General features: G+C 41.7%; 159 protein-coding genes, 1 tRNA gene and 4 pseudogenes. 127 read left to right on the top strand and 37 right to left on the bottom strand.

Annotation, left to right across the window (positions count from 1 at the left end; all coding sequences use genetic code 11):
* Window positions 1–943: 943 nt before the first annotated feature.
* The 9 genes from PCY06_RS06000 (at window position 944) to abpB (ending at window position 11,036) form a co-directional block, all read left to right on the top strand.
* Window positions 944–2,293 (top strand): glucose-6-phosphate isomerase, encoded by a 1,350-nt coding sequence (locus PCY06_RS06000; protein WP_049547242.1) that lies wholly within the window; start codon window positions 944–946, stop codon window positions 2,291–2,293.
* Window positions 2,294–2,476: 183 nt separating this feature from the next.
* Window positions 2,477–3,379: a hypothetical protein gene (locus PCY06_RS05995; RefSeq protein WP_105165160.1), complete on the top strand. Its 903-nt coding sequence runs from the start codon at window positions 2,477–2,479 to the stop codon at window positions 3,377–3,379.
* 21 nt (window positions 3,380–3,400) lie between these two features.
* On the top strand, window positions 3,401–4,207 hold the full coding sequence (locus PCY06_RS05990) for a hypothetical protein (RefSeq protein ID WP_060553210.1): 807 nt from the start codon (window positions 3,401–3,403) through the stop codon (window positions 4,205–4,207).
* A gap of 353 nt (window positions 4,208–4,560) precedes the next feature.
* On the top strand, window positions 4,561–5,511 hold the full coding sequence (locus tag PCY06_RS05985; protein ID WP_082307270.1) for a hypothetical protein: 951 nt from the start codon (window positions 4,561–4,563) through the stop codon (window positions 5,509–5,511).
* A 111-nt stretch (window positions 5,512–5,622) separates the two neighbouring features.
* Window positions 5,623–6,321: a 2,3,4,5-tetrahydropyridine-2,6-dicarboxylate N-acetyltransferase gene (gene dapD, locus PCY06_RS05980; protein WP_011999700.1), complete on the top strand. Its 699-nt coding sequence runs from the start codon at window positions 5,623–5,625 to the stop codon at window positions 6,319–6,321.
* Window positions 6,322–6,409: 88 nt separating this feature from the next.
* Window positions 6,410–7,543, top strand: a complete 1,134-nt coding sequence (locus PCY06_RS05975) for an N-acetyldiaminopimelate deacetylase (protein WP_105165093.1) — start codon at window positions 6,410–6,412, stop codon at window positions 7,541–7,543.
* Between the two features lie 19 nt (window positions 7,544–7,562).
* On the top strand, window positions 7,563–8,102 hold the full coding sequence (locus PCY06_RS05970; protein WP_045505241.1) for a 5-formyltetrahydrofolate cyclo-ligase: 540 nt from the start codon (window positions 7,563–7,565) through the stop codon (window positions 8,100–8,102).
* Window positions 8,083–8,766: a rhomboid family intramembrane serine protease gene (locus PCY06_RS05965; RefSeq protein ID WP_045772683.1), complete on the top strand. Its 684-nt coding sequence runs from the start codon at window positions 8,083–8,085 to the stop codon at window positions 8,764–8,766. The genes PCY06_RS05970 and PCY06_RS05965 overlap by 20 nt, the downstream gene beginning before the upstream one ends.
* 311 nt (window positions 8,767–9,077) lie before the next feature.
* Window positions 9,078–11,036, top strand: a complete 1,959-nt coding sequence (abpB, locus tag PCY06_RS05960; protein WP_070494383.1) for a C69 family dipeptidase AbpB — start codon at window positions 9,078–9,080, stop codon at window positions 11,034–11,036.
* Window positions 11,037–11,144: 108 nt separating this feature from the next.
* Here the strand turns inward: abpB and galU are convergent, their stop codons facing one another.
* Together galU and PCY06_RS05950 are read right to left on the bottom strand one after the other, a co-directional pair.
* Complete coding sequence (gene galU / locus PCY06_RS05955; RefSeq protein WP_023916458.1) at window positions 11,145–12,047, bottom strand: UTP--glucose-1-phosphate uridylyltransferase GalU; 903 nt, start codon at window positions 12,045–12,047, stop codon at window positions 11,145–11,147.
* 29 nt (window positions 12,048–12,076) lie between these two features.
* On the bottom strand, window positions 12,077–13,093 hold the full coding sequence (locus tag PCY06_RS05950; protein ID WP_045505249.1) for an NAD(P)H-dependent glycerol-3-phosphate dehydrogenase: 1,017 nt from the start codon (window positions 13,091–13,093) through the stop codon (window positions 12,077–12,079).
* Between the two features lie 195 nt (window positions 13,094–13,288).
* Here PCY06_RS05950 and PCY06_RS05945 point away from each other — a divergent pair, with 195 nt between their 5' ends.
* From PCY06_RS05945 to rpmH, 19 genes and pseudogenes are all read left to right on the top strand, one after another.
* A complete protein-coding gene (locus tag PCY06_RS05945; protein WP_046164876.1) occupies window positions 13,289–14,995 on the top strand; it encodes an ABC transporter ATP-binding protein in 1,707 nt (568 codons plus the stop codon).
* A gap of 1 nt (window position 14,996) precedes the next feature.
* Window positions 14,997–16,766 (top strand): ABC transporter ATP-binding protein, encoded by a 1,770-nt coding sequence (locus PCY06_RS05940; RefSeq protein ID WP_061583176.1) that lies wholly within the window; start codon window positions 14,997–14,999, stop codon window positions 16,764–16,766.
* A 178-nt stretch (window positions 16,767–16,944) separates the two neighbouring features.
* Window positions 16,945–17,634, top strand: a complete 690-nt coding sequence (locus tag PCY06_RS05935) for a gamma-glutamyl-gamma-aminobutyrate hydrolase family protein (protein WP_045634457.1) — start codon at window positions 16,945–16,947, stop codon at window positions 17,632–17,634.
* A 263-nt stretch (window positions 17,635–17,897) separates the two neighbouring features.
* Window positions 17,898–18,347, top strand: a complete 450-nt coding sequence (locus PCY06_RS05930) for an 8-oxo-dGTP diphosphatase (protein ID WP_002899180.1) — start codon at window positions 17,898–17,900, stop codon at window positions 18,345–18,347.
* An 85-nt stretch (window positions 18,348–18,432) separates the two neighbouring features.
* A complete protein-coding gene (locus PCY06_RS05925) occupies window positions 18,433–18,876 on the top strand; it encodes a dUTP diphosphatase (RefSeq protein ID WP_082307269.1) in 444 nt (147 codons plus the stop codon).
* A gap of 38 nt (window positions 18,877–18,914) precedes the next feature.
* On the top strand, window positions 18,915–20,282 hold the full coding sequence (gene radA, locus PCY06_RS05920) for a DNA repair protein RadA (protein ID WP_061596262.1): 1,368 nt from the start codon (window positions 18,915–18,917) through the stop codon (window positions 20,280–20,282).
* A gap of 112 nt (window positions 20,283–20,394) precedes the next feature.
* Window positions 20,395–21,105, top strand: coding sequence for a TIGR00266 family protein (locus tag PCY06_RS05915; RefSeq protein WP_046164881.1), 711 nt, complete (start codon window positions 20,395–20,397; stop codon window positions 21,103–21,105).
* Window positions 21,106–21,241: 136 nt separating this feature from the next.
* Complete coding sequence (locus PCY06_RS05910) at window positions 21,242–21,736, top strand: carbonic anhydrase (RefSeq protein WP_060553196.1); 495 nt, start codon at window positions 21,242–21,244, stop codon at window positions 21,734–21,736.
* A 149-nt stretch (window positions 21,737–21,885) separates the two neighbouring features.
* Window positions 21,886–23,343 carry a glutamate--tRNA ligase gene (gltX, locus tag PCY06_RS05905; protein WP_082307268.1) on the top strand — a complete coding sequence of 486 codons (1,458 nt, stop codon included), beginning with the start codon at window positions 21,886–21,888 and terminating at the stop codon, window positions 23,341–23,343.
* Window positions 23,344–23,518: 175 nt separating this feature from the next.
* Window positions 23,519–24,718, top strand: coding sequence for an argininosuccinate synthase (locus tag PCY06_RS05900; protein ID WP_061601651.1), 1,200 nt, complete (start codon window positions 23,519–23,521; stop codon window positions 24,716–24,718).
* A gap of 14 nt (window positions 24,719–24,732) precedes the next feature.
* Window positions 24,733–26,118: an argininosuccinate lyase gene (gene argH, locus PCY06_RS05895; protein ID WP_082307267.1), complete on the top strand. Its 1,386-nt coding sequence runs from the start codon at window positions 24,733–24,735 to the stop codon at window positions 26,116–26,118.
* A gap of 177 nt (window positions 26,119–26,295) precedes the next feature.
* Window positions 26,296–27,279 (top strand): annotated as a pseudogene (locus tag PCY06_RS05890) (IS256 family transposase); the annotation flags it as partial.
* A 170-nt stretch (window positions 27,280–27,449) separates the two neighbouring features.
* A pseudogene (locus PCY06_RS05885) lies at window positions 27,450–27,575 on the top strand (IS256 family transposase); the annotation flags it as partial.
* Between the two features lie 167 nt (window positions 27,576–27,742).
* Window positions 27,743–28,102, top strand: coding sequence for a ribonuclease P protein component (rnpA, locus tag PCY06_RS05880; RefSeq protein WP_061596256.1), 360 nt, complete (start codon window positions 27,743–27,745; stop codon window positions 28,100–28,102).
* A complete protein-coding gene (locus PCY06_RS05875) occupies window positions 28,086–28,901 on the top strand; it encodes a YidC/Oxa1 family membrane protein insertase (protein ID WP_061596253.1) in 816 nt (271 codons plus the stop codon). Before rnpA ends, PCY06_RS05875 begins: the two co-directional genes overlap by 17 nt.
* A gap of 15 nt (window positions 28,902–28,916) precedes the next feature.
* Window positions 28,917–29,879, top strand: a complete 963-nt coding sequence (jag, locus tag PCY06_RS05870; protein ID WP_008808204.1) for an RNA-binding cell elongation regulator Jag/EloR — start codon at window positions 28,917–28,919, stop codon at window positions 29,877–29,879.
* Between the two features lie 125 nt (window positions 29,880–30,004).
* Window positions 30,005–31,003 carry a DUF6287 domain-containing protein gene (locus tag PCY06_RS05865; protein ID WP_105165092.1) on the top strand — a complete coding sequence of 333 codons (999 nt, stop codon included), beginning with the start codon at window positions 30,005–30,007 and terminating at the stop codon, window positions 31,001–31,003.
* A 14-nt stretch (window positions 31,004–31,017) separates the two neighbouring features.
* Window positions 31,018–31,650, top strand: coding sequence for a hypothetical protein (locus PCY06_RS05860; protein WP_061596250.1), 633 nt, complete (start codon window positions 31,018–31,020; stop codon window positions 31,648–31,650).
* A 139-nt stretch (window positions 31,651–31,789) separates the two neighbouring features.
* Window positions 31,790–31,924, top strand: coding sequence for a 50S ribosomal protein L34 (gene rpmH / locus PCY06_RS05855; RefSeq protein WP_000831902.1), 135 nt, complete (start codon window positions 31,790–31,792; stop codon window positions 31,922–31,924).
* A gap of 141 nt (window positions 31,925–32,065) precedes the next feature.
* On the opposite strand, the gene PCY06_RS05850 is transcribed toward rpmH, so the two are convergent.
* Genes PCY06_RS05850 through PCY06_RS05840 form a run of 3 tightly spaced genes read right to left on the bottom strand, consistent with a single transcriptional unit; the run spans window position 32,066 to window position 34,180 of the window.
* Window positions 32,066–33,475 (bottom strand): DUF4153 domain-containing protein, encoded by a 1,410-nt coding sequence (locus tag PCY06_RS05850; RefSeq protein WP_061599823.1) that lies wholly within the window; start codon window positions 33,473–33,475, stop codon window positions 32,066–32,068.
* Window position 33,476: 1 nt separating this feature from the next.
* Window positions 33,477–33,695, bottom strand: a complete 219-nt coding sequence (locus tag PCY06_RS05845) for a helix-turn-helix transcriptional regulator (protein ID WP_011999725.1) — start codon at window positions 33,693–33,695, stop codon at window positions 33,477–33,479.
* Window positions 33,696–33,703: 8 nt separating this feature from the next.
* A complete protein-coding gene (locus PCY06_RS05840; RefSeq protein WP_061596246.1) occupies window positions 33,704–34,180 on the bottom strand; it encodes a DUF2975 domain-containing protein in 477 nt (158 codons plus the stop codon).
* A 250-nt stretch (window positions 34,181–34,430) separates the two neighbouring features.
* Here PCY06_RS05840 and PCY06_RS05835 point away from each other — a divergent pair, with 250 nt between their 5' ends.
* The 7 genes from PCY06_RS05835 to PCY06_RS05805 are packed head-to-tail and all read left to right on the top strand — an operon-like array spanning window position 34,431 to window position 39,760.
* Entirely contained in the window at window positions 34,431–35,201 is a 771-nt protein-coding gene (locus tag PCY06_RS05835) for a TatD family hydrolase (RefSeq protein ID WP_061596244.1), read from the top strand.
* Window positions 35,173–35,763: a ribonuclease M5 gene (gene rnmV / locus PCY06_RS05830; protein ID WP_061596243.1), complete on the top strand. Its 591-nt coding sequence runs from the start codon at window positions 35,173–35,175 to the stop codon at window positions 35,761–35,763. The genes PCY06_RS05835 and rnmV overlap by 29 nt, the downstream gene beginning before the upstream one ends.
* Before the next feature lie 11 nt (window positions 35,764–35,774).
* The gene (locus tag PCY06_RS05825; RefSeq protein ID WP_061596242.1) at window positions 35,775–36,629 is read left to right on the top strand and encodes an SDR family NAD(P)-dependent oxidoreductase; all 855 of its coding nucleotides are present in this window, start codon (window positions 35,775–35,777) and stop codon (window positions 36,627–36,629) included.
* A gap of 36 nt (window positions 36,630–36,665) precedes the next feature.
* Window positions 36,666–38,081 carry a hypothetical protein gene (locus PCY06_RS05820; protein ID WP_105165090.1) on the top strand — a complete coding sequence of 472 codons (1,416 nt, stop codon included), beginning with the start codon at window positions 36,666–36,668 and terminating at the stop codon, window positions 38,079–38,081.
* Between the two features lie 11 nt (window positions 38,082–38,092).
* Window positions 38,093–38,428 (top strand): hypothetical protein, encoded by a 336-nt coding sequence (locus PCY06_RS05815; RefSeq protein WP_060553186.1) that lies wholly within the window; start codon window positions 38,093–38,095, stop codon window positions 38,426–38,428.
* Entirely contained in the window at window positions 38,425–39,297 is an 873-nt protein-coding gene (gene rsmA / locus PCY06_RS05810) for a 16S rRNA (adenine(1518)-N(6)/adenine(1519)-N(6))-dimethyltransferase RsmA (protein ID WP_082307265.1), read from the top strand. The genes PCY06_RS05815 and rsmA overlap by 4 nt, the downstream gene beginning before the upstream one ends.
* 55 nt (window positions 39,298–39,352) lie before the next feature.
* Window positions 39,353–39,760 carry a hypothetical protein gene (locus PCY06_RS05805; RefSeq protein ID WP_061596239.1) on the top strand — a complete coding sequence of 136 codons (408 nt, stop codon included), beginning with the start codon at window positions 39,353–39,355 and terminating at the stop codon, window positions 39,758–39,760.
* Between the two features lie 15 nt (window positions 39,761–39,775).
* Here PCY06_RS05805 and PCY06_RS05800 read toward each other — a convergent pair.
* Together PCY06_RS05800 and PCY06_RS05795 are read right to left on the bottom strand one after the other, a co-directional pair.
* Window positions 39,776–39,858: transfer RNA gene (locus tag PCY06_RS05800), tRNA-Leu, on the bottom strand.
* Between the two features lie 176 nt (window positions 39,859–40,034).
* The gene (locus tag PCY06_RS05795; protein ID WP_061596238.1) at window positions 40,035–40,952 is read right to left on the bottom strand and encodes a CPBP family intramembrane glutamic endopeptidase; all 918 of its coding nucleotides are present in this window, start codon (window positions 40,950–40,952) and stop codon (window positions 40,035–40,037) included.
* 345 nt (window positions 40,953–41,297) lie between these two features.
* On the opposite strand from PCY06_RS05795, the gene rsgA reads away from it, so the two are divergent.
* The 21 genes and pseudogenes from rsgA to PCY06_RS05690 all read left to right on the top strand — a co-directional run bounded on the left by rsgA (window position 41,298) and on the right by PCY06_RS05690 (window position 70,676).
* Complete coding sequence (gene rsgA / locus PCY06_RS05790) at window positions 41,298–42,176, top strand: ribosome small subunit-dependent GTPase A (protein WP_011999736.1); 879 nt, start codon at window positions 41,298–41,300, stop codon at window positions 42,174–42,176.
* Between the two features lie 16 nt (window positions 42,177–42,192).
* Complete coding sequence (gene rpe, locus PCY06_RS05785) at window positions 42,193–42,852, top strand: ribulose-phosphate 3-epimerase (RefSeq protein WP_011999737.1); 660 nt, start codon at window positions 42,193–42,195, stop codon at window positions 42,850–42,852.
* On the top strand, window positions 42,845–43,477 hold the full coding sequence (locus PCY06_RS05780; protein ID WP_041789478.1) for a thiamine diphosphokinase: 633 nt from the start codon (window positions 42,845–42,847) through the stop codon (window positions 43,475–43,477). The genes rpe and PCY06_RS05780 overlap by 8 nt, the downstream gene beginning before the upstream one ends.
* Window position 43,478: 1 nt before the next feature.
* Window positions 43,479–44,735 carry a DNA recombination protein RmuC gene (locus PCY06_RS05775; RefSeq protein WP_011999739.1) on the top strand — a complete coding sequence of 419 codons (1,257 nt, stop codon included), beginning with the start codon at window positions 43,479–43,481 and terminating at the stop codon, window positions 44,733–44,735.
* Complete coding sequence (locus PCY06_RS05770) at window positions 44,725–45,666, top strand: 3'-5' exoribonuclease YhaM family protein (RefSeq protein WP_011999740.1); 942 nt, start codon at window positions 44,725–44,727, stop codon at window positions 45,664–45,666. Before PCY06_RS05775 ends, PCY06_RS05770 begins: the two co-directional genes overlap by 11 nt.
* Before the next feature lie 95 nt (window positions 45,667–45,761).
* Entirely contained in the window at window positions 45,762–46,577 is an 816-nt protein-coding gene (gene purR, locus PCY06_RS05765) for a pur operon repressor (protein ID WP_011999741.1), read from the top strand.
* 14 nt (window positions 46,578–46,591) lie between these two features.
* The gene (locus PCY06_RS05760) at window positions 46,592–47,131 is read left to right on the top strand and encodes a hypothetical protein (RefSeq protein ID WP_011999742.1); all 540 of its coding nucleotides are present in this window, start codon (window positions 46,592–46,594) and stop codon (window positions 47,129–47,131) included.
* Window positions 47,132–47,375: 244 nt separating this feature from the next.
* Complete coding sequence (gene rpsL / locus PCY06_RS05755) at window positions 47,376–47,789, top strand: 30S ribosomal protein S12 (RefSeq protein WP_008808225.1); 414 nt, start codon at window positions 47,376–47,378, stop codon at window positions 47,787–47,789.
* A 19-nt stretch (window positions 47,790–47,808) separates the two neighbouring features.
* Complete coding sequence (rpsG, locus tag PCY06_RS05750) at window positions 47,809–48,279, top strand: 30S ribosomal protein S7 (protein WP_011999743.1); 471 nt, start codon at window positions 47,809–47,811, stop codon at window positions 48,277–48,279.
* Between the two features lie 414 nt (window positions 48,280–48,693).
* The gene (fusA, locus tag PCY06_RS05745; RefSeq protein WP_195916521.1) at window positions 48,694–50,775 is read left to right on the top strand and encodes an elongation factor G; all 2,082 of its coding nucleotides are present in this window, start codon (window positions 48,694–48,696) and stop codon (window positions 50,773–50,775) included.
* A 232-nt stretch (window positions 50,776–51,007) separates the two neighbouring features.
* The gene (gap, locus tag PCY06_RS05740) at window positions 51,008–52,018 is read left to right on the top strand and encodes a type I glyceraldehyde-3-phosphate dehydrogenase (RefSeq protein WP_045505322.1); all 1,011 of its coding nucleotides are present in this window, start codon (window positions 51,008–51,010) and stop codon (window positions 52,016–52,018) included.
* Between the two features lie 246 nt (window positions 52,019–52,264).
* On the top strand, window positions 52,265–57,013 hold the full coding sequence (locus tag PCY06_RS05735; protein WP_081041918.1) for a bacterial Ig-like domain-containing protein: 4,749 nt from the start codon (window positions 52,265–52,267) through the stop codon (window positions 57,011–57,013).
* A 286-nt stretch (window positions 57,014–57,299) separates the two neighbouring features.
* Window positions 57,300–58,499, top strand: coding sequence for a phosphoglycerate kinase (gene pgk, locus PCY06_RS05730; protein WP_011999746.1), 1,200 nt, complete (start codon window positions 57,300–57,302; stop codon window positions 58,497–58,499).
* Window positions 58,500–58,681: 182 nt separating this feature from the next.
* Entirely contained in the window at window positions 58,682–63,418 is a 4,737-nt protein-coding gene (locus PCY06_RS05725; protein WP_060553176.1) for an antigen I/II family LPXTG-anchored adhesin, read from the top strand.
* A gap of 248 nt (window positions 63,419–63,666) precedes the next feature.
* Window positions 63,667–64,317: a CHAP domain-containing protein gene (locus PCY06_RS05720; protein ID WP_008808232.1), complete on the top strand. Its 651-nt coding sequence runs from the start codon at window positions 63,667–63,669 to the stop codon at window positions 64,315–64,317.
* 150 nt (window positions 64,318–64,467) lie between these two features.
* Window positions 64,468–64,998: an aromatic acid exporter family protein gene (locus PCY06_RS05715; protein WP_060553175.1), complete on the top strand. Its 531-nt coding sequence runs from the start codon at window positions 64,468–64,470 to the stop codon at window positions 64,996–64,998.
* Between the two features lie 288 nt (window positions 64,999–65,286).
* Window positions 65,287–65,652: a MerR family transcriptional regulator gene (locus tag PCY06_RS05710; RefSeq protein WP_008808234.1), complete on the top strand. Its 366-nt coding sequence runs from the start codon at window positions 65,287–65,289 to the stop codon at window positions 65,650–65,652.
* Window positions 65,653–65,681: 29 nt separating this feature from the next.
* The gene (gene glnA, locus PCY06_RS05705) at window positions 65,682–67,028 is read left to right on the top strand and encodes a type I glutamate--ammonia ligase (protein WP_060553174.1); all 1,347 of its coding nucleotides are present in this window, start codon (window positions 65,682–65,684) and stop codon (window positions 67,026–67,028) included.
* Between the two features lie 53 nt (window positions 67,029–67,081).
* Complete coding sequence (locus PCY06_RS05700; protein ID WP_048778117.1) at window positions 67,082–67,486, top strand: GNAT family N-acetyltransferase; 405 nt, start codon at window positions 67,082–67,084, stop codon at window positions 67,484–67,486.
* Window positions 67,487–67,720: 234 nt separating this feature from the next.
* Entirely contained in the window at window positions 67,721–69,055 is a 1,335-nt protein-coding gene (locus PCY06_RS05695) for an Nramp family divalent metal transporter (RefSeq protein ID WP_002896638.1), read from the top strand.
* Between the two features lie 208 nt (window positions 69,056–69,263).
* A pseudogene (locus PCY06_RS05690) lies at window positions 69,264–70,676 on the top strand (IS1182 family transposase).
* A gap of 65 nt (window positions 70,677–70,741) precedes the next feature.
* Here PCY06_RS05690 and PCY06_RS05685 read toward each other — a convergent pair.
* Together PCY06_RS05685 and PCY06_RS05680 are read right to left on the bottom strand one after the other, a co-directional pair.
* A complete protein-coding gene (locus tag PCY06_RS05685) occupies window positions 70,742–72,424 on the bottom strand; it encodes a ribonuclease J (RefSeq protein ID WP_082307258.1) in 1,683 nt (560 codons plus the stop codon).
* A gap of 3 nt (window positions 72,425–72,427) precedes the next feature.
* Complete coding sequence (locus PCY06_RS05680; protein ID WP_060553173.1) at window positions 72,428–72,658, bottom strand: DNA-dependent RNA polymerase subunit epsilon; 231 nt, start codon at window positions 72,656–72,658, stop codon at window positions 72,428–72,430.
* A 276-nt stretch (window positions 72,659–72,934) separates the two neighbouring features.
* On the opposite strand from PCY06_RS05680, the gene tsaB reads away from it, so the two are divergent.
* From tsaB to PCY06_RS05640, 8 genes are all read left to right on the top strand, one after another.
* A complete protein-coding gene (gene tsaB / locus PCY06_RS05675; RefSeq protein ID WP_082307257.1) occupies window positions 72,935–73,621 on the top strand; it encodes a tRNA (adenosine(37)-N6)-threonylcarbamoyltransferase complex dimerization subunit type 1 TsaB in 687 nt (228 codons plus the stop codon).
* On the top strand, window positions 73,618–74,070 hold the full coding sequence (rimI, locus tag PCY06_RS05670) for a ribosomal protein S18-alanine N-acetyltransferase (RefSeq protein WP_008808240.1): 453 nt from the start codon (window positions 73,618–73,620) through the stop codon (window positions 74,068–74,070). Before tsaB ends, rimI begins: the two co-directional genes overlap by 4 nt.
* Complete coding sequence (tsaD, locus tag PCY06_RS05665; protein ID WP_082307256.1) at window positions 74,060–75,070, top strand: tRNA (adenosine(37)-N6)-threonylcarbamoyltransferase complex transferase subunit TsaD; 1,011 nt, start codon at window positions 74,060–74,062, stop codon at window positions 75,068–75,070. The genes rimI and tsaD overlap by 11 nt, the downstream gene beginning before the upstream one ends.
* 9 nt (window positions 75,071–75,079) lie before the next feature.
* Window positions 75,080–75,775 carry an AzlC family ABC transporter permease gene (locus PCY06_RS05660; RefSeq protein ID WP_060553169.1) on the top strand — a complete coding sequence of 232 codons (696 nt, stop codon included), beginning with the start codon at window positions 75,080–75,082 and terminating at the stop codon, window positions 75,773–75,775.
* Window positions 75,765–76,097, top strand: a complete 333-nt coding sequence (locus tag PCY06_RS05655; RefSeq protein ID WP_060553168.1) for an AzlD domain-containing protein — start codon at window positions 75,765–75,767, stop codon at window positions 76,095–76,097. Before PCY06_RS05660 ends, PCY06_RS05655 begins: the two co-directional genes overlap by 11 nt.
* 108 nt (window positions 76,098–76,205) lie before the next feature.
* Window positions 76,206–76,952: a class I SAM-dependent methyltransferase gene (locus PCY06_RS05650; RefSeq protein ID WP_045505362.1), complete on the top strand. Its 747-nt coding sequence runs from the start codon at window positions 76,206–76,208 to the stop codon at window positions 76,950–76,952.
* A 299-nt stretch (window positions 76,953–77,251) separates the two neighbouring features.
* The gene (locus PCY06_RS05645; protein ID WP_301389581.1) at window positions 77,252–77,932 is read left to right on the top strand and encodes a hypothetical protein; all 681 of its coding nucleotides are present in this window, start codon (window positions 77,252–77,254) and stop codon (window positions 77,930–77,932) included.
* Between the two features lie 100 nt (window positions 77,933–78,032).
* Complete coding sequence (locus tag PCY06_RS05640; RefSeq protein ID WP_060553166.1) at window positions 78,033–78,773, top strand: MerR family transcriptional regulator; 741 nt, start codon at window positions 78,033–78,035, stop codon at window positions 78,771–78,773.
* Between the two features lie 55 nt (window positions 78,774–78,828).
* Here PCY06_RS05640 and PCY06_RS05635 read toward each other — a convergent pair whose 3' ends face one another.
* Complete coding sequence (locus tag PCY06_RS05635; RefSeq protein WP_060553165.1) at window positions 78,829–80,004, bottom strand: NAD(P)/FAD-dependent oxidoreductase; 1,176 nt, start codon at window positions 80,002–80,004, stop codon at window positions 78,829–78,831.
* A 267-nt stretch (window positions 80,005–80,271) separates the two neighbouring features.
* Between PCY06_RS05635 and PCY06_RS05630 the strand changes: the two genes are divergently transcribed.
* Window positions 80,272–80,766, top strand: coding sequence for a DUF536 domain-containing protein (locus PCY06_RS05630; protein ID WP_008808248.1), 495 nt, complete (start codon window positions 80,272–80,274; stop codon window positions 80,764–80,766).
* A gap of 55 nt (window positions 80,767–80,821) precedes the next feature.
* The gene (locus PCY06_RS05625; protein ID WP_011999763.1) at window positions 80,822–82,582 is read left to right on the top strand and encodes a glycerophosphoryl diester phosphodiesterase membrane domain-containing protein; all 1,761 of its coding nucleotides are present in this window, start codon (window positions 80,822–80,824) and stop codon (window positions 82,580–82,582) included.
* A 41-nt stretch (window positions 82,583–82,623) separates the two neighbouring features.
* Here PCY06_RS05625 and PCY06_RS05620 read toward each other — a convergent pair whose 3' ends face one another.
* Entirely contained in the window at window positions 82,624–82,923 is a 300-nt protein-coding gene (locus tag PCY06_RS05620; RefSeq protein ID WP_008808250.1) for a YbaB/EbfC family nucleoid-associated protein, read from the bottom strand.
* A 191-nt stretch (window positions 82,924–83,114) separates the two neighbouring features.
* On the opposite strand from PCY06_RS05620, the gene PCY06_RS05615 reads away from it, so the two are divergent.
* Entirely contained in the window at window positions 83,115–83,522 is a 408-nt protein-coding gene (locus tag PCY06_RS05615; protein ID WP_045634410.1) for a glycosyl transferase, read from the top strand.
* Between the two features lie 32 nt (window positions 83,523–83,554).
* Here the strand turns inward: PCY06_RS05615 and PCY06_RS05610 are convergent, their stop codons facing one another.
* Window positions 83,555–85,834, bottom strand: coding sequence for a Xaa-Pro dipeptidyl-peptidase (locus tag PCY06_RS05610; RefSeq protein ID WP_082307255.1), 2,280 nt, complete (start codon window positions 85,832–85,834; stop codon window positions 83,555–83,557).
* A 103-nt stretch (window positions 85,835–85,937) separates the two neighbouring features.
* Between PCY06_RS05610 and gla the strand changes: the two genes are divergently transcribed.
* The 8 genes from gla (at window position 85,938) to fni (ending at window position 93,942) form a co-directional block, all read left to right on the top strand.
* Window positions 85,938–86,789: an aquaglyceroporin Gla gene (gla, locus tag PCY06_RS05605; protein WP_082307254.1), complete on the top strand. Its 852-nt coding sequence runs from the start codon at window positions 85,938–85,940 to the stop codon at window positions 86,787–86,789.
* A gap of 140 nt (window positions 86,790–86,929) precedes the next feature.
* Complete coding sequence (locus PCY06_RS05600; protein WP_301389580.1) at window positions 86,930–88,210, top strand: DUF308 domain-containing protein; 1,281 nt, start codon at window positions 86,930–86,932, stop codon at window positions 88,208–88,210.
* A 127-nt stretch (window positions 88,211–88,337) separates the two neighbouring features.
* A complete protein-coding gene (locus PCY06_RS05595) occupies window positions 88,338–89,075 on the top strand; it encodes a CppA N-terminal domain-containing protein (protein WP_061603489.1) in 738 nt (245 codons plus the stop codon).
* The gene (locus tag PCY06_RS05590; protein WP_293908383.1) at window positions 89,072–90,007 is read left to right on the top strand and encodes a serine hydrolase domain-containing protein; all 936 of its coding nucleotides are present in this window, start codon (window positions 89,072–89,074) and stop codon (window positions 90,005–90,007) included. Before PCY06_RS05595 ends, PCY06_RS05590 begins: the two co-directional genes overlap by 4 nt.
* 130 nt (window positions 90,008–90,137) lie before the next feature.
* Window positions 90,138–91,016 (top strand): mevalonate kinase, encoded by an 879-nt coding sequence (mvk, locus tag PCY06_RS05585; protein ID WP_082307252.1) that lies wholly within the window; start codon window positions 90,138–90,140, stop codon window positions 91,014–91,016.
* Window positions 90,998–91,945, top strand: a complete 948-nt coding sequence (gene mvaD, locus PCY06_RS05580) for a diphosphomevalonate decarboxylase (protein WP_082307251.1) — start codon at window positions 90,998–91,000, stop codon at window positions 91,943–91,945. The genes mvk and mvaD overlap by 19 nt, the downstream gene beginning before the upstream one ends.
* Window positions 91,935–92,954, top strand: coding sequence for a phosphomevalonate kinase (locus PCY06_RS05575; protein ID WP_082307250.1), 1,020 nt, complete (start codon window positions 91,935–91,937; stop codon window positions 92,952–92,954). Before mvaD ends, PCY06_RS05575 begins: the two co-directional genes overlap by 11 nt.
* Entirely contained in the window at window positions 92,935–93,942 is a 1,008-nt protein-coding gene (fni, locus tag PCY06_RS05570) for a type 2 isopentenyl-diphosphate Delta-isomerase (RefSeq protein ID WP_105165088.1), read from the top strand. Before PCY06_RS05575 ends, fni begins: the two co-directional genes overlap by 20 nt.
* A 45-nt stretch (window positions 93,943–93,987) precedes the next feature.
* Here the strand turns inward: fni and PCY06_RS05565 are convergent, their stop codons facing one another.
* The 5 genes from PCY06_RS05565 to pflB all read right to left on the bottom strand — a co-directional run bounded on the left by PCY06_RS05565 (window position 93,988) and on the right by pflB (window position 100,287).
* Entirely contained in the window at window positions 93,988–95,253 is a 1,266-nt protein-coding gene (locus PCY06_RS05565) for a hydroxymethylglutaryl-CoA reductase, degradative (protein WP_082307249.1), read from the bottom strand.
* Window positions 95,250–96,428 carry a hydroxymethylglutaryl-CoA synthase gene (locus PCY06_RS05560; RefSeq protein ID WP_061584670.1) on the bottom strand — a complete coding sequence of 393 codons (1,179 nt, stop codon included), beginning with the start codon at window positions 96,426–96,428 and terminating at the stop codon, window positions 95,250–95,252. Before PCY06_RS05560 ends, PCY06_RS05565 begins: the two co-directional genes overlap by 4 nt.
* 187 nt (window positions 96,429–96,615) lie before the next feature.
* On the bottom strand, window positions 96,616–97,071 hold the full coding sequence (locus PCY06_RS05555; protein WP_045505394.1) for a threonine/serine exporter family protein: 456 nt from the start codon (window positions 97,069–97,071) through the stop codon (window positions 96,616–96,618).
* A gap of 4 nt (window positions 97,072–97,075) precedes the next feature.
* Window positions 97,076–97,834 (bottom strand): threonine/serine exporter family protein, encoded by a 759-nt coding sequence (locus PCY06_RS05550; RefSeq protein ID WP_045505396.1) that lies wholly within the window; start codon window positions 97,832–97,834, stop codon window positions 97,076–97,078.
* Window positions 97,835–97,971: 137 nt separating this feature from the next.
* On the bottom strand, window positions 97,972–100,287 hold the full coding sequence (gene pflB / locus PCY06_RS05545) for a formate C-acetyltransferase (RefSeq protein WP_301389579.1): 2,316 nt from the start codon (window positions 100,285–100,287) through the stop codon (window positions 97,972–97,974).
* A 248-nt stretch (window positions 100,288–100,535) separates the two neighbouring features.
* Here pflB and dinB point away from each other — a divergent pair, with 248 nt between their 5' ends.
* The 3 genes from dinB (at window position 100,536) to PCY06_RS05530 (ending at window position 102,877) form a co-directional block, all read left to right on the top strand.
* Complete coding sequence (gene dinB, locus PCY06_RS05540; RefSeq protein ID WP_125392545.1) at window positions 100,536–101,600, top strand: DNA polymerase IV; 1,065 nt, start codon at window positions 100,536–100,538, stop codon at window positions 101,598–101,600.
* 212 nt (window positions 101,601–101,812) lie between these two features.
* Window positions 101,813–102,142 (top strand): hypothetical protein, encoded by a 330-nt coding sequence (locus PCY06_RS05535; RefSeq protein WP_125392544.1) that lies wholly within the window; start codon window positions 101,813–101,815, stop codon window positions 102,140–102,142.
* A gap of 102 nt (window positions 102,143–102,244) precedes the next feature.
* On the top strand, window positions 102,245–102,877 hold the full coding sequence (locus tag PCY06_RS05530) for a TetR/AcrR family transcriptional regulator (protein WP_125392543.1): 633 nt from the start codon (window positions 102,245–102,247) through the stop codon (window positions 102,875–102,877).
* 264 nt (window positions 102,878–103,141) lie between these two features.
* On the opposite strand, the gene PCY06_RS05525 is transcribed toward PCY06_RS05530, so the two are convergent.
* The 4 genes from PCY06_RS05525 to rnhC all read right to left on the bottom strand — a co-directional run bounded on the left by PCY06_RS05525 (window position 103,142) and on the right by rnhC (window position 108,100).
* The gene (locus tag PCY06_RS05525) at window positions 103,142–104,086 is read right to left on the bottom strand and encodes a hypothetical protein (RefSeq protein ID WP_125392542.1); all 945 of its coding nucleotides are present in this window, start codon (window positions 104,084–104,086) and stop codon (window positions 103,142–103,144) included.
* Window positions 104,087–104,145: 59 nt separating this feature from the next.
* Window positions 104,146–106,509 carry an ATP-dependent RecD-like DNA helicase gene (locus tag PCY06_RS05520; protein WP_125392541.1) on the bottom strand — a complete coding sequence of 788 codons (2,364 nt, stop codon included), beginning with the start codon at window positions 106,507–106,509 and terminating at the stop codon, window positions 104,146–104,148.
* Between the two features lie 94 nt (window positions 106,510–106,603).
* Window positions 106,604–107,206 carry a signal peptidase I gene (gene lepB, locus PCY06_RS05515; protein ID WP_048776365.1) on the bottom strand — a complete coding sequence of 201 codons (603 nt, stop codon included), beginning with the start codon at window positions 107,204–107,206 and terminating at the stop codon, window positions 106,604–106,606.
* A 3-nt stretch (window positions 107,207–107,209) separates the two neighbouring features.
* Complete coding sequence (gene rnhC, locus PCY06_RS05510) at window positions 107,210–108,100, bottom strand: ribonuclease HIII (protein WP_125392597.1); 891 nt, start codon at window positions 108,098–108,100, stop codon at window positions 107,210–107,212.
* A 150-nt stretch (window positions 108,101–108,250) separates the two neighbouring features.
* Between rnhC and PCY06_RS05505 the strand changes: the two genes are divergently transcribed.
* The 9 genes from PCY06_RS05505 (at window position 108,251) to PCY06_RS05465 (ending at window position 117,391) form a co-directional block, all read left to right on the top strand.
* Entirely contained in the window at window positions 108,251–108,556 is a 306-nt protein-coding gene (locus tag PCY06_RS05505) for a hypothetical protein (RefSeq protein WP_008808274.1), read from the top strand.
* Window positions 108,556–109,104 carry a CvpA family protein gene (locus PCY06_RS05500; RefSeq protein ID WP_045506023.1) on the top strand — a complete coding sequence of 183 codons (549 nt, stop codon included), beginning with the start codon at window positions 108,556–108,558 and terminating at the stop codon, window positions 109,102–109,104. Before PCY06_RS05505 ends, PCY06_RS05500 begins: the two co-directional genes overlap by 1 nt.
* A 55-nt stretch (window positions 109,105–109,159) precedes the next feature.
* Window positions 109,160–111,493: an endonuclease MutS2 gene (locus PCY06_RS05495; RefSeq protein WP_301389578.1), complete on the top strand. Its 2,334-nt coding sequence runs from the start codon at window positions 109,160–109,162 to the stop codon at window positions 111,491–111,493.
* Window positions 111,494–111,503: 10 nt separating this feature from the next.
* On the top strand, window positions 111,504–112,148 hold the full coding sequence (locus tag PCY06_RS05490) for a GNAT family N-acetyltransferase (protein ID WP_061584664.1): 645 nt from the start codon (window positions 111,504–111,506) through the stop codon (window positions 112,146–112,148).
* Between the two features lie 100 nt (window positions 112,149–112,248).
* The gene (locus tag PCY06_RS05485) at window positions 112,249–113,667 is read left to right on the top strand and encodes a C69 family dipeptidase (protein WP_301389577.1); all 1,419 of its coding nucleotides are present in this window, start codon (window positions 112,249–112,251) and stop codon (window positions 113,665–113,667) included.
* An 84-nt stretch (window positions 113,668–113,751) separates the two neighbouring features.
* Window positions 113,752–114,066, top strand: a complete 315-nt coding sequence (gene trxA, locus PCY06_RS05480) for a thioredoxin (RefSeq protein WP_002898369.1) — start codon at window positions 113,752–113,754, stop codon at window positions 114,064–114,066.
* A gap of 250 nt (window positions 114,067–114,316) precedes the next feature.
* Entirely contained in the window at window positions 114,317–115,756 is a 1,440-nt protein-coding gene (locus PCY06_RS05475; RefSeq protein WP_301389576.1) for an APC family permease, read from the top strand.
* 144 nt (window positions 115,757–115,900) lie between these two features.
* Window positions 115,901–116,740 carry a mechanosensitive ion channel family protein gene (locus PCY06_RS05470; protein WP_060553142.1) on the top strand — a complete coding sequence of 280 codons (840 nt, stop codon included), beginning with the start codon at window positions 115,901–115,903 and terminating at the stop codon, window positions 116,738–116,740.
* A gap of 36 nt (window positions 116,741–116,776) precedes the next feature.
* Entirely contained in the window at window positions 116,777–117,391 is a 615-nt protein-coding gene (locus tag PCY06_RS05465) for a DUF4352 domain-containing protein (RefSeq protein ID WP_082307240.1), read from the top strand.
* A gap of 78 nt (window positions 117,392–117,469) precedes the next feature.
* Here PCY06_RS05465 and sstT read toward each other — a convergent pair whose 3' ends face one another.
* Window positions 117,470–118,684 (bottom strand): serine/threonine transporter SstT, encoded by a 1,215-nt coding sequence (gene sstT, locus PCY06_RS05460; protein WP_082307239.1) that lies wholly within the window; start codon window positions 118,682–118,684, stop codon window positions 117,470–117,472.
* 382 nt (window positions 118,685–119,066) lie between these two features.
* Here sstT and PCY06_RS05455 point away from each other — a divergent pair, with 382 nt between their 5' ends.
* The 4 genes from PCY06_RS05455 (at window position 119,067) to PCY06_RS05440 (ending at window position 122,329) form a co-directional block, all read left to right on the top strand.
* Entirely contained in the window at window positions 119,067–119,969 is a 903-nt protein-coding gene (locus PCY06_RS05455) for a DUF2268 domain-containing protein (protein WP_082307238.1), read from the top strand.
* Between the two features lie 64 nt (window positions 119,970–120,033).
* On the top strand, window positions 120,034–120,402 hold the full coding sequence (locus tag PCY06_RS05450) for an EXLDI protein (RefSeq protein ID WP_061583233.1): 369 nt from the start codon (window positions 120,034–120,036) through the stop codon (window positions 120,400–120,402).
* A gap of 261 nt (window positions 120,403–120,663) precedes the next feature.
* Entirely contained in the window at window positions 120,664–121,668 is a 1,005-nt protein-coding gene (locus tag PCY06_RS05445) for an NADP-dependent oxidoreductase (RefSeq protein WP_105165087.1), read from the top strand.
* Window positions 121,669–121,684: 16 nt separating this feature from the next.
* Window positions 121,685–122,329 (top strand): TetR/AcrR family transcriptional regulator, encoded by a 645-nt coding sequence (locus PCY06_RS05440; RefSeq protein WP_082307237.1) that lies wholly within the window; start codon window positions 121,685–121,687, stop codon window positions 122,327–122,329.
* A 148-nt stretch (window positions 122,330–122,477) separates the two neighbouring features.
* Here PCY06_RS05440 and PCY06_RS05435 read toward each other — a convergent pair whose 3' ends face one another.
* On the bottom strand, window positions 122,478–122,963 hold the full coding sequence (locus PCY06_RS05435) for a GNAT family N-acetyltransferase (RefSeq protein ID WP_082307236.1): 486 nt from the start codon (window positions 122,961–122,963) through the stop codon (window positions 122,478–122,480).
* A 30-nt stretch (window positions 122,964–122,993) separates the two neighbouring features.
* The gene (gdhA, locus tag PCY06_RS05430; RefSeq protein ID WP_060970713.1) at window positions 122,994–124,340 is read right to left on the bottom strand and encodes an NADP-specific glutamate dehydrogenase; all 1,347 of its coding nucleotides are present in this window, start codon (window positions 124,338–124,340) and stop codon (window positions 122,994–122,996) included.
* A gap of 235 nt (window positions 124,341–124,575) precedes the next feature.
* On the opposite strand from gdhA, the gene PCY06_RS05425 reads away from it, so the two are divergent.
* The 8 genes from PCY06_RS05425 to PCY06_RS05390 all read left to right on the top strand — a co-directional run bounded on the left by PCY06_RS05425 (window position 124,576) and on the right by PCY06_RS05390 (window position 132,920).
* Window positions 124,576–125,514, top strand: coding sequence for a dihydroorotate oxidase (locus tag PCY06_RS05425; RefSeq protein ID WP_060970712.1), 939 nt, complete (start codon window positions 124,576–124,578; stop codon window positions 125,512–125,514).
* Between the two features lie 163 nt (window positions 125,515–125,677).
* Window positions 125,678–126,613: a peptide-methionine (R)-S-oxide reductase MsrB gene (gene msrB / locus PCY06_RS05420; protein WP_082307235.1), complete on the top strand. Its 936-nt coding sequence runs from the start codon at window positions 125,678–125,680 to the stop codon at window positions 126,611–126,613.
* A gap of 84 nt (window positions 126,614–126,697) precedes the next feature.
* Window positions 126,698–127,384 carry a DUF4947 domain-containing protein gene (locus tag PCY06_RS05415; protein WP_060970710.1) on the top strand — a complete coding sequence of 229 codons (687 nt, stop codon included), beginning with the start codon at window positions 126,698–126,700 and terminating at the stop codon, window positions 127,382–127,384.
* 91 nt (window positions 127,385–127,475) lie between these two features.
* Entirely contained in the window at window positions 127,476–128,747 is a 1,272-nt protein-coding gene (locus tag PCY06_RS05410) for a TRZ/ATZ family protein (RefSeq protein ID WP_082307234.1), read from the top strand.
* Between the two features lie 282 nt (window positions 128,748–129,029).
* Window positions 129,030–130,958, top strand: coding sequence for a beta-glucoside-specific PTS transporter subunit IIABC (locus PCY06_RS05405; RefSeq protein WP_082307233.1), 1,929 nt, complete (start codon window positions 129,030–129,032; stop codon window positions 130,956–130,958).
* A gap of 156 nt (window positions 130,959–131,114) precedes the next feature.
* Window positions 131,115–132,377: a CapA family protein gene (locus PCY06_RS05400; RefSeq protein ID WP_105165086.1), complete on the top strand. Its 1,263-nt coding sequence runs from the start codon at window positions 131,115–131,117 to the stop codon at window positions 132,375–132,377.
* Between the two features lie 104 nt (window positions 132,378–132,481).
* Entirely contained in the window at window positions 132,482–132,709 is a 228-nt protein-coding gene (locus PCY06_RS05395) for a hypothetical protein (RefSeq protein WP_082307232.1), read from the top strand.
* Between the two features lie 16 nt (window positions 132,710–132,725).
* Entirely contained in the window at window positions 132,726–132,920 is a 195-nt protein-coding gene (locus tag PCY06_RS05390) for a hypothetical protein (protein ID WP_048777391.1), read from the top strand.
* A 111-nt stretch (window positions 132,921–133,031) separates the two neighbouring features.
* Here PCY06_RS05390 and PCY06_RS05385 read toward each other — a convergent pair whose 3' ends face one another.
* Window positions 133,032–133,904 (bottom strand): AraC family transcriptional regulator, encoded by an 873-nt coding sequence (locus PCY06_RS05385; protein ID WP_061586270.1) that lies wholly within the window; start codon window positions 133,902–133,904, stop codon window positions 133,032–133,034.
* A gap of 110 nt (window positions 133,905–134,014) precedes the next feature.
* On the opposite strand from PCY06_RS05385, the gene PCY06_RS05380 reads away from it, so the two are divergent.
* From PCY06_RS05380 to PCY06_RS05305, 16 genes and pseudogenes are all read left to right on the top strand, one after another.
* Window positions 134,015–135,451 carry a glycoside hydrolase family 1 protein gene (locus tag PCY06_RS05380; protein WP_082307231.1) on the top strand — a complete coding sequence of 479 codons (1,437 nt, stop codon included), beginning with the start codon at window positions 134,015–134,017 and terminating at the stop codon, window positions 135,449–135,451.
* Window positions 135,452–135,573: 122 nt separating this feature from the next.
* Entirely contained in the window at window positions 135,574–137,244 is a 1,671-nt protein-coding gene (locus PCY06_RS05375; RefSeq protein WP_082307230.1) for a hypothetical protein, read from the top strand.
* On the top strand, window positions 137,241–138,068 hold the full coding sequence (locus tag PCY06_RS05370) for a Cof-type HAD-IIB family hydrolase (protein ID WP_125367364.1): 828 nt from the start codon (window positions 137,241–137,243) through the stop codon (window positions 138,066–138,068). The genes PCY06_RS05375 and PCY06_RS05370 overlap by 4 nt, the downstream gene beginning before the upstream one ends.
* 5 nt (window positions 138,069–138,073) lie before the next feature.
* Window positions 138,074–138,706, top strand: coding sequence for an SGNH/GDSL hydrolase family protein (locus PCY06_RS05365; protein WP_070494268.1), 633 nt, complete (start codon window positions 138,074–138,076; stop codon window positions 138,704–138,706).
* 147 nt (window positions 138,707–138,853) lie between these two features.
* Window positions 138,854–139,249, top strand: coding sequence for a CopY/TcrY family copper transport repressor (locus tag PCY06_RS05360; RefSeq protein WP_046164964.1), 396 nt, complete (start codon window positions 138,854–138,856; stop codon window positions 139,247–139,249).
* 18 nt (window positions 139,250–139,267) lie between these two features.
* On the top strand, window positions 139,268–139,639 hold the full coding sequence (locus tag PCY06_RS05355; RefSeq protein ID WP_002901455.1) for a cupredoxin domain-containing protein: 372 nt from the start codon (window positions 139,268–139,270) through the stop codon (window positions 139,637–139,639).
* A 10-nt stretch (window positions 139,640–139,649) separates the two neighbouring features.
* Window positions 139,650–141,872, top strand: a complete 2,223-nt coding sequence (locus PCY06_RS05350; RefSeq protein WP_053794196.1) for a heavy metal translocating P-type ATPase — start codon at window positions 139,650–139,652, stop codon at window positions 141,870–141,872.
* Between the two features lie 451 nt (window positions 141,873–142,323).
* A complete protein-coding gene (gene spxB / locus PCY06_RS05345) occupies window positions 142,324–144,099 on the top strand; it encodes a pyruvate oxidase (protein WP_061601591.1) in 1,776 nt (591 codons plus the stop codon).
* Window positions 144,100–144,253: 154 nt separating this feature from the next.
* On the top strand, window positions 144,254–144,601 hold the full coding sequence (locus PCY06_RS05340) for a VOC family protein (protein WP_053794194.1): 348 nt from the start codon (window positions 144,254–144,256) through the stop codon (window positions 144,599–144,601).
* Window positions 144,602–145,142: 541 nt separating this feature from the next.
* Complete coding sequence (locus PCY06_RS05335) at window positions 145,143–146,717, top strand: ABC transporter ATP-binding protein (protein WP_082307228.1); 1,575 nt, start codon at window positions 145,143–145,145, stop codon at window positions 146,715–146,717.
* Between the two features lie 250 nt (window positions 146,718–146,967).
* Complete coding sequence (locus PCY06_RS05330; RefSeq protein WP_082307227.1) at window positions 146,968–147,228, top strand: SemiSWEET family transporter; 261 nt, start codon at window positions 146,968–146,970, stop codon at window positions 147,226–147,228.
* Window positions 147,229–147,433: 205 nt separating this feature from the next.
* On the top strand, window positions 147,434–148,873 hold the full coding sequence (locus tag PCY06_RS05325; RefSeq protein ID WP_082307226.1) for a 6-phospho-beta-glucosidase: 1,440 nt from the start codon (window positions 147,434–147,436) through the stop codon (window positions 148,871–148,873).
* 382 nt (window positions 148,874–149,255) lie between these two features.
* Window positions 149,256–149,936, top strand: a complete 681-nt coding sequence (locus PCY06_RS05320; RefSeq protein WP_082307225.1) for a response regulator transcription factor — start codon at window positions 149,256–149,258, stop codon at window positions 149,934–149,936.
* A 1-nt stretch (window position 149,937) separates the two neighbouring features.
* Window positions 149,938–150,813, top strand: a complete 876-nt coding sequence (locus tag PCY06_RS05315) for a sensor histidine kinase KdpD (protein ID WP_082307224.1) — start codon at window positions 149,938–149,940, stop codon at window positions 150,811–150,813.
* 449 nt (window positions 150,814–151,262) lie between these two features.
* A pseudogene (locus tag PCY06_RS05310) lies at window positions 151,263–151,496 on the top strand (hypothetical protein); the annotation flags it as partial.
* A gap of 121 nt (window positions 151,497–151,617) precedes the next feature.
* Window positions 151,618–152,235: a helix-turn-helix domain-containing protein gene (locus tag PCY06_RS05305; protein WP_082307223.1), complete on the top strand. Its 618-nt coding sequence runs from the start codon at window positions 151,618–151,620 to the stop codon at window positions 152,233–152,235.
* 87 nt (window positions 152,236–152,322) lie between these two features.
* Here the strand turns inward: PCY06_RS05305 and PCY06_RS05300 are convergent, their stop codons facing one another.
* The 8 genes from PCY06_RS05300 to pabB form a co-directional block, all read right to left on the bottom strand.
* Window positions 152,323–153,045, bottom strand: a complete 723-nt coding sequence (locus tag PCY06_RS05300; RefSeq protein WP_082307222.1) for a lantibiotic ABC transporter permease — start codon at window positions 153,043–153,045, stop codon at window positions 152,323–152,325.
* Entirely contained in the window at window positions 153,038–153,970 is a 933-nt protein-coding gene (locus PCY06_RS05295) for an ABC transporter ATP-binding protein (RefSeq protein WP_082307221.1), read from the bottom strand. The genes PCY06_RS05300 and PCY06_RS05295 overlap by 8 nt, the downstream gene beginning before the upstream one ends.
* A 143-nt stretch (window positions 153,971–154,113) precedes the next feature.
* Window positions 154,114–154,809, bottom strand: coding sequence for an ABC transporter permease (locus PCY06_RS05290; RefSeq protein ID WP_082307220.1), 696 nt, complete (start codon window positions 154,807–154,809; stop codon window positions 154,114–154,116).
* Between the two features lie 11 nt (window positions 154,810–154,820).
* Entirely contained in the window at window positions 154,821–155,729 is a 909-nt protein-coding gene (locus PCY06_RS05285; RefSeq protein ID WP_082307219.1) for an ATP-binding cassette domain-containing protein, read from the bottom strand.
* Window positions 155,730–155,871: 142 nt separating this feature from the next.
* Window positions 155,872–156,564 (bottom strand): ABC transporter permease, encoded by a 693-nt coding sequence (locus PCY06_RS05280; RefSeq protein WP_082307218.1) that lies wholly within the window; start codon window positions 156,562–156,564, stop codon window positions 155,872–155,874.
* A gap of 37 nt (window positions 156,565–156,601) precedes the next feature.
* Window positions 156,602–157,360 carry an ABC transporter permease gene (locus tag PCY06_RS05275; protein WP_082307217.1) on the bottom strand — a complete coding sequence of 253 codons (759 nt, stop codon included), beginning with the start codon at window positions 157,358–157,360 and terminating at the stop codon, window positions 156,602–156,604.
* A gap of 16 nt (window positions 157,361–157,376) precedes the next feature.
* A complete protein-coding gene (locus PCY06_RS05270) occupies window positions 157,377–158,285 on the bottom strand; it encodes an ABC transporter ATP-binding protein (RefSeq protein WP_061596162.1) in 909 nt (302 codons plus the stop codon).
* 220 nt (window positions 158,286–158,505) lie between these two features.
* Window positions 158,506–160,239, bottom strand: coding sequence for an aminodeoxychorismate synthase component I (pabB, locus tag PCY06_RS05265; protein WP_061598554.1), 1,734 nt, complete (start codon window positions 160,237–160,239; stop codon window positions 158,506–158,508).
* 131 nt (window positions 160,240–160,370) lie between these two features.
* Here pabB and PCY06_RS05260 point away from each other — a divergent pair, with 131 nt between their 5' ends.
* From PCY06_RS05260 to PCY06_RS05220, 9 genes are all read left to right on the top strand, one after another.
* Window positions 160,371–160,742, top strand: coding sequence for a hypothetical protein (locus PCY06_RS05260; RefSeq protein ID WP_061596161.1), 372 nt, complete (start codon window positions 160,371–160,373; stop codon window positions 160,740–160,742).
* A gap of 279 nt (window positions 160,743–161,021) precedes the next feature.
* Entirely contained in the window at window positions 161,022–163,274 is a 2,253-nt protein-coding gene (metE, locus tag PCY06_RS05255) for a 5-methyltetrahydropteroyltriglutamate--homocysteine S-methyltransferase (RefSeq protein ID WP_061596160.1), read from the top strand.
* 137 nt (window positions 163,275–163,411) lie between these two features.
* Window positions 163,412–164,266, top strand: a complete 855-nt coding sequence (metF, locus tag PCY06_RS05250; RefSeq protein ID WP_045634373.1) for a methylenetetrahydrofolate reductase [NAD(P)H] — start codon at window positions 163,412–163,414, stop codon at window positions 164,264–164,266.
* 466 nt (window positions 164,267–164,732) lie between these two features.
* Window positions 164,733–167,117 carry a phosphoketolase gene (locus PCY06_RS05245; protein WP_105165085.1) on the top strand — a complete coding sequence of 795 codons (2,385 nt, stop codon included), beginning with the start codon at window positions 164,733–164,735 and terminating at the stop codon, window positions 167,115–167,117.
* Window positions 167,118–167,338: 221 nt separating this feature from the next.
* Window positions 167,339–168,181 (top strand): Cof-type HAD-IIB family hydrolase, encoded by an 843-nt coding sequence (locus PCY06_RS05240; protein WP_048809650.1) that lies wholly within the window; start codon window positions 167,339–167,341, stop codon window positions 168,179–168,181.
* 11 nt (window positions 168,182–168,192) lie between these two features.
* Window positions 168,193–168,789 (top strand): histidine phosphatase family protein, encoded by a 597-nt coding sequence (locus tag PCY06_RS05235; RefSeq protein ID WP_080889741.1) that lies wholly within the window; start codon window positions 168,193–168,195, stop codon window positions 168,787–168,789.
* Complete coding sequence (locus PCY06_RS05230) at window positions 168,786–169,397, top strand: histidine phosphatase family protein (RefSeq protein ID WP_061601581.1); 612 nt, start codon at window positions 168,786–168,788, stop codon at window positions 169,395–169,397. Before PCY06_RS05235 ends, PCY06_RS05230 begins: the two co-directional genes overlap by 4 nt.
* Window positions 169,398–169,844: 447 nt before the next feature.
* Complete coding sequence (locus PCY06_RS05225) at window positions 169,845–174,377, top strand: SGO_0316/SGO_0317 family LPXTG-anchored serine peptidase (protein WP_082307216.1); 4,533 nt, start codon at window positions 169,845–169,847, stop codon at window positions 174,375–174,377.
* An 84-nt stretch (window positions 174,378–174,461) separates the two neighbouring features.
* On the top strand, window positions 174,462–178,946 hold the full coding sequence (locus tag PCY06_RS05220) for an SGO_0316/SGO_0317 family LPXTG-anchored serine peptidase (protein ID WP_301389575.1): 4,485 nt from the start codon (window positions 174,462–174,464) through the stop codon (window positions 178,944–178,946).
* A gap of 91 nt (window positions 178,947–179,037) precedes the next feature.
* Here the strand turns inward: PCY06_RS05220 and PCY06_RS05215 are convergent, their stop codons facing one another.
* The 4 genes from PCY06_RS05215 to def form a co-directional block, all read right to left on the bottom strand.
* Complete coding sequence (locus PCY06_RS05215) at window positions 179,038–179,454, bottom strand: hypothetical protein (RefSeq protein ID WP_045634367.1); 417 nt, start codon at window positions 179,452–179,454, stop codon at window positions 179,038–179,040.
* Window positions 179,435–180,334, bottom strand: coding sequence for a phosphodiester glycosidase family protein (locus tag PCY06_RS05210; RefSeq protein WP_045634366.1), 900 nt, complete (start codon window positions 180,332–180,334; stop codon window positions 179,435–179,437). The genes PCY06_RS05215 and PCY06_RS05210 overlap by 20 nt, the downstream gene beginning before the upstream one ends.
* Window positions 180,331–181,374 carry a bifunctional glycosyltransferase family 2/GtrA family protein gene (locus tag PCY06_RS05205; RefSeq protein ID WP_045634365.1) on the bottom strand — a complete coding sequence of 348 codons (1,044 nt, stop codon included), beginning with the start codon at window positions 181,372–181,374 and terminating at the stop codon, window positions 180,331–180,333. The genes PCY06_RS05210 and PCY06_RS05205 overlap by 4 nt, the downstream gene beginning before the upstream one ends.
* A 229-nt stretch (window positions 181,375–181,603) precedes the next feature.
* A complete protein-coding gene (def, locus tag PCY06_RS05200; protein ID WP_045634364.1) occupies window positions 181,604–182,218 on the bottom strand; it encodes a peptide deformylase in 615 nt (204 codons plus the stop codon).
* 155 nt (window positions 182,219–182,373) lie between these two features.
* On the opposite strand from def, the gene PCY06_RS05195 reads away from it, so the two are divergent.
* The 3 genes from PCY06_RS05195 to PCY06_RS05185 form a co-directional block, all read left to right on the top strand.
* Window positions 182,374–183,516, top strand: a complete 1,143-nt coding sequence (locus PCY06_RS05195; RefSeq protein WP_011999850.1) for an MFS transporter — start codon at window positions 182,374–182,376, stop codon at window positions 183,514–183,516.
* Window position 183,517: 1 nt separating this feature from the next.
* Window positions 183,518–184,246, top strand: a complete 729-nt coding sequence (locus PCY06_RS05190; protein WP_048777354.1) for a pseudouridine synthase — start codon at window positions 183,518–183,520, stop codon at window positions 184,244–184,246.
* Window positions 184,247–184,721: 475 nt separating this feature from the next.
* On the top strand, window positions 184,722–185,907 hold a 1,186-nt coding region (locus PCY06_RS05185), incomplete at its 3' end, for a hypothetical protein (protein WP_301389574.1).

Genomic DNA, 185,907 nt, shown 5'->3' with positions numbered 1-185,907 from the left:
AATCCTTAACGAATCAACTCCGAAGGAGGGAGATGAGTTTAGGTACATTGATGCAGTTCGAGCCAAGCGAGAACTACGTTCCGAAATTGAATGAGTCAAGCCTGCAAGGCACAGATGAATATTAGAGCAATGGATGGGAGTGGAACAGAACTTTTGTTCGTAGTTCCACCCCCGCAAGGCTGATTATTAGGCTTTCTTCTAAACTTGTAAAGTGAAAGAAGAGCCAATCAGCTACTGCGTTAAATTGCTGGACTAATATTTAGTTAAGATGGAAGTAAGTCAATACTTGTAAACCGTATAAAAATCCTTAACGAATCAACTCCGAAGGAGGGAGATGAGTTTAGGTACATTGATGCAGTTCGAGCCAAGCGAGAACTACGTTCCGAAATTGAATGAGTCAAGCCTGCAAGGCACAGATGAATATTAGAGTAATGGATGGGAGTGGAACAGAACTTATGTTCGTAGTTCCACCCCCGCAAGGCTGATTAGGCTTTCTTCTAAACTTGTAAAGTGAAAGAAGAGCCAATCAGCTACTGCGTTAAATTGCTGGACTAATATTTAGTTAAGATGGAAGTAAGTCAATACTTGTAAACCGTATGAAGCTCTTAGTGAATCAAGTCCAAAGGACGCAGATGAACTTAGGTGCTCGAGCTAAGCGAGAACTACCTTCTGATTAGAAAGCCTTATTTGTGAATTTTTCAGATGAGAAAATATATAAGAAATGTTCTGGTCTAGGAGAGGATCCTAGGCTTTTTTCTAGGAAGAGGGATTCTAAGTGGAGCAGGAGAAATTTAGCAATTTACGCAAACGATTGCCTTGAAGTGCCTATTAGGTTTTGCTAACTTGCAAAAAAATAAATTGGAAGCGTTTTAAAATGAGGTTTTGCTTGCTAAAAAAGTCGTAAAGCGTTATCATATTAAAGAAAAGAAATTGGAGGAATATCATGTCACATATTAAATTTGATTATTCAAAAGTTTTGGACAAATTTGTTGCCCCACATGAAGTGGAATACATGCAATCACAAGTAACAGCAGCAGATGAATTAATCCGTAAAGGAACTGGTGCTGGAAGCGACTTTTTGGGTTGGTTGGACCTTCCTGAAAATTATGACCGCGAAGAATTTGACCGCATCTTGAAAGCTGCAGAGCAAATCAAATCAGACAGCGATGTCTTGGTTGTGATCGGTATCGGTGGATCTTACCTTGGTGCCAAAGCAGCCATCGACTTCTTGAACCACCACTTTGCTAACTTGCAAACAAAAGAAGAACGCAAAGCCCCACAAATCCTTTACGCTGGAAACTCAATTTCATCTACTTACCTTGCTGACTTGGTAGAGTATGTTGCAGACAAAGACTTTTCAGTAAACGTGATTTCTAAATCAGGTACAACAACTGAACCAGCTATTGCTTTCCGCGTCTTCAAAGAACTCTTGGTTAAGAAATACGGTCAAGAAGAAGCTAACAAACGTATCTACGCTACAACTGACCGCCAAAAAGGTGCTGTTAAGGTTGAAGCAGATGCTAATGGTTGGGAAACATTCGTGGTTCCAGATGACATCGGTGGACGCTTCTCAGTATTGACAGCAGTTGGTTTGCTTCCAATCGCTGCATCAGGTGCAGACATCAAAGCCCTTATGGAAGGTGCGAATGCAGCTCGCAAAGACTACACTTCAGACAAGATTGCTGAAAATGAAGCTTACCAATACGCAGCAGTTCGTAACATCCTTTACCGCAAAGGCTATGCGACTGAAATCTTGGTAAACTACGAGCCATCACTTCAATACTTCTCAGAATGGTGGAAACAATTGGCTGGTGAGTCAGAAGGGAAAGACCAAAAAGGTATCTACCCAACTTCAGCTAACTTCTCAACTGACTTGCACTCATTGGGTCAATTTATCCAAGAAGGAACTCGCATCATGTTTGAAACAGTTGTCCGTGTTGACAAACCACGTAAGAACGTGATTATCCCGAGCTTGGAAGAAGACCTTGACGGACTTGGTTACCTTCAAGGAAAAGATGTTGACTTTGTAAACAAAAAAGCAACCGACGGTGTTCTTCTTGCCCACACTGACGGTGATGTACCAAATATGTATGTGACTCTTCCTGAGCAAGATGCCTTCACTCTTGGCTACACTATCTACTTCTTCGAATTGGCAATCGCCCTTTCAGGTTACTTGAATGCCATCAACCCATTTGACCAACCAGGTGTTGAAGCCTACAAACGTAACATGTTTGCCCTTCTTGGTAAACCAGGATTTGAAGAATTGAGCAAAGAATTGAACGCTCGCCTTTAATAGACAAACGTAAGGACCTCGAAAGAGGTCTTTTTTGTATAGGGCTCTTTATCTATTGGGGCATTGGCCAATCTTGTGAATTTATGATATATTAGAACTATTACATTTAAATTTTGCGCGTCAGACTTTATTCACGAAGAGTGAGGAGAGTAATGGGTGAAAGTTGCTAGTAAAGGAGATGTTATGACAACAGAAGATAAAAAGCCTTTTAAATCGCAAGAAGGACAAACCAATCAAGAGCCTGATCAGAAAGAAAACAATTTAGTTTCTCAAGAGGAAAGTCATCAAGAACTTCAATCGGAAGCTAAACGCGGTTGGATTAAGTTGATCACTTTCTCAGTCCTTGCTGCTTTTGTTGCTGGTCTGATTGGTGGAGGTGTTGGCTATTTTTGGGGACAATCATTCAAGTCTGAAGCTGATACCCGACGATATAAACGTCTAGAACGAGCCAAAGCAGAAGCTAAAGATACAGAAACTGGCTTTATCACAGAGAAAGACAGGGTTGTTTTTACTTTTTCTCTTAAAGATCTTGGCTTGTTGAAGTATAACAATAAGGATGGCCATGGATTAACTGCAGATCAAATTGTTAATACCTATGGATTGGCTTCTGGTGTGGATTATGAAAAGAAGGGGATTAAACTTTCTTGGGATAGATCGAAGTCTTCAAAAAGTCAAAGCGTCACTATGTATTTTGAAAAATCAGGTGACAATTATTATTTAAAGCATGTACAAGCTTATGCGCTAGGCGAATTCCATGATAAGCAGAAACTAGAAGATGAAGACGAAGATGAAAAGGATACAGACAATTCAAAAGATTATAAATTGACAAATGAAGAGTTTAAAAGTCTGAAAAAAGGAGATTCAAAAACAGGCAAGGGAGGGACTCCTTTATCAGAATTATTGAAAAAGCATGGACAATCTATCCAAATTGAAACGGAAAACGATATTACTGCTAATGGAGAAAAGTATATCTCTAATCGAGTGATTGCAAGGGTATTCTATGAAGTTGATGATGATTATAAAACATTACGATTCCTAGCACAACCGAATGGGGAATTCTTATACATTGGCACAGAACGAGATTAAGATAGAGGAGATAGATGAAAGATGAATATGAATCAATCACAGATACCATTTGACGTGCCTGAAAATCGTGATCAAGAGAAAGCCGGAAAAAGGCGAATGCTTATTTGTATCACAGGTTTTGCTGTTTTGGGGCTGATAGTTGGTCTAATTTTTGGTTATTCTACAGGGGATATGAATCTGACCAAACGCCTCTATCCAATCATCAATTTAAAAGCTGATACGGGTAAATCGAAAAGAGATGTGGCAGCTGAATATATCGACCCCGAAGAGTCAGAATTTAGTTGGGATATCAATAATCTCGCTGCTCTTAAGTTCGGTTATTACGATAAGCCAGATTTAGGAACTCCCATAGAAGATATTCTTGATGAGTATGGTAAGGCTATAAAAGGTTCGTTTCGAAGAGATAGAATTGATTTAAAGTGGGGCGAGTTAGATGATTATGACCAGGATGAAGATAGTTTCTACTATCGCTTAATTCGTGAAATGGAGCTTGCTTTTAAGAAGGAAGGCGATCGCTACTACTTACAAAATATTTCTTATTCAGGTGATTACAGAAAGGCTAAAGCCGCTTATATGCCCTCTGATTATTATGATAAGCTGAAAGTGGGAGATCCAAAAACAGGTAAAGGCGGGGTTTCTTATAAGGAAGTCATTGGGGATAATGCAGTCTCATCTCTGACGGTGTCTGCAGGAGAAGATATTGAAACAGATGAAGTAATTACCAAAATGAGGATTCGTTTCAACTCATCAGGTTCGGATGAGTACAAGTTGACCTTTGTTAAACAGGCAGATGGAGATTTCCTTTTAGCTAAAAAAGGAGCCGATTAAAAAGCTACTTAGTCTCGTTCACTTGGAGATTCCTGATAGGGTATGAGGAGCGAGCAGCTTAAAGTTTGAATAAAATTTTTTGAAAGATCTGGAATGGAAATTCCAGGTCTTTATCTGTTTAGTCGAAATGGATTCACTAACCTACCCAGTAAATCTAAGAAGTGGAAGTTTTCCTTTCCTTGATTATATGTTACAATCAGGAGAGATGTAGCAATATTGAGATAGATTTTTATATATGTTGATAACGAAGCGACATTTACTTGGAGCATCTGAGAAGGACTAGAATATATATGGAGATAGAGAACTAGATAGAAGGATATTGATTTCGTTTAAGGGAGAAAAAGGATAAGGGAATGGAAAAAAGAGACTTAGACAAACTACGAAAAGAACATAAGGAACGATTTGGCAAGACAAAAGAATCTTCGAGAAGAAATTCTAATGAAATGTCTGGCTCGGTACCTCCATCAAAGCGCAATGAGGAAGCCAAACCAACAAATGAAGCCATTTCGGAGAAGCCAGCTACACCAATATCGGAATTGAATACCAAGGACGTACAAAAACCGAAACTGAAACAAAATTTAGGTTTTAGGAATTTAGATCATCAATCAAAGGCTAAAGAAGCAAGAACGCAAAGGCTTAAACCGACTTCTCGCTTCTCTTCAAAGTTAATTGCTGTAGCAGTATTAACGCTTCTTATAGGACTCTTCATTTTAATTGGGAAGGGACTCAATTCTCATAAAGATGATCAAGCAATGGGAGCAGAGTCAAAGTATAGTTCTCCAAATGCTAAGGCTTTGGATTGGGAGAGGGTTGACTTTGTAAAGTATAAGATTGAAAATGATGGGACTAGAAACCTTCACGTTTCTGATTTTGTTCGTCAATATGGTTTAGCCCAAACTAGCAACGAAATGAAAGTGGGCAAAAAGGACAAATTGCTATCACTGACTTATAATTTAAAAGGCGGAGGCGTGGCTGTTATTCAATTCTGGAACAGAGGTTCTGGTCCACATCTTGTCAGTGTTTCTTATGATACTACTCAAAAAGAATATCTGACGGATGAGAGGCTTGCCTTTCTTAGAGGGATTAGCCCAGATGAAGAAAAAGGCATCACGGATATAGAGATAGTTGATCAAGTGGGAGTTCCCAAAAGGTATTATAAATCGAACATTGAAGGCTACTCTATTTTGAACATGGCCTACCAAACAAAGGATAAAACCTTCGTCCTTTTGGAATTTGCAAGGGACAAGGATGGAAAGTTTCATTTAAAAAAGGTCCAAGAATCCAAAAACGATTTCGATGTCTAGTAAAGTTCAAACTGACTGACCGAATTATGTTATAATAGAAAACATTAGATAGCTAGGAGAGACTTGCCTCTTTCCTAGTTCAAAAAATAGAAAGAACAAAGAGGTGAAGCTATGTCTGCTACCAAAATGAATGCTCAAGAAATCATCAAATTTATCGCTGACGCCAAGAAAAAGACTCCTGTCAAGGTAACTTTTAACGGAGAATTGCACGGTACCATTCCTTGGTCTGTTGTGAAGTTAGGCAATGTTCTTTTTGGAGACTGGGAAGAAATTAAGCCCCTCCTAGTGAACTTAGAAGAAAATAAGACCTATGTCGTTGAGCAAGATGCTCGTAACTCGGCTGTGCCACTTTTGGACAAGCGCGACATCAATGCCCGTATCGAGCCAGGTGCTATTATCCGTGATCAAGTCGAAATTGGTGACAATGCTGTTATCATGATGGGGGCAGTCATCAATATTGGTGCAGAGATTGGCGCTGGGACCATGATTGATATGGGTGCTATCCTGGGTGGCCGAGCTATTGTCGGAAAAAATAGCCACGTCGGTGCAGGTGCAGTTCTAGCGGGAGTCATTGAGCCAGCTAGCGCTGAGCCGGTTCGGGTCGGAGATAATGTGCTGATTGGTGCCAATGCGGTTGTGATTGAAGGTGTACAAATTGGCAGTGGCTCCGTTGTTGCGGCTGGTGCGATTGTGACTCAGGATGTTCCTGAAAATGTAGTGGTTGCTGGTGTTCCAGCTCGAATTATCAAGACCATTGATGAGAAGACCCAGCAGAAGACAGCTCTAGAAGACGCTCTTCGCACACTTTAATATTGCATAAATAACAGTGCCGCGCCCGAAGTTGATTGGGTGCGGTCAGATTTTATCTGGTTTGACAAGACAATAAAGGAAAGAAACAATGCTTGATTATCTAAAAATTCGCCGAGATTTACACCAAATACCAGAAATCGGTCTGGAAGAATACAAGACTCATGCTTACCTGATGCAGGTCATTGAAGGCATAACTGCTGATCTAGACTTTGTGGAAATCCGAACTTGGCGAACTGGTATTTTGGTCTTTATCAAGGGTAGTTCACCGGATAAGACGATTGGCTGGCGGACAGATATTGATGGTCTTCCGATTGTCGAGGAGACAGGTCTGGACTTTGCTAGTACCCATGAAGGCCGAATGCATGCCTGCGGACACGATATGCACATGACGGTCGCTCTAGGCCTGCTGGAGCAAGCTTTGAGCGCTCAGCCTACCCACAATCTGCTCTTTCTCTTTCAGCCTGCTGAGGAAAATGAAGCTGGCGGAATGCTCATGTATGAAGACGGTGCTTTTGGCGACTGGCTGCCAGATGAGTTTTACGGACTTCATGTGCGGCCGGATCTCAAAGTTGGTGATATTGCCACTAACAGAGGAACCCTCTTTGCTGGTACCTGTGAAGTCAAGCTGACCTTTAAGGGGAAGGGGGGGCATGCAGCTTTTCCCCATGAAGCCAATGATGCTTTGGTTGCGGCTAGCTACTTTATCACCCAGGTGCAGACCATTGTCAGCCGCAATGTCGATCCTATCGAGGGAGCGGTTATAACCTTTGGTTCACTCCATGCTGGCACGACCAACAATGTCATCGCAGAAACAGCCTTTTTGCATGGTACCATTCGGACTCTGACTCAGGAGATGAACCTCTTGACCCAGAAACGTTTACGGGAAATAGCAGAGGGGATAGCCCAAAGTTTCGGTCTGGAATTGGACTTGGAGCTCAAGCAAGGTGGTTATCTGCCTGTAGAAAATCATCCTGGTTTGGCAGACGAATTGATGGCCTTTTTCCAGAAGGAAGAAGGAGTGGAGCTGATTGATATTGCGCCGGCGATGACAGGCGAGGATTTTGGCTATCTGCTCAGTAAGGTCAAGGGCGTCATGTTCTGGTTGGGAGTGGACAGTCCCTATGCCCTCCATCATCCCAAGATGACACCGGACGAGGCAGCACTGCCCTTTGCTATTGAAAAGATTGGGAAATTCCTAGATTATAAAGTCAATGACAGATAAGAAAAGAGGAACGCGTTGCATGAAAAAAGAGCTGAGACAAACTGTACTGAACCAGATGAAGAGTCTTTCAGAAAAAGAAAAAGAGCAGGCAGATAACTGGCTGACTCAGCACATGCTCCAGTCAAGAGCTTATCAAGAAGCTAAAGTCATCGCAACTTATCTTTCTATGCCCCATGAAGTCTCTACCGCAGACTTTATCAAGCAGGCTCAGTTGGACGGCAAGCGGGTTTTAGTACCCAAAACCTATGGCCAGGGGCGGATGATATTTGTTGATTATGATGAAAGTCGCCTACAAAAAAGCTCCTTTGGTCTTATGGAGCCGATAAGTGAAGAGGCTGTGGATAAGACAGAAATTGATCTGATTCATGTGCCAGGTGTGGTCTTCAATTCTCAAGGATTTCGAATTGGTTACGGTGGCGGCTACTATGACCGTTATCTGGCTGATTTTTCTGGTGCTAGTGTCAGTACGCTTTATCAAATTCAGCTAGCGAATTTTAAACCGGATCTGCATGATGTCTCGGTAAAGGAGTTAATCATATATGAAACAAATCTACGATAGAAACTACCCAGTGACAAGTATTTTATTGATCATAACGAGCCTTGTATTTGCTTTAATGTTTCTTTTCTACGGTTTCCAATATAGTAGTACGGAAGCCTTGTATCGCTTTGGGGCAGTACATGGCTATACAATCCAAGAGATGCCTATAGAATTTTGGCGAGTTTTTGCTGCTATTTTTGTCCATATTGGTTTAGAGCATTTTGTGGTCAATATGCTTACTCTGTATTTCCTTGGCCGTCAGATAGAAGATATTTTCGGACCATGGAAATTCTTAATGCTCTATCTCATGTCTGGGGTGATGGGGAATCTATTCGTCGTATATTTTTCACCAAACAGTCTGGCTGCAGGAGCCTCTACATCGCTTTTCGGTCTCTTTGCGTCAGTCGTCGTTCTGCGCTATGCCACACGAAACCACTATCTTCAGCAGTTGGGGCAATCCTATATGAGCCTACTGGCTGTCAATCTAATCATGAGTTTCTTACCAGGAATCAGTCTTTCTGGTCACTTAGGTGGTCTTGTTGGTGGAGCTTTAGGTGCGGTGATTCTACCAGTTTCAGGCGAACGCAATGCATTTAGTAAGCCACAAAGATTTTTAGCCCTAATAGTCTATTTGGGATTAGCAGCCATTTTGATTTTTATGACTTTTCAAAGACCAATTTTTTAAGAAAATTAAGCTAAGTACCGCTTTAAATAGCGGTGTTTTTTTATAATTATAACTTTTGATGAAACAAGGAATTTCAATAATTTGATGTATCAATATTTTATAAAATGGACTCTTAATTAGTTTTAGCAGAAATAAATTAGTAAACTTCTAAAATGTCTAAATTTATAGGTGTATGTTTTCCCTGTTTTATATCTGTAAAACGTATAAATAAACAATTTTGAAAGCGCTTGCAAATACGAGATCAAAGGAGTATACTATGGTTGTAAATATAGGGAGTCTAGGACTTCCAAAAAAATAAAAAGGAGTTAGCGATGAAGAAGTTAACATTCAAAGTTGTCATTGCTGTGATGGCAATCCTCATGTTGCCTATCCAAGCGGTTCAAGCTTGTTGTGGTTTTATTTTTGGTCGCCAGTTGACAGCTGACGGTTCAACCATGTTTGGCCGTACGGAAGACTATCCTTACTATCCCAATGGTGGGAAACACAATAAAAACTATGTTGTTGTGGAAGGAAAAAACTATAAGGAGGGTGACCAGATCGTAGATGAATCTAATGGTTTCACTTATCCACACGCAGCCAACGAAATGAAGTATACTGCAACTTATGATTCTGCTCGTGGCGATGGTAGTAACGGTGCTTTCGGGGAACATGGCTTTAATGAAGCAGGTGTTTCAATGACATCTACAGTTACAGCAATTCCAAATAAAAAAGTACTTGCAAAAGACCCTCTTAAAGCAGATGGCCTTCCAGAAGCTGCGATGTTGGATGTTATTTTGCCTCGTGCAAAATCAGCTCGTGAAGCAATTGAGCTACTTGCAAAAGTCATCGAAGAAAAGGGATCTGCTGAAGGAAATACTGTTGTTGTTGCAGACCAAAAAGAAACTTGGTACATGGAAATCTTATCTGGTCACCAATATGTAGCAGTGAAGGTGCCAGAAGATAAATATGCAGTTTTTGCTAATACCTATTACCTTGGCCATGTCGATTTGAATGACAAAGAAAATGTTATTGCTTCTAAAGATGTAGAAAAAGTAGCCCAAGAAGCAGGAAACTACAAGACAGATAAAGATGGTAATTTCCACATTGCTAAATCATATGGACCTGAAAAATACGCAGAAGGGGATCGTTCTCGTACATATGCAGGAATTACACTTCTTGATCCTAAATCTAAAATTACTTATGAAGATGATGAGTATGAACTCTTCCGCTCTCCAACTGATCCAAACAAGAAATTTACTCTTGAAGATGCCTTTGCTTTGCAACGGAACCGCTTTGAACACTTGAATGGTCGTTTTATACCTGATGATCAAATTGGGGTCAAGAAGCAAGGCGACAATGGGGCAAATGATGCTGTTCGGAAAGATCAATACAAATATGCTCTTGGTAATGAAAATGTTATCGATGCCCATGTTTATCAAATTGATCCGAAGTTGCCAAAATCTTTTGGTGGTAAAGTATGGCTCGGTTTAGGACCATCACGTAACACACCATATGTACCTTTCTATGGTAACGTTCAAGATACTTATCAAGCCTTTAAACCTCAAACTGCTACTTATGATCCAAACTCATGGTACTGGACAGTATGGCATATTGACCAAATGGCTATTAAGAACCAAGATATTTTCGGCAAGACTGTTCAAGATCATTGGAAGATGCTTGAAAAACAATTTATCATTGATCAAGAGAAGAAGGATATTGAGTATTATTCACTGAAAGACCAACCAGAAGCTGCTAAATCTGCTGAACACAAAGTTACAAAAGATGCACTTGATTTATCAGATCGTCTTTTCCAACACTTCAAGGACTATGAAAAGTTGATGGAAAAACAATTAGAAGCTGCTGGACGTAAGTCTGATCCTTATCGCGCTTCACAACCAGATGATAAACAAGACCCATCAACACCTGAAAAACCAGATACTCCAAAAACTCCAGAAAAACCAAAAGCAACTGAAGAAGTAAATAAAAATGTACTTCCTGCTGAATACTATGTTGCAGCACCTCCGACTCATGATATTCCTGCTAATGCAGAAGGTAATCCAAACAATCGTTTTGGCTATGCAGCTACAGCAAATGTGCAAGTATTCGGACAAACATCTACTCGCGCTGAAGCTCCTCAGGTACAAAGCCAAGCTTCTCAAGAGCCAAGTCAAGCTCCACAAACAACAGTTGCCAATGCAGAAGGCAATCCAAACAACCGCTTTGGTTTTGCAGGAAATTATGAAGGCGGAAAAGATTTCAAGAATATTGGGACATTCTCTAACGGAAACTAATTTTTCTGTTGAGAAAGCCAGTCATTGGATATAAGAAAACACCTAGTTAAATCTAGGTGTTTTTGTGTTTTGAGTAATAGACCAATCGGTCGTATTTCATCCTTAGTTTTATTTTTTAGTTTTCTCTTCTAGCTTTTTACCAAGTTCAATAATATATTGTTCCAAATCATCTTTGACCTGCGGATGTTTGAGAGCGTAATCGATAGATGTTTTCATGAAGCCAAACTTGTCGCCAACATCGTAGCGGTCACCCTTGAATTCACGGGCAAATACGCGCTGGGTCTTGTTAAGAGTATCAATGGCATCTGTCAGTTGGATTTCATTTCCAGCACCAGGAGCTTGATTTTCCAAGATTTTAAAAATTTCTGGAGTCAGCAGATAGCGACCAATGATTGCCAAATCACTTGGAGCTTCCTCCGGACTTGGTTTTTCAACAAATTTTTCGACACTATAAAGTCCATTAAGACCTTCGCCTTGCGGAGCGATGACACCATATGAAGAAACTTCTTCATGAGGGACCTGCATAACAGCAATTGTAGAAGCATGAGTTGCTTCATAGTCGTTCATCAGCTGTTTAGTAAGTGGCATAGCTTTATCATTAGTGATATCCATAAGGTCATCACCTAACATGACAACAAAAGGTTCGTTGCCGACAAAAGCCTTAGCTTGAAGCACAGCATCTCCCAGCCCACGCGGATGACTTTGTCGAATGAAGTGTAGGCCAATACCAGTGGTTTCATCAACTAATTTCAAAAGGTCGTCTTTGCCTTTTTCTTTGAGATTGTATTCAAGTTCAAAGTTGGAATCGAAATGGTCCTCAATCGAACGTTTTGACTTACCAGTTACGACTAAAATATCTTCAATTCCAGACTTGAGAGCTTCTTCGACAATAAATTGAATGGTAGGCTTGTCCACGATAGGTAACATTTCTTTAGCAAGCGCCTTAGTAGCAGGTAGGAAACGAGTTCCAAGGCCAGCTGCTGGAATGACAGCTTTCTTAACTTTTGACATTAGTAAATCCCTTCTAGATGCAGATTTGGTTATGACCATTCGTTCTCGGCCTTGAATTCATTGTTCATGATTTCGAAGATAGCCTCTTTTATGTCATGGTCTTGATAAATGACTTTATAAATGGCTTGGGTAATAGGCATATAGACATCCAATTCCTGAGCAAGTTCATAAGCAGCCTTGGTGGTGGAAATTCCTTCAATCACCATGCCCATGTTAGCTTCAATATCCGCTAATTTTTCTCCACGTCCAAGAGCATCCCCAGCCCGCCAGTTGCGAGAGTGGATAGAAGTCCCAGTAACAATAAGGTCACCGACTCCAGATAAACCGCTATAGGTCAAAGGACTAGCGCCAAGTTTTACTCCTAAGCGAGTGATTTCAGCCAGTCCACGCGTGATAATGGCAGCCTTGGCATTGTCGCCATAGCCTAGGCCGTGTAGAGCCCCAGCTCCGACAGCGATAATATTTTTAAGGGCACCTGCTGTCTCGACTCCAACCACATCTGTATTGGTATAGAGGCGGAAATAGTGGTTGCTGAAAAGCTTCTGTACATATTTGGCAGCTTCTAGGTCCTTAGAAGCCGCTGTAATGAGAGTGATATCGCGAACAATGGTTTCCTCAGCATGGCTAGGACCTGAAACAACGACAATTTCACTACGCAATTCACTCGGGATTTCCTCTTCTAAGATTGTAGAAATGCGTTCATGGCTGTCGGGTTCCAAACCTTTGGAAGCATGCATAACCTTAACCTTGTGGTCTAGGATTTGAGCGACTTGTTTTGCGACCAGTCTTGTGACCTTGGTTGGCACCACAAATAGAACCGCATCAGCACCATCCAAGGCTTCTGCTAGACTATGGTAGGCTTTGATTTTTTCATCGAGGACAGTATCTTTAAAATAACGTGTGTTTGTATGCGCTTGGTTGATTTCATCGATCTGTTCAGCAATGTTACCCCAAATACGTACTTCGTGACCATTATCATTTAGCACTTGTGACAAAGCTGTACCCCAAGAGCCAGGACCGATTACAGCAACTCGTTGTTTATCCATCTTTCTTATTTCCATTTCTAACTAGAGTATTCTACTCTATTCTATCATATTAAAAGAAAAAAATCGTTTTCAAGCTTAAATGTTCTCATTTTCTTATAGTCATTTTAAAGCTAAGTTTAATAAGCTTGACATTGATTTTTTCTGTGATATAGTAAGAAAACAAAGGAAAAAGAGAAAACTAGTAGAGGGAAGATGATGTTTGTAAAAACCTTATTAAAGTACAAATGGTTTGTTGTGTGTTCGATTGTAATGACTGGCTTGATGATTGCTAGTTCGCTGTTGCAACCGTGGCTCCTTAAGCAGGTCCTGGATGCTTTGCAGATGAGTGATAGTAAAGCTATTTATCAAGCCGGGGCTTGGCTGATTGGTATGGGGATTGTTGGCTTGCTTGCTGGTGGTATTAATGTAACGACAGCAGCTTATATCGCCCAAGCGGTGTCATCTGATTTGCGGGAGAAGACTTTTCGAAAGATCCAGACTTTCTCTTATGCCAATATTGAGCAGTTCAATGCCGGAAATCTGGTTGTTCGGATGACCAATGATATTAATCAAATTCAAAATCTGGTTATGATGATGTTTCAAATCTTGCTTCGCCTGCCAATCCTATTCATTGGTTCGGTTGTCTTGGCCATCGTGACTGTTCCAGAACTCTGGTGGATTATTGCCCTTCTAATTTTACTTGTAGCTGGACTGACAGCTATGATGATGGGGCTTATGGGGCCGCGCTTTCAAAAATTTCAAATCTTATTAGAGCGCATGAACGCCATTGCCAAAGAAAATCTTCGAGGAGTTCGGGTGGTGAAGTCCTTTGTGCAAGAAAGGGCACAATTTGATAAGTTCAGTCAGGTTTCTGATGAGCTCTTGGATCAAAATCTATTTATCGGTTACGCTTTTTCAATTGTTGAACCAATGATGATGTTTGTCGGTTACGGGGCTATTTATCTGGCAATTTGGACCTTATCAGGCATGGTTGCTACAGACGCGGGAGTGGTCAGTTCGATTGCTTCTTTCATTGGCTACTTGAATCAAATTATCTTTACCATTATCATGGTTGGCTTTTTAGGAAATGGTGTGACGCGGGCTATTATATCAATGAGACGTCTCAATGAGGTTTTAGATACAGAGCCTGCCATGACCTTCCCAGATATAGCAGATGAAGACTTAGAAGGCAGTATTCGTTTTGATCATGTGACCTTTACCTATCCAACAGATGAAAGCCCAATTCTAAAAGATATTAGTTTTGAAGTTGCTCCGGGGCAGATGGTTGGCGTTGTCGGTGCAACGGGTGCTGGTAAGTCTACCTTGGCTCAGTTGATTCCCCGTCTTTTTGACCCTCAGGAAGGTTCTATTTCAATTGGCGGTAAGGATCTACGAGAAGTCAGTCAGGGAAGTCTTCGTAAAAATGTTTCCATTGTCTTGCAACGGGCTATTCTTTTTAGCGGGACCATTGCGGACAATCTTCGCCAAGGCAAACTCGATGCTTCCCTACCCGAGATGGAATGGGCAGCAGGAATTGCCCAAGCCAGTGAGTTTATCGGCCGTATGGCGGATAGCTTTGATAGTCAGGTAGAAGAACGTGGGAATAACTTCTCAGGTGGCCAGAAGCAAAGGATGTCCATTGCGCGTGGAGTCGTCAACCATCCCAAGATCCTAATTTTAGATGATTCGACCTCAGCTTTAGATGCCAAATCAGAAAAATTGGTTCAAGAAGCCTTAAACAAAGATTTGAAGGGCACAACCACCATTGTCATTGCCCAAAAGATTAGCTCGGTTGTCCATGCAGATAAGATTTTGGTCTTAGACCAAGGCCGTTTAATCGGACAAGGAACGCATAAAGAGCTAGTCGCAACAAATGAAGTCTATCGTGAGATATACGAGACACAGAAAGGAAAGGAGGATTAAGATGCGGACCGTAAAATTTTTCTGGCAATATTTTAAAGACTATACATTATCTTTTATCATTGTGATCGTGATGATGATAGCTTCCACTATTTTACAAGTGCTCTTTCCGATTTATGTTGGTCAGGCTGTTCAACATCTAGTTGAATTAGGCAATGCCTTGGCCAATGGCGGAGAAAAAAATCAGCTTTTAGTTGCTTTTGCATCCCTTATGACCAAGCTGTTTCTAACCTTTCTCTGTCTGTCAATTTCTAGCTTGATTTATATGGTTTTGATGAGCCGAGTGATTTCGCATTCGACCAATGAGATGCGCAAGGGTCTCTTTGGAAAACTAGCTAAATTAACCGTATCCTTTTTTGATCGTCATCAGGACGGGGATATCTTGTCACGCTTTACCAGTGACTTGGACAATATTCTTCAGGCCTTGAACGAAAGTATGATTCAAGTTTTAAGCAATATTCTTCTCTACCTTGTCCTTGTGATCATCATGTTCCGGCAGAATGCTCGCTTGGCTTGGATTACTGTTGCCAGCACTCCCCTAGCTATTGTGGTTTTAGTCGTGATTGTTAGACTAGCTAGAAAATATACCAACCTCCAGCAAAAAGAAGTTGGTCAACTTAATGCTTATATGGATGAGACCATTTCCGGTCAGAAGGCTGTTATTGTTCAGGGCATGCAAGAAGAAGTCATCAAAGGCTTCCTTGAGCAAAATGATCGAGTCCGTTCAGCTACTTTTAAGGGCAGAGCTTTCTCAGGACTTCTCTTCCCCATCATGAACGGAATGAGTCTGATCAATACAGCCATTGTGATTTTTGTTGGTTCAGCTGTCTTACTGAGCGATCCTAATGTCGAAACGGCTGTTGCAGTTGGTTTGATTACGACTTATGCCCAGTTTTCTCAGCAATATTATCAGCCTATTATTCAGATTGCAGCTAGCTGGGGCAGCCTACAATTAGCCTTTACAGGGGCTGACCGGATTCAGGAGATGTTTGATGCGTCCGAGGAAGTTCGGCCAGAGAATGCACCTGCTTTCACAGAGCTCACCGACTCAGTAGAGATCAAGCATGTGGACTTCTCATATGTAGAAGGCAAGCCCATCCTCAAAGATGTGTCTATCTCTGCTCCTAAGGGTAAGATGACGGCTGTTGTTGGACCGACTGGATCAGGTAAGACGACTATTATGAACCTGCTCAACCGTTTTTACGATGTGGATAGTGGTAGCATTGAGTTTGACGGTCGTGACATTCGAGATTATGAGCTGGACAGCTTACGGAGCCATGTGGGGATTGTCTTGCAGGATTCAGTGCTCTTTAGTGGCACGATTCGGGACAATATCCGCTTTGGTGTGCCGGATGCTAGTCAGGAGATGGTCGAAACGGCTGCGCGTGCGACTCATATCCATGATTATATAGAAAGTCTGCCAGACAAATACGATACCATCGTGGATGATGACCAGAATATCTTTTCAACTGGGCAGAAACAGTTGATTTCTATTGCTAGAACTTTGCTGACTGACCCGCAAGTCTTGATCTTGGATGAAGCCACGTCTAATGTCGATACGGTGACAGAAAGCAAGATTCAGCAGGCTATGGAAGCCATCGTGGCTGGCCGGACTAGCTTTGTTATTGCTCACCGTCTCAAGACAATCCTCAATGCAGACCAGATTATTGTCTTAAAAGATGGAGAAGTGATTGAGCAAGGGGACCACCATCAACTTCTTCAACTCGGAGGATTCTATTCAGAACTCTATCATAATCAATTTGTCTTTGAGTAAAGAATTGATTCATATTTTACAACTCTCGTTTGAATTTCAATTTCATTCGGGAGTTTTTTCTTAAAATTCTCTAGCAAGTACTTGATAAAAAATTTTTATAAGTAGCTTTAAAAAAATTTATTGGACTTGAAATGGCAGTCGTGGTAAGATATAGTATATCTTGAGAAAGGAGTCTCCTATGTGCAGAACAATTGTTGGAATTTCGGCTAATCTTTGCCCGGTTGATGAAGACGGAAAAAATATTCACACCTCTGTTTCACGAAAGTTTGTGGACGGCGTACGAATGGCTGGTGGTCTGCCAATGGTGATTCCTCTTGGCGATAAAAGCCTGGTCGAGGATTATGTAGAAACCATAGACAAGCTGATTTTATCTGGTGGGCAGAATGTCCATCCAAAATTCTATGGAGAAGAAAAAACTATTGATAGTGACGATTATAATATCGCCCGTGATGAATTTGAATTAGCACTTTTAAAAGAAGCCTTACGCCAGAACAAGCCTGTTATGGCCATTTGTCGTGGTTTACAACTGGTAAATGTTGCTTTCGGGGGTACCTTAAATCAGCAGATTGATAATCATTGGCAAGGCCAGCCTTTTGGAACTTCGCATTCGATTCGTACGGAAAAAGGAAGTGTTGTAGAGCGTTTATTTGGTCAAGCTAGTCGGATTAACTCAGTCCACCGTCAAAGTATCAAGGACTTGGCTCCTAATTTTCGCGCGACGGCTTTTGACCCAAGAGACAATACTATCGAAGCTATCGAGTCCATTGATAACCATCGGATTATTGGTCTTCAATGGCATCCGGAGTTTTTGATCGGCGAAGAAAAGGGAAATTTAGAGCTATTTCACTATCTTTTGCAGGAATTATAAAAAATTTTAAACCTTTCAGTTTGCTTTTAGGAAAGTTTAAGGTAAGAGATTTATACTAAGAACATAAACAAAGACCTCCTAACTTTGTTTAGAAATCCTAAAACTTTTCTTTTTCATAATAATCTCCCTATAAGAACCGCCCAATTGGCGGTTTTTTTGCTGGAAAGGCTGAGAAATCTGGATTTTCAGTAATTTAATGTCTTTTATGTTATAATGAGTCACAAGTAGGCCAAGCGAATTGGTCAGTAGATGGAGGAACAGAGATGTCAAGAGCGGAGCGAGTTATTTTAACAAATATGTGTATGGTTTACGATGGAGACCGCATTTTAGTGCAAAATAAAGTAAATGATGATTGGACCGGCCTTTGCTTTCCAGGTGGCCATGTTGAAAATCGTGAATCCTTTGTCAAATCAGTGATACGGGAAGTCAAGGAAGAAACGGGTTTGACTATCTATGAGCCTCGCTTGTGTGGTGTCAAGCAGTTTTATACTGAAAAAGATGAGCGCTACATCGTTTTTCTTTACAAGACCAATCGTTTTGAAGGAGAGCTAGTTTCATCCGACGAAGGCGAGGTGTTCTGGATTAACCGTGAAGATTTTGACAGCTACTCGCTGGCTGTGAGCTTTAAGGAAATGTATCAAGTTTTCACATCAGATTTGACGGAGCAGTTTACCTATCTGGATAATGGAGAGATCATCAGAGATCTATACTAGTGATTACCGCCCAATTGGCGGTTTTTTTGCTTGTTTTTAGCGAATTTAGTATAATAGGAGCAGAAAAAATAGAAAAGAGAAATACATGAAAATTCGCGGATTCGAGCTGGTTTCCAGCTTTACAAATGAAGATTTGCTACCCAAGAGAGAGACGGCTCACGCAGCTGGCTACGACTTGAAAGTGGCAGAGCGTACCGTCATAGCACCAGGAGATATTAAGCTGGTTCCGACTGGTATCAAGGCCTATATGCAAGCCGGAGAGGTACTTTATCTTTACGACCGCTCGTCCAATCCTCGCAAAAAAGGCTTGGTTTTGATTAACTCCGTTGGAGTTATTGATGGCGACTATTATGGCAATCCTGGAAACGAAGGGCATATCTTTGCTCAGATGAAAAACATCACAGATCAGGAAGTCGTCCTTGAAGTTGAAGACCGTATCGTGCAGGCTGTCTTTGCACCCTTTTTAATTGCGGATGGAGATGAAGCAGATGGCGTGCGGACTGGTGGGTTTGGGTCAACAGGTCATTGATGTAACCGATAAGAAAAGATATGATTAGAGAGTAGGAAATTACCATCGCTAAGAAAAAAACAACCTTTGTGTGTCAAAATTGTGAATATCATTCGCCCAAGTATCTAGGCCGCTGTCCTAATTGTGGAGCGTGGTCTTCTTTTGTTGAGGAAGTAGAGGCTGCAGAAGTCAAGCATGCTCGTGTTTCCTTGACAGGTGAAAAGACTCGGCCCATGAAGCTGGCTGAGGTCACTTCGATTGATGTCAATCGGACCAAGACGGAAATGGACGAGTTTAATCGTGTGCTGGGTGGTGGAGTCGTGCCTGGCAGTCTGGTTCTGATTGGTGGGGATCCTGGTATCGGGAAGTCTACCCTGCTTCTGCAAGTATCAACCCAGCTTTCTCATCAGGGCACCGTCCTTTATGTCAGCGGGGAGGAATCAGCTGAGCAGATTAAGTTGCGGGCGGAACGCCTCGGTGATATTGACAGTGAATTTTACCTCTACGCTGAGACCAATATGCAAAATATCCGCACAGAGATTGAGAAAATCAAGCCAGATTTTCTGATTATCGACTCTATACAGACGGTGATGTCGCCGGAAATTTCCAGTGTCCAAGGCTCTGTCTCTCAAGTCCGAGAGGTGACAGCCGAGCTCATGCAGCTGGCCAAGACCAATAATATCGCGACCTTTATCGTTGGTCACATGACCAAGGAAGGAACCTTAGCAGGTCCTCGAACTTTGGAGCATATGGTGGATACCGTGCTTTATTTTGAGGGCGAACGTCAGCATACTTTCCGTATCTTGAGAGCAGTCAAGAACCGTTTTGGCTCGACCAATGAGATTGGCATTTTTGAGATGCAATCGGGGGGGCTAGTTGAGGTTGTCAATCCCAGTGAAGTCTTTCTAGAAGAGCGTCTGGACGGCGCGACAGGCTCTTCTATCGTCGTGACTATGGAAGGAACGCGGCCGATTTTGGCAGAGGTGCAGGCTTTGGTGACACCGACCATGTTTGGCAATGCCAAGCGAACCACGACTGGGCTGGACTTTAACCGAGCCAGCCTTATCATGGCAGTTTTGGAAAAAAGGGCGGGGCTCCTCCTGCAAAATCAAGATGCCTACCTCAAATCAGCTGGTGGTGTCAAGCTAGATGAGCCAGCCATTGATTTGGCGGTAGCGGTAGCCATTGCTTCTAGCTACAAGGATTTGCCTACCAATCCTCAAGAGTGCTTTATCGGTGAAATTGGCCTGACTGGTGAAATCCGTCGAGTCAATCGCATCGAGCAGCGCATCAATGAAGCAGCAAAGCTGGGCTTTACCAAAGTCTACGCTCCTAAAAATTCTCTGAACGGCCTCAAAGTTCCAGATAATATTCAAATCATTGGTGTGACAACGATTGGGGAAGTCTTAAAGAAAGTATTTTCTTAGAACCTTGCTTTATAGGTAAATAAAACTGTCAATGTAATGATCTAGGTAGATAAATAAAACAGGTGCAAGGATTAGTTCTCTTTGCTCAAAACAAGATAAAAGGAGAAATCTGATGTCAGATAATCGCATGAATTTTACTATTGAAAACAATAGCCAATTTCCTTTTGTAGAAATTGTACTAGATAAAGGAGAAAAAGCTTATATTCAGCGCGGAAGCATGGTCTATCATTCTTCTAGTGTTAACTTAAGAACCAAACTGAATGCAAAAGGATCTGGTCTTGGTAAATTAGTTAAAGCAGTTGGACGTTCGATGGTGTCTGGTGAAAGCACCTTTATTACGGAAGCTTTATCTGATGCAGATGGTGGCCTCTTAGCTCTAGCTCCTAATGTTCCGGGTCAGGTAATGCCCTTGTATTTGGGAGAGCATCAATATCGATTGAACGATGGAGCTTTCCTTGCTTTGGATGGTTCAGCATTTTATACGATGGAACGCCAGTCTATTGGCCGTGCGCTGTTTGGCGGTCAAGGAGGTTTCTTTGTCATGACCACTCAAGGAGAAGGAACACTCTTAGTCAATGCCTTTGGAGCTATCAAGAAAATTGAACTGAAAGACCAAGAAATGACGATTGATAATGCCCATGTTGTTGCCTGGAGCAAAGACTTGCATTATGACATTCACTTGGAAAATGGTTTTTTACAATCTGTCGGTACAGGAGAAGGTGTTGTTAATACTTTCCGAGGTACAGGAGAAATCTATGTTCAAAGTCTAAATGTTGAAACTTTCGCTAAAATTTTGGGTGGATATATTCCTACAAAAGAGTAGGTTTGACTATTCCTGGGCATATAAATTTTTCATGAGTAAGAAGCTTTATCTCTGACAAATCTTAAAAAAGCTGGTAAGATAAGATTAATTTATTTGATAATCAAATAAATTTTTCAGAGATGAAGCAGAGGTGAATATGTCTTACTTTAAAAATTTTATGAAGGCCAACAGAGCGTATGTCGACTTGCATGGAACAGCTCATTTACCAATAAAACCAAAAACAAAGGTTGCTATTGTAACCTGCATGGATTCCCGACTTCATGTGGCTCCGGCCTTAGGTTTGGCCCTTGGAGATGCCCATATTTTGCGGAACGCTGGTGGGCGTGTAACGGAGGATATGATTCGATCCTTAGTGATTTCTCAGCAACAGATGGGGACCAGAGAAATAGTGGTTTTGCACCATACAGACTGTGGGGCTCAGACCTTTACCAATCCAGAATTTGCCTGTCACCTTGAAAATGTGCTAGGTGTGGATGTTAAGGGGCAAGATTTTCTGCCCTTCACAGATGTGGAAGAAAGTGTACGGGAGGACATGGAATTACTTCGAAAGTCTCCCTTGATCCCTGATGATGTAGAAATTTCTGGTGGTGTCTATGATGTGGATACCGGACGAATCCATGAAGTTCTATAAATAAATGTTCTAGTTTTCAATTAGTTTAGGAATGAAAAAAAGATTGCTTGTGGGTAATCTTTTTTTCTTACTTGTGCTATAATAGAAACGATTGAAAAGAGGCCCTTTGGTCCTCGATGATAAAAAGAATGATATAAAGGAGATCTGCTTTGGCAAAAGCTATTCGGGTGCGTTATGCACCAAGTCCGACTGGACTTTTACACATCGGAAATGCGCGGACTGCGCTCTTTAATTACCTCTATGCTCGTCATCATGGCGGGACCTTCATTATCCGTATCGAGGATACTGATCGCAAGCGCCATGTAGAAGATGGGGAACGTTCACAGCTTGAAAATTTGAGTTGGCTAGGCATGGATTGGGATGAAAGTCCAGAAACACATGAAAACTACCGTCAGTCTGAGCGTTTGGAACTCTACCAAAAATACATTGACCAATTGCTAGCTGAAGGAAAAGCCTACAAATCTTATGTCACAGAAGAAGAATTGGCAGCCGAGCGCGAACGCCAGGAAGCAGCAGGAGAAACACCTCGCTACATCAACGAATACCTTGGCATGAGCGAAGAAGAAAAAGCGGCTTATATTGCTGAACGTGAAGCGGCAGGCATTGTACCAACTGTTCGTTTGGCTGTCAATGAGTCAGGTATCTACAAATGGCACGACATAGTCAAAGGTGACATTGAGTTCGAAGGTGGCAATATTGGTGGTGACTGGGTTATCCAAAAGAAAGATGGATATCCAACTTACAACTTTGCTGTCGTCATTGATGACCACGATATGCAAATCTCTCACGTTATCCGTGGAGACGACCATATTGCCAACACTCCAAAACAGCTCATGGTTTATGAAGCACTTGGTTGGGAAGCACCTGAGTTCGGTCATATGACCTTGATTATCAATAGCGAAACGGGTAAAAAGCTATCTAAACGTGATACCAACACTCTTCAATTTATCGAGGATTATCGTAAGAAGGGGTATCTGCCAGAAGCAGTCTTTAACTTTATTGCACTGCTAGGTTGGAATCCTGGTGGTGAAGATGAGATTTTCTCTCGCGAAGAGCTCATTAAACTCTTCGATGAAAATCGCCTCAGCAAGTCTCCAGCAGCCTTCGACCAGAAGAAACTAGACTGGATGAGCAATGAATACATCAAAAATGCAGATTTCGAAAGAATCTTTGCTCTGGCGAAGCCATACTTGGAAGCAGCAGGACGTTTGACAGATAAAGCTGAAAAATTAGTAGAGCTTTACAAACCACAAATGAAGTCAGTCGATGAAATTGTACCTCTGACAGATCTTTTCTTCTCAGATTTCCCAGAGTTGACAGACGCCGAGCGCGAAGTTATGGCAGGAGAAACCGTTCCGGTTGTTCTAGAAGCCTTCAAAGCGAAGCTGGAAGCTATGACAGATGAAGAATTTGTGACAGAAAACATCTTCCCTCAAATCAAAGCAGTTCAAAAAGAAACAGGTATCAAGGGTAAAAACCTCTTTATGCCGATTCGAATTGCCGTTTCAGGGGAAATGCATGGACCAGAACTTCCAGATACGATTTACCTATTAGGTCGTGAAAAATCTATCCAGCATATCGAGAACATGCTAAATCAAATTCAATAAGATGAACCAGCTTTCGGGCTGGTTTTTATTTTAATCCAGTATATAATATATTGTATTTGAATAAAAATTGATAAAACGTTTTTATTTTAATAAATATCGACTTTCTCTTGACATTTGCATTTTCATACCGTAGAATGTTTAAAAATACAAAATATAGAAGGGTAGGAGTAATCGCATGGTTAAAGAGAAAGTTATTTTGGCCTATTCAGGAGGTTTGGACACATCGGTGGCTATTACTTGGCTGAACAAGGATTATGATGTGATCGCAGTCTGCATGGACGTGGGTGAGGGAAATGATTTGGATTTCATTCATGATAAGGCGCTGAAAGTTGGCGCTATTGAATCTCACGTCATTGATGTTAAAGACGAGTTCGCGGAAGACTACGTCCTGGTTGCTCTGCAAGGACACACCTTCTATGAACAAAAATATCCTCTGGTGTCCGCTCTGAGCCGACCTCTGATTTCCAAGAAATTAGTTGAAATTGCCCACAAGACGGGGGCGACGACCATTGCACATGGCTGTACGGGAAAAGGAAACGATCAGGTCCGTTTTGAAGTGGCTATAGCCTCCTTGGATCCAAAGCTCAAGGTGATTGCTCCAGTCCGGGAGTGGAAATGGTCTCGGGAAGAAGAAATCAATTATGCCAAAGCTAATGGTGTGCCAATTCCTGCAGATCTGGATAGTCCTTACTCAGTCGATCAAAATCTTTGGGGTCGGGCTAACGAGTGCGGAGTCTTGGAAAATCCTTGGAATGAAGCACCGGAAGATGCCTATGATTTGACGGTTGCGCCAGAAGCAGCGCCAGACAGCCCAGCCTATGTAAATATTGACTTTGAAGCGGGTGTGCCGGTTGCTTTAGATGGCAAAAAGATGAAGCTTGCGGATTTGATCCTTGAGCTGAATGACTTGGCAGGACAACACGGTGTTGGACGGATTGACCATGTGGAAAATCGTCTGGTGGGGATTAAGTCTCGGGAAATCTATGAATGCCCTGGTGCAGTGACTCTCTTGGCTGCTCACAAGGAAATCGAGGATCTGACTCTAGTTAGAGAACTGGCTCATTTCAAACCGATTATCGAAAATGAGCTGTCCAATCTCATCTACAATGGTCTCTGGTTTAATCCGGCGACAGAAGCTTTGATTGCCTACCTTAAGTCCACTCAGCAAGTGGTCAATGGAACAGCTAAAGTGAAGCTTTATAAGGGATCTGTGACAGTTGTAGCGCGTAAGTCTGACAATTCTCTCTACGACGAAAATCTGGCTACCTATACCAGTGCAGATACCTTTGACCAGGATGCCGCGATTGGCTTTATCAAGCTATGGGGTCTTCCGTCTAAGGTTCACGCAGAGGTTCAGGCTCACAAAGACAAATAGAAAGGGGCTTTCCTATGGCGAATCATAAACTGTGGGGCGGACGTTTTGAAGCCTCACTGGAAGGCTGGGTAGAGGAATTTGGCGCCAGCATCGGATTTGACTATCGTCTGGCTCCTTATGACTTGCAGGGTAGCCTAGCCCATGTCAAAATGCTGGGGCAGACAGGAATTATTGCTCCAGAGGAAGCAGCTGCTATTCAGGCAGGCCTAGAAAAGCTGTTGGCACGTTATGAGGCTGGAGAGCTTGAGTTTGATGTGCGCAATGAAGATATTCATATGAATATGGAGGCTCTTCTGACCGAGGAGATTGGTCCAGTAGCCGGTAAGCTTCATACGGCTCGCTCCCGTAATGACCAGGTAGCGACAGATATGCACCTTTATCTCAAGGATCAGCTCGGTCAGATTGCGGATAAACTCTTGAATCTGCGTCAGGTGTTGCTGGACTTGGCAGAGGAGCATGTAGAGACCATCATGCCAGGCTATACCCATCTGCAGCATGCCCAGCCGATTAGCTTTGCTCATCATCTGCTGGCCTATTATCAGATGTTCAGCCGGGATAGTCAGCGCTTTGCCTTTAATCTGGAGCATACGGATTTGTCTCCTTTGGGAGCAGCGGCTCTAGCGGGGACAACGTTTCCGATTGACCGAGAGTTGACAGCTGATTTATTGGACTTCAAAGGCATTTATCACAATTCCTTGGATGCGGTCAGCGATCGAGATTTTATCTTGGAGTTTCTATCTAACAGCAGCATTCTCATCATGCATCTGTCTCGTCTCTGCGAGGAGCTGATTAACTGGTGCAGCTATGAATATGGCTTTGTCAGCTTATCAGATACCTTTAGTACTGGATCATCCATTATGCCGCAAAAGAAAAATCCGGACATGGCGGAGCTGATTCGGGGCAAGAGTGGTCGGGTCTATGGTCATCTCTTCAGCCTTCTGACGGTTATGAAATCCCTGCCCTTGGCCTATAATAAGGACCTACAGGAAGACAAGGAAGGTATGTTCGATACAGTAGATACTATCCAAAAATCGCTGGATATTATGGCGGGTATGCTGTCTAGTATGACAGTTAATAAGGAAAAAATGTTGGTTTCAACTCAGCAGGATTTCTCCAATGCGACAGAATTGGCTGATTATCTAGCCAAGAAAGGACTGCCTTTCCGGGAAGCCCATGAGATTGTCGGAAAGTTGGTGCTGGAATGCAGCAAGGCAGGCTATTATCTACAGGATATCCCGCTGAGCCGTTATCAAGAAGTATCGTCTCTGATTGAAGAAGATATTTATCAAGTTCTTGAGTCGCAGACGGCTGTGCAAAAGCGGAATTCCCTTGGCGGGACAGGATTTGCACAGATTCGTCAGGAGTTGGAAAGAGCTAAAAAAGATCTGAACAATAAATAATATTTAGAAAAACATCGTGAAAAAGAGCGATGTTTTTGGTAGTGTAAAATAAGTTGTGTAAACACAAAAAGAAATAAATCCGTTATAGTAGAGTTGCGAAACATTACTAGAAGGAGATTTATTCCTATGACTCAGTTTAGTACAGAACTACTTAACTTCCTAGCCCAAAAGTAAGATATTGATGAATTTTTTCGTTCTTCTCTTGAAACAGCTATGAATGACTTGCTTCAAGCAGAGTTATCAGCCTTTTTAGGGTATGAACATTACGATAAAGTAGGCTATAATTCTGGTAATAGTCGTAATGGAACCTATTTACGGAAATTTGAAACCAAATATGGGACTGTTCAGTTAACTATTCCAAGAGATCGTAATGGAAACTTTAGTCCAGCTTTGATCCCTGCTTATGGACGTCGAGATGACCACTTGGAAGAGATGGTTATCAAACTCTATCAAACCGGCGTAACGACTCGAGAAATTAGTGATATTTTCGAGCGAATGTATGGTCATCACTATAGTCCTGACACAATTTCTAATATCTCAAAAGCAACTCAGGAGAATGTCGCTGCTTTTCATGAAAGAACCTTAGAGGCTAATTATTCTGTCTTGTTTCTTGACGGAACCTACCTTCCCTTGAGACGGGGAACTGTTAGTAAAGAATGTATTCATATCGTACTTGGCATTACACCAGAAGGACAGAAGGCTGTTCTTGGATATGAAATCGCCCCAAATGAAAACAATGCTTCTTGGTCCACCCTGTTAGACAAGCTTCAAAACCAAGGAATCCAACAGGTTTCTCTTGTAGGGACCGATGGCTTCAAGGGGCTTGAGCAGATGAACAGTCAGGCTTACCCATTAGCTAAGCAACAATGTTGCTTAATTCATATTAGTCGAAATTTGGCTAGTAAGGTGAAGCGATCTGATCGGGCAGTTATTCTGGAGCAATTTAAAATGATTTATCGTGCTGAAAATTTAGAAATGGCAGTCCAAGCTTTGGAGGACTTTATCGCTGAATGGAAACCAAAGTATAAGAAAATAATGAAAAGTCTGGAGAATTCGGATAATCTTTTAACTTTTTATCAGTTTCCCTACCAGATTTGGCACAGCATTTATTCGACAAACCTCATTGAGTCTCTGAACAAAGAAATCAAACGTCAAACGAGAGTGGGACAGAAATCGGTAATTCGTTAAAATTCGATTTCGCCGTCCCACCTCCGCACAGTTGAGTAGGGCTGTAAAAGCTGATGAAATCAGCGTAGTAGAGCCCACTCAACCACTGCGTCTTGCTCGACGATCCAAAGACAATTGAGAGGCTAGGACTTTTGTCCCGGTCTCCTAACGAGGAGGCTCTGGAACGTTATTTAGTTACTTTGTTTGAAGATTATAATTTCAAGCAAAGTCAACGCATCCATAAAGGGTTTGGACGATGTTCTGACACACTTGAAAGCTTATTTGATTAACACTCCGTAACTCTACTTGAGTGTTTACACAGAATTATTGACAGTATCATGTTTTTGCTTTATAAAAAGCTATAAATGAAGGTAGAAATAGCGCTAAAGGTTGCTGGCATTGGCTTTTTGGAAAAATGTGGTATAATAGATATAATTTTGGTAGATGGAGTTGAATTTTGAAAAAAAGCTATCGCGTCAAGAGTGAAAAAGATTTCAATGCGATTTTTAATGATAAACAAAGTGTGGCTAATAAACGATTTGTCATCTATAAATTGGATAAAGATCAAAAACACTTTCGAGTGGGGCTTTCCGTCAGTAAAAAACTTGGGAATGCAGTTGTCAGAAATAGGATTAAGAGGAAGATTCGCCATGTCTTGATAGAGCATAGACAAGAACTGCAACCGGTTGACTTTGTCATCATTGCTCGTAAGGGAGTGGAAGAGCTGAATTACAAAGAAATTGAGCGAAATTTACTACATGTACTAAAACTAGCTAAAATCTATCAAGAAGGGATTCCCAGTGAAAAAGAAGAGTAAGATAGCAGGTCTCCTGCTTTTGTCCTCGCTTGTTTTGACCGCCTGTGGCACGAGCGAAGTCACATCACAATCAACTGACTTATGGGAAAAATTTGTTTATTTCTTTGCGGAAACGATTCGTTTCTTATCTTTTAATGGCAGCACAGGAATTGGAATTATTCTCTTTACTATCATCATTCGAACGGTTCTTTTGCCAGTCTTCCAAATCCAGATGACTTCATCGAGGAAAATGCAGGAAGCCCAGCCGCATATCAAAGCTTTACAAGCCAAGTATCCCGGCAAAGATATGGAAAGCAGAAACTTGCTAGCAACGGAAACCCAAAAGCTTTACAAAGAATTGGGTGTTAATCCCTTAGCATCCTTTATTCCTCTTTTTGTTCAGATGCCAGTCTTAATTGCCTTGTATCAAGCGTTGACACGGGTTGCCTTCTTGAGGACGGGACATTTTCTCTGGCTCAACTTGGCAGAAACGGATCCTTATTACATACTGCCAGTACTGGCCGCCCTCTTCACTTTCTTGAGTACTTGGCTCAATAATAAGGGGTTGGCCGAAAGAAATGGAGCTATGACGGCGATGACCTATCTCATGCCACTCTTGATTTTCTGGTTTGCCCTAAGTTTTTCCAGTGGGGTAGCCCTCTACTGGACAGTGTCAAATGCCTACCAAGTGGGACAAACTTTAGTTTTGAGCAATCCGTTCAAAATGATCGCAGAGCGCGAAGCTAAGCTTAATGCTGCGCGTGAACAAGAAGAAAAGAAAAAACGTGCCTTCCGAAAAGCACAGAAAAAGAAAAAATAAGGAGGTCTCTTGCAAATGGTTGTATTTACAGGAGCAAGTGTAGAAGAAGCAATTCAAGAAGGATTGCGTGAGTTAGATATTCCTCGTATGAAAGCACATATTACTGTTATTTCACGTGAGAAAAAAGGTTTTCTAGGTTTATTTGGTAAAAAACCTGCCCAAGTTGATGTGGAGCCAATCAGCGAAACAACAATGGTCAAGGCTAATCAAAAAGCTGTAAAAGGTGTGCCAGAGGAAGTTAATGCTAAAAATGAACCGGTCAAAAGTGTTAGTGAAGAAACAGTTGACTTGGGTCGGGTTGTCGCTGCCATCAAGAAGGTTGAAGGCGAAGGTGAGAAAGTTTCAGACGAAGTTAAGGCAGAAATCCTCAAACATGATAAACAAGCCAATACTATTTTAGAGGAAACTGGAACAATTGACCTTATTAAAAACCAAGTAAGACAAGGTGAATCAGAAGAAAAGAGTCAACCAGCTAATCAAGAGTTTTCAGATTTAGGTATCGAAGTTGAAGAAAACTACGACATTGAAGAAGTTGTCTCAGATGTGACAGCCTATGTCCAAGAAATCATCAATGAAATGGACGTTGAAGCAAGTTTATCATCTAGCTACAACCGTCGTACGGTCAATATGCAGATTGACACCAATGAACCTGGCCGTGTGATTGGATACCACGGAAAGGTTCTCAAAGCTCTGCAACTATTGGCTCAGAACTATCTCTATATTCGTTATGAAAAGAGCTTCTATATCTCTATTAATGTCAATGACTATGTGGAGCATCGGGCTGAAGTCTTGCAAAGCTACGCTCAAAAATTGGCTAACAAAGCTTTGGAAGAGCGCCGTAGCCAGCCGACAGATCCAATGTCTAATAACGAACGCAAAATTATCCACCGAATCATTTCTAAAATGGATGGCGTTACTAGCTATTCAGAAGGCGACGAGCCAAACCGTTACGTCGTAGTTGATATTGATAGTGAGTAAAAGCTTCAATTATTGACCATATCAGAATTTTTTATACAACAAAGTGAGACTGAGACGCCATTGTCTCCGTCTCCTTTCTTTTATAGATAATAGTTTGAATGTAGAAAATCAAAGAGGGAAAGAATATGAAAAAAATACTTGTTTTATTACTTTCAGGCGCAATTTTTTTATGTGCCTGTAGTCCGAAGGGAGATCATTCATCTCCTTCAAGTACTCCAAAACCATCAAAGCAATCGCAAGCTTCTTCGGATTCTATTGAGCAAGATGAAAAAGTATATGCAAGTACTTTGGATAGTCTAAAAAAAGATACATCAGAGGGGCGAGCAAATTTATACGCATTTTATGATATTGATGGAAACGGCACTAAAGAATTGCTAACTGGCCACTATTTCAAAGGTCAATATTATTTGGCAGCAATCTATTATTTAAACCAGGGTGTTTCTACTTATTTAGCACAATCTAGAGTTGCTTCGGCAGGCGGAAGCAGAGAGGTCACAACTATTTATACTGATGGAACAGTCTTTTATGCCCAATGGCATTCTCTAAGCCCTGATGCTAAGGGTTATCTTTATCAACTGAGATCTGATAATAGTGGTGTAGATGTGCTAAAAGAAGCAGATTTTCAAATAGCAGGCGTGGATCCAAATTCTGAAAGCGGACAACATACAGTATTTGGGACGGGATCTAAAAAAGAGCTTGATCTATCTTCGTTAAAGTGGAAAGACATAGAAAACTATCAAGCAACGACAAGTGTTGGAAATCAGAAAGAACAAAGTCGTTCGTCTCAATTGGATTTGGAAGCCATCCAAAAAGGAGATTATTCTAGTATCGAAGGCAGGTGGAGAAATGGGAAGGGAAGTGAATTAGTATTTGATAAAAATGGCTTGGTTAATAACGACCTAAAATTGGGAAATAATTTTAGAATGATTGATTCTTATTTACAAGGTGGAGTATCCTCTGGAGGTCCGGGTGCAGCCATCTTGTTCATTCCAGCAGGTGTTGATATGTCTGTGACTGCGGATAATCAAACGATAGCAGATGCTTCTGATAAAAAACAAGATCGAATTCTTATAACTCAGAGTGTTGTTGTTAATAACCCTGATGTTTTCTATTATAGAGAGTAGAGAAAGGAGATGTTATGTCACTTTTCCCAGCAATAAAAGCTTATCTTCCTTATCAAGGAACCAAGTATATTGCTCCAGAAAAAGCAGGAGACCTTCGTGAGGTCATGCTGGATCTGAGAGCTAAGGGCCAGGATGCTCGTAAAGAGTTTATAGATCTAGTCAAAGATTTTCAGGCTTTATATCCGAATTTAAGCTTGGAGCGAGCCAGCCAATGGATGAACCAAGCCCAAATCCTGCGACCCCATTTTTGGAATTATGTGAGAGGGTATGGGGAGATAACGGAACCCATGTTCGCTCTGCGTTTGTATGGAAGTGCAGATGATTTTGGGGTATCGCTCGAAGTTAGCTTCATGGAGCGTAAGAAAGACGACTATAGTCTCTCTAAGCAAAATCGGATCTTGCAAGTACCAATTGATAGGCCCATTTATTATTTTGCTCAGATAGATGGTGTGAGTCAGCGCTTTGAAGGCACAGAAGATAATCGCAGGTTACTTATGAAACAAGTCCAAGAAGGCCATGTTCGCAAGGTTTTAGCCAAATACGATGTTAATCTATCTGGGGCTAATTCTAGAGAAGAAGTCTTGTCTAATTTACAAGAAGCAATGACTGCCCTGATTCCATTTTATGAAGCAACAAGGCCTCTATGATTACGTTCTCAAAAGGAAACTTATTTTCTGGAACTATTGACAAAAGGCTTAGAATCATATAGAATAGTAAAGTATGTTTAGTAACTGATCACAACTAGCCGGCTAAACGAATACAAGAATCTAAGAGGAGGTATTCATCGTGAAACGTACTTATCAACCAAGTAAAATCCGTCGCGCGCGTAAACACGGTTTCCGTAATCGTATGTCTACTAAAAACGGTCGTCGCGTACTTGCAGCTCGTCGTCGTAAAGGACGCAAAGTTTTGGCTGCTTAATCAAAACGATTATAACAAGAAAAATCAGTGGAAACTCGAGACCACTGGTTTTTTCTATTGTGCTGATGAAGAGTTTATAAATAAAAATAAGACCAGATCGAAGATAAAATCGTTCTGGTCTTTTATATTTAAATTAGCTTATCACTTCAGTAAAAAAGGATATAGATAGCAAAGTATGGTGAAACTAATCATAGCATAAAGAATACCGATGCGAATAGCTTGGATAGGTTTATACAGTCGAATCAAGATGAGCAAACACCAAACCAATAAGACGAGGACAAACCAGCCGGAAAGTAACCGTAGAGGAGTTGGTCCATAAAGGTAAATATAGACACCAAATAATTTCCATCCTGCAAGTAAGGTCAGCAAGGTGGCAAATATAAAGAGCAGAGTGGTTGCTAATCGTGTACCTATCTGATCCCAGAGCGGTTTTTTAGAGATGAGATAAAAAGCTCCTAAAACAGCAAAATTAAGAAGAGAAACTCTAACAAGTTGCCAGAACCCAGTGACTGCAATGGAAGACGCACTTTGGGGAGAAATGGCTTCTGTAACAGTTCCAGCGCTCAGAAGATTTCCTAGCTCGCTTAGACCAGTTGTGAAAAAAAGGATATAGGTTAAAAGTAAGCTTCCAATGACAATATATGCTGCAAAGTTAGGGATAGCCCTTAGTGGCTGAACTTTTTCTTGGAATACTTGGTAGTTAAAAGTAGACGTTCTTTCGCTGAGCAAGCTACCCACAATGAGTCCATATAAGTAGAGACTGACTGGAATGGCAAGAAATAGCTGTGCCAGTATAGTAGCTATATCAATCTTGGAAAAAAGTGAGTCAAAGAAGGCCTGACTAAAATCGGACAATTGTAGGAAGAGATTTGCAAAATTACCTGAGACCTGACTTAGCTGAGTCCAAACAAAGTAAACCAGGACTCCTGAAGCTAAAAGACTACCTATTAGAATGACAAAATGTTGGAAGTTCTTTGAATAGCCATCATTTGTCTCTTCAGAGTTTTCCTCCTCGTGAAGAAAGACGATGCAAGAAGCCATAAAATTTTTAAAGGGCAGAGTGTAGAAAGCTTGAACCATATCAAACCAAACCATAATCCCTAAGCGCCCCTGACTTAGCCAACCTGTTCGGGACAGAACATAGAAGACAAAAGAAAGGTGGATAGCTAAAAATTGGAAAAAATCTAGTTGCTGATGTGCCCCCCAAATACTTAAAGCCATGGCTTGAGCAATGGTCAGAGTGAAAAAAACTCTCGTCTCTAATTTTTTGGCGCCTTCTTTTAATGGGATAGAGGTTGTATGTAATTTTTTGATTAGAAACTCAGTCGAAAGTAAAAGACCGATTGTGACTGGGAGAGAGTAAATAGTTTTAAGCTGTACCAGGATCGCAGTGTAAAAATAAGCTACCAGGTAGAAAACAATAGTTCCAATTTTAAAGATTTTTATTTGGGCGTCATCTAAAGGGCTGAAGATCGTCTGTTCTTCTAGATCATCTAGATCGTCTAGCTGATAGTCGTGCTCTTCTATCTGTTCTTGTAAAGTTCTTTCCATTTTATGCCTCCTCTTCTTTATCTGGAATATATTCTAATATATCGCCGGGTTGGCATTCCAATTCTCGGCAAAGTGCATTGAGAGTTGAAAAGCGAACTGCTTTGGCTCGATTATTTTTCAAAATGGATAGATTGGCTGGTGTTAAATCAATCAGCTCAGCCAAGCGACCGGCACTGATACGCTTTTGTGCCATGACAAGGTCTAAATTTATCTGAATCATATGCCCTCCTAAATTGTATAGTCTACTTGATCTTGCAGTTCAATAGCCTTGCCAAAAGCATTGCGAATGACACGGATAATTAAGGTCAAAATACTGCAAGAAACGGTCACCAGGAGCATAGGTAGATAGACTGTCAGTCCCATGAAAAGTGAGATAAGAGCAACAATTCCAACTTCCCAGCCCAAATATCGGAGATATTGAACATTTTGTTGAATGAAAACTTGGTCCTGCCCGATATGATGAAGGAGCCGGTAAAGATGGACAATGCAGGTCAAAGCCAGTCCTCCTAAGGCGTAACCTAGTAAAAGTAAGATCCAGAAGCGAACCTCTCCTTGAACGAGAGGGGAAGGAAAGACGATAATAAGATTTACAATCCAAGGACCTAGGAAGATTAAGATAGTAGAAGCAATAAATAAAAGGCTAATGCTGATTTTTGTAAGAGTGATGCTCCAATCTTCAGCAGTCTTTTTTGTTTTGTTGGTCATAATATCCTCCGACAAATATTTTAGTTCTTAGTAACTATAACACAAAAATTATCGATAATCAATAAGATTCTATCGAAAAATAATAAAAAGTTATCGATTAAAGATCAGAAGCTGCAAGTTTAGAAGTTTTGAAGTCAAATTAGGATAGCTGTTGAATTGCAGCTATCTTATTTTTCTGCTTTGAAGAGACTTCTGATTTTTTAGGTCATTTTTGGTATAATAAAGGACAGGAAATACAAGGAAGTAAACCATGAAGATTTTTGATACACACACGCATTTAAATGTGGAAGAATTTGATGGTCGAGAGGCAGAGGAGCTTCAATTAGCCAAAGAAATGAGTGTTGTTGCACACAATATTGTCGGTTTTGATCGGCCGACCATTGAGCGCGCCTTGGAGTTAGCGGACAACTATGATCAGCTTTATGCTACGATTGGCTGGCATCCGACTGAGGCTGGGACTTATGATGAGGCGGTGGAAGCTTATCTGCTGGATAAGCTTCGTCACCCCAAGGTGGTGGCTCTGGGCGAGATTGGGCTGGATTATCACTGGATGACAGCGCCAAAGGATGTTCAGGAGCGGGTGTTTCGCCGACAAATCCAGCTCTCTAAAGAGCTGAACCTGCCCTTTGTCGTTCACACACGTGACGCATTGGATGACACCTATGAGATTATCAAGAGTGAGGCTGTCGGCTCTAGAGGCGGCATCATGCACTCTTATTCGGGTTCTTTGGAAATGGCAGAGCGCTTTATCGAGCTAGGAATGATGATTTCCTTTTCTGGAGTTGTGACCTTTAAGAAAGCGACAGATATTCAGGAGGCTGCGCAGAGCCTGCCTTTGAACAAAATCCTCGTCGAGACTGATGCGCCTTACTTGGCGCCTGTTCCCAAACGTGGTCGAGAAAATAAAACAGCCTATACCCGCTATGTGGTAGAGAAAATTTCTGAGCTGCGTGGGCTTACTGTCGAAGAAGTAGCGCAGGCGACCTATGATAATGCAAAGAAGGTGTTTGGGCTTGACTGAGAAGATAAAAATCCCTCAGGTGATTGTCGTTGAGGGCAAGGATGATACAGCCAATCTGCAACGATTTTACCAAGTTGACACTTACGAGACGAGAGGTTCCGCTATCAATGAAGAAGACCTAGAGCGGATTGAGAAGCTGCACCAGCTACGTGGGGTTATTGTCTTTACCGATCCAGACTACAATGGTGAGCGCATTCGTCGAATAATTATGGAGGCTGTGCCAACTGCTCAGCATGCCTTTCTCCGTCGAGATGAGGCGACTCCTAAGTCTAAGAACAAAGGTCGGTCGCTCGGAGTCGAGCACGCTTCATTTGAGGACTTACAACAGGCATTGGCTGGTCTAGTCGGATATTTCGATGATGAGGATAATTTTGACATCACCAAAAGCGATCTTGTGCGACTAGGTTTGCTTATGGGAAGCGACAGCCGTCAGCGTCGAGAGTATCTGGGAGAAGAACTTCGTATTGGCTATTCTAACGGTAAGCAGCTCCTCAAACGCTTGGAGTTGTTTGGGGTGACCTTGGCGGAAGTGGAAGAAGCTATGCGTAAATATTCAGTCTAACGGAGTAAGGAATGAAAAAAGTAATTATTACAGGTGGCAATAGTGGCATTGGCTACCAGGCTGCTAAACAGTTGGCTGAAAAGGGGTGGTCAGTGACTCTATTTTGCCGGCGAAAAGAAGCTGCTGAGCAAGCCTGTGAGGAAATTCGTCAAAAGACAGGGAATGGACACGTAGATTATATCTTGGCTGATTTATCTGATTTGGAGAGTATCAAGAGAGCGGCAGAACAGTATATCCAAAAAGAAGATGCTTTAGATGTTTTAATTAACAATGCAGCCGATTTTGATTTATCGGTCAAAAAGCCGATTCTTACCAAAGATGGATTAGAAAAGCAGTTTTCGACCAATGTGGTTGCTCCCTTTTTACTTTCTACCTTGTTGAAGGGCTTGTTGGAAAAGTCAGAAAGTGGTCGGATTATTAATATTTCTTCCCAAGGGCTAGTGCTTTATCCTTTCATGAAGCTTGATTTTGAAAATTTATTCGGTCAAAAACATTACAGCCCTGCTAAGACCTATTATCAGAATAAGTTGGCCTTATTGATGCTGTCGCTTTATATGCGGAAACATTGGAAAGACATCAAGGTGCAGGCAATCCGTGTGACCAATGTCAAAGTAGATATGAACCGCTATGATCACCTCAGCGCTTTTATGAAAAATCTGTATAAAATTAAGTCAAAATTTTCGATTAGTCCTGAAGAAATGGCCAAAGTCTATACAGCCTTATCTACAGAAGATGGTTATGAGGGCTTTTTGTATGACGAGAAATGCAGAGAAGTAAAGGCTAACGCATTTGCTTACAAGGAAGAAGAGCAGAAAAAACTTTGCACTTTGCTTGAGCAAATGACCTGCGTAAAGGACAATGAATAAAGAGTTAGAAAATAAAGTCCATAAGGAGAAGTAGCATTGGCTTGGTTTAATTTTGGGAAGAAAAAAGAAAAAATAGAATCTGCAACAGAAGTTGTAAAAGAGAAAATCGAGACAAGTGCTTGCTTGGGAGTGTTTGACTTCTTTGCACTTGGGAAGTCCGATCAGTTGTTGATCTTGGGCCGATTGAAAGGAAACTTAAAGTTAGGCGACCGTCTGCAAGTATGCAATCCTGGCGAAAGCTTTGAGTCTTTTGGCGAGCTGACGGTTGAAAAATTAAGCAATGGAAAAGAAGATTCTAACTTCTTGACAGACGAGCCCCTTGCCCATATTGTTGTAGCTGCATCTGAGGTCGCAGGTCGACTTAAAAAGGGGAGTGTTCTCTATACGTCCAAGATAGATGAGCGCCAGCTTTTATCTAGTTATACAGATGCCCTTTATACATCTTTTGTGGAAATGCAGAATGGGGATATGAGTAATGAAGACTATCTGCGAGCTAGTTTAGAAGATAGTGTTGAAATTTTGCGTTTGTTCTTATGGGATTGTAGAGAGAATCGACAAAATGGGAGTGAAGAAGAATATCAAAAAAATCTGGCTAAAATTGCCCACCTTGAGGAAGTTGTCAGAGATAAGTTGCTTGAAGCAGATGAGGTCTATGTGATTTATTCGCAATTAACAGGAGAGCCCTATATGTTTTCAAAGACATATGACAGAGGGGATGATGGCTACCTGTGTACAGATCCTTTGATTCACCTCTCAACTTCTCGTTGGTACCATCATTACAAAGAAACATTTGACAGTCAGCCAAATACCCAAGTGAGACGGATTGAAAATACAGAGGACAAGGAAGCTATTAAAAACTTCTTGGGTTCCGCTTTTTACCTTAATGGTGCGCTAGGAATTATCATGAATTCAGATGATGTGTGCATCAAGGCTCAAAACTTGGTAGAAAAACCTGATTTTTCAAATCTACCTGAGATCCAGGTGCCTGTCATGAATCCTGATGTAGTGAGATGGTTACTTTTACTTGGACAGCTAGGCAAGCCTGACACTGAAGACAAACAGCTGGTAGACAGGCTTTATTATGGCTTCCTATCAAAGGCAGTGCCTAAGGCTAAATTCCTCATTCCGGTGCGAAGAGGGGAGAACTTCCCTGAAGCGAGTGATAAGGCTAAGGAAGTAATGTTAGAAAAAGGGGCTAGTCTAGATTTACTAGTTCGAGAAGGAAAAGATAGCCGACAAGCTATCTCTCTCTTTACAGACTGGAAACGTCTGCGGATGGTTTTTGATGAAGAGTGGGACGGTATGATTGAGCCGGCAGGAAATATGATTGCTATGTTTGACTACATTGTCAATGGGACAGAGTATCTAAAAGCAGGATGTTATATCAGTCAAGATTCTTTCAAAGAAATGGAAAAACTAAGTGCCGAGCTAAATGATGCTCCAAAGCAGTAGAAGAGGTAAATATGAAGATCATAGTTGACAGAGTCTCTGTTAGTGCAGGAGATGACACTGTTCCACATAAGACAGAATATGAAGTGCCTGAAGAAATGACGGTAGGAGCTTTCTTTGCTTTTCTTGAAGAAGATCGTTATCTCCCTCTTGTTCAAGGAAATGATGTTGCATGGGAACTTCGCAATATCAATGGGGAACAGGGAGCCTACTTTACAAAAACAAAAGAGATGCTTCAATCAGATGCCTTGTTAAAGACAATAATTGAAGAGGCAAATGGTGATAGCCGATTTGAGCTAATTTACCATTCTACACCTGAAAATTATTTAAAAAGAAAAGAGAATAGATGAGAATTGCAGATTATAGTGTGACCCGTGCCATTCTGGAGCGTCACGGTTTCACCTTTAAAAAATCTTTCGGTCAGAATTTCCTGACTGATACCAACATCCTCCAGAAGATTGTGGATACTGCTGAGATTGACAAAAAGGTCAATGTCATCGAAATTGGTCCTGGTATTGGGGCTTTGACGGAGTTTTTGGCGGAAAATGCTGCGGAAGTCATGGCCTTTGAGATAGATGATCGGTTGGTGCCGATTTTAGCGGATACTTTGCGCGATTTTGACAATGTAACAGTGATCAATCAGGATATTCTCAAGGTTGATTTGGCCCAGTACATAGCAGAGTTTAAAAATCCAGACCTGCCTATCAAGGTAGTGGCAAATCTGCCCTACTATATCACGACGCCGATTCTTATGCACTTGATTGAGAGCGGAATTCCTTTTAGTGAGTTTGTTGTTATGATGCAAAAAGAAGTAGCAGATCGGATTTCGGCTCAGCCGAATACCAAGGCCTATGGTAGTTTGTCAATTGCGGTCCAGTATTACATGACGGCCAAGGTAGCCTTTATCGTACCGAGGACAGTCTTTGTGCCAGCACCAAATGTGGATTCGGCGATTCTCAAGATGGTGCGAAGAGAGCAACCTGCAGTTGAAGTCCAGGACGAGAAATTCTTTTTCAAGGTTTCCAAGGCCAGCTTTGTTCATCGCAGAAAAACTCTCTGGAATAATCTGACTAGTTATTTCGGTAAGTCTGAAGAAGTCAAGACCAAGCTTGAAAGAGCTTTAGAAAAAGCCGATCTTGTGGCCAATGTTCGAGGAGAAGCGCTAGACTTGGCAGCATTTGCTCGCTTGAGTGACGCTTTAAAGTCCGAGGGGTTATAAAAAAAGAAGATCTGCTCTCTGGTAGCCGGTCTTCTATTTTATTCATGAGGTGCATATGAAAGTGAAATTTCTGTCTTTGTTTTCTGGACTACTCTGGTTTTCGCAGTCGTTACTCCATTTCCTGCTGATGCTAGGTCTGCCTCTGGGACGTTTGGTCTTTGGTGGCGCTTATATAGTATTTCCTTTATGGTTGCGGCCGGTTAACTTCCTGCTGTTCTCATTGTGGGCTTTCTTTAGTTTTAGTTATCTAGCTTTTGGTGGTTGGTTGAAAAGTGGCTTGAGGTCTTCAGTTTTGAGGAAAGTCATTTTAGTTGGAACTGTGTTTCTATTTTTGGCTACGGTTTTCAATTTCTTTATCAGTGCGAGTCCATTAGAGAAATATTTAACTGGAGGCCTGACCTTTCTAGCTTTTCTATGCAGTAGCCTTCTTCTCCATAATAAGAAAAAATCCTATCATGATTGATAGGATTGCTTTTGATGCGGAGGAAGGGATTTGAACCCTCACACCCGTACGGGCACATGCGCCTGAAGCATGCGTGTCTGCCGTTCCACCACCTCCGCTTGTTCTCTATTATAACATATTTTTTAAAAAATCCAAGAAAAAATAGCCAGATTAGACAGTGCCATCCATAGAAGCAAATGAGGCTGGAAATTCTTATTCCAGCCTCTAGTTATGATGAATCGCAAATAAAAGTTGAAGAATCTTTCTCTACCCTCGCTTGCTATTTTTTTATTATTTATTCTACAATTTGCGGATAGAGGGTTTCTTGTTCTTTGGATGTATCTTTCAAGATGAAGATAGCCCATAAGAGAGCTAAAATGAAGACAACCAAGCCAGGAACTCCTCCCTCAGGTCCGAATTGTCCACCTGTGATAAGTGTACGATTGGAAGTTGTAAAGTACATCAAGGAAGACTCGCTGTCAAATCCACTGACATGGAAACCATAAACGTTACCCATGATGAAGTTCCAAGCGAAGTGGAAGCCACAAGGTCCCCAGATATTTCCGCGCTTCAGAGCGTAAACGGCTGTGAAAAGGCCAAAAACGAATAGGTGGAAAGTTGAGAGCCAAGAAGCACCATTGTTATCCAAATGGAAATAAGAGAACATGGTAGAAGCAATCAAAATGGCTAAGTAGGTGTTTTTATGATAGCAAATAATGGGAATCAACCATCCGCGAATGTAAATCTCTTCTGCAGCTGTTTGGAATATATAGCCAATGAGAACTAATATCCAAGAAACGAGAAAAGGCAGACTAAATTGGATCCGGTCAAACTTAGCATCTCCTGTAATGAAGAAGACGATTAAGACGGTCGTAATCATGATGGCACCCACCAACACACCTTTAGCGAATTCGGGAAGGCCATTTCCTCTAGAGAATCCCATGGTTCGTATTGGTCGTTTTTCAATGAATTTGACCCAAAGGAAGAAGGCGATAATGGTGTAGAGGAAGGACCAAAGGTCCAAAATATTCCACCAGTCAGGAATCCAATTTTGCTTGTCTAAGAAAAAGTTAGTTGAAGCCCTACTAATCGGAGACATATATTGGGTAATATAATAAAGGATGAAGGGAGCTAAAAACCAAGGAGTCAAAAACTTCCCTTTTTTGACATTGGAAATGAGCGGGTTGCTCTTTGAGAGAAATGAAAGGCTCATAAATAACCTCCTTATAGCTAGCATGAACCATTAAAGAAGTTAGAGACTTGCTTCTTGATGAAGAAGTTTCTGCTTCACTGGAATTCCAGTAGTAACCAGATGGACAAGTGCCTTGTGATTGTCACCTTCCCTTCTAATTGTACTTGTCCCATTCCTCACACGAGGCATATAGATGTTTGTTATTTACCTCTCTATTATAAAACTTTTAGAAAGCGTTCACAACACCCTGTCCTCATTTACACAGAAAATCTTACAACTAAAGAATTTGTGGCTTTCTTAGTAAACATGTAAGCTAAATCAAACATTTTTTGTTATAATGGGTTTACTAACTTTTAAGGAGTAATCTTGCAAGGTAAAATCATTAAAGCCTTAGCTGGTTTCTATTATGTAGAGTCAGCTGGGCAAATTTATCAAACCAGAGCTAGAGGAAATTTTCGGAAAAAAGGACAGACACCCTACGTTGGCGACGAGGTTGAATTTTCAGCAGAAAAGGACTCAGAAGGTTATATTTTAAAAATAGCAGAGCGCAAAAACAGTCTTGTGCGTCCTCCGATTGTGAATATTGACCAGGCAGTTGTTATCATGAGTGCGAAGGAGCCAGATTTTAATCCAAACCTCCTGGATCGTTTCTTGGTTCTCTTGGAACATAAAGGGATTCATCCGATTCTCTATATTAGTAAACTGGATTTGCTGGAACGCGAAAATGAGCTAGATGAATTCTTACAAGTCTATCGAACAATTGGCTACGATGCGGTCCAAAGCGTTGAGGAATTGTTGCCTCTTCTAGCGGATAAAATAACTGTTTTTATGGGACAAACAGGAGTTGGAAAATCAACTCTTCTCAATAAGATTGCCCCAGATCTGCAGCTCGAAACAGGAGAGATTTCTGAAAGTCTAGGCCGAGGCCGTCATACGACACGGGCTGTCAGCTTTTACAATCTAAACGGAGGGAAGATTGCCGATACGCCAGGTTTTTCTTCACTGGATTACGAGGTGAGTACGGCTGAAGATCTCAATCAAGCTTTTCCTGAGATTGCTGACTTTAGCAAATTCTGTAAGTTTCGTACTTGTACCCATACCCATGAACCAAATTGTGCAGTCAAGCCAGCGGTTGAAAGTGGTCAGATAGCAGCTTTTCGCTTTGACAATTATCTGCAATTTCTCAGTGAGATTGAAAATCGAAGAGAAACCTATAAAAAAACAGCTAAGAAAATACCTAAATAGGAAAAAGGAGAAAACTATGACACAATTTAAAATTGCACCATCTATCTTAAGCGCTGATTACGCTAATTTTGAAAGTGAATTGAAAAGACTAGAAGCAGCTGGAGCAGACTATGCTCATATCGACGTGATGGACGGCCACTTTGTGCCCAATATCACCTTTGGAGCGGGTGTTGTAGCTAGTATGCGTCCGCATAGCAAATTAGTGTTTGACTGTCATCTGATGGTTACAAATCCTGAAAAGCACATTGAGGAATTCGTTCGTGCTGGAGCAGATATTATCACAATCCACGTAGAAGCAACTCCTCATATCCATGGTGCTCTCCAACAAATCCGTGCCGCAGGAGTAAAAGCAGGTGTTGTAATCAATCCGGGCACTCCGGTTCAAGCGATTAAGCATGTCTTAGGCTTGGTAGACCAAGTCTTGGTGATGACTGTGAATCCTGGTTTTGGCGGACAAGCCTTTCTACCTGAGACCTTGGTTAAAGTGAGTGAGTTAGCGAGCCTTCGGGAACAAGAACATTTACAATTTGATATCGAGGTTGATGGTGGTATTGACAATCAAACCATCAAGAAAGCCAAAGCAGCTGGCGCTAACGTCTTTGTAGCAGGTAGCTATGTCTTTAAAGGCGATGTCGACCATCAAGTTCAAACCTTGCGGGAAGCATTACATGACTAAGGTTGTCCTAGTTGCTGGAGGTCAATTAGAAGAATTACCCTCAGATGCTGACGTATGGATCGGTGTGGATAGAGGTAGCCTCTACTTGATAGAGCAGGGGGTTACTCCAGATTTGGCGGTGGGAGATTTCGATTCTGTATCCCAGCAGGAATTTGAGCTCATTCAAAAGCAAGCTAAAGAGGTCTTATGCGCCCAGCCTGAAAAAGATGATACAGATCTTGAGTTGGCTGTCACAGCTGCTTTTGAGCACTATCCGAACGCAAATGTTACTATTTTTGCTGCTTTTGGAGGCCGAATCGATCATACTCTAGCCAATGTTTTTCTTCCCAGCAATCCAAAGATTGCTCCTTATATGGAGCGGCTTGCTTTGCAAGATGAACAAAACCTGCTTACCTATCGACCAGCAGGCAAACATTTAATCGATCCTGTAGAAGGAATGGCCTATGTTGCCTTTATGCCAACACAGGATATTGCCTTGACCATTGAAGGAGCCAAGTATCCTTTAAATGAAAAAAACTTTTTCTTTAAAAAAGTCTATGCTTCTAACGAATTTATAGGTAGGCCCATTTCCCTGTCTTTTGATTCTGGGTATGTGGTGATTATGTATAGTAAAGATAGGAATTAAGATGGAGATACTTATCATCATTTTGCTGGTAGCCAATCTTCTTTTGACTTTCTTGCTTTGGCAGAGCCAAACACAGCAAAAGAAGGATGTTCAAGAAATTTTGGAAGCGCAGGCTGACCATTTATCAGATCAGCTTGATTATCGTTTGGAGCAGGAAAGACAAAATTCCTTGCTTCAACAAAAAAATCTAGAGATAGGCTTGGGAGATCGTTTTAGTTCTCTACACACAAGTTTGCATCGGGATTTGACAGATTTACGGGCAGAAATCAGTGATAATTTGACAAAGAATCGCGATAAGACAGATGAACGCATGAAACAGATTCAAGAGTCTAATGAATTACGTCTAGAGCAAATGAGGCAGACAGTAGAAGAAAAATTGGAAAAGACTCTTCAGACTCGCCTTCAAACCTCTTTCGAGTCTGTTTCTAAGCAATTGGAATCAGTCAACCGTGGTCTAGGTGAAATGCAGCATATTGCGCGCGATGTTGGAACCCTTAATAAGGTCCTTTCAAATACTAAAACTCGTGGTATTATGGGCGAGTTACAGCTGGGTCAGATTATCGAAGATATCTTGACTCCAAGTCAGTACGAGCGGGAGTTTGCTACTGTTTCAGGCTCTAGTGAAAGAGTTGAGTATGCAGTCAAGTTGCCTGGGCAAACTGATCAAGACTATGTTTATCTACCGATTGATTCGAAATTCCCCTTGGCTGATTACTATCGCCTGGAAGACGCTTATGAATCTGGTAATAAAGAAGAAATTGAACTCTATCGCAAGGCCCTGCTAAATAGTGTTAAACGCTTTGCAAAAGACATTCGTAGCAAGTATTTAGCACCACCCGCTACAACTAACTTTGGGATTATGTTTTTACCGACAGAGGGTCTCTATTCAGAAGTTGTCCGCAATCCAGAATTCTTTGACAACCTTCGCAGAGAAGAGCAGATTGTGGTGGCTGGCCCATCGACTTTATCAGCCCTGCTCAACTCACTATCTGTTGGATTTAAAACTCTTAACATTCAAAAGAGTGCGGATGACATCAGCAAGGTTTTGGGAAGTGTCAAGTTGGAATTTAATAAATTCGCAGGTATCCTGGTTAAGGCGCAGAAGCATTTGCAGCACGCTTCGGGAAATATTGATGATTTGCTGACACGCAGAACAAATGCCATTGAGCGAACTTTACGCCAGATTGAATTGTCAGATGACGATTTGCATATAGACCTGCTTGATGTGCCAGAAGAAAGGGAAGATCATGAAAATTAACCAAATGAAAAAAGATGAATTTTTTGAAGGGTTTTACTTGATTAAATCAGCCGAAGTTCGACAGACGAGGGCAGGAAAGGATTATATCGCCTTTACTTTTCAAGATGATAGCGGAGAGATCGAAGGGAAACTCTGGGATGCCCAGCCCCATAACGTAGCCGAATATACAGCTGGGAAAGTTGTCCATATGCAAGGACGCCGAGAAGTCTACAACAATACTCCTCAGGTTAATCAGTTGGTTTTACGTCTTCCTAGAGCAGGTGAGCCTAACGATCCAGCTGATTTTAAAGAAAAACCTCCAGTGGATCCGAAGGATTTACGAGATTATTTGGCTCAGATGATTTTCAAGATTGAAAATCCGGTTTGGCAACGTGTTGTTCGAGCTCTATACGGTAAGTATGACAAGGAATTTTATTCCTATCCTGCGGCCAAGACCAATCATCACGCTTTTGAATCAGGCTTAGCCTTTCACACGGCGACTATGGTTCGCTTGGCTGATGCGATTGGAGATATTTACCCTCAGCTCAACAAGAGTTTGATCTTTGCTGGAATTATGTTGCACGATTTAGCAAAAGTAATCGAACTAAGTGGCCCCGATGACACTGAATACACAGTTCGTGGCAACCTAATCGGCCATATTGCTTTAATTGACGAAGAAATCACAAAAGTTCTTCTAGAATTGAAAATCGACGACAGTAAGGAAGATGTGATTGTTTTACGTCATGTTATCTTGAGCCATCATGGCTTGTTAGAGTACGGAAGTCCTGTTCGTCCAAGGATTATGGAGGCGGAGATCATTCATATGATTGATAACTTGGATGCGGAAATGATGATGATGACAGGTGCCTTAGCTAAGGTAGGAGAAGGTGAAATGACCAGTCGCATTTTTGCTATGGACAATCGTTCCTTCTATAAACCCAATTTAGACTAAAGAAAAAACGAAAAACGAGCATTATATTTGAAATAATGTTCGTTTTTTTGATAGAGTATGTTATAATGAAGAAAAATAACAAGAACGGTGAAAATATGAAACTAAGAAGAAGTGACAGAATGGTGGTAATTTCAAACTATCTTTTAAACCACCCTTATGAACTGACTAGTCTGAATACTTTTGCTGAAAAGTATGAATCAGCTAAATCCTCTATTTCAGAAGATATTGTCATCATCAAACGCGCTTTTGAAGAAATTGAGATTGGATCTATTGAAACAATTACTGGTGCGGGAGGAGGAGTCATCTTTACCCCTTCTATTTCTGATAGAGAGTCTAAAGAAATTGTGGAAGGGTTGCGAGATCAATTGTCAGAAAGTAACCGCATTTTACCAGGTGGCTATATCTACCTATCTGATCTCTTGAGCACTCCATCTATTTTAAATAGTATTGGACGGATTATCGCTAAAGCTTTTCGCGATCAAAAAATCGATGCAGTCATGACAGTAGCTACTAAAGGAGTTCCTCTTGCTAATGCCGTGGCCAATACATTAAATGTTCCTTTTGTGATTGTCCGTCGTGATTTAAAGATTACAGAAGGCTCAACCGTCAGCGTTAACTATGTTTCTGGTTCCAGCGATCGGATTGAAAAGATGTTTTTATCAAAGCGTAGCTTGAAAGCAGGTAGCCGAGTTTTGATAGTGGACGACTTCCTTAAGGGAGGCGGTACAATCAATGGGATGATTAGCTTGCTTGCTGAATTCGAATCGGAGTTAGCAGGTGTAGCTGTTTTTGCGGATAACGCCCAGGAAAAGAGAGAACATCTGTCTTATAAATCTTTATTGAAAGTGACAAATATTGATGTAAAAGAAAATAAAATCGATGTTGAAGTCGGAAATATTTTTGATAAATAAGCAGGAAAAGGATTATGAGAAGTATTTTTGAGAAATTTGACCGAATTCCAATTTGGGTTCGGATAGGAGTTTTGTTACTATTAATAGCGATTTTAATTACTGGCTTATTCTTTATAAAGCCTAACTACAAAACAAGCCACCAGTCCTCAACAGTTGCTACATACAGTCGTACGTCCAGTTCCAAAGTTGATTCATCTAATGAAAAGACTTCTTCTAATCAGGATAAAACGAAAAATTCAGATACACAAAATCTTGCTAATGCAGAAGCTCTTGTGAAGGAATTAGAAGCCGAGCAGACCGAAGAAAACGTGTCACTTGCACAGGCAGCAGTTGACAAGGTGAAGGATCTAGATGCTAAGGCTAAGTTGCAGGATAGGATTCAGGCAGTTAAAGATACCATAGCTGCAAACCGAGCTGCAAATTCTGTGCAACCACAAATTCAACAGCAACCGGTCTATCAATCACCGACAATCCAAACTCCAGCAGTATCTTCAACAGTTGATACTCAAGTACAAAATGAAGAAGCTCCTTCTGCCAACACAACTACACAATAAGAGAAGTTCCTAAGAGCTTCTCTTATTTGTATTGGTTCATGATTCACAAAGTAAAAAGGGCAAAAAATGAAGAAACCTATTGACTCGCCAACTGGCTCGTGTTATAATGATAGACGGTACTTTTTACTTTTGGTCTCTCAAAAGTGTACAGAGACGTGCTGACAAATGTTGCAAAAGTACACACAGATGGTAGCTGTCACCAAGTGTACCATCACCAAAATTAAAAAAATACAGGAGAATGTAGATGCCTACAATTAACCAATTGGTTCGCAAACCGCGTAAATCAAAAGTAGAAAAATCTAAATCACCAGCATTGAACGTTGGTTACAATAGTTTGAAACGTGTTCCAACTAACGAAAGTGCACCTCAAAAACGTGGTGTAGCGACTCGTGTCGGAACTATGACACCTAAAAAACCTAACTCTGCCCTTCGTAAATTTGCTCGTGTACGTTTGAGTAACTTGATCGAAGTAACTGCTTATATCCCAGGTATCGGACACAACTTGCAAGAGCACAGTGTTGTGCTTCTTCGTGGTGGACGTGTAAAAGACCTTCCAGGGGTACGTTACCATATCGTTCGTGGTGCGCTTGATACAGCAGGTGTTACTGATCGTAAACAAGGCCGTTCTAAATACGGTACTAAAAAACCAAAAGCATAAGGAAAGGGGATAAAGAGAAATGAGTCGTAAAAACCGTGCGCCTAAGCGCGAAGTATTGCCAGATCCGCTTTACAATTCAAAATTAGTTACTCGTCTTATCAACCGCGTTATGCTTGATGGTAAACGTGGTACAGCCACTTCTATTGTATATGGAGCATTCGAGCAAATCAAAGAAGCTACTGGAACTGATGCACTTGAAGTATTTGAAACAGCGATGGAAAACATCATGCCTGTTCTTGAAGTACGTGCTCGCCGTGTTGGTGGATCTAACTACCAAGTACCGGTTGAAGTTCGTCCAGAACGTCGTACAACATTGGGACTTCGTTGGTTGGTAACAATCGCTCGCCTTCGTGGTGAACACACAATGCAAGACCGTCTTGCAAAAGAAATCATGGATGCTGCTAACAACACTGGTGCAGCTGTTAAGAAACGCGAAGATACTCACCGTATGGCTGAAGCCAACCGTGCCTTCGCACACTTCCGTTGGTAATATAGGATGCGAAAGCATTAAGAAAGTCACAGAGAAAATAGGGAATCGAAGCAGGTTGCGATTGCAACCAATGAGATTCATCTTTTTCTCCAGACTTTTAGCTTGAGCTCAACTAGATCATGATGCTAGGAACGGTAAGGATGCAAGGTAAAAATAGGAACCTGACGCAGTATTCGACGAATACAAGGAAGTTTATCTTTTTCACACAGCATCCCGTTCCGGCTCAAATCAGCTAAGTAACTTTAGCCCGAGTTCAATTGAGCTTGGTCAGCTCTTAGTTACAATTCAACTTATCTACAAGTTGAAACCAACAAAATCAGATAAACATTGAGAACGGGTAGGTCCTGCCTATCCGTTTTTGCTAAATAATGTTATAATAAACTGTAAAATAAATTAATAGGAGAAAATAACCTCATGGCACGCGAATTTTCACTTGAAAAAACACGTAATATCGGTATCATGGCTCACGTCGATGCTGGTAAAACAACTACAACTGAGCGTATCCTTTACTACACTGGTAAAATTCACAAAATCGGTGAAACTCACGAAGGTGCGTCACAAATGGACTGGATGGAGCAAGAGCAAGAACGTGGTATCACAATCACATCTGCTGCGACAACAGCTCAATGGAACAACCACCGCGTAAACATCATCGACACACCAGGACACGTGGACTTCACAATCGAAGTACAACGTTCTCTTCGTGTATTGGATGGTGCGGTTACCGTTCTTGACTCACAATCAGGTGTTGAGCCTCAAACAGAAACAGTTTGGCGCCAAGCTACTGAATACGGAGTTCCTCGTATTGTATTTGCTAACAAAATGGACAAAATCGGTGCTGACTTCCTTTACTCAGTAAGCACTCTTCATGACCGTCTTCAAGCAAACTCTCACCCAATTCAATTGCCAATCGGTGCTGAGGATGACTTCCGTGGTATCATTGACTTGATCAAGATGAAAGCTGAAATCTATACTAACGACCTTGGTACAGATATTTTGGAAGAAGATATTCCTGCTGAATACCTTGAACAAGCACAAGAATACCGTGAAAAATTGGTGGAAGCAGTTGCGGAAACTGATGAAGACTTGATGATGAAATACCTTGAAGGTGAAGAAATCACTAACGAAGAATTGAAAGCTGGTATCCGTAAAGCAACTATCAATGTTGAGTTCTTCCCAGTATTGTGTGGTTCAGCCTTCAAGAACAAGGGTGTTCAATTGATGCTTGATGCAGTTATCGATTACTTGCCAAGCCCACTTGATATCCCAGCAATCAAAGGTATCAACCCAGATACAGATGAAGAAGAAACTCGTCCAGCATCTGATGAAGAGCCATTTGCAGCTCTTGCCTTCAAGATCATGACTGACCCATTCGTAGGTCGTTTGACATTCTTCCGTGTATACTCAGGTGTTCTTCAATCAGGTTCTTACGTATTGAACACTTCTAAAGGTAAACGTGAACGTATCGGACGTATCCTTCAAATGCACGCTAACAGTCGTCAAGAAATTGAAACAGTATATTCTGGTGATATCGCTGCTGCCGTAGGTTTGAAAGATACTACTACTGGTGACTCATTGACAGATGAAAAAGCTAAAATCATCCTTGAGTCTATCAACGTTCCAGAACCAGTTATCCAATTGATGGTTGAGCCTAAGTCTAAGGCTGACCAAGACAAGATGGGTATTGCCCTTCAAAAATTGGCTGAAGAAGATCCAACTTTCCGTGTTGAAACAAACGTTGAAACTGGTGAAACAGTTATCTCTGGTATGGGTGAGCTTCACTTGGATGTCCTTGTTGACCGTATGCGTCGTGAGTTCAAGGTTGAAGCAAACGTAGGTGCTCCTCAAGTATCTTACCGTGAAACTTTCCGCGCCCCTACTCAAGCTCGTGGATTCTTCAAACGCCAATCTGGTGGTAAAGGTCAATTCGGTGACGTTTGGATTGAATTTACTCCAAATGAAGAAGGTAAAGGATTCGAGTTTGAAAATGCTATCGTCGGTGGTGTGGTTCCACGTGAATTCATTCCAGCTGTAGAAAAAGGTTTGATTGAGTCAATGGCTAATGGTGTCCTTGCTGGTTACCCAATCGTTGACGTGAAAGCTAAACTTTACGATGGTTCATATCACGATGTCGACTCATCTGAAACAGCCTTCAAGGTTGCGGCTTCACTTGCATTGAAAGAAGCTGCTAAGACTGCACAACCAGCTATCCTTGAGCCAATGATGTTGGTAACAATCACTGTTCCTGAAGAAAACCTTGGTGACGTTATGGGTCACGTAACAGCTCGTCGTGGACGCGTTGATGGTATGGAAGCACATGGTAACAGCCAAATCGTTCGTGCCTATGTACCACTTGCTGAAATGTTCGGTTATGCAACAGTTCTTCGTTCTGCATCACAAGGACGTGGTACTTTCATGATGGTATTTGACCACTACGAAGATGTACCTAAGTCAGTACAAGAAGAAATTATCAAAAAACATAAAGGTGAAGCATAATAGCTCTGCCTGAGCACCCTCTAAGGGTGCTTTTTTTCTCTCAAAAAAGCTATCTGAAAATATCCTTGAAAAAGATTTGAAAGAATGAACAAGTTTCTCTTACAATGATGAAATCAGTTGCATTTTATATCAAATAGGTATATAATAATAATGTTGAAAAGTGATTTGTAGCAACTCAAGTTACTCTTTTCACATAAAATATTTATTGATTTTCATAAGGAGGAAATCACGAATGGTAGTTAAAGTTGGTATTAACGGTTTCGGTCGTATCGGTCGTCTTGCATTCCGTCGTATCCAAAACGTAGAAGGTGTTGAAGTTACTCGCATCAACGACCTTACAGATCCTGTAATGCTTGCACATCTGTTGAAATATGACACAACTCAAGGTCGTTTCGACGGTACTGTTGAAGTAAAAGAAGGTGGATTCGAAGTTAACGGTAAATTCGTTAAAGTTTCTGCTGAACGTGACCCAGAAAACATTGACTGGGCTAACGACGGTGTAGAAATCGTTCTTGAAGCAACTGGTTTCTTTGCTACTAAAGCAGCTGCTGAAAAACACTTGCATGCTGGTGGTGCTAAGAAAGTTGTTATCACTGCTCCTGGTGGATCAGATGTTAAAACAGTCGTATTTAACACTAACCACGATATTCTTGATGGTACTGAAACAGTTATCTCAGGTGCTTCATGTACTACAAACTGCTTGGCTCCAATGGCTAAAGCTCTTCAAGATAACTTCGGTGTTGTTGAAGGATTGATGACTACTATCCACGCTTACACTGGTGACCAAATGATCCTTGACGGTCCACACCGTAAAGGTGACCTTCGTCGTGCACGCGCTGGTGCTGCTAACATCGTTCCTAACTCAACTGGTGCTGCTAAAGCAATCGGTTTGGTTATCCCTGAATTGAACGGTAAATTGGACGGAGCTGCACAACGCGTTCCTACTCCAACTGGATCAGTAACTGAATTGGTAGTTGTTCTTGAAAAGAACGTTACTGTTGATGAAGTAAATGCAGCTATGAAAGCTGTTGCTAACGAATCATACGGTTACACTGAAGATCCAATCGTTTCTTCAGACGTTGTAGGTATGTCTTACGGTTCATTGTTTGACGCAACTCAAACTAAAGTTCTTGACGTTGACGGTAAACAATTGGTTAAAGTTGTATCATGGTACGACAACGAAATGTCATACACTGCACAACTTGTACGTACTCTTGAATACTTCGCGAAAATCGCTAAATAATTCATAGTATAGAAAAAGAGAGCTTAGCTCTCTTTTTTTGTACTTTTTTTAGAGATTTAAGCCCTATTTATAGGATGAGATAGAAAGGATTGACAATGAAAGTAAGCAAAGGGTAGAATGGTTTTGAATGAAGTTTTCTTTTTTTTTAAAGAGAAATGTAAGCGATTACTTAAAAAGGAGTGGTGTTAGTATTTAGAATTGGATAGTCGCAAAACTAAGAAAAGAAGAGAAGGAGTCAAGGTAAACATGGAATTTTATAAAAAGCAAAAATTTAGCATCAGAAAGTTAAGCTTGGGAGTTTGTTCTGTTTTAGTTGGAATAGCTCTTTTTGGAGTGGCAAATGTTTCAGCAGAAGAGAAGCTTACAGACTTGTCCCAAGCTAGTGATGTGGCTTTAGTCAATGCGGATGCCCCGAAGGAAGAGGCGGCAGGGGAAGCACAAGGGAAACCTGCTTCAGAGGAGGCAAGTCAAGCAGCACAGCCAGATACAGAAAATCAAGCAGTTGTTGAAGATAAAAAACCAGTAGTAGAGAGTCAAGATATGGCAACTGTCGCAGAGAAAGAGGAAAAACCTGCAACTAAGGAAGCAAAAGTCGTAGAGGATCTACCGAGTCAAGAAGATAAAAAACTAAAGCCAAAAGAAGTTAAGTTTGATACTTGGCAAGATCTGCTAAATTGGAAACCTGGGGATCGAGAAGATGATGATATAAACCGTGCTAGCGTACCTTTGGCTGAACGTTATCAAGGGCATCAAATTAATCAACAAGCAAATCCAGAGGCTAAGGTTCAGGCTTTATCCAATATGAACTCCAAAGCACTTGACCATGCTTCTGTTGGCGGTGAGGAATTTAAGGCCTATGCCTTTGATTATTGGCAATACTTACACTCAATGGTTTTCTGGGATGGGCTAGTCCCTACTTCAGATGTCATTGATGCTGCGCATAGAAATGGCGTTCCTATCTATGGTACCCTCTTTTTTAATTGGTCTTCCAGCGCTAAGGATCAGGAACGATTTGCAGAAGCTTTAAAAGAAGATTCTGAAGGTTCAAAGACCTTCCCTATTGCTCGTAAATTAGTTGAGCTTGCCAAGTATTATGGTTATGATGGCTATTTTATTAACCAAGAAACAACCGGTAGTCAGGTAGAGCCTTTAGGCCCTAAAATGCGTGACTTCTTGCTCTATACAAAAGAGTATGCACGTTCTTTGAATTACCCGATTAAATATTCTTGGTATGATGCCATGACCTACGAATATGGTCGTTATCATGAAAATGCTCTTGGAGAATACAATTATCAGTTTATGCAGACTAAAGACGGTGAAAATCCAGTCGATACTTTCTTTGCTAACTTTAACTGGGGTAAAGCAGAGACAGATTATTCAATCAGTACTGCAAAATGGATTAAACGCAATCCTTACGATGTTTTGGCTGGGATAGAGTTACAAAAGGGCGGTTCTTACAAGACCAATGTGGACTGGGATGCCATATTAGATGAAAATGGGAAACTCCGTCTTTCTCTAGGTCTCTATGCACCTGATACTATCACTGGCCTTGGTAAAACGGGCGAGGGCTACCATATTCACGAAAATTACTTCTGGACAGGTTTCCAAGGAGATCCTAGTAAGGGGAAACCATCTGACCAAACTTGGTATGGTATGTCAAACTTGGTAGTTGATAAAACAGCTATCACTAAACCTGATTTTAATACTTCATTTAATACTGGCCACGGGAAACGTTGGTTTGTAGATGGAAAAGTTTCTAAAGATGGAGAATGGAACTATCGTTCGGTATCCGGCTTCTTGCCGACTTGGCGTTGGTGGATTCAGCACTCGGAAGGTAGTGGACCTCTGAAGGGGCGTTATGATTTTGATGAAGCCTATAACGGTGGAAATTCACTAGCTTTTGAGGGAAACTTGGATGCAAATAGTAGCCAGAATGTTATGCTTTATTCAACTAAGATTCCAGTTAGTGATAAGACCAAACTTAGCCTAACGCATAAAGGTGGTCAAGGAACGAGTGCTTGGGTTGCTCTTGCGACCAAACCAGATTATTCTGAGTACGAATGGAAAGAACTCAAAACTAGCAAAGACTGGAAGACAGAGACCTTTGACTTATCTTCTCTAGCTGGTAAAACGATTTATGGGGTTAAGATGTTCTTTGACCACGACAGAGATGTCAAAGATTATAAGTTTAATCTAGGTCAATTATCCATCTATGCTAACCAAGAGAAACCAGCTGCGCCAAAGGATGTCGTTGTAAAAGCTAAACGTCTTCAAAATGCTCAGGAAGCCGAAGCCTTGCTACAGTTTAAGGGAAGTGCAGATGCTGATTACTATGAAATATATGAAAAAGATGGGGACCAATGGCGTCTAGTAACAGGAACTTCTGGCACATCAGCTTATTTGGCTAAGGTGACTCGTTCAGCTAGTGCCAAGGGTAGTAAGCAAGAGCTAAAAGTCGTTGCGGTAGGAAAGAACGGTCTTCGTTCAGAAGCAGGGACGGTTGACTTTGATTGGGGTATGCAAGTTTCCGATACTTCTTTACCAAAACCTTTAGCGCCGAATGTAGTTTTAGGAGCCAAAGTGATCGGTTCAAGCTTCCCTGATGCAGATGGAAGCGAAGGTATTGAAGGCATGCTGAATGGTACTATTACTAGTCTGTCAGATAAATGGTCTTCTGCCCAACTAAGCGGAACGGTAGACATTCGTTTGACTCAACCACGCACGGTAACCCGCTGGGTTATGGAACATGCTGGAGCCGGCGGAGAGTCTGTTGATGATGGTAAGATGAATACGCGAGACTTTGATCTATATTACAAGGATGAAGCTGGCGAATGGAAATTAGCCAAGGCTGTCCGGGGCAATAAGGACCATGTGTCAGATATTGTATTAGATAAGCCGATTCGAGCACAAGACTGGCGCTTAGATGTCATTACAGCTGATAACGGGACTCCATGGCGGGCAATTCGGATTTATAACTGGAAGATGTATGAAAGCTTAGATACTGAGACAGTAAATATTCCGATGAAAAATGCTGCTGCGCGTGTTCTTGGAAATGGACACGTTCAAGTAGGTTTTAAAGATGTTGCAGCTAAAACAACAGTATCACTATATGAAAGTAGCGATGCAAAACAAGCGATTGCAACTATGACAGCCGATAAGGATGGCAATCTTATCTTTAAACCTCTTGCATTTGCTAAATTGCCTAGCTTACTATATTATCGCTCACAAGTTGCAGGTAAGGATATTAGTAATGTGCTAGCTATTGAAGTGCCTAAAGAAGACAAAGAAATTTCTAAGGTCGAACTTGAAACAGCACCTGAAAGAAAAGTTTATCGTCAAGGAGATGCTCTATCTCTGAAGGGCGGTACTATTCGTGTCGGCTTTAAGGGTGGAGAAGCGGACCAGTTAATTCAGCTATCAAATAGCGGAGTTGAAGTAACTGGCTATGATCCTTCTAAATTAGGAGAGCAGCATTTACAAGTATCTTATCTGGGCCAAAAACTGGATCAATCACTGACAGTTTATGTTGTCAGTCATAGTGAAGCAGGAGAGAAGGCACCTGTGGGACTGGAATTGATTGAAAAACCAAAAACAGACTACATTGTTGGTGAAAATCTTGAGACCCAGGGGGGACGTTTCCGACTAGTTTTTGATGATGAAACAACTGAAGAACATGCTTTAGATGAAACAGATGTCCAAGTCACAGGATATGATGCTCACAAAGAAGGACGCCAAACAATTTCGATTAGTTATCGTGGTGTGACGACAACTTATGATGTGTTTGTATCGCCAAAACCAGCTCTAAATGATGAATATTTGAAGCAAAAATTGGCAGAAGCCACTGCTGTGCAAAATAAGGTTGATTTCAGCTTTGCAAGTCAGGAAAATAAAGATGCCTTACTCAAGGAAATCGCAAGTGCAGAGCAAATCCTGAAAGACCATGATACAAGTACACAAGGACAGGTTGACGAAAGTCTGTCTAAACTGACTCAAGCATTTAAGGCTTTGGATGGCCGAAAGAATTTTGCAACCAAAACTTCTGAATTGGATACTTTGGCAACAGAAGCCCAAAACTTGCTTGCACAAAAGCCAAATCATCCTTTTGGAGATGCTTTAGTCAATTTATTGAATAAAAATAAAGATCTATTGGCCTCTTCAGAAGTAAGTCCAGAAGCGCTTGAAACAGCTAAAACTTCTCTTCAAGCGTTGATTGCTCTACTTAAAGAAGACAAACCGGCTGTCTTTGTGGATTCAGCTACAGGAGTTGAAGTTCAATTTTCAAATAAGGAAACCACTCCAGTTAAAGGTTTGAAAGTCGGAGTTGTTGAGGCTAATGCTGCGGAAAAAGAAGCCTTTGCAGGTAGACTTGGTAAGGTATATGACATAGAGGGAGTAGATAAAGAGGGACGAGATATTGATACCCAGCATGCTTCTCTCGTTAAAATACCAGTAGAAGCTGGCAAGGAAGTTGAACAAGTTCTCTTCTTCCCAGTTAATCAGCCAGTTCAATCTTTAGCCTTTGAGCAAGTAGGCAATGAGATTATCTTTACAGCACCTCACTTTACTCACTATGCTCTTGTCTACAAGACAGCAAAAGCAAGTGAGCCTGACCAGCCACTCAAGCCTAATCAACCATCTGAACCTGATAAGCCTACTGTTCCAAGTAATGATCATTCTAAACCACTTCAACCTCAATTACCAGGTGATGGTCATTTGAGTCCAGTTCAACCGAATGCAAATTCAACTGTTGAGCGTCTAAACTATCAAGAAAAGGATAAAGGATCTACAGGTTATCAAAGTCAGAACTTGGCAAACTCGTCTTCTCAATCAGTCAAGGAAGAAGTTGATTCTAAAGATGTGAAAGAAGAAAACACTGTAACGTCTGCAGGCAACTTACCAAATACCGCTAGTCAAGAAACAGCATTCGTAGCAGAGTCAATCCTTTTGGCGGCTCTCGGTGGCCTTCTCCTAGCAGGTAAGAAAAAAGAAGATTAAGAAATCAATGTAATTAGATGTAAAGGAAAAAGGCGTTTGTAAAAAGACTGCTAACCTGACTAAATTATCGAACCTCCCGTAAACTGCATATGGGAGGTTTGGTTGTTTTAGATGAGGAGCTTTTAAGGTATAAAAACAACTTATTACGGTTTAAGTGTGAATGAATTGACTACTTTGCTGATGAAACGGATATAATTAAGCAGGGGAAATGATTGGATTTTGCTACCTCTTTTGCATCTTTTGTGATATAATTATCATGTATTAAAAATAGAAGGAGTCATATCCAATGGCAAAATTGACTGTAAAAGACGTTGACTTGAAAGGGAAAAAAGTTCTCGTTCGTGTTGACTTTAACGTTCCTGTAAAAGATGGCGTGATCACAAATGACAACCGTATCACTGCAGCTCTTCCAACTATCAAGTACATCCTTGAACAAGGTGGACGTGCAATCCTCTTCTCTCACCTTGGACGTGTAAAAGAAGAAGCAGACAAAGAAGGTAAATCACTTGCTCCTGTAGCTGCTGACTTGGCTGCTAAATTGGGTCAAGACGTTAAGTTTATCCCAGGTGTAACTCGTGGTGCTGAATTGGAAGCAGCAATCAATGCTCTTGAAGATGGACAAGTTCTCTTGGTTGAAAACACTCGTTTTGAAGATGTTGACGGCAAGAAAGAATCTAAAAACGATCCTGAACTTGGTAAATACTGGGCATCACTTGGAGATGGTATCTTCGTAAACGATGCATTTGGTACAGCACACCGTGCACACGCATCTAACGTAGGTATCTCAGCAAACGTTGAAAAAGCTGTTGCTGGTTTCCTTCTTGAAAATGAAATTGCCTACATCCAAGAAGCAGTTGAAGCTCCAGAACGTCCATTCGTGGCTATCCTTGGTGGTTCAAAAGTATCTGACAAGATCGGTGTTATCGAAAACTTGCTTGAAAAAGCTGATAAAGTCCTTATCGGTGGTGGGATGACTTACACATTCTACAAAGCGCAAGGTATCGAAATCGGTAACTCACTTGTAGAAGAAGACAAATTGGATGTTGCTAAAGCTCTTCTTGAAAAAGCAAACGGTAAATTGATCTTGCCAGTTGACTCAAAAGAAGCAAACGCTTTTGCAGACTATACTGAAGTAAAAGATACTGAAGGTGAAGCAGTGGATCCAGGCTTCCTTGGTCTTGACATCGGTCCTAAATCTATCGCTAAATTTGATGAAGCTTTGACTGGTGCTAAAACAGTTGTTTGGAACGGACCTATGGGTGTATTTGAAAACCCTGACTTCCAAGCTGGTACAATCGGTGTCATGGATGCTATCGTGAAACAGCCAGGCGTTAAATCAATCATCGGTGGTGGTGACTCAGCTGCTGCAGCTATCAACCTTGGCCGTGCAGACAAATTCTCTTGGATCTCTACTGGTGGTGGTGCTTCAATGGAACTTCTTGAAGGTAAAGTTCTACCAGGTCTTGCAGCACTTACAGAGAAATAAGATATCATAAAAAGATGGCTTTTAGCCATCTTTTTATCTAATATTCTAACCTGATTTTGTGGATAAGAGGCTTTCATCTGTTCTTTAGAAAAAAAGTAGATAAAATAGTTGCATACAGTCTGTAAAACTGCTATTATTAGACTGATGTATAAAACTAATTATGCTTAAAGGAAAGGGATTAAATGAACAAAAGAAAAGAAGTTTTTGGTTTTCGTAAAAGTAAAGTCGCTAAGACTTTATGTGGAGCTGTCTTAGGGGCGGCTTTGATTGCTATTGCAGATCAGCAAGTTTTGGCTGATGAAGTTACAGAAACAAATAGTACAGCAAATGTAGCAGTCACTACAACTGGAAATCCAGCTACTAATCTGCCTGAAGCACAGGGAGAAGCGACTGAAGCAGCAAGCCAAAGTCAAGCACAGGCTGGTTCTAAAGATGGTGCTCTGCCAGTAGAAGTATCTGCTGATGATTTAAATAAAGCAGTGACGGATGCCAAAGCAGCAGGTGTCAATGTTGTACAAGATCAAACAAGCGATAAAGGTACAGCCACAACTGCCGCAGAAAATGCGCAAAAGCAAGCTGAAATCAAGAGTGATTACGCTAAACAAGCAGAAGAAATAAAGAAAACAACTGAAGCTTATAAAAAAGAAGTAGAGGCTCATCAGGCTGAAACAGATAAAATCAATGCTGAAAACAAAGCTGCTGAAGATAAGTATCAAGAAGATTTGAAAGCTCATCAAGCTGAAGTTGAAAAAATCAACAATGCTAATGCGACAGCAAAGGCAGAATATGAAGCGAAGCTAGCTCAATATCAAAAAGATTTAGCCGCTGTTCAAAAAGCTAATGAAGACAGTCAGCTTGATTATCAAAATAAGCTTTCAGCTTACCAAGCAGAATTGGCTCGTGTTCAAAAAGCGAATGCTGAAGCTAAAGAAGCTTATGAAAAAGCAGTAAAGGAAAATACTGCTAAAAATGCTGCACTCCAAGCTGAAAATGAAGCGATTAAGCAACGCAATGAAACTGCCAAAGCAAACTATGACGCAGCGATGAAGCAGTATGAAGCAGATCTTGCAGCTATTAAAAAAGCTAAGGAAGATAATGATGCTGACTACCAAGCAAAATTAGCAGCTTACCAAGCGGAGTTGGCACGTGTTCAAAAGGCAAATGCTGATGCTAAAGCAGCCTATGAAAAAGCTGTTGAAGAAAACACAGCTAAAAATACAGCCATTCAAGCTGAAAATGAAGCCATTAAGCAACGGAATGCCGCAGCTAAAGCGACTTATGAAGCAGCATTGAAGCAATATGAAGCAGATTTGGCAGCAGTAAAGAAAGCCAACGAAGACAGTGAAGCAGACTATCAAGCTAAGCTAGCCGAATATCAGACGGAATTGGCTCGTGTTCAAAAGGCAAATGCGGATGCTAAAGCAGCTTATGAGAAGGCCGTTGAAGACAACAAGGCAAAAAATGCAGCGCTCCAAGCTGAAAACGAAGAAATCAAGCAACGTAATGCCGCAGCTAAAACTGACTATGAAGCAAAATTAGCTAAATATGAAGCTGATCTTGCCAAATATAAGAAAGAGTTGGCTGAGTATCCGGCTAAGTTGAAGGCTTATGAAGATGAACAGGCCAAAATTAAAGCTGCCCTTGCAGAACTTGAAAATCATAAAAACGAAGATGGTAACTTGTCAGAGCCGTCTGCTCAAAGCTTAGTGTATGATTCAGAGCCAAATGCACAGTTATCATTGACAACTAATGGAAAAATGCTGAAAGCTTCTGCAGTTGATGAGGCCTTTAGTCATGATACAGCTCAATATTCTAAAAAGATTCTTCAGCCTGATAACCTTAATGTTAGTTACCTTCAACAAGCCGATGATGTGACTTCTTCCATGGAACTTTACGGCAATTTCGGGGATAAGGCTGGTTGGACAACCACTGTCGGCAATGACACAGTGGTAAAATTTGCATCTGTCCTCTTGGAACGCGGTCAAAGCGTGACAGCTACCTATACAAATCTTGAAAAATCTTACTATAATGGTAAAAAGATTTCTAAGGTCGTCTTCAAGTATACACTTGATTCCGATTCAAAATTCAAAAATGTTGACAAGGCTTGGTTAGGTATCTTTACCGATCCAACTCTAGGTGTCTTTGCCTCTGCTTATAATGGTGTACCTGAAAAGAACACGTCCATTTTTATTAAAAATGAATTTACCTTCTATGATGAAGATGGGAAACCGATTGATTTTGACAATGCTCTTCTATCTGTTGCTTCCCTCAACCGAGAACATAACTCCATTGAGATGGCTAAAGACTATACTGGAACTTTCGTTAAGATTTCAGGTTCTTCTATTGGAGAAAAAGATGGCAAGATTTACGCAACTGATACTCTCAATTTTAGGAAAGATCAGGGTGGTGCCCGCTGGACTATGTATAAACGGGGCGGCGAAGAAGGATCAGGTTGGGACAGTTCTGATGCACCTAACTCTTGGTATGGAGCTGGTGCCATCCGTATGTCTGGTCCAAACAATAGCGTAACAGTAGGGGCTATCTCTGCTACTCTAGTAATGCCTGAATCTCAAATGCCAGTTGTTTCTGGAAAAGATAATACGGAAGCTAAAAGACCAAATATTTGGTATTCACTAAACGGTAAGATTCGTGCGGTCAATGTGCCTAGGGTTACCAAGGAAAAACCAACTCCACCAGTAGCGCCAACTGAACCACAAGCTCCTACTTATGAAGTGGAAAAACCATTGGAGCCAGCACCGGTAGCACCGACATATGAAAATGAGCCAACTCCACCAGTTAAGACTCCAGACCAACCGGAGCCGTCAAAACCGGAAGAGCCAACATATGAGACAGAGAAGCCATTGGAGCCAGCACCAGTAGCACCAACATATGAAAATGAGCCAACTCCACCGGTTAAGACTCCAGATCAACCGGAACCGTCAAAACCGGAAGAGCCAACATATGAGACAGAGAAGCCATTGGAGCCAGCGCCAGTAGCGCCAACATATGAAAATGAGCCAACTCCGCCAGTTAAGACTCCAGATCAACCGGAGCCGTCAAAACCGGAAGAGCCAACATATGATCCATTGCCAACTCCACCGCTAGCACCAACTCCTAAGCAGTTGCCGACTCCACCAGTTGTACCGACAGTTCATTTCCACTATAGCAGTTTATTAGCTCAGCCTCAGATTAATAAAGAAATTAAGAATGAGGATGGTGTAGATATTGATCGGACATTGGTTGCTAAACAGTCAATTGTTAAGTTTGAATTGAAAACTGAAGCGTTGACAGCTGGACGTCCAAAAACTACTTCATTTGTATTGGTAGATCCGCTACCAACTGGTTATAAGTTTGACTTGGATGCAACTAAGGCTGCAAGTACAGGCTTTGATACAACTTATGATGAAGCCAGTCATACTGTAACCTTTAAGGCGACTGATGAGACATTGGCAAGTTACAATGCTGATTTAACTAAACCTGTTGAGACTCTTCATCCAACGGTTGTTGGTCGAGTCTTGAACGATGGGGCAACTTATACGAATAACTTCACTTTGACAGTCAATGATGCTTATGGTATTAAGTCAAATGTTGTTCGTGTAACGACTCCTGGTAAACCAAATGATCCTGATAATCCAAATAACAACTATATTAAGCCAACGAAAGTAAATAAGAATAAAGAAGGTCTTAATATCGATGGAAAAGAAGTTTTAGCTGGTTCAACCAACTACTACGAATTAACATGGGATTTGGATCAATATAAAGGCGATAAATCTTCTAAGGAGGCAATCCAAAACGGCTTCTACTACGTAGATGATTATCCAGAGGAAGCTTTAGATGTTCGCCCTGATTTGGTTAAGGTTGCAGATGAAAAAGGAAATCAAGTATCAGGTGTCAGCGTTCAACAATATGACAGTCTAGAAGCTGCTCCTAAGAAAGTTCAAGACTTGTTGAAGAAAGCTAACATTACTGTTAAGGGTGCTTTCCAACTCTTCTCTGCTGATAATCCAGAAGAATTTTACAAGCAATACGTAGCAACTGGAACATCACTAGTCATTACAGATCCGATGACTGTTAAGTCTGAATTTGGTAAGACAGGTGGTAAGTATGAAAACAAGGCCTATCAAATTGATTTCGGAAATGGCTATGCTACAGAAGTAGTGGTTAACAACGTACCGAAAATCACACCGAAAAAAGACGTAACAGTGAGCCTAGATCCAACTAGTGAAAATCTGGATGGCCAAACAATTCAATTGTATCAAACGTTTAACTATCGTCTGATTGGTGGCCTCATTCCACAAAATCATTCAGAGGAATTAGAAGATTACAGCTTTGTGGATGATTATGACCAAGCTGGTGATCAGTATACTGGTAATTACAAGACATTCAGCTCTCTGAACTTGACAATGAAAGATGGTTCAGTGATTAAGGCAGGTACAGATCTAACGTCTCAAACAACTGCTGAAACAGATGCTACAAATGGTATTGTAACTGTTCGTTTCAAGGAAGACTTCTTACAAAAGATTAGTTTGGATTCTCCATTCCAAGCTGAAACTTACCTTCAAATGCGCAGAATTGCTATTGGAACATTTGAAAATACTTATGTAAATACTGTTAATAAGGTTGCTTATGCATCTAACACAGTACGTACAACAACTCCAATACCAAGAACACCAGACAAACCGACACCAATTCCAACGCCAAAACCAAAGGATCCTGACAAACCTGAGACACCAAAAGAACCAAAAGTTCCTAGTCCAAAAGTTGAAGATCCTTCAGCACCAATTCCTGTTTCTGTTGGTAAAGAATTAACTACACTTCCAAAAACAGGAACAAATGATGCGACTTATATGCCTTACTTAGGCTTGGCTGCCCTTGTTGGTTTCTTAGGATTAGGTCTAGCAAAGCGCAAAGAAGATTAATCAAATAGCTTGAACTTATTTCATCTTTGCTGTTTCTGTCAGCTATTCTGAGTTGGTAATTTAGGACTCTATAGATTTTAAGGCTGGAACCCAGTGTTCCGGCCTTATTTCTTTTTTACTTTTCTATATAATTTATGTATCAGAAATATATAGAATTTGTAATCATTTCAAAATATTGGGATAAGATAACTGACATCTAAATAAGGTATGATTATGCTAACATCAAATTTTGCGGAGAAAATCATTTTATGAAAAAAATATTTATTAAAACAGCTCTTGTGGTTGCTTCTACAGCTCTTTCAGCTATAGCTGGTCTTCAAGTTGCACATGCAGATTCTTATGTTGTACAACAAGGTGATTCTTTCTTTGGAATTGCTAGTGCTCACGGAATGAGCCCTTATGATCTAGCTGCGAAAAATGGCAAATCTATTTTTGATACAATCAACCCAGGTGATGTTTTGGAAGTGGACGGCGCTACTTCTACTTATGCAAATTCAGGTTATGGTGTGAGCAGTAATGCGGATTTGGTATCTGATGTAGATGATGTTGTTTTAAATACCCCGACTGACTATGGTAACTCTTATCCAATCGGACAATGTACTTGGGGCGTTAAGGAATTAGCTCCTTGGGCAAGCAACTGGTGGGGGAATGCCAATACTTGGGCTATCAATGCCAGCAATCAAGGTTATGTTACTGGTACAGTTCCGACAGTAGGCGCAATCGCTGTTTGGGACGGAGGAGAGTATGGTCACGTTGCTTATGTTACAGACGTTCAGAGCGACGGTACAATCCAAGTGCTAGAAGCTAATTACAATCGTCAAAAGCAAATTGATAATTATCGCGGTTATTTTAACCCCAATGAATTTTTGGGAAATGTAACGTATATCTATCCAAACTAATTTGATTGAAGATTTAGAGCGTGCTCTAGATCTTTTTATTTTTCAAGATAGGATGTAGAAGATGAGAATGAGAGGTCGTTGCAAACAAGAAGGCTTTTTGTTGGAAAATATGTTAGAATGAAAGTAATTTGATTTGAAAGAGGATCAGGAATGAACTATTTTAGCAAGTACAAGTTTGATAAATCGAAATTCAAATTAGGAATGCGGACTTTTAAGACAGGGTTGGCGGTTTTTATCATTCTCTTGATGTTTAGTCTATTTGGCTGGGGTGGTCTGCAGATTGGCGCTTTGACAGCAGTTTTTAGCCTGCGAGAAGATTTTGACAAGAGCGTGCATTTTGGTACTTCTCGTATCTTAGGAAATAGCATCGGTGGCTTCTATGCCTTGATTTTTTTCCTCATCAATAAGATCTTTCAAGACCAGCTCTGGGTCACCTTGCTTTTTGTTCCGATTTGTACTATGCTAACAATTATGACCAATGTTGCCATGAACAATAAAGCAGGGGTAATTGGTGGTGTATCAGCTCTCTTGATTATTACACTGTCGGTTTCTGAAGGGGATACGATTGTTTACGTATTTGCCCGGATTTTTGAGACATTTCTTGGTGTATTCGTTGCCATGTTAGTAAATTATGACATTAATCGCCTGCGTTCTTTTTTTAGAAAAGAGAAAAGCAAATGAATATGTCAGAAAAAGTAACATTCCTTCTTGACAGGATAAATCTTTAGGAATATAATAGTGGTAATCTTGGCTAGTGGAGAGTGAAGTTTTTGTTTCATTTGCTGATACTTGCCATACAAGTAAGGAATTGGATCCGTACTAAAAACTTAGAAAGAATGATTAGCAATCCTTTTTATCTGAAAAGAAAAGTAATTGTTTCTGCTATCATATGGTCGTACTAAAGCCGGTTTGATAGCTTGTTTTCCTATTAGTTTTTGGAGTTCTCATCTCTTACGAAAGGAGGATGTAATGAAAGAAAAAGAACTGCGACGCAATTTGGCAGTTTTCCCAATCGGCAGCGTTATGAAATTGACAGACTTAACGGCTCGGCAGATTCGCTATTATGAGGATCAGCAGCTGATTACACCTGAGCGAACAGAAGGGAATCGTCGCATGTATTCCCTAAATGACATGGATCGCTTGCTGGAAATAAAAGACTATATTTCTGAAGGTTATAATATTGCTGCAATCAAGCGTAAGTATGCTGAACGTGAAGCAATGGCCAAAAAACCAGTGAGCGCAAAAGACGTTCGACGTGCACTACACAACGACATTGTGCAACAGAGTAGATTTGCATCCTCTGTGCCGACATTTGGTCAATTAAAACGACCATAACTATTGTTTTATTCCATAAGGAGATCACCATGCCTATTACAGTTGCTGATATCAAGCGCGAAGTTAAAGAAAAAAATGTTACCTTTATCCGTCTTATGTTTTCAGATATTTTGGGAACAATGAAAAATGTGGAAATCCCTGCAACAGATGAACAGTTAGACAAAGTATTATCTAACAAAGCTATGTTTGACGGTTCTTCTATTGAAGGTTTTGTTCGGATTAACGAATCGGATATGTATCTATATCCAGATTTGGACACTTGGACTGTTTTCCCTTGGGGAGATGAAAATGGTAGCGTTGCAGGATTAATTTGTGATGTCTATACGACAGAAGGTCTTCCTTTCCAGGGAGATCCGCGTAGCAACTTAAAACGCGCCCTCAAGCACATGGAGGAGCTGGGCTTTAAATCCTTTAATCTTGGACCAGAGCCAGAATTCTTCCTCTTTAAGTTGGATGAAAATGGAGATCCTACTTTAGAGGTGAATGATAAAGGAGGTTATTTTGATTTAGCTCCGACAGACTTAGCTGATAATACTCGCCGAGAGATTGTCAATATTTTGACAAGTATGGGATTTGAAGTTGAGGCTAGTCACCATGAAGTAGCTGTTGGTCAGCACGAAATTGATTTTAAATATGATGAAGTCCTACGTGCATGTGATAAAATCCAGCTCTTTAAACTAGTCGTCAAGACTATAGCTCGTAAGCATGGCTTGTATGCTACTTTTATGGCTAAGCCTAAGTTTGGTATTGCTGGTTCAGGTATGCACTGTAATATGTCTCTCTTTAATCAGGATGGGACAAATGCCTTTTTTGATCCTGAGGATCCAAGAGGTATGCAATTGTCGGATACAGCCTACTATTTCTTGGGTGGCTTGATCAAACACGCCTACAACTATACAGCTATTATGAATCCAACCGTCAACTCTTATAAGCGTTTGGTTCCTGGCTACGAAGCACCAGTTTATATTGCTTGGGCAGGGCAAAATCGATCTCCTTTGGTTCGTGTGCCAGCATCTCGCGGCATGGGAACTCGCTTGGAATTGCGTTCTGTAGACCCTATGGCGAACCCTTATATTGCTATGGCTGTTCTTCTTGAAGTTGGTCTTCACGGAATTGAAAATAAGATTCAGGCACCAGCTCCTGTTGAAGAGAATATTTATGTTATGTCAGCAGAAGAACGAAAGGAAGCTGGCATTACAGACCTTCCTTCAACTCTACACAATGCTATCAAGGCTCTAACTGAGGATGAAGTCGTTAAGGATGCCCTCGGCAACCACATCTATACTAGCTTTGTAGAGGCTAAGCGTATCGAGTGGGCTAGCTACGCAACTTTTGTTTCGCAATGGGAAATTGATAACTATTTAGATCTATACTAATGATAGAGCAGGTGGCCTGAAAGTCCCCTGCTTTTTCGTGGAGGAGGAGAAAGATGGAAAAATTTGATGATTTTATTAAGCGGGTTTTTGATGAGCAATATGAAGTCTGCTTTGGTCCAGACATGCTTGAAAAACTAGAGCCCAGAGATTATTATCTGACGCGGGAGGAGGATGGTCGATTAATTGCCTTGCTCCATGGCCAGCAGGTATTAGAAAATATTCATATCAAGGCTTTGGTGGTGGATAAAGCGTACCAGAAAAAAGGCTTGGGAGCATCTCTATTGTCAGAATTAGAAGAAAAGGCTGCAGAAGCAGGAGCAACTAGTATTACTTTATCCACCAAATCCTATCAGGCCAAGGATTTTTACCTCAAACAAGGTTATGAAATCTACGCTAGTCTAGCAGATGTCCCACAAAAGGGCATTACCAAATATCATTTTATTAAGAGATTAGGCTGAGCTTGTTTCAAATAGATGGAAGTCAATTGCCAAACACCATTAAAGTTTACAAAAAACGCTGGCTTTTACAATACTGATATTGCCTATTTCAACTATCATTTCTTTTCTTAGGAATCATTACAAAATGTGATATAATAAGGGTGAATTGGAAATAGGTAAACTATTTTCATCATTCTTTCAAAAAATATTATATTAAGAAATATGTAAAGACAGATTAGAAAGTGGGAAATCCCTATGTCCTCTTATGAAAAAGTCTCTCTTTCTGAGATCAATCAATCTATTGAGACTCCAAATAACAATCATTTTTGGCAAAATCTAAAAGCATTCTTAGGACCTGGTGCACTTGTGGCAGTTGGCTACATGGATCCAGGAAACTGGATCACCAGCGTGGTTGGTGGTGCCTCCTACAAGTACAGTCTTTTATTTGTTATTTTGATTTCATCCATCATTGCTATGCAGTTACAACAGATGGCTGGAAAGCTCGGTATCGTGACTAGGATGGACCTAGCGCAGGCAACAGCTCATCATGCTCCCAAGTGGCTTCGCTATAGTTTGTGGGTGATTTTAGAATTGGCTTTAATGGCGACAGACTTGGCTGAGGTTCTAGGTTCAGCGATTGCCTTAAATCTTTTGTTTAAAATACCGATTATGATTGCTATCCTTCTAACCGTTTTAGATGTATTTTTATTACTTTTATTGATGAAATTTGGTTTCAAAAAAATTGAAGCTATTGTTACGACCCTTATTTTAACCATATTAGCCATCTTTACCTATCTTGTGGCCTTATCCAATCCAAGTATCCAAGGGATTATTGGTGGTTATTTACCAACTTCAACTTTATTTGAAACACCGTTACCAGGTCATGAAAGTCAATTGACCTTGGCTCTAGGGATTGTAGGTGCGACAGTCATGCCCCATAATCTCTATCTTCATTCCTCTCTATCCCAGACAAGGAAAATAAATCACAAAGATAAGAAGGATGTTCGAAAAGCAGTGCGCTTTATGACCTGGGATTCAAATCTTCAGTTGTCTCTAGCCTTTATTGTAAATTCCTTGCTTCTCATTTTAGGTGCCTCCCTCTTTTTTGGTCATGCATCTGAAATTTCAGCTTTCTCCCAAATGTACAATGCTTTACAGGATTCGACGATAGCAGGAGCGATAGCTAGCTCAATTCTGTCAACTTTGTTTGCTTTAGCCCTCTTAGCAAGTGGCCAGAATTCGACCATTACAGGTACCTTGACAGGACAGATTGTCATGGAAGGTTTCTTACATCTAAGATTGCCTCAGTGGCTTATCCGTATCGGTACACGTATTTTTGCCTTGCTACCTGTGATTATAGTCGCCGTTTTGTTTGGGCATCAAGAAAAAACCTTGGATCAGTTATTGGTCTATTCACAGGTCTTTCTTTCAATCGCTCTTCCGTTTTCAATTTTCCCCTTGATTTATCTAACCTCTAAGAAGTCACTGATGGGAGAATTTACTAATGCCAAGTGGAACACAATCCTAGGTTACGCAGTTTCCATTATCTTAACCATTCTCAATATCAAACTTCTTTTCGATATTTTTTAGAGTGGTTTTGAAGTCAAGTATCGGAAGCGGCGTGAAGTTTAATAAAGAGAAAGAGTAGTGGTTGGTTCATAAAAATAAGTACAAAAAAAGAACAGTTGAAATTGTTCTTTCAGATTGAAGACAAAATCCTTAGAACTACAAATTTCTAAGGGCTTTTCTTTGTGTAAAGTCGTATAATAGAGGTAAGAAAAGTTGTGAGGTGTTCCCTATGTTTCACAAAGAAAATCTAGACTACAACCGCAATCAAGTTGGTTTTTACACGCTAGATGAACTCGTTCCGCAAGCCCATTTTCTTCGTCAGGTTGAGCAAGTGATCGATTTTTCCTTCATCTATGACTTAGTCGCAGATACTTATTCTGAAGATAAAGGTCGTCCTAGTTTAGACCCTGTTATGCTAGTTAAAATCCCTCTCATCCAATGTTTCTACGGTATACGTTCCATGCGCCAAACTATCAGGGACATTGAGGTCAATCCCTCCTATCGCTGGTTTTTGGGTTTGAGTTTAAACGATAAGGTTTCTCATTTTACCACTTATGGCAAAAATTACAATCGTCGTTTTCAAGATAAGGAAGTAATCGAGGAATTTTTTCATTATGTCCTATCCATTGTATGGGGGCAAGGTTTGATTGACCCGACTGAGATTTTTATTGATGGGACTCATATCAAGGCCACAGCCAATAACCATAAATATACTCATCAAGTTCTAGACAAGCAAGCTAGGTTTATGAGTGAGCAACTGGAAGTTGAGATTGGCTTAGATCGGAAAAAGTACTGAAAAAAGTCTCTCGGGCCCGCAAAAGAAAGCGAGGCTGAACCGAAGAAGAATTCTACTACAGACCCTGAAAGTGGTTGGTTTCACAAGGGGAGCATAAGGAAGTGTTCGCCTACAATGCCCAAGTAGGATGCGATAAGCATGGATGGGCACTAGCTTATAGTATCGATGCTGGCAATGTGCATGACAGTCAGGCTTTTCTTGCACTTTTTGAACAGTTGGAAAGGCTCCAATCTGACTACCTTATCGCCGACTCTGGCTACAAGACTCCAAGTATTGCAAAATTCCTCCTTGACCAAAATATTACACCTGTATTCCCTTATACTCGCCCTCGTGGAAAGAAAGGGAAGCTTCGCCCTAAGGACTTTATCTATGATGACTACTATGACTGTTATCTTTGCCCTGAAAATCAAGTGTTAGCTTACTCTACAACAAATCGCGATGGCTATCGTGAGTATAAAAGTGATCCTAAGATTTGCGCAATTTGTCCTCTGTTATCCAGTTGCACAGAAAGTAAAAAGAAACAGAAAGTCGTTACTCGCCATATTTGGAGGGAGTATTTAGAGATTTGTGAGGAGATTCGGCATCAAAAGGGAAGCAAGGAACTTTACCAGAAACGTAAAGAAACGGTGGAGCGGCTTTTTGGTACGGCCAAAGAATACCACAATCTACGTTATACGAGAGAAGTAGGTAAGTCCAAAATGAAGGCAAAAGTTGGACTTACTTTGGCATGCCTGAATATCAAAAAATTGGTAAAAATGATGGCGGGGAAGCCTTTTTATTTTTCGCTGAAAACTATTTTGATAAAGATTCCAGCCTATTTTGAGAATAGTAGCGCTGAAGATATAAAAAGACAAACACTCAAACGATGTTTGTCTTCAATCTGAGCTTTGCCCAAGTGGCAAAGCTATTTTTTAGTTGTCTTCGTCTGGTGTAAGCACCATCGGAATAATAATTGGTTCGCGCTCAGTATTTTCATAAAGGAAAGGACGAAGGGCGTTGACGATAGCACCGTTGACAGACTGGATATTGGCATCTTTATTTTTGAGGGCAATGCGGATAGCATTGAAAAGAAGACGCTGACTTTGGCGAATCAAATCACCAGACTCACGCATGTAGATGAAGCCACGGCTGAGAATATCTGGGCCTGCTAGAATCATTTGTGATTCAAAGTCGACTGTTGCGACAGCAAGTACCACCCCGTCTTCTGATAGGTCTTTACGGTCGCGCAGGACAGCAGCACCGATTTCACCAATACGGTTTCCATCGACATAAATATCTTGAGCATTGAAACTACCAGCTATGCGGGCAGAATTAGCTGTCAGAGCTAGTACATCGCCGTTGCTCATGATGAAGATATTGTCTTTTGGAACTCCAGTATCAACGGCTAGCGCAGCATGGACTTTCTGCATGCGGTATTCACCGTGGACTGGCATGAAATATTTAGGCTTGATCAAGCGGAGCATAAGTTTCTGCTCTTGCTGGCCACCGTGTCCAGAGGTGTGGATGTTGTTAATCTTACCATGAATAACCTCTACACCAGCTTCAGAGATAATATTAATCAGCTTGTTAACGCTAGTCGTATTACCAGGGATAGGACTAGATGAGAAGATGACTGTATCTCCAGGCTGTAGCTGAACCTGACGGTGAGTACCGTTAGCAATACGTGACAGGGCTGCCATAGGCTCACCCTGACTTCCGGTACACATAATCAGGACTTCACTAGCAGGGTAGTCTTTGATAGCATTTGGCTCAATGAAGGTATCTTTAGGAACCTTGATATAGCCTAATTCAATCCCGTTAACAATCGCCTTTTCCATAGATCGACCGAAGACCGCAATCTTGCGTCCAGCCTTTACCGCAGCTTCTGCAGCTTGTTGAAGACGGAAGATGTTTGAGGCAAAGGAGGCAAAGATGATGCGTCCATGAATGCCTTCGATAATCTTCATAATCGATTGTCCGACCACTTTTTCAGAATTAGTAAAAGTAGGAACTTCAGCATTGGTCGAGTCAGAGAGGAGACAGAGAACCCCTTCTTCACCTAGAGCTGCCATACGGTGCAGGTCAGCTGGTTCGCCGACTGGAGTAAAGTCAAACTTAAAGTCACCGGTACAGACAATCTTACCTTGAGGAGTATGGATCACAATTCCTAAAGGCTCTGGGATAGAGTGGGTCGTACGGAAGAAAGTTGCTTTAAGGTTTTTAAATTTCAGTTCAGTGTTTTGGTTAATTTCGTAGAGTTTGGCATCACGTAAAAGTCCGTGCTCTTCCAATTTGCCACGAATAAGGGCTAGTGCCAGAGGTCCAGCATAAATAGGTACATTAGCCTGTTTAAGCAAGAATGGGATACCACCGATGTGGTCTTCGTGACCGTGAGTAATAAGAACACCTTTGACACGGTCGATATTCTCTACAATATAGGAGTAATCGGGGATGACATAGTCAATCCCGAGAAGATCGTCTTCTGGAAATTTGATACCTGCATCAACGATAATAATCTCGTCTTGATATTCGATTCCGTAGGTGTTTTTACCAATTTCTCCTAGACCACCAATGGCAAAAACGCCAACTTCTTTTGGTTTTAAAGTATAGGACATGGTTTAAAACTCCGTTACTTGAAAAGTGCCTGACTCTCTTTCGTATTCTAAGTGTTTGTCAGACAAGAGTTCGATAAATTCAATGTTGTAATCAGTATTTTCTTCAACCAATTTACGGGCTTTAATGCGTCCCTCGAGTTCGTTATTTGCTTCAACTTCCAAGTAAAGAGAGCGAGTGTTTTCACGACGTGGGCTACGGTCTTTTGTTTCTTGATAAAAAACTTTGTAAATCATTCTATTTCCTTTCATTTCACGATTAATCTACAACAAACATGCAGCCAAGTTATCAGCTGTTTTTTTATATTTAGTTTTCTGGGTAATAGATTAATCTTGATTCGTTACAATTATAACAATTATATCATAAAATACGGTATTAGTAAAAGTTAGAAATCCAAAAAGAAGAGGAAGCCGTTTTCATTTTTCCCTTCTACCTAAAGGGGAAAGAAGTTGGAAAATCCCTCTCTTTCTAGTATAATATAATGCAGACAATCGAGTAAGGAAAAGATAAGAATGAAATTATTAGCTTTTGATACTTCTAATCAAGCACTGTCTCTAGCTATTTTAGAAGATGAGCATCTATTGGCTCAGACAACGCTCAATATCAAGAAAAATCATAGCATCACCCTTATGCCGGCTATTGATTTTCTCATGAATAGTTTGGACATGAAACCGACGGATTTGGATCGGATCGCGGTGGCTCAGGGGCCAGGCAGCTACACAGGTCTGAGAATTGCGGTGGCGACAGCCAAGACTTTGGCGCATACCCTCAAAATTGAGCTGGTCGGTGTGTCTAGTTTACTGGCTCTAGTCCCAGAGCAGGTGGAAGGCTTGGTCATTCCCATCGTAGATGCCCGCCGCAATAATGTCTATGCTGGCTTTTACCAGTCTGGTCAGGCTGTACGGCCGGAAGCTCATCTACCTTTGGCAGAGGTTTTGGAAATAGCTGGCGCTGCTAACCAATCAGTCACCTTTGTCGGAGAAACGACAGCTTTTGTGGAGCAGATCAAAGATGCTCTTCCTCAGGCTGCCATTCAGTCAACTTTGCCAGATGCATCAACTATTGGTCGTATCGGTTTAGACCTGCCAGCACAGTCCATTCATGATTTTGTTCCTAACTACCTCAAGCGAGTAGAAGCTGAGGAAAATTGGCTCAAGACCCATCAGGAATCCAGCGATTCTTACATTCAGCGCTTATGATTAAGATGAGAAAATGGAGCGACAGCTCAGATGATGACGTGGCTGCTCTTGCAGAAAAGCTGGAACAGCTCTTACTTGCTGTCTATGAAGTCAGCCCTTGGACAGCGGATCAAGTAGCGGAGGTTCTGCGTTCGGATGTGAACAGTTGTGCGCTAGCAGAAGATGAGGGGCTACTGGTCGGCTTTTTAGTCTGGCAGGAGACAGACTTTGAAGCAGAAGTCCTGCAGATTGCTGTATTGCCTAGCTATCAGGGGCAGAAAATCGCGACAGCCTTGTTTGACTTTTTGCCAGCTGACAAAGAAATTTTCCTTGAAGTGAGGGAGTCCAACAAGCCAGCTCTGCTATTTTACAAAAAAGAAAAATTTGAAGCAATCGCGCGGCGGAAGGCCTACTACCATGCGCCGGTGGAAGATGCGATTGTCATGAAAAGAGAGATCCATGAAAGATAGATATATTTTAGCTTTTGAGACGTCTTGTGATGAGACCAGTGTGGCGGTTCTGAAGAATGAGACTGAGCTTTTGAGTAATGTCATTGCCAGCCAGATTGAGAGTCACAAGCGTTTTGGCGGAGTGGTACCGGAAGTGGCCAGCCGTCACCATGTGGAGGTCATTACGGTTTGCATTGAGGAGGCCTTGGCAGAAGCAGGGATTAGCGAGGAGCAAGTTACAGCGGTGGCCGTTACCTACGGTCCTGGTCTGGTCGGGGCGCTTCTGGTCGGCTTGGCAGCGGCCAAGTCCTTTGCCTGGGCTCATGATATCCCACTGATTCCAGTCAATCATATGGCCGGCCACCTGATGGCAGCCCAGAGCGTGGAGCCCTTGGAGTTTCCCTTGCTGGCTCTCTTGGTCAGCGGCGGTCATACTGAGCTGGTCTATGTCAGTCAGGCTGGTGACTATAAGATTGTGGGGGAAACTCGCGATGATGCGGTCGGTGAAGCCTATGATAAGGTCGGTCGAGTCATGGGCCTGACCTATCCAGCAGGCCGGGAGATTGATCAGCTGGCTCATCAAGGACAGGACATGTATGATTTTCCGCGGGCTATGATCAAGGAAGACAATCTGGAATTTTCTTTTTCCGGCCTTAAGTCGGCCTTTATCAACCTGCACCACAATGCTCAGCAAAAGGGAGAGGTCTTGTCTAATCAAGACTTGTCAGCAAGCTTTCAGACAGCGGTCATGGATATTCTCATGGCCAAGACTAAAAAAGCGCTGGAAAAATATCCAGTCAAGACTCTAGTCGTAGCGGGCGGTGTTGCGGCCAATCAAGGGCTGAGAGAACGCTTGGCAGCTGAGATTCAGGATGTTAAGGTGATTATTCCGCCTCTTCGCCTTTGCGGTGACAATGCTGGTATGATTGCTTATGCTAGTGTCAGTGAATGGAACAAGAAGAATTTTGCCAGTTTGGATCTGAATGCTAAGCCGAGTCTGGCTTTTGAAACGATGGAGTAAAGGAGAAGAATGCGCGGACAGACATTTAAACAAGGGGCACAAGCGGCAGTGCCAACGGCTCTGGGCTATATTGGAATTGGTCTAGCTTGTGGCATCATGGCGGCACCTCATATGAATCCCTTGGAGATGGGGGTGATGAGTATTCTGGTTTATGCCGGTAGTGCCCAGTTTGCTATGATTGGCTTATTTGCCCAGCAGGCGCCTGTCTTGGCTATCGCACTGACTGTTTTTCTCATCAATATCCGGCATCTTTTGCTCTGTCTGCATGCATCAACCTTTTTTCGTAAGTCTAGCTTAGCTCAGAACATTGTCATTGGCTCTTTTTTGACGGATGAATCTTATGGAGTCTTGATGGGAGAGCAGGTGCACACAAAAGAGATTGCGGCTAGCTGGATGATGGGTAACAATTTCATGAGTTATACTTCTTGGATTTTGGGTACTATTTTAGGAACAGCCCTCGGTGCCCTTCTGCCCAATCCTGAGAGCTTTGGCCTGGACTTTGCCCTAGTCTCCATGTTTATCGGTATTTTCTCTTCTCAGTTTACAATCATGCTGCGACGGGTCAAGATAAAGAAGCTCTTTTTAGTTCTGGGTGTTGTGGGCCTTGCCTACTTAGTCCTAACTATGCTACTTCAAAATTCGCTGGCGGTGCTTTTTGCAACCTTGCTAGGCTGTACGGTGGGGGTGATTTTGGATGATAAGTAAGTATATTTTGCTGGCTATTCTTTTGTCAGCCCTAGTCACTTGGATTCCGCGGGTTTTACCCTTTATCCTAGTCAAGTACAAGGGGCTTCCGCCTATGGCAGAGCGTTTCCTCAAATATCTGCCTGTTTCCATTATCTTTGCTCTTATCCTGTCCAGTGTCACCAATGCTAAAACAGGTCAGCTGCCAAGTTTTAAATGGCTGGATTTGCTAGCGATTTTTCCAACAACTTACATAGCATTTAAGTATAAAAACTTAATTTTGACAGTGGTTTGTGGCGTGATTTTAGTTGCTCTAATACGCTTAGTAGTTCAAATGATCTAATAACTTCTAAATCTTTCTATCTCAGGTAGAGAGATTTTTTATTATTAGAAATGTCAGAAAATTTCATAATAGTGGTATAATGGTGTTGTTAGACTAAGGAGGTGGATTATGGCAGAAGCAGGTCATAAATTTTTAGCAAAATTAGGAAAGAAGCGTCTTCGACCCGGAGGTAAGCTAGCAACGGACTGGTTGATAGAGCAAGGGAAATTTTCCAGTGATAAAAAGGTTCTTGAAGTTGCCTGCAATATGGGAACTACAACGATTGAATTAGCAAAAAAATATGGTTGCCAAATTACAGCTATAGACTTAGATCAGTCTGCCTTGAAGCAAGCTCGGCTTAATGGAGAAAAGGCTGGTGTTGGTGAACTCGTCACATTTAAACAAGCCAACGCTATGAAGCTGCCTTATGATGACAATTCATTTGATATCGTTATCAATGAAGCCATGCTGACCATGCAGACAGAGAAGGGGAAAGCTAAATGTATGGAAGAGTACTACCGAGTGCTGAAGCCAGGCGGTGTGCTTCTGACTCATGATGTCATGCTTAAGCAAAAAGATGAAGCTGTCAGAGAAGAGTTGTCTCGCGCAATTAATGTCAATGTTGGTCCGTTGACAGAAGGATCTTGGATTCAGTTGGCGCGATCTCACTCGTTTGATCGTGTAGACACTTTTGTCGGCGAAATGACCTTGATGAGCCTTCGAGGCATGATATATGACGAAGGACTGGGCGGCACTCTGAAAATCTGCTTCAATGCCCTTAAGAAAGAAAACTACAGTCAATTTATGAAGATGTTTAAGATGTTCCAAAAGAATCAAGAAAAACTGGGCTTTATTGCCATGGTTTCTCGTAAATAGAAAATCAGTCTCCTCATTTTATTGATTTAGGGAAGATTTCAAAAAATACTTTAGTCTTGTTTTCACTTTTTATTTAAGAAGTATCAATCACTTTATCCTCCCTTTCTTTTGCATATCTTAAGGAATAGGATGATTGAACTTATTCGCAGTTGATAAAGTGTTTATAGATTTTCCCTAGTTTGGTTATTTTTTACAAAAGGTTTTATCTAAGTAAAGATCTTAAGCTAATTCCAAAAATAACTTGATTTTTTTGAATAAAAAGAACTATAATAATTTCAGAACGTAGAAAAGAGGTAACCATGATGGTGAAATCATTGTCAAAACTCCTTTATGCATCTTTATTTCTAGCTTTGTCATTTATTTTAGTAGCATGCAGTTCGCCAAAAGATAGCGCAACAAAGAGTTCATCCAGTGATAAGGTCAGCAAATCGAGTAAGTCTAGTAAGTCTAGTAAGTCTAGTAAGTCTAGTGAGTCTAGTAAGAGCAGTTCCAAGGAGTCATCAACTTCATCCAGCCAAACTTCAGTCTCTTCTAGCGAGGAAGCTTCAAAATCTAGCCAAACTAGTTCATCCGGTTCTAGCACTAAGGAAACTCCAACAGCGGACTCCCTTGTTCCATCAGAATTGGTTGGTGCCTGGAAAGGAAGAAGCCCTCAAGCTGAGGAGATTACAATGACTGTTGGTGCAGATGGATCTATTTGGACTCAGGCTAACTTTAGCAGTTATGGGCAAAAGAGCGATGTAAAGGCTGTTGCAAGAGCAATTAAAATCAGTCAAAACCTCTATCGGTGGGAGTTGGTTTCAGGAGAATATAGTGCCTTGACTCCTGGTATAACAGGCCTTGGTGGTATAGGGAAAGCTGAGCCAGGCTTTACTTTAGAAAATGGTAAATTCACACCTGTCATGTTTACTGGTCCTGCTGATCAACCTCTTGATTATTCAAATTATTATGCTTTTGAATTTTCTTTGACTAAAAACTAAGCTATGAAACTCCCTTGTAATCTAAGTGGGGAGTTTTTTTAACAACACTTGACCCTACCCTAAGGTTAGGGATTATACTATAGTAGCAAGGAGGTCTTTCATGTTTCATGTTAAAGAAGCTGCACAGCTTTCAGGTGTTTCCGTCAAAACTCTACATCACTACGACAAAATCGGGCTTTTAGTACCTGCTAAATCAGAAAATGGCTATCGGACATACAGCCAAGCTGATTTAGAGAGGTTGCAAGTCATTCTTTACTACAAGTATCTGGGCTTTTCTTTGGAGAAAATAGCAGAGCTCTTGAGTCAGGACGATCATGCCCTATTGCCACATCTGGTAAGGCAGTTGGATTGTCTTGAGCAAGAAAGAGACCGCTTGGATACTTTGATTTCGACCTTGCGAAAAACAATTCAAGCTCAAAAAGGAGAAAGAAAAATGACAATGAAAGAAAAATTCGCAGGTTTTACCTACGAAGACAATCACAAATATCATCAAGAAGCTGTCGAAGAATACGGTCAAGAAGTTATGGCAGAAGCATTGACTCGTCAAAATGGAAGGGAAGAAGAATCTACTGAAGCCTTCAATCAAGTTTTTCAAAGTCTGGCAGAGAATATGCGACAAGGCTTGCCAGTTGAAGCGTCAGAAAATCAAGAGCAGGCAGGGCGTCTTTTACAAGCCATTCGTACTTATGGCTTTGACTGCTCGCTACAAGTCTTTGGTCATATCGGTAAAGGCTATGTCTATAACCCAGAGTTTAAGGAAAACATCGACAAATTTGGAGTTGGCACAGCTCAGTATACGTCAGATGTGATTGCTGCTTATGTTCGGGCAGGTGCAGAATAAAAACTGGCGAGGATTTTCCTCGACCAGTTTTTTAATCTGTTAAATATTTTACCTATCACTCATAATGCAAGCTCCCTGCCACCCAGCCGGTGCAGAGGGCAGAGGTAATGTTGAAGCCGCCCGTGTGGGCATTGATGTCTAGGACCTCCCCAGCGAAGTGGAGGCCGGGAACGAGCTTGCTTTCTAGAGTTTTGGGATTGATTTCTTTGAGGCTGACACCGCCCTTGGTTACAAAGGATTTGGCCAGGGACATTTTGCCAGTGACAGGGATGGGCAGTTCTTTGATTTGTTTGATGAGGGCTTCTTTTTCACTGAGATTGAGTTGTTTGACTTTCTCAGGAAAGGGCTGGGCAAAAAAGTCTGCCATTCGCTCGGGCAGGAGGATTTTCAGGCAGTTCTTCAGCGATTTTTCCCGATTTTCTTCTAAAAAGTCTGTCAAATCCTGCTGACTCATCTGAGGAAGAACATCGAGATAGATGGTTTCGCCACCCTTGACAAAGCTAGACAAGCGCAGGGCTGCCGGACCTGATAGGCCAAAGTGGGTAAAGAGCAGGTCGTGAGTAATGACATGCTTACCATAGCTTAGGGTCACATCGTCCAGCGAAATCCCCTGAAGCGCTTTGTGGGGGAAGTCAGTCAGAAGGGGACTTTCAGCAGCTTCTAAGTCAGTTACTGTGTGCTTGAAGTGTCGGGCAATATCGTGGCCGAAGCCTGTCGAGCCTGTTGAAGGATAGGACTTGCCGCCAGTCGTTACAATCAATTTCTGGCAGGTCCAAGTCTGGTCGCTGGATCTGACAGTGAAAAGGTCATCAGTTTTTTTGACAGAGACGATTTCGGTGTTGGTGATGACAGTGCCGCCCAGCTCTGCAATTTTCTTTTCCAAAGCTTCGATAATGGTGCGGGACTTGTCTGTCGCTGGGAAAACACGTCCGTGGTCTTCAACCTTGAGTTTGACACCATTCTCAGTGAAAAAGTTGATGATATCATGGTTGTCAAACTGGGAAAAGACGCTGTAAAGAAAGCGTCCGTTACCAGGAATACCAGCCAGGAGGTCATCCAAATCTCCATTATTGGTCACATTGCAACGTCCGCCACCTGTACCGGCTAGTTTCTTGCCTAGTCGTTTATTTTTCTCAATAAGCAAGGTTTTCTGTCCGTAGAAAGAGCTGGAAATGGCAGCCATCATGCCAGCTGGTCCTCCGCCGATGATGATTGTGTCAAAATGGTTCATTTATGTTATCCTTTCAGAGATAAGTTTGGCCAAGGTTTAATTGTGAATGTTTCTTAGGAAATATTGTCCACTAATGAGCAGTTAAATGGTCGTTTTAAGCTTGGTGGATTTATTCATTTTCAAAGTAATCTAATCTGTCTCATTGTATCATAAAAGGGCGAAAAATGGATAGGAGTTAAGCTTAGAAAATATTGGGAAATTTGACAGGGAAGCCTTGATATGATAAGATTTAGGTATCTATATCTAGAAAAAGTATTTGAGGAAATTATGGCAATTGAAAAGACAGTCAGCGAGTTAGCTGAGATTCTCGGAGTTAGTCGCCAAGCGATTAACAATCGTGTCAAAGCTCTCCCAGAAGAAGATACAACAAAAAATGAAAAAGGGGTAACGGTTGTTACTCGCAGTGGATTAATTAAACTGGAAGAGATATACAAGAAGACCATTTTTGAGGATGAACCAGTCAGCGAAGACGTAAAACAGCGCGAACTGATGGAAATTTTGGTAGACGAGAAAAATGCAGAGATTCTCCGTCTATACGACCAACTCAAGTCAAAAGATGAGCAATTAAAACGCAAAGACGAACAACTTCGGATTAAGGACGTTCAGATTGCGGAGAAGGACAAGCAACTGGATCAGCAACAACAGCTGACAGCCAAGGCTATGAGTGAGCGCGAAACGTTACTGTTAGAGTTGGACGAAGCAAAAGAGCAGGTCCAACAGCAGGAAAACAAAGGATTCTGGGCGCGTTTATTTGGGAAGTAAGAAAAATCTCAGTTGAAAAACTGAGATTTATTGTTTTAAAAAAGAAGGAATGAAGATGAAACCGCAAAAGTTAGGCTTCAAACGTCTCTATCGAAATTTAGATAAGATCTTGCTACTCTTTTTCATGGTTTTTATGGCCATGGAATTTGCCTGGATTCCTTTTACGTCTTGGGCGGCTGAATCATTGCTCAAGCAGACAGGCTACGAATTCTTATCTTATAACAACGCTGTAAGTATTTTCACAGCAAATTGGCTTGTGACTGCTCAGTTTCTAGGCCTATTTTTGGTCAATTTATTAGTCGCTTATTTCCAGACAGGCATTATCTTCATGGGTGTACGCAACTTATTAGATAAGGAAGAGCGATCCCATTGGGGCTTTATTAAAGCGACTTTGAGAGACAGTTGGATTATGCTACTGAGAGCTAGACCAGGAAAGGTTCTCTTTATTGTATGTTATATGGGGATTCTCTTTCCTTTTTTCCGACAGATTTTAAAAATATACTACCTCAATAAGATTTTAATTCCAGAGTTTATACAGGAATATCTAAGCAATCAATACTACTTGGGCTGGGCGATAGGGATTCTAGCAATAATCCTGTTTTTGTTGGCGGTGCGCTCTATGTTTGCCATCCCCAAAATCTTTTTAGAAAGAACCTCTGTTAGAGAAGCCATCCGATTTAGCCTGGATAAGACCAGAAAACGTCTCATTTTCTATTCATGGCACTTATCTTGGATTGTTTTCAAAAGTTTGTTTATCTACGCCTTCTTTGTCATTGGTATTGTCTTTCTTCAAAAATATGCGGATAATCAGTCTAATGCAATTAGTCTTGGTGTCGGAGTTTTCAATTTTATAGTCATGAAGCTGGCTTATTATTTCATGCTGAGCTACTTTTTAATCAAGTTTCTATCTTTCTTGACTGATAAGTCACTGGCAGACTATCCTCGAAAAAAGGGGAATCCTTGGTTACGGGCTTTGATACTTCTAGCGTCGTGCTTAATTTTTGGATTAGAAGGCTATGTTTATCTGCAATTTCCTTTGGAAACCATTCCTCTGACCATCTCTCACCGGGGAGTTTCAAATGGAAATGGGGTACAAAATACAATTGAGTCTTTAGAAAAAACAGCCTTACTCAAGCCAGACTATATCGAAATGGATGTACAAGAGACAAAAGACGGCCAGTTCGTCATGATGCACGATGCTACCTTAAAAGACCTAGCAGGGGTAGACAAACATCCTCAGGAATTGACGCTAGCAGAGTTAACAGCTCTAGATGTTTCAGAAAATGGCTATCGAACTAAGATTTCAAGCTTTGATGCTTATTTGAAAAGAGCCAATCAATTGGGCCAGCGCCTTTTGATTGAAATTAAAACAAGCAAACTTGACTCTTCAGATATGATGGAGCGATTCTTAAAGAAATACGCAGCTAATATCAAAATATATGGGCATCAAATGCAGTCGCTAGATTATCAAGTGATTGATAAGGTGCTGGATTACGATAAGGATATACCAGCCTTCTTCATTTTGCCTTATAATACCATTTTCCCTCGAACCAAGGCGTCCGGCTATACCATGGAATATTCGACCTTGGATGAGAACTTTGTCAATAAGTTATGGAGTTCAGACAAACTACTCTATACTTGGACCATTAATACAGAAGATGCTGTAGCCAAGTCCTTTAGACTAGGGGTGGATGGGATTATTACAGACGATGTTGAATACATTCAAAGCTCGATTAAAGAGCTGAGGGATAATCCTAAATATTCGACCTTATTAGAAAATAAAGCAGCTGACCTTTTGAACTTTCCAGGAAGCTAATAGAAAACCCTCACTCTCTAATCAGAGCGAGGGTTTTGTGATTAAAATGGTAGTTTACCTGCAAAGGCACCCATTTTCTTTTTGGTTGCTTCGTCGATTTGCTCTAGTGCATGGTTAAGCGCTTGGACAGTCATATCAGACAAGGTTTCAAGATCCTCTGGATCAACAACAGCAGCTTGGAAGTCGATTTTTACAACTTTCTTATCGCCAGTCAAAGTTGCTGTCACTAAGTCTTGAGCAGATTTGCCTACAAACTCAGTAGCTGCCAATTCTGCTTGGCTCTGTTCCATTTGCTTTTGAAGCTTTTGCGCTTGCTTCATCATTGATTGCATGTTCATCATAAGATTTTTATAATTCCTTTCCTATTTGAGGATTAACATTTGGTAATCTACACTCTTCAAATTATATCATTTTTTAAAAAAGTGGCAAGAATCTGCTTCAACATTTAGAGAATCGTTTCAAAGCAATGTTGACGAAAAAGTTGAGATTATGATAGAATATTTAAAAATTTAGATATAGGAGAAATTTCTTAATGAAAAAACACAAATGGAGCCTTTTGTTGCTTAGTCTTTTGATCCCTCTCTTTATTTTAGCTGGATGTAACAGCAAACAAAACCTTAAAGGAAAGTGGAATGTTCAGGATTCTAACCATGAGTATACTACTGTAACCTTTACTGACAAGAAGGTCAGTGTGAATGGACAAGAAGCAGAGTATAAGCAGGTAGAGGTTGGATTTAAAAATAATGTTCAATATATCGTGATTGAAATGGAAGGGAAGAAATATTCAATTATTTTCCCTGATGCAGACAAAAACATTGCTGTGCTGTTACAGCCAACTTCAGAGGATAACTATCTCGAAGGAACCATGATTTTGGCAATGAATCGTAAGGAAAAACCGAACTACGATAAGTACGCAAAAGATTATATCCGAGAAAAATAAAAGCACATCTTGTGCTTTTATTTTTTTATTTGTCAAGATTTCTTGTGAGGCAGACTTAAGCTAGAATGCTCCATATCGACACTTAGATGGTAGTCTGTCTTATCGCGGACAGTGTGCTCAAAATCAGTAGTGTAGAGGACGAGACGCAGTTGGTCGCCCTTTTTCAGTTTGTAGATTGTTGGCTGAAGTTCAAAGGATAGTTCCATCCATTGATTAGGGATTACTTCTTCAACAGTTAAGAGATCAGTCCTATTTTGCAGGTTGAGGAAGCCCTTTGTGATGACGCGGTGTGGAGTGTCCGTAAAAGGAAGCTCCATCAGATTGTCCAGCATATAGTAGCGACCGTTATCCATCACTCTTGGTTCCAAGGGGCTTGGGATTGGGGTTAGGCGTTTGGCAGGTCCATAGTCCAAAAGCTGGGCGGAGATGAGACCTTTGTTGGTGCTAGATTTGAGGTGGAGATTGAGCTTGGCAGGTCCATTGATAAAGAGATCTTGTTCCAGCGTCCAATCAAGGGTGATCTGCTGGGTTTTGCCTTCAAATAGCTCATTTTTGAAAACTTGATAACTCTTGGCAAAGCGATTGTAGTCTTCGTCTGAATAACGATTTTGGATTTCTTGAGAGCCTTTACCAAGATGGAAATGAGAGTAGTCTTCTTGATTTCCAAAATCATCTAGGCTCATCCAGTTTTGCGCCTGGCTGTTGTCCTGCCAGATGACGGGTGGCAAGTCAAAGTCGGATGAATGCCCTAGTAATTTTTTGGATAAAAGAGCGTTCATGCTTTCACGAAAGTCAATGGACTGCCAGTTGTTGATATAAACATGAGCACCGTTATGGAAGAAGAGGTGCTTTTTGATATGAGCTGGCAGAGCATGGAACATATTATAGACGTGGAGAGGTTTGACATTCCAGTCTTGAGAGCCATGAGTGAAGACAACTTCAGTCTTGACCTTATCTGCATGGATCAAGTAGTTGCGGTCGTGCCAAAATTGATTGTAGTCACCAGTTTCTCGTTCCAAGTCCTTTCTTTGCTGGTCAAGGTAGGCTTGGTAAGCTTGATTGTGACGTAGGTATTCGCCAGCTAGGAGATTGCGTGAATAGGTCAGCTCAGTTAGTGATTCAAAATCTTCGCCTGGATAACCACCAGGGCTAGTGACAAGTCCGTTTTCACGGTAGTAGTTATACCAGGAAGAAATACCAGCCTCAGCAATGATGACTTCTAACCCGTCTACCCCCGTTGTTGCTAAACCATTTGACATGGTTCCTAGGTAAGAAATTCCAGTTGTGGCAACTTTTCCATTAGACCAAGTTGCCTTGATTTCTCTTTGGCGACTGTGATCTGTGAAGGCGCGACAGCGACCGTTGAGCCAGTCGATGACATTTTTGTAGGCTTCAATCTGCTGATAATCTCCACTGGTCATCATCCCTTCTGAATCCTTGGTTCCAACACCAGATACGTAGAGATTGGCAAAGCCACGAGGAAGTAGGTAATCATTGAGGGTGTAACTGCCAATATGGCCCAGCTTTTCTTCAGCTGTCTCAACTAAAGTTGCCTGTCCTTGGGGTTCTACTGTTTGAATGCTAGATTCTTGAACAGTAATTGTTCTAGGGTTCTTGCAGGCTAAGTCTACATTCATGTTGTGCAGAGCCTTATCACTAGCTTTATCGTTGGTACCTTGATGGTAGGGACTGGCAGTCATGACTGCAGGAATTTGTCCTTCATAAGAAGGGCGGATGATACTAACCTTGACTAAATCCGGCTTGCCATTTCCATCTGTGTCCACACGGGATTCAACATAAACGACTTCGCGAATGGCCTCATGGCTACTGAAGGTTGCTAGACTTTTGCCGTTGAAGAAGTGGTAGTCATTGCTTTCTGGAATGAATCCCTCACTGACAAGCTGGTCAATTAGAATATTCCCTAACTTGGTTCTAGTATTGAGCAGTTGATAAAGATTTTCGAGGATATTTCCATAAGTGATTGGGAAATGAATATCCTTGCAGAAGGCTGTTACATCGTCAAAGTCCACGAAGGGAACAAAACCTAAGACCTGTAGGGCTACGGTATAGAAGATCTCTTCAGTCAGTTGCTGGTCGGATTGGAAGAAGGTTAACAGATCTGTTTGTCGGTCGGCTACCCAGCTAGAGAGGACATAGTTGACGTCCTGATAGCGAAAGAGAATTTTTTGAAGAAAGTGATGAAGGTTTTCCTTAGGAGAATTAGTTGTTTGGATAGTGAATCCTAAACGAGCCAATTCGTCCAGCATAACTTCTTCACTTGCTTTTGTGTAACTATACTGGTTGTAACGCATGAGACTACTCCTTTTTTGTATTTATATAAAATTGACCTTTACATTCTCCATTATAACTGATACAATAAAGTTTGTCTAAAAATTTTATAAGGAGATTGAACACATGGATGTTACATGGATGGCGAAATACGTCACAGAATTTCTGGGTACGGCCATTTTGATTATTTTAGGAAACGGTGCTGTAGCTAACGTTGAATTGAAAGGCACTAAAGGTCATCAAAGCGGTTGGTTGGTAATCGCAGTTGGTTACGGAATGGGTGTTATGATTCCTGCTTTGATGTTTGGAAATGTGTCAGGAAACCATATTAATCCGGCCTTTACTTTGGGGTTGGCTGTCAGCGGCTACTTTGAATGGGGACATGTTGCTCCTTACATTGCAGCTCAGATTTTGGGAGCTATCTTCGGTCAAGCCCTTGTGGTTGCGACTCACCGTCCTTACTACTTGCAAACAACAAATCCAAATGCAATATTGGGAAGTTTCTCAACGATTTCAAGCATCGATCATGGAACACCTGAGTCTCGCAAAGCAGCAACTATCAATGGTTTTGTAAATGAGTTTGTTGGTTCCTTTGTTCTTTTCTTTGCTGCTATTGCAATGACAAAGAACTTCTTTGGAGCTGAGATTATTAAATATGCAGCTACTCAGGGTATAGATGCTTCTTCTATCCAAGGTAAAGCACAAGTTGGTCAGTACATTTTTAGTGGTTTGGCTGTCTCACACTTGGCACTTGGTTTCCTTGTGATGGCTTTGGTTACTTCACTTGGTGGACCTACTGGTCCTGGATTGAACCCAGCTCGTGACTTAGGACCTCGTATTCTTCATGAAATCTTGCCTAAATCTGTTCTTGGAGAGCACAAGGGTGATTCAAAATGGTGGTATTCTTGGGTACCAGTCGTGGCACCAATCCTTGCAGGTATCACCGCTGTTATGTTGTACAAATTTATCTATGGATAATTAAAAGGGCGCAAGCCCTTTTTTTAGAAGACTCAGCTGACTTGAAGGCAGATAGAAAGAAGTGATTTTCGTATATATATTTTTGCCTTCTTATCTTTTCATAGTAAGGAAGAATAAGTGCACAGTATGGAGGGAAGAAAATGAAGATTGTTCCATTTAAAATGGATCGATTAAGTGGACGGCGGACCTTGCTTTTCGGTCTCTTAGCCATTCTACTGGGAATGATTGTTATCATAAATGGAGCAGGCTTTACAAAGCTAGCTCTGGACTTGCTCAGTCTCTATTTTTTTCTAGTAGGCTTGTTTAATAGTATCCTCTACTTTTTTGCTGGTAAGAAAGATATTTCACTGACATCTGAGATTTTACGAATCATCTTTGGCTTGTTTTTAGCAGGCTTGAATGAACTTGGTAACCTTTCGGTTAATGTTGTCATTATTATTTTAGGACTTTATCAGTTGGCGACAGCTGTGGTTTATGCCATTACTTATTACCTCTACCGTTGTGATCGGGCTAAAGGAGGTTTTCGTTATTTATTTGATGCGATTCTTCAAGGCCTGATTGCTATAACAACCATTTTTTCGCCAGCTACAGATGGCCGTCTACAATTTTTATTTTTAGGTATTTATTTGGTTTTGTTGGGAATTTCCAATATGAGAGATGGACTTTTCTTTGACCTTGATAAGGAAAGAAAAGATTTACGCAGACATTTTCGGGTCAACCTGCCTGTCATCATAGCGGCCTTTATTCCCTTTGAACAACTAGAACGCTTCAACCATTTTCTACGCGGGACGAAGGAGCAGGAATTATCAAGTGTTTATCGGGTCCTCAAAGGAGAGCAGCAGGCTGATTTAGAGGTTCTTGTTCATACTTCTAAGGAAAACCTGTTTGGAGCGATTGGTCATGTCGATATTTGCTATAAGGGCAAGGTGATTTCCTATGGCAGTTATGATCCTTTTTCTCAGAAATTATTTGGTACTATTGGTGACGGGGTGCTATTTAAAGTGGATAAGGATGCTTATATTGATTTGTGTAAAAAAGAGAGTAAAAAGACCTTGTTTGGCTATTCTCTGGCTTTAACTGACCAGGAGCGAGAGGCCGTTGAAAAGCGTCTGAGAGAAATTGATGACTTGCTAGAGCCATGGGAACCAAGTGATCAGGAACTCAATGGCAGTCCTACCTATGCTTATAAATTAAGGCATGAGCTAGGGGCGGAACTTTATAAATTCAAGAGTAGCCGTTTTAAAAGCTATTTTATTCTTTCGACCAATTGTTGTTTGTTGGCGGATTCGATTGTTGGTCAGGCTGGGACTGCTATTTTGAATGTAAGAGGGATCATAGCTCCTGGAACTTACCAAAATTACCTGCAGTATGAATTTGAATCTGCCAATGGTTTGGTTGTCGCTCACAATATTTATTGTTGATTTAGTTAGTAGCAGGATTGACCTGCTGCTTTTTGTTTATGCTTGTGTTTGTTTTTTGAAAATTTTTATATAATTATTTGTCAAATAGGAGAAAATCTTCTAAAATAGAAGAGACTTGGAGGAATTTATGACACGAAATCATCAAATGATTAAGACTGTACCAGTACTAAAAACGAACAATCGTCGGTTAAACTTAGAATTTTATTGTCAGACATTAGGGATGAAAAACCTGTTGGAAGAGGGCCCAGGTGTCAGTTTGGGTGATCAGACAAAGAGTGAAAGATTAGTGATTGAAGAATCGCCAGGCGCACGTTCTCGTAAGGTTGTTGGCCCTAAAAAACTGGCTCAGATTACTATAAAGGTTGAAGAGCCAGAAGAAATTGAATCCTTGCTAGGACAAGCACATCCTGTTTTACAGGTCTACCAAGGTGAGAAAGGCTATGCTTTCAAGGCTGTTTCCCCAGAGGGAGATATTTTCTTAGTGCATGCTGAGGATGATTCTCAAACACTCCGTGCTCTAGAAAAGATTCCTGTATTTGAGACACAGGCTGAGTTCACTGGCTTAACACAATTTTATATTGAAAAAGTGATTCTCAATGTTCCAAATAAATCAGTAGCTCAAACTTATTATCAACCATTTGGAGACATGCTACCAATTGAGTTTAAAGAGGAAGAAGGCCAGGATTTATTAGCTGAAAATGCAGCAACTTGGGACTTGTCTATGATTAAATTTTCTCTAGAACATTTTGACGTAAATCAATTGGCTGAGCTTCTTGGAGGACGTGATTTGTTCATTCCTAAGTCTAAGAAGTTTCTTTTAGCGACAGATGATAGTCATATTGACTTGTGGTTTGAACAAGCATGACAAAGCAAAAAATTTTTGAAAAAATTCAAGAGCAGATTCGTCAGGAAATCTATCCTGGGGCTAGCCTATCCCTATATCAAGCTGGTCAGTGGCAGGAATTCTACTTTGGGTTGGCTGATCCGCAAGAAAAAAAAGCCACTCAAGCGGGCTTGGTCTATGATCTGGCTAGCGTCAGCAAGGTGGTCGGAGTGGGGACTCTGGTAGCCTTTTTGTATAAGCAAGGCAAGCTGGAGCTGGATTTACCCTTGCAGCACTATTATCCGGCTTTTCATCGAGAAGATGTGGCTGTGCGCCAGCTTTTGACCCATACGTCAGGGCTGGATCCTTTTATTCCCAATCGTGATCAGCTGACAGCTCCCGAGTTGAAAGAAGCACTCAATCATTTGACGGTGCTTGAAGATAAGACTTTTCGCTATACAGATGTGAATTTCTTGCTCTTGGGTTTTATGCTGGAAGAAATCTATGGTCAAGCTTTGAACCAGATTTTTCAAGATCAGATTTTCCAGCCTTGGGGATTGGCTGAGACAGGCTTTGGGCCGGTTTCAGGGGCTGTACCGACCGTTCGCGGTGTCAAGGATGGTCAGGTTCATGATCCCAAGGCGCGTGTACTGGGTGTCCATGCTGGCAGTGCAGGCTTATTTTCAACTCTCAAGGATTTGGAAATATTTTTGGAGCACTATCTGCAGGATGACTTTGCGGCCAATTTAACCCGGAATTTTTCCAGAGAGACAGGCAAAAGGCGCAGTCTAGCTTGGAATTTGGAAGACGGCTGGCTGGATCACACTGGCTACACGGGAACCTTTATCATGTATAATCGCAAGGAGCAAAAGGCGGTCATTTTTTTGTCCAACCGGACCTATGAAAAAGACGAGCGGGCTCAGTGGATCTTAGATCGCAACCAGTTGATGAATCTGATAAAAACGGAACTATAAGATACTCCGACTTCTATGCTCGGAGTTTTATCATGTTCCTTGAATCCTAAAGATTTTTCCTCGTAAAAATCGCTTTTTTTTTCAAAGTATATTAAAATAATAGTTAAAGAAATAAATATAGGGAAAGATCATGACAAAAGAAATTGGTGTCGGAAAGGCACACAGTAAAATTATTTTGATGGGGGAGCATTCGGTAGTCTATGGATATCCAGCTATTTCCTTGCCACTCAACCATATCGAAGTAACCTGCCGGGTCTTTCCGTCTGAACGTCCATGGACTCTTTATGCTGAGGATACGCTGTCAATGGCTGTTTTTGCCTGTCTAGAACATCTCGGTCGGCAAGGGGCTAAGATTCGCTGTCAGGTGGAGTCCATGGTCCCTGAAAAGAGAGGAATGGGGTCTTCAGCCGCAGTTAGTATTGCAGCCATTCGGGCGGTCTTTGACTACTTTGAAGAAGAGCTGGATGACCAAACCCTGGAAATTCTAGCCAATCGGGCAGAGATGATTGCCCATATGAATCCCAGTGGCCTTGATGCCAAGACCTGCCTCAGCGATGTAGCTATTAAGTTCATTCGCAATTTCGGTTTCAGTGAAATTAAACTGGATCTGGATGCCTTTTTATTGATTGCAGATACAGGCATTCATGGTCATACACGCGAAGCTATCCGTGCTGTAGAAAGTCAGGGGCAAAAAGCTCTGCCTTTGCTGCAGGAATTGGGGAATTTAACGAAAATCCTTGAGAAAGCCATTTCTATCAAGGACCTGATGACAATGGGACAAGCTATGACCAAGGCTCATGAGAAGCTAGCCAAGCTAGGGGTTTCTTGCCAGAAAGCAGATGAGCTGGTATCGGCAGCTCTTGAAAACGGAGCTTTGGGAGCTAAAATGAGCGGCGGCGGTCTAGGCGGCTGTATCATTGCTCTTGTAGGAGAAAAAAGCCAGGCGGATGTCTTAGCCACCGTATTGAGAGAGAAGGGAGCTATTAACACATGGATCGAAAGCCTGTAAGTGTCAAATCCTATGCCAATATTGCAATTGTCAAATATTGGGGAAAGAAAGATGCAGAAAAGATGATTCCGTCTACCAGCAGTATCTCGCTGACACTGGAAAATATGTATACCGAGACTCAGCTGAGTCCTTTGCTGGCTACAGCGACTGGAGATGAGTTTTATATTGACGGCCAGCTGCAAAGCCCGGCAGAACATGCCAAAATCAGTAAGATTATTGACCGTTTTCGCTCCCCAGAAGATGGTTTTGTCCGCGTTGATACCAGCAACAATATGCCAACAGCAGCGGGTCTGTCTTCCAGCTCCAGCGGTCTGTCTGCCCTAGTCAAGGCCTGCAATGCTTATTTTCAGACGGGCTATCAGACGCAAGAGCTGGCTCAATTGGCCAAGTTTGCTTCAGGGTCGTCAGCTCGGTCTTTCTTTGGTCCGCTAGCGGCCTGGGATAAGGATAGTGGAGCCATTTATCCAGTCAAGACGGATTTGAAGCTAGCCATGATTATGCTGGTTCTTCACGATGAGAAAAAGCCCATTTCCAGCCGTGACGGTATGGAGCTCTGCGCTAAAACTTCCACCATTTTCCCAGATTGGATTGCCCAGTCTGCCTTGGACTATCAGGCTATGCTAGGTTATTTACGGGACAATGAGTTTGCTAAGGTAGGTCAGCTGACAGAAGAAAATGCTCTTCGGATGCATGCCACGACAGAAAAAGCTTATCCGCCGTTTTCTTATCTGACAGAGGAGTCTTACCAAGCTATGGATGCTGTCAGAAAGCTACGGGAGCAGGGCGAGCGTTGCTACTTTACCATGGATGCGGGGCCAAATGTCAAGGTGCTCTGCTTGGAGGAAGACCTAGCCCATTTGGCTGCCATATTTGAGAAGGACTATCGCCTTATTGTCTCCAAAACAAAGGACTTGTCAGATGAAGACTAATGCAAGAGTCCAAACCTGTGGCAAGCTTTATCTGGCGGGTGAATATGCAGTTCTGACGGCTGGTCAGCCGGCCATTATCAAGGACATCCCTATCTATATGACTGGAGAAATCCAGGCAGCGCCTGACTATCGCTTGACATCAGATATGTTTGAACACAGCGCTAGCCTAGAACCAGACCCTGATTATGCCTTGATTCAGGAGACGATAGGGGATATGAACACTTATCTGCTGGTCTTAGGCTACCAACTTCAGCCTTTTTCTCTAAAGATTAGTGGCAAGATGGAAAGGGACGGTAAGAAGTTCGGGATTGGCTCCAGTGGTAGTGTGGTTATTCTGATCCTTAAGGCCATGGCAGCACTTTATGAGCTGGACTTGGAGTCGGAGCTACTATTTAAGCTGGCTTCTTACGTTCTCCTCAAGCGCGGAGACAATGGTTCCATGGGAGATCTAGCCTGCATTGCTTATGAAGACCTGATTTACTACCGGTCTTTTAATAGAGAGCTGGTCCGCAAGCGCATGGACAAAGTTGATTTACAGCAATTACTAGCAGAGGATTGGGGTTTTGAAATTCGTAGTATTAAGCCTCGCTTAGCCATGGATTTTCTAGTTGGCTGGACCAAGCAGCCGGCGATTTCTAAGGACTTGGTCAATCAGGTCAAGTCAGCTATTTCAGGGTCCTTTTTGACAGGCAGTAGGACGCAAGTTGATACCTTGGAGAGAGCTTTACGAGCAGGAGATAAGCTCGCTATTCAGTCTAGTCTGGAAAAGGCTAGTCAGCTCTTAGAAACGCTCAGCCCAGCTATCTATACAGACAGGCTGAAAGTCTTAAAAGAAGCGGCAGAGGGACTGAACTGTGTGGCTAAGAGCAGCGGTGCCGGCGGTGGCGACTGCGGGATTGCTCTCAGCTTTGATGCTGTGTCTAGCAAGCAACTGATTCAAGCCTGGCAAGAAGCTGGCATTGAGTTATTATACAGAGAAAGGATGGGCCATGATGAGCCAGAATCGTAAGGACGATCATATCAAATACGCCTTAGAGCAGCGTCCGGGTTACAACAGTTTTGATGAAATGGAACTGGTTCACCGTTCTTTGCCCAAGTACGATTTGGCAGAGATTGACCTATCTACTCACTTTGCTGGTCGTGACTGGGACTTTCCTTTTTACATCAATGCCATGACTGGTGGTAGCCACAAAGGCGGTCAGATCAATGAAAAGTTGGCTCAAGTAGCTGAAAGTTGTGGTCTTCTTTTTGTGACTGGCTCTTACAGCGCAGCCTTGAAAAATCCTTCTGATTCTTCCTATCAGGTAGCGGTTGGTCGGCCTAATTTATTACTAGCAACTAATATCGGCTTGGACAAGCCTTATCAAGCCGCCCAGCAGGCGATAGCTGATTTGCAACCTCTCTTTTTGCAGGTTCATGTCAATCTCATGCAGGAATTGCTGATGCCAGAGGGTGAGCGGGAGTTTCGTTCTTGGCGCCAGCACTTGACGGATTATAGTCAGCGACTGGATCTTCCCTTAATTCTTAAAGAAGTTGGCTTTGGCATGGATCGCTCTACTGTCGAAGAAGCGCGCTCCTTGGGTATTCAGACTTTTGATATTTCCGGCCGTGGTGGCACTAGCTTTGCCTATATTGAAAATAAGAGGGGTGGCAATCGTGACTACCTCAATGATTGGGGGCAATCTACTCTGCAAAGTCTGCTAGCTCTTCAGCCATTGCGCGATGAGGTCGAACTTTTGGCTAGCGGAGGTGTCCGCCATCCTTTGGATATGATCAAAGCTCTGGTCTTAGGAGCTAAGGCAGTTGGCCTCTCTCGCACCATGTTAGACTTGGTAGAAAATCACTCGGTGGAAGAGGTTATTGATATTGTAGAAGGCTGGAAATCAGACTTGCGCCTCATCATGTGCGCCCTGTCCTGCCGAAGCTTGCAAGAATTAAAGAGTGTACCCTATCTACTCTATGGGCGGCTGAAAGAAGCTCAGGAACAGATTAAATAGCATAAAGTCATACAAAAAAGGCCATTAATGGCCTTTTTACTTGTTCTATTTTCGTAAGTCAGCTAGTATTTCCTGAGCAGTAGCTAGGTTGAAAGTCTTCATGGCTGTTAAGCGATTGGCTACAGCAGTAATTTCTTCACCTTGAGCTCCAGCCTGCAATGCTAAAGATTTGGCTTGCAATTTCATATGTCCGGCTTGGATGCCAGTGCTGACCAGGGCTTTGAGGGCAGCGAAGTTTTGTGCCAATCCAACCGATACGATGAGGGATGCCAATTCCTTAGCCTGAGGTTGCCCCAGCAAGTCAAAGCTGGCTGTTACTGCGGGATTGAGGCCGATGGAGCCTCCTTTAGTTGCAATGGGCATGGGCAGGGTCATCTGACCATGAAGCTGGCGTTTATCTGGGTCCGCAGTCCAAGTAGAGAGACCGCGGTAGCTTCCTTCTCGGCTGGCATAGGCATGAGCGCCAGCTTCTACAGCCCTCCAGTCATTTCCAGTAGCCAGTACCAAAGCATCAATACCATTAAAGATGCCTTTATTGTGGGTAGCTGCCCGGTAAGGATCGGCCTGGGCTAGCTTGCTAGCCAGCTGCATCTTATCCGCAAGAAGCTCTGCCTCAGCCTTATCCCGACTGAGAAAGCGATAGTCGATGACACAGCGGGCTGTTACGAGACTATCAGTTGCATAGTTTGACAGGATAGCCATCAGACTCTTACCGCCAGTCAGCTCTTCAAGAGAAAGGGTGAGGGCCTCCAGCATGGTGTTGAGCATATTAGCTCCCATGGCTTCCTGCGTATCCACAGATAGATAGAAAATGAGGAAGTCATCCTTTTGCTCCAGCCAAAGATCTCTAGCACCACCACCACGAGCAACAATCGATGGATAGGCTTGGTTGGCCTGTTCCAGCAACTCTTTCTTTTTCCTGAGAACATCTTTAATGGCTTGGTCTGCATTATCAACCTGATAGAGGGCGATTTGCCCAATCATCTGGCGTTTGTGAACCTCGGTCTCAAATCCGCCTGAACGTTTGATAATCTTAGCAGCAAAGCTAGATGCTGCTACCACAGATGGCTCTTCTGTCACAAAAGGAACTTGATAGGTCTTACCATCCACCAGAAAGTCTGACACCAGAGAGTAGGGCAGGGCCAGAGTGGCCAGTACATTTTCACTCATCTGGTTGGCTGTTTCCAGGGGCAAAGTCTGCTGACTGTCTAGCAACTGCCAATGTTCATCTTGTAAAAGTCCCTTTTCTTTCAGTATCTGTAGTCGTTCAGCAGGAGTTTTTTTGGAAAATCCAGTCCAGTTTATTTTCATGATGATTTCTCAACTTTGATATACTTACGCTGGTGCTCTGCAATTTCTGCCAGAGCAAAGCTTTGGTCTTCATAGCCAGAGAAGCTAGCATTGCCCTCCGCATCCAGCTCAGCTTCTGCAAAAAAGATATGCTCGTATTCTTCAACAGAAAGAGCCTGACGCTGGTCTAGTTCCTCCAGACGTGTCCGTGACAGCTGATTTTCATAGCCTGGAACTAAGGAAGCACTGAAAATTTCTGCTACAGCACCACTGCCATAACTAAAGAGAGCAATTTTGTCACCGGCCTTAAGATTGTCTGAGTTTTCTAAGAGGGACAAAAGGCCTAGAAAAAGCGAACCTGTGTATATATTTCCGACTTTTTGGCTATAGAGGATTGATTTTTCAAAGTTTTCCTTAAGCTGATCTTGCTGCTCTTGAGGAAGACTTTTATCCATGATTTTATTGAGACCTTTAAGAGCCAGTTTTGGATAAGGAAGATGGAAGCAGTAGGCCGCAAAATCTTTGAGAGAAAGCTTGTGACGCTTTTGGTACTCGTCCCAAGTCGTTTTCAGACAATCCAAGTATTGTTGGGTAGAGTAAAGTCCATTTACATAAGGAGTTGTCGAGTAATTTGGGCGCCAAAAATCCATAACGTCACGAGTTTGAGCGACATTATCTTCATTAAAAATTAAGATGCGAGGATCCTTGCTTATCAACATTGCAATAGCTCCCGCTCCCTGAGTTGGTTCACCAGGAGTATTAATACCATATTTGGCAATATCGCTGGCAATAACGAGGACCTTGCTATCTGGATATTTTTCGATATGGAGTTTGGCGTAGTCAAGTGCAGCAGTAGCACCATAACAGGCTTCTTTAATCTCAAAACTCCGGGCAAAGGGCTGGATCGCCAAAAGGCCATGAATAAAAACGGCCGCTGCCTTACTCTGATCAATGCTTGACTCCGTAGCTACAATGACCATGTCAATCTTCTCTTTGTCTTCACTTGTCAAAATGGGATCTGCAGCTGCAGCTCCTAAGGTGATAATATCTTCTGTCAGAGGAGCAATGCTGAGTTCTTTAAGCAGGAGTCCCTTGCTTAGTTTTTCTGGATCGGTAGCACGCGCTGCCGCTAAATCGTTTAACTTCAAGACATAATTGGAGGTTGCAAATCCAATTTTATCGATTCCTATTTTCATATTAAAACCTCATATCTTGATATGATTATCAAGAGTATTTCAACATCTATTTTACCATAATTCAAAATAAAACTGATAAAAAAGCCCCGTCGAACAAAGACAGGGAACTTAAAACATCTTAGTGAAAAACCTATTTTTACTAAGATTTAATCAGAAGCATCAAAATTGTTTAGACTTTATAGTCAACTCAATAGTGGACGTGCTTTCTTTTTTGAATATACTTAAAAAGTTTTAACGCAACTGTACCACTGGCCATCCCAATCGAAATAACGAGGGCCAAGATGACTACTAAGGTGGCATTAACCATGGCCTTACTATAATCGCCAGTTACAAAGAATGCGGTTGTTCGATAGGAGAGGTAGCCAGGGACTAAGGGGGCCAGAATTGACAGGATGAATACAACTGCAGGAGTTTTATAAATAACACTCATAATTTGGCTACAGCAAGATCCGACGATAGCAGCTACAAAGGTGGCTACGATAACATTGGTCGGGCCTTTTAAAAGTAAATAAAGAAGCCAGATAGACATCCCCAGTAGACCAGCTGGAATTAGCATTCTGCGTTGGACATTTAAGACGATAAGAAAAGTGATAATAGCCAACAAACTTGCAAGAGCTTGAAGGAAAAATGTTAGTATTGTCATAGCTTTATTTCATTAATACAAGGGCAACGGAAGTACCCGCACCAAGAGCTAGGGTAATGAGAAGAGATTCAAAAAGTTTACTCATTCCCGAATTAATGTGATTGGTCATGATGTCACGGACAGCATTAGTCAGGGCAATCCCAGGAACAAAAGGCATGACAGAGCCTGCTATAATCAAGTCTGCAGTTGAGTTAAAACCAGAGTAGCGGGCCCAGGCCTGTGCTAACAAACCAAAAACAAAGGCACCTGCAAAGGCTGTAACAAAAGGAATTCGTACATACTTCTCAGCGTACAGTGAAAAGGTAAAGCCAAAGAAGGTTGCCACAGCAGCGCCAAGTGCATCGTAAAAATTTCCTCCAAACATGATGGAAAAAAATGGGGCACTGAGCGTAGCTGCAATGGTCAATTGTTTCTTGTTGTAAGGCAGACGCTTGTTTTTGAGACGTAAGAGTTCATCGTAAGCCTCTTGCAAGGTTAATTGACCGCTGGTCAACTGACGAGAGACTTGGTTGACATCACAGACCTTCTCAATATTATAATTTGAATGCACGATACGTTTCATACGAGAGAAATTCGTATTCTCGACTGAGAAGAAAATCGCAACTGGCATAGCTAGAGCATTGCAATCAATAATCCCCTGCGAATGAGCGATCCGAATCATGGTATCTTCAACTCGGTAGATTTCGGATCCACTTTGCAATAAGAGGGTGCCGGCTAGCATGATGACATCTACAGCTAGATTAAATTCTTTTGACTCTTCCATAATCTCTTTCCAAGTGTTTCTAAACTTTCTTCTATTATAGCAAAATTCAGAAGCTTCTTCATAAAAATTCCATGTAAAATCAAAAAAGAAGACTGGAAATAAACCAATCTTCCTTTATAGTTTAATTTAATGACTTATTAGCTCAAAGCATCATCCATTGAAAGGACTTCGTGGAATACACGTTGAGTCAATTCAGTTTTTTGTTCTGGAGTGAGGTACTTAGTATTTACACAGTAACCAGAAATACGAACGATAACGTCTTCGCCAGACATAATCTTGTCGTAAACGTCCTTCAAGTCCATAACGTTCAAGTTAACGTGTTGTCCACCATTTTCAAAGTAACCATCAAGGATTGTTACCAAGTTGTCTACTTGTTCGTCATGAGTTTTACCAAGCGCACGAGGTGATACTTGAGTTGTCAATGAGATACCGTCAGCTGCGTAACTGAAGTCCAAGCTAGCAAGTGAGTTCAAGTTTTGCAACCAGCCACCTTTTGCCTTGTTAGATGGGTTAGCACCTGGTGAGAAGAACTCAAGTTTAGACAAGTTCACTGTACCATCTTCGTTGAGGTATACTCCTTTATGGACTGGTGAGTTACCAGTTTGTTTAGAGTAAGCAACGTTAGATGTGATTGTCAAGAGTGATACTGTAGCTTCAGCGTTCTTGTAAAGTTTGTGGCTACGCAAACGAGTTGTGTAAGCTTCAACCAACCATTCAGCCAATTCATTTGAACGAGGATCGTCTTCACCCCAACGTGGGTATTCACCGATTGTTTCGTAATCGTAGATGTAGCCATTTTCGTCACGGATTGGTTTAACTGTAGCGTACTTGATAGCTGACAATGTATCAACAGTGTTAGCAAATCCACAGATACCGAATCCCATGTTAGCACGTTGGTGAGTAGGCAAGAAGGCCATTTGAACAGCTTCGTAGTTATACTTATCAGTCATGTAGTGGATGATGTTCAAAGCATCTACGTAAGTGTCTGTCAACCAATCAAGTGATTTTTCAAAGTTAGCTTTAACTGATTCAAATTCAAGAACTTCGTCACGGATAGGCTCGATGTCAAATACCTTGTAGTCTTTATGAACATCGTCGTAACCGCCGTTGAGACCTGTCAGAAGGGCTTTCAGAACGTTTACACGAGCACCGAAGTATTGGATGTTGTGGCGTTGTTCTTCATTTTCAGGGTCAAGCGGAGACACACAGCAAGAGATACAGCTCATTTCACCATAGCCATCTTTAGCCATTGTTGTTACACCTTCGTATTGGATAGAAGAGTGCTTGTGGCTCATGTGCATACAGTAGCGACGGAATGAGTATGGCAATTTGTCAGTCCAGAGAACGGTCAAGTTTGGTTCAGGTGAGTTACCGATGTTGTCAAGTGTATTCAAGAAACGGTAGTCCATCTTAGTAACACGGTGACGACCATCGTTACCCATACCTGCCATAGAAGTAGTGATGAAGGTTGGGTCACCAGAATAGAGTTGGTCGTAAGCTTTTGTACGAGCAAATTTAACAGTACGAAGTTTTAAAACGAAGTCATCGATAAATTCTTGGATTTCGCTTTCAGTGTAAGTGCCACGAGCAAGGTCGCGTTCTGCAAAAACGTCAAGAACGATTGGCACACGTCCAAGAGAAGTTGCAGCACCGTTGATGACGCGACAGACTGCCATGAAGGCAATGTTTGTCCATTGGATAGCTTCTTTAGTATCGAAGGCTGGGCGACGCACATCAACTCCGTAAAGGTCACCTAATTTAACAACTTCACCAAGTGCTTGGTATTGCAAGTTGATTTCTTCGCGAAGACGAATTGTTTCTTCGTCGATTTCTGTCAAAGCATTCCAGTCGTTTACTTTTTCAGCCATCAAGTAGTCAGCTCCATAAAGAGCAAGACGAGCATAAACTCCGATGATACGTCCACGAGAGTATGCATCTGGAAGACCAGTAACTGTGTGAGCGTGGCGAGCGCGACGAATGTTTGAAGTGTAAGCACGGAAGATACCATCGTTAACTGTTGTCACGTACTTAGTAAAGATTTCGTGAACAGCTGGATCTGGCTCATAACCATTTTCCTTCAAAGTTGTTTCAGCCATACGGATACCACCTTTTGGCATGAAGTTCAATTTGAAGAGTTCGTCGTTTTGGATACCATAGATTAGCTCGTTATCTTTGTCGATGTAACCAGCTGGGATACCTGCAATAGAAGCTGGACGAGTGTCCATTGGGAAACGAGTTGCTTCATAGTGAGCCTTCGTTTCTTCAATAATCTTTTTAATATGAAGAGAACGTTCAGTTGGACCTGCTAAGAAGCTTTCATCACCATCGTAAGGAGTGTAGTTAGCCTGAACAAAGCGTGAAATACTTGCTTTTTCTTTCCAATCTTCACCTTTGAAGCCTTCCCAAGCCTTGTCAAAAATATCTTGTGCTTCGACAACAGTTTTAACAACCATGTTAAATTCCTCTTTTTCTTTCTAGTAACAAGTATCTGTTACATTTGTATAGTTAAAGTATAACACAGAGTAATCGTTTACACAAAGTGTTTTCGGGATTTGTAAGCCTTTTCTTTTATAATACAGTTGTCTAAAATCTCAAAAAGTGTACTATATAGATGGATGGGAAAATTTCTCAGCAAATAGTTGGGCAAAAATGAGAAAAAGGTTATACTAGAATTGGAAAACAAGAATAAGAGGCGACTAGAATGTTGATTTTTCCTTTAATTAACGACACATCAAGAAAAATCATTCATATTGACATGGATGCCTTTTTTGCTGCTGTCGAAGTCAGGGATAATCCTAAGCTAAAGGGACATCCGGTCATCATCGGTAGCGATCCTCGTTTGACAGGTGGTCGTGGCGTCGTCTCTACTTGTAACTATGAAGCACGAAAGTTTGGCGTCCATTCTGCTATGAGCTCCAAGGAAGCATACGAACGATGTCCACAAGGGATTTTTATTTCGGGAAATTACGAAAAATATCAGACGGTCGGTTTGCAGATCCGAGAGATTTTCAAACGCTATACGGACTTGATTGAGCCGATGAGTATTGATGAAGCTTATCTGGATGTAACGGAAAACAAGCTAGGGATTAAATCTGCAGTCAAAATAGCCAAGCTGATTCAGCATGATATCTGGAATGAACTGCAACTGACGGCTTCGGCAGGTGTTTCTTATAATAAGTTTCTGGCCAAAATTGCCAGTGACTATAAGAAGCCTCATGGTTTGACTGTTATTTTACCTGAGGAAGCAAAGGCCTTTCTAGCGCCTATGGATATTGCCAAGTTTCATGGGGTTGGTAAGAAGAGCGTTGAGAAATTACATGAAATGGGAGTTTATACTGGTGCAGATTTGCTCAAGATACCGGAAATGACCCTGATTGATAGGTTTGGTCGCTTTGGTTTTGATCTCTACCGGAAAGCGCGTGGCATCAGCAATAGTCCAGTCAAATCCAATCGTATTCGTAAGTCAATCGGGAAGGAGCGGACCTATACTAAACTGCTCTATAGTGAGGAGGACATCAAGAAAGAGCTGACCCTGTTGGCACAGAAGGTGGAAAATAGCCTGACTAAGCATGATAAGAAAGGACGAACCATCGTTCTGAAAATCCGCTATGCCGATTTCTCAACCTTGACTAAAAGAAAAAGTTTGGCTCTAGCCACTCAAGACAAGGAGCAAATCGAGCGAACTGCGCATGAGATATACGATAGCTTGGAAGAACAACCACGAGGTATCCGTCTGCTAGGGCTGACAGTGACAGGGTTTGAATAAAGATAAAGGCTTGGTTCGTTACCGGGCTTTTTTAGAAATTGTTTTTAGTATGAGAGAGTTGCTTGTGATGAGTTTCTAAGTTGTCTGATGATTTTCATTGACTAAAAATAATCTTTTTCGAAAAAATACTGGACAAAGTTTTCTGTGTCTGTTATACTGAGTTTATAAAATAAAAAACCGTATGGTCGGTTTTTAAAAAGAAAGGAGCAGAAATGAACAAATCTGTAGTAGAAAAAACAAGCGAGCACATCCTCAAGTTTAATCAGGACCTGGCTCGGCAGCTGGAAGGTCAGAAAGAGTTTTTGCAGCAGCAGGCAGAAAAACGTAAGGTGCAGCTGGAAAAGATGACTCAGGGTGAGAATGGCATACGCTATTCTAAGTGGGGAGTCAAAGCTAGCTATGCTGTCCTTGCTGGTGGCTTGCTGACTTCTGTCTTTAGCCCATGGCGAGGACTGGGTATTATGGCAGTAGGGGGTGTATCGCTTCTGTCTAACTTTTATCATATCAAACGCTTGGAAGAAAAAAAGAAGAAGGAAAATTAGTTTGAGTGATCTCATTTATATGTCAGTAGTAGGATGATATCATTGTTTTTTCTTAATTTTTTGATAAAATAAATTAAAACAAAGAAAGAGGAAAGGCTAGTAATGGTAGCGAGGACAGACAAATCTCAAGCGATGATTGAAAAAATTTTAGAAACGTCTTCTCAGCTTTTCGTTCAAAAAGGCTATGAAAAAACAAGTATGCAAGATATAGCTCGAACGGCTGGAATTTCAAAAGGGGCAATTTATCATCATTTTCAATCAAAGGGTGAAATTGTTTTCGCTGTCTTGAAACATCGCTATCAGCATATGGAAGAGGATTTGACGAACTGGCTGAAGGTTACGAACCATTTGACTGGGAAAGAGCAACTCAGGGCTATTTTTCAGTTCAGCTTAGAAAGTCAAAGAGAATATCGTGATCTGCTTAATGGGGAGTCTTTTGATGCTGAATTCATGCTGACGATTATGCGTTATAATCTTCGTATTGGTACTCCTCTTATTGCGGAAATTATTAAGAAAGGAATGAATGATGGATCAATCCAGCATATTCAGTTTCCTGATGAGGCGGCTGAGGCAATTTTGCTTTTGACAAATTTCTGGTTAGAAGGCAGTATGTTTGAGAATTCAACTGAAAGAGTTGCCGATCGGATTTATTTCCTACAATTTATGCTTGAATCGATAGGTTTGGATATTTTTGATGAAGCACTTATTCAACAAATTTTAAATTCCGAATACTAAGCATAAAAAAATGAGGTTGGGTCAATGTAGTGATCCTAAAAAGATAAACAAATAATTAGTAAAAGGATTCAGTTCTGTATTGGACAGTGCTGAGTTCTTTTGTTTTTATTTACTTCAAATCAAGGGATTAAAAACTCTTTTTACTCTTCTTGCTGCTACCATTGTCATAAAAATATATAGGACGCATAAGATAAATCATATAAAAAACACCCCACAAGTTAGTTTGTTGATCTAACTTGTGGGGTGCAGGTCACGAATGTCTTTTTATAATTGAATATTTGGGAATTTTTCACTTATATAATGATCCACCTGAGTTAAGGCTAGCTCTGTCTTAGAAGCGCTAGCTCGTTTCATAGGCAGTTTATCTTCCTTGCCATTGGTGTGTACAATACAAAGTTGATTTTTTCTAATGATTGGAATAAATAAAAAGCTGGTTGTGAACTTGGAATGATAGATTTTCTTTGCATCCTCTAAATTGCTGATTTTAAATGTTGAGTGATAGCTTACTAGATGATTCTTATACAAAAAGATCCGGATATCTGCTTCATTTTGGCCACCCAAGATTTGGATTTGTTCCAGTGAGCCATGGAGTTCAGGGTAAAGATTGTAAAACTCTTTTAATTCTTTTTGGCTGGATAGATAGCCCTTCACCCCTGTCAGAAAGAAGGGCATCCCAAGGAAGAAGAATAGAAAGAAGACTATTTGACCTCTATACCGTATTGAATCAGTATCTTCTAAGGTAATGTAGTAATCAAGTTGTGCAGATTTTTCATCATCAGAAAGTTTGGAAGCCATCATTTCCGAGTAATTCTTGATCTTGGAAGAATTGTTGGCGTTTGCTATCAGCCATTTGGGATTCTCTTTTAAGTCTTGAGTATTCCTGAGCTCATCGATTAAATCATAAAAATCTGAATCATCAGCATGGAGTCCAATCTTGCTTTCCTTGCCACTTTCATCCTTATAGGTTACGGTGTAAAAGAAGGTTGAGTAATCTTTTCCTTTTAATTCTGCTTCAGGTCCAGAAACGTCCGTAATTTGTATGGCATAGTCTCCTGTATTAGTGACTTTTGAGGATAGGATTTCTCCTTTATCTCTTAACGATTTTGTAGTGACATTCCTATAAGATAGAAGGGATATCAGTCCAAGGATAAGGAAGACAGAACCAAAGAATAGTCTAGTAAGCAGTCTGGGATATGGGTTGTATTTCATTATAACTCCTTTAAAAGTAAGATTTCCTAACTATAAATAGTAACTAGCGCTGCAAACTATTATTTAAAAATATCTTTAATATCCTCTTCTCTAATTCCAATCATGGGATCAATACTGAGGTAGTTATCAAGAGTAAGGATAAAACCATCTTCAGGAATTTGATCGACTGTGTCAGAATTAGTGGTGACAACTTCAGCAGGCTCTTCTCTTTCTAAAAGATCAGAAAAACGAGGAATAAGATAAGTTTTGCGGGCGGTGCCGGTGTTTTTTGCAGCATAGTCAAAGGCTGCTTTTTCCCCAAGTAGGATCAGCTTGCTCTTGGCCCGGGTAATGGCTGTGTAGACCAGATTGCGCTGGAGCATGCGGTGGCTACTCTTGGTGATTGGCAGAATCACGACAGGAAATTCACTACCTTGTGATTTATGAATACTCATGGCATAAGCCAAGCGAATCTTGTACCACTCGCTACGTTGATAGACGATTTCATTTCCATCGAAGTTGATGGTTAGTTCATCTTGTTTAGAGTCGGTGTATTTTGCTGGCAACAAGTCCGTGATATAGCCCAGATCGCCGTTAAACACATTGCTTTCGGCATCATTGACCAGGTGGATGATCTTGTCTCCTTGCCGGTACTGGCAGTCTGGTGCTTCAAAGACCAGTTGGTCTTTTTCTGCTGGATTTATCAGATCCTGCATAAGTTGGTTGATTTGGTCGATTCCCGCGGGTCCTCGATACATAGGAGCCAAGATTTGAACGTCCTGAGCGGGGATGCCACTGCGGATAGCAGCGGCTACGATTTTTTTAATCATATCGGGGATATATTCACTAGTTGCTTCAAAATAGGAACGATCCGCCTTTTTTTCAGTAAAATCAGCCGGCAGAAACCCTTGTTGGATTTGACTGGCCAGGGTAACGATTGTTGAATCTTCTCCCTGCCGGTAGATTTTTGTCAGCTTGGTTTGAGGCAAGATAGGTATTTTTAAAAGATCGGCCAGAACCTGACCGGGACTGACAGACGGAAGCTGGTCAGCATCCCCCACAATGAGGATCTTACTGTTGGAAGAAATATTGCTGAGCAGTTGATTGGCCAGCCAAGTATCGACCATAGAGAACTCGTCTACAATGATGAAATCAGCATCCAAATAGTCATCTAAATGACTGGTATCATCATCTCCAGTCATCCCCAGATGCCGATGAATAGTAGCACTGGGGAGCCCAGTCAATTCATTCATTCGTCTGGCAGCTCGTCCAGTCGGAGCAGCAAGCAGAATAGGTAATTCCTGTTTTTTAGCTAAATCTAGCTTATGAAGAGTAGCATAAGTAGCAATGATGCCGTTGATAACAGTTGTTTTACCAGTTCCTGGCCCACCCGTCAGAATAAACACCTTATGATTAATGGCATCGCAGATAGCCTTCTTTTGAATATGGTCATAGCAGATTCCTAAATCTTGCTCGACTTGTTCGATGATACTGTCGAGTTTTGGGGCGTCAAAGGTTTCTTGTTTGCCTTTTTCTAGAATCCGAATCAGATTGCTACGGATACCTTCCTCGGCGAAATAAAGACTGTTTTCAAAGATTTTTGTTTCGACGTTTTGAATCTTATCTTCTTCAATGAGGTGGGCCAATTCATCCGCTACCAAGGCAGGGTCAAGTTCAACCTGACGGGCATTCTCCAGCAAATCAATGGTGTGGGATAGTAAGTCACGTGCTTCTATATAAGTATCACCTGTCTCCATAGACTGGCTGAAAAGGGTATGAACAAGACCAGCTCGGAAACGCTCTGGAGCATCGCTTTCAATACCTAGTTGCTGGGCCAACTGATCAGCAATTTTGAAACCAATACCTTGAATGTCCTCAACTAGTTGATAAGGATATTTTTGGACAATTTCCAGCGTTTCTTCTTTGTAGGTATCTTGAATCTGCAAGGCAAGTTTATTGGGGATGCCATATTCAGCGAGTTTAGAGAGCAACATCTCTGTGCCGTAATTTTGTCTAAGTTTGCTGACGAAGGCTTCCCGATTGACTGCAGAAAGGCCGTTAATACTTACGAGCCGGCTAGGATCAGCTAAGATCTGGTCAATCGTATTATCACCATAGAGGTCTACTATCTTTTGGGCGGTCTTAACACCGATCCCTTTAAAATGATCGCTAGCAAAATACTTGACCAGGCCCTTACTAGTTGGCTTTGCTCTTTCGTAGCGAGTTACTTTTAGCTGTTCCCCGTATTTGGGATGCTGGACAAGAGTTCCCCAAAAAGTGTAGTCTTGTCCTTCCATGATATCGGCCATGGTTCCGGTCACGATAATCTCAAAATCATCAAATTCTGCATCTGTGTCCTCGATATCCAGTAACAAAATTCGAAAGAAATTGTTGGGATTTTCAAATATAATGCGTTCGACGGTTCCTGAAAAATAGAATTCCATATCTCTCATCCTAGAAAAAAAGGCAGACAAGCCAATGAAACCTGCTGTCCTGCCCTTTTTATTTCTTGATTCTTATTTGCTTAACAAATGGTACTTAGAAGATACCAATCTTATTGAGTGGCCAGAAGCGTAATTTCGCTTCTCCTTCAATCTGGCTGGCCTTGAAATTTCCAACTTCTCGGCTATCTCTTGAAACGAGTCGGTCGTCTCCTAGAAGGAAATAGTGTCCCTTAGGAACTTCGACAGTGAATGTTGAGTTACCTAGAGAGTCCTGAGTGAAAGAGTTGGCTTGTTCAGCGATTTGCTGGAACATCTTCCGGTAAGAATAAGTCGACTGCAATTTGTCCTTTTTAAATTTAGAAATATATTCTTTTAAGTATGGCTCATCAGTTTTCTTACCATTGATATAGAGTTGGTCGTTTTCATATTTGATGGTATCACCAGGCATACCAATCACTCGTTTGACAATCCGTTTCTCGTTCCCATTTTCATCTGTTTCTTTAGCAACAACGATATCAAAACGGTCGATGGGTAGATAGCGGACTTCGAGTAGATACTCTCCATCTGCAAGGGTCGGGTCCATTGAGTGGCCACTTACCAAAAATGGGGACCAGAGGAAGAGGCGGGTGAGGAGCAAAGTAGCCATGAAGAGGATGAAAAATCCCCATTCTTTCATAAATTTTCTAAAACCAGACATAACTTACCTTTCTAGTAATTGTTTTGCTTTTTGAGTATTTTTAAAATGTAGTTTAGCACTTGTTTCAAGACCGGCCATACCATAAGCCTTCAAAATCTGACTGGCCACTTGATCACTTTTAGCTCCTGCTCCGCTTGGTAATTGGTAGCCTAATTCCTGGCTCAGAATCTCTAGATTCTCCAAGAAAAGGTCGCGGGCTATAATGGAACTGACAGCCACAGCTAAGTATTTTCCTTCAGCTTTTTCTTCTAAATGAATCGCCTGACCAACCTGATTTCGCTCTTGCTTGACATAACGCTGGTAATTGGTGCTGCTAGTGAAGGCATCAATTACGATTTGATCAGGTTTTATTCCTTTTTCTAGCAAGAGATAGATGGCTTGATTGTGAAGAGCAACCTTGACTGAGACAGCATTGTAACCCGAAGCGATGACTTGGTTGTACTTCTTGGGTGACAAGAGCAGGGCTTGGTGGTTAATTTTTTCTTTTAAGATAGGGGCTAACTGGCGAATTTTTTGATCCGTCAGGGTTTTAGAATCTCCAACTCCTAATTTTCTGAGGAAATCCTCCTGTTCTTTAGTGACAAATGAAGCCACAACAGCTAAACCACCAAAATAGGAACCATTACCAACCTCATCCGTTCCTATCATAGCTTGGTAGGTGATTTTCTGAGGAGGTTGAGTGAGATCTGCTGTCTCTTTGAAAAAAAGAGCATATTTATCTGCCTCTTCTCCCTGAAGGAGTAATTTACCAGAAGTATAGACGCTGGCTGTTGCTTGCTCCAAACGGAAAAAATAACGGATATAAGGATTTTTACTAGAGCTGAGATATTTTTTATATTGCTTAAGAAATGCTTGAATCTCCCGCTCACTCGGTGTTAAGGTGAATTGTCCCATGCCTTCTATTTTAACATAAAAAAGAGTAAAGTTGAAAAAAAGATTGACGGACTTTTTATCTTCAAGCATATTTTAGAAAAGCAGGATAGAGGGGTAAGCCCCGACCTGACAAAATGCTTGATATTTGGTATAATATAACGAGGTGATTTTATGGCAAATTTGAATCGATATAAGTTTACTTTTGGAAAGAAGACCATGACTTTAACAACAGGGTTTGATAATCTGTTTATGGAGGAAGTCGAAAAGGTCGCGACAGAAAAATACCAAGCAATCAAGGAAAGAATGCCCCAAGCGGATGATGAAACCTTGGCTATTTTGCTTGCTATTAATAGTCTGTCAACTCAGTTAAATCGTGAAATTGAATTTGATGACAAGGAAAGAGAATTAGAAAGCTTGCGTCGAAAAGCCCTAACAGAAATAAAAGAAAAATCTTTACAAACAGAGGGGCCTTTATGATTATTTCACTACTAATTTTACTAATTCTAGCGTGGAGCTTCTATATTGGCTACTCTAGAGGGATTGTTCTTCAAGCTTATTATTTACTATCAGCTATTGTAGCCTTTTTTATCGCTAGTCAATCTTACCAAGGTTTAGCCCGCTTTTTAAGTTTGTGGGTCCCTTATTCAAGTGCGATAGAAGGAGCTACAACGTATTATTTTCCTAACAATCAGCTCTTTCATTTAGATAAAGTCTTCTATGCTGGTCTTGCTTTTTTCATCATTTACACCTTTGTTTATGCGATTGGTCGCTTCATCGGGATTTTTATCCATTTAGTACCTAAAGGGAATACGGATTCTCGTTGGTATAATGTTGCTAGCGGTGTAATTGCTGTTTTCATTTCCTTATTTGCCATTGAAATGTTCCTAACGATTTTCGCTACAGTACCGCTAGCTTTTATTCAAGATCGCTTAAATCACAGTGGTCTAGCTAGCTTCATTATTAACCATACCCCAATTACCTCTAGTCTCCTGAAGTATTTTTGGGTTACCAAGGTGATTGGATAAAAGGACTCAGTTGGCCGACTAGCTGGGTTCTTTTTCACTAGAAAAAGATATTATCATGAATACAAAAATATTAGAAACCTTAGAATTTAATAAAATAAAAGACTTATTTCAAGGCTCTTTACAAACGGAGCAGGGGAAATTAGAATTACAAGTTTTACAGCCGACCACAAAAAAAGAGGCGATTGAGAGAGCCTTTTTGGAAGTTGCAGACATGGAGCAGATATTAGTAGAAGATCCGCATTTTCATTTGGCAGCAACCAAGGATATCACTGCTATTAGCAAGCGTTTGGAGCTTGATGGTGATCTGAATATCGAGGAATTACTTGTTTTAAAAAAGGTTTTGCGCGTTTCGCATGACTTGGTTACTTTTTATAATGACTTAGAAAATGTTCGACTTCAAGAATTGAACCGTGTTTTTGAAAATCTAGTCGATTTCCCTGCTATTCAAGGGAGTCTGTTAGCTGTCAACGACGGGGGCTTTATTGAAAGTTTTGCTAGTGAAGAACTGGGGAGAATTCGTCGCAAGATCCAAGAGAATGAAAGCAAGGTACGAGATCTTTTGCAAGAAATTCTCAAGAACAAGGGAGATATGCTAGCAGACCAGGTGGTAGCCAGCCGGAATGGTCGCAATGTGCTGCCGGTTAAAAACACCTATCGGAATCGGATTCCAGGAGTGGTGCATGACATTTCTGCCAGTGGAACGACCATTTATATCGAGCCAAGAGCAGTGGTTAACCTCAACGAGGAAATTTCTAACTTCAAGGCGGACGAGCGCTACGAACTCTTGCGAATTTTGCAAGAACTATCTGCTATGATTCGCCCTCATGCAGCTGAAATTGCTAACAATGCTTGGATCATCGGCCATCTTGACTTGGTGATGGCCAAGTTGGCCTTCATGCGAGAACGAGGAGCAGTAGTGCCAGCCATATCCGATACACAAGCCATTCAGTTGCTACAGGTTCGTCATCCCCTGATTGAAAATGCAGTAGCTAATGATTTGCATTTCGGACCTGATTTGACAGAGATTGTCATTACTGGACCAAATACCGGTGGTAAGACCATCATGTTGAAGACCTTGGGTTTGGCTCAGATTATGGCCCAATCAGGTCTGCCGATTTTGGCGGACAAGGGGAGTCGCGTTGGGATTTTCAGTCAGATTTTTGCAGACATTGGGGATGAGCAGTCCATTGAGCAGAGCCTGTCGACTTTCTCCAGTCACATGACCAATATTGTCTCTATTTTGGAGCAAGTTGATAGTGAGAGTCTGGTTCTGCTGGATGAGCTGGGAGCTGGGACTGACCCGCAGGAGGGTGCAGCTCTGGCTATTGCTATCTTGGAAGATTTGCGGCTAAGGCAGATTAAAACCATGGCGACGACCCACTATCCTGGGCTCAAAGCCTATGGGATTGAGACGGACTGGGTGGAAAATGCTAGCATGGAATTTGATACTGATAGTTTGCGACCGACTTATCGCTTTATGCAGGGAGTGCCTGGCCGCTCCAATGCCTTTGAAATTGCTCGCCGGTTAGGCTTGTCGGAGGTTATCGTTAGCCATGCCCAAGAGCAGACCAACACAGACAGCGATGTCAATCGGATTATTGAGCGCCTGGAAGAGCAGACGCTGGAAAGTCGCAAGCGCTTGGATAATATCTGCGAGGTGGAGCAGGAAAATCTTAAATTTAACCGAGCCCTCAAAAAACTTTACAATGAGTTTAACCGAGAAAAAGAAACCGAACTCAATAAGGCACGCTTGGAAGCTCAGGAAATCGTTGATTTGGCTCTATCAGAGAGTGAGAGCATTCTCCAAAATCTCCATGCTAAGTCCAGTCTCAAACCTCATGAGATTATCGAAGCCAAGTCTCAACTCAAAAAGTTGGCACCAGAAACGGTTGATTTATCAAAGAATAAGGTGCTCAAGCAGGCCAAGAAAAATCGGGCGCCCAAGGTGGGAGACGATATCCTAGTCACTAGCTATGGTCAGCGGGGAACCTTGGTCAAGCAGCTCAAGGACGGCCGCTGGGAAGCTCAGGTAGGTCTCATCAAGATGACTCTAGAGGAGCAGGAATTTAATCTTCTCAAGGCTGAAAAAGAGCAACAACCTAAGCGCAAGCAGGTTAATGTGGTCAAGCGGGCCAATACTGCTGGTCCTAGAGCTAGACTGGATTTGCGAGGCAAACGCTACGAAGAAGCTATGAAAGAGCTAGATGAATTTATTGATCAGGCTCTTCTTAATAATATGGCTCAAGTGGATATTATCCATGGTATCGGGACTGGTGTCATCCGTGAAGGGGTGACAAAATACCTCCGCCGCAACAAGCACATTAAGTCTTTCGGCTATGCTCCGCAAAATGCCGGTGGTAGCGGTGCAACGATTGTGATATTTAAGTAAGAGGCTAGAAATGAAAATACAAATCTATGACTCGATTTATGAGAAAAGTTGGGTTTATACAAAAGCTTTGAGTTATCTCTTTTCGCCTTTCTTTGATGATATGAGCCGCAGCAAGGATGAGTTTACTGAAGAGCCTTACCAAGATTCGGTTGAGCTCATAGCAGTGGAAGATGATCAGGTTGTAGGGCTTCTAGATATTGGTATTTACACCGAAGAAGCAAGTCATTCTTATCCATATTATCCAGGAAAAAAGATAGCTTACTTCGCTAATCTGGCTGTCCATCCTGATTTTCAGAATCAAGGGATAGCCAGTCAACTCTTTCAAACTGCTTGGGAGCGGCTGCATGAAAAGAAAGTTGAGGCCTTGATCATCTTTACCAGAGACGGAGAACAAGCAAATCACCTCTATCAGAAGTGGGGCGGCAAGCTGATTTGTCAAGATTATTTAGTGGTCGGGCGCCCCAAAGATCAAATAGCATTTTCTTTCAGCGTAGATACTAAGCAGCAGACAATCTGTCTGACAGATAAGTCGGGAAATTCTTTAGGCTATTATCAAAGAGAAGGGCATTATATTGTCTCAAGGAAAGAAGATTTAGAGCATTTTGAGATTGATGAGCTTTACAAAGAGCATACCTATGTCTTGAAAATCGAATAGGGCATTGGAAATTTCAGCGTAGAGATAACAGCAGGTTCTTTTATGAGGGCCTGCTTTTTGCTATAATGTAAGTAGCATAAAGAGTACCGGAGGGAAAATAATGAGAATAAAGCATGCATCAGATTCTTGCACGACTATTTTGGTGGGAAAGAAAGCTAGTTATGATGGTTCAACCATTGTGGCTCGTACGGAGGATTCGCAAAATGGGGTCTTTACACCCAAGAAATTTATCGTAGTGGAACCCCAAGACCAGCCTCGCCATTATCAGTCAGTTTTGACATCCTTTGAGATGGATTTGCCGGACAATCCGGTCCGCTATACGGCAGTGCCAGATGCAGTTCCCAAGGATGGGATTTGGGGAGCGGCTGGAATTAACAGCTATAATGTTGCTGTTAGCGCAACGGAGACGATTACAACCAATAGCCGCGTGCTGGGGGCTGATCCTTTGGTAGAGTCAGGTATCAGCGAGGAAGATATCCTTACGCTGGTTCTTCCTTATATCAAAACGGCTCGTGAAGGGGTTCTACGCTTAGGGAAAATCCTAGAGGAATACGGCACTTATGAGTCCAATGGAATTGCAATCTCAGATGTCAACGAAATCTGGTGGCTGGAAACCATTGGCGGTCACCATTGGATGGCGCGGCGCGTGCCAGATGATGCCTATGTGACCAATCCAAATCAGCTGGGCAGTGATTATTTTGAATTTGACAATCCAGAACACTTCCTCTGTCATCCAAATCTTAAAAACTTTATCGAGGAAAATCATCTCAATCTGAATTACTCAGATGAAGGCTTCAATCCGCGCTATGCTTTTGGTAGCCAGAAGGATAAGGATCGCCATTACAATACACCGCGAGCTTGGGACATCCAACGTTTTCTCAATCCAGAAGTAGAGCAAGATCCAAGGAGTTTCTTCATTCCATGGTGCCGCAAGCCATACCGCAAGATCACGATCGAAGATGTCAAGTATGTCCTGAGCAGTCACTATCAGGATTCACCTTATGATCCTTATGGAGCAGAGGGAGACCACCATAGCAGGCGGGCCTTTAGGACTATCGGGATCAATCGGACCAGTCAGACAGCCATCTTGCAGCTGCGCCCTAACCAACCGCAGGAAACGACTGGGATCCAGTGGATCTGTTATGGTTCTATGCCTTACAATACAGCTGTTCCTTTCTTTACTCAGATCTCAACTACACCAGACTACTTTGCCAATACGACGGATAAGGTTTCGACGGATTCCTTCTACTGGGCTAATCGCTTAATTGCTGGGCTGACTGATGCTCATTTTAGTAGTCATGTCGGAGACTTGGATGATTATCAGGAAACGACCATGGCTTGGGGACATGAAATGATCGGTCGGGTAGACCAAGCTCTGGCTAAGGGCGAGGATGTTGACTTTGAAGCTGAAAATCAAGCTATGAGCGACAAGGTGCAAGAAGCGACAGACCAGCTCTTGGAGAAGGTTCTCTTGGATGCCAGCAATCTCATGACCAGCCACTTCTCATTGAGTGACTAATCCCTTACCCGTAGCAAATATTTTTCTTTCTCTTGTTTTTGGTGTAAAATGTTAACAAAAGTAAGCTATTAAAGGAGAAAATTTATGGTAGCAGCAGTTACAGATGCAACATTCGCAGAAGAAACAAAGGACGGACTGGTTCTGATTGACTTTTGGGCAACTTGGTGCGGTCCATGTCGTATGCAGGCGCCTATCTTGGAGCAGTTGGCAGGAGAAGTCCATGAGGACGAATTGAAAATCCTTAAAATGGATGTGGATGAAAATCCAAATACTGCCCGTGAATTTGGCATTATGTCCATTCCGACTCTTCTCTTCAAGAAAGATGGCCAAGTCGTTAAGCAAGTCGCAGGTGTTCACACCAAAGACCAGCTCAAGGCTATTATCGCGGAATTGAGTTAATAAAAACTTGTCAAAACCGTTGCTTACTGCAGCGGTTTTTTGCTTAGAGAACATGTCCTTTCGATTTGGCAGGAAAATAGCTTCCTTTATACAGAAATTCAAAAGTTTGAAACAGAAACGAAATATGAAAGCGCTTTATTTTATTTTTTAAAGTGTTATAATAACAGTGAAATATATTAATAATTTATCCAACTGCTGCCTCTATTTGAGAGACAAAAAGAACTTTTAACGATTGGAAGGAGGAAATCGTATGGAAGAAAAAGATTCTAAGCAGTTAAGTTGGCTCATGATAGCCTTGATAGCCTTTAATATTGTTTGGGGCTTGGGCAATGTCGTGAATAATTTTGCTCAGCAGGGAATTGTCGTAATCACTTCATGGATTCTCTTGCTGATTATCTATTTTATTCCTTACACATTAATGGTTGGGCAGTTAGGTTCAACATTTAAGGATAGTGAAGGCGGGGTTAGTGACTGGATTAAGTTTACCTCTACCAAACAGCTAGCTTTTTTTGCGGCTTGGACCTACTGGGTTGTGCAGATACCATATTTGGCTCAAAAACCTCAAACAATCTTAATTGCTTTAGGATGGGTCTTTCAAGGAAATGGAAGGATTTTGGAAAGTCTGTCCATGCCAATGATTGTCTGCCTTTCTTTACTAACTTTCCTACTCCTTTTGTATATTTCGACCAAGGGTTTGAAAGCCTTGAAATTTTTGGGAACATTAGCCGGTGGAGCTATGCTGGTCATGTCGGTTCTCTTTATTCTAATGGCTGTTGGTGTGCCATTGATTAAGCCAGATCTACAATTGGCCACTCAACATATGGACCAGTTATCGACTTATATTCCAAAATTTGATTTCTCCTATTTTACAACGATTGCACTCTTAGTCTTCTCAGTAGGAGGAGCGGAAGCTATCTCTCCTTATGTTAATAAAGTGAAAAATCCTGCAAAGGGCTTTCCAAAAGGTATGATAGCTATGGTTGTCATGATAGGAGCCTGTGCTATTTTAGGCTCTCTTGCCATGGCCATGATTTTTGATAGCAACCATATCCCAGCCGATTTGATGAGGAATGGCGCCTACCAAGCCTTTGCTGTTTTAGGAAAGCATTGGGGAATAGGCAATTTCTTAGTTACTATCTATGCTCTTACCCAAGCAATAGGACAAGCGTCTACACTAGCCATTTGTATCGACGCGCCTCTACAAATCTTTTTGGGTAGCGCAGATAAAGATTTTATTCCAAGCTGGTTGCGTAAGCGTACCAAGTCAGGAATGCTGATTAATGGCTATCTTTTAACAGGGGTACTAGTAGCAATTATCATTGTACTGCCACTTTTTGGTTTGAAGGAAATCGATGGTCTAGTCGTATGGATGACCAATCTCAATGCTATCGTTTCTCCTATGTGTTTCCTTTGGGTATTTGTAGCCTATATGTTCTTGTATCGTAAATGGGATAAATTTAAAAATGTTGAATACAAATTTATGAAAAATCGTAGACTAGGTTTTCTAATGGGAGCTTGGGGATTTGCTTTCACTGCCTTTGCTTGTATTCTAGGTATGGCTCCACAAGTCAAGATGGCAACAAATCCAACTGAGTGGTGGTTCACTCTCATCACGAATATTATCACTCCGATAGCCCTCTTGGGTCTAGGCTTGCTTCTGCCTATGGCTGCACGTCGAGAGAAGAAATAAAGAAAGTTGGGACAAGTCAAAAGACTGTCCCAGCTTTTTGTTGAGTTTTCTTAGGGTCCCAGCCTTTTTCAAGTATGGGCTTTGTGTTATAATAGATTATATTTCTTTTAGTACTGGAATAAATGTGATTGTATGAGGTAAGCAATGTTTTTTTCAAGCAATATTTTTTCTCGTTATTTTAAGCAGTTTGATTGGACGGCTATTTTAGATGATGCTGTTTCCAAGTTGATTTCCCTGCTCTTTTTATTTATTTTATTTTACATTGCCAAGAAGCTTCTTCATGTCTTTGTTAGAAGAATTATCTCCCCATCCTTAAAATTTTCTAGTACTGACATCGCCAGACAGAAAACCATTAGTCGTTTGATAGAGAATGTTCTTAATTATGCCCTTTATTTTCTTCTGATCTATTGGATTTTATCCATTTTAGGTTTGCCAGTTTCTAGTCTGTTAGCTGGTGCAGGGATTGCCGGAGTAGCTATCGGGATGGGGGCGCAAGGCTTTCTATCAGATCTAGTCAATGGCTTCTTTATTCTTTTGGAGCGCCAGCTAGATGTAGGCGACAGTGTTCGCTTGACCAATGGTCCTATCAATATAGCGGGAACAGTCGTTAGTGTTGGGATTCGAACAACTCAGATTCGGGATGCAGATGGCTCGCTTCACTATATTCCTAATCGCAATATTATGGTCGTCAGTAATCTTTCGCGCGGAGATATGCGGGTTTTGATTGATATTCCGATTAATGCACAAACAGATTTAGATAATATTGCTCGTGTGATTGAGAAAGTCAACCAAGCATCCCTTAAAGATTATCCTGAAATTTTACAAGAGCCAGATATTTTGGGACCTCAGTTAGAAGAAAATAGCCAGTTTGTTTTTCGTGTTAGCATGATGGTTCAAAGTGGGACTCAAACTAAAATTTACCATTCCTTTTACAGACTTTATCATGAAGCTTTACTAAAGGAAGGCATTGATTTGCCAAATTGATATTCTAAAGCTAGTCCTTTAGACAGAGGAGAAAATATGAAATATGCCCCCCCGCACGAAATGATTGATGCCGATGGGAATCTCTATCAAATTAAGAAACCTTTACATAAACAGCCATTATTTTGGGTCAGTGTCATCAGTTCTGGCTTGGCCATCATTCTATCTTTGGTAACAGTTGCTTTACTGCTCATTAATTTCAGCCTTTCAGAGGATAGTTTGAAGATAAATGGCAGGATGGATAGTTCATATCGGGCTTACGATTATAAAAATGAGCATCCTAATCATTATTTTGGCGATGCTGTCTTTTTTCAAAATGGAACTAAAATCACTGTTCAGTCAGCAAAGATGGATACTAATAAAAAGATGAGTGACGATGCTGCTGGAGTTGCTGTTGTTGTGTCTATAAAGGTTAAGAATACTTCCAATCGGAGGATATTATTAAATCCCTATAATTTCGACTTATATGATGAAAAAGGAAATCTTTATATTTTAGATGGTTCTACCTTTGACCATGCTCAGGTAGGGATGGATTTAATTCCTGGGAAGACGATTAGCTTCGACTTGGTGTTTGATGGTGAGAAGGGGGATGAGCATTCCTATGCCGTAACTTATGGTGAAGATAAGTGGATGAAGCCCAAATCAAAAAAATAGCGATCATTTCAATGAATCAACTAAAAATAAATAAAAAAACCAAACTTTCCTATTGATAGGATGAGCTTGGCTTTTTTATTAGCGATCTTCTTTAGGCCAGTTTCTCATTTCTGCAACAGCAGTAAAGAGGACATCTGTAGAGGAGTTCAAGGCAGTTTCACAAGAATCCTGAATGACTCCAATCACGAAGCCAACACTAACGACTTGCATAGCTAAATCATTAGAAATGCCAAAGAGGCTACAAGCTACAGGAATCAGCAGAAGAGAGCCACCTGCAACTCCGGACGCACCGCAAGCAGAGATAGCTGCAACGATGCTCAAGACGAAGGCAGTCGCAAAGTCTACTTGGATTCCCAAAGTATGAACAGCAGCAAGGGTCAAAGTATTGATTGTGATCGCAGCACCAGCCATATTGATGGTGGCTCCCAGAGGAATCGAGACAGAATAAGTTTCAGGGTTTAGATTTAAGTCTCGACAAAGTTTCATGTTAACAGGAATATTAGCTGCAGAACTACGTGTAAAGAATGCTGTAACACCGCTAACTCTGAGGCAACGCCAAACAAGAGGATAGGGGTTTTTTCGAAGCATGATAAAGACGATCAGGGGATTGATAATCAGGGCGACAATCAGCATGGTGGCAATTAGGACTAAGAGCAATAAGCCATAACTTTGCAGTGCTTGAAATCCCTTGTCAGAAATGGTAGTGTAAACCAGCCCTAAAATCCCGAAGGGGGCGAGGTTAATGATCCATTCGACGATTTTAGAAGTAACTTCGGCTGAGGTTCGAAGCAGGTCCTTGCTGTGATGACTCGCTTCACGCATGGCAATCCCAAAAACTACAGCCCAAGAGAGAACGCCGATATAATTAGCTGAAATAAGAGCATTGAGAGGATTGTCAACTAGTTTTAGTAAAAGGTTGCTTAGAACTTGTCCGATGCCGTCAGGAGGTGAGAGGGACTGTTTAGCGTCTGCCAAGTCAATTTCAAGCGGAAAGACAAAGCCAACAAGAACTGCAACAAGGGCAGCCGCAAATGTTCCCAACAGATAGAGCATAATCACTGTTTTCATATTGCTCTTCTCTCCCTTCTTCTGCTGAGAAAGAGCATTGGCTACAAGAGCAAAAACCAAGAGAGGGGCAATTGCTTTTAGACCGCCAACGAAAATTTCACCCAACAGGCCAATTGCTGAAGCTTGGGGAAAGAGGACAGCTAATAAAGCCCCGCATAGGATACCCAGTGAAATTCGTTTAATAAGATTTGTTTTTTTCCAAGTAAGAATTATTCGATGAAGCATGGCTATTCCTTTCGTTACGATAGAAAGTCTGCTCCAACAGTTAAAGAAATTGCTGAAGCTTGGGTGTAAGAAAGCAGGGCTCTCTCGTTGATAGATAAATTAGTTCAGTGGCTTTTAAATTGCTTAGAAAGCAGAAAAAAATCATACTCATTAGATTCGTATTATCTGAATGTGCCACAGAGTATTTCTCCATTATACAATAGAAAGCTAGTGAAAGCAATGCTGGTCTTAGCTGGTCATTCCCTATCTTCCCCAAAATCTACAATTGGAAGTAGCTGATTTCATAAACGATAAGAAGATTTTAGATAAGTTTTGAATATTTTTCTTGACCCTGACCTTAGGGGAGGGAGTATACTAATGATAGATGAGAAAGGAGATTATTATGCAGATCAATATAATTCGTTCAGATAAAGTTTATCAAGAGATGCTCGAGCTTCCTTTAGAAAAGAGAGAAGGTCGCTTTCGAGCGAAAATATTAGCACCTTTTGCAACCAAATACCAAACTCAACATATTCCTCTGAAAGCAAAGTATCCCGGAGGATTTGATGCTCTATTTCTACTTGGCTTTATGAATCTGTTGCCCGGAACTCTATCAGAAAAGGATAGACCGGCTATTGATGCTCTGAGCTCTGATCAACTCTGGCAAAATTGTCAAGATACCATCAAGAGGAGTATCGGTCTTTTTGAGCAAGCTGGCTATGATTTAGAGGTTGAGGATTACTATTTTACTATTTTGTTAGGCAATCCAGAAAAGCCTATGCTACAGCTCAATAAGGGTTACAGCGGAGATGGTGGAATTCCAGGCTACCTCATGCTTAGTCTGCTGCCGAATGACTATACTTTACCACGTGTGCAGGCAGCGTTGGCCCACGAGTGCAACCACAATGTCCGCTTCCAATTTATCAAATGGAACCAGCAGACGACACTAGCAGACTGGGTAGTCAGTGAAGGATTGGCAGAGTCTTTTGCTGCTGAGCTCTATGGCAAAGAGCTCATCGGACCTTGGGTCACTTCAACTAGTTCCGAGCAGTTAGAAAAGATTAAGCCCATCATCTCAAGTCAGCTTCAGCTAACGGGTATGGCGGAAATGGCTCCTTATCTCTACGGTGATGAAATCGCTGAGATTCAAGGGCAAATACCAGTCGGTATGCCTTATGCTGCGGGCTATGCTTATGGTTATCATCTGATACAAGCCTATCTAAAAAATACTGGCAAGAGCATTATTGAGGCTACAGTGACGCCTACAGAAGAGATTTTAGAGGCGACGAAAGACTTTTGGCAATAACATTTTTTTGCTTGAAAATCTACCAGAACTTGATATAATGTAGGTAATTTCTGGAGGTATCAGTATGCATTATAAAAGAGTTGAATTGAAAGTCACAAATCAAGGTATTCATGAGCGCAAGATTTTTCAAGGTGTTAAGATTTTCAGCCGTAGCAAACTGTCCAAAGATCAGAAAAGCATTCTAACGCAGAAGGTTTATCTGACACCCAAGCAAAACATCGTTTACTATCAGCGAACAGATGTCAACTATGACCAGAACTGGCATCATAATAAGGACTATTACGAATTAGCTTACGGTCAGATAGACAAAGAGACGGTTTTTAAGGTTTGCCAAGATTTTGATGAACTAAATCCTTTCCTGGAGAATGATCTGCTGAAGAAGCTAAAAGAAAAGCGGTCTGCAGGCAAATTTTTTGAAAAATTAGATATATAAAAATCCGACTGCTTTTATAAGCAGTCGGATTTCTTTGAGTTATAGTTTAATAATCTTTCATGAGGAAATATAGAGCTATTGAACCAGCAGTATTTTTTTTACTTATCAAGATACTGAAATTGGCTCCATTTTTATCATGAACAGCTAACTTAGTTAGAAGTTGTGAGAACAGTATAGTTGACATCTTTGAAGAATAAGCGTACAATCAAGAAAATGATTGAGTGCTCACTCAATTTATGGATAAGTAAAGGAGTTCATAAAATGGTTGTTCAAGCAATACAGTATAGTCGTTTCGGTGATGAAGAAGTGCTAGATTTGGTGAACATTAAATCTGATGTTTTGGAAGTGAATCAAGTTAGGGTAGAAGTTCATGCTGTTGGTTTAAATCCTATTGATTATAAGACTTTTGAGGGGGCAAAGCCACTTAGATTTTTATCTTTTATGACGAAACTAAGGCATCCAAGTCGTTGGTTTGAGTCAAAATCATCTCTTTTTCCAAGAGGTGTTGGTCGGGATTTTGCTGGAGTCATCACAGAAATTGGTGAAGGAGTAAGACGGTTTTCAGTAGGGGATAAGGTTTTTGGAACAATGATCAGTGACCCTGGATTGGGGACCAAGAGGGGAGCTTTGGCCACAGAAATTTGTGTCAATGAATCAGAAATTGTATTGAAACCAGATATGATTGATATGAGTCATGCTGCTACTATGGGGGTAGCCTCTTTAACTGTGGGAGGTGCTTTTAGAAAAATTGAGTTGAGTTCTAAAGATGTTATAGTTATTTCAGCAGCGACAGGTGGTATTGGAAGTATTGCAGTACAGTATGCAGTTGCTAAGGGTGCAACGGTTATCGGCATTGCAAGTAAGAAGAATTCAGAATATCTGAGGTCCTTAGGTGCCATACCAGTAGCTTACGAAGAGAACATCCAGAATGCTCTTCTATCAGCAAGTCCAAGACCGATTACAAAATTCTTGGATTGCTATGGAAGTGATTATGTTAAATTGGCTTTCAGTTTGGGATTGAAGGGCACGGCTATTGGAACGCTAGTACCTTCACCATATGTTATGATAAGAGGAGCTCAGTTCACGGGTCCGAGACATTCCACATATGATGATTTTAAGACTCTGGCGGAAATGGTCTCAGATGGGAAGGTTCGGCTGAATATTGATCAGATTTATGATTTTTCTCTAAAGTCAGTTAGAGAGGCATATCGTAGTCTGAAGTCGGGGCACACTCGAGGCAAAAAAGTCGTAAAAGTAAGAGAGTAGAAGAGAGGTGCCAGTGATGGAAAGTTTAGAACAAAAGTATGCACAGGCATTAGAATATAGCAACTTGAGTTTAAAACAACGTCAAGTATTATTATCAAGTCTAAAGTTATTTTCAAAAATTGGCTTTGAAAATACAACAGCCAGCCTTATTGCTAAGGAGGCTGGAGTTTCGGAAGGGACGGTTTTTAGTTACTTTAAAACTAAGGAAGGCATCTTAGAAGCTATTCTGTCAACTTTTCTCAAAGAGGTTATTCCAGATGTGATTGCTGATTTTTCTGAGAAGAAATTTACAGCAAACCAAGAGAGTTTTCCAGTGTTTTTGAGAAGCATTGTTCGAGATAGACTAGTCTTCATTCAGGAGAATCACATGCAAGTTAAAATTCTCTTGAGTCGTTCTTTTATTGATAAAAATATTTCTGACCAGTTAGGGAATGTCATTATTCACTCTATCATTAAGCCAATTAGTCCAGTTCTGAATCAGTTTAAAGAAAATGGTGTTATCCGAGATTGGTCAAATGAAAGAATTGTTCGTTATATTCTAGCCTTGAGTCTTTCTTATGTTATTCCAATGATGTTAAATGATAAGGAAGATGTGAACATAGATGAAGCAGTAAACGAAATTGTTGACTGCCTATCTTCTGCCTTAGTAGAAGTAAAATAAATCTTGATTTTTAAGCTTACTATTTTAAATAGTAAGCTTTTTTGAAACCAATATAAAAATCCCCAATCAGAGCGATTGAGGATTGAACAAATGAATTTTAAACAATACCTTTACTATCATAGCATTGGCTACATTAGTATACTGCCATCTATTCATCTGATGAGAGGGATTTTATCATCCAGATATTCATAGCTGGGTGGCCGGCGGCGTTAGAAAGTGCTTGTTTCAATGCTGTAAAACCATAGTGCTGATAGATTGCCACAGCCGTAGCCAGTTCAGTAGAGGTTTCTAGATAAAGCTGTTCATAACCTGCTAGGCGGGCTTCCTGGAATATCCGCTTTATCAACTGGCTGGAATAACCTTTGCCACGACTATTTTTAGTGACATACAGTTTTTGTAACTCAGCAGTCTTATCAGACACAGGTGCAAAGCCACCACATCCAACGAGCTGCCCTTCATCTTCCAAAACAAAGTAAGCTGACCTCTCTTGATGATGATAATAGTCGGCCAAATGATCTAGATGAGAATCAAAGTAGACAGTTCCAGGTTTGTCAAGCCCGAATTCTTCTAGGCTAGCTCGAATGAGTTGTGCTACAGCTGGATTGTCTCTCACTTCCATTGGCCGTAAGTTCATGATTGACCTCCGATAGGATCTATCGATTAATTAAACTAATCCTTGTGCAATCATAGCATTTGCTACGTTTTCGAAGGCAGCGATATTTGCTCCTGCAAGGTAGTCAGTACCAAGACCGTATGTTTCAGCAGTTGTTTTAGCAGTGTTGAAGATGTTTGTCATGATGTCTTTGAGACGGCCATCAACTTCTTCACGAGTCCATGAGAGGCGAAGGCTATTTTGGCTCATTTCAAGCGCAGATACAGCTACACCACCAGCATTGGCAGCTTTGGCAGGTCCGTAAAGGATTCCGTTTTCTTTGTAGACTTTAATCGCATCAAGGTCACTAGGCATGTTGGCACCTTCAGATACACAGATAATACCTTGAGCAACTAAGCGTTTAGCTGCTTCACCGTTGATTTCGTTTTGAGTCGCACATGGAAGAGCGATGTCGTAGTTACCAGCGTAAGTCCATACAGAACCTTCATGGTATGTAGCAGTTGCTTTTTCAGCTGCATACTCAGTCAAACGAGCACGGCGTTTTTCTTTAACATCTGTAAGAAGGTCGAAGTCGATACCATTTTCATCGATGACATAGCCATTTGAGTCAGATACAGAGATGACAGTAGCACCGAGTTCAGTTGCTTTTTGAAGAGCGTATTGAGCTACGTTACCAGAACCTGAAATAACCACTTTCTTACCAGCAAAGCTGTTACCGTTAGCTTTGAGCATTTCTTCAGTATAGTAAACCAAACCATAACCAGTTGCTTCTGGACGAATCAAGCTACCACCAAATCCAAGAGGTTTACCAGTCAAGACACCAGCATCAAATTGGTTAAGACGTTTGTATTGTCCGTAAAGGTAACCAATTTCACGTCCTCCAACACCGATATCACCAGCAGGTACGTCAAGAGATGGTCCGATGTATTTTTGCAATTCAGTCATGAAGCTTTGGCAGAAGCGCATCACTTCAGCATCAGTCTTCCCTTTAGGATCGAAGTCTGATCCACCTTTACCTCCACCGATTGGAAGTCCAGTCAAGACATTTTTAAAGATTTGTTCGAAACCGAGGAATTTCAAGATCCCTTGGTTTACAGTTGGGTGGAAACGAAGTCCGCCTTTATATGGTCCAACAGCTGAGTTGAATTGAACACGGTAACCACGGTTGACTTGTACTTTGCCTTCGCGGTCTACCCAAGGAACACGGAAGCTGATAACGCGCTCAGGCTCAGTGATACGTGCCAAGATATTTTCTTCGATGTATTCTGGGTGTTTTTCGAAAACGGGCTCCAGAGTGCTGAAGAATTCCTCAACCGCCTGGAGAAATTCAGCCTCATGCCCGTTACGAGCTTTCACAGTTGCAAACACGCTTTGGATATATTCTTTAGCAGATGTCATATCGTTCTCCTTTTTGTTGTTATATTTTATTACATGAGCCATTATAGCAGAATTTTTTTGGGGTGTAAAGAAAAAAGTTGAATTTTCTGAAAATTTGCAAAACTATCTTTCGGATAGATTCCCGAACGTTTGTTAGAAAATTCCAGTTTAAAAAGCAAAAAAGCGGAGTTTGGTGATATAATGAGGAAAAAGAGAAAGAAGCATTAGTCTTCAGAAGAAAAAGGAGCGTTTTACTATGGTTTCGACATCGACAAAGATTGCTAGTTTTGCATTTGACAACTGCCTGATGAATGCAGCTGGTGTTGCCTGCATGACAAAAGAGGAACTGGCGGAAGTCAAAGATTCTGCTGCGGGGACCTTTGTGACCAAGACAGCGACGCTGGAATTTCGTCAGGGAAATCCAGAACCGCGCTATCAGGATGTTCCGCTGGGGTCTATCAACTCCATGGGTCTGCCTAATAATGGTTTAGACTACTATCTGGACTACCTGCTGGAACTCCAGGAAAGTGAACCGAATCGTACCTTCTTCCTCTCTTTGGTCGGTATGTCGCCAGAAGAAACCCACACCATTCTTAAGAAAGTGCAGGCAAGTGACTTTAAAGGCATTACTGAGCTCAATCTCTCCTGCCCCAATGTCCCTGGCAAGCCACAGATTGCTTATGACTTTGAAACGACGGAAAAAATTTTGTCAGAGGTTTTTGTTTATTTCAAAAAGCCCCTAGGCATTAAGCTGCCTCCTTATTTTGATATTGTGCATTTTGACCAAGCCGCTGCGATTTTTAACAACTATCCGCTCAAGTTTGTCAATTGTGTAAACTCGATCGGAAACGGTCTTTATATAGAAGATGAGTCAGTGGTCATTCGTCCGAAAAATGGTTTTGGAGGTATCGGAGGTCAGTACATCAAGCCGACCGCTCTAGCCAATGTCCACGCTTTTTATCAACGCCTTAAACCAGAAATCCAAATCATAGGTACTGGTGGTGTCCTGACGGGACGAGATGCCTTTGAGCATATCCTCTGTGGAGCCAGTATGGTGCAGGTAGGAACAACCCTTCATAAAGAAGGTGTAGCAGCCTTTGAGCGCATCACCTCAGAACTCAAGACTATTATGGAAGAAAAAGGCTATGAAAACCTAGAAGATTTCCGTGGGAAATTGAAGTATATAGAGGAATAATCTTCTATACAAGCGTTATTGTGATTTGAAATGAAGAACATGGCTGGGTTGATTGTCAATAAGACCCAGCTTATTCATATTATTTTGAAGAAAGTTCTAATCAAATTGCTATAATTTCGACTCCTTTTATGAGAAAATAGACGCAAAGAAATGAGGTGCTTTTATGGCAGAAATTTATTTAGCAGGCGGATGCTTCTGGGGATTGGAAGAGTACTTTTCCCGCATTGAGGGTGTGGAGGAAACGACAGTGGGCTACGCCAATGGGCAGGTGGAATCAACCAACTATCAGCTGATTCATCAGACAGACCATGCAGAGACAGTTCATCTAATCTATGATGAAAAGAGGATTAGTCTGCGGGAAATCCTGCTCTATTATTTCCGAGTTATTGATCCTCTGTCGGTCAATAAGCAGGGAAATGATGTAGGACGCCAGTATCGGACAGGTGTTTACTATACCAATCAAGCCGATAAGGCGGTCATTGAACAGGTCTTTGTTGAGCAGGAAAAGCAGTTGGGACAAAAGATTGCTGTTGAGTTGGAACCTTTGCGCCACTATGTCCTAGCCGAGGACTACCATCAGGATTATCTCAAGAAAAATCCCGGTGGCTACTGTCATATCAATGTCAATGACGCCTATCAGCCCTTGGTCGATCCTAGTCAGTATGAAAAACCTACAGATGCGGAACTGAAAGAACAGTTGACGCAAGAGCAATACCAGGTGACCCAGCTCAGTGCGACAGAGCGTCCTTTCCACAATGCCTACAATGCCACTTTTGAAGAAGGAATTTATGTTGATGTGACGACTGGGGAGCCCCTCTTTTTTGCCGGTGACAAGTTTGAGTCTGGCTGCGGCTGGCCTAGCTTTAGTCGGCCTATTGCCAGAGAAGTTCTGAGATACTATGAAGACAAGAGCCACGGCATGGAGCGGATCGAAGTGCGCAGCCGTTCTGGCAATGCCCATCTGGGGCATGTCTTTACTGACGGTCCAGAAACAGCAGGTGGCTTGCGCTACTGTATCAACTCAGCAGCTCTGCGATTTATTCCAAAAGAAAAAATGGAAGCAGAAGGATATGCTGATCTGCTTCAACACATGAAATAAAAGGCCGTTAGGCCTTTTTTTCTGAGCGTTGACAAAAGTTTTTAGATAAGGGATAATGATCATAATAAAAATGAGGAGTGAAAGATGAAATTAAAAAGATTTTCGACGATTTTACTTACTATTTTAACGATTATCACTCTAACTGCTTGTAAATCTAATGGTAAAGGGCAGGCTAATTCGAATAAACCAACTGAAGAAAGTTCAAGCTCAAAATCAGAAGAAAAGACTAAGTCAACTAGTAAAGAAGAGAAAACTAGTAAAGAGACTCAGTCGTCAAGTAAGGAAAGTGGAGAGAAGGATAATTCTGGATTCTCAGAAAAAAGGGAAGCTTCGGACGAAGGAGACCAGTTAGCTCCAAAAGATAAAATCTATGCAAAAGGACATGGAAGTGTATCTTACAACTCTTCTGACGGGCAAATTAAAGCTCAAGTGCCTAGTTATGAAGGCTATACTGAGGAAAAAGTCAAAGAAGCACTAGGTGAACCTGAGGCAGTGATAAGGGATCCAAAATACCTCACTGGAAACTTTAGAAACCAAGAAATTAAAAACTTAAAATCATTATATTTAGACCAGCATCTTACAAAAGAGCAACTGAGCGCCTTTGGTGCTGCAGTAGCGGATGTTGCAGTCGGAGTTGGACTGGCTGGGGGAGATGAATCTGCTAACAGCTACGTCTTATATAGTTACAAGAAGAATGAGGTCTTCCTCGTATTTTATAAAGGCCAATTATTATATATTACACCGGACCCTGCTTATCTTAGTTTTGACTAAACTACAAGAATCCCTTGAACTATTTTATAAGGCTTGTTATAATAGCTAAAATCTCCTGAGTGCAAGTATTTAGAAAGTGAGGATATATCAGATGAAAGCCTATATAAATGTCAATCTGGTGACCTGTGATAGCGAATTTCATGTTTATCAGGAAGGCCTGCTTGTGGTGGAGGACGACCGCATTGCCTACTGCGGCCCCTATGACCAAGCATGGTTAGAGAAATGTAGTGAAACAGTGGACTATGAAGGAGCTTGGATTATGCCAGGTTTGGTCAACTGCCATACTCATTCGGCCATGACTTTGCTACGTGGGATTCGTGATGATAGCAATCTGCATGAATGGTTGGAGGATTATATCTGGCCAGCAGAGAGCCAGTTTACAGCAGAAGTAACCACTAAAGCAGTTCAATTTGCTCTGGCTGAGATGTTGCTATCAGGAACAACGACATTTAATGATATGTATAATCCTCATGGGGTAGATATTAAGCAAGTTTATCAAGCCGTCCGTCAGTCGGGGATGCGCTGTTACTTCTCTCCAACCCTCTTTACTTCGCCAGCGGAAACAGCAGAAGAGACCCTGATTCGTACGCGGGCTATTATCGAGGAGATTCTCTCCTATGATGACAAAAATTTTCAGGTCATGGTGGCCCCTCATTCCCCCTATGCCTGTGATGAAGATTTGCTAAAGGGCAGTGTAGATTTAGCGCGTGAGTTGGATTTGAGGCTTCATATCCATGTAGCAGAGACCCAAAATGAAAATAAAATTATCCTAGAACGCTACGGTAAACGTCCTCTGGCTTTCTTGAAAGATCTGGGTTACTTGGAGCAACCAGCCATTTTTGCTCACGGGGTTGAGCTGAATCCGTCAGAGATTGCGGATTTAGCGACTTCACCAGTCAGCATCGCCCACAATCCTATCAGCAACCTCAAGCTGGCTTCTGGTGTGGCTCCGGTGACCAACTTACTAGCTGCTGGTGTGACTGTTGGCCTCGCAACAGATTCTGTCGCTTCTAACAATAATCTGGATATGTTTGAAGAAGGTCGGACTGCTGCTCTACTTCAAAAGATGCGGGTAGGTGATGCAAGTCAGTTTACGATTGATCAAGCCTTGAAAGCACTGACGATTGAGGGTGCTAAAGCGCTGGGCTTGGAGGACAAAATTGGTAGTCTGGAAGTGGGCAAGCAAGCTGATTTCATTGCTATTCAACCAAAGGGGCGGATTCACCTTTATCCTTTGGAAAATATGCTGTCACATCTTGTGTATGCTGTTAAGGGGAGCGACGTTCAGGATGCCTACATTGCTGGCCGGCAGGTTGTCCGAGATGGACAGGTTTTGACAGTGAATGTCAATATAGAAGATTGATTTTGAGAAGAAAATAGAGGCTGCATTTGCTTTCAGTCTCTTTTCTTTTAAGATACTTTCTAAAAACATTAAAAATTTTTTAGAAAACGCTTGCAATTTTAAAATCATATGCTATACTAGATACAAGGATTGTTACTGATCACGCAGGCAAAACCTAGATGAATACAAATAATGAGTTAGAACTCTGTTCTATCTTCTCATTTGGTATTCGTCTAGGTTTCTTCTTTTTTTCAGGAGCTTGAACAGGTCTAGCGTAATCAAAATAGAACAGGAGGATCCCAAATGGCTAAAGATTATACCGAATTAGCTAAGGACATTGTTGCCCATGTAGGTGGCAAGGACAATATTACCAAACTAGTACACTGCGTGACACGCTTACGTTTTTCCTTAAAGGATGAATCAAAGGCGGACACGGACTATCTGATGAAGCGAGATGGGGTTGTAACGGTTGTCAAGGCCGGAGGTCAATATCAAGTCGTTATTGGAAATCATGTGCCTGATGTCTACGAAACGGTGCTCAGAGTTGCTGGTATTTCTGGAGAGGGCAGTGTCGATGCAGATGACGATGCTGTAGAAGGAAATCTGTTTGACCGCTTCATTGCGCTTGTATCAGGCCTCTTCCAGCCGATGCTCGGTACCTTGTCAGCAGCAGGTATGATCAAAGGTGTGGTAGCCATTATGGCAGCTATTGGAGTGCCTGATACAGATGGTGCTTATGTTGTGCTCAATGCAGCCGGTGATGGTCTCTTCCAGTTTCTTCCTTTGATTTTGGCTATTACAGCTGCTAAACGGTTCAAGATGAATCAGTTCACCGCTTTGGCTATCGGTTTTGCTTTGGTTTATCCAAATATCGCAGCTAGTTTTACAGCGGAAAAACCGCTTTATACACTTTTTGCTGGTACACCGATTGAGTCTCCAATTTTCTCGACTTTCTTCGGTCTTCCTATTATCTTCCCTACATCTAGCTACCTGTCAACGGTCCTTCCAGTGATTGCAGCTGTTTGGGCTGGAGCCAAGATTGAAAAAGGCTTTAAAAAAATCATTCCAGATGTTGTCAAAGTCTTTATCGTACCATTCTTTACCCTTTTGATTACAGTGCCATTGGCCTTTCTGGTCATCGGTCCGGTAATGAGCTGGGCGTCTGATTTGGTCGGTGCTCTCTTTACAGGTATCTATGACCTTAGTCCAGTGCTGTACGGTATCGTTCTAGGGGCTGCTTGGCAGGTTCTAGTTATGTTCGGTCTTCACTGGGGCTTGGTACCGTTGGCAATTTTGGAGGTTCAAAAGGGTCCAGGTGTCATCCTTGTTGCCACTATTGCTATCTGTTTTGCTCAGGCAGGTGCCCTACTCAATATCATGATGCGTACCAAAGAAGATAAGGTTCGTCAGCTTTCGATTCCAGCCTTCATCTCATCTCTCTTTGGTGTGACGGAACCAGCTATTTACGGGATCACGCTTCCAATGCGCTTGCCATTTATCATGACCTGTATTTCCGGAGCGTTGACTGGAGCTTATCTGGCTTTCTTTGATGTCAAAATGCAGGTTATGGGAGGTATGGGACTTTTTGCAATTCCATCCTTTATTGAAGCTGGCAACAGCATGACATTGATTCACTTCCTCATCGCTATTGTGGCAAACTTTGTATTAGGTTTTGGATTGACTCAGCTGGTCAAAATTCCAAATCTTTTCGGTGGTCCGTCAGAAAAAAATGCTGACGAGTCTTTAGATTTTAAAAAAGAAAGAGTCTCTGAAGGAGCTGTTGAGCAAGTTGTGACAAGCCCATTAGCTGGCGAAATAATCGCTCTTGAGGATACTCCAGACGCGGTCTTTGCCAGCGGAGCTATGGGCAAAGGAGTTGCCATTGAGCCAAGTGTCGGTGAAGTAGTGGCCCCTGCCGATGGTGTCATTCGCCTGCTCTTCCCTACCAACCATGCTATCGGTTTAGCTACAGATGATGGAGCAGAACTGCTGATTCACGTCGGTATGGATACAGTAGCCCTTAATGGAAAAGGTTTCACAGCTCATGTTGTCCAAGGCTCTAAGGTCAAAAAAGGCCAGCTTTTGCTCAGCTTTGATATCGATACTATCAAGGAGGCTGGTTACCCTGTGACAACTCCAATTATTGTCACCAATATGAGTCGCTTCAAAGACCTGAAGGTTTTGGCAGAAGGGGAAGTTGACCTAGGGGATACTCTATTTGAATTAAACTAAAAACCGTATGAAAAGAGCAGGATGTGAATGCTACCTGCTCTTTTTAAATTTCAAAAGGTCTTAAAGTTCAGATGTTTTAATGATGACAATGTTTTTCTAGAGGATGACTGGAACATCTATTTTATGGTAAAATAGATATGGTAGGAGGCGAAAAGGATGAAACGTTCGGATAGAAGAAAAGCTGAAGCCCAAAAGAAATGGTTTGTTTTTGCTTTGTTTAGTCTGATTATTCTTTCGGCTAGTCTCATTTTATTCTTCCAAAAGGAAATAGATGCAAGAAGGCAGACGAGACAGGCAAGTATAGAAAATAAAAATTCAGCTAGACCGAAGACTGTAGCAAACAAGCAGGTTCAAACAGCTCGTATCATGGCAAATGGTGATTTGCTTTACCATGATGCCCTCTATATGAGCGCTCTACGAGAAGATGGTAGTTATGATTTCTCAGAGAATTTTCAGTATGCTAAAGAATGGCTCCATCAAGCGGATCTTACGATTGGAGATTTTGAAGGGACCATTAGTCCAGACCTACCTTTAGCAGGCTATCCGCTGTTTAATGCACCTGAGTCAGTAGTAGGAGCTATTAAAGATGCGGGTTATCATGTGCTTGACTTGGCTCATAATCATATTTTAGATTCCCAATTATCTGGTCTATTTTCAACTGCTAAGGCTTTTGAAGACCAAGGAATTACACCGGTTGGTGTTTATACCCATGAACCACGTGCTCAAGCGCCTCTGACTATTAAAGAAGTAAATGGGATTAAAATAGCTATCTTAGCCTATTCCTACGGATTTAATGGAATGGAAGGAAATCTCAGTCAAGATGAATATGACCAGCATTTGTCTAATCTTGATGAGGAGAAAATGAAATCGGAAATCGAACGTGCTGAGAAAGAAGCCGACATTACGGTTGTCATGCCTCAAATGGGAGTAGAGTATCAGCTACAACCGACAGAAGAGCAGGTAACCCTCTACCACAAAATGGTGGATTGGGGTGCCGACATCATCTTTGGTGGACACCCACATGTGACACAACCATCTGAAACTCTGGAAAAGGACGGCCAGAAAAAACTAATCATCTACTCTATGGGAAATTTCATTTCTAATCAACGGATTGAGACCATGGAAGGAGTTGAAAATGCTCAGTGGACCGAGCGGGGGGTTCTCATGGATCTGACTCTTGAAAAGACGCTCAAAGGTACCCGAATCAAGAGTGCTCAGGCTCATCCTACCTGGGTCAGCCGTGTAGAAAAAGGTGGATTTTCTGCTGAAGGCTATCCGCTTTATAGCTACCAAACTCTGATTCTGGAAGACTTTATAGAAGGTGGAAAATATCGGGATAGGCTGGATGAAGCTACCAAGGAGCGGATTGATAAAGCCTACCAAGAAATGAAAGACCATGTTGGCTTGAATTGGGACTAACTATTTTCTTGTCAATCAACATTACCAGAGGAGCTAGGCTTTTCTGGTTTTTATTTGGTGATGAATATGACATTTGCTATAATGAACAAGAAAGGAGCTTAGAGATGGAAGGTATAGGGAGTGGATTGTTGATAGTAGGTTTCTTTGTTCCTGTGTTTTATATACTATTGATCCTTAGTCTACCGGCTCTTTTGATAATTTTCTTTGGTCAGCCAGGCAAGTCTCTCTATTTGAAGTTCTTGGGACGTCTATGGCTCTTGTTTGGCTTGGGGCTTGCTTTATACTTTGTTTTTGGAATTATCTATGCTCTCATTACTGGTCATGCTTACTAGAGAATTAGGAGGAGTCATGTTCTTATATCAATTCATTTTCTTTTGGTTGCTTTTGGTGATTTGGTTGATTCTGGCTTTAGCAGCCATCGTTCTGCTGATTTTTGGCCTTTTTCTTCGACGCAATTTCTTTAAAGAGAAGCTAGGACATTTGCTTTTGCGAAGTTTGCTAGTGTTGGGACTTGTTAATATCATTCTGGCCTTGCTGACTTAAATGATTTGGATAAAAAGACAAGCAAGATAAAAAAGATAATTTTCAATATTTTTGACAAATAAAACAGCCTCGGATATCGTCGAAGCTGTTTTTTATGTGTTTCAATAAATGTCATTTCTTTCGATACTGTCTGGGAGTCATTTGATAGTATTTTTTGAACTGACGATTGAAGTTAGACAAGTTGTTGAAGCCAGATTGACTCGCAATTTCAAGGACTGAAAGATTTGAATGTTGCAGAAGCTCGGTCGCCTTTCTCAATCGAAACTGAATGAGGAACTCCATGCAGGAGATGCCAATTTGTTTTTTGAAAAAGTTCATAAAATGAGTAGCGCTGTAGCCGCAAATATTAGCCAGATGATCAATCGTTAACTCCTCCTGATAATGAAGGTTGATGTAATCAATAATTGTCCTGATCTTCTCTTCTTTGCGGTAGCCTTCCAAAGATTGCGTTTTGGAGACAACATAACCATTTTCAAAAAGCAGATAAAAGAGCTGGTTAAGCTGGGCCTTTATCTGAAATTCAAAGTAGTCCTTGCGATGATAGCCAGTCTCCATGGTCTCAATCAGACAGGAACGGATGGCTTGATAGCCCTTGTGATGGGGTTCAATCACGTGAACAAAGTCCAGCTCCCCCTTGTAGAGAGGTTGAAGGTAATCAATACTAGCCTGGTCCATGGCAGAGTAGCCCATTAAGTCCAGCTGGAAGTTCAAGGCATCCATGTAGTGTTTTTGATTTTCGATAGGATGAATGGAGTGTAGAGCATTGGGGCGGATCAGGATGATATCTCCCGCCTTGCTGTTGAAATATTCCTGGTCAATATGAAACTTAGCAGTCCCCTCATGGACATAGATCATTTCAACGTCAGTATGCCAATGAAAGAGGATGTCCGGTTGCCCATCTTCAGTAATAGTGCGGGTCAGTGAATAGGGGGTCCCTTGATTTTTATATACGGTATTTTTATGAAGTTGTCCAAGATCTAGCATTCCCTGCTCCTTGTAGTAGAATAGTATCAATATATAAGAGAATTGTGCAAAAAAATATTTTCATCTAAGATTATAATATAATCAAAGAAAAAACGAAAGTGAGAAATGCAATGGCTAAATTTCCTAAAAATTTCCTCTGGGGTGGTGCAACGGCGGCAAATCAATATGAGGGCGCCTATAATCTGGATGGAAAAGGACTGTCTGTTCAGGATGTGACTCCAAAAGGCGGAGTGCCGGCCTCGCCAGGTGATCGCAATCCTTTGATTACCGAGGGTCCGACACCAGATAATCTCAAGCTGGAAGGAATTGATTTCTACCATCGTTACAAGGAGGACATTGCCCTCTTTGCGGAGATGGGTTTCAAGGTCTACCGGACCTCCATTGCCTGGTCTCGGATTTTTCCAAATGGAGACGAGCTGGAGCCCAATGAAGCTGGTCTACAATTCTATGACAATCTTTTTGACGAACTGGCTAAATATGGAATAGAGCCGCTGATTACCCTGTCTCACTATGAAACGCCTCTACACTTGGCGCGTCAGTACAATGGCTGGGCCAACCGTGATTTGATCGGCTTCTATGAGCGCTATGTTCGTACGGTTTTTACCCGTTATAAGGACAAGGTCAAGTATTGGCTAACCTTTAATGAAATCAACTCTGTCCTCCATGCGCCCTTTATGAGCGGTGGCATTGCCACGCCAGCTGAAGAACTATCCAAGCAGGACCTCTATCAAGCGGTCCATCATGAGCTGGTGGCTTCTGCCTTGGCAACAAAGATCGGTCATGAGATCAATCCTGATTTTAAGATTGGCTGTATGGTTCTGGCTATGCCGGCCTATCCTATGACACCTAAGCCTGAAGATGTGCTGGCAGCACGGGAATTTGAAAATCAAAACTACCTCTTCTCTGATATCCATGCGCGTGGAAAATATCCAGCCTATATCAATCGTTTCTTCAAGGAAAATGGGATTGAGATTCAGTTTGCGCCAGGTGACAAAGAGCTTTTGGCTGAAAATACTGTAGACTTTATTTCCTTCTCTTACTATATGAGTGTGGTTGCAGCTCATGATCCGGAAAATTATTCTTCTGGCCGAGGCAATCTTCTAGGTGGCATCCTAAATCCTCATCTGGCTAGCTCAGAATGGGGCTGGCAGATTGACCCAGTCGGCCTGCGCTTAGTGCTAAATAGCTTTTATGATCGCTATCAGTTGCCTCTCTTTATCGTGGAAAATGGTCTCGGTGCCAAGGATGTCTTGGTGGATGGTCCAAATGGCCCAACGGTTGAAGATGACTACCGTATTGATTATCTTAAACAGCATTTGCAGCAGGTGGGAGAAGCGCTGGAAGATGGCGTAGAACTGCTAGGTTACACGACTTGGGGCTGTATTGACCTGGTCTCAGCCAGTACGGCAGAACTCAGCAAACGTTATGGCTTTATCTACGTTGACCGCAACGATGATGGTAGTGGAACTCTAGCCCGTTACAAGAAAAAATCTTTTGATTGGTACAGAGAAGTCATTGCGACGAATGGAGATAGTCTCTATCATTAAAGAGTAAAAAGTGGGTTTTCGAACCCGCTTTTTAATTGTTGGCGGTTGAATGTCTCTTTGATTTTTACTATATCAAGTAGTATAATGAGGGGGATTATTTCAATTGCTATTAAGGAGTTCTTATGTTTGATTCTTCTTTTAAAATCCTGTTCTTTATTTTAGGGATTTGTGTTGTGATTTATATTATTGGAATGGTGAGTCGCCACCGTTTCAAACAAAAATTGGCAGGCTACTGGGGAAGTTCTAATCGTTTGGCTAAAGCCGATAGCGAAGCGAGTCTATGTGAGTCTCTTCTGCTGGAAATGGAACTTCAGTCATACGATAGCTTAGTAGACGATCAAACCTGGTCGGATTTGGATTTGTATGATATTTTCTCTAAGATAGATGCTGGGGCCCAGTCTAGTCTTGGTTCTGAGTACTTGTATAGTAAACTGAGGTTGCAACGCTTTGAAGCAGATCCGATTTTTGAACAATTGCAGAGCTATTTGAAAAACCATCCCAAGGAGCGCTTGGATCTGCAAGTTTTATTTGCTCAGTTAGGTAAGAAGAATTACAATCATGCCAAGAAATTAGTTTTACAGCCCATCAAGCCCAATTACTGGTGGCCTCTTTATATCCTCTTAGGTTTGTTGCCAATTATCTCCTTGGGTCTTATATTTGTAGCTGATTCACTAGGCCTAGTTTTATTTTTGACCAGCCTAGTGGTCAATATAATCTTTTCAGCCATGACACGCTGGTCTTTGTCCATGAAGCTGGAAAATATGAGTTACTTAGTCAGGATTTTCTATATAGCTGATAAAATGAAGGGCTTGAATTTCCCAGGCCACGAACATTTAAAGCCATCTATCAAACCTTTCCGTGCTGCTAGGGTATTTGGTTCAGTTTTTCAAAATCAATCAGGTGGGTCAGAGTTAGAAATCATCTTGCTCTATCTGAATATGATTTTCTTAATTCCTCAGATGGCTCAATCCTATATTTCCAGACAAATTTTTCACCATCAGCAGGAGGCAAAGTCTGTTTTAGATATTCTGGGTCGCTTGGAAGCAGCTATAAGCCTATTGAGCTACAAAGAATCTCTTCCCTTTTACTGTCAGCCGAGTTTTTGTGAAGAGGCGGGAATAGAGGGCAAAAAACTCTATCATCCTCTACTTAGTCAGCCAGTCAGCAATGATGTCAGCTTTACCAAAAACATCATGATCAGTGGAGACAATGCTTCTGGGAAGTCCACCTATCTGAGGACAGTTGCCATCAATGCTATTCTGGCTCAAAGCCTGAACTTTGCCTGTGCAGATAGTCTCAACCTAGCCTATGGTTCGGTCTTGACAGCAATGGATGTGAGCGATAGTATCGAGACAGGCGACAGCTATTTTATTGCTGAGAGTCGCACCATTAAGCGGATGCTAGAGAGTTTGGAACAAGAAGGAATCCATTATTTCTTCATCGATGAGCTTTTTAAGGGAACCAACACTCTTGAGCGGATTGGTGCAGGTCTAGGTATTATAAAATGGCTGGCTGAGCGTCACTGTCTATACATGATTTCCAGTCATGATGTGGAGTTGGTGGCTACTTCTGGAGATTTAAATGATCAATTTCACTTCGACAGCCAATACCGTGACGGAGAGATTGTGTTTGATTATCAGATTAAAGAGGGGAGTGCCCTGACCAAAAATGCAGTGAATACCCTTGAAAGCCTTCATTATCCCAAGGAAATAACAAATGGGGCTAGAAGAATTATAGAAGACTATGAAACGAGCGGTCAGTGGCATTTGCCAGAAGAAGGGGAAATTGTATGAGCATCAGAATGATTGCGACAGATATGGATGGGACCTTGCTGGATGGTCTGGGACAGCTAGATCTTCCTCGTCTGACTACTATTTTAGATGAGCTAGATAAGAGAGACATTCGCTTTGTAGTAGCTACTGGTAATGAAATCGGTCGGATGCGAAATCTTTTTGGTCCAGAACTGGCGAATCGTATTACCTTTGTCGTAGCTAATGGCGCCCGAATTTTCGAAGGGGAAGACAAGATTGTGGAGCAGCATTGGGATAGCCATCTGGTCCAGGATGTTTTAGAATATTTTGCTAGCAGAGAACGAAATTACCATTTGGTTGCTAATCTGCAAAATGGTCCTCACACCTTAGAAGGAATGGACTTTCCTATTGTAGATAGAATTATGACGGAAGAAAGAGCCAGGGAATTCTACCGGCAGATTCATTTTCTCAGTGATTTTCAGGAGCTGGATAAAGAAGCTGTTATAAAAATGAGTATCGTAGTAGATGAAGAGCAGACTAGTTCTGTGACACAGAGAATCAATCAAGATTTTGCAGGGCGACTCAATGCAGTTACCAGTGGCTACGGGGCTATTGATCTATTGCCAAGAGGAATCCACAAAGGCTGGGGACTGCGTAGTTTGATGGAGCGTTGGAAGATTGACGCTGATCAAATCATGGCTTTTGGCGACAGCGAAAATGATATAGAAATGCTTGAATTGGCTGGTTATTCTTTTGCTATGGAAAACGGAGAAGAAAAAGTCAAAAGAATGGCCAAATATATTGCACCAAGTAATGATGAGGCAGGTGTTCTTCAAGTTTTAGAGCAGTATTTAAAAGAAAGATAGGGAATATGGCAGTACAATTATTAGAAGAATGGCTCTTGAAAGAGCAGGCAAAAATGCAGGATAAATACCGAGAATTGAATCAAGTATCCGTTAAGGAACCAGATATTATTTTTATCGGAGATTCCATCGTAGAATACTACCCTTTACAGGAACTATTACAGACGAATAAGGTCCTGATTAACCGTGGAATTCGTGGCTACAAGACGGATTTGCTCCTAGACAACCTTGATGCCCACCTCTTTGGTTCTGCTTTAGATAAGGTTTTTATTTTAATAGGAACCAATGATATTGGTAAAGAAATACCTCAGTCTGAGACACTGGAAAATCTTGAAGGAGTGATTCAGAAGATTTCCAGAGAGTACCCATTGGCCCAGATCCAGCTTCTATCAGTCTTGCCAGTGAATGAGGGAGAAGAGTACAAGGGGACAGTTTATCTCAGGACGAACGGGAAGATTCAGGACCTCAATCAGGCCTATCGCCAGCTGGCTAACGCCTACATGAATGTCCAATTTATCGATCTCTACGATGCTTTTCTGGACGAGGGAGGCCAGCTGCGCCCAGACTACACAACAGATGGTCTCCATCTGACCATTGCTGGCTATGCAGCCCTGTCCAAGGCTTTGCAGGAGACGTTATAGAGATAAAAATAGGGAGCGAAAAAAGCCCAACCAGACAAATCTTTAAAGGAAGATTTGTTTTTTTAAAACTTTTTGTTTACAAATGTAAATGTTAGTGGTAAAATAGCATCATAAGATTTACAAATGTAGATTTTGAAAGGAGAAGCTATGCAAATTTCCAATGCGGAATGGCGCATCATGAAGATTATCTGGATGGAAGGCAAGCAGACCAGCACGGATTTGATCGCCGTCTTGTCCGAGCGCTTTGATTGGTCGAAGTCGACCATCAAGACTCTCTTGACGCGCTCGGTGGAAAAGGGGTGCTTGACTAGAGAAAAAATAGGCAAAGCCTTTGTTTACTCGGCTTTGTTGACGCAGGACCAGAGTTTAGACTTGGTGGTTGAGGAGGTGAAAGACAAGGTTTGCTCAAAAAGAATTGTCCAGGTGCTTGAAAACTTGATTCAGGCGAGTGACTTTACGCTTGCAGATCTTAATCAGCTGCAGCAGGTCCTGGAAGAAAAGAAAGCAGAGGCTGTCGAAACAGTCCCTTGCAATTGTATGTAATAGAAAGAAGGAAATTCCATGTTTGGATTGTTGATTAGTATTGTTTGTTTACTTGTGGTTGCTTTTATTGCTTGGTGGTTCTTTGCAGAGCATGAAAAGGTAAGCGGCCACGCTCGTCAGAAATCAGGTTATCAAGAAATTGAAGTCGAAGTCATGGGGGGCTATTCGCCTGAAACCATTGTCCTGAAAAAGAATGTTCCAGCCCGGATCATCTTTAATCGCAAGGATCCATCTTCATGTCTGGCTCAAGTGATCTTTCCAGATTTTGGCGTTCATGAAGATTTGCCTTTAGGTGAAAAACATGTCATTGAAATTACGCCAGAAAAAGCGGGCGAATATGGGTATTCATGTGGAATGAACATGATGCATGGTCACATGATTGTGGAATAAAGGAGTAGGTATGGTAGAAAAACAAAAAGCAGTTGTGGAAAACGGAGTGCAAAAGATCCGTATTACAGCAGAAAAAGGCTATAGTCCAAAGGAATTTCAACTTCAAAAAGGGATCCCTGCTGAAATCACCTTCCATCGGGTCAATCCTTCCGGCTGTTACAAGGAAATTTTGTTTGAAGATCAGGGGATTTTAGAGCCTTTGGAAGTCGGTGTGGATAAGGTGATATCCTTTACCCCGACAGAAACAGGGGACTTCGAGTTTTCATGTGGAATGAAGATGCAAAAGGGTTCCTACACGGTTGTGGAAAAAAGCCGTCGTGTCTTAGGTTTACTGGGTCGCTTTTGGATTACTAGTATCTTTACCCTTCCCTTATTGATCTTGATGATCGGGATGATGGCAGGATTTGTATCCCATACAGTCAGTCGCTGGGGGACTTTTCTAGCTACAACGCCGATCATGTTGGTAGCAGGAGTTCCTTTTATCAAGAGTGCCTGGGCCTCATTTAAGAAGCACCATTCCAATATGGATACCTTGGTAGCTCTTGGAACCCTGGTAGCCTATGTCTATAGTGTATTTGCCCTTTTTACTGGTCAGCCAGTATACTTTGAGGCTGCGGGTTTTATCATCTTCTTTATCCTCTTAGGGCAAATCTTTGAAGAACGGATGCGTAACAATGCCTCCGAGGCTGTGGAAAAGTTGTTGGATTTGCAGGCAAAAACGGCTCAAGTTCTCCGTGATGGGAACTATGTTGAGGTGGCGGCGGAAGATATCCAAATTGATGACTTGATTCGGGTCCGTCCTGGGGAAAAGATTGCGGTTGATGGGACGATTGTAGAAGGAAGTACGACCATTGATGAGTCGATGGTGACAGGTGAAAGCTTGCCTGTGGAAAAATCAGTTGGTGATGCAGTTATCGGCTCCACTATCAACAGCAATGGGACCATTCTCTTTAAGGCTGAAAAAGTCGGTAGTGAGACCCTCTTATCTCAAATTGTGGACTTTGTCAAAATGGCCCAATCCAGTCGTGCTCCTATTCAAGATTTGACGGATAAGATTTCAGGTATCTTTGTTCCAGTGGTGACGATTTTGGCCATTGCGACTTTCTGGGTTTGGTCCGTGCTTCTGGGCGCGTCGCTTCAAGAGGCCATGCTCTATGCAGTCTCTGTCCTCATTATTGCCTGTCCTTGTGCCCTTGGTTTAGCAACCCCAACAGCCCTGATGGTCGGAACCGGCCGTAGTGCCAAGATGGGGGTTCTGATTAAAAATGGAACAGTTCTTCAAGAAGTGCAAAAGATTCAAACCGTTGTGTTTGATAAGACAGGGACTATTACCATTGGCCAACCACTTGTAACCGATGTTGTAGGAGATGAAGCGCGTGTCTTGACACTGGCTGCTAGTCTTGAAACTTTTTCAGAACATCCACTAGCCCAAGCGGTGTTATCCCAAGCAGAAGAAAAAGGTTTGGTGTTATTCCCTGTGGAAAACTTCCAAGCGATTGAAGGAAAAGGGGTCCAAGGTCAGATCGACCAGCAGTTGGTGACCTTGGGAAATGGCAAACTTCATGACGGGACAGCGATGGATCCGGAGCTTGAAAAACGGATGGTAGAGTTGCAAGAGCAGGCCAAAACAGTGATCAGTTTGTCTGTGGATGGGCAAGTGATTGGCTTGATTGCCATTCAAGATGCTCCGAAGGCCAGCTCAAAAGAAGCGATCAAAAAGCTCAAAGAACGGGGCTTGAAAACGGTCATGTTAACGGGGGATAATGAACGGGTGGCTCAAGCTATTGCTAAGCAAGTGGGAATTGACACCGTCATTGCTGATGTCCTTCCTCAAGAAAAAGCTAGCGCCATCCAAAAACTGCAAGAAGCTAGCAAGGTCGCCTTTGTTGGAGATGGGATCAATGATGCTCCAGCTCTCTCGATCGCGGATGTGGGGATCGCTATGGGATCTGGAACGGATATTGCGATCGAGTCCGGTGGCATCGTGCTCACGCAAAATGATTTACTTGGCGTTGTGCGCGCCTTTGACATGAGTCAAAAGACCTTCCGCAGGATCTTACTCAATCTCTTCTGGGCCTCTATCTACAATATCCTTGGGATTCCAATTGCTGCTGGAGTCTTTGTAGGACTGGGATTGACCCTCAATCCAGAACTAGCAGGTCTTGCTATGGCCCTTAGTTCTTTGTCTGTTTTGACTAGCTCGCTGCTTCTCAATGTTGAGAAAATTGATTAAATGAAACAAAAAGAGAGTGGGACAGAAATCGGTAATTCGTTAGAATTCGATTTCGTCGTCTCACCTCCGCACATTTGAGTAGGGCTGTAAAAGCTAATGAAATCAATGTAGTAGAGCCCACTCAACCACTGCGTCTTGCTCGACAATCCAAAAACAATTAAGAGGCTAGGACTTTTGTCCCAGCCTCTTTTTGTTCGATTTCCTACAGCTACAAGTCTTAGAGGTGCATGCAAATTATAATAAAATATCCTATTCTACTATAGTTTGTGAAATTTTCTCAAAAAAGAGCATCTGTTATGTAATAGGGATTGAGCATCTCTGAGCATATTCTTATACAAGTGAGAAAAAACATGGTAAATTGATATAGTAAAGTTGCTTGAAGCGTTTTCATTCACAAGTGAAAATGTTTTCAATAACTGAAAATTTAATTTATTGAAGGAGAGTTATTCTTATGACTCAAGGGAAAATTACTGCATCTGCAGCAATGCTCAACGTATTGAAAACATGGGGCGTAGATACCATCTACGGTATCCCATCAGGAACACTCAGCTCACTCATGGATGCTTTGGCTGAAGACAAAGATATCCGCTTCTTGCAAGTTCGCCACGAAGAAACAGGTGCTCTTGCTGCGGTCATGCAAGCTAAATTCGGCGGCTCAATCGGGGTTGCAGTTGGTTCAGGTGGTCCAGGTGCGACTCACTTGATTAATGGTGTTTATGATGCAGCTATGGATAACACTCCATTCCTTGCTATCCTTGGATCACGTCCAGTTAACGAACTCAACATGGATGCCTTCCAAGAATTGAACCAAAACCCAATGTACAACGGTATCGCTGTTTACAACAAACGTGTCGCTTACGCTGAGCAATTGCCAAAAGTAATCGACGAAGCTTGCCGTGCTGCAGTTTCTAAAAAAGGTCCAGCTGTTGTTGAAATTCCAGTAAACTTTGGTTTCCAAGAAATCGACGAAAACTCATACTACGGTTCAGGTTCATACGAACGCTCATTCATCGCTCCTGCCTTGAACGAAGTTGAAATCAACAAAGCAGTTGAAATCTTGAACAATGCTGAACGTCCAGTGATCTATGCTGGTTACGGTGGTGTCAAAGCTGGTGAAGTGATTACTGAATTGTCACGTAAAATCAAAGCACCAATCATCACAACTGGTAAAAACTTTGAAGCTTTTGAATGGAACTACGAAGGTTTGACAGGTTCTGCTTACCGTGTTGGTTGGAAACCAGCCAACGAAGTGGTCTTTGAAGCAGACACAGTTCTTTTCCTTGGTTCAAACTTCCCATTTGCTGAAGTTTACGAAGCCTTCAAGAACACTGAAAAATTCATTCAAGTCGATATCGATCCATACAAACTTGGTAAACGTCATGCCCTTGACGCTTCAATCCTTGGTGATGCAGGTCAAGCAGCGAAAGCAATCCTTGACAAAGTAAACCCAGTAGAATCTACTCCATGGTGGCGTGCAAACGTGAAGAACAACCAAAACTGGCGTGATTACATGAACAAACTCGAAGGTAAAACTGAGGGTGAATTGCAATTGTACCAAGTTTACAATGCAATCAACAAACATGCTGATCAAGACGCTATCTACTCAATCGACGTAGGTGACACTACTCAAACATCTACTCGTCACCTTCACATGACACCTAAGAACATGTGGCGTACATCTCCACTCTTTGCGACAATGGGTATTGCCCTTCCTGGTGGTATAGCTGCTAAGAAAGACAATCCAGATCGCCAAGTATGGAACATCATGGGTGACGGTGCATTCAACATGTGCTACCCAGACGTGATCACAAATGTTCAATACGACCTTCCAGTTATCAACCTTGTCTTCTCAAATGGTAAATATGCCTTCATCAAGGACAAATACGAAGACACAAACAAACACTTGTTTGGTTGTGACTTCCCTAATGCTGACTATGCGAAAATCGCTGAAGCTCAAGGAGCTGTTGGATTTACAGTTGATCGTATCGAAGACATCGACGCAGTTGTTGCAGAAGCTGTAAAACTCAACAAAGAAGGTAAAACTGTTGTCATCGATGCTCGTATCTCTCAACATCGTCCACTTCCAGTAGAAGTACTTGAACTCGATCCAAAACTTCACTCAGAAGAAGCAATCAAAGCCTTCAAGGAAAAATACGAAGCAGAAGAACTCGTACCATTCCGCCTCTTCTTGGAAGAAGAAGGATTGCAATCACGGGCAATTAAATAATTCCTCTCGTCGAAAATCAAATGTAAACTGTGTTATCTTCACCTTGCCGTACTTCAGTACTGCCTGCGGTTCGATGCCTTGTTTATTCTTTGATTTTCATAGAGCGGAACTTGAAAAGATCGGAGCAATCCGGTCTTTTTATGGAGGAGAGTAAATGAATTTAAATCAATTAGATATCATCGTGTCAAATGTTCCTCAAGTCTGTGCTGACTTGGAGCGTATTTTGGATAAAAAGGCAGACTATGTTGACGACAGTTTTGCTCAGTTCACGGTTGGCAGTCACTGTCTCATGTTGTCCCAAAATCATTTGGTTCCTTTGGAAAATTTTCAGTCAGGGATCATTCTCCACATCGAGGTTGAGGATGTAGACCAGAACTGCAAACGGTTGAAAGAGTTTGGTGCCGAGATTTTACACGGTCCAGCTATAACTGATTGGGGAACAGAATCCCTGCTAGTTAAAGGCCCTGCTGGTCTAGTGATTGATTTTTATCGTATGAAATAGGACGCGTAGTCATTTGAAGTTAACCTTAGAGGAAGGAATAGAGAGATTGTGTCTCTACGAACAGAAAAGTGATAGTACGGCATGTATAGTGGTAGATAAGGGAATTTGAAATTAGTTTGTACTCGATTGAAAATTATTAAAATGTAGAACTTTTCTAATATTCTGATTTTTCTTGAGTTATTATTTTAATAGTTGTATAATGTATTTAAAATAAAGCAAAGATAAAGAGGTGGTAATATGAAAGTTATCACGATATGTCTTAAGGTATGATACTGAAGATGGTAGTGTATATTTTAATACCAAAAATAATCATTCATTTTTGATTACGAATGAATTGAAGAAGAATATACAAGAAAATAAAACAACGGAAAGTGAATATATTGCCTATTTGGAAGAGAATAAATATTTACTTGAAGAAAATGAGGTAAACAAATATTTAAAACAGATAGAAGATAGGAATAATGAGATTGTAATATTTGTTAAGTTTATATAATAGAAATGGAGAGGAGTGCTAGCCTCTCTCTTTTTCTAGGAGGGCATTATGAATAAAATATTTCACTATCTGGACAAGAAAACGAAGTTTTATACTATCATTGGTGCACTGGCAAATGGAGGTTTGGCTCTTGCTCAACCCTTAGTCGTATCACAAGCCTTGTCCTTAAATCAAGGAGAATTGACTTATTCTAAAATTATACAGTTTGCTGTTTTTGGCTTTACAGTATACTTTGTCCTGTATAGCTTAATGCTCTTTTGTAATCATACACATAATGTTTTTCGTCGTGAAATTCAAATGAATATGAGGGCAGATTTATTTGACAAGCTGATGACAAATAAAGATTTTAGCGAAGATGAAAAAATCACCATGCTCACACAAGATATGGAGTATTTGGGGGATAATTACTTAGAAAAATACGTCAATATCATTTGCTGGAGCTTTGTTGCATTACTAACAGCGATTTATATTATTTCGCAAAGTTTGTTGCTAGGTAGCATTTTTGTCTTTTTCACTATTCTACGTCCTATTCCTCAGTTCTTGATGAATAAAAGACTCAAACATACTGGTGATGACATGGCGCAAGGCAGAGTAGAAGTTCATAATCAAGTATCTGATAGTATCCGAGGATCACATACTCTACTCATGAACCAAGCAATTTCTGAAAATCAGAACAGATTTTGGAAGATTAATCTAAAATATCAACGAGCAATTCAAAAGTTTTGCTTTACCCATAATATTATTTTCTTTTGCAACGGATTCATGGTCTTTTTGAGCCAAGTTTTACCACTTGTTTTAGGTTTTTACTTTGCTATGGCTGGGCAGAAAGTGTCAGTGGCAAGTCTTGTTGCCATGTACATCGCAGCAGGTCAGTTAGTGAGCCCCATTCAGACTATTATGTATGATGCTGTAGATATACAAGGGGCAAAAACGACAGCAGATAAGATTTTTGGAATATTAGAAATTGGAGATGTAAAACAGATAGATAAAAAAGATGCGCAAGAATTGCATGCCCTGCACATTAAAAATTTAAGTAAATCCTATGGTGACAGACAGCTTTTTACTCATCTAAACTTGGATGTTCAAGCAGGTCAGAAAGTTTTAATCAAAGGACCGAGTGGTTGTGGTAAGTCAACCTTGTTCCGACTCATTACTGGAGAAGAAATAGCAGATGAGGGAGAAATTATCGGCGTGACAACTGTTAATGAATCTACATCAAGTTTTGTATCCAGTATAGGAATTATTAACCAACACCCATTTCTCTTTAACGATACAGTGCGTTACAATTTGACCTTAGGACAAGAATTTTCTGAGGAAGAATTGCTTGCTGTTTTGAAACAAGTCAAACTAGATTTTGAATTGACAGGTGGGCTGGATTTTATTATCAAGAATAACGGGGAGAATATTTCTGGGGGACAAAGGGTGCGGATTGAATTGGCACGCTTTCTTCTTCGTAGAAAAAATCTGTTATTAGCTGATGAAGTGACAGCAACCCTAGATAAAGAAAACGCACTCATGGTACATGAACTACTATTTTCTCTTCCTGTTATGATGTTAGAAATTGCCCATCATATTGATGATGAAAGTAGATATCAACAAGTTGTAGATTTAGGAAAATATTGATTCTGGCCAAAAAGTCAGTTTTATCATAAAATGAAGTAACTATTTCAGCAATAAAAGACCCAGTATCAAGATTTTTCAGCACATAAAAATATGTGTTTTTCTGCTTATAACTATTTTTCCTAACTTCACTCTTATTTCTTATCACAAGATTGTGATAGTTTACATCTTTATAACAAAAGTTTTAAAGACTTGATTGTTTTGAAAGAAGATTATAAAATAAGATTCAGCAAAAATGAAAGAGGCTATAAAAATGTCTGAAAAACAAATGAAAATTTTAGGTTGGGTAGCGACCTTTATGTCTGTTATGATGTATGTGTCTTACTTCCCACAAATCATGAACAACTTGGCTGGTCAAAAGGGGAATTTCATCCAGCCTTTGGTTGCAGCGATCAACTGCAGTCTCTGGGTCTACTATGGACTTTTCAAAAAGGACAGAGATATACCACTTGCAGCAGCCAATGCACCTGGTATTGTTTTTGGCCTCGTAACGGCTATCACAGCTTTGATTTAAAAGGAACGGAGGAGACTGGTTTTCAGTCTTCTTTTTTTGTTTAAGGGACTGTTTTCTTTTTTTGAGGGGATAATTTTTTTAAAACGATCTGATTAACTTAAATAGTAGAATAGTATCATTATATCGCATTATTTTATAAGAAAAGGTTTACAGAATGAGCTATAATATGAGTAAATAAACAAGCAATTAGAAAGCGAGTAGAAATATGACTGAAAAACTGACTTTTCCTGATGGTTTCTTGTGGGGCGGAGCGACAGCTGCCAACCAGTGCGAAGGTGCTTATGATGCAGATGGTCGCGGGCTGGCTAATGTAGATGTGGTGCCGATTGGTGAGGACCGTATGGCTATCATAACGGGTAAGAAAAAGATGTTTGACTTTGAGGATGGCTATTTCTACCCAGCCAAGGAAGCTATTGACATGTACCATCGCTTCAAGGAGGACATTGCCCTCTTTGGTAAGATGGGCTTTAAAACCTATCGGCTGTCCATTGCTTGGAGTCGGATTTTTCCTAAGGGGGATGAGCTGGAGCCTAATGAAGCGGGTCTGAAATTTTACGAAGACCTCTTTAAGGAATGTCGTAAGTACGGCATTGAGCCCTTGGTGACCATTACTCACTTTGACTGTCCCATGCACTTGATTGAGCAATATGGTGGTTGGCGGAATCGTCTCATGCTAGAATTTTACGAGCGTCTCTGCCGTACTCTCTTTACCCGCTACAAGGGCTTGGTCAAGTACTGGTTGACCTTCAACGAGATTAACATGATTCTCCATGCACCATTTATGGGGGCGGGGCTCTGCTTTGAAGAAGGCGAAAATGAGGAGCAGGTCAAGTATCAAGCGGCCCATCATGAACTGGTCGCGTCAGCTATTGCCACCAAGCTGGCTCATGAGATTGATCCAGAAAATAAGGTCGGCTGTATGCTGGCTGCGGGTCAAAATTATCCTAATACCTGTCATCCACGCGATGTATGGGCTAGTATGGAGGAAGACAGGAAAAACTATTTCTTCATTGATGTGCAGGCGCGTGGTGAATATCCTAACTATGCCAAGAAAGCTTGGGAGCGCGAGGGCATCACTGTCGAAATGACTGAAGAAGACCTGCAGCTGCTCAAGGAGCATACGGTGGACTTCATTTCCTTCTCTTACTATGCGAGTCGGGTAGCTTCGGGCGATCCTAAGGTCAATGAGCTGACCGAGGGCAATATCTTTGCTTCTCTCAAGAACCCTTATTTGGAAAGCTCGGAGTGGGGCTGGCAGATCGATCCTCTGGGCTTGCGTATTACGCTTAATACCATCTGGGATCGCTATCAAAAGCCTATGTTTATCGTGGAAAATGGTCTGGGTGCAGTGGATACTCCAGATGAAAATGGCTATGTGGCTGATGATTACCGGATTGACTACTTGGCGGCCCATGTCAAGGCTATGCGGGAAGCCATCAATGAAGATGGGGTAGTTCTGTGGGGTTACACGACCTGGGGCTGTATCGACCTAGTATCAGCCGGAACTGGCGAGATGAAGAAGCGCTACGGCTTTATCTATGTGGACCGGGACAATGAAGGCAAGGGAACGCTCAAACGTTCTAAGAAGAAATCCTTTGACTGGTACAAGGAAGTCATCGCGACTAACGGAGCATCTGTAAAATAGGAAAAAGGCTGAGATATGAATGTCTCAGCCTTGTTTTTGATTTGTCCCCATTCCGATCTTAGACTGAATAGGATGAGAACTGGGAGAATCTAAGTATTATGACCCTAAAAAGAAATAGTGTAAATAAATTTTCTTTTATAAATCTTCAATAGCGAATCTTATACTTCTAAAGATAACTCTACAAAATACTCTAATCATTCTTTGCTTCCTTTCTACACGCGATCCAGAAATATTGCTTTCTTTCATTGTAAGGAACAGGTTTCAAATATTCTTCAAGAAATTCTAAAATATTTCTAAAGTTTTGTACGAAGACGACATTTCATTGACTTACGTCTTTTTCCTTGCTACACTAATAGTAAAAATGTAGCGAAGGAGAAGGACTGTGGCTAGGATTCTGGTGATTGAAGACAATAATGATATTCATGCGATTCTGACAAGTCTGTTTGAGAAAGAACATGAAGTTTACTCAGCCTATTCGGGAACAGAAGGGCTGGCTGTTTTTGAGCGAGAAAAGCCTGACCTGGTCTTGCTGGATATCATGTTGCCTGGTAAGAATGGTGACCAAGTATTGAAGGAAATTCGCAGGACTAACAGCCAAGTGCCTATTCTGATGCTGACGGCTTTGGGAGAGAAGTCGCTGGTCAGCGAGTACCTTTTAAATGGTGCCAATGACTATATTGTCAAACCCTTTAATCTGGATGAGGTCTTTGCCCGTGTGACAGTCCAATTGCGTAGTCAACATGCCGCATCAGCCGAGGAAGAAAGCCTTTGTTTTAAGAATATTCAATTATTGCCAGCAACTTTTCAGGCCGTGTTTGGAGAGCGAGAAGTTCGTTTGAGTAAGAAAGAATTTCAAATTTTTCAACTCTTGCTCCGCCATCCTAAAAAAATCTTTACTAAAGAAGCTTTGTTTGAATCTGTATGGGAAGAAGCCTATCTTCCTGGGGACAATACCCTCAATACTCATCTTAGCAACCTACGTAAAAAGCTGGCTCAGCTAGATCCATCCGAAGAGTATGTTGAAACAGTTTGGGGCTTAGGTGTAAGACTCAAGGAGGATTGAAATGGGAGTTCTTGCATTTTTATTAGCTATTATCTGTCTGCTTCTAGTCCTCGTTTTGGTGCGTTATCATATAGCAGTTAAGGATGTAGCTCAGCAAATCCGGCAAAAGCGTCAACAGGCTAGTTCTAGTAGGCTAGCTCCATCGGTCCATGTAGCAAGTATTTTAGAGCTAACTGAAGAGGTTGAGGAGATCTTTCAGGAGCTGGATAAGACGACCTTTGTGGTACAGCAAGAAAAGAAGACTCTGGACATGGCTATCAGTAATATTGCTCACGATATCCGGACGCCTTTGACCATTGCTAGTGGCTATACCCAGCAACTATTAAAAGAAGATAACCAAGAGAGTCAGCAACTAGTCAAGATTGCGGATAGTCTGGGAATGGTGTCCAAACGACTAGAGGCCTTAATGGAGTATCGCAGACTGATGGAGGGAGCTATTCGCCCAACCTTTGTTAAGACGGATCTTTCTCAGCTGGTGACTCAGCAACTTTTTGCTTATTACGATGCCTTTCAAAAAGCTCAGATTGACTTGGATCTTGATTTGACTGAAGGTTTGACCTTGACAACGGATCCTGATATTTTGGAGCGCATTGTCCAAAATATGATAAGCAATGTCCTTAAACATGGTCAAAAGGCTGCCAGTATTTCTCTGAAACAAGACGGGGAGCACTGTATCTTTATCGTCAAAAATATCGTCCAACAACCAATCTTACACTTGGATAAATTAACCAACCGTTTCTATTCGGAAAATCTCTCTAGTAGTGAAGAGTCATCTGGTCTGGGGCTTTATATCACCCAGCAGTTAGTCGAAATCCTAGGCGGGGACTTGACCATGAAAGCCGAGGACGACTGGTTTGAACTGGTTGTGACCTTGTAAAAAAGACTTGAAAAAGCAAAATAAGGAAGGCTCAGCTCTATCAGTTAGCCTTAAAATCCGCTCATAAACCTCAGCTAATTTTTGAATTGGCTGAGGTTTATTTTTAGATTAAATCAAAGAAAGGCATGATAAAAATGTCTTTTTGTTTTGTGGTTTGAGAAGTCAATTATCTTAGAGAGGCCATTTTGCCTGTCAAAGTGAAAAATCAGCCACATGCTCTAAACCCTTGATATAACTGACTTGCAACTGACAGTTGACAATGATTCCAAGTTCAATCACTCAAAAAGCAACTAGATTTTTTCTTTATTCCAAGTCCAGTCGCTAGAAAGGCAACTGGCTTTTTTGTTAATCTGAAAGCAGAAGCCAAGTTTTTGATTTCGGAATGAACGAATCGCTGTCATTGAGGATTTTGATTAAAAACTTGAGTTTAATTTAAAGGAGGAAAAAGCATGAAGAAAGTTCCTTTATTCATTATGCTAATCTTATTTTTGTTTTTAACTGCTTTATCAGCTACTGCTGATGAGGCTCGACTTCCCTCTGGGACATCCTATAGCCAAATCGGACAGAAAATCTAAGACTATGTTAAGGAACATGAAAAGACATCGGCTGGCATGGCGACAGCAGTCTTCGACAAGGACGGTACCATTTACCAAGATTACTTTGGCTATATGAACAAAGAAAAAGAATAAACCTAGCATTGTATGATGAGGTGACAGGCAGACTTTGCAGTCTCTTCGCCTTGTGCTATAATGAGTGTCAATGAAAGAAAGTATAAAAAATAAGAAAGAGTAGGTAAAACAATCCATGAATCTATCAGACAGAATCCAGTACCTGCGAAAAGCGCGGGGCATTTCGCAGGAGGGGCTAGCCGACCAAATCGGTGTGTCCAGACAGGCCGTTTCCAAGTGGGAGAGTGAGCAGAGTATGCCTGATTTGGATAAGATCATTTCCATGAGTGACTATTTTGAGGTGACCACAGACTATCTGCTCAAGGGAATTGAGCCTGTAGTCCAGAAAGATGAAGATCAGTCAATCGAGCACAGGAGAATAGCCAGCAATATTTGCTATCAACTCTCTCTTGGCTTGGTCGGTCTGGGCATCATCCTCTCCATTATCCTAGCTGATTTTCTCAAGGTTAGTGTCTTGCTAACACCGGTGCTGATCGTCCAGGGAGTAGGGCTACTAGTGTGGGGAATAGGCCGCAATCTATCCGAGGTAAGATCTTCTTTTCAGGTTAAGCTAGCCTTGATTTTATTCTTACTCTTTGTTCCCCTAGGATTTCTATCTAATGTTCTTTTTCCTATGGGCAAGATCTTTCCATATCCGACTAGTCTAGCAGCTAGCCTTGCCTTTGTCACTTTCTACCTTATCCTAGGAGTCTGCATCAGTCTGTTCTTGAAAAAGCAAGATTGGAAGCAGTGAAAGAAAGCCGATAAAGCGGGCTAGACCAGAAGGGGTGAAATCCGCTCAAAAAACTCAGCTAATTTAGTGATTAGCTGAGTTTTTATTTTACAAGTCTCTCTTCTTGAGTGTAACCAGTCCTGCGATGGTAAAGACCGTGATCAGACTGAGAGCAAAGATAGCTGTTTTGGTGATGACACCTGGTATTGAAGCGTCTTCGTAGAAGAACTCCATCTTGATAGCCTTGAACCATTCATTATTGGCATCGAACATTTGACTAGGGAGACCGAGTAAGATATAGGTCATGATATAGGTGATAAAGACGACACTATAGTTTCGAGTCAAGTAGAGGACAAAGCTGGTAATGCAGTACCAAGCATAGGTACAGATGACCTGCATGACAAAGAGTATTGCGAATTGTCCCCAGAAATTAGCTGGCAGGGTTCCCATATTACCGCCGGTTCGGACAAATTCGATGACAATACCAAAAGTATAGAGCAGTATGAATTGTAGAGGAAGCAAGCTTCCGATAACCAGTGCTTTAGAGAAGTAATACTGGGTCCGAGTCTTGCCTGTAGTCAGGTTATTGTGATAAAGTTTGTCATTGAGATCAACACCGAGAAGCAAGCTAGTCATGACATTGCAGGCAATAAAGAGCATGCCGATGTTGTAGGTGACGGCATATATGGCAAAAAAGATACCGTTGTCGGAACTGACGGCTTGGGAAGTGAAAATGGCGAGGAGAATTCCAAAGATGCAGAAAGCCTGCACTCCCCAGAATCCTACGGAGCGGAAGATACGGTAGTAATCCGCCTTGATACTATTAAACATGAGTGTTTCCTCCTTCTTGGTTGATTAAGTCTGTAAAGTATTTTTCTAAGTCTTTGTGGGCGTAGTAGATTTCCCCGATTGGGATGTCGGCTAGGACTAGTTCCTTGGCAATCTTGCGAATTTCATGTACTTGGCCGGAAATATGCAGCTCATCTTCCTTGTTGGTTGGCTTGATTTGGTAGCCGAGCTTGTCTTGCACTAAATGAGCAGCTTGCTTGATATTATCCGTTTTGAGGATGATATAGTCGCCGCTTTCTCGGTCAAATTCTTCCTTAGGCAGCTCTTTGATGAAACGCCCTTGATTGATAAATCCAAAACGAGTTGCTACTAGATAGAGCTCGGACAGGATATGGCTGGAAATGATGATAGTGATGCCCAGTTCTTGATTGAGGCGCTTGACCATTTCTCTAAATTCCTGAATCCCAACTGGATCTAAACCATTGATGGGCTCGTCCAGGATGAGCAAGTCGGGACGCCCCAAAATGGCAATGGCAATGCCCAACCGCTGTCTCATCCCCAGAGAGAAATTGCGGAATTTTTTCTTTCCAGTATCGGTCAGGCCGACATATTGTAGGGTTTCTTTGATGACTTTGTCAGCATTTGGAATACCCCGGTCGGTACAGTAGTAGCGCAGATTTTCATAGGCCGACATGTGGGCATGAGCTACAGGGGTCTCGATGACAGATCCAGTATGGCTGAGGGCTTTGGTCCATTCTTGTTGGCTCTGAGAGCCCAGGACAGACACGGTTCCTCCGCTAGGATAGATGACTTGAGTGATAATTTTGATCAGCGTGGTCTTACCAGCGCCGTTTTTACCAATGAGACCGTAGATTTCTCCTTTCTTGATGGAAAGACTGACATCTTTCAGAGCATATTGATCACCGTATTTTTTAGTGAGCCCTTTCACTTCTAAAACATTTTGCAGGCTGTTTCTCCTTTAATTCCTTTGTTTATAGTTTTAGTATACAAACTAATTATCAAATATTTCTCAAGTCTTTTTAAAGTATTTCTAAAGAAATGTGAAATGAAAAAATTAATAGGAGCCAGTTAAGTACCAGCTCCTTTTTACTATAAATCTTTTTTGTGGAAAGTATAGATACTTGCTACGGTGAAGACGGTTCCTAAGACCAAGGCGATGAGAATAGTTCTCAAGGTTACACCGTTGCTTTGAAGCGTATCAAAGTCAAAGCTCATGGTGAAATGCTGCAGCCATAAAGATTTGGGGTATAATTGCGCAAGAGATCCAGTTAAAGATGCGCAGAAAAGGTAACCTCCCAGAGCAGCAATCATAGATTTACTCAGATAAAGAATAAAGGAAATAATGGCTGTCCAAGCCGTGACAGTCAGGCACTGCACAAAGAATAGAAGAATAAATTGAAGTAAGAAGGTGGCGGATAAATCACCAATACCGTTTAGAATGGTTGCTAGGATAAAGTTGATGCTATAAAAGAGAGCCAACTGCAGGAAGGTTACGCAGACCATGACTAGGGCTTTAGAGACGAAGAAACTGGTACGGGAAACGCCGCTGGTCAATGTGTTCTTGTAAAGTTGCTTGTTCAGATCTGTCCCAATAACGACCATAGAGAGGATAATGATGATAAAAGTATTATTACCGATTGCGCTGGAGGCAGCTTGTATCAGCTGGACGGCATTTAATTTGCTAAAGACTGCGCTCAAGGTCGTCAGTAGAAAAATGAATTCGGTAATCCAAACAGCCTTGGAACGAAAGAAACGGTAAAAATCTGCTTGAAAAGTATGTAACATGTTTTTTCTCCTTACTGGACTAAATCTGTAAAGTATTTTTCTAAATCTTTGTGAGCTGCATAGATAGCATTGACATGAATGTTGGATAAGACCAACTCCCTGTTGATGTCATTTAGTTCCTGTTCTTGGGCGACAATGTGCAGTTCGTCAGATTTATCAGCATCCTTGAGCTGATAGTGGAGCTTACCTTGGATGAGATTGGCAGCCTGATCTCTATCGCTGGTTTTGAGGACGATATAATCTTCGCTGGCTCGGTCAAAATCGTCTTTGGTGAATTCTGCGACGAGTCGTCCTTGGTCAATCACGCCAAACTTGGTGGCTACCAGATAAAGCTCAGACAAGATGTGGCTGGAAATGATAAAAGTGATTCCCAATTCTTGGTTGAGTCGCTGAATCATCAGTCGAAATTCCTTGATGCCAAGCGGATCTAGGCCGTTGATGGGCTCATCTAAAATCATGAGTTCAGGTTTGTTTATAAGGGCAATAGCGATTCCCAAGCGCTGCTTCATTCCTAGCGAAAAGTTGCGGAATTTCTTTTTACCAGTATTGCTCAATCCGACATAGGCCAAGGTTTCCTTGATGAGCTGGTCAGGCTGGGCAATCTGGTGGACCTTACAGTAGTAGTTGAGGTTTTGATAAGCAGTCATCTGATTGTAAGCGACTGGTGTCTCGATGACAGTTCCTATCTTACGCAGGGCTTCGTTCCATTCCTTAGAGTTCTGCGAGCCAAAGACAGACACGGTTCCACTGTTGGCATGAATGAGCCGGCTAATGGTCTTGAGAAGAGTGGTTTTGTCAGCTCCGTTCTTGCCTATCAGTCCATAGATGTCACCTTTCTGGATCGAAAGACTGACATGATCAAGCGCATATTGTTGGCCATATTGTTTGGTAACTTGCTTTACTTCTAAAACAGTTTGCATGGTATATTCTCGCTTTCTTAGGTTTAACTATAGTATACAAACCAAATTTCAAATATTTCTCAAGTCTTTTTAAAGTATTTCTAAAGAAATATGAAATACAAAGAAAAACAAAAAGAGCTAGTCAGGAACTAACTCTGTAAATTTATAAGTCTCGGTGTTGGAAGGCCTGATAGCCACCCCAAAGGGATCCGGCAAGGATCAAGAATGTGAAGAAATCAGAATTTAGTTGAGGGAAAAGAGCGTGGAGGCTAGCCTGAAGCATTATCAGGACGAAAAAAATTAGATAGCTGGCTAGAGTGGAGTAGGTCAGGTAGAGTAAGCAGGCAAAGGCAGAACTACAGGCCATGATAAAGACAAAGGCACGAAAGAAGGATAGTGAAAAATTCTCAAAGAAATCCTTTGGCATGATCCCAGGCCCATGAAAGATACTTCCCAAGATAAAAGCTGTGACAAATACGGTAGCTAATTGAATAAGACTAGTAGTTGTAAGGGTAGCAGTTTTAAATAGATAAAAATCTTTTCGCGAAAGGCCACTAGCCAATGTATTCTTGTAGAGTTTTTTGGTCAGGTCTCGCCCCAATAAAGAAGTAGTGAGGACAAGAACTGCAATCATGACAAAAGGGAGGAAATCGTGAGCGACTTGATTGAGAGCTTGAAATCCTGTCCATCCTTGACGGACTATTTCATCTTGTCCAGAAGGTGTAGAGACATATAAGCTAAAGCTAGCTTCTCCAAAAGAGCTAACGAAGATGAGGAGGAAGAGCAGACCCTCTGTTATCCAAAAAAGTTTGGAACGGATGAGCTGGAAGAGTTCCGCCTGAATGGTGTGTAACATGGAATTTCCTCCTATTGTTTAAAATACTACTAGCATCTTATAAATTTTTCGTTTTAAAAATTTTCAGTCCCCCAATGAGAAAGAGGAGGGTAACAGCTGATGTCGTAAGGATGGCCTTGATGACTGTTCCTCCATCAGCTGCCATAGCAGTGTTGAAACGTAGAGTGAGATAGGGGAGCCATTCATTATCAGGATAAAAGATAAGAGGGATAGATAGTAGGGCTCCGCCGATAAAATAGGTTAAAAAGCTAGATACGATAGAGTGACTGGCATAGAGGACCAAAGAGATGATACTAATCCAAGCGATGGTGTTGAGAAATTGAACGAAAAGAGCAGCTCCCAGCTGACTCCAAAAGTGGCTAGGTGCACTTCCAATTCCGTTGGACAGGCTGGCAGTCACAAAGGAGATAGCCAGAATAAAGAGAAGGTGTAGAAGTGCGATACTAACGAAAACAAAGAACTTAGAAAAATAATAGCTGAGTTTAGAGATGCCGTAGCTGAGGCAGTTCTTGTAGAGCTTTCGTGATAGATCCACTCCAAGGACCATACTGATGATAATAATGGTGAAAAGGAGTAGACTGTCTGTATTGCCTGCAAAATAGTCCAAAGCTTGAAGGCCGGTTAGTTTTCCTAGAGATTGACTAGCAGGCGCATTTCTGGAGATATTTGCTCCAAAATGAATATTTGCTTGAAGGAAGGTTGCTGAGGAAATCACACAGAATAATAAAAACTCAGTAATCCAAAAGCCTTTTGAGCGCATGAGCCGGTAAAAATCGGCACGAATGAAGTCTTTCATAATGAGCCTCCCTTTGTTACTCAACTAAATCCGTAAAGAAATTTTCCAGATTTTGACGTGCATAGTAGATTTCTTGCACAGGTAGACCTGCACCTACAAGTTCTTCTACAATCTTGCTGATTTGGTGCGAATGAGTGAAAATATGAATTTCGTCAGAAGCATTGACCACCTTGATCCGATAATTGAGCTGGTCATGAATAAGCCGGCTGGCTTCTTCTAATTTGGAAGTCTTAAGAACAATATAGTCTTCGCTTTGCTCTTCAAACTCAGACTTAGAAATTTCTCGAATCAGTCTGCCTTGTTCGATGATGCCAAACTTTGTTCCCACTAAATAGAGTTCAGATAAGATGTGGCTGGAGATGATAAAGGTCATCCTCAATTCTTCGTTGAGCCGTTGGACCATCTGACGGAATTCTTTAATACCGACTGGGTCTAAACCGTTGATCGGTTCGTCTAGAATCATCAAATCTGGCTTAGATAGCAAGGCGATAGCAATACCCAAACGTTGCTTCATACCGAGTGAAAAATCTCTGAATTTCTTCTTGCCAGTATCTGTTAAGTTTACGTATTTCAAGGTTTCTTGGATAACCTTGTCAGCATGGGGGATATGGCGGAGTTTGCAGTAGTAGTTGAGATTTTCGTAGGCTGTCAAGTGATTGTGAGCAACCGGCGTTTCGATGACAGACCCGACCCGCTTGAGGCCTTGCGTCCATTCTTTTTGATTTTGAGAACCAAAAAGAGAAACACTGCCACTATCTGCCTCTAGTAACTGAGCGATAATCTTGATGAGGGTCGTTTTTCCGGCTCCATTTTTCCCGATAAGACCGTAAATTTCACCTTTTTTGATGGTCAGACTAACGTCGGTCAGGGCATATTGTTGGCCGAATTTCTTGCTAATTTGCTGTAAAACCAAAATATTTTCCATGATGAGTTCTCCTTGTATAGATAGGGAGAGGAAGCTCTCTTTTCACTATCCAGTATAGTACCAATCTTTCAAATAATTCTCAAGCATTTCTAAATTATTTCTAAAGTTTTTTAGCAAAAAAATTCCTGCAAATAGCAGAAATTTTTCAGTTATATCTAGCTTGTGTAAGTCCTTGATTGATCATCGAAGACTTTGTGATACAAGGTTCTAATGCTTACTTTTATATTGGTGGCTTGCTGTCCAATTCCAGCTCATACAGTCCTCTAACTGCGTTGCAGGCGTAGATTTTATCGGCTTTAGCTAGGTCAGCTAGCGTTAAAACTTTCTCAGTGGCCTTACCCTCATCTAGTAGCTGCTGGCGGTAGATGCCCTTGAGAAGTCCCAGTTCAGCTGGAGGCGTGTAGAGTTTGCCATCGAGCTCCAGCAGTAGATTTCCGATAGAAGTTTCCAGCAGCTGGCCTTGTGCATTGTAGTAAATCTGCTCTTGCTGCTCCAAGGTCAGATGTGGCCGATAACTGGTCTTGAAATAGGTAAAGGGATGGGCTAGATTGGCTGTCTGCTCGACCAGTTTTGCCTTTCTGAAAGCCTCTGTTAGTGGCAGTAGAGGGGCCGTTTCTAGCTCAATGCTACCGTCTTTTTTTAGAGCTATACGCAGCCTGTAATCCTGCCCTTTATCCAGCTGAGCGCAGCTTTCTTCTAGCTCTTGCTCTAGCTTACTTTGGTCAAAAGGATAGGCAAAGTAGCTGGCTGCTTCTTCCAGTCTTTGCAGGTGTTTGTCTTGCAAGGTCAGGTTTCCATTTGTCACTTTTCCTGTAGAAATTAGATCGAATCGCGGATTTTTTCGATAGAGGACGGCAGATTTTTGCTGGGTTTCGATGTATTCAGATTTCCACGTGCTGTCCCAAGTAATGCCGCCGCCAACGCCATAGATGGCTTTCCTTCCCTCTAGCTGAATGGTGCGGATGGCGACGTTAAGAATCCGTCTCTGGTCTGGTAGACAGATACCGACTGTACCGCAGTAGACCCCGCGGGCTGCTTTTTCTGTCGCCTTGATGATAGCCATGGTCGAAATCTTAGGCGCGCCTGTAATGGAGCCGCAAGGAAAGAGCGCCTTGAAAAGCCCTGCTAGCCCGATTTCCTCCTGCAGCTGGCTTTTGATGGTAGAGGTCATCTGCCAGACTGTAGAGTATTGCTCGACACTGCAGAGACGCTCCACTCGCTCACTGCCCGTCTGAGAAATGCGGTTCATGTCATTACGCAGCAGATCGACAATCATCATATTTTCTGCTCGGTTTTTGGCATCCTGGGCCAGCCATGCAGCCTGCGCTATATCCTGCTCTAAGGTCAGTCCCCGATTGGTAGTTCCTTTCATCGGACGAGTGATTAGTTGGCCTCGGTGCTCCTCGAAAAAGAGCTCAGGGCTTATGGACAAGATGGCGGTCTCGTCATGCTCTACATAGGCATTGTAGGCAGCATTTTGCTCAACGACCAGTCTGTTATAAATAGCCAAGCTGTCCTCAGGATTGAGCTCTGCGCACAGCTGGACCGTGTAGTTGACCTGATAGGTGTCGCCCTGGCGGATATGATGATGAATAGTCTCGATAGCCTTCTGGTACTCTTGCTCAGAAGTCAGCCCCTGCCAAGCTACTGGCATCTCCACTTCCTCATAGGTCAAGGGAATGGAAGCCAGCTCGGCCTTATCGTGGATAGTAAAGTAGAGGAGGTATTCTTTCTGGAGCGGAGCCGAATGAACTTGGAACTTTTCCTCAAAAGCTGGAGCTGCTTCATAGCTGACATAGCCGACAGCATAGTATCCTTTCTCCTGCCAACCCTCAATCTCTGTCAAAAGTTCCTCCACTTGGTCCAGGCGGCGAGTCTTTAGCTCCTTGATGGGATTTGTAAAAATCAGGCGTTGGCCCAACTGCTTAAAATCAATAATCGTTTTCTTGTGCATAAAGTTATTTTATCACAAGATAATTTGAATGAAAACGGTTTTATCTTGTAGATCATCAATTCTTTCAAGAAAGTTGACAGATTAGAAAGTGGTTAGGTATACTATTTTAAAAAAGAAAGAATAAGATTTATATGAAGTCGAATAAATTGTTATTGGTAAATGGAATTACCAGTATCTTAGGAGGACTCTTAATCCTTTACGCTTCTTCTGAGAGATGGGACTGGAAAATAGTTGATTTAGTTCCCAAACTGGTCGAAAACTCTGGTTGGGGTGGCTTGGTGGTATTAATAAGCCTGCTGTTTTTGGCGCTTTCTATTGTCGGAATGGCACATTATAGCGAAGACTCAAGAGTCAATAAGACCAGCCATAAGCTTCTCTTTTGTGCCTCAATTGTTGGATTTATCCCTTTTTTTGGTAACTTAGCTGGCCTTTTATCTATAGGGGGAGGAGCTCTATACCTTTTAGATTTGCCGAGATTTAAGAGTGATGAAAAGGCTGAGTAAGCTGTGTCGCGTCCACTTTTTCTCAATCGAAGAGCTCAGAAAATGATGGTGAAATAAGAAAAACCAGCGAGAAAATCGCTGGCTTTTCTTATTTCAAGTTATAGTTTTTGATTATACCAAACAATAATTTCAATCAATGTCAGTTGTAAAATAGGGTTTTCTAATGATCAAAACAATCAGGATATAGTTTTAGGCTATATCAAACTCTGGGAAATTCCAATTATACAGAGGGGGGATTTTCTGATAAGATAAAATCAAGAAAAATTTTGGAGGACGCATATGTCAACAACTATCATTGGTTTCCCACGTTTGGGTGAATTCCGCGAATTGAAATTTACAACTGAAAAATACTTTAGAAAAGAAATCTCAGCAGACGAACTCTTGGCTGCAGCTAAAGAGCTCCGTGCTAAGCATTGGAATATTGTTAAGGAAAAAGGAATTTCTGAGATTCCATCAAATGATTTTTCTCATTATGATAATGTGCTGGATGCAGCTTTTCTCTTTAACGTGGTGCCGTCATCTGTGCAAGGCTTGGAATTGACTGACTTGGAGCGTTATTTTGCCTTGGCTCGTGGCTATCAGGGCGAAAAAGGGGATGTCCGTGCTCTTCCGATGAAGAAATGGTTCAACACTAACTACCACTACATCGTTCCTAAATTTGAAAAAGAAACTCAAGTAAAACTTGCTGGACACAAGATTTTTGACGAATTTTCAGAAGCTAAGGAGCTAGGCTTAGTAACCCGTCCAGTAGTGGTCGGACCATTCACTCTCCTACAAGTGTCTGACTTTGAAGACGGTGTGGCACCAGCTGACTTTGTTGATGCCCTGGCTTCAGCCTATCAGGAAGTCTTTGCAAAATTAGCAGAGCTGGGTGCAAAGCGTATCCAGTTGGATGAGCCAAGCTTGGTCAAAGATTTGTCTGCAGAAGAAAAAGCTCTCTTCTTGGATCTTTATAAGAAGCTTTTGGCAGACAAAAAAGGCTTGGAAGTCTTGATTCAAACCTACTTTGGTGACGTTCGTGATATCTATTCTGATCTTGTAGAGTTGCCAGTAGATGCGATTGGTTTGGACTTCGTTGAAGGTAAAAAAACTCTTGAACTTGTTAAAGGTGGCTTCCCGGCTGACAAGACTCTTTATGCAGGTATTGTTAATGGTAAGAACATCTGGCGCAACAACTACGAAAAGAGCTTGGCTGTTCTTGAGCAAATCCCAGCTGAAAACATTGTCTTGACTAGCTCATGCTCACTTCTTCATGTGCCATTTACAACAGCTAACGAAGAATTTGAGCCAGCTATCTTGAATCACTTTGCCTTTGCAGTTGAAAAATTGGAAGAACTTCGTGACTTGGATGCTATCCGCAATGGTCAAGGTGCAGAAGCTCTTGCAACAAACAAGGCTCTCTTTGCAACTGAACGTGTGGGTGAAAATACAGAACTTCGTGCGCGCATCGCTGGATTGACAGACGCTGACTACACTCGTTTGCCAGCCTTTGCTGAACGTGAAGCTATCCAAGAAGAAGCCTTTAAACTTCCAGCTCTTCCAACAACAACCATCGGTTCATTCCCTCAAACTAAGGAAGTTCGTGCCAAACGCTTGGCCTTCCGTAAGGGTGAATTATCACAAGAAGACTATGACAAGTTCTTGGCAGAGCAAATTGACGAATGGATCAAATGGCAAGAAGAAGTTGGATTTGACGTGCTGGTGCACGGCGAGTTCGAGCGTAATGACATGGTTGAGTACTTCGGTCAAAACTTGTCAGGTTACCTCTTCTCTAAGAATGGTTGGGTACAATCATACGGTATGCGTGGGGTGAAACCACCAATCATCTGGGGTGATGTCACTCGTCTTAACCCAATCACTGTCAAGTGGTCTAGCTACGCACAAAGCCGTACAGACAAACCTGTCAAAGGTATGTTGACTGGACCGGTTACCATCCTCAACTGGTCATTCCCACGTGAAGACATCTCTATCAAGGATTCTACTCTTCAAATCGCACTTGCCATCAAGGACGAAGTACTTGACCTTGAAGCTGCTGGCGTGAAGATTATCCAAATCGATGAGGCTGCTCTTCGTGAGAAATTGCCACTCCGTCGTAGCGACTGGTATGAAGACTACCTTGACTGGGCAATCCCTGCCTTCCGCTTGGTACACTCTACAGTAGCGCCAGACACGCAAATCCACACTCATATGTGTTACTCAGAATTTACAGATATCATCCCAGCTATCGACAACATGGATGCGGACGTTATTTCCTTTGAAGCAAGCCGTTCAAACCTTGAAATCTTGGATGAACTCAAAGCGAAGAACTTCCAAACAGAAGTAGGACCTGGTGTTTACGATATCCACTCACCACGTGTGCCGAACGAAGGGGAAATTGACCACACCATCGAAGCTATTCTTGCCAAAGTACCAAGTAAGAAAGTTTGGATCAACCCTGACTGTGGTTTGAAAACACGTGGTATTCCAGAAACCAAAGCTAGCTTGGTTCGTTTAGTAGAGGCAGCAAAAGCAGCTAGACAACACTTGAAATAATCCTCCTCTGACAAAATCGTTTATTTTTATGGAGGGAAAACAGAAAATTTAAACCGGAGCTGACAATCCTGCAGAAATTGTTCCTGTAGGATTGTTCTCAGCTTAGCGGTATATCACTGAAAGGAACTTTTTATTTTATGGTTCGTCACCACACACCTAGTCTCTCATTTGAAGTATTTCCTCCCAATCCAGCAGTAGGCAATGAAAAAATAATCCAGGCTCTTCGGGAAATGCAGGATATTGCACCTCACTATATTAGTGTGACTGCTAGCAATAATAAATTTAATATAGAGGAGACAACGGTACGTTTGGCTGACTTCATCTATAATGATTTGAAGATTCCTACCATCGCTCACCTTCCAGCGGTCTATCTAACCAAGGAAATGGTCTCAGATACACTCCAGGCTTTGGACAAGGTTGGTGTACATAAGATTTTAGCTCTAAGAGGGGATATTTTCCCTGATGTAGCACCCAAGGATGATTTTAAGTACGCGACTGACTTAATTGAGTACATCAAGGAAGAAGCCCCGCACTTTGATATTGTTGGCGCTTGCTACCCGGAGGGGCACCCTGACTCGCCAAACCAAATCTCGGATATTCAAAATCTCAAGAAGAAAGTGGATGCAGGCTGTTCAAGCCTTGTAACTCAGCTTTTCTTTGACAATGAGCGCTTCTACGATTTCCAAGACAAGTGTACCTTGGCAGGGATTGATATTCCCATTCATGCAGGGATTATGCCAATTCTTAACCGTAATCAAGCGCTTCGTCTCTTGAAAACGTGTGAGAATATTCATCTTCCACGTAAATTTAAGGCCATCTTAGACAAGTATGAGCATGACCCTGAGTCGCTCAGAGCAGCAGGACTTGCCTATGCAGTGGATCAAATCGTGGACTTGGTAACCCAGGATGTTGCTGGTGTTCATCTATATACAATGAACAATGCTGCAACTGCCCATCATATTTACCAGGCTACACATACATTTTTCTCATAATATTAACCCCCTATCCCTTATTCTTCTTAGACTGATAGATATTTAGCATGTCTTGAGTCAGGTCTGGAAGAGAGGGGATTTTTTAGTCTCAGTAAGTCTTAATCTAGATCTGTTCTTGGTTGTTTTAGATCTCGGAGCATAAAAACGCTTACATTTCTTATAAATCAGCTGAAACAGATTATTTTATATAAAGTTAATTTAATTGTTTCATATTCCAAAAAGTATGGTAGAATGGTAACATAGGAGTTTTAAATCTTATTGATTAACTTCTTTTATATCACACCTATACTTCTACTAGATACAACCTCCTGACCCAATAGAGTATGGAAGTGAAAGAGGAAAAATTAAACAACTAAATGTTTTATTTTTTGCACTTTTCAGGGGAGATCTTGGGAGAGACCAGGTGTAGATTCATGTTTAGGGATTTAGCTATGGCTAATCAACCCAAATAGAAAGGCGAGGAAACATGACAACAGATTATAATTCTAAGGCTTATTTAGAAAAAGTTGATGCTTGGTGGCGTGCTGCTAACTATATTTCAGCGGCTCAAATGTACCTAAAAGACAATCCACTTTTGAAACGCGATGTAGTAGCTAATGATCTAAAGGCTCACCCAATCGGACACTGGGGAACTGTCCCAGGACAAAACTTCATCTACGCTCACTTGAACCGGACGATTAATAAATATGACCTAGATATGTTCTACATTGAAGGACCTGGTCACGGTGGTCAGGTAATGGTTTCAAACTCATACCTCGACGGCTCATATACAGAGTTAAATCCAAATATTCCTCAAAACGAAGAAGGCTTCAAACATTTGTGTAAGATCTTCTCATTCCCGGGGGGGATCGCTTCTCACGCGGCTCCTGAAACACCAGGTTCTATCCATGAAGGTGGAGAACTCGGTTATGCCCTATCTCATGCAGCAGGAGCTATCTTGGATAATCCAGATGTGATTGCAGCAACTGTTATCGGTGATGGTGAAGGGGAAACTGGTCCATTGATGGCAGGTTGGTTGTCAAATACGTTTATCAACCCTGTTAATGACGGTGCTATTCTTCCAATTTTCTATCTTAACGGTGGTAAAATTCACAACCCAACTATCTTTGAACGTAAAACAGACGAAGAATTGACCTTGTTCTTTGAAGGTTTAGGTTGGAAACCTATTTTTGCTGACGTAACAGCTATTTCAGAAAATCATGAAGCTGCTCATGCTCTTTTTGCGGCTAAATTGGACGAAGCAATCGAAGAAATTAAGAAAGTCCAAGCTGAAGCTCGTAAAGGATCTGCTGAAGAAGCAACTCAAGCTATTTTCCCTGTATTGGTTGCTCGCATTCCAAAAGGATGGACTGGTCCTAAGTCATGGGAAGGTACTCCAATCGAAGGTGGTTTCCGTGCTCACCAAGTGCCAATTCCAGTAGATGCTCACCACATGGAGCATGTTGATGCCCTTCTTGATTGGTTGAAATCTTACCGTCCAGAAGAATTGTTTGATGAGTCTGGAAAAATCTTGGCTGAAATCGCTGCGATTGCACCGAAAGGTGATCGTCGTATGGCTATGAACCCAATCACTAATGCTGGTGTTATCAAACCAATGGACACTGCTGATTGGAAGAAACACGCCCTTAAGTTTGAAACTCCAGGTGAGATCGTGGCACAAGACATGATTGAGTTTGGTAAATACGCTGCTGACTTGGTAGATGCTAACCCAGATAACTTCCGCATCTTTGGTCCAGACGAAACAAAATCAAACCGTCTGCAAGAAGTTTTCACTCATACTAGCCGTCAATGGTTGGGCCGTATGAGACCTGAATACGATGAAGCTTTGAGCCCAGCAGGTCGTGTTATTGACTCACAATTGTCAGAGCACCAGGCTGAAGGTATGTTAGAAGGTTACGTTTTGACTGGTCGTCATGGCTTCTTCGCTTCTTACGAATCATTCCTTCGTGTAGTAGATTCAATGGTGACACAACACTTCAAATGGTTGCGTAAATGTAAGACTCATACTACATGGCGTAAGAACTACCCTGCCTTGAACTTGATTGCAACTTCAACAGTCTTCCAACAAGACCATAATGGTTATACTCACCAAGATCCAGGTATCTTGACACATTTGGCAGAGAAAACTCCAGAGTATATCCGCGAATACTTACCTGCAGATACAAACAGCTTGTTGGCTGTTATGGATGAAGCCTTCAAGGCAGAAGACAAGGTTAACTTGATTGTTACTTCAAAACACCCACGTCCGCAATTCTACTCAGCTGAAGAAGCAGAAGAATTGGTAAGTGAAGGTTACAAGGTTATTGACTGGGCTTCAACTGTGTCTAACAATGAAGAGCCTGATGTTGTCTTTGCAGCAGCAGGAACTGAGCCAAACTTAGAAGCTCTTGCGGCAGTATCTATTCTCCACAAGGCCTTCCCAGAGCTTAAGATTCGCTTTGTTAACGTGGTTGATATCCTGAAATTACGCCATCCATCTGTAGATGCGCGTGGACTTTCAGACGAAGAATTCGACAAAGTCTTCACAACAGATAAGCCCGTCATCTTTGCTTTCCATGGCTATGAAGGAATGATTCGTGACATCTTCTTTAACCGTCACAACCACAACCTTCGTGTTCATGGTTACCGTGAAAATGGAGACATCACTACCCCGTTTGATATGCGTGTTATGTCAGAATTGGATCGCTTCCACTTGGCTCAAGATGCAGCAAATGCAGCACTTGGTGCAACAGCAGCTGACTTCTCTGCTAAAATGGACGAGACAGTGGCTTACCACAATGCTTACATCCGTGAAAACGGTGATGATATCCCAGAGGTTCAAAACTGGAAATGGGAAAACATTAATAAATAATCTTTAAAAGGCTAGGAATTTTTTCCGGCCTTTTTTGTGTATTTGAGAAGCTAATTATTTAAATAAATCATAGAATAGTATCAGAATCTCTGATTATTTCATAGGAAAAGGCTTTCAAATAAGTATATAATAGAAGAAAACTAAATAACTTCACTAAAACAAGTTAATTTAGAGTGAGAAATATACAAATTTTATGTCAAAAACGAGAAGGAAGGGGCTTTATGACGAGAAAAATCATCTTTCTGGATGTGGACGGTACCCTCATCGACTATGATAATCATATACCGGAGTCTGCTGTGATCGCCATTCGCAAGGCACGGGAAAAGGGCCATTTGGTTTATGTGTGCACAGGTCGCAGCAAGGCTGAGATGCCGCCGGAAATTTGGGATATTGGCTTTGATGGTATGATTGGTGGCAACGGGTCTTATGTGGAGCATAAGGGTCAGGTTATTCTGCACCAGCTGATTCCGCGCGATGTCGCTAAGAGGCTAGTGGACTGGCTTCAGGAGCGGGGGCTAGAGTTTTACCTAGAGAGTAATAATGGCCTCTTTGCCAGCAGGGGTTTCCGCGAAGCAGCACGACCAGTGCTTCGGACCTACATCCTTGGAAAAGGAGCCAATCCAGAAGAAGTCGTAAATATGGAGGCAGAAGAAGCCCTTCATGGTTTGGTTTATGGTGGAGAGCTCTATCGAGACGACCTGAATAAAGTCAGCTTTATCCTCAAGAGCTACCAAGATCATCTGGACTCTAAGGCAGCTTTTCCTGAGCTCAAGGCGGGTACTTGGGGAGGCAAGGGGGAGCATGCACTCTTTGGTGACTTAGGAGTCAAAGATATTACCAAGGCGCATGCCATTGAGGTTCTGCTGAAGCATCTTCATGCTGATAAGGCGGATACTCTGGCTTTTGGCGATGCCAAGGTTGATATTCCTATGCTGAACTATTGTCAGGTCGGAGTTGCTATGGGAAATGGCGGAGCGGAAATCAAGGCTATGGCCGATCTGGTGACAGACCCGGTCAGCCAAGACGGTCTCTACAAGGCCTTTGAAAAGTTAGAACTCATCTAAAGGAGAGATGAATGATGGCAAAAACTCTTTATCTGATGCGGCATGGCCAAACGCTTTTCAACCTGCGCCACAAGGTGCAGGGCTGGTGTGATGCTCCTCTGACTGATTTTGGAATTTATCAGGCCAAGGTGGCAGGGCAGTATTTTAAGGATGCCGGAATTACTTTTGACGATGCTTATAGCTCTACTCAAGAGCGGGCCTGTGATACCTTGGAATTGGTAACGGACGGTAAGCTTCCTTATAAGCGTGTGAAGGGGCTCAAGGAGTGGAACTTCGGCACCTTTGAGGGGGAAAGCGAGGATCTCAATCCGCCCCTGCCTTATGGAGATTTCTTTGTGACCTATGGCGGTGAATCACAAGATCAGGTCCAGGAGCGTATGGCAACGACCATTCTTCAGCTCATGCAAGAGACAGATGGTCAGTCTGTACTCATGGTCTCCCATGGCGGATCTATGGCTAATTTTGCCAGAGCTTGGCAGAAAAACTGGCGTCTGGATGATTTAGGTCACATGACCAACTGCGGTATCTTGAAGTTTACTTTTGAAGATGACCAATTTTACTTAGAAGAAGCCATTGGTCACGATTTTAGCGACTGGGAGGGAAAATGAAAGATTTATATTTGATGCGGCACGGCCAGACTTTTTTCAACCAAGAAGGCTTGGTGCAGGGAGCTAGCGATTCTCCTTTGACAGAACTAGGGCAAAATCAAGCCCGGCAGGCAGGAGCTTATTTGCAAGGGCGGGGCATTCGTTTTGGTCAGCTCTACTCGTCCACCCAGGAGCGGGCTTCAGATACTCTGGAGCTTGTCTCCGGCCGGACCGACTATACTCGTCTAAAAGGCATTAAAGAATGGAACTTTGGTCTCTTTGAAGCCCAGCCTGAACGCCTGCAGCCGAAATTTCGGCCGGGAGCCACCTCTTTTGAAGACCTCTTCGTCCCATATGGCGGAGAAGGTGTAGACCAAGTCGGTGAGCGCATGCTGGTCACTCTGACTGAGGTCATGGAGCAGGCAGGAGCAGAGCCAGTCTTGGCTGTTAGCCACGGAGGTGCTATGTGGGCCTTCTATCTCAAGATTGCAGCTCAAGCTCTGGACCCCAAGGTGCGCTTTGGTAACTGCGCCATCTGCCATTACCATTATGAACAGGGACATTTTAGGCTGGCAGAAGTCATTGACCCGCTGACGGGTAGTCTGTATGAGTGTGAAACTACTCTTTGACCATAAAAAGAGAGGATAAGAAAGGGAAAAGATCAGACTCAAGTTCCTTTTCTAGATATGAAATACAGTCCTTAGAAATATTTTTCAGAGGACTTTTTGTTTGTCATTCGTCAAAAATACAATATGAAAACAAGCACTAGGCTATTTTCATACTATTAACAATCTAACTAGCCAAATATTTTTTGGAAAGGGACGTGTAGTTGACCTAGATTTTATCTAATGTATTTGTAAAGTCAAATGAGAAGAAGAATAGCGATAAATTCCTTATTTATGAGGATGCAAGAGTAATTTCTGTATAATTTCTATTCTTTTTCTAAGGAAAATTATCAGAAATATTAATATTATATTACACTTATATATTTCTACTAATTTTCATTGACTTTAAAACATAGAAAGACTACAATGAAGCCGAGGCAAGCGCTTACAATTTATATAGGAGGTCCAATTATGAGAAACGACAGACAGCAACGCTTCTCTTTTCGCAAATATTCAGTTGGTTTAGTATCCGTGGTAGTCGGATGCCTTTTTTATAGCCCAACTGTCTTGGCCCAAGAATCAGGAGTAAATCCACAACTGGAGCCACCAGCAATCGTCGAACAGAGTTCCGAACTTGTGAAGAAAGAAGATTCAAAGTTGGAACAGCCAGAGTTAGCACCTTCAGAAGCAGATACAAGGAGTCAGGAGTTGCCTCGCTCTGAAACGCAGAGTGAAACAACAAAGACAGATGGTGAAGGAGACAAGACTCAGGTTGCTGATTCTGTCGTCAATGAAAATGGACAAGAAAATAAAGCATCGGAGGAAAATCCCGATAAGGAAATATCGCCTAATCAAAATAAGGTAGATTCAGAGACTCCAAAGAAGGAAGTGCCACAGGAGCCTAAAAAGGTAGATTCAGAAACTACAAAGAAAGAAGTGCCACAGGAGCCTAAAAAGGTAGATTCAGAAGCAAGAAAAAATGATGCTAATGTTGAATCAGATATTACGAATAAAGTAGATGAGGAGGCCCGTGTTCAAGCTGTAGTTCGTCTGGCAGGAGAAAAAAAGGAGACACCAGTAGGAGCTACACAAATTGAAGCTCGGATGCATGAAAATCAACCAATCAAAGCTGCGGTCTTAAAGGAATTGGACGAAAAAGGAATCCAATATAAGAAATTAGCAGATTTTGATCTGATTTTTAACGGTTTTGTTTTAGAAACAAGCTATAAGGAAGCTTTGAAGATTCGTCAGGTAGCCAGAGTTGAAAAAGTTGACATCACACCTCTTTCAACTGCCAACACTCCTCAAGATCTTCCTAAGAAACAAAATACCTTGTTGCCAACCAAGGTTAGTGATGAAAATGAACTAATCAATCTCCAACCATTATGGGATAAGGGGATAAAAGGACAAGGACGTATCGTCGCAGTTCTTGACACTGGTCTTGATTACGAGCATAACTTCTTTAGTTTGACAGACAAAAGCAAGGCCAAATACCAGAATAAAGAGCAAATGGAAGCTGCTATGAAAAAAGCAGGAATTACCTATGGTAAATGGTATAACGATAAGGTGGTTTATGCTTATAACTATTCTGATATGAATGATGAGATCAAAGAGGACGATCCTCGCTCACACGGAACTCACGTAGCCGGTTCAGCAGTTGGAAATGCGACTAAACCAGCTCCGACTGGAGAACTGCTTAAAGGGGTGGCTCCTGAAGCGCAACTGATGTTTATGCGGGTCTTTTCAGATAAGAAAGGAATGACTGAGCAGGGCTTTATCGTTGCAAAAGCTGTGGAAGATGCTGTTAAGCTTGGAGCAGATACAATCAATATGAGTTTCGGCGGTATTAGTGGCTCAGAAGCGGATACCAATCCTCTTACTCGACAAGCCTTTGAATTTGCTAGAAAGTCAGGTGTTGTCATAAATGCTGCAGCAGGAAATTATGCTGTGAATGGATATTGGCAAGCCAAACCAAAAGCAGATGCTCCTGATACTGGAACAATTGACGAACCAGCCATTGAGAATGGTGTTTTAGCAATCGGAGCCTTTAATAATAAGATTGACCATGTGACAAAGATTCGCTTAGAAATCCCTGCCTTAAAAGATAAGAAAGAATTCCAGAATGGTCTTGTTGATTTACCGGTCTATCGACTCATTTTCCCTGTTGAAGGTCCGCAGTCTTATGTCCATGTTGAAAAAGGTGGTGAAGAAGCTTACCGGACAGCTTCTGTCAAAGGAAAAATTGCTTTAGTTGAGAGTGGTGGCGATGTTACGGATGAAGATAAGGTAAACTCCCTTCGTCAAGCTGGTGCCAAAGGGGTTTTGGTTTATCAAAATGAGGAACAAGGAGACCAGCTACAAAATCTTCCAATGGGCTATTGGGGTTCCTTCTATCCTGTCAGCGTGCTAGGACATAGTTTAGGTAAAGAATTAGCTGCGCATGCTGGTGAGTATAAGCTGACTTTCCATCAAGAGGTCAAAAAGGTTCCTTATAGTGAAGCCGATAAGATGCTCTACTTTACAGGTTGGGGACTGTCAACAGAAGGAAAACTGAAGCCGGATGTAACCTTGCCAGGTGGTATGATTTATTCTGCTATTCCGAACGGTTCTTATGACATGGATGGCGGGACTAGTATGGCAACTCCTCATGCTGCTGGGGCAACAGCCTTGATTAAGCAAGCATTAGAAGAAAGATTCCCGCAATATAGTCCAGAGCAAATTCATACCTTGCTTCGTCAACTGGTTATGAGTACAGCTAAACCTCACAAGGACAAGGAAAGCAATACCTATTCTTCAGTCCGTCAACAAGGTTCTGGACTGATGGATGCTGCGGGAGCTGCTTTTGGCAATCTATATGTAACTGGAAAAGGGACGGATAGTAGTCTGACACTTGGAAATGTTAAAGATAGCTTTACCTTCGAGGTGACTGTTCATAACTTGTCTAATCAAGCCCAAGAACTCAGCTACCATACTGTTGTTAATACAGATCAGGTTGAAAATGGTCGGATTACGCTTCAAATGCGTCAGCTACTGGACCAAAAAGGTGATAAGACTGTCCTTGTACCTCCAATGGGTAGTGTGACCATTCCGATTAAGGTTAATACGAGCGCCTATACCAAAGAATTATCCCAACAAATGAAGAATGGTTATTTCCTAGAAGGTTTCGTCTTCTTCAAGGATGCTAAGACGCAAAAAGATTTAGTCAGTCTTCCATATATCGGTTTTAAAGGACATTACCAAGACCTACCTGGTATCGAAAAGCCAGTTTATGAATTTACTGGTAAGGAAAAACCTTTCTATTACTATCAAGATGAGAAAGCGGAAAATCCAATCAAGGATCCAGGAAATCATTTTACTGCTTTAGTCAGCTCTATTCGTAGAGATGGCAAGAAAGAGCAGGTTGTTCTTGGTGAAACAGACGGTAAATACGATGGTAACGCCTTGGTATTTTCTCCAAATGGAGATGGGCATTTTGATACGGTTAAACTAAATGCGGTCGTTTTGAGAAATGTTGATAATATCCATTTAGCAGTCTACAAGGCAGATGATACGAAACGTGAACATCCGATTTTTGAACAAGGAAACGAAAGTGAGAAAAAAACCGATTACGGCTGGAGAATTAACGACAGAAGTAGAATTCTTTATGCTAGTCGTTGGACGGGGAAAGACCAAAATAATCAGGTCGTTCCGGATGGGGAATACCAATACGTTCTTACCTACCGTCCAAGTACTCCTGGAGCAAAACCTCAAGAAATCGTTTTGAAGGTCAAGGTCGATAATCAAGTTCCTCAATTAGCATCAACCAAAGATCTCTATGATCCAAAAACGCGTATCTTTAGACCGGGAACCATTATCGAGGAAGGAAGTGGTCTGGCAGGTAAATACCTATCCTACGAAAAAGATGGGCAAACCATTGAAATCAGCCCGAATCAAGATGGTTCATATTTGATCCCAGAAGGGGTTGATCCAGCAACTGTTCGTTTTTATATTTGGGATAAGGCTTATAATACCAATACTTTAACCCTTGATGGTCAGAACGCTTATAAGTCGGCTGAGAAGGAATCAGGAAAATCAAGAGGAAAAAGAAGTTCTGAGGACGGTCAAGAAGAAGCAACAGATGGAAGGCTGGAAGTTCGTGTTGTTGATGAAGAGGGAAATCCAACCTCTCAATATCCTGAGATGATGCGCTACCAAGTATTCGACAGTAAGGGCAATCGAATTGATAAAGAGTTTAATACTTATTATGAAAGTGAGTTGCCAAGGTTGCCATTTGGTAGCTATACTGTCAAAGTAGTTGCACAAGACGAAAACTATTCATGGGTATCTCCTACAACTGTAACGGTCGAGTTGACGAAAGAACATCCTGAAGGCCTAGTCAACTTTGTTTACCATTACAAATCTAAGAATCGATTTAACGTAGTCTTTGATAAGGATTTACCATCTGGAACTAGAGTTTTTGCTATTCGTAAGGATAACGGAGAACAGCATGAATTAGAACAAACCCTCTATGAACCAAAGACTTTTGAAAAGATTTTATTAAATGGAGATTATCAGATTCATATTGAACTGCCAAAAGGTTATCGTGCGGTAGAAAATGATGTTTTCTATTCAGTAGGAGAAAAAATCAATCGCTTCTTAACAACATTTGTAGAAGTTGCAGAAGACAATCCGGTTAATCCGAATCCAACACCGAATCCAATCCCAAATCCAGTACCAGATCAAAAACCAGATCCACTCATTCCGGATAAGACATCCGATCCTGGTAAAGGAAAAGAAGTGGATAAAGAAGATCAGCTAATTGCGAAAAAAGCAGACTTGCGTCCTATGTATGTCAAGCCAAGTGAAAAGAAGGAAGAGGACATACGAGAAGTTTCTGACTTAGATGCAAAAGAAAGCCTGCCAAAGACTGGACAAGCTGGGGATGGCATGGGTCTGTTAGGCTTGTTCTTGTCACTTTGCACCTTTGGACTCATTCATAAAAGAGGAAAAGAAGGCCAGGATTAATCACTTAAGGATTCGTTAATAATTAGACAACAGCTGGAAGCAGTCAGGTTTCTTGCTTCCAGCTTAAAAATAAAGGAGTTTTGTATGGAGTTTCACCGAAAACAACGTTTTTCAATTCGAAAGTATGCTATAGGGGTAGCATCTGTATTGATTGGACTGGCTCTTGTTGGACCAATGGTTGCGGCTGATACAGTAACCTCTGAAGATCAAGCCATTACAGCGTCTGCAGTGGATACTGCACAGACGACGGAAGAAAATCATCCTGTCAAAGAGGAAGAAGTAAGAAAACCGGAAGAACCGTCTCTTCCTTCTACTCTTGACTCGGGTCAGACAGAAGGTGTTCAGCCATCTGATAAGGGTAATGAGCCTGTAAAAGAAAGTGGCAATGAGCCCGATAAGGTAAGCACTGAAAAAGAGGCAGGAAGTAATATCACTCCTGAACCTGAGAAGAGAAGTGAAAATGATTATAAGCAGCCTGTTCTTGATACCTCAAAGAAAGTAGCTCAGGAAAATATAGAAGAAAAATCCCACAAAGAAGTAGCTGAAGCTCCAAAAAATGAACTGGATGAAGCGACTCCTGTAGAAGCTCTTGTTCGCCTAAAGGAAGAAAAAACACCTGGCGAAGCCCCTCTTACATCAGCTACGGACAAGGCTAGACGAATTGAGAAGACAAATCGGGAACACGAGGAATTTTTAAAAGAATTAGAAAGACAGTCCATTCGCTTTAAGAAACTCTATGATATTAATCTTTTGTTTAGTGGACTTGCTTTAGAAACGACTTACGGAGATGCGAAGAAAATTCGAGGTTTGGCGCGTGTCGATGCTGTGGACTACGCTCCTCTTCGACGGACTAGAGTGGAAGAGGAGCAACCAGCTGTCGCTTCCCCAACCTCAAGTCCTGCCAAAGTTAGCGAAGAAAACAGTTTAATCAATTTACAACCGCTCTGGGATAAAGGGATTAAAGGTCAGGGGCAGGTTGTAGCTGTGATTGATTCAGGAGTTGATCCTGCCCACGATGCTTTTCGTTTAACGGACATCAGCAAGGCAAAATTCAAAAGTGAAGCTGATATCGAAGCAGCCAAGAAAAAGGCTGGTATTACCTATGGTAAGTGGTACAACAACAAAGTCGTCTATGTTCATAACTATAGTGATATGGATGATAATGTAAAAGAAGAAGATCCGATTTCACATGGTGCCCATGTGGCTGGGACTGCCGTAGGAAATGCTTCTCAACCATCTCCAAACGGGGAAATTTTCCGCGGGGTAGCTCCAGAAGCTCAGCTCATGTTTTTGCGCGTCTTTTCAGATACGAAAGGTGGACAAGTCCAAAACTTTATTTATACCAAGGCTGTGGAAGACGCTGTGAAGCTTGGGGCTGATACTATTAATATGAGTTTAGGAACTGCCTCAGGCTCCATCTATGATGTTGGTGAAATCACCCGTCAAGCCTTCGATGAAGCTCGCAAGGCGGGAGTGACCATTACTGTTGCTTCTACCAATATGGCAACCAATGGTTTTTGGCATAGTAAGCCACTTGCTACAACACCTGATTACGGGATGACAGGGACACCGTCAGTCAATCCAAATGTCATTTCTGTTGCTTCAATCAATAGCTTGACTAAACACGTTTCAACGGAAGCAAGCTTAACCGTTAAGGAGCTAGTCGGTTCTACAGAATTTCCTGATGGTAAAATTCCAATGCATTCTTTTGTTGAACGAGATGGTTTCCGGACGACCATTCCACAAAGTTATATCCATGTGGAAAATGGTGGGCTGGAAAACTATCAAGGAGATCAGATTAATGGCCGTTTGGTTTTGACTGAAAGAGGCGGTCAGGTCTCAGACGTTGAAAAAGTCAAACAGCTGAAAGCAGCTGGAGCGACTGGAGTGGTCTTCTATCAGACAAAAGAGCAAGGAGAAAGGCCTACTCCATTTGATTTAGAAGGTTTAGGGGAGCGTTTCCCTGTTGGTGTAATCGGCCACCGAGCAGGAGAACTTTTATCCCAACACGCCAGTGATTATCAACTGAACATTGCCAACAAGTTTAAGCGTGTACCGTATGAAGCAGCTAAACAGATGTCAGACTTTTCATCCTGGGGCTTATCAGTTGATGGTGACTTGAAGCCAGATGTGACCTTGCCAGGTGGAATGATTTATTCATCTGTTAATAACGGTGAATACTATATGGACAGAGGGACAAGTATGGCATCTCCTCATGCTGCAGGGGCAACAGCTTTGGTCAAGCAGTCTTTGAAAGAGCGCTTCCCTCATCTGACACCTGAACAACTCCAAATCCTCGTCAAGCAAATGACGATGAGTACAGCAGTTCCCCATGTGGATGAAGAAACAAAGGGTTATTCTTCTGTCCGTCAACAGGGGGCTGGAGTCATGGATGTGACAGCGGCTGCTCTAGGTGATTTATATGTCACTGCAAAAGGCGAAAAGAGTAGCTTGACCTTGGGAAATGTCAAGGACACTTTCGAGTTTGATGTGACAGTTCATAATTTATCTGATCAGGAAAAGACGGTCACCTACGAAACAACTCTTCAGACGGACCAAGTTGAAGATGGGAAATTTACGCTCCACCCGCGTCTTTTAGAGACCTTGACTGGTAAAGAAACCGTCACTGTTCCAGCTCATGGTCAACGGACTATTCGTGTCTCAGTTGATGCCAGCAAATATCAATCCGAGCTGAGCAAACAAATGCCAAATGGTTATTTCCTAGAAGGATTTTTCCTTGTTAAAGATGCTAAGAGCAACCAGCATTTGGTCAGTCTTCCTTATGTAGGTTTCCGAGGGGAATACCAAAATCTACGAGGAATTGAAAAACCGATTTATGAATATACTGGCTCTGATAAACCTTTCTATTACTATAAGGACAAAACAGACTATCCAGATGGCAAGATTCCTGATGTGGAAGAGCGACATCCAGATAATCATTTTACATCCTTGATCAGCTATGTGTACGAAAACGGCGAATCTGTAGCTAAAACACTGGGACAGGATGGCGAAAAGTTTGATGGGGATCAACTCTACTTTTCACCAAATAACGATTCTAGTTTTGATAGTGTGAAGGTAAAAGCTGTTATGCTCCGCAATGTCGAAAATGTTCATCTGACAGTTTACAAGAAAGAAGACACAGAGAGAAAACAACCCATTTATGAGATCGGAAATGAAGTTCATAGAAAAACGGACTGGAGCTACCGAAGCGGAAACAGAAGTGAAGAATTCTATGAAATTTCTTGGGAAGGTTTGGATAATGATGGGAATCGGCTTCCAGATGGAGAATATCAATTTGTCATTTCCTACCGTCCATCAGCCTCAGGTGCTAAGAAGCAGGAGTTGAATTTCAAAGTTAAAATTGATAATACAGCTCCAAGCATCGAGACGGGTAGCGCCCACTATGATCCTAAGACAAGAGTTTTCCGTCCTGGAAAGATTATCGAAACAGGAAGTGGAGTCGCAGGTACCTATCTGTCATACACTAAAGATGGAGAAACGCACGCCTTGACTCCAGAAGAAGATGGAAGTTATGTCATTCCTGAGGGAGTGGATCTTTCAACGATTCGTTATTCAGTTTGGGATAAGGTATACAATACAGCTGAACTAGACTTGCAAGGAAATAAAGTAGAGACTAGCGAAGACCTAACAGCTCAGGCAGCGTCGGTCGCTGAAGAGCCAACATCAAGTCCAGAAAACAAAGAGACTCCTGACAAGGGGACCTTGGAGCTTGTCTTTACAGACAGTAGTGGAGAGGTAATTAATTATTATCCATCAATTGTGCGTTACCAAGTCTTTGATGATCAGGGGCGTGCTGTAACTGGTGAGTTTAATTCGTCCTATAATGGTGGCAGCTTCCCAGAGCTTCCATTCGGCACTTATACAGTCAAGATTACCCTTTCTGATTACCATTATGATTGGGGAACTGATCTAGTGAAAAAAGTGACAGTTTCTCCTGAGGATCCTCATCCAAAAGTCACCTTTGCTTCGCGCTACTTATCTGAGAATAAGTTGACAATAGGGTTTGACAAGCCAGTGCCAGAAGGAACTGTTGTGAAGACTATTGATGAGAAAGGGGTTATCCGTACACTTGCTCATAGTATTTATGATCTTCTGAGTTTTGAAAGCATGCTGATGAATGGAAACTATCGTATTCATGTTGAGCTTCCAGCAGGATATCGTGCAACTGAAAATGACTTTATCTATGAAGTCACAAATAAGATTAATCGTTATGTTTTATCCTATCTGAAGGAGATGGTGATTCCGACGCCTGATCCAGATCAAGATAGTGGAATAATTGTAAAACCAGATAGGAAACCAGGAGCCCCAGCTCCTACAAATCCGGATAGTCGTCCTACTTTTGAAACAAATAAAGCTAGTGAAAAAGTTGCAACAGCTATGCCACTAACGATTAACTATAAAACAGCTTCTAGTAAGCAAGAAGAATCTGGTGTCCTTCCGAAGACAGGACAAGAGGACCAAACTTCTCTAGCACTCAGTCTCTTTGGAATAACTTCGCTAGCATTGGCCGGAATGGTCATTCACAAAAAGCGTGAAGAAAGCGAATAATCTATAGGAGAATTAAAAATATTTTAAGTTAGCTTACCTACATAAGAAACAACCGGAGTCATTTTAGACTCCGGTTGTTTTTGTTATATATTTAATCAATAAGATTATTTTCTTCTGTCCAGACGCTTCTAGTAAATAATATTGAGAGTACAGCTAATACAAGAAAGGCGATGCTAGTATAGATATAGGGCTGATCCAGCTTCGTGGAACGTCCAGATAGATTAACAATGCCTCGGAAAAGGACACCCGCCGTGAGAGTAGCAACTGCTGAGTTCCAGAGGTTGAGGCTGAGCCTTGAGAGGTTGGGAATAATCTTGAATAGGATTAATAAGAGGATGCCTCCAACTAAAGGAACTGCATAGAGATAGTGCATATAGGTAGATGTTTCGCCAAAGCTGAAAGATTCATAGATACGGCTAAAGGCAAAGAAGAAAATACTTAAGAGAGTATAGACAAGAGCTGTCTTCTTGAAACGTTTTTTGCTTGGATTAGTAACCGATGTAGACAATGTCGCTCACCGCCCTTTCTGAAATATTTCCATTGGTCGTTGGTTTATTGATTACTTGACCGTTAAAGTAGAGTGTAGAAGATCCGCCACCGTCAAGGTTATAAGCAGTCTTGACGCCATAAGATTTCATAACTTCAGCTAACTCATAGAGGGATAGTCCCTGACTTTCTGAGGTCCGGCCATCTGACACGATAATAATATAGTGGTTTTCGTCGATAATACCGATGGCTGTACGTGGGTTAGAAGACATGGATTGACCAACTTCAGAATTAGTGTCAACAACAATCTCACCGTTTTCTACCAAGGATGGACCAAAGGCTAGGAGGTTAACAACTCCGTCTTTCACCAGTTGTTCTGCAGATGTTTCGTCCTCATAAATGATCTTAAATGAGCCGTCCTTGTAAATCGCCAAATCACCATTGCTGGAGTCTTCTCGGACAGTATCACGGTAGACAACTCCGTTTCGGATTACATAGCCAGTAGAGTTAGCTCCGTAGTAGTCACCGTTGACAGCTAAAATAGCATTGTTGTTGGCAGCAGTGATTGAGGTTTTGGCAGTGACATTGGTTCCATAAGTATTTTGAGCCAAAGCAGTTTTCAGATATTCAGCAGAGCTGACCGTTATATCAGCAATATAAACCTGAGTATTGCTGACTGTTTTTTCCGTCAGTGTAATGGAGATATTGTCATCACTATAGCTAGTATCAGACGTGCTAACATTGGTTGCCGTTGTACTGGCGCTACTACTTGTAGTATTGGCTTTAACAGTTGTGATGGACTCTGATAAGACAAAGGTTTTGAGCATAGAGTAGCTGAAGGATGCAGTCAACAATAAGCCAAAAAGACTAGCATAAACATAAGATTTTTTAAATAATTTCATGATACGGTGTGGGTCCTTTCTTTAAAAATAAACTTCTTTTGGATAAGCCAAGAGAGAGAAAATAGCAGAATGCCGACCAAAATCTTAACGAGTAGAAGGTTGACTCCAAAGACAGCGTAGAAGAGTCTGATTAGAAGGGTGTCTAATATAAACAAACCTAGAGCCAGGCCAAAATAGCCACTTCCTGTTTTTGCAATGCTATCCTCATTTTTAAAGACGAGCTTTTTATTGGCGGAGTAATTAAAAATAGAGCTGGTAACGCGGGCAATCCCATTGGCAAGTAGAATACGCAGAGTTGTCGGCACAGCTACCAGAAAGAGTAGGGCGACAGCGTAGACTAGATAGTCCACAATGAAGCTACTTAGTGAGGATAGAGCAAACTTAAACATATCTTTGTAAATCATTAAGCCATCTTGAATGGGTCTAAAATGGGAAGTTTTATTATCATTGATGTAGACGGTCTCGATCGGAACTTCCACGATTGGATAAGCCTTGCAGGCTTGCAGAAGCATATTCATTTCGTATTCATAGCGTTGACCTTCAATGGAAAGCATAAAAGGAAGCATATTGCTAGTGAAGGCACGAAGGCCAGTCTGAGTATCCGAAACAGCAACGCCAGTTTGTTGCTTAAATAACAGACGGGTCAGACTATTTCCAAATCGACTTCGTAGAGGGACCTTTCCGGTAAATGAGCGTGCCCCTAAGATTAATTTTTGAGGTTGCTCATGGGCGGCATTGGCAACACGCAGGATGTCCCAGAGCTTATGCTGCCCATCTGCATCTGCTGTGACAATGACACCGTAGTGACCTTGAGACTGAATATAGCGAAAAGCTGTTTTCAGAGCTTGTCCCTTGCCTTGGTTAAGAGAATGATGCAGGACCGTAGCATACGTTGCTGCTTGTTCAAAGACACGATTACATGAGGCAGAACTGCCGTCATTGATTACGATTACTTCAAAGTCACTCTTTTCACGAACTTTTTTTATTAAGCGAATGAGATTGTAATCTGGCTCATAAGCTGGAATAACGAGATAATCCATAAGCTGTACCTCTTTCTTAGATGTTTGATAGATAAGATACAGAACAGTATAAAGAGCAGCCCTTAAAGCTAACTGATATCAGTTTTCTTTAAGTTTGGCTTAATATTTGTTTAAGGAAAAATGGTCGAGAGGCAAGAAAAAAGAGGGAGGCCAGACTACTTGTTTAAACAGTTAGTCTGGTCTCACCTCGTTAAGAGACAGAAGTCAGAAATTTTGTACTTTTGATCCATTATTCCAAAATTAACATGCCTTCTTTAATAGCAAATGGATCTGTCTCGTTAATCCGATCGTAGAACATGATACCGTTGATATGGTCAATTTCATGTTGGACAACGATAGCCTTGTAGCCCTTGAGTTTGACCCGATGCTTCTCACCATTTTTATCGAAGTAATCTACAGTGATACGCGCATGTCGAACTACATAGCCAGGGACGTCGCGGTCGACTGATAGGCAACCCTCTCCATCAGCCAAGGCCGCATCTTGGACAGAATGGGCTACGATTTTAGGATTGTACATAACCTCTTTCAGAGCATAAGCTTCTTGGGGTGAATTGCCGTTTTCATCCTCAGGGTTAGGTAAGAGAACAGCGATGATCCGGCGGGAAATATCAAGCTGTGGAGCAGCCAGTCCCACACCACCACGCAATCCAAGTTTTTCAGCCATGACTGGATCTTGTGAGTTGTGTAGAAACTGCATCATTTTTTCACCCAAAAGAATATCTTCGTCCGCTAAGGGAAAAGAAACTTCCTCAGCAACAGCACGTAAGGTTGGATTTCCTTCGCGGATAATATCCCTCATATCAATCAAATGAGCTGGTTTAATAAGTTTTTCAATAACAGACATCTTCTCTTTCCTCGTTCTTTCTATAAGATACTATATCACAAAACAGACTAGAAATAAAGAAGACGACTTGATGATGAATTTTTCTAAATAAACAGATTGCGTCTTTGTGCAAAAAACTGTATGATACTAATAGTGTGTTATTGAAGGGAAAGAAAATGAAAAGAACAATGGAAAAAATCAGTATCTTGAGTCTATCTTTGGTACTGACAACCTCTTTTTCAATCTCCAGTGCCTTGCCGGCCATGTTTGATTTTTATAAGGACTACCCAGCTGATAAGGTTGAGCTTTTGGTGTCCCTGCCCTCTATAGGGATTATGGTCATGCTCTTGTTGAATGGACTGATTGAGCGTTTCTTATCTGAGAGGATCATGATTGTGACTGGCTTGCTGATTATGTCTGCTTGCGCCTTTGTCCCCATTCTGAATCCATCCTATAATCTAGTCTTTCTTTCCCGTTTAATTTTTGGCTTGGGGACAGGCTTGATCAATGCTAAGGCTATTTCAATTATTAGCGAGCGTTACCAAGGTCATGAGCGCATACAGCTCTTAGGCTACAGAGGATCAGCAGAAGTAGTGGGGACAGCCCTTCTGACCCTGGCAGTCGGCCAACTTTTGCGCTTTGGCTGGACAGCAACCTTCCTTGTTTATACCTTCTGCTTTTTGGTTTTGGGACTTTTTCTCCTCTTTGTTCCTTATGAAAAAGGGGAAGTTCATCAACATAAGCAGGCCAAGAAAGAAAAGATGACAGCAGGCCAGTTCCGCTTTACCTTATTATCAGCTTTGGTGGCTGGGGTAATTGTACTCAGTAATACAGCCATCAACTTGCGCGTGCCTAGTCTAGTGTTGTACCATCAAATAGGGACAGCGCAAACGGCCAGTTTGATTTTGAGTGCTATGCAGTTAATTGGAATTGTGGCTGGTGTTAGCTTCGCTCCGATGGTTGGGATTTTTAAGGACCGTTTACTGACGATTATTGGAATTTGTTTTGGCTTAAGCTTGATTTTGATTGGTCTTTCCAGCAATATATGGCTGTTAGCTTTTAGTGCCCTTTTTGCAGGCTTTACCTACAGCATCACTTTGACGACCATTTTTCATACAGTGTCAGAAAAGATCCCCCCTCACTTAATCAATCAGGCAGTTTCAATTACTGTTTTAGGTTGCAGTGGTGGTGCCTCTGTGACAACATTTATCCTTTCCTTGATTGGCCATCTATCTCAAGCTCCGCTTTTCATTTTCTCCGTCCTAGGGGGCATCATGATGGTCATAGCAATGCTAAGTTACAATATCACAAAGGAATAATATGCGCCTAGATAAGTTTTTGGTAGAAAATGGTCTTGGTTCTCGAAGCCAAGTGAAGGATGTTTTGAAAAAAGGTTTGGTTTTGGTCAATGGCAGAGCGGAAAAATCTCCCAAGACTCAGATTAACGAGACGGCAGATGAGGTTGTTGTTTCTGGCCAAAAGTTGACCTATGAAAAGTTTGTTTACTATCTTCTTAACAAACCCAAGGGATATATCTCAGCAACAGAGGACGAACGACATAAAACAGTTCTGGATTTATTGGATGAGACTGCTCGCCAAAAAGAAGTATTTCCTGTTGGTCGCTTGGATATTGACACTCATGGTCTACTCCTTCTGACCAATAACGGTAAGCTAGCTCATGCTATGCTGTCACCCAAAAAACACGTAGAGAAAATCTACCGAGCTAAAGTAGCTGGCTTGATGAATCAATCAGATGTGGAGAGGTTTGCTAGAGGGATAGAGTTGAAAGACTTTACCTGTCACCCGGCTCAACTCAAGATTGTAGAGCTGGATGAAGAAAAAGAGATCTCTCTCGTAGAAATTACCCTAGCTGAAGGCAAGTTCCACCAAGTTAAGCGCATGGTGGCTGCCTGTGGAAAAGAAGTTACGGATCTTCAGCGCCTCTCGATGGGACCCCTGCAATTGGATCCTGAGCTTGCCCTCGGAGAATGGCGTCGTTTAACAGAAGAAGAGATGAAATCTTTGGAGAGATTTCAGGTAGAATTATAATGAATTTAATTTTATAATATTGTCGCACCTTCGAGGTTGGAATGAAAATCTGACTTCGAGGGTGCTTTTGATTTTTGCAAAATTTTTGCAAAATAGTGGGAAGTTTCCAATTATTTGAAGATGAGAATTTTTTGTAAGATTAAGTCTGGATTTGAGACAGGTGAATAGTGTTCATTGATCGCCTTTTGTGGTATAATGAGGGTGAATCTTTGAGCCCTTCTAATGTTTTTTTATGTTGCATTATAATCCTCGAAGATGTTTTTTTATATATAGCAAATGTTTGATCTGATTCTTAAATTTATAAAGTCATTGTTCTTTCTATATTTTATGTAAATTACGGGGTGATATACTTGATATTTTTGCCAAAAAATTATATGATTTTAAACTGAGTGTGAAATAATACGATATATGAAAGTATTTTCGACCTAGATTTTGTTCTTAAGGCGAACAAAGGATATAAAAAAAGGAGAGAAATGTGAAGACTTTACTATTCGGAAACACAGGTTACATATCTAAAGAGTTCATTGAGGAGGCTTTCCCCAATAGCGATGTCTATATTTTTGGAGAGACCAACTTAACTGGCTTAAAGAGAGTAACAGTTTTTAAGAAGACAGAGGCAATCGGAATCGCTGAAATCTTAGAAAATTATCGCTTCGATCAGATTTTGTATCTTTCAAATTTCTTGACCTATAAAAATCAACAGATTGGGGAATTGGAAAGACTACAGGATTTCTTAAAAAACACTTCTAAATTGACCTGGTCTAAGATTATCTATCTGACTGGACCAGAAATCATCAATCTGCCTCAGGATTTAGAAAGAGCAGCAGAAAATCTTTGCTTGCATTGGGCTCATACCTACAGTGGTTCTCTCAAGATTATTAGAAGTCCTTATGTTTATTCTGCAACACAGCCAGAGGACTATTTCTACGGTTTAATGTCTAATATCCGACGCAATCAGCCAATTCGTTTCGATGAGCAGCCCGATGAAGTGGCAAACTTTATTAATTCAGAAGACTTAGCAGAACTTGTTTATAAAGTATTTAATAGTTGGACAGATGAGATTGAAGTTCTAACAATTCCTAGTCCGTTTCAGGATACCTTCCAGCAGTTGGCGACCAAGTTACAAAACTTAGAGCTTTCGCACAGTACGATTGGCTTCCAATCATCCAATAAGCTATCGCCTCTCTACCAAACAATGGACAAGAATAATCTGCGTGGTCGGTATGGTTGGTTTATCCATTATTCTATTTTAGATGATTTATCAGACCTTTATTGCCAATTTGCTTCTGAAAGTAAGCCTTTAAGACGGCTTGAATTCCGAGGTTTGAAAAAAAATATCTATAGACTGCGGGGCCATAATGATTTCCAAAAAACAGCAGAGATTTTACTGGCCTTTCTCTTGTCAGAAGTCCTCAGCTTTGTCGTTGCAAGATTTAATCAGCTAGGAATGATTGATGTGCGCCTCTTGTTTGTAACCTTAATTAGTACTATTTTTGGAACAGTATATGGCGTCTTTGCTGGAGTTTTATCTGTTTTAGGCTTGTTTGTAACGAGCATAGCAGCAGGTAATAAGTGGCAATCAATTGTATATAACACCGATAGATGGCTTCCATTTGCCGCCTATATCTTCGTGGCTCTTATTTGTGGTATTATCCAGATGA

The organism is Streptococcus sp. SG1 (assembly GCF_030439935.1).
Taxonomy (GTDB): Bacteria; Bacillota; Bacilli; order Lactobacillales; family Streptococcaceae; genus Streptococcus; species Streptococcus gordonii.
The sequence above is the reverse complement of the archived record's forward strand: the minus strand, read 5'-3'. Positions and strand labels throughout refer to the sequence as shown.

Excerpts from the sequence above, each read along its gene's own strand:
- PCY06_RS05270 (WP_061596162.1), bottom strand. The coding sequence starts at position 158,285 with ATGGAAAATATTTTGGTTTTACAGCAAATTAGCAAGAAATTCGGCCAA.
- rnmV (WP_061596243.1), top strand. The coding sequence starts at position 35,173 with ATGCAAAGAAGGTGTTTGGGCTTGACTGAGAAGATAAAAATCCCTCAG.
- PCY06_RS05410 (WP_082307234.1), top strand. The coding sequence starts at position 127,476 with ATGAAAGCCTATATAAATGTCAATCTGGTGACCTGTGATAGCGAATTT.
- pabB (WP_061598554.1), bottom strand. The coding sequence starts at position 160,239 with ATGCACAAGAAAACGATTATTGATTTTAAGCAGTTGGGCCAACGCCTG.
- PCY06_RS05530 (WP_125392543.1), top strand. The coding sequence starts at position 102,245 with ATGGTAGCGAGGACAGACAAATCTCAAGCGATGATTGAAAAAATTTTA.
- PCY06_RS05695 (WP_002896638.1), top strand. The coding sequence starts at position 67,721 with ATGTCCTCTTATGAAAAAGTCTCTCTTTCTGAGATCAATCAATCTATT.
- PCY06_RS05370 (WP_125367364.1), top strand. The coding sequence starts at position 137,241 with ATGAGCATCAGAATGATTGCGACAGATATGGATGGGACCTTGCTGGAT.
- PCY06_RS05945 (WP_046164876.1), top strand. The coding sequence starts at position 13,289 with ATGTTTGTAAAAACCTTATTAAAGTACAAATGGTTTGTTGTGTGTTCG.
- pflB (WP_301389579.1), bottom strand. The coding sequence starts at position 100,287 with ATGGTTGTTAAAACTGTTGTCGAAGCACAAGATATTTTTGACAAGGCT.
- PCY06_RS05395 (WP_082307232.1), top strand. The coding sequence starts at position 132,482 with ATGGAAGGTATAGGGAGTGGATTGTTGATAGTAGGTTTCTTTGTTCCT.
- PCY06_RS05700 (WP_048778117.1), top strand. The coding sequence starts at position 67,082 with ATGGAAAAATTTGATGATTTTATTAAGCGGGTTTTTGATGAGCAATAT.
- PCY06_RS05535 (WP_125392544.1), top strand. The coding sequence starts at position 101,813 with ATGAACAAATCTGTAGTAGAAAAAACAAGCGAGCACATCCTCAAGTTT.
- PCY06_RS05485 (WP_301389577.1), top strand. The coding sequence starts at position 112,249 with ATGAGAATAAAGCATGCATCAGATTCTTGCACGACTATTTTGGTGGGA.
- PCY06_RS05375 (WP_082307230.1), top strand. The coding sequence starts at position 135,574 with ATGTTTGATTCTTCTTTTAAAATCCTGTTCTTTATTTTAGGGATTTGT.
- PCY06_RS05910 (WP_060553196.1), top strand. The coding sequence starts at position 21,242 with ATGTCTTACTTTAAAAATTTTATGAAGGCCAACAGAGCGTATGTCGAC.
- metF (WP_045634373.1), top strand. The coding sequence starts at position 163,412 with ATGGTTCGTCACCACACACCTAGTCTCTCATTTGAAGTATTTCCTCCC.
- PCY06_RS05415 (WP_060970710.1), top strand. The coding sequence starts at position 126,698 with ATGAAATTAAAAAGATTTTCGACGATTTTACTTACTATTTTAACGATT.
- def (WP_045634364.1), bottom strand. The coding sequence starts at position 182,218 with ATGTCTGTTATTGAAAAACTTATTAAACCAGCTCATTTGATTGATATG.
- rpe (WP_011999737.1), top strand. The coding sequence starts at position 42,193 with ATGACACAATTTAAAATTGCACCATCTATCTTAAGCGCTGATTACGCT.
- PCY06_RS05195 (WP_011999850.1), top strand. The coding sequence starts at position 182,374 with ATGAAAAGAACAATGGAAAAAATCAGTATCTTGAGTCTATCTTTGGTA.
- argH (WP_082307267.1), top strand. The coding sequence starts at position 24,733 with ATGGCGAATCATAAACTGTGGGGCGGACGTTTTGAAGCCTCACTGGAA.
- PCY06_RS05380 (WP_082307231.1), top strand. The coding sequence starts at position 134,015 with ATGGCTAAATTTCCTAAAAATTTCCTCTGGGGTGGTGCAACGGCGGCA.
- PCY06_RS05285 (WP_082307219.1), bottom strand. The coding sequence starts at position 155,729 with ATGCAAACTGTTTTAGAAGTAAAGCAAGTTACCAAACAATATGGCCAA.
- PCY06_RS05640 (WP_060553166.1), top strand. The coding sequence starts at position 78,033 with ATGTTTCATGTTAAAGAAGCTGCACAGCTTTCAGGTGTTTCCGTCAAA.
- PCY06_RS05710 (WP_008808234.1), top strand. The coding sequence starts at position 65,287 with ATGAAAGAAAAAGAACTGCGACGCAATTTGGCAGTTTTCCCAATCGGC.
- PCY06_RS06000 (WP_049547242.1), top strand. The coding sequence starts at position 944 with ATGTCACATATTAAATTTGATTATTCAAAAGTTTTGGACAAATTTGTT.
- PCY06_RS05725 (WP_060553176.1), top strand. The coding sequence starts at position 58,682 with ATGAACAAAAGAAAAGAAGTTTTTGGTTTTCGTAAAAGTAAAGTCGCT.
- PCY06_RS05210 (WP_045634366.1), bottom strand. The coding sequence starts at position 180,334 with ATGAAATTATTTAAAAAATCTTATGTTTATGCTAGTCTTTTTGGCTTA.
- PCY06_RS05925 (WP_082307269.1), top strand. The coding sequence starts at position 18,433 with ATGAAAATTCGCGGATTCGAGCTGGTTTCCAGCTTTACAAATGAAGAT.
- gdhA (WP_060970713.1), bottom strand. The coding sequence starts at position 124,340 with ATGACATCTGCTAAAGAATATATCCAAAGCGTGTTTGCAACTGTGAAA.
- PCY06_RS05220 (WP_301389575.1), top strand. The coding sequence starts at position 174,462 with ATGGAGTTTCACCGAAAACAACGTTTTTCAATTCGAAAGTATGCTATA.
- spxB (WP_061601591.1), top strand. The coding sequence starts at position 142,324 with ATGACTCAAGGGAAAATTACTGCATCTGCAGCAATGCTCAACGTATTG.
- PCY06_RS05865 (WP_105165092.1), top strand. The coding sequence starts at position 30,005 with ATGAAAAAAATACTTGTTTTATTACTTTCAGGCGCAATTTTTTTATGT.
- PCY06_RS05940 (WP_061583176.1), top strand. The coding sequence starts at position 14,997 with ATGCGGACCGTAAAATTTTTCTGGCAATATTTTAAAGACTATACATTA.
- PCY06_RS05435 (WP_082307236.1), bottom strand. The coding sequence starts at position 122,963 with ATGAACTTACGGCCAATGGAAGTGAGAGACAATCCAGCTGTAGCACAA.
- lepB (WP_048776365.1), bottom strand. The coding sequence starts at position 107,206 with ATGTCTGGTTTTAGAAAATTTATGAAAGAATGGGGATTTTTCATCCTC.
- PCY06_RS05845 (WP_011999725.1), bottom strand. The coding sequence starts at position 33,695 with ATGATTCAGATAAATTTAGACCTTGTCATGGCACAAAAGCGTATCAGT.
- PCY06_RS05335 (WP_082307228.1), top strand. The coding sequence starts at position 145,143 with ATGAATAAAATATTTCACTATCTGGACAAGAAAACGAAGTTTTATACT.
- gap (WP_045505322.1), top strand. The coding sequence starts at position 51,008 with ATGGTAGTTAAAGTTGGTATTAACGGTTTCGGTCGTATCGGTCGTCTT.
- PCY06_RS05630 (WP_008808248.1), top strand. The coding sequence starts at position 80,272 with ATGGCAATTGAAAAGACAGTCAGCGAGTTAGCTGAGATTCTCGGAGTT.
- PCY06_RS05325 (WP_082307226.1), top strand. The coding sequence starts at position 147,434 with ATGACTGAAAAACTGACTTTTCCTGATGGTTTCTTGTGGGGCGGAGCG.
- PCY06_RS05390 (WP_048777391.1), top strand. The coding sequence starts at position 132,726 with ATGTTCTTATATCAATTCATTTTCTTTTGGTTGCTTTTGGTGATTTGG.
- PCY06_RS05825 (WP_061596242.1), top strand. The coding sequence starts at position 35,775 with ATGAAAAAAGTAATTATTACAGGTGGCAATAGTGGCATTGGCTACCAG.
- PCY06_RS05595 (WP_061603489.1), top strand. The coding sequence starts at position 88,338 with ATGACACGAAATCATCAAATGATTAAGACTGTACCAGTACTAAAAACG.
- sstT (WP_082307239.1), bottom strand. The coding sequence starts at position 118,684 with ATGCTTCATCGAATAATTCTTACTTGGAAAAAAACAAATCTTATTAAA.
- PCY06_RS05650 (WP_045505362.1), top strand. The coding sequence starts at position 76,206 with ATGGCAGAAGCAGGTCATAAATTTTTAGCAAAATTAGGAAAGAAGCGT.
- PCY06_RS05635 (WP_060553165.1), bottom strand. The coding sequence starts at position 80,004 with ATGAACCATTTTGACACAATCATCATCGGCGGAGGACCAGCTGGCATG.
- PCY06_RS05815 (WP_060553186.1), top strand. The coding sequence starts at position 38,093 with ATGAAGATCATAGTTGACAGAGTCTCTGTTAGTGCAGGAGATGACACT.
- pgk (WP_011999746.1), top strand. The coding sequence starts at position 57,300 with ATGGCAAAATTGACTGTAAAAGACGTTGACTTGAAAGGGAAAAAAGTT.
- PCY06_RS05445 (WP_105165087.1), top strand. The coding sequence starts at position 120,664 with ATGGTTGTTCAAGCAATACAGTATAGTCGTTTCGGTGATGAAGAAGTG.
- galU (WP_023916458.1), bottom strand. The coding sequence starts at position 12,047 with ATGTCAAAAGTTAAGAAAGCTGTCATTCCAGCAGCTGGCCTTGGAACT.
- PCY06_RS05680 (WP_060553173.1), bottom strand. The coding sequence starts at position 72,658 with ATGATTTACAAAGTTTTTTATCAAGAAACAAAAGACCGTAGCCCACGT.
- PCY06_RS05365 (WP_070494268.1), top strand. The coding sequence starts at position 138,074 with ATGGCAGTACAATTATTAGAAGAATGGCTCTTGAAAGAGCAGGCAAAA.
- PCY06_RS05520 (WP_125392541.1), bottom strand. The coding sequence starts at position 106,509 with ATGGAATTCTATTTTTCAGGAACCGTCGAACGCATTATATTTGAAAAT.
- msrB (WP_082307235.1), top strand. The coding sequence starts at position 125,678 with ATGGCAGAAATTTATTTAGCAGGCGGATGCTTCTGGGGATTGGAAGAG.
- PCY06_RS05575 (WP_082307250.1), top strand. The coding sequence starts at position 91,935 with ATGAAGACTAATGCAAGAGTCCAAACCTGTGGCAAGCTTTATCTGGCG.
- PCY06_RS05230 (WP_061601581.1), top strand. The coding sequence starts at position 168,786 with ATGAAAGATTTATATTTGATGCGGCACGGCCAGACTTTTTTCAACCAA.
- PCY06_RS05340 (WP_053794194.1), top strand. The coding sequence starts at position 144,254 with ATGAATTTAAATCAATTAGATATCATCGTGTCAAATGTTCCTCAAGTC.
- PCY06_RS05990 (WP_060553210.1), top strand. The coding sequence starts at position 3,401 with ATGAATATGAATCAATCACAGATACCATTTGACGTGCCTGAAAATCGT.
- PCY06_RS05490 (WP_061584664.1), top strand. The coding sequence starts at position 111,504 with ATGAAAATACAAATCTATGACTCGATTTATGAGAAAAGTTGGGTTTAT.
- PCY06_RS05835 (WP_061596244.1), top strand. The coding sequence starts at position 34,431 with ATGAAGATTTTTGATACACACACGCATTTAAATGTGGAAGAATTTGAT.
- glnA (WP_060553174.1), top strand. The coding sequence starts at position 65,682 with ATGCCTATTACAGTTGCTGATATCAAGCGCGAAGTTAAAGAAAAAAAT.
- PCY06_RS05385 (WP_061586270.1), bottom strand. The coding sequence starts at position 133,904 with ATGCTAGATCTTGGACAACTTCATAAAAATACCGTATATAAAAATCAA.
- PCY06_RS05615 (WP_045634410.1), top strand. The coding sequence starts at position 83,115 with ATGAAAAAACACAAATGGAGCCTTTTGTTGCTTAGTCTTTTGATCCCT.
- PCY06_RS05660 (WP_060553169.1), top strand. The coding sequence starts at position 75,080 with ATGCGCGGACAGACATTTAAACAAGGGGCACAAGCGGCAGTGCCAACG.
- PCY06_RS05260 (WP_061596161.1), top strand. The coding sequence starts at position 160,371 with ATGAAGTCGAATAAATTGTTATTGGTAAATGGAATTACCAGTATCTTA.
- PCY06_RS05950 (WP_045505249.1), bottom strand. The coding sequence starts at position 13,093 with ATGGATAAACAACGAGTTGCTGTAATCGGTCCTGGCTCTTGGGGTACA.
- tsaB (WP_082307257.1), top strand. The coding sequence starts at position 72,935 with ATGAAATTATTAGCTTTTGATACTTCTAATCAAGCACTGTCTCTAGCT.
- PCY06_RS05610 (WP_082307255.1), bottom strand. The coding sequence starts at position 85,834 with ATGCGTTACAACCAGTATAGTTACACAAAAGCAAGTGAAGAAGTTATG.
- PCY06_RS05465 (WP_082307240.1), top strand. The coding sequence starts at position 116,777 with ATGAAATATGCCCCCCCGCACGAAATGATTGATGCCGATGGGAATCTC.
- PCY06_RS05900 (WP_061601651.1), top strand. The coding sequence starts at position 23,519 with ATGGTTAAAGAGAAAGTTATTTTGGCCTATTCAGGAGGTTTGGACACA.
- jag (WP_008808204.1), top strand. The coding sequence starts at position 28,917 with ATGGTTGTATTTACAGGAGCAAGTGTAGAAGAAGCAATTCAAGAAGGA.
- dapD (WP_011999700.1), top strand. The coding sequence starts at position 5,623 with ATGTCTGCTACCAAAATGAATGCTCAAGAAATCATCAAATTTATCGCT.
- PCY06_RS05405 (WP_082307233.1), top strand. The coding sequence starts at position 129,030 with ATGGCTAAAGATTATACCGAATTAGCTAAGGACATTGTTGCCCATGTA.
- fusA (WP_195916521.1), top strand. The coding sequence starts at position 48,694 with ATGGCACGCGAATTTTCACTTGAAAAAACACGTAATATCGGTATCATG.
- PCY06_RS05970 (WP_045505241.1), top strand. The coding sequence starts at position 7,563 with ATGAAAAAAGAGCTGAGACAAACTGTACTGAACCAGATGAAGAGTCTT.
- PCY06_RS05245 (WP_105165085.1), top strand. The coding sequence starts at position 164,733 with ATGACAACAGATTATAATTCTAAGGCTTATTTAGAAAAAGTTGATGCT.
- PCY06_RS05305 (WP_082307223.1), top strand. The coding sequence starts at position 151,618 with ATGAATCTATCAGACAGAATCCAGTACCTGCGAAAAGCGCGGGGCATT.
- purR (WP_011999741.1), top strand. The coding sequence starts at position 45,762 with ATGAAACTAAGAAGAAGTGACAGAATGGTGGTAATTTCAAACTATCTT.
- PCY06_RS05775 (WP_011999739.1), top strand. The coding sequence starts at position 43,479 with ATGGAGATACTTATCATCATTTTGCTGGTAGCCAATCTTCTTTTGACT.
- PCY06_RS05470 (WP_060553142.1), top strand. The coding sequence starts at position 115,901 with ATGTTTTTTTCAAGCAATATTTTTTCTCGTTATTTTAAGCAGTTTGAT.
- PCY06_RS05625 (WP_011999763.1), top strand. The coding sequence starts at position 80,822 with ATGAAACCGCAAAAGTTAGGCTTCAAACGTCTCTATCGAAATTTAGAT.
- PCY06_RS05555 (WP_045505394.1), bottom strand. The coding sequence starts at position 97,071 with ATGACAATACTAACATTTTTCCTTCAAGCTCTTGCAAGTTTGTTGGCT.
- mvaD (WP_082307251.1), top strand. The coding sequence starts at position 90,998 with ATGGATCGAAAGCCTGTAAGTGTCAAATCCTATGCCAATATTGCAATT.
- rpsL (WP_008808225.1), top strand. The coding sequence starts at position 47,376 with ATGCCTACAATTAACCAATTGGTTCGCAAACCGCGTAAATCAAAAGTA.
- PCY06_RS05975 (WP_105165093.1), top strand. The coding sequence starts at position 6,410 with ATGCTTGATTATCTAAAAATTCGCCGAGATTTACACCAAATACCAGAA.
- PCY06_RS05440 (WP_082307237.1), top strand. The coding sequence starts at position 121,685 with ATGGAAAGTTTAGAACAAAAGTATGCACAGGCATTAGAATATAGCAAC.
- rimI (WP_008808240.1), top strand. The coding sequence starts at position 73,618 with ATGATTAAGATGAGAAAATGGAGCGACAGCTCAGATGATGACGTGGCT.
- PCY06_RS05205 (WP_045634365.1), bottom strand. The coding sequence starts at position 181,374 with ATGGATTATCTCGTTATTCCAGCTTATGAGCCAGATTACAATCTCATT.
- PCY06_RS05450 (WP_061583233.1), top strand. The coding sequence starts at position 120,034 with ATGCATTATAAAAGAGTTGAATTGAAAGTCACAAATCAAGGTATTCAT.
- mvk (WP_082307252.1), top strand. The coding sequence starts at position 90,138 with ATGACAAAAGAAATTGGTGTCGGAAAGGCACACAGTAAAATTATTTTG.
- PCY06_RS05915 (WP_046164881.1), top strand. The coding sequence starts at position 20,395 with ATGTCAGATAATCGCATGAATTTTACTATTGAAAACAATAGCCAATTT.
- PCY06_RS05985 (WP_082307270.1), top strand. The coding sequence starts at position 4,561 with ATGGAAAAAAGAGACTTAGACAAACTACGAAAAGAACATAAGGAACGA.
- PCY06_RS05505 (WP_008808274.1), top strand. The coding sequence starts at position 108,251 with ATGGCAAATTTGAATCGATATAAGTTTACTTTTGGAAAGAAGACCATG.
- PCY06_RS05425 (WP_060970712.1), top strand. The coding sequence starts at position 124,576 with ATGGTTTCGACATCGACAAAGATTGCTAGTTTTGCATTTGACAACTGC.
- PCY06_RS05685 (WP_082307258.1), bottom strand. The coding sequence starts at position 72,424 with ATGTCCTATACTTTAAAACCAAAAGAAGTTGGCGTTTTTGCCATTGGT.
- PCY06_RS05840 (WP_061596246.1), bottom strand. The coding sequence starts at position 34,180 with ATGACCAACAAAACAAAAAAGACTGCTGAAGATTGGAGCATCACTCTT.
- PCY06_RS05290 (WP_082307220.1), bottom strand. The coding sequence starts at position 154,809 with ATGTTACATACTTTTCAAGCAGATTTTTACCGTTTCTTTCGTTCCAAG.
- PCY06_RS05280 (WP_082307218.1), bottom strand. The coding sequence starts at position 156,564 with ATGTTACACACCATTCAGGCGGAACTCTTCCAGCTCATCCGTTCCAAA.
- PCY06_RS05965 (WP_045772683.1), top strand. The coding sequence starts at position 8,083 with ATGAAACAAATCTACGATAGAAACTACCCAGTGACAAGTATTTTATTG.
- PCY06_RS05225 (WP_082307216.1), top strand. The coding sequence starts at position 169,845 with ATGAGAAACGACAGACAGCAACGCTTCTCTTTTCGCAAATATTCAGTT.
- PCY06_RS05330 (WP_082307227.1), top strand. The coding sequence starts at position 146,968 with ATGTCTGAAAAACAAATGAAAATTTTAGGTTGGGTAGCGACCTTTATG.
- metE (WP_061596160.1), top strand. The coding sequence starts at position 161,022 with ATGTCAACAACTATCATTGGTTTCCCACGTTTGGGTGAATTCCGCGAA.
- PCY06_RS05300 (WP_082307222.1), bottom strand. The coding sequence starts at position 153,045 with ATGTTTAATAGTATCAAGGCGGATTACTACCGTATCTTCCGCTCCGTA.
- PCY06_RS05735 (WP_081041918.1), top strand. The coding sequence starts at position 52,265 with ATGGAATTTTATAAAAAGCAAAAATTTAGCATCAGAAAGTTAAGCTTG.
- PCY06_RS05190 (WP_048777354.1), top strand. The coding sequence starts at position 183,518 with ATGCGCCTAGATAAGTTTTTGGTAGAAAATGGTCTTGGTTCTCGAAGC.
- PCY06_RS05760 (WP_011999742.1), top strand. The coding sequence starts at position 46,592 with ATGAGAAGTATTTTTGAGAAATTTGACCGAATTCCAATTTGGGTTCGG.
- dinB (WP_125392545.1), top strand. The coding sequence starts at position 100,536 with ATGTTGATTTTTCCTTTAATTAACGACACATCAAGAAAAATCATTCAT.
- PCY06_RS05930 (WP_002899180.1), top strand. The coding sequence starts at position 17,898 with ATGTCAAGAGCGGAGCGAGTTATTTTAACAAATATGTGTATGGTTTAC.
- rpsG (WP_011999743.1), top strand. The coding sequence starts at position 47,809 with ATGAGTCGTAAAAACCGTGCGCCTAAGCGCGAAGTATTGCCAGATCCG.
- PCY06_RS05275 (WP_082307217.1), bottom strand. The coding sequence starts at position 157,360 with ATGAAAGACTTCATTCGTGCCGATTTTTACCGGCTCATGCGCTCAAAA.
- PCY06_RS05495 (WP_301389578.1), top strand. The coding sequence starts at position 109,160 with ATGAATACAAAAATATTAGAAACCTTAGAATTTAATAAAATAAAAGAC.
- PCY06_RS05355 (WP_002901455.1), top strand. The coding sequence starts at position 139,268 with ATGTTTGGATTGTTGATTAGTATTGTTTGTTTACTTGTGGTTGCTTTT.
- PCY06_RS05360 (WP_046164964.1), top strand. The coding sequence starts at position 138,854 with ATGCAAATTTCCAATGCGGAATGGCGCATCATGAAGATTATCTGGATG.
- PCY06_RS05795 (WP_061596238.1), bottom strand. The coding sequence starts at position 40,952 with ATGAGCCTTTCATTTCTCTCAAAGAGCAACCCGCTCATTTCCAATGTC.
- PCY06_RS05455 (WP_082307238.1), top strand. The coding sequence starts at position 119,067 with ATGCAGATCAATATAATTCGTTCAGATAAAGTTTATCAAGAGATGCTC.
- trxA (WP_002898369.1), top strand. The coding sequence starts at position 113,752 with ATGGTAGCAGCAGTTACAGATGCAACATTCGCAGAAGAAACAAAGGAC.
- PCY06_RS05240 (WP_048809650.1), top strand. The coding sequence starts at position 167,339 with ATGACGAGAAAAATCATCTTTCTGGATGTGGACGGTACCCTCATCGAC.
- PCY06_RS05235 (WP_080889741.1), top strand. The coding sequence starts at position 168,193 with ATGATGGCAAAAACTCTTTATCTGATGCGGCATGGCCAAACGCTTTTC.
- abpB (WP_070494383.1), top strand. The coding sequence starts at position 9,078 with ATGAAGAAGTTAACATTCAAAGTTGTCATTGCTGTGATGGCAATCCTC.
- PCY06_RS05715 (WP_060553175.1), top strand. The coding sequence starts at position 64,468 with ATGAACTATTTTAGCAAGTACAAGTTTGATAAATCGAAATTCAAATTA.
- PCY06_RS05350 (WP_053794196.1), top strand. The coding sequence starts at position 139,650 with ATGGTAGAAAAACAAAAAGCAGTTGTGGAAAACGGAGTGCAAAAGATC.
- PCY06_RS05720 (WP_008808232.1), top strand. The coding sequence starts at position 63,667 with ATGAAAAAAATATTTATTAAAACAGCTCTTGTGGTTGCTTCTACAGCT.
- tsaD (WP_082307256.1), top strand. The coding sequence starts at position 74,060 with ATGAAAGATAGATATATTTTAGCTTTTGAGACGTCTTGTGATGAGACC.
- fni (WP_105165088.1), top strand. The coding sequence starts at position 92,935 with ATGATGAGCCAGAATCGTAAGGACGATCATATCAAATACGCCTTAGAG.
- PCY06_RS05550 (WP_045505396.1), bottom strand. The coding sequence starts at position 97,834 with ATGGAAGAGTCAAAAGAATTTAATCTAGCTGTAGATGTCATCATGCTA.
- rsmA (WP_082307265.1), top strand. The coding sequence starts at position 38,425 with ATGAGAATTGCAGATTATAGTGTGACCCGTGCCATTCTGGAGCGTCAC.
- PCY06_RS05780 (WP_041789478.1), top strand. The coding sequence starts at position 42,845 with ATGACTAAGGTTGTCCTAGTTGCTGGAGGTCAATTAGAAGAATTACCC.
- PCY06_RS05770 (WP_011999740.1), top strand. The coding sequence starts at position 44,725 with ATGAAAATTAACCAAATGAAAAAAGATGAATTTTTTGAAGGGTTTTAC.
- PCY06_RS05645 (WP_301389581.1), top strand. The coding sequence starts at position 77,252 with ATGATGGTGAAATCATTGTCAAAACTCCTTTATGCATCTTTATTTCTA.
- PCY06_RS05600 (WP_301389580.1), top strand. The coding sequence starts at position 86,930 with ATGAAGATTGTTCCATTTAAAATGGATCGATTAAGTGGACGGCGGACC.
- PCY06_RS05475 (WP_301389576.1), top strand. The coding sequence starts at position 114,317 with ATGGAAGAAAAAGATTCTAAGCAGTTAAGTTGGCTCATGATAGCCTTG.
- PCY06_RS05525 (WP_125392542.1), bottom strand. The coding sequence starts at position 104,086 with ATGAAATACAACCCATATCCCAGACTGCTTACTAGACTATTCTTTGGT.
- PCY06_RS05400 (WP_105165086.1), top strand. The coding sequence starts at position 131,115 with ATGAAACGTTCGGATAGAAGAAAAGCTGAAGCCCAAAAGAAATGGTTT.
- PCY06_RS05565 (WP_082307249.1), bottom strand. The coding sequence starts at position 95,253 with ATGAAAATAAACTGGACTGGATTTTCCAAAAAAACTCCTGCTGAACGA.
- rnhC (WP_125392597.1), bottom strand. The coding sequence starts at position 108,100 with ATGGGACAATTCACCTTAACACCGAGTGAGCGGGAGATTCAAGCATTT.
- PCY06_RS05935 (WP_045634457.1), top strand. The coding sequence starts at position 16,945 with ATGTGCAGAACAATTGTTGGAATTTCGGCTAATCTTTGCCCGGTTGAT.
- gla (WP_082307254.1), top strand. The coding sequence starts at position 85,938 with ATGGATGTTACATGGATGGCGAAATACGTCACAGAATTTCTGGGTACG.
- PCY06_RS05805 (WP_061596239.1), top strand. The coding sequence starts at position 39,353 with ATGAAAGTGAAATTTCTGTCTTTGTTTTCTGGACTACTCTGGTTTTCG.
- PCY06_RS05850 (WP_061599823.1), bottom strand. The coding sequence starts at position 33,475 with ATGGAAAGAACTTTACAAGAACAGATAGAAGAGCACGACTATCAGCTA.
- PCY06_RS05560 (WP_061584670.1), bottom strand. The coding sequence starts at position 96,428 with ATGAAAATAGGAATCGATAAAATTGGATTTGCAACCTCCAATTATGTC.
- PCY06_RS05620 (WP_008808250.1), bottom strand. The coding sequence starts at position 82,923 with ATGATGAACATGCAATCAATGATGAAGCAAGCGCAAAAGCTTCAAAAG.
- PCY06_RS05995 (WP_105165160.1), top strand. The coding sequence starts at position 2,477 with ATGACAACAGAAGATAAAAAGCCTTTTAAATCGCAAGAAGGACAAACC.
- PCY06_RS05315 (WP_082307224.1), top strand. The coding sequence starts at position 149,938 with ATGGGAGTTCTTGCATTTTTATTAGCTATTATCTGTCTGCTTCTAGTC.
- PCY06_RS05655 (WP_060553168.1), top strand. The coding sequence starts at position 75,765 with ATGATAAGTAAGTATATTTTGCTGGCTATTCTTTTGTCAGCCCTAGTC.
- PCY06_RS05860 (WP_061596250.1), top strand. The coding sequence starts at position 31,018 with ATGTCACTTTTCCCAGCAATAAAAGCTTATCTTCCTTATCAAGGAACC.
- PCY06_RS05590 (WP_293908383.1), top strand. The coding sequence starts at position 89,072 with ATGACAAAGCAAAAAATTTTTGAAAAAATTCAAGAGCAGATTCGTCAG.